193 protein-coding genes and 2 tRNA genes (1 of these 195 cut by a window edge) are annotated in these 230686 nt (G+C 73.8%); 111 read left to right on the top strand and 84 right to left on the bottom strand.

Annotated elements, in window-relative coordinates:
- From QRT04_RS16050 to QRT04_RS16015, 8 genes are all read left to right on the top strand, one after another.
- Positions 1 to 241, top strand: partial view of an SPFH domain-containing protein gene (locus QRT04_RS16050; protein WP_289456633.1) — the final stretch only. Its footprint begins 1010 nt before the window's first position; 241 of the gene's 1251 nt are visible here — the last part of the coding sequence; its start codon lies beyond the left edge, outside the window; it ends in the stop codon at positions 239 to 241.
- A 410-nt stretch (positions 242 to 651) separates the two neighbouring features.
- Positions 652 to 1413 (top strand): TetR/AcrR family transcriptional regulator, encoded by a 762-nt coding sequence (locus tag QRT04_RS16045; RefSeq protein WP_289456630.1) that lies wholly within the window; start codon positions 652 to 654, stop codon positions 1411 to 1413.
- 1 nt (position 1414) lies between these two features.
- Positions 1415 to 3157 (top strand): ABC transporter ATP-binding protein, encoded by a 1743-nt coding sequence (locus QRT04_RS16040; RefSeq protein WP_289456627.1) that lies wholly within the window; start codon positions 1415 to 1417, stop codon positions 3155 to 3157.
- The gene (locus QRT04_RS16035; RefSeq protein ID WP_407653653.1) at positions 3154 to 5160 is read left to right on the top strand and encodes an ABC transporter ATP-binding protein; all 2007 of its coding nucleotides are present in this window, start codon (positions 3154 to 3156) and stop codon (positions 5158 to 5160) included. The genes QRT04_RS16040 and QRT04_RS16035 overlap by 4 nt, the downstream gene beginning before the upstream one ends.
- A gap of 189 nt (positions 5161 to 5349) precedes the next feature.
- Entirely contained in the window at positions 5350 to 6447 is a 1098-nt protein-coding gene (locus QRT04_RS16030; RefSeq protein WP_289456625.1) for a lytic polysaccharide monooxygenase, read from the top strand.
- 146 nt (positions 6448 to 6593) lie between these two features.
- The gene (locus QRT04_RS16025) at positions 6594 to 9473 is read left to right on the top strand and encodes a hypothetical protein (RefSeq protein WP_289456623.1); all 2880 of its coding nucleotides are present in this window, start codon (positions 6594 to 6596) and stop codon (positions 9471 to 9473) included.
- 9 nt (positions 9474 to 9482) lie between these two features.
- Positions 9483 to 10796 (top strand): MFS transporter, encoded by a 1314-nt coding sequence (locus QRT04_RS16020; protein WP_289456621.1) that lies wholly within the window; start codon positions 9483 to 9485, stop codon positions 10794 to 10796.
- Positions 10797 to 10800: 4 nt separating this feature from the next.
- Entirely contained in the window at positions 10801 to 11634 is an 834-nt protein-coding gene (locus QRT04_RS16015) for a TrmH family RNA methyltransferase (RefSeq protein ID WP_289456619.1), read from the top strand.
- Positions 11635 to 11665: 31 nt separating this feature from the next.
- On the opposite strand, the gene QRT04_RS16010 is transcribed toward QRT04_RS16015, so the two are convergent.
- A complete protein-coding gene (locus QRT04_RS16010; protein WP_289456617.1) occupies positions 11666 to 12241 on the bottom strand; it encodes a YbaK/EbsC family protein in 576 nt (191 codons plus the stop codon).
- Positions 12242 to 12370: 129 nt separating this feature from the next.
- Between QRT04_RS16010 and QRT04_RS16005 the strand changes: the two genes are divergently transcribed.
- Positions 12371 to 13888, top strand: a complete 1518-nt coding sequence (locus QRT04_RS16005) for an MFS transporter (RefSeq protein ID WP_289456615.1) — start codon at positions 12371 to 12373, stop codon at positions 13886 to 13888.
- Between the two features lie 69 nt (positions 13889 to 13957).
- Here the strand turns inward: QRT04_RS16005 and QRT04_RS16000 are convergent, their stop codons facing one another.
- From QRT04_RS16000 to QRT04_RS15975, 6 genes are all read right to left on the bottom strand, one after another.
- Positions 13958 to 15304, bottom strand: a complete 1347-nt coding sequence (locus tag QRT04_RS16000; protein ID WP_289456613.1) for a dipeptidase — start codon at positions 15302 to 15304, stop codon at positions 13958 to 13960.
- Between the two features lie 3 nt (positions 15305 to 15307).
- Complete coding sequence (locus QRT04_RS15995; RefSeq protein ID WP_289456612.1) at positions 15308 to 15754, bottom strand: hypothetical protein; 447 nt, start codon at positions 15752 to 15754, stop codon at positions 15308 to 15310.
- Positions 15751 to 17241 carry an APC family permease gene (locus tag QRT04_RS15990; protein ID WP_289456610.1) on the bottom strand — a complete coding sequence of 497 codons (1491 nt, stop codon included), beginning with the start codon at positions 17239 to 17241 and terminating at the stop codon, positions 15751 to 15753. The genes QRT04_RS15995 and QRT04_RS15990 overlap by 4 nt, the downstream gene beginning before the upstream one ends.
- Before the next feature lie 138 nt (positions 17242 to 17379).
- Positions 17380 to 18510, bottom strand: a complete 1131-nt coding sequence (locus QRT04_RS15985; RefSeq protein ID WP_289456608.1) for an aminopeptidase P family protein — start codon at positions 18508 to 18510, stop codon at positions 17380 to 17382.
- Positions 18511 to 18556: 46 nt separating this feature from the next.
- Positions 18557 to 19096 carry a YbhB/YbcL family Raf kinase inhibitor-like protein gene (locus tag QRT04_RS15980; protein WP_289456606.1) on the bottom strand — a complete coding sequence of 180 codons (540 nt, stop codon included), beginning with the start codon at positions 19094 to 19096 and terminating at the stop codon, positions 18557 to 18559.
- Positions 19097 to 19106: 10 nt separating this feature from the next.
- Positions 19107 to 19814 (bottom strand): Pr6Pr family membrane protein, encoded by a 708-nt coding sequence (locus QRT04_RS15975; RefSeq protein WP_289456605.1) that lies wholly within the window; start codon positions 19812 to 19814, stop codon positions 19107 to 19109.
- 390 nt (positions 19815 to 20204) lie between these two features.
- Here QRT04_RS15975 and QRT04_RS15970 point away from each other — a divergent pair, with 390 nt between their 5' ends.
- From QRT04_RS15970 to QRT04_RS15960, 3 genes are read left to right on the top strand one after another with little or no spacing between them, the layout of a single operon-like run.
- Positions 20205 to 21263 carry a hypothetical protein gene (locus QRT04_RS15970; protein WP_289456604.1) on the top strand — a complete coding sequence of 353 codons (1059 nt, stop codon included), beginning with the start codon at positions 20205 to 20207 and terminating at the stop codon, positions 21261 to 21263.
- Positions 21260 to 23137: a DNA polymerase Y family protein gene (locus QRT04_RS15965; RefSeq protein WP_289456603.1), complete on the top strand. Its 1878-nt coding sequence runs from the start codon at positions 21260 to 21262 to the stop codon at positions 23135 to 23137. Before QRT04_RS15970 ends, QRT04_RS15965 begins: the two co-directional genes overlap by 4 nt.
- Positions 23130 to 26795: a PHP domain-containing protein gene (locus QRT04_RS15960; RefSeq protein ID WP_289456602.1), complete on the top strand. Its 3666-nt coding sequence runs from the start codon at positions 23130 to 23132 to the stop codon at positions 26793 to 26795. The genes QRT04_RS15965 and QRT04_RS15960 overlap by 8 nt, the downstream gene beginning before the upstream one ends.
- 55 nt (positions 26796 to 26850) lie before the next feature.
- Here QRT04_RS15960 and sthA read toward each other — a convergent pair whose 3' ends face one another.
- Positions 26851 to 28371 (bottom strand): Si-specific NAD(P)(+) transhydrogenase, encoded by a 1521-nt coding sequence (gene sthA / locus QRT04_RS15955; RefSeq protein WP_289456599.1) that lies wholly within the window; start codon positions 28369 to 28371, stop codon positions 26851 to 26853.
- Positions 28372 to 28464: 93 nt separating this feature from the next.
- Here sthA and QRT04_RS15950 point away from each other — a divergent pair, with 93 nt between their 5' ends.
- Together QRT04_RS15950 and QRT04_RS15945 are read left to right on the top strand one after the other, a co-directional pair.
- Positions 28465 to 29991 (top strand): ATP-dependent DNA ligase, encoded by a 1527-nt coding sequence (locus tag QRT04_RS15950; RefSeq protein WP_289456598.1) that lies wholly within the window; start codon positions 28465 to 28467, stop codon positions 29989 to 29991.
- A gap of 38 nt (positions 29992 to 30029) precedes the next feature.
- Complete coding sequence (locus tag QRT04_RS15945) at positions 30030 to 30311, top strand: hypothetical protein (protein WP_289456597.1); 282 nt, start codon at positions 30030 to 30032, stop codon at positions 30309 to 30311.
- Positions 30312 to 30382: 71 nt separating this feature from the next.
- Here QRT04_RS15945 and QRT04_RS15940 read toward each other — a convergent pair whose 3' ends face one another.
- Positions 30383 to 30652 (bottom strand): DUF7218 family protein, encoded by a 270-nt coding sequence (locus QRT04_RS15940; RefSeq protein WP_289456596.1) that lies wholly within the window; start codon positions 30650 to 30652, stop codon positions 30383 to 30385.
- A 194-nt stretch (positions 30653 to 30846) separates the two neighbouring features.
- Here QRT04_RS15940 and QRT04_RS15935 point away from each other — a divergent pair, with 194 nt between their 5' ends.
- On the top strand, positions 30847 to 34110 hold the full coding sequence (locus tag QRT04_RS15935) for a hypothetical protein (RefSeq protein WP_289456594.1): 3264 nt from the start codon (positions 30847 to 30849) through the stop codon (positions 34108 to 34110).
- A gap of 96 nt (positions 34111 to 34206) precedes the next feature.
- Here the strand turns inward: QRT04_RS15935 and QRT04_RS15930 are convergent, their stop codons facing one another.
- Positions 34207 to 34914 (bottom strand): M15 family metallopeptidase, encoded by a 708-nt coding sequence (locus QRT04_RS15930; RefSeq protein ID WP_289456593.1) that lies wholly within the window; start codon positions 34912 to 34914, stop codon positions 34207 to 34209.
- Between the two features lie 402 nt (positions 34915 to 35316).
- Between QRT04_RS15930 and QRT04_RS15925 the strand changes: the two genes are divergently transcribed.
- The 4 genes from QRT04_RS15925 (at position 35317) to QRT04_RS15910 (ending at position 38911) form a co-directional block, all read left to right on the top strand.
- Positions 35317 to 36153, top strand: a complete 837-nt coding sequence (locus QRT04_RS15925) for a class II glutamine amidotransferase (RefSeq protein WP_289456592.1) — start codon at positions 35317 to 35319, stop codon at positions 36151 to 36153.
- Between the two features lie 102 nt (positions 36154 to 36255).
- Positions 36256 to 36927: a dihydrofolate reductase family protein gene (locus tag QRT04_RS15920; RefSeq protein ID WP_289456591.1), complete on the top strand. Its 672-nt coding sequence runs from the start codon at positions 36256 to 36258 to the stop codon at positions 36925 to 36927.
- 33 nt (positions 36928 to 36960) lie between these two features.
- A complete protein-coding gene (locus tag QRT04_RS15915; RefSeq protein ID WP_289456590.1) occupies positions 36961 to 38274 on the top strand; it encodes an alpha-hydroxy-acid oxidizing protein in 1314 nt (437 codons plus the stop codon).
- Between the two features lie 10 nt (positions 38275 to 38284).
- A complete protein-coding gene (locus tag QRT04_RS15910; RefSeq protein ID WP_289456589.1) occupies positions 38285 to 38911 on the top strand; it encodes an alpha/beta hydrolase family protein in 627 nt (208 codons plus the stop codon).
- Here QRT04_RS15910 and QRT04_RS15905 read toward each other — a convergent pair.
- Positions 38884 to 39807 (bottom strand): S1C family serine protease, encoded by a 924-nt coding sequence (locus QRT04_RS15905; protein ID WP_289456588.1) that lies wholly within the window; start codon positions 39805 to 39807, stop codon positions 38884 to 38886. The two genes, QRT04_RS15910 and QRT04_RS15905, sit on opposite strands and share 28 nt — an antisense overlap.
- A 139-nt stretch (positions 39808 to 39946) precedes the next feature.
- Between QRT04_RS15905 and QRT04_RS15900 the strand changes: the two genes are divergently transcribed.
- Positions 39947 to 40423 (top strand): hypothetical protein, encoded by a 477-nt coding sequence (locus QRT04_RS15900; protein WP_289456587.1) that lies wholly within the window; start codon positions 39947 to 39949, stop codon positions 40421 to 40423.
- 78 nt (positions 40424 to 40501) lie between these two features.
- Here the strand turns inward: QRT04_RS15900 and QRT04_RS15895 are convergent, their stop codons facing one another.
- From QRT04_RS15895 to QRT04_RS15885, 3 genes are all read right to left on the bottom strand, one after another.
- The gene (locus QRT04_RS15895; protein WP_289456586.1) at positions 40502 to 41149 is read right to left on the bottom strand and encodes a fasciclin domain-containing protein; all 648 of its coding nucleotides are present in this window, start codon (positions 41147 to 41149) and stop codon (positions 40502 to 40504) included.
- 110 nt (positions 41150 to 41259) lie between these two features.
- Positions 41260 to 42030 (bottom strand): anti-sigma factor, encoded by a 771-nt coding sequence (locus QRT04_RS15890; RefSeq protein ID WP_289456585.1) that lies wholly within the window; start codon positions 42028 to 42030, stop codon positions 41260 to 41262.
- Positions 42017 to 42604 carry an RNA polymerase sigma factor gene (locus QRT04_RS15885; RefSeq protein WP_289456584.1) on the bottom strand — a complete coding sequence of 196 codons (588 nt, stop codon included), beginning with the start codon at positions 42602 to 42604 and terminating at the stop codon, positions 42017 to 42019. Before QRT04_RS15885 ends, QRT04_RS15890 begins: the two co-directional genes overlap by 14 nt.
- A gap of 173 nt (positions 42605 to 42777) precedes the next feature.
- Between QRT04_RS15885 and QRT04_RS15880 the strand changes: the two genes are divergently transcribed.
- On the top strand, positions 42778 to 43191 hold the full coding sequence (locus QRT04_RS15880) for a VOC family protein (protein WP_289456583.1): 414 nt from the start codon (positions 42778 to 42780) through the stop codon (positions 43189 to 43191).
- A 116-nt stretch (positions 43192 to 43307) separates the two neighbouring features.
- Entirely contained in the window at positions 43308 to 46766 is a 3459-nt protein-coding gene (locus QRT04_RS15875) for a lamin tail domain-containing protein (RefSeq protein WP_289456582.1), read from the top strand.
- Positions 46767 to 46898: 132 nt separating this feature from the next.
- On the opposite strand, the gene QRT04_RS15870 is transcribed toward QRT04_RS15875, so the two are convergent.
- From QRT04_RS15870 to QRT04_RS15850, 5 genes are all read right to left on the bottom strand, one after another.
- Positions 46899 to 48323 (bottom strand): NAD(P)/FAD-dependent oxidoreductase, encoded by a 1425-nt coding sequence (locus QRT04_RS15870; protein ID WP_289456581.1) that lies wholly within the window; start codon positions 48321 to 48323, stop codon positions 46899 to 46901.
- 118 nt (positions 48324 to 48441) lie between these two features.
- The gene (gene nicT / locus QRT04_RS15865) at positions 48442 to 49581 is read right to left on the bottom strand and encodes a Nickel transporter NicT (RefSeq protein WP_289456580.1); all 1140 of its coding nucleotides are present in this window, start codon (positions 49579 to 49581) and stop codon (positions 48442 to 48444) included.
- Positions 49578 to 50801, bottom strand: a complete 1224-nt coding sequence (locus QRT04_RS15860; RefSeq protein WP_289456579.1) for a cation:proton antiporter — start codon at positions 50799 to 50801, stop codon at positions 49578 to 49580. Before QRT04_RS15860 ends, nicT begins: the two co-directional genes overlap by 4 nt.
- A gap of 30 nt (positions 50802 to 50831) precedes the next feature.
- Positions 50832 to 51245, bottom strand: a complete 414-nt coding sequence (locus QRT04_RS15855) for a cupin domain-containing protein (RefSeq protein ID WP_289456578.1) — start codon at positions 51243 to 51245, stop codon at positions 50832 to 50834.
- Positions 51246 to 51256: 11 nt separating this feature from the next.
- Positions 51257 to 52267, bottom strand: coding sequence for a DUF4331 family protein (locus tag QRT04_RS15850; RefSeq protein ID WP_289456577.1), 1011 nt, complete (start codon positions 52265 to 52267; stop codon positions 51257 to 51259).
- A gap of 313 nt (positions 52268 to 52580) precedes the next feature.
- Here QRT04_RS15850 and QRT04_RS15845 point away from each other — a divergent pair, with 313 nt between their 5' ends.
- Entirely contained in the window at positions 52581 to 55340 is a 2760-nt protein-coding gene (locus tag QRT04_RS15845; protein ID WP_289456576.1) for a LuxR C-terminal-related transcriptional regulator, read from the top strand.
- Positions 55341 to 55433: 93 nt separating this feature from the next.
- Here the strand turns inward: QRT04_RS15845 and QRT04_RS15840 are convergent, their stop codons facing one another.
- The 5 genes from QRT04_RS15840 to QRT04_RS15820 all read right to left on the bottom strand — a co-directional run bounded on the left by QRT04_RS15840 (position 55434) and on the right by QRT04_RS15820 (position 62123).
- Positions 55434 to 57473 carry a right-handed parallel beta-helix repeat-containing protein gene (locus QRT04_RS15840; protein ID WP_289456575.1) on the bottom strand — a complete coding sequence of 680 codons (2040 nt, stop codon included), beginning with the start codon at positions 57471 to 57473 and terminating at the stop codon, positions 55434 to 55436.
- 146 nt (positions 57474 to 57619) lie between these two features.
- Positions 57620 to 58174 (bottom strand): YesL family protein, encoded by a 555-nt coding sequence (locus QRT04_RS15835; protein ID WP_289456574.1) that lies wholly within the window; start codon positions 58172 to 58174, stop codon positions 57620 to 57622.
- 142 nt (positions 58175 to 58316) lie between these two features.
- Positions 58317 to 59297: a carbohydrate ABC transporter permease gene (locus QRT04_RS15830; protein WP_289456573.1), complete on the bottom strand. Its 981-nt coding sequence runs from the start codon at positions 59295 to 59297 to the stop codon at positions 58317 to 58319.
- A gap of 9 nt (positions 59298 to 59306) precedes the next feature.
- Positions 59307 to 60188: an ABC transporter permease gene (locus QRT04_RS15825; RefSeq protein ID WP_289456572.1), complete on the bottom strand. Its 882-nt coding sequence runs from the start codon at positions 60186 to 60188 to the stop codon at positions 59307 to 59309.
- Positions 60189 to 60455: 267 nt separating this feature from the next.
- Positions 60456 to 62123, bottom strand: coding sequence for an extracellular solute-binding protein (locus QRT04_RS15820; protein ID WP_289456571.1), 1668 nt, complete (start codon positions 62121 to 62123; stop codon positions 60456 to 60458).
- Positions 62124 to 62369: 246 nt separating this feature from the next.
- On the opposite strand from QRT04_RS15820, the gene QRT04_RS15815 reads away from it, so the two are divergent.
- The 6 genes from QRT04_RS15815 to QRT04_RS15790 all read left to right on the top strand — a co-directional run bounded on the left by QRT04_RS15815 (position 62370) and on the right by QRT04_RS15790 (position 72548).
- Complete coding sequence (locus QRT04_RS15815; protein ID WP_289456570.1) at positions 62370 to 64652, top strand: glycosyl hydrolase family 95 catalytic domain-containing protein; 2283 nt, start codon at positions 62370 to 62372, stop codon at positions 64650 to 64652.
- A gap of 183 nt (positions 64653 to 64835) precedes the next feature.
- Entirely contained in the window at positions 64836 to 65840 is a 1005-nt protein-coding gene (locus QRT04_RS15810) for a LacI family DNA-binding transcriptional regulator (RefSeq protein ID WP_289456569.1), read from the top strand.
- 171 nt (positions 65841 to 66011) lie between these two features.
- Positions 66012 to 67538 carry an alpha-N-arabinofuranosidase gene (locus QRT04_RS15805; RefSeq protein ID WP_289456567.1) on the top strand — a complete coding sequence of 509 codons (1527 nt, stop codon included), beginning with the start codon at positions 66012 to 66014 and terminating at the stop codon, positions 67536 to 67538.
- 67 nt (positions 67539 to 67605) lie between these two features.
- Positions 67606 to 68628, top strand: coding sequence for an alpha/beta hydrolase (locus QRT04_RS15800; RefSeq protein WP_289456566.1), 1023 nt, complete (start codon positions 67606 to 67608; stop codon positions 68626 to 68628).
- Between the two features lie 88 nt (positions 68629 to 68716).
- Positions 68717 to 70384 carry a GH39 family glycosyl hydrolase gene (locus tag QRT04_RS15795; RefSeq protein ID WP_289456565.1) on the top strand — a complete coding sequence of 556 codons (1668 nt, stop codon included), beginning with the start codon at positions 68717 to 68719 and terminating at the stop codon, positions 70382 to 70384.
- A 10-nt stretch (positions 70385 to 70394) separates the two neighbouring features.
- The gene (locus QRT04_RS15790) at positions 70395 to 72548 is read left to right on the top strand and encodes an alpha-galactosidase (protein WP_289456564.1); all 2154 of its coding nucleotides are present in this window, start codon (positions 70395 to 70397) and stop codon (positions 72546 to 72548) included.
- A 151-nt stretch (positions 72549 to 72699) separates the two neighbouring features.
- Here QRT04_RS15790 and QRT04_RS15785 read toward each other — a convergent pair.
- Positions 72700 to 72782: transfer RNA gene (locus QRT04_RS15785), tRNA-Leu, on the bottom strand.
- 147 nt (positions 72783 to 72929) lie between these two features.
- Between QRT04_RS15785 and QRT04_RS15780 the strand changes: the two genes are divergently transcribed.
- Positions 72930 to 74144, top strand: a complete 1215-nt coding sequence (locus QRT04_RS15780; protein ID WP_289456562.1) for an AI-2E family transporter — start codon at positions 72930 to 72932, stop codon at positions 74142 to 74144.
- Here QRT04_RS15780 and QRT04_RS15775 read toward each other — a convergent pair.
- From QRT04_RS15775 to QRT04_RS15765, 3 genes are all read right to left on the bottom strand, one after another.
- The gene (locus QRT04_RS15775) at positions 74131 to 74766 is read right to left on the bottom strand and encodes an alpha/beta fold hydrolase (RefSeq protein WP_289456561.1); all 636 of its coding nucleotides are present in this window, start codon (positions 74764 to 74766) and stop codon (positions 74131 to 74133) included. The genes QRT04_RS15780 and QRT04_RS15775 overlap by 14 nt on opposite strands.
- 97 nt (positions 74767 to 74863) lie before the next feature.
- Complete coding sequence (locus QRT04_RS15770; protein ID WP_289456560.1) at positions 74864 to 75754, bottom strand: matrixin family metalloprotease; 891 nt, start codon at positions 75752 to 75754, stop codon at positions 74864 to 74866.
- A gap of 133 nt (positions 75755 to 75887) precedes the next feature.
- Positions 75888 to 76655 (bottom strand): fructosamine kinase family protein, encoded by a 768-nt coding sequence (locus tag QRT04_RS15765; protein ID WP_289456559.1) that lies wholly within the window; start codon positions 76653 to 76655, stop codon positions 75888 to 75890.
- 130 nt (positions 76656 to 76785) lie between these two features.
- Between QRT04_RS15765 and ald the strand changes: the two genes are divergently transcribed.
- The 3 genes from ald to QRT04_RS15750 all read left to right on the top strand — a co-directional run bounded on the left by ald (position 76786) and on the right by QRT04_RS15750 (position 81466).
- Complete coding sequence (gene ald, locus QRT04_RS15760) at positions 76786 to 77898, top strand: alanine dehydrogenase (RefSeq protein ID WP_289456558.1); 1113 nt, start codon at positions 76786 to 76788, stop codon at positions 77896 to 77898.
- A gap of 102 nt (positions 77899 to 78000) precedes the next feature.
- Entirely contained in the window at positions 78001 to 80064 is a 2064-nt protein-coding gene (locus tag QRT04_RS15755) for a M3 family metallopeptidase (RefSeq protein ID WP_289456557.1), read from the top strand.
- A 79-nt stretch (positions 80065 to 80143) separates the two neighbouring features.
- Complete coding sequence (locus QRT04_RS15750) at positions 80144 to 81466, top strand: M20/M25/M40 family metallo-hydrolase (protein ID WP_289456556.1); 1323 nt, start codon at positions 80144 to 80146, stop codon at positions 81464 to 81466.
- Positions 81467 to 81488: 22 nt separating this feature from the next.
- On the opposite strand, the gene QRT04_RS15745 is transcribed toward QRT04_RS15750, so the two are convergent.
- On the bottom strand, positions 81489 to 81737 hold the full coding sequence (locus tag QRT04_RS15745; protein ID WP_289456555.1) for a DUF5703 family protein: 249 nt from the start codon (positions 81735 to 81737) through the stop codon (positions 81489 to 81491).
- Between the two features lie 89 nt (positions 81738 to 81826).
- Here QRT04_RS15745 and QRT04_RS15740 point away from each other — a divergent pair, with 89 nt between their 5' ends.
- Positions 81827 to 82147, top strand: coding sequence for a primosomal protein (locus QRT04_RS15740; protein WP_289456554.1), 321 nt, complete (start codon positions 81827 to 81829; stop codon positions 82145 to 82147).
- 45 nt (positions 82148 to 82192) lie between these two features.
- On the opposite strand, the gene QRT04_RS15735 is transcribed toward QRT04_RS15740, so the two are convergent.
- Positions 82193 to 83143 carry an aldo/keto reductase gene (locus tag QRT04_RS15735; RefSeq protein WP_289456553.1) on the bottom strand — a complete coding sequence of 317 codons (951 nt, stop codon included), beginning with the start codon at positions 83141 to 83143 and terminating at the stop codon, positions 82193 to 82195.
- Positions 83144 to 83220: 77 nt separating this feature from the next.
- Here QRT04_RS15735 and QRT04_RS15730 point away from each other — a divergent pair, with 77 nt between their 5' ends.
- Complete coding sequence (locus QRT04_RS15730) at positions 83221 to 84111, top strand: undecaprenyl-diphosphate phosphatase (RefSeq protein WP_289456743.1); 891 nt, start codon at positions 83221 to 83223, stop codon at positions 84109 to 84111.
- A 29-nt stretch (positions 84112 to 84140) separates the two neighbouring features.
- On the opposite strand, the gene QRT04_RS15725 is transcribed toward QRT04_RS15730, so the two are convergent.
- Positions 84141 to 85166, bottom strand: a complete 1026-nt coding sequence (locus QRT04_RS15725) for a magnesium and cobalt transport protein CorA (protein WP_289456552.1) — start codon at positions 85164 to 85166, stop codon at positions 84141 to 84143.
- A 62-nt stretch (positions 85167 to 85228) separates the two neighbouring features.
- Here QRT04_RS15725 and mshC point away from each other — a divergent pair, with 62 nt between their 5' ends.
- Entirely contained in the window at positions 85229 to 86479 is a 1251-nt protein-coding gene (mshC, locus tag QRT04_RS15720; protein WP_289456551.1) for a cysteine--1-D-myo-inosityl 2-amino-2-deoxy-alpha-D-glucopyranoside ligase, read from the top strand.
- 57 nt (positions 86480 to 86536) lie between these two features.
- Here mshC and QRT04_RS15715 read toward each other — a convergent pair whose 3' ends face one another.
- The gene (locus tag QRT04_RS15715) at positions 86537 to 87394 is read right to left on the bottom strand and encodes a PAC2 family protein (protein WP_289456550.1); all 858 of its coding nucleotides are present in this window, start codon (positions 87392 to 87394) and stop codon (positions 86537 to 86539) included.
- A 98-nt stretch (positions 87395 to 87492) separates the two neighbouring features.
- Here QRT04_RS15715 and QRT04_RS15710 point away from each other — a divergent pair, with 98 nt between their 5' ends.
- The gene (locus tag QRT04_RS15710; RefSeq protein ID WP_289456549.1) at positions 87493 to 88185 is read left to right on the top strand and encodes an HAD family hydrolase; all 693 of its coding nucleotides are present in this window, start codon (positions 87493 to 87495) and stop codon (positions 88183 to 88185) included.
- A gap of 62 nt (positions 88186 to 88247) precedes the next feature.
- Here the strand turns inward: QRT04_RS15710 and QRT04_RS15705 are convergent, their stop codons facing one another.
- Positions 88248 to 89204 carry a RecB family exonuclease gene (locus QRT04_RS15705; protein ID WP_407653651.1) on the bottom strand — a complete coding sequence of 319 codons (957 nt, stop codon included), beginning with the start codon at positions 89202 to 89204 and terminating at the stop codon, positions 88248 to 88250.
- A 121-nt stretch (positions 89205 to 89325) separates the two neighbouring features.
- On the opposite strand from QRT04_RS15705, the gene QRT04_RS15700 reads away from it, so the two are divergent.
- The 4 genes from QRT04_RS15700 (at position 89326) to dop (ending at position 95006) form a co-directional block, all read left to right on the top strand.
- The gene (locus tag QRT04_RS15700) at positions 89326 to 90465 is read left to right on the top strand and encodes a site-2 protease family protein (protein ID WP_289456548.1); all 1140 of its coding nucleotides are present in this window, start codon (positions 89326 to 89328) and stop codon (positions 90463 to 90465) included.
- A gap of 26 nt (positions 90466 to 90491) precedes the next feature.
- On the top strand, positions 90492 to 91502 hold the full coding sequence (locus QRT04_RS15695) for a tRNA (adenine-N1)-methyltransferase (RefSeq protein ID WP_289456547.1): 1011 nt from the start codon (positions 90492 to 90494) through the stop codon (positions 91500 to 91502).
- A gap of 172 nt (positions 91503 to 91674) precedes the next feature.
- The gene (gene arc / locus QRT04_RS15690; RefSeq protein ID WP_289456546.1) at positions 91675 to 93318 is read left to right on the top strand and encodes a proteasome ATPase; all 1644 of its coding nucleotides are present in this window, start codon (positions 91675 to 91677) and stop codon (positions 93316 to 93318) included.
- A 68-nt stretch (positions 93319 to 93386) separates the two neighbouring features.
- Positions 93387 to 95006 (top strand): depupylase/deamidase Dop, encoded by a 1620-nt coding sequence (gene dop / locus QRT04_RS15685; RefSeq protein WP_289456545.1) that lies wholly within the window; start codon positions 93387 to 93389, stop codon positions 95004 to 95006.
- A 4-nt stretch (positions 95007 to 95010) separates the two neighbouring features.
- On the opposite strand, the gene QRT04_RS15680 is transcribed toward dop, so the two are convergent.
- On the bottom strand, positions 95011 to 97071 hold the full coding sequence (locus QRT04_RS15680; protein WP_289456543.1) for a DUF2157 domain-containing protein: 2061 nt from the start codon (positions 97069 to 97071) through the stop codon (positions 95011 to 95013).
- A 218-nt stretch (positions 97072 to 97289) separates the two neighbouring features.
- On the opposite strand from QRT04_RS15680, the gene QRT04_RS15675 reads away from it, so the two are divergent.
- The 6 genes from QRT04_RS15675 to hisF all read left to right on the top strand — a co-directional run bounded on the left by QRT04_RS15675 (position 97290) and on the right by hisF (position 102190).
- Positions 97290 to 97481: a ubiquitin-like protein Pup gene (locus QRT04_RS15675; RefSeq protein WP_289456542.1), complete on the top strand. Its 192-nt coding sequence runs from the start codon at positions 97290 to 97292 to the stop codon at positions 97479 to 97481.
- Between the two features lie 6 nt (positions 97482 to 97487).
- The gene (gene prcB / locus QRT04_RS15670) at positions 97488 to 98333 is read left to right on the top strand and encodes a proteasome subunit beta (RefSeq protein ID WP_289456541.1); all 846 of its coding nucleotides are present in this window, start codon (positions 97488 to 97490) and stop codon (positions 98331 to 98333) included.
- A complete protein-coding gene (gene prcA / locus QRT04_RS15665) occupies positions 98330 to 99082 on the top strand; it encodes a proteasome subunit alpha (RefSeq protein ID WP_289456540.1) in 753 nt (250 codons plus the stop codon). The genes prcB and prcA overlap by 4 nt, the downstream gene beginning before the upstream one ends.
- Positions 99083 to 99098: 16 nt before the next feature.
- Positions 99099 to 100460 (top strand): Pup--protein ligase, encoded by a 1362-nt coding sequence (gene pafA, locus QRT04_RS15660; RefSeq protein WP_289456539.1) that lies wholly within the window; start codon positions 99099 to 99101, stop codon positions 100458 to 100460.
- Positions 100461 to 100535: 75 nt separating this feature from the next.
- Positions 100536 to 101423 carry an FKBP-type peptidyl-prolyl cis-trans isomerase gene (locus QRT04_RS15655; protein ID WP_289456538.1) on the top strand — a complete coding sequence of 296 codons (888 nt, stop codon included), beginning with the start codon at positions 100536 to 100538 and terminating at the stop codon, positions 101421 to 101423.
- The gene (gene hisF, locus QRT04_RS15650) at positions 101420 to 102190 is read left to right on the top strand and encodes an imidazole glycerol phosphate synthase subunit HisF (RefSeq protein ID WP_289456537.1); all 771 of its coding nucleotides are present in this window, start codon (positions 101420 to 101422) and stop codon (positions 102188 to 102190) included. Before QRT04_RS15655 ends, hisF begins: the two co-directional genes overlap by 4 nt.
- A gap of 16 nt (positions 102191 to 102206) precedes the next feature.
- Here the strand turns inward: hisF and QRT04_RS15645 are convergent, their stop codons facing one another.
- Positions 102207 to 102836, bottom strand: coding sequence for a TIGR03085 family metal-binding protein (locus QRT04_RS15645; RefSeq protein WP_289456535.1), 630 nt, complete (start codon positions 102834 to 102836; stop codon positions 102207 to 102209).
- 83 nt (positions 102837 to 102919) lie between these two features.
- Here QRT04_RS15645 and hisI point away from each other — a divergent pair, with 83 nt between their 5' ends.
- The 13 genes from hisI to pyk all read left to right on the top strand — a co-directional run bounded on the left by hisI (position 102920) and on the right by pyk (position 118646).
- Positions 102920 to 103315 (top strand): phosphoribosyl-AMP cyclohydrolase, encoded by a 396-nt coding sequence (gene hisI, locus QRT04_RS15640; protein WP_289456533.1) that lies wholly within the window; start codon positions 102920 to 102922, stop codon positions 103313 to 103315.
- On the top strand, positions 103312 to 104859 hold the full coding sequence (locus QRT04_RS15635) for an anthranilate synthase component I (RefSeq protein WP_289456532.1): 1548 nt from the start codon (positions 103312 to 103314) through the stop codon (positions 104857 to 104859). Before hisI ends, QRT04_RS15635 begins: the two co-directional genes overlap by 4 nt.
- Positions 104860 to 104915: 56 nt before the next feature.
- On the top strand, positions 104916 to 105581 hold the full coding sequence (locus QRT04_RS15630; protein WP_289456531.1) for a Trp biosynthesis-associated membrane protein: 666 nt from the start codon (positions 104916 to 104918) through the stop codon (positions 105579 to 105581).
- Between the two features lie 90 nt (positions 105582 to 105671).
- Positions 105672 to 105977, top strand: a complete 306-nt coding sequence (locus tag QRT04_RS15625) for an HGxxPAAW family protein (protein ID WP_289456530.1) — start codon at positions 105672 to 105674, stop codon at positions 105975 to 105977.
- 106 nt (positions 105978 to 106083) lie between these two features.
- Positions 106084 to 106581: a DUF4190 domain-containing protein gene (locus QRT04_RS15620; RefSeq protein ID WP_289456529.1), complete on the top strand. Its 498-nt coding sequence runs from the start codon at positions 106084 to 106086 to the stop codon at positions 106579 to 106581.
- Positions 106582 to 106591: 10 nt separating this feature from the next.
- A complete protein-coding gene (locus QRT04_RS15615; protein WP_289456527.1) occupies positions 106592 to 107041 on the top strand; it encodes a DUF2752 domain-containing protein in 450 nt (149 codons plus the stop codon).
- Between the two features lie 113 nt (positions 107042 to 107154).
- The gene (trpC, locus tag QRT04_RS15610; protein WP_289456526.1) at positions 107155 to 107967 is read left to right on the top strand and encodes an indole-3-glycerol phosphate synthase TrpC; all 813 of its coding nucleotides are present in this window, start codon (positions 107155 to 107157) and stop codon (positions 107965 to 107967) included.
- A gap of 26 nt (positions 107968 to 107993) precedes the next feature.
- Positions 107994 to 109241, top strand: coding sequence for a tryptophan synthase subunit beta (gene trpB, locus QRT04_RS15605; RefSeq protein ID WP_407653657.1), 1248 nt, complete (start codon positions 107994 to 107996; stop codon positions 109239 to 109241).
- Positions 109238 to 110062, top strand: coding sequence for a tryptophan synthase subunit alpha (gene trpA, locus QRT04_RS15600; RefSeq protein ID WP_289456524.1), 825 nt, complete (start codon positions 109238 to 109240; stop codon positions 110060 to 110062). The genes trpB and trpA overlap by 4 nt, the downstream gene beginning before the upstream one ends.
- The gene (gene lgt / locus QRT04_RS15595; RefSeq protein ID WP_289456523.1) at positions 110059 to 110946 is read left to right on the top strand and encodes a prolipoprotein diacylglyceryl transferase; all 888 of its coding nucleotides are present in this window, start codon (positions 110059 to 110061) and stop codon (positions 110944 to 110946) included. The genes trpA and lgt overlap by 4 nt, the downstream gene beginning before the upstream one ends.
- 151 nt (positions 110947 to 111097) lie before the next feature.
- Complete coding sequence (gene gltB / locus QRT04_RS15590; protein WP_289456522.1) at positions 111098 to 115657, top strand: glutamate synthase large subunit; 4560 nt, start codon at positions 111098 to 111100, stop codon at positions 115655 to 115657.
- Positions 115650 to 117110 (top strand): glutamate synthase subunit beta, encoded by a 1461-nt coding sequence (locus tag QRT04_RS15585; protein WP_289456521.1) that lies wholly within the window; start codon positions 115650 to 115652, stop codon positions 117108 to 117110. The genes gltB and QRT04_RS15585 overlap by 8 nt, the downstream gene beginning before the upstream one ends.
- Before the next feature lie 99 nt (positions 117111 to 117209).
- Positions 117210 to 118646 (top strand): pyruvate kinase, encoded by a 1437-nt coding sequence (gene pyk, locus QRT04_RS15580; RefSeq protein ID WP_289456520.1) that lies wholly within the window; start codon positions 117210 to 117212, stop codon positions 118644 to 118646.
- Positions 118647 to 118650: 4 nt separating this feature from the next.
- On the opposite strand, the gene QRT04_RS15575 is transcribed toward pyk, so the two are convergent.
- The 3 genes from QRT04_RS15575 to QRT04_RS15565 all read right to left on the bottom strand — a co-directional run bounded on the left by QRT04_RS15575 (position 118651) and on the right by QRT04_RS15565 (position 121880).
- Complete coding sequence (locus QRT04_RS15575) at positions 118651 to 120390, bottom strand: SulP family inorganic anion transporter (RefSeq protein WP_289456518.1); 1740 nt, start codon at positions 120388 to 120390, stop codon at positions 118651 to 118653.
- A 98-nt stretch (positions 120391 to 120488) separates the two neighbouring features.
- A complete protein-coding gene (locus QRT04_RS15570; protein WP_289456517.1) occupies positions 120489 to 120818 on the bottom strand; it encodes a hypothetical protein in 330 nt (109 codons plus the stop codon).
- A gap of 48 nt (positions 120819 to 120866) precedes the next feature.
- Positions 120867 to 121880: a cyclic nucleotide-binding domain-containing protein gene (locus QRT04_RS15565; protein ID WP_289456516.1), complete on the bottom strand. Its 1014-nt coding sequence runs from the start codon at positions 121878 to 121880 to the stop codon at positions 120867 to 120869.
- A gap of 157 nt (positions 121881 to 122037) precedes the next feature.
- Between QRT04_RS15565 and QRT04_RS15560 the strand changes: the two genes are divergently transcribed.
- The gene (locus tag QRT04_RS15560; protein ID WP_289456515.1) at positions 122038 to 125607 is read left to right on the top strand and encodes an ATP-binding protein; all 3570 of its coding nucleotides are present in this window, start codon (positions 122038 to 122040) and stop codon (positions 125605 to 125607) included.
- Between the two features lie 27 nt (positions 125608 to 125634).
- On the opposite strand, the gene QRT04_RS15555 is transcribed toward QRT04_RS15560, so the two are convergent.
- The 4 genes from QRT04_RS15555 to QRT04_RS15540 form a co-directional block, all read right to left on the bottom strand.
- Positions 125635 to 126657: a hypothetical protein gene (locus tag QRT04_RS15555; protein ID WP_289456514.1), complete on the bottom strand. Its 1023-nt coding sequence runs from the start codon at positions 126655 to 126657 to the stop codon at positions 125635 to 125637.
- Between the two features lie 140 nt (positions 126658 to 126797).
- Positions 126798 to 128111, bottom strand: a complete 1314-nt coding sequence (locus tag QRT04_RS15550; RefSeq protein ID WP_289456512.1) for a phospholipase D-like domain-containing protein — start codon at positions 128109 to 128111, stop codon at positions 126798 to 126800.
- Positions 128112 to 128371: 260 nt separating this feature from the next.
- Positions 128372 to 129415: an SGNH hydrolase domain-containing protein gene (locus QRT04_RS15545; protein ID WP_289456511.1), complete on the bottom strand. Its 1044-nt coding sequence runs from the start codon at positions 129413 to 129415 to the stop codon at positions 128372 to 128374.
- A gap of 102 nt (positions 129416 to 129517) precedes the next feature.
- Positions 129518 to 129591 (bottom strand) — tRNA-Leu (locus QRT04_RS15540).
- Positions 129592 to 129680: 89 nt separating this feature from the next.
- On the opposite strand from QRT04_RS15540, the gene QRT04_RS15535 reads away from it, so the two are divergent.
- Together QRT04_RS15535 and QRT04_RS15530 are read left to right on the top strand one after the other, a co-directional pair.
- Positions 129681 to 130604, top strand: coding sequence for an NADP-dependent oxidoreductase (locus QRT04_RS15535; protein ID WP_289456510.1), 924 nt, complete (start codon positions 129681 to 129683; stop codon positions 130602 to 130604).
- A gap of 56 nt (positions 130605 to 130660) precedes the next feature.
- Positions 130661 to 131341: an ANTAR domain-containing response regulator gene (locus QRT04_RS15530; protein WP_407653656.1), complete on the top strand. Its 681-nt coding sequence runs from the start codon at positions 130661 to 130663 to the stop codon at positions 131339 to 131341.
- Positions 131342 to 131375: 34 nt separating this feature from the next.
- Here QRT04_RS15530 and QRT04_RS15525 read toward each other — a convergent pair whose 3' ends face one another.
- Positions 131376 to 132140: an endonuclease/exonuclease/phosphatase family protein gene (locus QRT04_RS15525; protein ID WP_289456509.1), complete on the bottom strand. Its 765-nt coding sequence runs from the start codon at positions 132138 to 132140 to the stop codon at positions 131376 to 131378.
- 58 nt (positions 132141 to 132198) lie between these two features.
- Between QRT04_RS15525 and QRT04_RS15520 the strand changes: the two genes are divergently transcribed.
- Together QRT04_RS15520 and QRT04_RS15515 are read left to right on the top strand one after the other, a co-directional pair.
- Entirely contained in the window at positions 132199 to 132903 is a 705-nt protein-coding gene (locus QRT04_RS15520; RefSeq protein ID WP_289456508.1) for a nucleotidyltransferase family protein, read from the top strand.
- Positions 132904 to 133061: 158 nt separating this feature from the next.
- Positions 133062 to 133757: a GNAT family N-acetyltransferase gene (locus tag QRT04_RS15515; RefSeq protein WP_289456507.1), complete on the top strand. Its 696-nt coding sequence runs from the start codon at positions 133062 to 133064 to the stop codon at positions 133755 to 133757.
- Here the strand turns inward: QRT04_RS15515 and QRT04_RS15510 are convergent.
- Positions 133676 to 134083 (bottom strand): PaaI family thioesterase, encoded by a 408-nt coding sequence (locus tag QRT04_RS15510; RefSeq protein ID WP_289456506.1) that lies wholly within the window; start codon positions 134081 to 134083, stop codon positions 133676 to 133678. The genes QRT04_RS15515 and QRT04_RS15510 overlap by 82 nt on opposite strands.
- A gap of 87 nt (positions 134084 to 134170) precedes the next feature.
- Between QRT04_RS15510 and polA the strand changes: the two genes are divergently transcribed.
- Positions 134171 to 136831, top strand: coding sequence for a DNA polymerase I (gene polA / locus QRT04_RS15505; RefSeq protein WP_407653655.1), 2661 nt, complete (start codon positions 134171 to 134173; stop codon positions 136829 to 136831).
- Positions 136832 to 136841: 10 nt separating this feature from the next.
- On the opposite strand, the gene QRT04_RS15500 is transcribed toward polA, so the two are convergent.
- On the bottom strand, positions 136842 to 137660 hold the full coding sequence (locus tag QRT04_RS15500; protein ID WP_289456504.1) for a class I SAM-dependent methyltransferase: 819 nt from the start codon (positions 137658 to 137660) through the stop codon (positions 136842 to 136844).
- Positions 137661 to 137790: 130 nt separating this feature from the next.
- Between QRT04_RS15500 and QRT04_RS15495 the strand changes: the two genes are divergently transcribed.
- The 7 genes from QRT04_RS15495 (at position 137791) to QRT04_RS15465 (ending at position 146499) form a co-directional block, all read left to right on the top strand.
- Positions 137791 to 138816: a 6-phosphofructokinase gene (locus tag QRT04_RS15495; RefSeq protein ID WP_289456503.1), complete on the top strand. Its 1026-nt coding sequence runs from the start codon at positions 137791 to 137793 to the stop codon at positions 138814 to 138816.
- Between the two features lie 296 nt (positions 138817 to 139112).
- Entirely contained in the window at positions 139113 to 140594 is a 1482-nt protein-coding gene (gene rpsA, locus QRT04_RS15490) for a 30S ribosomal protein S1 (protein ID WP_289456502.1), read from the top strand.
- A gap of 215 nt (positions 140595 to 140809) precedes the next feature.
- Positions 140810 to 141439, top strand: coding sequence for a dephospho-CoA kinase (gene coaE / locus QRT04_RS15485; RefSeq protein WP_289456501.1), 630 nt, complete (start codon positions 140810 to 140812; stop codon positions 141437 to 141439).
- Between the two features lie 131 nt (positions 141440 to 141570).
- A complete protein-coding gene (locus QRT04_RS15480; protein ID WP_289456500.1) occupies positions 141571 to 142038 on the top strand; it encodes a hypothetical protein in 468 nt (155 codons plus the stop codon).
- Between the two features lie 60 nt (positions 142039 to 142098).
- A complete protein-coding gene (gene uvrB / locus QRT04_RS15475; protein WP_289456499.1) occupies positions 142099 to 144204 on the top strand; it encodes an excinuclease ABC subunit UvrB in 2106 nt (701 codons plus the stop codon).
- Positions 144205 to 144406: 202 nt separating this feature from the next.
- Positions 144407 to 145462, top strand: coding sequence for a TerC family protein (locus tag QRT04_RS15470; RefSeq protein WP_289456497.1), 1056 nt, complete (start codon positions 144407 to 144409; stop codon positions 145460 to 145462).
- 5 nt (positions 145463 to 145467) lie between these two features.
- On the top strand, positions 145468 to 146499 hold the full coding sequence (locus QRT04_RS15465) for a TerC family protein (protein ID WP_289456496.1): 1032 nt from the start codon (positions 145468 to 145470) through the stop codon (positions 146497 to 146499).
- Between the two features lie 78 nt (positions 146500 to 146577).
- On the opposite strand, the gene QRT04_RS15460 is transcribed toward QRT04_RS15465, so the two are convergent.
- Positions 146578 to 146862 (bottom strand): YciI family protein, encoded by a 285-nt coding sequence (locus tag QRT04_RS15460; protein WP_289456494.1) that lies wholly within the window; start codon positions 146860 to 146862, stop codon positions 146578 to 146580.
- A gap of 38 nt (positions 146863 to 146900) precedes the next feature.
- On the opposite strand from QRT04_RS15460, the gene QRT04_RS15455 reads away from it, so the two are divergent.
- Together QRT04_RS15455 and QRT04_RS15450 are read left to right on the top strand one after the other, a co-directional pair.
- A complete protein-coding gene (locus tag QRT04_RS15455; RefSeq protein WP_289456493.1) occupies positions 146901 to 147725 on the top strand; it encodes an aldo/keto reductase in 825 nt (274 codons plus the stop codon).
- 14 nt (positions 147726 to 147739) lie between these two features.
- Positions 147740 to 148894, top strand: a complete 1155-nt coding sequence (locus QRT04_RS15450) for an acyl-CoA dehydrogenase family protein (protein ID WP_289456492.1) — start codon at positions 147740 to 147742, stop codon at positions 148892 to 148894.
- A 69-nt stretch (positions 148895 to 148963) separates the two neighbouring features.
- Here QRT04_RS15450 and QRT04_RS15445 read toward each other — a convergent pair whose 3' ends face one another.
- Entirely contained in the window at positions 148964 to 150781 is a 1818-nt protein-coding gene (locus QRT04_RS15445; protein WP_289456490.1) for a glycoside hydrolase family 15 protein, read from the bottom strand.
- A 130-nt stretch (positions 150782 to 150911) separates the two neighbouring features.
- Between QRT04_RS15445 and uvrA the strand changes: the two genes are divergently transcribed.
- Positions 150912 to 153773, top strand: coding sequence for an excinuclease ABC subunit UvrA (gene uvrA / locus QRT04_RS15440; RefSeq protein ID WP_407653649.1), 2862 nt, complete (start codon positions 150912 to 150914; stop codon positions 153771 to 153773).
- A gap of 28 nt (positions 153774 to 153801) precedes the next feature.
- Here uvrA and QRT04_RS15435 read toward each other — a convergent pair whose 3' ends face one another.
- On the bottom strand, positions 153802 to 154275 hold the full coding sequence (locus tag QRT04_RS15435) for a DUF1990 family protein (RefSeq protein WP_289456487.1): 474 nt from the start codon (positions 154273 to 154275) through the stop codon (positions 153802 to 153804).
- Positions 154272 to 154784: an OsmC family protein gene (locus QRT04_RS15430; protein WP_289456486.1), complete on the bottom strand. Its 513-nt coding sequence runs from the start codon at positions 154782 to 154784 to the stop codon at positions 154272 to 154274. The genes QRT04_RS15435 and QRT04_RS15430 overlap by 4 nt, the downstream gene beginning before the upstream one ends.
- Before the next feature lie 156 nt (positions 154785 to 154940).
- Between QRT04_RS15430 and uvrC the strand changes: the two genes are divergently transcribed.
- From uvrC to QRT04_RS15380, 10 genes are all read left to right on the top strand, one after another.
- Positions 154941 to 156992, top strand: coding sequence for an excinuclease ABC subunit UvrC (gene uvrC / locus QRT04_RS15425; RefSeq protein ID WP_289456485.1), 2052 nt, complete (start codon positions 154941 to 154943; stop codon positions 156990 to 156992).
- Positions 156989 to 157933: an RNase adapter RapZ gene (gene rapZ, locus QRT04_RS15420; RefSeq protein WP_289456483.1), complete on the top strand. Its 945-nt coding sequence runs from the start codon at positions 156989 to 156991 to the stop codon at positions 157931 to 157933. The genes uvrC and rapZ overlap by 4 nt, the downstream gene beginning before the upstream one ends.
- Positions 157930 to 158901 (top strand): gluconeogenesis factor YvcK family protein, encoded by a 972-nt coding sequence (locus tag QRT04_RS15415; RefSeq protein ID WP_289456482.1) that lies wholly within the window; start codon positions 157930 to 157932, stop codon positions 158899 to 158901. The genes rapZ and QRT04_RS15415 overlap by 4 nt, the downstream gene beginning before the upstream one ends.
- Positions 158902 to 158949: 48 nt before the next feature.
- A complete protein-coding gene (whiA, locus tag QRT04_RS15410) occupies positions 158950 to 159930 on the top strand; it encodes a DNA-binding protein WhiA (RefSeq protein ID WP_289456481.1) in 981 nt (326 codons plus the stop codon).
- A gap of 235 nt (positions 159931 to 160165) precedes the next feature.
- A complete protein-coding gene (gene gap / locus QRT04_RS15405; RefSeq protein WP_289456480.1) occupies positions 160166 to 161170 on the top strand; it encodes a type I glyceraldehyde-3-phosphate dehydrogenase in 1005 nt (334 codons plus the stop codon).
- Between the two features lie 130 nt (positions 161171 to 161300).
- Positions 161301 to 162503: a phosphoglycerate kinase gene (locus tag QRT04_RS15400; RefSeq protein WP_289456479.1), complete on the top strand. Its 1203-nt coding sequence runs from the start codon at positions 161301 to 161303 to the stop codon at positions 162501 to 162503.
- A 3-nt stretch (positions 162504 to 162506) separates the two neighbouring features.
- A complete protein-coding gene (gene tpiA / locus QRT04_RS15395; protein ID WP_289456478.1) occupies positions 162507 to 163292 on the top strand; it encodes a triose-phosphate isomerase in 786 nt (261 codons plus the stop codon).
- Between the two features lie 213 nt (positions 163293 to 163505).
- Positions 163506 to 163748: a preprotein translocase subunit SecG gene (gene secG, locus QRT04_RS15390; protein WP_289456477.1), complete on the top strand. Its 243-nt coding sequence runs from the start codon at positions 163506 to 163508 to the stop codon at positions 163746 to 163748.
- A 6-nt stretch (positions 163749 to 163754) separates the two neighbouring features.
- The gene (locus tag QRT04_RS15385) at positions 163755 to 164102 is read left to right on the top strand and encodes an RNA polymerase-binding protein RbpA (RefSeq protein ID WP_289456476.1); all 348 of its coding nucleotides are present in this window, start codon (positions 163755 to 163757) and stop codon (positions 164100 to 164102) included.
- Between the two features lie 99 nt (positions 164103 to 164201).
- Positions 164202 to 164924 (top strand): tetratricopeptide repeat protein, encoded by a 723-nt coding sequence (locus QRT04_RS15380; protein ID WP_289456475.1) that lies wholly within the window; start codon positions 164202 to 164204, stop codon positions 164922 to 164924.
- Positions 164925 to 164990: 66 nt separating this feature from the next.
- On the opposite strand, the gene QRT04_RS15375 is transcribed toward QRT04_RS15380, so the two are convergent.
- The 9 genes from QRT04_RS15375 to tkt form a co-directional block, all read right to left on the bottom strand.
- Positions 164991 to 165578, bottom strand: a complete 588-nt coding sequence (locus QRT04_RS15375) for an isochorismatase family protein (protein ID WP_289456473.1) — start codon at positions 165576 to 165578, stop codon at positions 164991 to 164993.
- A gap of 65 nt (positions 165579 to 165643) precedes the next feature.
- Positions 165644 to 167056 carry an MFS transporter gene (locus QRT04_RS15370; protein WP_289456471.1) on the bottom strand — a complete coding sequence of 471 codons (1413 nt, stop codon included), beginning with the start codon at positions 167054 to 167056 and terminating at the stop codon, positions 165644 to 165646.
- The gene (locus QRT04_RS15365) at positions 167053 to 167493 is read right to left on the bottom strand and encodes a MarR family winged helix-turn-helix transcriptional regulator (RefSeq protein ID WP_289456469.1); all 441 of its coding nucleotides are present in this window, start codon (positions 167491 to 167493) and stop codon (positions 167053 to 167055) included. The genes QRT04_RS15370 and QRT04_RS15365 overlap by 4 nt, the downstream gene beginning before the upstream one ends.
- Before the next feature lie 49 nt (positions 167494 to 167542).
- Positions 167543 to 168256, bottom strand: a complete 714-nt coding sequence (locus tag QRT04_RS15360; protein WP_289456468.1) for an O-methyltransferase — start codon at positions 168254 to 168256, stop codon at positions 167543 to 167545.
- 55 nt (positions 168257 to 168311) lie between these two features.
- Positions 168312 to 169058 (bottom strand): 6-phosphogluconolactonase, encoded by a 747-nt coding sequence (gene pgl / locus QRT04_RS15355; protein ID WP_289456467.1) that lies wholly within the window; start codon positions 169056 to 169058, stop codon positions 168312 to 168314.
- Positions 169055 to 169972, bottom strand: coding sequence for a glucose-6-phosphate dehydrogenase assembly protein OpcA (locus QRT04_RS15350; RefSeq protein ID WP_289456465.1), 918 nt, complete (start codon positions 169970 to 169972; stop codon positions 169055 to 169057). Before QRT04_RS15350 ends, pgl begins: the two co-directional genes overlap by 4 nt.
- Complete coding sequence (gene zwf / locus QRT04_RS15345) at positions 169969 to 171510, bottom strand: glucose-6-phosphate dehydrogenase (protein ID WP_289456463.1); 1542 nt, start codon at positions 171508 to 171510, stop codon at positions 169969 to 169971. The genes QRT04_RS15350 and zwf overlap by 4 nt, the downstream gene beginning before the upstream one ends.
- Positions 171507 to 172637 (bottom strand): transaldolase, encoded by a 1131-nt coding sequence (gene tal, locus QRT04_RS15340; RefSeq protein ID WP_289456462.1) that lies wholly within the window; start codon positions 172635 to 172637, stop codon positions 171507 to 171509. Before tal ends, zwf begins: the two co-directional genes overlap by 4 nt.
- A 73-nt stretch (positions 172638 to 172710) precedes the next feature.
- The gene (gene tkt / locus QRT04_RS15335; protein ID WP_289456461.1) at positions 172711 to 174891 is read right to left on the bottom strand and encodes a transketolase; all 2181 of its coding nucleotides are present in this window, start codon (positions 174889 to 174891) and stop codon (positions 172711 to 172713) included.
- A 350-nt stretch (positions 174892 to 175241) separates the two neighbouring features.
- Between tkt and QRT04_RS15330 the strand changes: the two genes are divergently transcribed.
- The 10 genes from QRT04_RS15330 (at position 175242) to der (ending at position 185287) form a co-directional block, all read left to right on the top strand.
- Complete coding sequence (locus QRT04_RS15330; RefSeq protein WP_289456738.1) at positions 175242 to 176219, top strand: heme o synthase; 978 nt, start codon at positions 175242 to 175244, stop codon at positions 176217 to 176219.
- Positions 176220 to 176226: 7 nt separating this feature from the next.
- A complete protein-coding gene (locus QRT04_RS15325) occupies positions 176227 to 177186 on the top strand; it encodes a site-specific tyrosine recombinase XerD (protein WP_289456460.1) in 960 nt (319 codons plus the stop codon).
- Between the two features lie 57 nt (positions 177187 to 177243).
- Positions 177244 to 178110, top strand: a complete 867-nt coding sequence (locus tag QRT04_RS15320; protein ID WP_289456459.1) for a ParA family protein — start codon at positions 177244 to 177246, stop codon at positions 178108 to 178110.
- Entirely contained in the window at positions 178094 to 179038 is a 945-nt protein-coding gene (locus QRT04_RS15315) for a segregation and condensation protein A (RefSeq protein WP_289456457.1), read from the top strand. Before QRT04_RS15320 ends, QRT04_RS15315 begins: the two co-directional genes overlap by 17 nt.
- A 116-nt stretch (positions 179039 to 179154) precedes the next feature.
- Positions 179155 to 179811 (top strand): SMC-Scp complex subunit ScpB, encoded by a 657-nt coding sequence (gene scpB / locus QRT04_RS15310; RefSeq protein ID WP_407653654.1) that lies wholly within the window; start codon positions 179155 to 179157, stop codon positions 179809 to 179811.
- A 566-nt stretch (positions 179812 to 180377) separates the two neighbouring features.
- The gene (locus QRT04_RS15305) at positions 180378 to 181163 is read left to right on the top strand and encodes a pseudouridine synthase (RefSeq protein WP_289456455.1); all 786 of its coding nucleotides are present in this window, start codon (positions 180378 to 180380) and stop codon (positions 181161 to 181163) included.
- Between the two features lies 1 nt (position 181164).
- Positions 181165 to 182310, top strand: a complete 1146-nt coding sequence (locus QRT04_RS15300) for a prephenate dehydrogenase (protein ID WP_289456453.1) — start codon at positions 181165 to 181167, stop codon at positions 182308 to 182310.
- Positions 182307 to 182999 (top strand): (d)CMP kinase, encoded by a 693-nt coding sequence (gene cmk, locus QRT04_RS15295; RefSeq protein WP_289456451.1) that lies wholly within the window; start codon positions 182307 to 182309, stop codon positions 182997 to 182999. The genes QRT04_RS15300 and cmk overlap by 4 nt, the downstream gene beginning before the upstream one ends.
- Positions 182996 to 183676, top strand: coding sequence for a lysophospholipid acyltransferase family protein (locus QRT04_RS15290; RefSeq protein ID WP_289456450.1), 681 nt, complete (start codon positions 182996 to 182998; stop codon positions 183674 to 183676). The genes cmk and QRT04_RS15290 overlap by 4 nt, the downstream gene beginning before the upstream one ends.
- 102 nt (positions 183677 to 183778) lie before the next feature.
- Entirely contained in the window at positions 183779 to 185287 is a 1509-nt protein-coding gene (gene der / locus QRT04_RS15285) for a ribosome biogenesis GTPase Der (RefSeq protein ID WP_407653646.1), read from the top strand.
- Between the two features lie 103 nt (positions 185288 to 185390).
- Here der and QRT04_RS15280 read toward each other — a convergent pair whose 3' ends face one another.
- From QRT04_RS15280 to QRT04_RS15270, 3 genes are all read right to left on the bottom strand, one after another.
- Positions 185391 to 186176 (bottom strand): C40 family peptidase, encoded by a 786-nt coding sequence (locus tag QRT04_RS15280; RefSeq protein ID WP_289456448.1) that lies wholly within the window; start codon positions 186174 to 186176, stop codon positions 185391 to 185393.
- A 384-nt stretch (positions 186177 to 186560) separates the two neighbouring features.
- Positions 186561 to 186896 carry an SHOCT domain-containing protein gene (locus QRT04_RS15275; protein WP_289456447.1) on the bottom strand — a complete coding sequence of 112 codons (336 nt, stop codon included), beginning with the start codon at positions 186894 to 186896 and terminating at the stop codon, positions 186561 to 186563.
- 10 nt (positions 186897 to 186906) lie between these two features.
- On the bottom strand, positions 186907 to 187812 hold the full coding sequence (locus tag QRT04_RS15270) for a DUF6325 family protein (protein ID WP_289456445.1): 906 nt from the start codon (positions 187810 to 187812) through the stop codon (positions 186907 to 186909).
- A gap of 101 nt (positions 187813 to 187913) precedes the next feature.
- On the opposite strand from QRT04_RS15270, the gene QRT04_RS15265 reads away from it, so the two are divergent.
- Positions 187914 to 190544 (top strand): LuxR C-terminal-related transcriptional regulator, encoded by a 2631-nt coding sequence (locus tag QRT04_RS15265; protein ID WP_289456444.1) that lies wholly within the window; start codon positions 187914 to 187916, stop codon positions 190542 to 190544.
- Between the two features lie 54 nt (positions 190545 to 190598).
- On the opposite strand, the gene QRT04_RS15260 is transcribed toward QRT04_RS15265, so the two are convergent.
- From QRT04_RS15260 to QRT04_RS15250, 3 genes are all read right to left on the bottom strand, one after another.
- A complete protein-coding gene (locus tag QRT04_RS15260) occupies positions 190599 to 192188 on the bottom strand; it encodes an MFS transporter (RefSeq protein ID WP_289456443.1) in 1590 nt (529 codons plus the stop codon).
- Positions 192189 to 192314: 126 nt separating this feature from the next.
- On the bottom strand, positions 192315 to 195017 hold the full coding sequence (locus QRT04_RS15255; RefSeq protein ID WP_289456440.1) for a cation-translocating P-type ATPase: 2703 nt from the start codon (positions 195015 to 195017) through the stop codon (positions 192315 to 192317).
- 80 nt (positions 195018 to 195097) lie between these two features.
- The gene (locus tag QRT04_RS15250; protein ID WP_289456438.1) at positions 195098 to 195634 is read right to left on the bottom strand and encodes a hypothetical protein; all 537 of its coding nucleotides are present in this window, start codon (positions 195632 to 195634) and stop codon (positions 195098 to 195100) included.
- A 134-nt stretch (positions 195635 to 195768) separates the two neighbouring features.
- Between QRT04_RS15250 and QRT04_RS15245 the strand changes: the two genes are divergently transcribed.
- The 5 genes from QRT04_RS15245 (at position 195769) to QRT04_RS15225 (ending at position 200419) form a co-directional block, all read left to right on the top strand.
- Positions 195769 to 196155 (top strand): SHOCT domain-containing protein, encoded by a 387-nt coding sequence (locus tag QRT04_RS15245; protein WP_289456436.1) that lies wholly within the window; start codon positions 195769 to 195771, stop codon positions 196153 to 196155.
- A 198-nt stretch (positions 196156 to 196353) separates the two neighbouring features.
- Positions 196354 to 198036 (top strand): serine/threonine-protein kinase, encoded by a 1683-nt coding sequence (locus QRT04_RS15240; RefSeq protein ID WP_289456434.1) that lies wholly within the window; start codon positions 196354 to 196356, stop codon positions 198034 to 198036.
- A 90-nt stretch (positions 198037 to 198126) separates the two neighbouring features.
- A complete protein-coding gene (locus tag QRT04_RS15235) occupies positions 198127 to 198537 on the top strand; it encodes a RidA family protein (RefSeq protein ID WP_289456432.1) in 411 nt (136 codons plus the stop codon).
- 102 nt (positions 198538 to 198639) lie between these two features.
- Positions 198640 to 199353 (top strand): alpha/beta fold hydrolase, encoded by a 714-nt coding sequence (locus tag QRT04_RS15230; RefSeq protein WP_289456430.1) that lies wholly within the window; start codon positions 198640 to 198642, stop codon positions 199351 to 199353.
- Positions 199354 to 199453: 100 nt separating this feature from the next.
- Positions 199454 to 200419 carry an aldo/keto reductase gene (locus QRT04_RS15225; protein WP_289456427.1) on the top strand — a complete coding sequence of 322 codons (966 nt, stop codon included), beginning with the start codon at positions 199454 to 199456 and terminating at the stop codon, positions 200417 to 200419.
- Between the two features lie 53 nt (positions 200420 to 200472).
- On the opposite strand, the gene QRT04_RS15220 is transcribed toward QRT04_RS15225, so the two are convergent.
- The 9 genes from QRT04_RS15220 to QRT04_RS15180 all read right to left on the bottom strand — a co-directional run bounded on the left by QRT04_RS15220 (position 200473) and on the right by QRT04_RS15180 (position 209331).
- A complete protein-coding gene (locus tag QRT04_RS15220; RefSeq protein WP_289456426.1) occupies positions 200473 to 201519 on the bottom strand; it encodes an alkaline phosphatase family protein in 1047 nt (348 codons plus the stop codon).
- Positions 201520 to 201523: 4 nt separating this feature from the next.
- The gene (locus tag QRT04_RS15215) at positions 201524 to 202096 is read right to left on the bottom strand and encodes an NADPH-dependent FMN reductase (protein ID WP_289456425.1); all 573 of its coding nucleotides are present in this window, start codon (positions 202094 to 202096) and stop codon (positions 201524 to 201526) included.
- 146 nt (positions 202097 to 202242) lie between these two features.
- Entirely contained in the window at positions 202243 to 203436 is a 1194-nt protein-coding gene (locus QRT04_RS15210) for an acetyl-CoA C-acetyltransferase (protein WP_289456423.1), read from the bottom strand.
- Complete coding sequence (locus tag QRT04_RS15205) at positions 203433 to 204095, bottom strand: CoA transferase subunit B (RefSeq protein ID WP_289456421.1); 663 nt, start codon at positions 204093 to 204095, stop codon at positions 203433 to 203435. Before QRT04_RS15205 ends, QRT04_RS15210 begins: the two co-directional genes overlap by 4 nt.
- Complete coding sequence (locus QRT04_RS15200; RefSeq protein ID WP_289456419.1) at positions 204092 to 204868, bottom strand: CoA transferase subunit A; 777 nt, start codon at positions 204866 to 204868, stop codon at positions 204092 to 204094. Before QRT04_RS15200 ends, QRT04_RS15205 begins: the two co-directional genes overlap by 4 nt.
- 18 nt (positions 204869 to 204886) lie before the next feature.
- The gene (locus QRT04_RS15195) at positions 204887 to 206314 is read right to left on the bottom strand and encodes a dihydrolipoamide acetyltransferase family protein (protein WP_289456417.1); all 1428 of its coding nucleotides are present in this window, start codon (positions 206312 to 206314) and stop codon (positions 204887 to 204889) included.
- On the bottom strand, positions 206311 to 207321 hold the full coding sequence (locus QRT04_RS15190; RefSeq protein ID WP_289456416.1) for an alpha-ketoacid dehydrogenase subunit beta: 1011 nt from the start codon (positions 207319 to 207321) through the stop codon (positions 206311 to 206313). The genes QRT04_RS15195 and QRT04_RS15190 overlap by 4 nt, the downstream gene beginning before the upstream one ends.
- Complete coding sequence (gene pdhA, locus QRT04_RS15185; RefSeq protein WP_407653645.1) at positions 207318 to 208526, bottom strand: pyruvate dehydrogenase (acetyl-transferring) E1 component subunit alpha; 1209 nt, start codon at positions 208524 to 208526, stop codon at positions 207318 to 207320. The genes QRT04_RS15190 and pdhA overlap by 4 nt, the downstream gene beginning before the upstream one ends.
- 139 nt (positions 208527 to 208665) lie before the next feature.
- Positions 208666 to 209331, bottom strand: a complete 666-nt coding sequence (locus tag QRT04_RS15180) for a TetR/AcrR family transcriptional regulator (protein ID WP_289456415.1) — start codon at positions 209329 to 209331, stop codon at positions 208666 to 208668.
- 114 nt (positions 209332 to 209445) lie between these two features.
- Here QRT04_RS15180 and QRT04_RS15175 point away from each other — a divergent pair, with 114 nt between their 5' ends.
- From QRT04_RS15175 to QRT04_RS15155, 5 genes are read left to right on the top strand one after another with little or no spacing between them, the layout of a single operon-like run.
- Positions 209446 to 211053 carry a carboxyl transferase domain-containing protein gene (locus tag QRT04_RS15175; protein ID WP_289456414.1) on the top strand — a complete coding sequence of 536 codons (1608 nt, stop codon included), beginning with the start codon at positions 209446 to 209448 and terminating at the stop codon, positions 211051 to 211053.
- A gap of 5 nt (positions 211054 to 211058) precedes the next feature.
- On the top strand, positions 211059 to 213164 hold the full coding sequence (locus QRT04_RS15170) for an ATP-binding protein (RefSeq protein ID WP_289456413.1): 2106 nt from the start codon (positions 211059 to 211061) through the stop codon (positions 213162 to 213164).
- A complete protein-coding gene (locus QRT04_RS15165; RefSeq protein WP_289456411.1) occupies positions 213161 to 214336 on the top strand; it encodes an acyl-CoA dehydrogenase family protein in 1176 nt (391 codons plus the stop codon). Before QRT04_RS15170 ends, QRT04_RS15165 begins: the two co-directional genes overlap by 4 nt.
- Positions 214333 to 214827, top strand: coding sequence for a MaoC family dehydratase (locus QRT04_RS15160; RefSeq protein ID WP_289456410.1), 495 nt, complete (start codon positions 214333 to 214335; stop codon positions 214825 to 214827). The genes QRT04_RS15165 and QRT04_RS15160 overlap by 4 nt, the downstream gene beginning before the upstream one ends.
- Positions 214824 to 215651: an HpcH/HpaI aldolase/citrate lyase family protein gene (locus tag QRT04_RS15155; protein WP_289456408.1), complete on the top strand. Its 828-nt coding sequence runs from the start codon at positions 214824 to 214826 to the stop codon at positions 215649 to 215651. The genes QRT04_RS15160 and QRT04_RS15155 overlap by 4 nt, the downstream gene beginning before the upstream one ends.
- A 9-nt stretch (positions 215652 to 215660) precedes the next feature.
- On the opposite strand, the gene QRT04_RS15150 is transcribed toward QRT04_RS15155, so the two are convergent.
- From QRT04_RS15150 to QRT04_RS15140, 3 genes are all read right to left on the bottom strand, one after another.
- Positions 215661 to 216689, bottom strand: coding sequence for an alpha/beta hydrolase (locus QRT04_RS15150; protein ID WP_289456406.1), 1029 nt, complete (start codon positions 216687 to 216689; stop codon positions 215661 to 215663).
- 120 nt (positions 216690 to 216809) lie between these two features.
- Complete coding sequence (locus QRT04_RS15145; RefSeq protein ID WP_289456403.1) at positions 216810 to 217574, bottom strand: methyltransferase domain-containing protein; 765 nt, start codon at positions 217572 to 217574, stop codon at positions 216810 to 216812.
- Entirely contained in the window at positions 217561 to 218307 is a 747-nt protein-coding gene (locus QRT04_RS15140) for a CDP-alcohol phosphatidyltransferase family protein (protein WP_289456402.1), read from the bottom strand. The genes QRT04_RS15145 and QRT04_RS15140 overlap by 14 nt, the downstream gene beginning before the upstream one ends.
- 109 nt (positions 218308 to 218416) lie before the next feature.
- Here QRT04_RS15140 and QRT04_RS15135 point away from each other — a divergent pair, with 109 nt between their 5' ends.
- Positions 218417 to 219232: a class I SAM-dependent methyltransferase gene (locus tag QRT04_RS15135; protein WP_289456401.1), complete on the top strand. Its 816-nt coding sequence runs from the start codon at positions 218417 to 218419 to the stop codon at positions 219230 to 219232.
- On the opposite strand, the gene QRT04_RS15130 is transcribed toward QRT04_RS15135, so the two are convergent.
- From QRT04_RS15130 to QRT04_RS15100, 7 genes are all read right to left on the bottom strand, one after another.
- Positions 219192 to 219953 carry a GTP cyclohydrolase II gene (locus QRT04_RS15130; RefSeq protein WP_326522478.1) on the bottom strand — a complete coding sequence of 254 codons (762 nt, stop codon included), beginning with the start codon at positions 219951 to 219953 and terminating at the stop codon, positions 219192 to 219194. The two genes, QRT04_RS15135 and QRT04_RS15130, sit on opposite strands and share 41 nt — an antisense overlap.
- Positions 219950 to 220657, bottom strand: a complete 708-nt coding sequence (locus tag QRT04_RS15125) for a RibD family protein (RefSeq protein WP_289456400.1) — start codon at positions 220655 to 220657, stop codon at positions 219950 to 219952. The genes QRT04_RS15130 and QRT04_RS15125 overlap by 4 nt, the downstream gene beginning before the upstream one ends.
- A gap of 63 nt (positions 220658 to 220720) precedes the next feature.
- Positions 220721 to 221473: a class I SAM-dependent methyltransferase gene (locus tag QRT04_RS15120; RefSeq protein ID WP_289456399.1), complete on the bottom strand. Its 753-nt coding sequence runs from the start codon at positions 221471 to 221473 to the stop codon at positions 220721 to 220723.
- Positions 221474 to 221935: an SRPBCC family protein gene (locus tag QRT04_RS15115; RefSeq protein ID WP_289456398.1), complete on the bottom strand. Its 462-nt coding sequence runs from the start codon at positions 221933 to 221935 to the stop codon at positions 221474 to 221476.
- Positions 221936 to 222085: 150 nt separating this feature from the next.
- The gene (locus QRT04_RS15110; RefSeq protein ID WP_289456397.1) at positions 222086 to 223141 is read right to left on the bottom strand and encodes a glycosyltransferase family 4 protein; all 1056 of its coding nucleotides are present in this window, start codon (positions 223139 to 223141) and stop codon (positions 222086 to 222088) included.
- The gene (locus QRT04_RS15105; protein WP_289456396.1) at positions 223138 to 223536 is read right to left on the bottom strand and encodes a 6-pyruvoyl trahydropterin synthase family protein; all 399 of its coding nucleotides are present in this window, start codon (positions 223534 to 223536) and stop codon (positions 223138 to 223140) included. The genes QRT04_RS15110 and QRT04_RS15105 overlap by 4 nt, the downstream gene beginning before the upstream one ends.
- Positions 223537 to 223539: 3 nt before the next feature.
- A complete protein-coding gene (locus QRT04_RS15100) occupies positions 223540 to 224517 on the bottom strand; it encodes a zinc-dependent alcohol dehydrogenase (RefSeq protein ID WP_289456394.1) in 978 nt (325 codons plus the stop codon).
- Positions 224518 to 224775: 258 nt separating this feature from the next.
- On the opposite strand from QRT04_RS15100, the gene QRT04_RS15095 reads away from it, so the two are divergent.
- Positions 224776 to 226389: an alkaline phosphatase family protein gene (locus tag QRT04_RS15095; protein ID WP_289456392.1), complete on the top strand. Its 1614-nt coding sequence runs from the start codon at positions 224776 to 224778 to the stop codon at positions 226387 to 226389.
- Positions 226390 to 226486: 97 nt separating this feature from the next.
- Here QRT04_RS15095 and QRT04_RS15090 read toward each other — a convergent pair whose 3' ends face one another.
- Positions 226487 to 227581 (bottom strand): fatty acid desaturase family protein, encoded by a 1095-nt coding sequence (locus tag QRT04_RS15090; RefSeq protein WP_289456389.1) that lies wholly within the window; start codon positions 227579 to 227581, stop codon positions 226487 to 226489.
- A 276-nt stretch (positions 227582 to 227857) separates the two neighbouring features.
- Here QRT04_RS15090 and QRT04_RS15085 point away from each other — a divergent pair, with 276 nt between their 5' ends.
- Together QRT04_RS15085 and QRT04_RS15080 are read left to right on the top strand one after the other, a co-directional pair.
- On the top strand, positions 227858 to 228841 hold the full coding sequence (locus QRT04_RS15085) for a DMT family transporter (protein WP_289456387.1): 984 nt from the start codon (positions 227858 to 227860) through the stop codon (positions 228839 to 228841).
- 40 nt (positions 228842 to 228881) lie between these two features.
- The gene (locus QRT04_RS15080) at positions 228882 to 229733 is read left to right on the top strand and encodes an MBL fold metallo-hydrolase (RefSeq protein WP_289456386.1); all 852 of its coding nucleotides are present in this window, start codon (positions 228882 to 228884) and stop codon (positions 229731 to 229733) included.
- Positions 229734 to 230686 lie beyond the last annotated feature (953 nt).

Raw genomic sequence — 230686 nt, 5'->3', positions numbered from 1 at the left:
CGAGTCCGCCGCCGCGACCGCCGACGCGACCGCGTCGGGCACCCGCACCGGCCTGCCGTTCGACCCCGCCGCGGAGATCGGCCAGCGTCCGGGCCGTGGGCCCGCCGCGGGCCTCGTGCCGCCGGCCCCGCTGATCCCGCCCGACCCGGACATCCCGCCGGTGCCGCCGATCCCGGACGTGCCGGAGGAGACGCTGGCCGAGCCCCGCGACGACGAGCCGGGTCAGCCGCAGCAGTACTGACGCCCGGACGGGCGAGATCGCGCACCCCGAGCGACGGACCGATCGCCCGCGGTGCGCGATCTCGCCCGCGCTGCGCCGCGTCGCCCACGGTGCGCGATCTCGCCCGCGGTGCGCCGCGTCGCCCGCGGTGCGCGATCTCGCCCGCGGTGTGGCCGCGGACGCCCCGCGACGACGCGCCGGGCCAGCCGCAGCAGTCCTGACGCCCGGACGGGCGAGATCGCGCACCCCGAGCGACGGACCGGTCGCCCGCGGTCCGCGATCTCGCCCGCGGTGCGCGGCGTCGGTCGCGGTGCGTGGTCTCGGTCGTCGTGCGTGATCCCGCCCGGTCGTGGCGTACGGGAGGGGGTGTTCGCTCTGAGCGAACACAATGACCTCGCGGAGTGAGTGCTCACTCAGTTAGCGTCGGGCCCATGAGCGAGACCACCGGCGACGAGCGGCCCGGCGCGGGCCGGTCCGGGCGCGCGGCGCCGCTGCCGCCTGACGAGCGTCGCGCCGCGATCCTGCGCCACGTCCGACCGCTGCTCCTCGAGCGCGGCGTCAGCGTCACGACGCGCGAGCTGGCGGAGGCCGCGGGCGTCGCCGAGGGCACGCTGTTCCGCGTCTTCGCGGACAAGCTGACGCTCATCGGCGAGGCCGCATTCGCGGCGGTGGACCCCGCCGGCGCGATCCCGCTCATCGACGCGATCGACCGCCGGCTGCCGCTGCGCGAGCGCCTCGTCGCGCTGCTCGAGATCGGCTTCACGCGCGTCGGCGACACGATGCGGTGGATGGCGGTCCTGCACGAGCTCGGCAAGGTCGACCCGCGCCCGGCCGCCGAGCGCGACACGGCGGCCAAGGAGGGCTGGGCGCGCTGGACGCGTCGCCAGACCGAGAGCGAGGGCGCGGTCCGTGCGGCCGCCGCGCGCGTGTTCGAGGGCGACGACGAGGCGCTGACGGTGCCCGCCGCGCAGGCGGCCGAGCTGCTCAACGTCGTCCTGGTCGGTGCGTCCGTGCGCCTCGTCGACGCCCGCCGCCGGGGCGTCGAGCCCGTCCCGATCGAGACCGGCACCCTCGTCGACCTGTTCCTGCACGGCGTGCTCGCCGACCGCGGCGAGGCGTCCCCGTCCGGAGCGCCGCCGCCCGTCGCGACCGCTCCCGCCCCGACGTCCCCCGAACCCGAGAGGGTGGCCTGACATGACGCTGCTCCGCCTGCTCCGCGAGCACCTGAGCCCGTACCGGACGGGGGTCGTCGCCGTCGTGGTGCTCCAGATGGCCCAGGTCCTCATGACGCTGTACCTGCCGAGCCTCAACGCGAAGATCATCGACAACGGCGTCATCAAGGGCGACACCGACTACATCCTGCGCACCGGAGCCCTGATGCTCGCCGTCAGCCTCGTGCAGGTGGTGTGCGCCGTCGCGGCGGTCTACTTCGGCGCGCGCACCGCGATGCAGCTCGGTCGCGACGTGCGCGGGCGGCTGTTCGGCCACGTGCAGACGTTCTCCCAGCAGGAGGTCGGCCGGTTCGGTGCGCCGACGCTCATCACGCGGACCACGAACGACGTGCAGCAGGTCCAGATGGTCACGCTGATGACGTTCACCATGATGATCATGGCGCCGCTGCTGCTGGTCGGCGGCGTCGTGATGGCCCTGCGCGAGGACGTCGCGCTGTCGAGCGTGCTGCTCGTGTCGGTGCCCGTCCTGGGCATCGTCGTCGGGCTGATCATCAGCCGGATGATCCCGTTCTTCCGGTCGATGCAGAAGCGGATCGACGCGATCAACCGCGTCATGCGCGAGCAGATCACCGGCATCCGGGTGGTGCGTGCGTTCGTGCGCGAGGACCGGGAGCGCGCACGGTTCGAGACCGCCAACCGCGACCTGTTCGACGCGTCGCTCGCTACCGGCCGGCTGATGGCGCTGATGTTCCCGCTCGTCATGTTCGTGCTCAACGCCACGACCGTGTCGGTGCTGTGGTTCGGCGGCCACCGGATCGATGCGGGCGACATGCAGATCGGGCAGCTCACGGCGTTCATCACCTACATCGCCTACATCCTCATGGCCGTGATGATGTCGACGATGATGTTCGTGATGTTCCCGCGGGCGGTGGTGTCCGGGGATCGGATCGGCGAGGTGCTCGGCACGGGCACGAGCGTGCTGCCGCCGATCGAGGCCGCGGGCTTCGCGGGCGGGGTCCCGCGCGGGCTCGTCGAGCTGCGCGACGTCGAGTTCCGGTACCCCGGGGCCGAGAGCGCGGTGCTGCACGGCGTCGACCTCGTGGCCGAGCCCGGCCGGACCACCGCGATCATCGGCTCGACCGGCTCGGGCAAGACGACGCTCGTCAACCTGGTGCCGCGGCTGTTCGACGTGACGGGCGGCGCGGTGCTCATCGGCGGTGTCGACGTGCGCGACCTCGACCCGGACGTGCTCTGGAACGAGATCGGGCTCGTGCCGCAGAAGCCGTACCTGTTCGCAGGCACGGTCCGGACCAACCTCGAGTACGGGCGCGAGGGGGCCACCGACGAGGAGCTGTGGCACGCGCTGGAGGTGGCGCAGGCGCGGGACTTCGTCGAGGCGCTGCCCGACGGGCTCGACGCGCCGATCTCGCAGGGCGGCACGAACGTCTCGGGCGGCCAGCGACAACGGCTCGCGATCGCCCGTGCGCTCGTCAGGCGTCCGGCGGTCTACCTGTTCGACGACTCGTTCTCGGCGCTCGACTACGCCACCGACGCGGCCCTGCGTGCGGCGCTCGTCCCGGAGACGAGGGACTCGACCGTGCTGGTCGTCGCGCAGCGCGTCGCGACCATCCGGCACGCCGACCGCATCGTCGTGCTCGAGGACGGCGCCGTGGTCGGCGTCGGCACCCACGAGGAGCTCCTGGCGAGCTCCGAGACGTACCGCGAGATCGTGTTCTCGCAGCTCAGTGCGGAGGAGGCGGCGTGAGCGCGCAGCAGAAGGCGCCGCAGGCGCCGGCGGCCGGGGCGCGGCTGCCGCAGGGGGCGCGCGGCCGCGGGCCGGGCGCGTGGATGGGCGCCGCGGGCATGCCGGGCGAGAAGTCGATGAACTTCACGCAGTCGGGCGCGCGGTTCCTGCGCATGCTCCGCCCCGAGCGGGTGCCGGTCGCGCTCGTCATGGTGTTCGCCGTCGCGTCGGTCACGCTCGCCGTGATCGGGCCCAAGCTGCTCGGCAACGCGACGAACCTCATCTTCGACGGCGTGGTCGGGCGCCAGCTCGGTCAGGTCGTACCGCCCGGCACGACGCAGGAGCAGGCGATCGAGTACCTGCGCGTCCACGGCCAGGGCACGCAGGCCGACATGCTCTCCGCGATGAACGTCGTGCCCGGCCAGGGCATCGACTTCCACGCGCTCGCCTCGCTGCTCATGGTCGTCCTGGCCGTGTACGTCGGCTCGTTCCTGTTCGGCTGGCTGCAGGGGCGCATCAACGCCGGCATCGTGCAGCGCACGGTCTTCCGCCTGCGCGAGCAGGTCGAGGACAAGCTGTCCCGGCTGCCGCTCAGCTACGTCGACGGCCAGCAGCGCGGCGAGCTGCTCTCGCGTGTCACGAACGACATCGACAACGTGGCGCAGACGCTCCAGCAGACGCTGTCGCAGATCGTCACGTCGGTGCTGACCGTGGTCGGCGTGCTCGGCGTGATGTTCTGGATCTCGCCGTGGCTCGCGCTGATCGCGCTCGTCACCGTGCCGCTGTCGATCTGGATCGCCGCCGTGATCGCGAAGCGGTCCCGGCCGCAGTTCATGCAGCAGTGGGCGCACACCGGCACGCTGAACGCCCACATCGAGGAGATGTACACGGGCCACTCGCTCGTCACGGTGTTCGGCCACCAGCGGGAGGCCGCGCGGACGTTCGACGAGCGGAACGCGGCGCTCTACGACGCGAGCTTCAAGGCGCAGTTCATCTCGGGCACGATCCAGCCGGTGCTCGGCTTCGTGGCGAACGTGAACTACCTGATCGTCGCCGTGGTCGGCGGCCTGTGGGTCGCGTCGGGGACGATGACGATCGGCGACGTGCAGGCGTTCATCCAGTACTCGCGCCAGTTCAGCCAGCCGATCTCGATGCTCGCCTCGATGGCGAACCTGCTGCAGTCGGGCGTCGCGTCGGTCGAGCGCGTCTTCGAGCTTCTCGACGCGCCTGAGCAAGAGAGGGACCCCGAGCCGCCGGCGCGGCTCGCGCAGCCCGTGCGCGGGCGGGTCGAGTTCGAGCACGTCGCGTTCAGCTACTCGCCCGACACCCCGCTGATCGAGGACCTTTCCCTCGTCGCGGAGCCCGGGCAGACGATCGCGATCGTCGGGCCGACGGGCGCGGGCAAGACGACGCTCGTCAACCTGATCATGCGGTTCTACGAGGTTGACCGCGGCCGGATCCTGCTCGACGGCGTCGACACGCGCGAGCTGACGCGCCACGACCTGCGGGACGAGATCGGCATGGTCCTGCAGGACACCTGGCTGTTCGGCGGGACGATCGGCGAGAACGTCGCGTACGGCGTGGACGGTGCGACGCACGACCAGATCGTCGCGGCGGCGGAGGCGACCCACGTCGACCGGTTCGTGCGCACGCTGCCCGACGGCTACGACACGGTCGTCGACGACGAGGGCGCGAACATCTCGGCGGGGGAGAAGCAGCTCCTGACGATCGCGCGCGCGTTCCTCGCCGACCCGGCGATCCTCATCCTCGACGAGGCCACGTCGTCGGTCGACACGCGCACCGAGGTGCTCGTGCAGCAGGCGATGAACGCGCTGCGCGCGGGCCGGACGTCGTTCGTCATCGCGCACCGGCTCTCGACCATCCGGGACGCCGACACGATCCTGGTGATGGAGCACGGCGCGATCGTCGAGCAGGGCTCGCACGAGGGACTGCTCGCGGCCGACGGGGCGTACGCGCGGCTCTACCGCAGCCAGTTCGCGGCCGCCGCCACCGAGGAGGTCTGAGAACCGAGCGGCGGGCGTCCCGACAGGTCGGGGCGTCCGCCGCTCGGTTTCGGGTCGTGGAGCGAAACGGTTATCCGGGTACCCCGGCAGGGCGGCCCCGACGACCGTGGTCGGACCGCGCCCGCCGACGTGCGTGGCCCCGCGCGCGGGCCCGCCCCGGTACGGCGCACCGACCCTCCAGGAGGAACGATGCGACGATCTTCACGCCTGCGACGGCTCGCGCTCACGCTGCCCGTCGCGCTGGCCGCGAGCCTCGGCGTCGCGGCCCTGACCGCGCCCGCCGCAAGCGCCCACGGCTCGGTCACCGACCCGCCGACGCGCAACTACGGCTGCTGGCAGCGGTGGGGCAGCGGTGACAACTGGGAGGACCCGGCCCTCCAGGGCAAGGACCCCATGTGCTACGGCGCCTTCCGCGCGAACCCCGACGACATCTGGAACTGGAACGGCCTGTACGTCAACGGCATGGCGGGCCAGTTCCAGGCGAACATCCCCGACGGCCAGCTCTGCTCGGGCGGCCCGATGGCCGACCCGCGCTACAAGTACCTCGACACGCCCGGCCCGTGGGTCGCGAAGGACGAGTCGACGACGTTCCACCTGACCCTCACCGACTCCGCGAAGCACGGCGCGGACTACCTGCTGATCTACGTCACCAAGCCGGGCTACGACCCGACGACGAAGGCGCTCGCGTGGTCCGACCTCGAGCTGGTCAAGAAGACGGGCTCGTACCCGACGACCGGCGACTACGAGACGGACGTGACGGTGCCCGAGGCGGGCCGCACCGGGCGCGCGATCGTCTACACGATCTGGCAGGCCAGCCACATGGACCAGTCCTACTTCCTGTGCAGCGACGTGAACTTCACGGGGAGCGGGACGGGCACGCCGCCGGTGACGACGCCGCCTGTGACGACGCCCCCGGTGACGACTCCGCCCGTCACGACGCCCCCGGTGACGACGCCGCCCGTGACGACGCCTCCGGTCACGACGCCGCCCGTGACCACGCCGCCCCCAGCGGGCACCGGCTGCAAGGCGACCGTGACGCTCGCGTCGACCTGGCCCGGCGGCTACCAGGCCGACGTCAAGGTGACCGCGGGCTCCGCGGCGATCAAGGGCTGGAAGGTCCAGGTCGGCGGCGCGACGATCTCGCAGGCGTGGAACGGCACGCTCTCGGGCAGCACGATCACGAACGCCGCGTGGAACGGCTCGGTCGCCGCCGGGGCGTCGACCTCGGCCGGTTTCCTCGGCACGGGGTCGCCCGGCACGCTGACGGGCACGTGCACCGCGTCGTGATCGGACGGCGGGGCTAGACCGGTTCCGAGACGGACGAGCACGGAAACCGGGGCGAACCGGGAGATAGCGGGCCGCGCGGCCGGGCGGTAGCGTCCGGACGTGCGGCCCGCGTGTGCCCGGCGCCGCCCGGCGAAGGGGGCGCCACGATGCCCGAGCGGGATGCGACCCGCGAGCCCGACGTGCTGGAGCTGCGCATCCACGGCGTGTCCAACACCCCTCCCGCCGCGATGCTCGGCCTGCGCGCCGAGCAGGTCGTGCAGGTCGACGGCGACGACCTCGGCAGCTTCTGGGTCGCGCGCCCCGGCGTCGACGACCCGCACGGGCCACCGCACGGCGTGCGTCGCGAGGCGTACTCGTGGGGCGCGATGGCGCGACTGTCGACCGTGCCAGGCCTCGGCAAGGTCTCCGGGACGATCGCCGGCGTGATCCGCGCGCTGTGGGTGCTGATCATCCCGTTCGGGTTCGCGAACGTGGCGTACTGGTCGCGCGACCTCGAGGAACCTACCGGCCGCCGGTCGTCCGCCAGCGGGGGCGTGGTGCGGCTGTTCGGGCTGCTCCTGACGCTGCTGGTCGTGACGACGACCGCGACCGTGACGCTCGGGGTGGTGGCGGCGCAGTGCTACACGCCGCGCGCGACGCTGCCCGGCACCTCCGTCGAGTACGTGATGCGGTGCACGGCACTGCCGTCAGCGCTCGACTCGTGGGCGCGGTGGGCGACCGGCGTGCGCACCGCGGCGTACGCGGCCGTGGCGGCGGGCGCGCTGATCGTGCTCGGCGTGATCGGCTCGACCGGGCTCGTGCGGTACGAGCCGCGCGAGTCGACGACCAAGGCGCGCGGCCTGGGCGCACGCGGCAGCGCGCGTCAGCAGCGGTGGCCGGTCCTGGCCCGCCCGCAGTTCTGGAACCGCGCGATGCGGTCCGGCGAGCTGTGGCTCCTGCACCTCGCCGCGTCGCTGGGCGCGCTGACCGCGATGCTCGCGTGGCACTTCCTGTACCGCGACCGCGACGGCTGCCAGGTCGCCACCGGCTTCGGGGCGAAGGGCTGCTTCGGCGGCACGTTCGACGCGGCGGGTCGCGGCTGGTCGCTGCTCGTGATCGGCGGCGTCGCGGTCGTCGTCGCGGTGGCGGTGCGGGTGACGGCGTTGCGCCTCGACCCGATGCGTCCCCCGCCGCCCGAGCGTGACGAGGCGGAGCGGCGCGCGCGCGTCGCGGAGGCGCGGTCCAGCGAGCGGAGGTCCGCACGCTGGCGGCTGCTCGCCGTGCTGCTGTCCGCCCTCGCGCTCGCGCTCTTCGTCGCATGCGACATCGCCGTCGCGAACACGCCCGACGGGGCGCTGGAGGGATCGGCCGGGCGCGCCGACGTGCCGTTCGTCGGGCTCGACCCGGTGCCCCGCGCCATCGTCACGCTGCTCCTGCTGCTGTGCGTCGTCGGCGCCGGGGCTCGCGCGCGGGTGCGCGCCTGGTTGTGGGCGCCGATCGTCGTGCTCGCGCCGGTCGCCGTCGGGGTCGCGGTGCTGTGGCCGGACGCCGGCGCGGCGCGGTGGCTGCGGTGGGCCGCGGCGGCGCTCGCGGCGGTCCTCGTCGTCGTGGTGCTCGTCGCGTCCGTGCGACGCAGGGGCGTCGCGCACCGCGAGGGCTGGGCCGGGCGCGGGCCCTTCGTGTTCCTCGCGATCGCCGCGGGCTTCGCGATGCTGCTCTCGGCCGCGACGGTGGTCGGCGTCGTCGCGTGGCTGCAGGGACCGGGCGCGCCGGAGAACGCCGCGGTGCCGCCGGGCGTCGCGAGCGCGCTGGCCACGGTCGACGCGAACGACCGGCTGCGCACGCCCGTGACGGTCGAGGTCCCGCACGCGGCCGTGCTCGTGACGCCGCACGGCTACTCGCAGTTCGCCGTCGCGAGCGTCGCAGGGCTCGCGGTGTTCGTGCTCGTGGTGCTGACGCTGGGCGCGCGGATGCTCGCCGGGTCGCGCACGCCGATCCCCGTCGTCCCGCCCGCACCGCGCCACGACGTCGCCGGTGCGGGGGCCCTGCTGCCGGGTCTCGTGGCGGGGCTGGTGGCGGAGCTCGGCCCGGACGAGACGCGCGCGGTGCAGCGCGGGCGGCACCGGGCGGCGTTCGCGCAGCGCGCCGAGGGGATCGTGGGCGTGCTCTCGTGGATCCTGCTCGCGGCGCTCGTGCTCGCGATCGTGCTGCCGGACCCGACCGCGACGTACGGCGGTTTCGCCGGCCACGCATGGGCGTTCGGCGTCCAGTGGTCGACCGCGGCGGTGACCGCGAGCGTGGGCCTACTGATCACGAGCGTGGTGCTCGCCGGGTCGAAGAAGTCGCTGGCCCGGCCGTGGGGCCTGCTTTGGGACCTGATGTGCTTCCTGCCGCGGGCGGCGCACCCGTTCGCGCCGCCCTGCTACACCGAGCGCGTGGTGCCCGAGTTGCGCTCGCGGATCGACCGGTGGCTCGGCGACGACGGCACGCCGTCGCGGCCCGGGCGCACCGTGGTGCTGTCGGCGCACAGCCTGGGCGGCGTGATCGCGGTGGCGGCGCTCCTCGCCCGCTGGGATGGCCCACGGGGCGACGCCGACCCGCGCGTCGCCCTGCTGACGTACGGCACGCAGCTGCGCGCGTATTTCGGGCGGTTCTTCCCCGAGCTGTTCGGCCCCGCGGTGCTCGGCACCCGGTCGGCGCCCGCGCCGCACGTGTGGCGGCTCGACCCATGGACGCGCGCGCCGGCCACGGCGAACCCGCCGGGGTACACGCTCGTCGACTCGCTGACGGGCCGCGGGCGCACCACGCGGTGGCGGAGCCTGTGGCGGCGCACGGACTTCATCGGCTTCCCGGTCGACGACTACGTGCCGACGCCGCGGCGGATCGACCACCTCGCGTCGGAGATCGCGCCGGACACGTACATGCTCGCCGTGGCCGCACACAGCGGGTACCCCGAGACCGCGCAGTACGCGGTGCAGCTGGGCGTGATGATCGACGAGCTGAGGCTCCTAGGACGGCGGTCGAATCGATCCATCCCGGGCCCGTAGGCTCGTCGTGTGACGACCCCCGCGGCCCGCCGCGACCCCAGCCCGCACCCCTCCGAGGGCGACGGCCGCACCGGGTTCGAGCGCGACCGCATGACGATCGCGTTCTACTCGTGCTTCGTCGTCTGGGGCTGGCTGCTCTACAGCTTCAACCCCAGCGTGCCGCTGCTCGCGGAGGACCTGGGCATCTCGGACGCGCAGGCGGGCCTGCACGGCACCGCGATGGCGGTCGGCGGCATCGTCGCGGCGTTCGTGACGCCGCGGCTCGTCGTGCGACGTGGTCGGCGCGCGACCCTGCTCCTCGCGTGCGGGCTCGTGGCAGTGGGGATCGTCGCGCTCGTCTCGGCGCCGACGCTCGCCTGGAGCCTGACCGCGATGCTCGCGCTCGCGCTCGGCGGCAACGCGATGATCAGCTGCGCCCAGGTCGGGCTCGCGCTGCGCCACGGTCGCACCGCGAGCGCGGCGATCACCGAGGCGAACGGCGTCGGCTCGTCGCTCGGCCTGGTCGGGCCGATCGCCGTCGGCGCGTGCGTCGCGATCGGTTGGGGGTGGCGTCCGGCCGTGCTCGTCACCGCCGCGCTCGCCGTCACCGCGGCGGTGCTGAACCGGCTCGTGCCCGTCGGCGGCCCGATGACGCCGCGCGCGCCGCGCCGCCCGGAGCACCTGGTCGCCGTGCCGCCCGTCGTCCCGGTGCCGATGGACGCCGACGCCATCGTGGCGCCGCACGAGGACACGCCGGGCCGCCACCGGTTCGGGCTGCCGTCCTGGTGCTTCCTCGGCGGCGTGGTCGCCGCGATCGCGATCGAGAACGCGACGACCTACTGGTCGACCAACCTGGTGCGCGAGCAGACCGGCGCCGGCGCGGGGATCGCGACCGCCACGACCGCGGGGCTCGTCGCCGGCATGTCGCTGATCCGGTTCGTCGTCGGGCCCCTGTCGCTGCGCGTGCCTCCTGCCGCGCTGCTGTCCGGCGCGTTCGGTGTCGCGATCGTCGGCTGGGCCATCGTGTGGACGGCGCACGAGACGTGGGTCGCGATCGCCGGGCTGTTCGTCGCGGGGCTCGGGTACGGCGCGCAGTACCCGCTGTCGATCGCGCTGCTGCTCGAGACGGCGCCCGGGGCGAGCGACGCCGCGCAGGCGCGCGCCACGCTCGCGGGCGGCCTCGCGATCGGCGTCGCGCCGTTCCTGCTCGGCGCGCTCGCCGATGCCGTCGGCACGCACACCGCGTTCGTGGTCGTGCCCTGCTTCGCCGTGCTCGGCGGCCTCGCGACCGCGTTCGGCGGCGTGCTCGTGCACCGGTCGCACGCCGCAAGGCTGCGAGGATGACGCCGTGCCGCGTCCCGACCTGCAGCCCGTCACCGACCCCGCCGACGAGCGGCTCGCCGACTACGTCTCGCTGACCGACGTCGCGCTGCGCTCGCGCCACGAGCCCGCCAAGGGCCTCTACATCGCGGAGAGCTCGACGGTGCTGAGCCGCGCGCTGGCCGCCGGGCACCGGCCGCGGTCGGTGCTGCTCGCGCCGCGGTGGGTGCCGGACCTCGAGCGGATGCTCGCCGCGCTCCCGTCCGACGACGGCTCGACCGTGCCGGTCTACGTCGCCGAGGAGCCCGTGCTCGAGGCGATCACCGGCTTCCACGTGCACCGCGGCGCGCTCGCGGCGATGCACCGCCCGCCGCTGCGACCCGTGGCCGAGGTGCTGGCGGGTGCGCGCCGCGTCGCGGTGCTCGAGGACGTCGTGGACCACACCAACGTCGGCGCCGCCTTCCGCTCTGCCGCGGCGCTCGGCGTCGACGCCGTGCTCGTGACACCCCGCTGCGCCGACCCGCTCTACCGCCGGTCGGTGCGCGTGTCGATGGGCACCGTGTTCCAGGTGCCGTGGACGCGGGTCGACCCGTGGCCGGGCGGGATCGAGGAGCTGCGGTCGCTGGGGTTCGTGACGGCGTCGCTCGCGCTCTCCGACGACGCGATCACGCTCGACGACCTCGTCGCCGACCTGCCCGACCGGCTCGCGCTCGTGCTCGGTGCCGAGGGCCACGGGCTCAAGGCAGAGACGGTCGCGGCGACCGACCTCGTGGTGCGGATCCCGATGGCCGGGGGTGTCGACTCCCTCAACGTCGCGGCGGCCGGCGCGGTCGCGTTCTGGGCGACGCGGCCCCGGGGCTGACGGGCGGCCGCCGGAACCTCGTGCGTCGCGGTCAGCCGATCGCGAGCCCCTCGACGACCTCGACCCACGGCGCCCGCGCCAGCAGCGCCCCGGGCAGCGCGAGCTTCGACCCGCGGATGCCGCTGCCGAGCACGACGACGTCGCCCGCCTCGTCGTCGGGCGCGACCACCCGCGCGTCGACCAGCACGCGGTAGCCGTCCGGCAGGCCGACCGGCGTGATGCCGCCGTACTCCATGCCGGACTCCTCGACCGCGCGGTCCATCGGCAGGAACGACGCCTTGCGCACGTCGAGCAGGCGCTTGACGGCGTTGTTGACGTCGGCCCGCGTCGTGGCACGGACCACGGCGGCGGCGATCCGCTCGTCGCCCTCCCGCTTGCCGGCGACGAGCACGCAGTTCGCGGACGCGGCCGGCGGCAGCGCGTAGGCCTCGGTAAGTGCGGCCGTGTCCGACATCGCGGGGTCGATCGGCGCGACGAGCACGGCGTCGGCGACCGCGGGCTCGTCGACGGCCCACGCGGCGATCGCGGCGGCCGTCGAGGGGGCGAGCAGGTCGGGGTGGTCGAGCGCGCGCGACCAGGTCAGCGAACCGAGCGTCAGGATCGTCACGCGGGCAGGCTAACGCGCGCGGACTCCTCGTCTGCCCGGCGGCCCGCGCGCTGCGGCGTGGGCCGCCGGCGGCACCTCGCCCGCACCGGGTGAGGCGCGCGCCGCAGGCACGTCCCTAGCCTCGCTCACATGAGCGACGCCACGGTCAAGGCGACGGCAGGGGGTGTGCTCGCGGCGACGTGCCTGTCGACCCTGGTGGTCAACGCGAACACGTCCGCCGTGAGCATCCTGCTCCCGGCGATCAGCGAGGACACGGGCACGAGCGTCACGACCCTGCAGTGGGCCGTCACCGGGTACTCGCTCGTGGGCGCCGCGGTGATCATCACGTCGGGCGCGCTGGGGGACGTGTTCGGCCGCAAGCGCGTGTTCCAGCTGGGCCTGCTGCTGTTCGTCGCGTCGTGCGTGCTCATCGCGCTGTCGTCGTCCGGCGGGATGGTCATCGCCGGCCGCTTCATCCAGGGCGCGGCGGGCGCGACGATCCTCGCGTGCGGGCTGAGCCTGCTGTCCGTCGCCAACAGCGGCGAGGCGCAGCTGCGGGCGGTGTCGCTGTGGGGTGCGGCCGCGGCGGTCGGCGCAGCGGCGGGACCGCTGCTGGGCGGGTTCCTCGTCGGCGTCACCGGCTGGCAGGGGCTGTTCTGGGTCGACGCCGTCGTCGGCGCGCTGTGCGTGGTCCTGACGTTCTTCCGGGTCGCGGAGTCGCGTGACCCGAACCGGTCGCGGTCCATCGACTACGCGGGCTCGCTGCTCGTCGCGCTCACGCTCGCGCCGTTCATCCTCGCGCTCAGCAAGGGCAGCGCGTGGGGCTGGGGTTCCCTCGCGACGATCGGGTGCTTCGTGCTCGCGGTCGTGGCGGGCTGGCTCTTCGTGGTCGTCGAGCGGCGCGTCGACGTGCCGCTGCTGGACCTCGCGCTGCTGCGCAACCGCGTGCTCGTCGGCTCGACGATCGCGATCCTCATCGGCGCCGGCACCATCAACGGCCTCATGTACCTGCTCAGCCTCTACTTCCAGGACCCCGCCATCCTCGGCTTCAGCCCGCTCGAGGCCGGCGTCGCGACGCTGCCCGCGACCGTGGGTCTCGTGGCCGTCGCGCCGCTCGTGCCGCGGCTCGCGGCGCGGTTCGGGCCCCGGCAGGTCGTCGCGCTGGGCTTCCTGCTGACGGCGATCGGCTTCGCGGTCGTCGGCGTCGTGCAGGCGGACTGGAAGTACAGCGCCTTCGTCCTGCCGCTCGTCGCGATCGCGGTCGGCATGGGGCTGACGAACGGGCCGGCGTCGTCCGCGTCGACGGCCTGCGTGTCGCCGAACCAGGTGGGCGCGGCGTCGGGCGTCTCGAACATGGCGCGGTACGTCGGCGCGGCCGTCGCCACGGCGCTCGCGGCGTCGATCTACGGCTCGGTGATCGCGAACCGGACGGCGAAGGGCGCCACGACCGCGGACGCGCTCGCCTCGGGCCTCGGGGCGGCGTCGTGGGTCATGGCGGCGTTCAGCGTCGTCGGGCTCGCGATGGCGGTGCTCATGGGCCGGTTCCGCAGCAAGCGCGAGGGCACGGCCTACGAGGCGGCGGCCGCCGCCGCGTCGTCGACGCACACGATCCCACCCGCGCCGGCGCCCGCAGCCCCGGCGGCACGCGAGCCGCAGCCCGCGGGCTGACGGCGGAGCAGCCCGACCGGACGCGTCGACCTCCGCGGCTGCCGCACCGTGGGCGCGTCGGCCGGTGCGTCAGCCGTGCGCCCCGGCGTACCGCTGCAGGAACAGCGCCTCGACGAGCGCCATGTGCGCGATCTCCGACGGGTCGACGCTCTCGTTCGGCGCGTGGATCAGCGCCTGCGGCTCCTCGACGCCCATCAGGAACAGCTCGGCGTCCGGGTAGGTCTCGGCGAGCACGGTGCACAGCGGGATCGACCCGCCCTGGCCGAGCGTCGCCATCGGCCGGCCGTACGCCTCCTGCATCGCGGCCGACATCGCGGCGTACGCCGGTCCGTCCGTGCGCGCCCGGAACGGCGAGCCCACCGCCTCGGTCTCGACGGTGACGCGGACCCCCCACGGCGCCGCGGCGGCCAGGTGCGCGCGCAGCGCACGCTCGGCGGCCCGGGGGTCGGTGCCGGGTGGGATGCGCAGGTTGAGCCGCGCGCGGGCGGTGGGGGAGATCGCCGCCGCGGAGCCCAGCACCGGCGGCGCGTCGATGCCGAGGATCGTCAGCGCGGGCCGCGCCCAGAGCATGTCGGAGACGGTCCCGCTGCCGAGCAGCTCGATGCCGTCGAGGAGGCCCGCGTCCGCGCGGAACTGGTCGGTCGGGTACGGCTCGCCGGTCCACGTCGCGCCGTGGTCGAGACCGGCGACGGTCGTGTCGCCGGCCTCGTCGCGCAGGGACGCCAGGATGGCGACCAGGGCCGCGAGCGCGTCCGGAGCCGGGCCGCCGAACATGCCGGAGTGGATCTCGGAGGCCAGCGCCTCGACCCCGACGACCACGTTGACCATCCCGCGCAGGCTCACGGTCGCGGCCGGCACCCCGACCGCGGCGTTGCCGGTGTCGGCCACGAGGATCGCGTCGGCGCGCAGCAGGTCGGCGTTCGGCGGGACGAAGGCCTCGAGGCCGCCCGTGCCCTGCTCCTCCGAGCCCTCGACGACGAGCTTCAGGTTGACCGGGACGTCGTGGCCGAGCGCCCGCAGCGCGGTCAGGTGCATGACGATGTTGCCCTTGCAGTCGGCCGCGCCGCGGCCGTACCAGCGGCCGTCCGACTCGGTCAGCGCGAAGGGCGGCGTCCGCCACGCGTCGTCGTTCAGCGGCGGCTGCACGTCGTAGTGCGCGTACAGCAGGACTGTCGGCGCGTCGGGGTCGCCGCAGGGGCGCGACCCGACGACCGCCTGGCTCCCGTCGGCCGTCTCGGCGAGATGCGCGTCCCTGAACCCCACGGCCGCGAACGCGTCCAGCACCCACTGCGCCGCGCGGGCACACTCTTCCGGCGGGTACTGCCGTGCGTCGGCGACCGACGGGATCGCGACGAGCTCGGCGAGGTCGGTGCGCGCCTGCCCCATGAGCCCGTCGACGCGCTCGCGCAGCCCCACCGGTCAGCTCCGCACGGTGTCGGCGAGCTTGAGGCCGTCGACGAAGTCCTGGAACCGGGCGAGCTCGTCCGGGCAGTAGATCGTGATGATCAGCAGCTGCCCACGGACCACGCGGTTGTCGGCGATGAGCGGGCGCATGCCGGGGCCGGCGGCGCCGTTCATCATCTGGCTGAACAGCGTGCCCTTCGCGAGCGCGCTCGTCGGGTCCTGGCAGGTCGCCCCGCCGTCGTCGCCGAGGACCCGCACGACCTGGTCCTTCTGCGGGGTCCTGGCGCCGGTGGCGGCCAGCGCGGCGATGAGCTGGTCGGCCTTGTCGCTCGCCGCCTGCGACTCCTTCGCCGCGCTGAACGTCGCGAGCCCGACGACCACGAGGCCCACGAGGACGACGATCGCGGTGACGTAGATCCAGGTCCGGCTCCGGACCGGCTGCTGCTCGTTCACGGTGCTCATGCCGCGCTCACCGCCGCGTCGTCGGCCGACAGCTCGGCGTCGGGGAGCTTCCACGACGGCTTGCGCGACCGGTAGAACAGCCACGGGACGAGCAGGCCGAGCCCGAGCGCGCCACCCGCGACGATCAGCAGGTAGACCCCGGCGTTGCCCGACGCGAACTGCGACGGCGGGATGAACCCGACGACGATGGCGGCGAGCGAGGCGACGAATCCGACGCCGCACAGCGTGCCGAGCAGCGGCGCCTTGAACCCGCGCGGGTGGTCGGGGTGGCGCCGGCGCAGCCGCACCGCGGCGACGAACATCAGCAGGTACATGATCAGGTACACCTGCGTGGTGATCACCGAGAAGATCCAGTACGCGCTCGACACGTTGGGGATCAGCGCGTAGCCGAGGGCGATCACCGTGGTGACGACGCCCTGCGTCACGAGGATGTTCTGCTGCACGCCGTTCTTGTTGAGCCGCTGCAGGTACGGCGGCAGGTAGCCCTCCTGGCGCGAGATCAGCAGCAGGCCCTTCGACGGGCCGGCGAGCCAGGTGAGCATGCCGCCGACCGAGGCCGTGACGAGCATGACGCCGATGATCGGCGTCAGCCACTGCGACCCGAAGTACGCGAACACCGCGTCGAACGCCTGCATGATCCCCGCGGTGAGCGAGAGCTGGTCGGCCGGGACGATCCAGCTGATGGCGAGCGCCGGGAGGATGAAGATCAGCAGGACGAGCCCCATCGCGAGGAACATCGACCTCGGGAACTCGCGCGCCGGGCTGCGCAGCGAGCCGACGTGCACCGCGTTCATCTCCATGCCGGAGTACGACAGGAAGTTGTTGACGATCAGCACCAGGCTCGACAGACCGGCCCACGCCGGCAGCAGGTGCTCGGCCGTCATCGGCGCGGCCGACGGGTTCCCCTGGCCGAGGAACACGATGCCGAGCGTCACCAGCAGCACGCCCGGGATGAGCGTGCCGATGATGAGGCCGCCGCTCGCGAGGCCGGCGACGCCCTTCGTCCCGCGGGACGACACCCACACGCCGGACCAGTACACGACGACGATGACGAGCGCGGTCCACACGCCGCTCGTCGCGAGGGCGGGGTTGATGACGTACGCGAGCGTGCTCGCCACGAACCCGAGCAGGCTCGGGTAGTAGAAGATCGTCATCGCGAACTGGCACCAGACGGCCAGGAAGCCCATCGGCTTCGACACGCCCTCCGACACCCACTTGTAGACGCCGCCCTGCCACCCGGACGCGAGCTCGGCCGAGACGAGGGACGTCGGCAGCAGGAACACGATCGCGGGCACGAGGTACAGGAAGACGCACGCGAGGCCGTAGACCGCCATGGTGGGCGCGGCCCGGAGGCTCGCCACCGAGCTCGTCGTCATCAGGGCCAGCGCGACCCACGAGATGTACGCCCGTGCGGGCACCTTGGCCCGGGCGGTGGTCGTCGCCGCGGCCGGCAGCGGCTCGCCGGCAGTCGCGTCGGCGGCGCTCATGCGTGCCGCCGACCTGTCATCGCTGCGAAGTCAGTGCGTGGCCGCATCTGGCCGCCCCCTCGTCACGTCCCGGGACCTCCGACGCGTCGATCGTCGGCCGCCGGCGCGGGGCGGGGCATCACCTGCGGCGGGTGACTCCTACTCGACGACGCGCAGCTCGCGGCTCGTCCGGTTGAGGCGTTCGACGCCGTCGGCCGTCACGGTGACGATGTCCTCGATCCGCACGCCGAACCGGCCCGCGAGGTAGACCCCGGGCTCGACCGAGAAGCACATGCCGGGCACGAGCGGTTGCTCCTCGCCCTCCACCATGTACGGCGGCTCGTGCGTCGTCACGCCGATGCCGTGGCCGGTCCGGTGGATGAACGCCTCGCCGTAACCCGCGTCGGTGATCACCGCGCGCGCGGCGCGGTCGACGTCCTGGCACGCGGCGCCCGGTCGGGCGGCGTCGACGCCCGCCTGCTGGGCGAGGCGGACCACCTCGTGCACGCGCCGGAGCTCGTCGCTCGGCTCGCCGACGCAGACGGTGCGCGTGGTGTCGGACCCGTACCCGTGCATGAGACCGCCGAAGTCGAGCACGACGGCGTCGCCGCGCGCGATCACGCGGTCGCCCGCCTCGTGGTGCGGGTTCGCCCCGTTGGGCCCCGAGCCGACGACGGTGAAGTCGACCTGCTCGTGGCCCGCCTCCCTCAGCAGTGCGGCGAGGTCCGCGGCGACCTCGGTCTCGCGCCGACCGGCGAACCGGTGGCCGACGATCTGGTCGTAGGTCGCGTCGGCCGCCGCGCCGGCCGCCGCGATGCGTGCGAGCTCGTCGGGGCCTTTGACGGCGCGCATCATCGGCAAGCAGTCGGTGAGCGCGCGGTAGCGGGAGCGGGGCAGCCGCTCCTGGAGGCCGAGCAGGTGGAGCGCCCACGCGGAGTCCGAGACGCCGTAGGTGCCGTCCGCGCGGAGCAGGGCAGCGGCCGCGGCATACGGGTCCGTCGCGTCGGCCCACGCCTGCAGGGCCAGCCCGCGCACACCCTCGGCGGCCTCGGCGTCCGGCCGCTCGAGGGCCGGGACGAGCAGCGTCGGCTCGTGGTCGCGCGCGAGCACGAGCACGGTGAGCCGCTCGGTGATCGCGGTCGGCCGGTAGCCGGTGAGCCACACGAGGTCCGGCCCGGGTGTGACGAGCACGCCGTCGAGGCCCTGCTCGGCGGCGTCCGCGAGGACGCGGGTCGCCCGGGCGCGGTAGTCGTCGGCGGTGAAGGGCGCGGGTGCGACGTGCGTCGTCATGACGTCTCCGTTCGGCGGCCGTGCGCCGCCCAGGGCGGGCGAGGGGTCAGCGCTGGTACGTCGCGACGAGCACCGCCCGCGCGAGCGTGTGGAACACGGCCATGGTGCTCACCGCACCGGGCATCGCGTCGGGGCCGACGCCGAGCGACGGCACGTCGAGCGCGTGCACCGCGAAGTAGTAGTGGTGCACCTGGTCGCCGGGGGGCGGCGCGGAGCCGCGGAACGCCTCGATGCCGTCGTCGCCGCGCAGCTGGAAAGCGCCCGACGGCAGGTCGGTCGCCTCGGGCGTGCCGGCGCCGCGCGGCAGCTCGGTGACGCTCGCGGGCAGGTCCACCACCGTCCAGTGCCACCAGCCGGCGGGGCCAGGCGCGTCGGGGTCGAAGCACGTGACGAGGAACGACCTCGTGGCGTCCGGGAAGCCGGACCACGCGAGGTGCGGCGAGACGTTCTGGCCGACCTCGGTGTTGGTGTGCACGTCGGGGATGCGCGCGCCGGGCGTGAGGTCGTCGCTGCGCAGGTCGAACGAGCCGGTGGCCGGGAGCAGCGAGTACGGGTCGGGGGCGGGTGGACGGTCGAGGGCGCTCATGGCGTCATCCTCACGCCGGGTCGACGGACGCGCGCGGGGACGGGTCCGCTGCTCCGGCCGGCGGCTCCGAGGTCGGAGGTGGCGCAGGCTCGTCGCGCGGTCCGATCAGCGTGCGGGCGGGCAGCAGGCGGTCGATGCCGACGAGCACGAGGCCGAGCACCCAGAACCCGACGCCGTAGATCAGGATGTTGAGCAGCAGGCCGCCGTAGCCGATGTCGTCGACGTCGATGAAGCCGTACGGGTACGCGCTGTCGGGGCTCACGACGCCGCGGACCACGATGAAGGCGATGTACGCGACGGGGTAGGCGAGCCAGGAGAGCGCGACCCGGATGCGCAGCCGGCGGTGCGGCACCATCAGCAGGAAGTGCACGAACGTCGCGATCGGCGCGAGCTGGTGCACCACCCCGACCTTCGTCAGGCCGAGCTCGATGATCTCGGCGCCCGGCGCCGGCGGGTCGAGGACGAACTGCGCGACGAGCGCCGTGATGAGCAGGTACAGCGTGACGGCGCCCCACAGCCACGGCTGCGGTCCGCGCCTGCGACCGAGCACGGCGACGGCGCCCCACACCATGACGACCGCCATCAGCAGGTTCGACTGGTCGGTGAAGTAGACGAAGTCCGTGAGGTGGAAGTACGGCCCGCTGCTCGGCGCCCAGAAGAGCGCGACGAGGGTGATCGCCGCGAGGGCGAGCCGGTAGAGGCCGACGACGACGGCCATGCGTCCTCCTTGACGAGCGGCCCGGGGCGCCCGGCGTCGGTGCGCGGGTGCGCCGGTGACGCTAGCCGACGCGGGTGGGGTGCGCCTGCGGCACGCCGGGTGCGCGGTGCGGGGGCGGTTCGGGCGCGGTGCGGGGGCGGTTCGGGGTGTGGCGGGGCGTGTGGGTCGGTGCTCGCCGGTCGGGGGTCGTGGCGCGTCCGGCGGGGGCGTACCGCCCGGTCCGTCGGGTGGTGGAGGCGGGCGGGGGAGCCCGATTGACGGCGGGGGGGATGTCAGCGTGTACTGGCATAATCGAACGCGTGTTCGACATCGCCGTCGGCGGTGCCAGCCGCTCGTGGCGGTCGGCGGAGGACACGCAGGTCACATGACGAGAGCAGCCGGGAGGGCGGGATGACGAGCGCGACGCTACCCGGCGCTCCGGCGGCGATGTCGCCGGACGAGCGCGCGGCCCTGGCGCGGGCGGTGCTCGCGCGCGCGGAGCACCGTACGGGGGCACGCAGCGTGCTCACCGCCGAACGGCCGGCGGGCGAGCCGTCGCGCGCAGCCGCGCCGGTGCGGGTTGCCGTGCCGGAGCCGACTGCGAAGCCGGTGCCGGCTGCCGTGCCGGGGCCAGCTCCCGCCACGATGCCACCGCCGCACGCCGCGCTCGCGCTCGTGCCCGCGGTCGACGAGGAGCGCACCACCGCGGTGCCGCGCACGTCGCTGCTGACGAGCGAGCGGCCGCCGCTGCCGGTTCCGCCGCCGCTCGCGGGGCTCCTGCCCGACGGGCTGCGCCGCGGCGCCACCACGGTCGTGGCGGGCTCGACCTCGCTGCTGCTCGAGCTGCTCGCGCAGGCGTGCGCCGGTGGGGCGTGGGCGGCGGCCGTCGGGATGCCCGCGCTCGGCCTGCTGGCCGCCGCGCAGGCGGGGCTCGCGCTCGACCGGCTCGCGCTCGTGCCGCGGCCCGGGCTCGAGGCCGCGACCGTGGTCGCGGCGCTGGTGGACGGGATCGACGTCGTGGTCGTCGGCCCGGACGCGGCGCTCGTCGACGCGGACCGGCGCCGGCTGTCCGCCCGGGCCAGGGACCGCGGGGCGGTGCTGGTCGCCACGACGCCGTGGCCCGGCGCGAGCGTGGTGCTCGACGTCGAGGGTGGCAGGTGGACGGGCCTCGACGAGGGGGACGGGTGGCTGCGCGCGCACGAGGTGCGGGTGGTCCGCTCGGGCCGGGGGAGCGCCGGGCAGGTCGACGCCGTCGACCTCGTACTGCCGCTCGGGGCCGTGGTGCCGCAGGTCGTGCGCGACGAGGACGCCGGGGTCGCGGCGCCCACGGTCGAGGGACCTGCGGCGTCCGCCGCCGTGGACGCCGACGAGGCGCGCACGCTCCTCGCGCCCGAGGAGGACCTTGCGCCGACGACCGCGGAGCCCGCGGCCGCCGGTGGCCCGGCGCCGGACCTGAGGCTGGTCGGATGAGCATGCGCACCACCGTGCTCTGGGTGCCCGACTGGCCCGTGGTCGCCGCCGCCGCGTCGGCCGAGGTGGCGCCGCACCTGCCCGTGGCCGTCCACGACGGCCGGCGCGTCACCGCGGTCTCCGCGCTCGCACGCGACGAGGGGGTGCGGCGCGGCATGCGGCGCCGCGAGGCGCAGGGCGTCTGCCCCGAGCTCGAGCTGCTGCCTGCCGACGACGCGCGCGACGTGCGGCTGTTCGAGCCGGTCGCGGCGGCGGCCGAGACGGTGGTGGCGGGCATCGAGGTGGTGCGCGCCGGGCTGCTGCTGCTGCCCGCCGACGGGGCGAGCCGGTACCACGGCTCGGAGCGCGCGCTCGCGGAGCGTCTGGTCGACGCGGTCGCGCTGGCCACGGGGTACGAGTGCGGCGTCGGGACGGCCGACGGCCTCCTCGCGGCGGTGCTCGCGGCCCGGGCCGGCGTCGACGTGCCTGCGGGCACCTCCCCGGAGTTCCTCGCGGCGCGCGGCGTCGCCGACCTCGTGCACGCGGCCGTCACGGACGAGGCGGCGCTCGCGGTCGGCGAGCTCGTCGACCTGCTCCACCGCCTCGGCCTGCGCACGCTCGGGCAGCTCGCCGCGCTGCCGCCCGCCGACGTGTTCGCGCGGTTCGGCCGGCTCGGCGCCTGGGCGTCGACGCTCGCGCGCGGTCAGGACGAGCGGCCGCCTGCTCGTCGTCGGCCCGAGCAGGACCTCGAGGCCGCCGCCGAGCTCGACCCGCCGGCGGACCGCGTCGACACCGCGACGTTCGCCGGGCGCCGGCTCGCGGAGCAGCTGCACGCGCAGCTCGTCGAGGGCGGCTGGACGTGCGGGCGGCTGCGGATCGCGGCACGCACCGACGACGGCGACGAGCTCGCGCGCACGTGGCGCACGGACCTCGGGGGCTGGGGCGGTCTGTCGCCCGCACGGATCACGGACCGCATCCGGTGGCAGCTCGAGTCGTGGCTGTCCGCGTCGGCGGTCGAGGCCGCACGGGACCGCGCGCGCGACGTGCGCGCCGCCGGGGGAGCGCGCAGCGTCGCGCGGCGTCACGGGGCGGGCGGGTCCGGGGGCGACGACGCGTGGCTGCACCCGGACGCGCCCGAGTTCCCCGACGACGACGCGCACCCCACCACGCTCGTGCGCCTGTCGGTCACGGCGCTCGACGTCGCGCCCGCGGGTGCCGAGCAGGGCCGGCTGTGGGGCGGCCCGTCGGGCGGCGACCTGCGTGCGCACCGTGCGCTCGACCGCGTCCAGGCCGTGGTGGGCGGGTCCGGCGTGCTCGTCGCGACCATCCAGGGCGGCCGCGGCCCACGCGACCAGGTGCACGTGCGCCCGTGGGGCGACCAGAGCGAGGCGCCGCACCCCGTCGACCGGCCGTGGCCGGGTCGGCTGCCCGAGCCCGCGCCCGCGACCGTGCCTGTCGAGGCCGTGGCGGTCGAGGTGCGTGACGCCGCCGGCGCGCCCGTGCTGCTCGGTCCCCGGCTCGCGCTCAGCGCCCCACCGGCGTGGGTGCGCTGGGTGGAGCCCGAGGACGAGGAGGGCGACGGGGTCGGTCCCCGCGGCGGCCGGCGGGGCTGGTCCGGGGACGGGGCCGGCGCGCGCGGCGACGCCGGGCGGCGCGGCACCGGGCCGGGCGTTCCTGGCGGCCCGCGCGGTGCGGATGGCGTCCGCCGGGCGGTCGTCACGCGGCGCGTGCGCGCCTGGGCGGGGCCGTGGCCGATGGGCGGGCGGTGGTGGGCGGAGCCCGAGGGGCCGCGCGCGACGCTGCGCGCCTACGTGCAGGTCGCGTTCGACGACGGGGTCGCCGCGCTGCTCGCGCTCGGTGCGGCCGGCTGGACCTGCGAGGCGACCTATGACTGAGGCGCGCTACGCCGAGCTGCACGCCCACTCGGCGTTCAGCTTCCTCGACGGCGCGAGCCAGCCCGAGGAGCTCGCGGCCGAGGCGGCGCGGCTCGGCCTGAGCGCGCTCGCGCTGACCGACCACGACGGGTTGTACGGCGTGGTGCGGTTCAGCCAGGCGGCGAAGGCCGTCGGGCTCGCCACCGTGTTCGGCTCCGAGCTGCACCTGCCGGCCCCCGACGGGCGCCGGTTCGACGACGACCGCACCGTGCCGGGTCGCCCGGTGCTCGACCTGCCCACCGGCGTGCCGGACCCGCGCGCGTCGCACCTGCTCGTCCTCGCGCGTGGGCCGGACGGGTACCGCGCGCTGTCGCGCTCGATCGCCGAGGCGCACCTGCGCACCGGCGAGAAGGGCGCCGCCGACTACCGGCTCGAGGAGCTTGCGGAGGTCGGCCGCGACCGCTGGCTCGTGCTCACCGGGTGCCGCAAGGGCACGGTCCGGCGCGCGCTCGCGGGCGGTTCCCCGTCCGGCGGCGTCACGTCCGCGGGGTTCGCGGCCGCCGCGGCGGAGCTCGACCGGCTGGTCGCGCTGTTCGGGCGGGACAACGTCGCCGTCGAGCTCACCGCGGCGAACGACCCGCGTGACGGCGAGCGGTCCGACGCGCTCGCGCGCCTCGCCGCCGACGCCCGCCTGCCGCTCGTCGCCACGGGGAACGTCCACTACGCGACGCCGCGCGACGCCGACCTCGCCGCCGCGCTCGCGGCCGTGCGTGCCCGGTCGTCCCTCGACGACCTCGACGGCTGGCTGCCCGCGGGGCCGACCGCCCACCTGCGGGGCGCGGCCGAGATGCGCGCGCTGCACCGCCGGCACCCCGGCGCGGTGGACGCCGCCGCCGCACTGGCCGCGGAGTGCGCGTTCGACCTGCGGCTCGTCGCACCCGACCTGCCGCCGTACCCGGTGCCTCCCGGACACACCGAGGCGACGTGGCTGCGCGCGCTCGTCATGGACGGTGCCGCCGGGCTGTACGGGCCGCGGGAGGCGGAGCGCGTCCCCGGGGCGTACGCGCAGCTCGAGCACGAGCTGCGCATCATCGAGGACCTGCACTTCCCGGGGTACTTCCTCGTGGTCTACGACCTCGTGAAGTTCTGCCGCGACCACGGCATCCTCGCGCAGGGCCGCGGCTCGGCCGCCAACTCGGCGGTCTGCTACGCGCTCCGCGTCACCGCCGTGGACCCGGTCAAGCAGGGGCTCCTGTTCGAGCGGTTCCTCGCCCCCGAGCGCGACGGCCCGCCCGACATCGACGTCGACATCGAGTCTGCGCGCCGCGAGGAGGTCATCCAGTACGTCTACGCCAAGCACGGGCGCTCGCACGCGGCGCAGGTCGCGAACGTCATCTCCTACCGGCCGCGGTCGGCGGTCCGTGACGCGGCCAGGGCGCTCGGGTACGACGCCGGGCAGCAGGACGCCTGGGCGAAGTCGATCGAGCGGTGGGGGAGCCTGCGACCGGCGGTCGAGCCGCCGGCGCCCGAGAAGCCGTCGTCGACCCGTCGCGCGGACCGCCCGCACGTGGGGCACGTCGGCACCTGGCCGCCGGTCGAGACGCACCCGCCAGCGGTAGCCACCGCACGGCACGACCGGCGCACCGCGCGCGACGCGATGTGGGGCACGACGTGGGAGCCGACCGCCGATCCGGTCCGCTCGCCGCGCGGCACCGAGGTCCCGGGCCTCGCGACGAGCGACGGCCACGACGTGGTGCCGGCGCACGTGCCGCCCGCCGCGAGCGAGCTCGACGAGATCCCCGACCAGGTGGTCGACCTCGCCGACCGGTTCCTGCGGCTGCCGCGCCACCTCGGCATCCACTCGGGCGGCATGGTGATGTGCGACCGGCCCGTCATCGAGGTGTGCCCCGTGGAGTGGGCCCGGATGCCCGGCCGCACGGTGCTGCAGTGGGACAAGGAGGACTGCGCGGACGCGGGGCTCGTGAAGTTCGACCTGCTCGGGCTCGGCATGCTCACCGCGCTGCGCCTCGCGTTCGACGAGGTCCGGATCCACGAGGGCGTCGACCTCGACCTGCACGCGCTGCCCGACGAGGACCCGCGCGTGTACGACCTGCTCTCGGCCGCCGACACCGTCGGGGTGTTCCAGGTCGAGTCCCGCGCGCAGATGGGCACGCTGCCCCGCCTGCAGCCGCGCCGGTTCTACGACATCGTCATCGAGGTCGCGCTGATCCGGCCCGGGCCGATCCAGGGCGGCTCGGTGCACCCCTACATCGAGCGGGCGCACGGCCGGCAGCCCGTCACGTTCCTGCACCCCAAGCTCGAGAAGTCCTTGGGCCGCACCCTCGGCGTGCCGCTGTTCCAGGAGCAGCTCATGCAGATGGCGATCGACGTCGCCGACTTCACGCCCGCCGAGGCGGACCAGCTGCGCCGCGCGATGGGCTCGAAGCGCTCGCTCGAGCGGATGGAGGCGCTCAAGGGCCGGCTCATGGACGGGATGGCGCGCAACGGCATCAGCGCCGAGGTCGGCGAGCAGGTGTACGACAAGCTCAAGGCGTTCGCCGACTTCGGCTTCCCCGAGTCGCACGCGTACTCGTTCGCCTACCTGGTCTACGCGAGCGCGTGGCTGAAGGTGTACCACCCGGCCGCGTTCTACGCCGGCCTGCTCGCGGCGCAGCCGATGGGCTTCTACTCGCCGCAGAGCCTCGCCGCCGACGCGCGTCGCCACGGCCTCGAGCTGCTGCGCCCGGACATCAACGCCTCCGACGTGCAGGCGCGCGTCGAACGGCTCGGCCCGACCCCGCCCGTCGGCGAGCCGCTGCTGACGCCGAGCCCGAGCGGGACAGGGCCGGCGGTGCCGGTGGGGGTGCGGACCGGCGCCCGCGGGGGCGGCCGCGAGGGCGGACCGACCGACCGCGTCGCCGCGAACGGGCCCGTCGAGCGGCGTGAGCGGAACGCGGACACGCAGGCGGCCCGGTCGCTCGCGGTGCGGCTCGGCCTCGTCGCGGTCCGCTCGGTGGGCGAGGACCTCGCCCAGCGCCTGGTCGACGAGCGGAAGGCGCGCGGCCCGTTCGTCGACCTGCGCGACCTCGTGCGCCGCGTCCCGCTGACGACCACCCAGCTCGAAGCCCTCGCGACCGCCGGTGCGCTCGAGTCGCTGGGCGCCACCCGCCGTGAGGCGCTCTGGGCCGCCGGTGCGCTCGCGCAGGAGGGACCGGACACGCTCCCGGGCGTCAGCGTCGGCGTCGCGGCCCCCACGCTGCCCGGCCTGTCGGACGTCGAGGTCGCCACCGCCGACGTGTGGGCGACGGGCGTCTCGGTCGACTCCTACCCGACGCAGTTCGTCCGCCCCGGGCTCGAGGCAGCCGGCGTGATCTGCGTCGAGCACGCGTACCGCCACGAGGAGGGCCGGCGCGTCGCGGTCGCAGGCGTCATCACGCACCGCCAGCGACCCGGCACCGCCGGTGGGGTCACGTTCCTCTCGCTCGAGGACGAGACCGGTCTGCTCAACGTCGTGTGCTCCGCCGGGCTCTGGCAGCGGTTCCGGAAGACGGCCCGCACGTCGCGCGCGCTCGTGGTCCGCGGGCGTCTCGAGCGCGCCGACGGCGCGACGAATCTCATCGCCGAGCACCTGGCGCCGATGTCGCTGCGCGTCCGGTCGACGTCACGCGACTTCCAGTAGGCCAAAGGGGGACGCGCGCTTCATCGCCGAGCGCGCCTGACCGCCCGCGGCCGCCTCAACCCACGAAGCGCGCCACCTGGCGGATCTTGTTCGTCGCGTCGAGCGCCGCCACCTTGTACGCCTCGGACAGCGTCGGGTAGTTCAGCACGGTGTCGACCAGGTACTCGACCGTCCCGCCGCACGCCATGATCGCCTGCCCGATGTGCACCAGGTCCGTCGCGCCGGTCCCGAAGATGTGCACGCCCAGGAGCTCGAACGTCTCGGTGTGCACGAGCAGCTTGAGCATCCCGTAGGAGTCGCCGACGATCTGCCCGCGTGCGAGCTCGCGGTACCGCGAGATCCCCACCTCGTACGGCACGGCGTCGGCGGTCAGCTCCTCCTCGGTGCGGCCGCAGTAGCTGATCTCGGGAATGGTGTAGATGCCGATCGGCTGCACGGCGGAGAGCTCGCGCGCGGGCTCCCCGAACGCGTGCAGCGCAGCGAGCCGGCCCTGGTCCATGCTCGTTGCGGCGAGCGCGGGGAAGCCGATCACGTCGCCGACCGCGAAGACGTGCGGCTGGGACGTGCGGTACTCGGCGTCGACGACGATGCGCCCGCGCCGGTCGGCCTCGAGCCCGGCGTTCTCGAGCCCGAGCGTCTCCGTGTTGCCCTGCCGGCCCGCGGAGTACATGACGGTGTCGGCGGCGATCCGCTTCCCGGAGACCAGGCGCGTCACCGTGCCGCGGCCGTTCGTGTCCACGCCCGCGACCTCCTCGCCGAGCCGGAACGACACCGACAGGTCGCGCAGGTGGAACTTGAGGGACTCGACCACCTCGGGGTCGCACATCTCGAGGATGTTCGGCCGCTTGTCGATGATCGTCACGCGCGTGCCGAGGGCTGCGAACATCGACGCGTACTCGATGCCGATGATCCCGGCGCCGACGACCACCATCGTGGTCGGGATCCGCTCGAGCGCGAGCACGCCGTCCGAGTCGACGATCGAGCGGTCGTCGAACTGCACGGTGTCGGGCCGGTGCGGGCGGCTGCCGGTGGCGATCACCACGAACCGCGCGCTCACCTGGCTGCGGTGGACGCCGTCCTCGTCCACGACGGCCACCGTGTGCGGGTCCACGAACGCGCCCGTGCCGGGGAGGATGTCGACGTGGTTGCGGAGCAGCTGCGCACGGACCACCTCGATCTCGCGGCCGATGACGTGCTGCGTGCGCGCGAACAGGTCCTCGATCGTGATGTCGCTCTTCACGCGGTAGCTCGCGCCGTACATGTCGCGCTGCGCCATCCCGGTGAGGTACAGCACGGCCTCGCGCAGCGTCTTCGACGGGATGGTGCCCGTGTTCACCGAGACGCCGCCCATCATGTGGCGGCGCTCGACGACCGCGACGCGGTGGCCGAGCTTCGCGGCACCGATCGCCGCCTTCTGCCCGCCCGGGCCGGAGCCGATGACGACGAGGTCGTAGTCGTAGCGGGCGTCGTCGGCGGGCCCGGCCGTGGGGCGCTCGGCGGCAGACGTGCCGGGCGCGGAAGCGTCGGCGGGCTCGGCGGGCTCGACGGCGGCCTCGGGTGCGGGCTCGGTGGCCATGGTCGCAGTGTGACGTTCCGCGCCCCGGCGCGACACCCGAGGAGGACCCGGACCGCCGGGCGCGTGTCAGTGGCGCAGGGGAGGATGCCGGTCATGCTCCTGGCTGACGTCGCCGCCGCGTCCCGCGCCGTCGCAGCGACGCGCTCGCGCCTGGCCAAGCGCGCGCTGCTCGTCGAGGTCCTGCGCGCGGCGGAGCCCGCCGACGTCCCGGTCGTCGCGCGCTACCTCGGCGGAGAGCTGCGGCAGCGCCGCACCGGGCTGGGCTGGCGGTCCGTGTCGGCGCTGCCCGACCCCGCCGACGAGCCGACGCTGACCGTGCTCGGCGTCGACGCCGAGTTCGAGCGGATCGCGGCGCTGTCCGGACCGGGTTCGGCGACGGCCCGCGCCGCAGCGGCGTCTGCGCTGTTCGCGGCGGCGACGCCCGACGAGCAGCGGTTGCTGCGCGGACTCGTCACGGGCGAGCTCCGCCAGGGTGCGCTCGACGCGCTGCTGCTCGAGGCCGTGGCCGAGGCGGTCGGGGTGCCGGCCGACGCCGTGCGCCGCGCGGCGATGCTCGCGGGGGAGACCGAGGCCGTGGCGGTCGCGGCGTTGACGGCCGACGACCCGGCGGCGGCGCTCGCGGAGTTCCGGCTCACGGTCGGCCGACCCGTCCGGCCGATGCTCGCGCAGTCCGCGCCCGACGTCGACGCCGCGATGGCGACGCTCGGCGAAGGCCCCGTGGTGGTCGACGCGAAGCTCGACGGCATCCGCATCCAGGTGCACCGACGCGGCGACGCGATCAGCGTCTACACCCGCAGTCTCGACGACATCACGCCGCGTGTGCCCGAGATCGTCGAGCACGTGCGCGCGATGCCCGGCGGAGACCTCGTGCTCGACGGCGAGGCGCTGGTCGTCGGCGCCGACGGGCGCCCTGTGCCGTTTCAGGACACGGCCTCGCGCACCGCGTCGCACGACGCCGACGTCGCGGCCGCCGCGACGCTGACGCCGTTCTTCTTCGACTGCCTGCACTCCGACGGCGTCGACCTGCTCGACGAGCCGCTCACCACGCGCCTGGCCGCGCTCGACGCCGTCGCGGCGGGCTCGGTGGTCGACCGGGTCTCGACCGCGCACACCGCCGAGGCGCGCACCTACTTCGCGTCCGCCGTCGCCGCGGGGCAGGAGGGCGTCGTCATCAAGGCGGCGCGCGCTCCGTACGAGGCGGGTCGTCGTGGCGCGGGCTGGATCAAGGTCAAACCACGGCACACGCTCGACCTCGTGGTGCTCGCGGTCGAGTGGGGCTCGGGCCGCCGCCGCGGGCTGCTGTCGAACATCCACCTGGGCGCCCGCGACCCCGCGGGCGCGTTCGTCATGCTGGGCAAGACGTTCAAGGGCATGACGGACGCGATGCTCGCGTGGCAGACCGAGCGGTTCACCGAGCTGAGCACGGGCGACGACGGCTGGGTCGTCACGGTCCGGCCCGAGCAGGTGGTGGAGATCGCGTTCGACGGCGTGCAGCGGTCCCGCACGTACCCCGGTGGGGTCGCGCTGCGGTTCGCGCGCGTACTGCGCTACCGCGACGACAAGACCGCGGGCGAGGCCGACACGATCGACACGGTCCGCGCACTGGCTTCGCCGGCCTAGTTGGTCCACTCGCACGGCGGTCGCGAGACGATGTGCCCGTGGGGCGACGGGAACCGAAGCACGCTGCCGCGCAGATCCGGGACCTGCTGATGGAGTGGGATGCCATCGGTGTCTCGGACGAGCCGAACGCGGCGGACGAGTACGACTGCATGATCGGCCCTCTGACGGCCCATCTTCGGGCTGGCGCCGACAGCGCGTTCTTGCGGGACTGGATCGCGAGAGAGCGCGGCGACCACTTCGGGCTCCCTGCGGACCTCGGCGCCGACTCGGCCCTCGCGGAGGCGCTGGTCGCGTGGCGCGCGCGGACCGAACGCTCGTAGGCCTCGATCCTCGCGTGCAGCGGTCGTGGAGCCGCTCCCCGCTGACCCGCCGCGTGCCCCGGCGCGTCGCGTCAGTGGTTCCGCAGTGCGTCGACCAGCTGGGCCTTCGACATCGACGACCGCCCGCTGATCCCGAGCTCCGCCGCGCGGCGCCGCAGGTCGGTGACCTTCCAGTCGCTGTACGACCCCGACTTGCCGCCCTTGGCGCCGACGGCGCTCCGGCCGCGCTGAGCGGCGGCGTTGGCGATGCGCGCCGACTTCTCCTTGCTGTTGCCCTCGTCGCGGAGCTCCTCGTAGAGCTTCTTGTCCTTGACGCTGGGTCCGGGTGAACGTCCGGGCATGGGGTCCTCCTGGAGGGGTAGGGGACGCGGCCGTCGGGGCCGTCCCTCCATCGTGAGCAGGCCGCGTCGGGGACGCATCTCGGCGCGGGCGGTTGCGCAGGCGAACCGATCCGTCTGGAATGTCGGGATCCGGCGTCGCGTCGCGGGCCCGGGTACGGCCGGGGGTGGGAATGGGGTCTCGACGCCGCGGTGCGGTGGCCACCCTGGTGGTGGGAGTGCTGGTCGCGGTGCTCTCCGGTGTCGAGGCGGCGCCCGCCGCGGCGCAGGTCGACCCGAACGTCACCGGCCAGCTGTCGCTGTTCAAGCGGATCGAGAACCTCGACACCGGCTCGAGCGAGGGCCGTCGTGAGCTGTGGCAGATGCACGCCGTCAACACGGAGGACGCGACGTACACGTTCTCGGGCGACGGGCTGAACGGCTTCCAGACGCGCACGATCCCGGCGGGCTCGTACACGATCAGCGAGTCCGGCGGCGTCGCCGGCTACCAGTTCGTGAGCTGGGACTGCGGGGCGGCCGGGACGTTCACCTCGCCGACGCCCACCATCACGGTGCCCGCGAACGGCCAGCTCACGTGCACCGTGCGGAACGACGCGGTCAAGCCCCGGCTCACGCTCCGCAAGGTCGTCGAGGGCGGCCCGGCGAACCCGTCGTCGTGGAACCTGCAGGCACAGGGGCCGACGACGCTGCACGGCCCGACCGGCGTCTCCGGCACGGTGCCGATCGGCCAGTACACGCTGTCGGAGGCGAACGGGCCGTCGGGCTACGACGCCGGGCCGTGGGTCTGCGTGGGCGGCACGCAGACGTCGAGCACGACGGTCGCCCTGACGCTGGGCCAGGACGTCACGTGCACCATCACGAACACCCGTGCGGTCGCGTCGCCGCACCTGCTGACCCTGCGCAAGGTGGTCGACGGCGGCCCTGCGACGACCGCCGACTTCACGCTGTCCGCGAGCGGCGGCGGCTCGAGCGTGTCGGGCGTCTCGGGCAGCGACGCCGTCACGGGGGTCCCCGTGCCGTCGGGCACCTACACCCTCGCCGAGACCCCGGGCCCGGGCGTCGTCGGGTACACGGCGAGCGCGTGGACCTGCAGCGCCGGCACGGTCAGCGGCAGCACGCTCACGCTGTCCGACGCGGACGGCGACCCGACGTGCACGATCACGAACACGTTCGTGGGCGGCACCCTGACGCTGGTCAAGGAGGTCGCCGGCGGCTCGCTGCTGCCGATCGCGTGGACGCTCACGGCCTCGGGCCCGGCCACGTTCTCCGGACGGACCGGTCAACCGGCCGTGACGGGCGTCCCGGTGCCCGTGGGCTCGTACACGCTCAGCGAGCAGGGCCCGCAGAACTACACCGCGTCGCCGTGGAGCTGCACGTCGGGGGCGACCGGTCCGAGCACGGTGCAGGTGACCGCGGGCGCCGACATCACGTGCACGATCACCAACACGATCCAGGGCGGCAGCCTGACGCTGCTCAAGGTCGTCGACAACGCCGGCGGTGGCACGGCCCTGCCGACGGACTTCTCGCTGCGCGCGGTCGATGCAGTCAACGGGATCATCATCGCGGGGACGGCCGGGTCGGACGCCGTGACGGCGCAGGCGGTCGACGCCGGCACCACGTGGGCGCTGGGGGAGGTCCCGGTGCCGGGCTACACCGCCGGGGACTGGACGTGCACCGGCGCGACGGCGACGAACGACCAGGTGACGATCCCGCCGACCACCGACGTCGTCTGCACCGTGACGAACACGTGGCACGGCGGCTTCCTCACGCTGACCAAGCGGGTCGCGGGCTCGGCGACGCCACCGCAGAGCTGGACGCTCACCGCAACGGGTGACGTGACCGTGACGGGTCGGTCCGGGACGGCCGACGTCACGCGCGTGCCCGTGCCGGTCGGCGACTACGTCCTCTCCGAGTCGACGGTGGCCGGCTACGCGCCGAGCGCGTTCGACTGCGGGGGAGCGCCGCTCACCGGCGCGACGGTGACGGTCGGAGACGGCGCCGACGTGGTGTGCACCGTCGTCAACACCGCGACCCAGCCGCACCTGTCGCTGCTGAAGGTCGTCGACAACTCGGGTGGCGGGACGCTGCCGGTCTCCGCGTGGACGCTCGCCGCCGACGGTCCCGTCGACGTCGAGGGCGCGTCCGGGAGCGCCGCCGTGACGCTGGCTCCCGTCGACCCGGGCTCGTACGCGCTGAGCGAGACACCGGGCACGACCGCCGGGTACTCCGCGGGCCCGTGGGTGTGCCTGTCCGGCGGCGCCGAGCTCCCCGTCTCGGGCACCGGCGACCTGACGATCCCGGCGACGGCGCCGGACGGCACGGACTTCACCGCCGACGTCGTGTGCACGATCACGAACACCGCGGTCGCCCCGCGCCTCACGCTCGTGAAGGAGGTCGACAACCACGGCGGCGGCGTCGCGCAGCCCACGGCGTTCACCCTGCTGGCGATCGGCGACACCGACCTGGCCGCCGGCACCACCGGCACCCCGCAGGTCACGGACGTGCCGCTGCGCGCCGGCGAGTACGACCTGCTGGAGATCGGCCTGCCGCACTACACGCGCGTGGGCTGGACGTGCGTCGACGGGCTCGGCGCGACGCTTCCGCTGGCCGCCGACACGGTCGACCTCGAGCTCGGTGAAGACGTGACGTGCACCGTGCTCAACCGGTTCGCCGACGCACAGCTGACGCTCGTCAAGACCGTCGACGGTGGCCCTGCCTCGGCCGGTGACTGGACTCTCGTCGCGAGCTCGGGCGCCGAGAGCTTCGGCGGCGTCAGCGGCTCCGCGCAGGCGACGCGCGTGGTGACGCCGGCGACGTTCGCGCTCTCCGAGGTGCCCGGCAACGACGTCGCGCGGCTCGGCTACGAGCTCGTCGGGTGGGACTGCGGCTCCCACGCCGTGACGGGAGCCAGTGTCGTGCTCGCCGCCGGCGACGAAGTGACGTGCACCGCGACCAACCGGTGGATCGGCTCGAGCCTCACGCTGACCAAGGAGGTCGAGGGCGGCACCGCGGCGGCCACGGACTGGACGCTCACTGCGGACGGCCCGCAGCGCCTGTCGGGCGCGACGGGCGCGCCAGCGGTCACCGACGCCGTCGTCGTCCCGGGCGACTACACGTTGGCCGAGACGGGCCCCGCCGGGTACTCGTCCCTGGGGTGGACCTGCACCGGCGCGACGGTGAGCGGCGACGTCGTGACGATCGGTGAGAACGCCGACGTCGCGTGCACCGTGACGAACCGCGCCGACCCGGTTCCACCGCCCACGCCCACCCCGACGACGCCGCCGACGCCGACGCCCACCGACACCGGTGGCGGCGCGCCGCCACCGCAGGACGGTGTGCTCGGCGCCACCGGGACGGACGCGGCCTCCGCGGTGGGGGTCGCCGCGCTGGCGCTGGCTCTGGGCGTGGCCGCGGTGGCCTGGGCAGCGCGCGTGCGGCGGACGCGTCGCGACACCGACTGACGAGGAGCGCGCGGGTGGCTCCGACCGGCGTGGCGCCGCGCCGCGGGCGCACGGGCACCTGAGCGAGGACGACCCGTCGACGTCCGTCGAGGGCGGTCAGCCCGCGTCGACTCCGTCCCACCCGCCCGACGAGTCCGGGTGCATGGCCGGGCACGTCTCTCCGACGGCACCGACGAGCTCGAAGTGCCACCACTCGTTCGCGTACGTGCGGCATAGTCCGAACGCCGTCTCGTGGTCGGCCAGCCACGCCGCGGCCTTCTGGCCGCCGACGTCGATCGCCGTGCCGGCGACGTGCGCCGAGCGCTCGGGTGGGAGCACGTACTTGTGTGCCTCGGTGACGCTGCCGTGCTGCTCGACGGCGTCCTTGATGAGCGCCTCCTGCTGCGCGACCGTGCGGCGGCCCGACGTGATCGTGAGGCTCAGGCCGTGCTTCGCGGCCGCGGAGCGCGCGACGTCGAACCGGCGTCGCAGCTCCGGGTCGAGACCCTTCGTGCGCGATGCGTCGTGCGGCGTCGTGTGCGTCGTCGTGGGCGAGGTCGGCGGTGAGTGCGGCGTCGTCCGGGGCGCCTTCGCCGAGCCGCTCGCGTGGACGGGGAGCGCTGCGGGCGACGGACCGAGCGCGTCGGGCGCCACGTCGGCCGTGCACCCCGCGAGGAGCGCGCCGGTGACGGCGAGCGCGACGAGGGCGGTCGCGGTGCGGGTCCCGCGGGCGTGCGGGCGGCGTCGCGGGCGGGGGCGGAGGTGCAGCGGTCGCGGTGCGCGCGCTCGCTTCGGGCGGGGGGTCGGGGCGGCAGTGGTCTCCACGTTCGTCATGCTCGGCGGCGTGGAGCGACTCGCGCATCGGGCCCGGGTCGCTCCCGGGTCCGCCGACGGTCGGATCTCCGGCGGCGCGGGTCAGCGCCAGGGATGACGACCCCGGCCTCGCGCGGCTCGACGGCCGGAGCACGAGACGCGCCTCAGCCCGCCGCGACCCCGGGATCGGTGCGCCGGATCGCCAGCAGAGCGACGTCGTCCCCACGTTCGGGCGAGTCGAACTGCTGGAGCAGCGCCGCTCGAGCAGACCGTCGGTGACGAGCACGACCGCGAAGTCGTCCCCGCCGGCGGGTCGCAGCACGGCGCGCGGCTCGGGTGGCCCGGCGCGTCCACGGCGAGCAAGGTAGGGCCCGACGGCCCGTCGACGGCGGGCCACGGCGCGGAGGCCGGGACATGTGCCGCTGGATCGCCTACACCGGGTCGCCGGTGACGCTCGACGAGCTCCTCTACAAGCCCGCGAACTCGCTCGTGATGCAGAGCCGGCACAGCCGGCTCGGCGCCGAGCCCACCAACGGCGACGGCTTCGGCGTCGGCTGGTACGACGAGCACTCGCCGACGCCGGGCCTGTTCCGCAGCATCGAGCCGGCGTGGAGCGACGCCAACCTGCGCGAGATCGCGCAGCACGTCAGGTCGGGCACCGTCTTCGCGCACGTCCGGGCCACGAGCGGCACCGCCGTCCAGCAGACCAACTGCCACCCGTTCCGCCACGACCGGTGGCTGTTCATGCACAACGGGGGCATCGGAGGCTTCGCCGCACTGAAGCGGGACCTGCAGGTCGCCGTCGCGCCCGAGCTCTTCCCGACCATCGAGGGCAGCACCGACTCCGAGACGCTCTTCCACCTCGCCCTCACGTTCGGGCTGACCGACGACCCGCCGCGCGCGGTGGCCGAGGCCATCGGCGTGGTCGAGGACGTGGCGCGGCGCCGTGGAGTGCCGTTCCCGATGCAGGGCACGGTCGCGGTGACCGACGGCGACCGGGTGTGGGCCATCCGGTACTCGTCGGAGGGGCGCTCGCGTTCGCTGTTCCACAACCAGGACGTGGCGGTGCTGCGCGAGCAGTACCCGGACAACCCGGTGCTGCACGGCCTCACGGACGACACGCGGGTCGTGGTCTCGGAGCCGCTCGGCGACCTCAAGGGCGCGTGGCTCGAGGTGCCGGAGAGCTCCTGCCTGGTGATCGGCGGGGGCGTGCAGGAGATCGTGCCGTTCGCGCCGGTCGCGCCGGCCTGATGCCGCTGCCGCACCGCCGCGACACTGAAGCAGGCGCTTGACAGTCCTGTGTCGAGGCTCAACACTGAAGCGATCGCTTCACTATGAGTCCCGGAGGCTGCCATGACCGTCCCGACCCCGACACCCGCCCGCACCGGCAAGGTCTTCGTCGCCATGACCATCTCGCTCGACGGCTTCGTGGCGCCCGACGGCATGGAGCTCGAGCACGCGAGCGACCCGGGCTACCGCGACTGGGCCCGCAGGTGGCTGGAGCTGCAGGCCTGGGTGTTCCCGCTGCGCTTCTTCCGCGAGAACCTCAAGCTCGGCGAGGGCGGCGAGACCGGGCCGGACGACGACCTGGCGCGCCGCACCTTCGAGCGCACGGGCACGACGATCCTGGGCCGCCGGATGTTCGACGGCGGCGAGGCGGCCTGGCCGGAGGAGGCGCCGTTCCACACGCCGGTGTTCGTCGTGACGCACCGGCCGCGCGTGCCGTGGGTGCGCCCGGGCGGGACGACGTTCCACTTCGTCGACGACGGCATCGAGAGCGCGCTCGCGCAGGCGCGGGAGGTCGCCGGCGACCGGGACGTGCGCATCGGCGGCGGCGGCGACCTGGTGCGTCAGTTCCTCGACGCGGGCCTCGTCGACGAGGTGGTCCTGTCGGTGAGCCCCGTCGTGCTCGGCGCCGGGGTGCGGCTGCTCGACGGCATCGGGGACCGCGTGGCGGGCCTCCGGCTCGTCGACACGGTCCCGTCGCCGCGGGCCACGCACCTCACGTACGCCCGTGCCGCCTGACGCGAGGCCCACCCGCCCTGCGAGACTGCGCGGGTGAGCGACGACGCGGACGCCCCGACGCGGGCACCCGCTCGGGCGGCGGCGGTCACCGGCCGGGCGGTCCAGGCGGCGATCTATCGTGCGGGCGTCTTCGGCCACCGGCCGCGCGTGCCGGTCGAGCCGGCGGCGCTCGAGGCGGCCGCCCGTCGCCGCATGAGCGCACGGGCGTGGTCGTACGTCGCGGGCGGCGCCGGCCAGCAGCGCACCGCGCACGCCAACGCCGAGGCGTTCGCGCGACGGCGGCTCGTGCCGCGCGTGCTCGTCGACGTCGAGGACCGCGACCTGTCGGTGGAGATGTTCGGGCGGCGCCTGCCCGCTCCGCTCGTGCTGGCGCCGATCGGCGTGCTCGAGACCGTGCACCGCGACGCGGACGTCGCCGTCGCGCGCGCCGCTCGACGCCTCGGGCTGCCGATGGTGCTGTCGTCGCAGGCGTCCGTGCCGATGGAGCAGGTCGCGCGCGCGCTCGGCGACTCGCCGCGGTGGTTCCAGCTCTACTGGAGCAAGGACGACGACGTCGTCGACTCGTTCGTCGAGCGGGCCGAGCGTGCCGGCTGCGAGGCGATCGTCGTCACGCTCGACACGCACGTGCTCGGCTGGCGCACGCGCGACCTGGATCTCGGTTACCTGCCTTTCGCGCGCGGCGAGGGCATCGCGCAGTACACGAGCGACCCGGCGTTCCGCCGGCTCGTCGAGGCGCGGGTGGCAGCCGCTTACCGGCCCTCCGAGCCGACGCCGCGTCCCACGCCCGCGGCCGCCTCGGCGCTGCTCGCGATGTCCCGCCGCTACCCGGGCCGGACGCGCGACAACCTGCGCTCGCCGCTGCCGCGAGCGGCGGTCGAGACGTTCCTCGACGTGTTCTCACGCTCGACCCTGACGTGGTCCGACCTGGCCCGGCTCCGCGCGCGCACCACGCTGCCGATCCTGCTCAAGGGCGTGCAGCACCGGCGCGACGCCGCGCTCGCGCTCGACCACGGTGCCGACGGGCTCGTCGTGTCCAACCACGGCGGTCGCCAGGTCGACGGCGCCATCGCCTCGCTCGACGCGCTGCCGGGCGTCGTCGAGGAGGTCCGCGAGCGCGTACCGGTGCTGTTCGACAGCGGGGTGCGCAGCGGCGCCGACGTCGCGATCGCGCTGGCGCTCGGCGCCGACGCGGTGCTCGTGGGGCGGCCCTGGGTCTACGGCCTGGCGCTCGCGAGCGACGACGGCGTGCGCGCGGTGATGGAGCACGTCTGGGCGGAGCTCGACCTGACGATGGCGTTGTGCGGCGTGCGGTCCGTCGACGAGCTCGGGCCGGAGCACCTCGCGTGACGAGCCGGTGGTGACGTCCGCCGCACCGAGCACGGGCACGTCCTCGTCCCGGCCGGCCGGCGTCCTGCTGACCCCGGGTGCGAGCGCGGGGCGCGACGACCGCACGCTCGTCGCCGTCGAGGCGGCTCTGGCGCCGCTGCCGGTCCGCCGCGTGGAGTTCCCGAACCGCACCCGCGGCAGCCGCGCGCCCGACCGCCCCGCGGCCGCAATCGCGCACGTGGCGGCCGAGTCGGCCGCGTTCGCCCACGAGCTCGGCGCGCGGCCCGAGGCGATCGTGCTCGGCGGCCGGTCGTTCGGCGGCCGGATGTGCTCGATGGCCGTCGCCCAGGGTCTGCCGGCGGCCGGCCTCGTGCTGCTCTCGTACCCGCTGCACCCGCCCGGCAGGCCTGATCGCCTGCGCATCGAGCACCTGCCGCTCCTCGACGTCCCGGTGCTGCTCGTGTCGGGGGAGCGGGACCCGTTCGGCACGCCGGAGGAGCTCGCCGAGCGCTTCGGCGTCGTGCCCGCGCCCGTGAGCCTCGTGGTCCTGCCGGGCGACCACTCGCCGCGGGACGAGGCGCGCGTGGCTCAGGCCGTGCGCGCCTGGCTCGACGGCGATCGGCCCGACGGTCAGGGCGTGACGAGCTCGCGGGGGTAGGCCAGCACGTCGACGAGCGCGCCGTTGCGCCACACGGTGATCTCGATGCGCCGGTCGATCGCGCCCTCGACCATGAGCCGCTGCACGGTCGTCGCGGTGACGACGCGGTTGCCGTCGAGCGAGACGACGACGTCGCCGCGCCGCAGGCCCGCCTCGGCGGCCGGGCTCCCGGGCGAGACCTCGGCGACCTGCAGGCCGGTCCGCGACTGCAGCCGGGCGGCGAGCTCGGGGATCAGTGCGACCTGCGTGCCGGCGATGCCGAGCCACGCGCGCCGCACCCGACCGCGCGTCATCAGGGCGTCGACGATGCCGCGGGTCGTCGCGTTGACCGGCACCGCGAGCCCGACGCCGATGCCGGCGAGCGCCGTGTTCACGCCGACCATCCGCCCGCGGCCGTCGGCGAGCACCCCGCCGCTGTTCCCCGGGTTGAGCGCGGCGTCGGTCTGCACGACCTCGTCCACCACGCGTCCCGACGCGGTCGGCAGCGACCGGCCGAGCGCCGACACGATGCCGGCCGTCACGCTGCCCGCGAGCCCGAGCGGGTTGCCGAGCGCGATCACGAGCTGGCCGACGCGCAGACCCGCGGCGTCTCCGAGCTCGACGGGCTGCGGCACGTCGTCGCTCGCCCGCAGCACGGCCAGGTCGGAGAGCGGGTCGGCGCCGACCACCACGGCGTCGACGGTCGTGCCGTCGAGGAACGCGGCCTCGACGTGGCGTGCTCCCGCGACGACGTGCGCGCTCGTCAGCAGGTGCCGGTCCGCCGTGATGACGCTCGCCGACCCGGCGCCGCGCCCGCGGTCGGTCGCCACCGTCAGGCTCGCGACGCTGGGCAGCACGCGCTCGGCGACGCCCGCGACGGTGCGCGAGTAGGCGTCCAGGGCGTCCTCGTCGTCCATGTAGGGATGCAGCGCGCGGGCCGCCCCGTCCGATGCCCGCGTTCGCCGAGGGCGAGCGCCCGCGTGCGGCCCCCGACGCCAGGACACGTCCCGCCGCCGGTGGCATCGTGGGCCCCGCCGACGACCGGGAGGGGCTGCGATGACCACGAAGTCCGAGTTCACCGACGAGGAGTGGGTGCGGATCACGCGCGCCCCGTTCATCGCGGGCATGGCGATCACGCTCGCCGACCCGGGCGGCCCCATCGAGGCCGCGAAGGAGTCGATGGCCTCCATCCGGTCGGCGACGAACCCGCCGACGCGCGAGCAGCTCCTGACCGAGGTCGCGCTCGACATCCAGTCGCAGGTGCAGCAGCACCACAACCCTGCCAAGGGGTACCGGCCCACGGGGACCGCGCCGGCGGGGGAGCAGCTGCTCGACGAGCTCCGCGAGGTCCACGCCCTGGTGGCGTCCCGCGCGACGCCGGAGGAGGCGGCGGCCTTCGGCGAGTGGCTGGTCGCCACCGCGCAGGACGCCGCGAACGCCGCCAAGGAGGGCGGCTTCATGGGCTTCCACGCCGAGCTCGTCAGCCAGCGCGAGACGGACATGATCGACCGCGTGCGCGCCGCGGTGTCCTGACCGCGCCTACCCAGTCGCGATCCACCCACGCGAACGGCTCCGAGGCGGCACTCGGAGCCGTTCGCGGCCTGCGGGAGGTCAGACGTCGCTCGGCAGCAGCACGCGCGTGATGGCGTGCGCGATCTGGACGTTCCCCTTGTTGATGTCCAGCTTGCCGCGGACGAGGTACGGGTCCCGCACGTGCGGCGCGTTGTCGACGAGCCGGACCACGTGCGCCCAGCGGCAGACGACGTCGACGCGGAACGTGCCGCCCTGGGCGGTCGTCAGCACGGCGCCGTCGGACCGGAGCGCGGTGCGCGAGTCGATCGTCACACCCGGGACCACGTGGTACAGCAGCACCTGCTCGATGCCGTCGATGCCGACCGTCGTGGCCAGCGTGGTGAACACCTTCTGCTCCGACCAGTACCAGTGGTGGGTGAGGTCGAACGCGAGCTTGCGGAACGCGTTGTCAGTGGGCAGGAAGGCCGTGAGCGGCACCTTCCCGTCCGCGAGCACGGCGACCGGGCTGGACGGCTTCGCCTGGAGGACGGCGGTGACGGCCGCGGTCAGGATGTCGAAGTCCCCGGACCGGTGGTCGAACCCCGACGTGTCCTTCGCGAGCACGGTCGCCAGGCTCCGCGTCCCCGTCGGGGCCGCGGCCTGCGCGGCGGGAGCGAGGCCCAGACCGAGTCCGACCGTCAGGGCGACGGCCGCGGACGCGACTGCGATGGTGCGACGTAGCTTCATCGTCGAGCTCCTCGATTGTTCGGACTGCTGCACTGGTGCCGCGCCGGTCGGCGCGTGTACCAGGAGTTCGGTCGAGGAGGCGCATTCGGATGCACCCGCGACGCAGTTGCTCAGCGCGCGAGCTTGCCCCGGACGATGGAGTCCGCCGAGTGGGCCGGGTCGCCGTCGAACGGCTCCTCCGAGACGTCGACCACGGGGTACCCCGCCACGTCGAGCCCCGCGGGGACCGGCAGCGTCGTCGAGCCGCCGTCGAGGACGCCGAGGCTCACCATGCCGCGCAGGTCCGGCGTCGCGAGCCAGACCTCGCGGAAGCCGCCGACCGATGCGCGCGCGTCGACCTGGACGGACAGCTGCAGGCTGCCGTCCCGGGTGCGCTGCAGCTCCGCCGTGCCCGACGCGCCCGACCACCCGGGCAGCGCGACGAGCGTCGCCCGGGCTTGGGTCGATGCCCGCCCGCGGTCCGCCCACGCGACGCCGGCGACGACACCCACGACCAGCGCCGCGGCCGCGGCAACCGCCGCCCAGGCCAGTCCCCGGCGGCGCGCCGGACGAAGCTGGGTGACCGTCGCCGGCGCGGCGGGCGGCGCCTCGACCCCCGGCGCCTCGACCCCCGGCGTGCCGACCGGCTCGGCCGGCGGGCCCGGCTCCGCCGCGACGTCGCCGATGCCGAGCTCGTCCCGGATCGCGGCCCAGACGTTCGGGCCCGGCGCGCGCGGCTCATCACCGGGCACACGCGAGCGCCCGGCCGTGACCACGCGCCGGAGGGCGTCGAGCTCCGTGGCGCACGCGTCGCAGGTCGCGAGGTGGGCCCGCTGCTCGGGGGTCGGCTCGGTCTCGCCGAGCGAGAGCGCCACGAGCTCGGCGGGGTCAGGATGCGACACCGTCCACCTCCAGTCGCGCTCGCAGCCGGGCCAGCCCTCGTCGGACGTGGCTCTTGACGGTACCGAGCGGCATCGCGAGCTCGGTGGCGATCTGGGTGTGCGTCAGGTCGCGATCGAACGCGAGCCGCAGGATCGTGCGTGCCGGCTCGTCCAGCCGGGAGAGCTCGTCGGCCACCAGCACCCGGTCGACGACGCGGTCGGCGACGCCCTCGTCGGCCGTGACGGTGAGCAGCTGCGCCGACGCGTCCTCGAGCCGACGCCGCCCTGACCGCGACCTGTGCGCGTCGACCACCGCGTGCCGCGTGATCCCGAGCAGCCACGACGACAGCCGGGCGCGGCCCGGGTCGAACCGCTCGCGGCCGCGCCACGCGGCGACGAACACCTGCTGCGTGACGTCGTCGGCGTCCGCCTCGGAGCCGAGCGACTGCCGCGCGACCGTGTGCACGAGCGGGGACCACCGCCGGTACACCTCGGCGAGCGCGTCCTCGTCGCCGACCCGGAACCGCAGCGCGAGGTCGTCGTCGTCCGTCGCTGCGCGGACGTCGACCGGGCTCTCGTCGGCGGTCTCCGCCATCGGCTCTCCTCGGCACGGGCGGCGGCGCACCGTGCTGGGGGCCAGCCTGCGGCCTTCCGCCGACGCGCGCGACCCGGGAGAGTCCGCGCCCCGGGGCGCGCGTGGCACGACGCGTCTGCTGCGAGCACCCGCGCACCGCGTGCACGACCACCATCCTCGCTACCCTCCGGGACATGACGCCTCCCAGCCCGTACCTCCACCTGCCCGGCACGGCGCGCGAGGCGCTCGCGTTCTACGCGCGCGTGTTCGGCGGCCGTGCCCAGGTGCACACGCTCGCCGAGCTCGGGCGCACCGACGGCCCGGCCGACGCGGTCGCGCACGGCTACCTCGTCGAGAGCCCGGTCGAGCTGTTCGCGGCGGACGCCGTGGGGGAGCCGCCGTTCCGCAGCGAGGGTCTGATGTTCGCGCTGCTGGGCACCAGCGACCCGGCCACGCTGCGCGGCTGGTTCGACGGGCTCGCCGACGGCGGACGCGTCGTCGACGACCTGCAGCGCCGGCCGTGGGGCGCGTCGGACGGGCAGGTCGTCGACCGGTTCGGCGTGCACTGGCTCGTCGGGTTCGAGGACGACGCGCCCGCCGGCGAGTAGGGCACGGGGGCGCCTCCGTCCGAATTGACGCGTCCCCGCACGGCCGACGGTGGTTGTTCGCCGTCCCGCCGATGGCGGTTCACCTGCGGTTCGGGCGAGTTCAGCATCGTGCCGCCGTGCCTACCGCTGCGCTTCGCCGCCTTGTCGTCGCCACGTCTCTCGGGGCCCTCGCGGCCGGGGGGCTCGTCGCCCTCCCGGCCGTCGCGTCGGACGGCCCGGCCGACGCTGTCCGGATCACCGAGTTCGCCTACGGCGGCCTGATCACCGGGGCGAGCGCCGGCGGTGACGGCGAGTACGTCGAGGTCACGAACGTCGGCCGCACGCCTGTGGACCTGACCGGCTGGTCGTACGGCACGGCCGCGGCGCCGGGCACGGTGTCGCTGTCGGGCTTCGGCACGCTGGCACCGGGGGAGTCGGGGATCGTCACGGACGTGACGCCGGCCGAGTTCCGGGCGGAGTGGGGGCTGACGGATGCGGTGCCGGTCGTCAACGACGGCACGACGACGATCAACAAGGGCCCGAAGACGATCAGCGTGTTCGACGCGAGCGGCGCGACGGCCGACTCGGTCTCGTACGCGTCCGGCTTCCTGTCCGCCAAGGGTCTGTCGGCCTGGGTCGACGCGGCGCACCTCGGCGCGCAGGCCGGCACCACGGGCTGGACCGTGTCCACGGCGGGCGACCAGGAGGCGAGCTGGACGAGCGCCACCGGAGCCGTCGGCTCGCCCGGTGTCTCGTCGCTGGCGAGCCTGTCGACGGCGGCGCCGCGCGTGGCCGTCACGGAGTTCGCGTACGGCGGGCTCGTCGCCGGGTCGAGCGTCGGCGGTGACGGCGAGTACGTCGAGGTGACGAACGTCGGCCGCACGCCGGTCGACCTGACGGGCTGGTCGTACGGGACGGCCGCGGCGCCCGGCACCGTGTCGCTGTCGGGTTTCGGGACACTCGCGCCGGGGGAGTCGGGGATCGTCACGGACGTGACGCCGGCCGAGTTCCGGGCGGAGTGGGGTCTGACGGACGCGGTGCCGGTGGTCAACGACGGCACGACGACGATCAACAAGGGCCCGAAGACGGTCAGCGTGTTCGACGCGAGCGGCGCGACGGCCGACTCGGTGTCGTATGCGTCGGGCTTCCTGTCCGCCAAGGGCCTGTCGGCGTGGGTCGACGCCGCGCACCTCGGCGCGCAGGGCGGCACCACGGGCTGGACCGTGTCCACGGCGGGCGACGAGGAGGCGAGCTGGACGAGCGCCACCGGAGCCGTCGGCTCGCCCGGGACCTCGTCGTACGGCATCCGCGCCGCGGGCTCGGTGCGCACGACGATCCCGGGCGGCGGCGGCTCGACGCCCCCCGAGGCCGCGTGCCAGACCGAGGACTCCGGCACCGCACCGGGGACCGTGCCGGCGGGCGCGCTCGCATGGCCGGGCAGCGCCACCCCCGCGACGATCGACGACGCGTGCGCGTGGGTGACCACCGAGTCGGGCCAGGACCTCAGCGGCCTCGCGTTCGACCCGAACGACGCGAACGTCCTCTACGCCGTGAAGAACAAGAGCCACGTCTACCGTCTCGTCCGGTCGGGCGGCGACGCCTGGGTCAAGGACACGGCGAACGACTGGGCCGCCGGCAAGGACATCCGCTTCCCGGGTGGGACCGGCCTGCCGGACTCCGAGGGCGTCACGGTGGGCCCGGACGGCTCGCTGTACATCACGACCGAGCGTGACAACGCCGCCTCGAGCGTGCCGCTCGACTCGATCCTGCGCTTCGACCCGGCCGCACCGGGCACCACGCTCACCGCGGCCGACCAGTGGGTCCTGACGGCCGACGTCGGCTACGCGCCCAGCGACTCCGCCGACGCCAACCTCGGCTTCGAGGGCGTCGCCTACGTGCCCGACAGCTTCCTCGTCGGCCACGGCTTCCGCACCGACGACGGCGCGCTCTACGACCCGGCCGACTACCCGGGCAAGACGGCGGACGGGCTGTTCTTCGCCGCGGTCGAGAAGACGGGCCACCTGCTCGCCTATGCGCTCGACGCGGACCACTCCTTCGTGCGCGTCGCGGACGTCGCGACCGGCCTGGTCGGCGTCATGGACGCCTCGTTCGACGCCGACCTCGGGCGCATCTGGGCGCACTGCGACAACACGTGCGGCAACGCGACGACGCTGCTGGGAGTCGGCGCCGACGGTCACTTCGCGGTCGACGCCACCTACCTGCGCCCGGCGAACCTGCCGAACTACAACCTCGAGGGCTTCGCGGTCGCGCCGCGGTCGACCGCCGTCGACGGGCAGCGCCAGGTGCTGTGGACCGACGACGGCAACCGCTTCGGCCACTCGCTGTGGGCCGGCACGCTGCCGGTCGTCCTCACCGCCCCGGTCGTCACCGGGTGGTCCGAGACGCCCGCGCCGACGACCGTCGCGACCTCGGCGACGTTCGCGTGGACGGTGGACGACGCGGCCGCGACGTCGTACGTCAGCCTGGACGGCGGTCTGCCGACCGCCGCGACCGGCACGAGCGCGACCTTCGCGGGCCTCGGCCTCGGCGCGCACACCGTGAGCGTGCACGCGACGGACGGCGGCCTGACGGGCGAGCCGCTGACCTACACCTGGACCGTGGTCGCCGCTCCGACGCTCAGCGTGACGAAGACCGCGCTGAACGCCGACTCCACCCAGGTCCGGTTCTCGTGGACGACCACGGGCTCGAGCCTCACGGCGACGCTCGACGGCAAGGCCGTCGCGGTCTCCGGCACCACCTACACCGCGAAGGTCGCCTACGGCGCGCACGCGTTCACGATCCTGGCGACCGACACGCACGGGAACAGCACCCCGGTGCAGACGTTCCGCTGGACCGCCTCCGACAAGACGGCGCCGGTGCTGAAGCGCGTGGCCGCGGACTACAGCTCGCTCGACCGCGCGGCGTACGTCGCGTACTCGGTGAGCGAGAAGTCGACCGTCACCGTGACGTTCGACGGCCGGACGAAGGTCGTCAGCTCGACCGTGACCGTCATCGGGGTGGACGGCCTCAAGCTCGGTCGGCACACGTTCACGCTGACCGCCAAGGACGCGGCGGGGAACGTCTCGACGCCCCTGACGTACTCCTTCACGATCACCAAGGTCGTGACGGCGGGCTCCATCCCGTCGACGCACCTGGCCAAGGGCGTCAGGGCGGGCTCGTCGAAGGCGGACATCCAGAAGGTCCAGCTCGCGCTCGGCCTGCCGGACGACGTGCGGTACGGCGTCTACGACGCCAAGACGGCCGCACACGTGAGGAAGTGGCAGAAGGCGCACCACCTCTACGTCACGGGCGTCGTCAACGCGCTGACGTGGAAGTCACTGGTGGACCACGTCGCGGACGGCAGCGGCAACCGCGTGATCACGAGGTCGTCGATCTCGCCGCACACGCTCCAGGTGGGCGTCCGGGCCGGCGCCAAGGGGCAGGCGGTCGTCGACATCCAGCGGCTGCTCAAGATCTCGGAGACCGGCACGTTCGACGCGAGGACGGTCAAGGCCGTCAAGGCGTTCCAGAAGAAGCACCACCTCACGGCGAACGGCGTGGTCCACGCCGGGACGTGGGCGAGGCTGGTCCACTGACGCGACGCGACGCGGGGAACGTGCACCCCGGGCGACGGCCCGGTGCGCGTGCCCCGCGTCGGTCGTCAAGGCCGAGCCCGCGTCAGGCGACGTGCGACCCGATGCGGCCCGTTCCGCCGAGGACGACGACCGTCACGCTGACCTCTTGCGCCTGGTGGGTGCGGGGCTGACCTGCTCCTGCCGTCCGCCCGACAACCCGCGGAGGGCGGGGCGCCTCCGCGCCGTGCGCCGAGGGACGAGCACGTCGGGGTCGCCGCCGGCGAGGAACGCCTCGCGCGGGTGCTCGACGCCAGTGAGCGACACGATGTCGCGTCCGAACAGCCCGGTCGACGCCCACACGAGCGCGACGCGCACCTTGCGTTCCCACGTCGGGACCGCGAGCACGTGGTAGCCGCGATGCATGACCCAGGCGGGCCAGCCGGTGATCACGAGCCGGTGGTACTGGAACACGCCGTGGTGGCGCCCGAGCGTCGCGACCGTGCCGAGGCTGTGGTGCACGTACGGCCGGACGCGCCGTCCGCGGAGATCGGCGACGAGGTTGTCGGCGAGGAGCTTCCCCTCGCGGACCGCGTTCTGCGCGTTCGGCACGACGTGGGCGCCGGGAGTGTGCGAGGCGAGGTCCGGCACCGCGGCGTTGTCCCCTGCGGCCCAGGCGTCGGGCACCGGTGCGTCCTCGGTGCCCACGCGCAGGTCGCTGCGGACGACCACGAGACCGCGCTCGTCGACCGGCAGGTCGGTGTGCTTCGCCACGACCGGGTGCGCGCCGTTGCCGGCGGTCCAGATCAGCAGGCCGGTGTCCCACTCCTCGCCCGTCGACAGCACGATGTGACCGCCGGTGGCCGAGACGATCTGCGCGCCGAGATGGACGTGCCCGCCGCGGGCCTCGAGGTGCCGGACGACCCATCTCCCCGGTCGGTCCGTGACCTCGGGCAGGATCCGGTCGCGCGCCTCGACGAGGTGGAACCGCAGGTCCTGGGCGCTGAGCTCGGGGTACGGGTCGAGCAGGTCGGTCGCGAGCGCCAACAGCTCGCCGAACGTCTCGACCCCCGTGAACCCGCCACCGGCGACCGTCACGGTGAGGTGCTTGTCACGCTCGGGCCCCGGCGGCTCGTTGGCCGCCGCGTCGATCGACGTGAGCAGACGGTCGCGCACGGCCACGGCCTCCTCGACGTGCTTGAGGCCGATGCCCTCGTCGCGCAGGCCCGGGACGGGAAACGTGCGCGTCACGGCGCCGGCGGTGACGACGACGACGTCGTAGGCGATGTCGATGGCGTCGCCGTCGGTCGTCCGGACGGCGGCCGTCCGGTGGGCGTGGTCGAGCGCCGTCAGGTGCCCCGTGACGACGTGCGTCCTGCGGAGGTGAGCACGCAGCGAGACCGCCACGTGGCGGGCCTCGACCGACCCGGCCGCGACCTCCGGCAGGAACGGCTGGTAGGTCATGTAGCCGCGCGGGTCGACGAGCGTGACCTCCGCCTCGCCCCGGCGCAGCTTCTTCTCCAGGCGCCACGCCGTGTAGAAGCCGGCGTAACCGCCACCGACGATGAGAATCCGTCGCACAGCACACTCCGATCAGTCCGGGTGGGTCGACCGCGCAGCGTATTCGTTCGTGACGTGACGTGCGTCATACCGGTGGCGGTCCGCACCGGGGCTTCGTCAGCGCGCTACTCACGGCAGATCAGGTGGAGGTGTCCGCGAGCAGGTCGGCCGTCCAGCGCTCCTCGATGCGGAAGGCCTTCCAGATGGCGAGGGCGAGCACCCAGGCGACCGCGAACAGCAGCACGGTCCCGTAGCCCACGAGGTCCATCGGGATCCCGGCGACTGCCGCCAGAGGGCCCGTGGTGATGTCGAGCCGGTCCGCGAACACCCCGACGAGCTCGATCCCGCCGATCACCAGCGCGACGGCGACCGAGATCGACGTCACGACCAGGTTGTAGAAGACCTTGCGGACCGGCCGGTCGAAGGCCCAGCCGTAGGCCACGTTCATGAAGACGCCGTCGAGCGTGTCCATGAGGCACATCCCGGCGGCGAACAGGACCGGCAGCACGAGGACCGCGTAGAACGGCAGGCTCACCACGGCCGCGCCGCCGGCGAGCACGAGGAGAGCGACCTCGGACGCGGTGTCGAAGCCGAGCCCGAACAGCACGCCCACCGGGTAGATGTGCCACGGCTCGCGCACGATCCGCAGGGCGCGCCCCAGGACCCGGTTGAGCAGGCCGCGCGAGCCGAGCCAGCGTTCGAGCTCCTCCTCGCTGCGGCCGCCGTCGCGCAGGTGCCGGCGCACGCGGAGCAGCCCGACGAGGCCGACGAGGTTCACGAGGCCCAGCAGCGACAGGAAGAGGCCGGAGATCGACGGCCCCAGGAGTCCGGTGACCGTGTGCAGCGTCGAGCCGCCGTCTGCGACGGACCGGGCGACGGTCTTCACACCGAGCATCAGGAGGAACGTCAGGGCGAAGACGATGGTCGAGTGCCCGAGCGAGAACCAGAAGCCGACCGACAGCGGCCGGCGTGGCGCTCGGCCTGGGTTGCCACCGGCGCGGTGCTCGGCGAGCAGCTTGCGCGTCGTGTTGTCGACCGCAGCGATGTGATCGGCGTCGAAGGCGTGGCGCAGCCCGAACGTGTACGCGAGAAGGCCGACGCCCACGGTCAGCGCGGCATGGTCTCCGCCGAGTCGCAGGTGCTGCGGCGCGACCACACCGAGGAGCAGGCCGAAGCCGACCAGGTGCAGCAGGACGACGGTGCCGCCCATCCACCACAGGGATCGCGTGTCGGCGGGCGACAGGACGGTGGTGCCCGGTCGCGCGGCGGTCGTGGTCACGGTGTCTCCTCCTGGAGGGCGACGGCGCCGGGGCGCTCGGGAGCGTGGCGGTCATGCGGGCGAGGGCGTGCGAGCAGCAGGCCGAGCGGGGGGAACACGACGACCGAGACGAGGCCCGCCGTCACCAGTGCGACGTAGTTCTCCGGCCGGATCAGACCGAGCCTCATGCCGATCAGCCCGCCGACGACAGGGATGCTCAGGGTGGTGGCCTGGAACAGGCCGGCGGCGACGGAGTCACGGGTCGATCCCAGCTGCCGCCGGTACACGAGCGCCGGGACCGCGCGTGCGACCAGGATCGCCGCGAGGAAGACGGGCACCCGGGCGAGGGTCGACGGGTTGTCGACCAGGCTCTGGACGTCGAGGCTCATGCCGGTGGCGACGAAGAAGTACGGGATGAGGGCGCCGAAGCCGACGGCTTGGAGCTTGGGCCGGAACTGCTCGTGGTCGGCATGGTCGTCGTGGTCGAGGAACGCGACCGTGGCACCGGCCAGGAAGGCGCCGAGGATCGCCTCCAGCCCGAAGGCGGCGGCTACCGCCGCGAACGTCATGAGCAGCGCGACGGCCGCACGCACCCGGATCTCCGCGGTCGTGCCCTGCAGTGCGACGAGCGTCCGCCGCACCCACGTCCACCGGTCGAGGCCGACGAACACGATCGCGGCGACCCCCACGAGGGCGACGAACGCGCCGAAGAGCGTCAGCTGGGAGACGATGCCGCCGGCGTGCTCGGAGAAGAGGAGCGAGAGCAGGACCACCGGCACGACCTCGGCGATCGAGGCTCCGGCCACGACGATCTGACCGAGCGGGGCCTCGAGGCGTCCGGCGTCCTTGAGGATCGGCAGGACGATGCCCAGGGCGGTCGCGGACACGATCACCGCCACCAGGACGGGCGAGCGCACCAGGCCCACGACGCCCAGCACCTGCCCGAGCGCGAGCGCGAGCCCGAACGAGAGGACGAACCCGACCGCCGCGAGGCGAACCGGTCGACCGCGCAGCGTCTTCGGCTCGAGCTCGAGGCCGGCCAGGAAGAGCAGGAACGACAGGCCGACGAGCGACAGGACCCGCACGGGCCCGTCGACGGAGGCCCAGCCGAGCACCTGCGGCCCGATGAGCACCCCGAGCAGGATCTGCAGCACGACGTCGGGCACGGGCAGCCGCAGCATCCTGACGGCGAGCGGCGAGACGAACGCGACGACGGCGACGAGAGCCGCCGAGGTCAGCACGGCGGCACCTCGGCGGCTCCCGTCACGACGTCACGCTCCCAGGTCGTCGGGGTAGCTGGACTCCCAGTCGCGGCGCTCGACCTCGCGGTCGAAGTCGCCGGGCTGCTCGAAGGTGACGTGGGTGGCGCCCTCGCCCGGGACGGCGCCGTGCCAGTGCCATGCGCCGGGCGGGCTGCTCACGACGTCACCGGGTCGGACGACGTGGACGCCGGCGTCATCGCCGACGACTCCCACGCCGTCGACGTAGACCAGGTGCTGGCCGCCGTGGTGGACGTGCGGCACGGTGCGGGCGCCGGCGCCGAAGTGGACGGCCATCGACCGCAACCCCGGGAGCTGGCAGGGCAGGACCTGGACCCGGACGTCGTCCGGGCGGTTGAACAGGGTGCGCAGCTGGTCGGGGACCGGCGCGGTCTCGCCGGTGCGGGTGGATCCGAACTCGTCCATGGCAGGTCCTCTCAGGCGGACGGCACGACGTAGGGGAAGGTGTCCTGGCGCGTCTCCGCGGCGTCGTCCGCCGTGAGACCCGTCGGGACGGCCGAGTTGGTCACCAGGCCGTAGATGACCTCGGGGGCGTTGTCGGCCAAGGCGCGGCCGTTGAACCCGGCGAACCCGAAGGCCGCCGGCGTGCCGACCGTGTACGGCAGGACGTTGGGGAGCAGCCGCCGCGCCACGCGCCGCGCGTACGCCTCCGGGTCGCCGACACCGGTCCGGCGGACCGCCGCGGCGACCATCCGGGAGACGCGCTCGCCGGCGTTGTCGAGGTCCTGCGACGGGTGAGCCTCGGTGTCGCGGTGGTACTCCTGGCTGTCGTCGTCACCGCCGAGGGCCAGGAACAGCGGCCAGATCATCGGGATCCCGTTGCGGTTGATCTGGCGCCAGCCGCCCGCGTCGGTGGCCAGGTGCGTCGTCGACCACACGCCGATCCGGCGGTCTGGCCGCAGCTCTGCGTCGCCGGCACCGATCTCGAGGACGATGACGTCGACCCGGCTCCCGGTGAAGCTCGAAGCCGCAGCCGCGGGCGTCCAGTCGCCGTTGTCGATGGGCTGCTCGTGCTGGAACCCCGCCAGGACGTGGTCGAGGTGCCCGAGGTCGAGGTAGAACGGGTCGGCGGCCTCGCCGGCCCAGACGCGCGCGCCGTCGCCCTCGATGAGCTGGCCGGTGCGACCCTCGGCGATGACGACGTCGGAGCCGTCGGCGACCCGGTTCACGATGAGCTGCTGGGTGCCCGCGGACTCCTCGCCGAACGTGAACGTGTAGGTGATGGACTCGGTCGGCGAGTCGTCGAGGTGCACGCGGAACTCGTAGCGCGCCTCCGGGTGGAAGCCCGGGGTCCGGGCGTCGCCGGCGAGCGAGGAGTTGGTGACCATGACGAACGCCGTTCCCTCCGTGCCGTCGAACACGAACGTGTCCGTGACGTTCAGGCGGGAGTCCTTGCGCGACAACGGTGAGTCGAGGTGGTGCGACATCGGGACCTCCTGGGTGGCATGGGGTGCTCGGTCACCGTCCCGCCGCACTGCTCCCGGACGCCTCGGTCACGTGACTGCACCGCGCGGCGCCCCACGGCCGCGGCGCACCCGCGCGAGACCCGGCGCACGCGTCCCTGCGTCCGTCATCTGACTGCACGGACAAATCCGGTCAGAACCTGCAAAACACCAGGCCAGGGCGGCTAGGATCCAGGCGTCAGCAGGGCTCCGGCTCTCCCGAGGTGGTTCACATGCGCCACAGTCAGTGCAGCCGGACGACGTCACCGGTGCCCGCCGGCGAGGATGGCCTGGCGCCGTGACGTCGTTGCAGACGCGCGCGGCGCTCGTCGACCGCGTGCACGAGACAGCGGTGCTCGACGCGGCGATCGAGCAGCTGCTGGCGGGGCACGGGCCGTTGGTGAGGATCGACGGCGACCCCGGGGTCGGCAAGACCGTCCTGCTGGACACGATGGCCGCCCGCGCGCGGGCGAAGGACGTGACGGTGCTCCGCACGCGCGGCACCGAGTCGGAGCAGCACCTCTCGTTCGCCGCTCTGCACCGGCTGCTGCGCCCGCTGCTCCCGCGGATCGACGAGCTGCCCGCGGGTCAGCGTGCCGCCCTGCGCGGCGTGTTCGGGATCGTGGACGGCGCGCGGATCCCGGACCGGTTCGTCGTCGGACTGGCGGTGCTCGAGCTGATGGCCGACGCCGCGTGGCGCTCGCCGCTCCTGCTGATCGTGGACGACCGGCAGTGGCTCGACCCGAGCAGCCTGGACATCATCGAGTTCGTGGGCCACCGGTTGGACGACCTGGCGGTGGGCGTCGTGTTCGCGCAACGGGAGGCGGACGACCTGCTCCGCGACGACTCGACGCGGCTGCACGTCGAAGGTCTGGACGACGCGAGCGCTGCCGGCATCGTCCGCCGGCGCTTCCCGGAGCTCGAGGACAGCAAGGTGAGCAGCCTGGTCCGGCTCTCCGAGGGCAACCCGCTCGCCCTCCAGGAGCTGACCCCCGCGGACGTGGAGGCATACACGCTCGCGCAGAGCCAGCTGGGGTCGACCCCGAAGCTGACGCGACGGCTCCAGGACGCGTTCGGCGAACGCGCGCGCGGCCTCCCGGACGCCGCCCGGTTGGCGTGCCTGGTCGCGGCGCTGCAGGACGGCGAGCACGTGGCGGTGACGGTCGCTGCGTCCGCCGCGGCGGGAGCCGTTCGGACCGAGGAGGTGTCGGCGCACCTCGACCTCGCCCAGGCGGCGGGAGTGCTCGCGGTCGACGACGCGAGCGTGCGGTTCCGCCACCCCCTCGTGCGGGCTGCCGTCATCGCGCAGGCGACCATGACCGAGCGTCGCCGCGCCCACGAGGCCCTGGCCGCGGTGATGCCCGACGAGCCGGCCCGACAGGCGTGCCACCGCGCGGCGGCCGTCGTCCAGCCCGACGAGGCCATCGCGTCCCACTGCGACGCCGTCGCCGAGCTCTGCTCCGCCGAGGGCTCGGTCGTGCTCGCGCACACCCTCTTCGAGCACGCTGCGCGGCTGTCCGAGGAGGCGCAGATCCGGCACCACCGCCTGCTGCGCGTCGCTGAGGTCGCGTTCGAGATGGGCCGGTACGTCGAGGTGCGCGAGCGCGTGGAGCAGCTGCGCACCGGCGACCTGCACCCTGCGGACCGCGCCCGCCTGGTCCTGCTGGAGATGGCGTTCGACGACGGGGTCCCCGAGGGGGCGGACGCCGTGCACCGGTTCGTCGCGTCCGCCGAGGCGGCGATCGCGGTCGGTCAGGGCGCCCTCGCCGCCGGTCTGCTCGTCGTCGCGGGGCGGAACACCTACTGGGGCGCCACGGCCGACCTGCTGGGGCCGGCGATCAGCGCGGCGGCCGCCCGCCTCGGGGACGACCCGCAGGAGCAGCTCCTGCAACTGGTCGTCAGCTCGTTCCTCACCCCGTTCGCGTCCGGGCACGCCGTCATGTCGACCATCCGCGCGGTCGACGAGACCGCACTCGACGACGAGGTCGTCGCGCTGCTCAGCCAGGCCGGCTTCGTCATCGGGGACTTCACGCGGTCCCTCGAGCTCGCCGGCGCGGCCTCGACCGGCCTGCGACGGGACGGTCGCCTGGGGTTCCTCGCGGCCGCGCTCGTCCTGCAGGCCTTCTCGGCGCTCTACATGGGGCGGTGGGACGTGATGCTCACGGCGTCCGAGGAGGCGGCGAGGCTCTCGGCGGAGACGCACCAGCCGGTCTGGCTCGCCTGCGCGCGCCTGGCGCGAGCGAACCTCGGCGGCCTGCGCGGCACGCCGACCGAACCCGAGGCGATCGCGGCGGAGGTCGAGGCGGTGGCTGTGGCGACGAGCAACGCCTCGCTGATGAACGGCGTGCAGCTGAGTCGCGGGCTGGCCGCCCTCGGGGCCGACGACCCGTCGCGCGCCTGCACCGAGCTCGCCCGCATGTTCGACCGGCAGGACAGCGCCTTCCAGATGCCGCAGTCGGTCTGGGCCGTCGACTACTACCTCGAGGCGGCGGCGATGTCAGGCCGGCTCGACGAGGCCCTCCCGGCGCTGCGGGAGGTCGAGGAGCTCGTGCGGCCGACCCCGGCGCCCGGGGTGCTCCGCGCGGTCTCCCTCGCGCGGCTCTTCGCGGCCGACGACGACGTCGACGCGCGCTACGCCGAGTGCTGCGCGGTGCCGTCGACGCCGTGGCACCAGGCGCGCCGCGACCTCTTCTACGGCGCGTGGCTGCGCCGGCACCGTCAGAGCGTGCGAGCTCGGCAGCTGCTGCGGTCGGCGGCGTCCACGTTCGAGGCTCTCGGCGCCCGGGCCTGGGTCGAGCGAGCCCACCGCGAGCTGACCGCGGCCGGCGCCCGGCAGATCGCGGAGAAGAAGCCCGACGCGTGGTCCCTCCTGAGTGCTCAGGAGCTGCAGGTCGCCCGGCTCGCGGCCCAGGGGCTGACGAACCGCGAGATCGCGGCCCGGCTGTTCCTGTCGCACCGCACCGTGTCCTCGCACCTCTACCGGCTGTACCCCAAGCTCGGCATCGCCTCGCGAGGCCAGCTGCACCTCGTCCTGGGGCTCGACGCAGCCGGCGGGTGAGCCCCCGTCCCACGTCGCCGCAGGTCAGGGGCCCCGAGCGTGAGCGAGGCGCCGGCCCGTCCCACTCGACGACGGGCGGTCACGCCACCCGGTCTACCGCGGACGAGCCGGGCCCGGTGCGGCGAGAATCCGGGTCATGGGTGCCGATGCGGCGAACGGCCCGGGCACGACCTGGTCCCGTGGGATCCCGAAGACATCGGCGCTCAGGTCCAGATCGGACCCGTCGGGATGGGTGTACGGCATCTCGGCCTGGTAGCTCGTCCCGAGGCGCGCGGTCGTCACCGGGGCGACGACGTCGAGGTCGCCCGCGTGGTCCACGGCGACCCGGACGGTCCCGGCCTCGGCGTCGACCACGTCGACGCGCACCGGTGACGTACCGATCACGAGGGCCGTCGGTTCCTCGCGGAACGGCTCGGCGCCGTCCGCGTAGAGGTTGCCCTCGATCCAGACCGGGAGGCGTGGCCCGGCCAAGGCGCTGCCGTGCTCGTTCGGGTACTCCTGCGATGTCGGGTAGGCGTCGTACTGCGAGGTTCCCACGGGGGTCGGCACGAAGGTCGCCTGGCCGGGCACGCCGTCCATGTCGACCGCGCCGGACCAGAAGCTGGCGAGCGCCGGTTCGGCCTGGGCGCCGGGCTCGGTGCGCTCGCCGGCGGCGCCGTCACCGACGAAGACGTTGTTGTAGAACCGGTTGTCGCCGCCGAGGATGTTCGAGACGCCGTAGACCGCCGTCGAGTGCGGCATGTGGTACGGCGTGTACCGCTGGTGCTCCGTGCAGTTCGCGATGCGCCCGGCGAAGTAGTTGTGCACGTACGCGCCGCCGGTCGACATGTCCTTGACCGACCACGGGGACAGGAAGAGGTTCGAGTCCACGAGGTACGGACCGTGGCAGACCTCGACCATGAAGTCCTCGGCGGTCGAGGCGTAGAAGACGTTGCGCCGCACCAGGGTGCCCTGCGCCTGCCAGTCCAGCCACAGGGCTCGGTGTGTGTGGTGGATGGTGTTTCCGCTGATCACGGTGTCGATGGCGGCGTGCAGCTTGATTCCGGCCACCTCGGCACCGTGCCACTGCCGCTTCACGTGGATGCGCGAGATGTGGTTGTCGGCGATGGTCGAGAACGCCGCCCCCAGATGCCCGACGACGCCGGCCTGCTCGCAGTCCCGGATCGTGTTGCGACGCACGGTGTGGGAGCCGACGTGGTCCCGGTGCCAGGGGTGCGGCTCGCCCGCGCCAGGCCCGCCCAGCACGAGCGCCCGCTGGATCACCTCGCGCTCGCGCTGCGTGCCGCCCTTGGCGCCGTGCGGCCCCGCGGCCGCCTCGTTCTGACCGGTGCTGGCCTCCTTGCCGAGCGAGACGCCGACGTTCTTCGAGTCGGTGATCGTGTTGTCCTCGATCACCCAGCCCTTCGACCAGTGCGGGCCGATCAGGCCCTCCTGCAGCGCGGTGGGCGGGGCCCACTGCGTGGCGGCCTTCGTCAGGGTGAACCCGCGCACCGTGACGAAGTCGATTCCCGTCGCCTCGGGCCAGAAGACGAAGGTGCGCGCATTGATCTCGACCTCGTGCGCGGCCGGGTCTGCACCCCCGAAGTTCGCCCAGATCGTCGTGACGTCGTCGCCCACCTCGCAGTACCAGGTCAGCAGCGAGCCCTCCGGGTCGAACGAGCCCGGGGTGACCTCCGGGTGCTCGACGCCGCCGAGAGTCAGCGACTCGTACATCGACTTGCCGTCGAGATACACCTCGCCGGTGTGCCAGGTGTTGACCTGGTCGAAGAACCAGTCCCCGCCGATGCGCTCCGCGTACGGGTTGCGCGCCCCGAACACGGCGTTCGGGACCTCCGTGATCCACACGCGGCCCTCGGCGCCGGGTTGGGGGCGCCAGTCGGTGACCACCTCGGCACCGGAGATCGTGACGGGCTCGAAGCGGCCGTCCGGGCCCACCGCGGCCTGGTAGGTGATCGGAGCGTCGACCGTGCCGCCGCGCGGTGGGTTCACCCACTCGCGGTACACGCCTTCGTGCACGGCGACGGTGTCGCCCGGCAGGGCAGCCTGAGCGGCCCGGTTGATGGTGCGGAACGGGGCGTCGGCCGACCCGTCAGCACGGTCGGAGCCGGTGGTGGTGACATGCAGGACGGTCACGACAGCGCCTTTCGTAGATCACCGGAGTCGTGTGGTGGTGCGCGCGCCTCTCGTAGGCGCCCGCCAGAGCGTCGCGCGTCTCGGCGGCAGGACGGTATCCGACGAGGCGAGGGCCGGTACCGGACACCGGCTCGCGTCGCCTCGCGTCAGACCTCCGCCTCCTCCGGCTCGGGTTGCACGTACCCCCGAGCGACGAAGAACCGCTCCAGCAGGTAGCACCACCACACGAGGATCAGGCCGGGTGCGACGAATGCCGCGGGCATGAAGTTCCAGATGGCGACGCCCGCGAGGACCACGGCGATCGCGAGCAGGAACGTCAGGCTGGGCGTCGTCAGCCCCAAGGTCAGCCCGTTGCGCACCTGGCGCCAGGTGGGATTGGTGAAGCGGGCTTCGAGGGGGAGGCACCAGAAGAGCAGGAGCAGGAGGAAGAGCCCGACGACGAGGAGCGGCACCAGGACCTGGGCCAGACCGAGGGTGGGCAGGGAGGAGAGCGTGAGGATGCCGGCGGCCGCGACCGGGACGGCCAGCAGGCCGATGACGGTCGCCTGCCTCCAGCTCTGCCGCCAGGCCTTCGTGGCGATTGCCCAGAGGCCCGCGTCCTTGCCCAGGACGTAACGGCGGCACACCTCGTAGGCGACCACCGTTCCTGCTCCTGCCGTCACGACGAGACCGAGGCTCAGGAGCCAGAACAGGCTGATCACGATGACGGAGCCGAGCGAGTCCAGGACGCGCCACAGTCGCGACGCGGGGTTGAAACGGAAGATGGTCGGGCCTCTCAGTGTGCGGACGTGCGGGTCGTGCGGTCGGGGCCGGCCTCCCGCGGCGGGCGGGAGGCCGACGCCATCAGCCCTTCACGGAGCCGATCATGAGACCGGACACGAAGTGCTTCTGCAGGAACGGGTAGACGAACAGGATGGGGACGGCCGCCACCATGGTGATCGCCGACCGCAGCGCGATCGGCGACGTGACCTGCCCGCCGGCCGCTGCGGCAGCCGCGCCGCCCGCCTGGCCGGCGCCGTTCATACCGGAGGCCATCGAGCTCGACAGCAGCTTCTGCAGCTCGTACTGCAGGGTGGACAACCACTGCTCGTTCGAGTTGTACAGCAGCGTGTCCAGCCAGGAGTTCCAGCTGCCCACGGCCACGAACAGACCGATCACGGCCAGCGTGGGCTTGCACAGCGGCATGATGATCTGCCACCACGTGCGGAACTCGCCCGCGCCGTCGAGCCGCGCCGACTCGATGACCTCCTCGGGAATCGACTTCATGTAGGTGCGCAGGAGGATGAGGTTGAACGCGCTGATGATCGTCGGCACCCAGTAGGCCTGGAAGCTGTTGAGCATTCCCAGGTCCTTGATGAGCAGGTAGTTGGGGATCAGCCCGGCGTCGAAGTACATCGTCGCCACGAAGATCAGGGTGATGGAGCGGCGGAAGATGAACTCGTTGCGGCTGAGCGCGTAGGCGAGCATCGAGGTGAAGAACAGGTTGGTCGCCACCACCACGACCGTCTTCAGCACGCTCATGAAGAACGCCTGGTAGAGCGTGCTCATGTGGAAGACGACACCGTAGTTCTGCAGCGAGAACACTCGGGGCCAGATGCCGATCCCCCCGCGGATGGCGTCTTGTCCGTTGTTGAACGAGATGGCGAGGGTGTTGAGCAGCGGGTAGATCATGAGCGCCGCGAGGAGGACCAGGAAGGTCGTGTTGAGCGTCGTGAAGACGATCCGTTCGGTCGTCCACTTCTTCCGGGGCGACCGGGCGTGTGAGGGGTCGTGCGACAGAGGCTCCGAGGCGATGGTCGCCGGCTCCGAGGCGATGGTTGCCATGAGGTCCTCCTAGACCAGCGTCTCTTGGTTGAGGCGCTTGGCCGCTAGGTTCGCCGAGCCCACCAGGATGATGGCGACGATGGTCTTGAAGATGCCCGCGACGACGGCGAGGCTGTAGTTGCCCAGCTGGTAGCCGTAATGCAGCACGAAGACGTCGATGGTCTGGGCCCGCTGGGCCACGAGCCCGTTGCCGAGGAAGTACGGCAGCTCGAAGTTCGTGGACAGGATCCAGCCGCTGTTGATGATGAGCAGCACGACGATCGTGGGGCGGATGCCCGGGAGCGTGATGTTGAACATCTTGCGGTAGCGGCCCGCGCCGTCGACCTCGGCGGCCTCGTACAGAGTCGGGTCGATGGCGGTGATCGCGGCGAGGTACAGGATCGTGTTCCAGCCCAGCTCCTTCCACAGGTTCGTCCCGGCGACGATTCCCCAGAAGTAGTGCGGCTGGGTCAGGAACAGGATCGGGTGGTCGATGAGGTGCAGGTTCATGAGCCCCTGGTTGATGAACCCGCCGGAGGTCGGAAGCGACAGGGCCACCGCGGCCAGGCTCGCGACGATCACCCAGCTGAGGAAGTGCGGCATGTAGGTGATGTTCTGCAGGACGCGCTTGAACGGAAAGTTCTTGACCTCGTTGAGCAGCAGCGCCAGGACGATGGCCCCGATGGTGCCGACGATCAGGGAGAGCAGGGACTGCCCGAGCGTGTTGAGGACGACATTGCGGAACTGCTTGCCATTGACGCCGGTGAACAGGTTGCGGAAGTTCTCGAGGCCGACCCACTGCTGGTTCCAGACGTTGCCGCGTCCCGGCCGGTAGTGCTGGAAGGCGATCACCCACCCGTAGGCCGGGACGTACTTGAACAGGATTTGGTAGAGGAGCAGCGGGACCGCCATCACGAGCAAGGCTCGCTGCGCCCAGACCCGGTCCCAGGTGATCTTGCGCTTGGGGCCCTTCGCGGCGATCTTCCGGGCCTTGCGCTTCGATGCACGCGAACTGGTCGCGAGCGGAAGGGCCGTCTCCGGCCCACCAGCGTTCGCATACGTGCTGACCGTGGCGTCAGTCATCTGTCCAACCTCGTCGTCGGGAGCTGCGGGTGGTGATCACGAACGTGTCGTGGTGGGGGGCTCGCGCCCCCCACCACGAGTGCTCGCGACGAACCGTTACCAGTTCTTCAGGCGGTCCTGGATGCCCTGGTTGATGGCGTCCTCGTAGCTCTTGACGTCGATCTGGCCGATGGTGTCGGTGTAGGCCTTCCAGTTCTTGTCGAAGTCGGACGTCTTGCCGGCGATGATCTTCGGCAGGTTCTGCACGGCGGCGTCGGTCAGCTGCTGGTTGGCCTGGGTGGCCGCGTCATCGAGCTTGATGTTCCACGCCGGGTAGTACTTCGGGTTCTCCGGAGCCTTGTTGACGAACTCCATCCAGGTCTTCTTGTTGTACTTCTCCATGAAGCTCTTGTCGTACGCGGACAGCGTCGCGTAGAACTCGGTCGGCTGGTCGTCGGGGCTGAAGGCGTTGCCGTCGGAGAACGTGCCGTTGTGCTTGGGGATCATGTCCAGGAGCGCCATGAGCTTGTTCGAGGCCATCCAGGTGAGGTCCTTGGACTGGGCGCGCTGCTCGTCCGTGCGGGTGAACTTGCCGTCGGCGCCGACCTGGTAGTCCTCGCCCTCGACGCCCCAGGAGAGCACCTTCTGCCACGGCTCGGAGAGCATCATGTCGAGGAACTTGAGCGCCTTCTCCTTCTGCTTGCTGGTGGAGGAGACGCCGAAGCCCTGGTTGATGTTCATCACGGCACGGTCGGCGTAGTACGGCGTGGCACCGTCGTTGACGGGCATGAGCGGCACGTAGGTGTACTGGTCCTTGTGGGCGCTCCGCAGCGAGTCGGTCGCGTTACCGAACTGCCAACCCTGGTCCTGCATGCCGAGGACGGCGCCGCTCGCCAGCTTCGCCTGGAACTGGTCGTTCGTCAGGGTGAAGGTCTCGGGGTCGACGAGGCCCTGGTTGTACTGGCTGTTGAGGCTCTGGTACCAGTTCTTCGCGGTGTCCTTGTCGGCGTAGATCGACGCGTGGTTGTCCTTGTCGACGATGACGCCACCGTTGTTCGGCGAGCCGGCCAGCATCGCCGGCGGGTTGGTCAGGATCCACTCCGACCCGGTCGGCGCGGGTGCCTCGAAGCCGACCGTCGGGGCGCCGTCGGTCGTCGGGTTCTTCGCCTTGTAGTCGGAGATGAGCTGGAAGTACTTGTCGACCGTCATGTTGCTGAGGTCCGGGTAGCCGGCGTCCTCGAGCACGCGCTTCTGGATCCAGAACGCGGGGCCGTAGTACGTACCGCCGGTGACGTCACCGAAGAAGCGGTTGTAGTTCGGCAGGATGTACAGGCCCTTGTCCGTCGCGGCGCCCGAGTAGCTCATCTGCTTGATGTACGGCTTGGCGTAGTCCTCGACGTTCGGGTACTTGCCCGTCTTGAGCATGTCGTCGAGAGGCGTGAGCGCGCCGCCCTCGATGAACCGCAGCTTGAGGTCACCGGTGCCGATGAGGTCGGGGTAGTCGCCGCCGGCGAGCATGACGCCGATCTTCTGGTCGGAGTTCTCCGGGGTGACGAGCTCGTACTTCAGGGTGACGCCGAGCTTGTCCTGCAGCAGCTTCGTCAGCTTGTTGTCGGCAGCCGGGATCTGGTGCGTCGACTCGATGTACACCGAGAGCGTGGTGGGGTTGCTGGGGGTCAGCGTCCCCGACTTGTCCGCGAGATCGCCCGCGGGGATGACGGCAGGCTTCGAGGGGCTCGCGTCGGTGGCGGCGTGACCGGTACATCCGACAAGTCCCACTGACACGGCTGCAGCCAGGACAACAGTTGACAACTTCGTTCTCGCGGTACGCACCGAGGTCTCTCTCCCTTGAGGACAGTTCCGGTCGTCCTTGACCGGAACGTGCACATCGGACGCGAGCCGGGACTTGCGTCCCTTGCGTCCTCATCCCGAGCGGGATTTTAGCGTTAAAGTAGAGAGGCCCTTGCGAGCCGTCAAGGCATCGCACGTCTCGAAATGATCACGGCCACATCGCGCAACGTGAGAGGCCGCATGCGCCACGTCCTGGAGAACGACGCTCCCGCCGCCCGGTTCGCCGACTGCTACCTGCTCGGGAACGGCAGTCTGGGGGTCGCCGTCCGTGGCGGCGTGGGCGCCGAGCGCCTGAGCCTGAACCTCGACACCTTGTGGTCCGGCGGGCCTGTGACCAGGGGAGACGCTCGACCGCCCGGGGACGTGCAGCAGCTGCGCGCCGCCGTGGCCGCCGGCGACCACGCCCGAGCGGACAGGCTCGCCCGGGCGCTGCAGGCGAGCGCCTGGGTGCAGTCGTTCCAGCCCCTCGGTTGGATCGACTGGCAGTACGACCCTGGTCGCTCGGACGTCCCGACGGGGTACCGCCGGAACCTCCATCTGCTCTCCGGCATCGCCTCGACCGCCGACGCGACAGGCGTTCTGCTCGAAACTTTCGTGTCCAGCCCCGATCGTGTGCTCGTCTGCCGCGCCACCGGACCGTCGACGACGGCCGTACCGCGCGTGGGCAGCCCCCACCCCGTGGTGACGTCGTCGTCGTCGGGGGCGGGTGTCACCTGGATGACGATGTCCGGCCGCGCGCCGGCCGACGTCCTGCCGCACTACGTGGACGGCGAGCCCCCCGTCACCTACGCGGCCGACGACCCCGACGCCGACGGACTCGTCGACGCGGGCATGGGGTTCGCCCTCGTCGTCGCCTGGGTTCCCGACGAGTCGGGCGGGTCCCTCGTCGCCGCCGCCGAGAGCGGCTTCCGGGGGTGGCAGAGCAGGCCGAGCGCCGACGTCGAGGCGCTTGCCGCGGTCGCGCGTGCCCGCGTCGAGGCGGCGCTGGCGGTCGACGTCGGCGAGCTCCGCCGACGGCACGTGCTCGACCAGCAGGAGGTGCTGGGAGGGTGCGAGCTCGACCTGTCGCCGTCGGCGGCGAGCAACCCGGAGGCGGCGCGGGCCGAGCTCTACTTCGACCTCGGGCGCCACCTCCTGGCGGCTGGCTCTCGCCCTGGGACTCAGCCCCTCACCCTCCAAGGCATCTGGAACGACGACGTCCGCCCGGCCTGGAGCAGCAACCTCACCACGAACATCAACACCCCGATGAGCTACTGGGGCGCGGAGGTGAGCGGGCTCGGCACCCTGCACGAGCCGCTGCTCGATCTCGTCGAGGACCTGCTGGAAGCCGGACGGCGGACGGCACGCGAGACGTACGGCGCCCGCGGCGCGTGCGTGCATCACAACACCGACCTCTGGCGGTTCACCGATCCCGTGCCGGGGTTGCCGCAGTGGGTGAACTGGGCGTCCGCGCTGTGGTGGCTGACGGACCACGCCGTGCAGCACCATGCCTACCTCGGGCCCGGACCGGAGGCTGACGCGTTCCTGGCGAACCGCGTCCTCCCCGCGCTGCGCGCGTCCGCCGCGTTCGCGCTCGACATGCTCGTGCCGCACTCCGACGGTGCCCTCGTCGTCAGCCCGTCGAGCTCCCCGGAGCACGCGTTCCTCGCCGACGGCCGGCCCTACGCCGTCACCTGGGGCAGCGCGATGGACCAGGAGCTCGTCCACGACATCCTGACCTCCACCGTCGAGCTCGTCGGCAGCCGCGGCCGGGATGCCGACGACGCCGAGCTGGTCCGCGAGGCGTCCGCCGCGCTCGCGAGGCTGCGGCTGCCCGTGGCGTTCGACGGCATCCGTGCGGAGTGGGCGGACGACCTCGAGCCGGAGGAGGTCGGGCACCGCCACCTGTCCCACCTCTACGGCGTCTTCCCCGGCCACCGATCGGGCGCGGTCGAGCCGCAGGAGGAGCTCCAGGCGTCGCGGGCGGCGCTCGCGCTCCGTCTTGCCGAGGGCTCCGGGTACACCGGATGGAGCCAGGCGTGGGTGCTCTGCCTCGCCGCGCGCCTGCGTGACGGCGCGCTCGCCGAGCGCGCGATCGAGACGCTCCTCGGCCCGCTGTCGTCGCGCTCGCTGCTCGACCTGCATCCCCTCGACGGATGGCCCGGCGGAGCGGTCTTCCAGATCGACGGGAACCTCGGTGCCGTCGCGGGGATCGCCGAGCTCGTGGTGCAGTCCCACGACGGGGTCGTCGCGCTCCTGCCGGCGTTGCCCGCCGGCTGGCCGTCGGGACGCGCGCGCGGGCTGCGCGTCCGGGGTGGCGACGTGGTCGACCTCGAGTGGGAGGACGGAGCTCTGGCAAGCGCGGTGATCCACGCCGTGGCCACGCGCGACGTGGTCGTCGAGCTGCCTGGCGACGGCCAGGGGCGGGCCAGGCGAACCGTGTCCCTGCGGGCCGGCGAGACTGCCGTCGTGGTGGCGCCGTAGCCTCGACGGTCAGGCGACCCACGCGGCGGACAGCCCGGGGCATGCCCGGCACGGCTCGCTCGAGCCTGTTTGCCAACGAGCATTTTATCGATAATGTGACGCCACCCGGCGGCGTTGCCGGGCGGCGCGGGGCCTCGTTCCAGATCGCTGGGCTGGCACGATGCGGTGGGGAGGAGGATGCGCATGGTTCGGATGGCGGACGTCGCGCGTGAGGCGGGCGTCTCGGTGATGACCGTGTCGAACGTCCTCAGCGAGCGCCTTCCGGTCGCTGACCAGACGCGTGCTCGCGTCATGGCCGCTGTCGAGGCTCTCGGGTACGAGGTGAACCTGACCGCTCGCCACCTGCGTGCGGGGCGGACCGACACCGTCGCCTTCGTCGTGCCCAGCTTCCACGACTACTTCGGCGAGCTGGCCGACAAGATCGCCCCGCTGATCGAGGCCGGGGGCCGCCATCTCGTCCTCGAGCGGACGAGCGCGAGCCCGGAGCACGAGATGGCGGCGCTGAGCGTCGCACGTCTCCAGTTCTACGACGGCGTCCTGCTGTCCGTGGCCGGCCTCGACAGCGACGACCTCGAACGGGTCAGCAGCTCCAAGCCGATCGTGCTGCTCGGCGAGCGTGACGTGCCCGACCGCTTCAACCACGTGCGCCTGGCGAACGAGGAGGGCGCCCGCCTCGCCACGGCGCACATGATCGAGCACGGCTCGCGGCGCATCCTCGCGCTGGGCTGCACGTTGGACACGACACACATGATGCCGTCGGACCGCCGCATCGGGTGGGAGCGCGCGCTTCGTGACGCCGGCATCGACGTCGACCCGCGCTACGTGGTGCCCGTCGCCAACTTCACCTCGGCGGACGGACGCGATGCCATGCTCGACGTCATCGCGTCCGGTCTGCCGTTCGACGGCGTCTTCGCCGCCACCGACATCGTCGCGCTCGGCGCCGTCGCAGCCCTGGCGGAGCGCGGGCTGCGCGTGCCGGTCGACGTCCAGCTCGCCGGGTTCGACAACCTCGATGTCGCGCGATTCGTCCCGCCGGGCCTCACCTCCGTGGACGCGAACCACCAGGGCGTCGCCGAGACCGCGGTGGGCCTCCTTCAGCGGCAGATGGAGGGCCGGCCGGCCCCGGCCGAGCACGTCGTCGCACCGGTCCGGCTCGTGGTGCGTGGCTCCACCCGCGGCGGTGCGTAGGCGCTGCACCGCTGCGCGGACGGCCGCGCGCCCCTCGAGCAGTCCGGTCGAAGGAGACCCGCTGTGAGCCCGCCTGCGCGCAGGCGGCGCAGCCGCGCCGTCCCCGCACTCCTTCGTCGAGCTCCTCGCTGAAGCCCTGCAACGACGGAACACGACACCGATGGGAAAGCAGTGACGACGAACACGACGGCGATCATCGACCTCGACCTGCCCGGCGCCACGATCAGCCGGCACGTGTACGGGCACTTCGCCGAGCACCTGGGTCGATGCATCTACGGCGGGTTCTGGGTGGGGGAGGACTCGCCGGTCCCGAACGTGCGCGGCATCCGCTCCGACGTGGTCGACGCGCTGCGGGCGATCGCGATCCCGAACCTGCGCTGGCCGGGCGGCTGCTTCGCCGACGACTACCACTGGCGTGACGGGATCGGCCCGCGCCACCAGCGGCCCCGGATGGTCAACTCGCACTGGGGCGACGTGGTCGAGGACAACGCGTTCGGCACCCACGAGTTCATGGACCTGTGCGACCTGCTCGGCGCCGACCCGTACGTGTCGGGCAATGTCGGGTCAGGCAGCGTGGCGGAGATGTCGGACTGGGTCGAGTACCTGACCCGGGCGGACGACTCGCCGATGGCGGCGCTGCGCCGGGCGAACGGGCGCGACGAGCCGTGGCGGGTGCCGTTCTGGGGGTTGGGGAACGAGGCGTGGGGGTGCGGCGGGAACCTGCGCGCGGAGCAGTTCGCGTCGTTGGCCCGGCAGTACGCCACGTACTCGCGCGAGCACGGCGGCAACGCTCTCTACCGGATCGCGGCCGGCGCGAACGAGGCGGACCTGCACTGGACCGAGACGCTGATGCGTTCGTTCGACGACCTGGCCGCCGACCCGGCCGAGCCGGCCCGGCCGTTCCAAGCCGTGTCGCTGCACTACTACACGATGTCGGGCTCGTGGGGCGACAAGGGCGATGCCACCGGCTTCGGCACGGACGAGTGGTACACGACGATGGCCAGGGCTCACCGCATGGAGGAGCTGCTCACCCGCCACTCGACGGTGATGGACAGGTACGACCCGCACCGCAAGGTCGGCCTCGTCGTGGACGAGTGGGGCACCTGGTGGAACGTGGAGAAGGGCACGAACCCGGGGTTCCTGTACCAGCAGAACACGCTGCGCGACGCGCTGGTCGCGTCCGTGCACTTCGATGCGTTCCACCGGCATGCCGAGCGGGTCGTGATGGCGAACATCGCGCAGACGGTCAACGTGCTGCAGGCGATGATCCTGACGGACCCCGACACGGGCGCGCTGGTGCTCACCCCGACGTACCACGTGTTCGCGATGAACGCCGGGCACCACGACGCCGCCGCGCTCGACGTGCACCTGCGTGGCGTGGACACCCGGACCGTTGACGGGTCCGAGCTGCCGCTCGTCTCGGCGTCCGCGTCGGTCAAGGGCGACGCCGCGCTGGTCTCGTTGTCGAACCTCGACACCGACACCGACCGCACGGTCGTGCTCGACCTGCGCGGCCGCGACGTCGTCGGGCACGAGGCGCGGGTGCTGACCGCGCCGGCCCTCGACGCGCACAACACCCCGGAGCGGCGCGACGCCGTCGCGCCGAGGGCGCACGACGGCATGCGGCCCCACTCGCGCGGCCTCGAGGTCGACCTCCCCGCCCACTCCTACGTGACCGTCGGTCTCGACCTGCGTTGATGGGACGCGGCGACCAGGCCTCACCCGCCGACCGGTTCCGTGGCGGCGACATCGAAAGGACGAGGAGATGAGACGACTGGCGCCGGAGCTCGAGGCGCGCCGGCACCTCGTCGAGGACTACGCGGAGTTCGGGCAGATCCCCGAGGCGGCCGTCGCGCAGTGGAAGGCACCGTTCGGGCCGCCCGAGGACTGGGACCTGAACGTGGTCGACCAGACGGTCCCCGGCCCGCACGGCCCGGTGCCCGTGCGCGTCTACACGCCGGTGGGCGCGCCGCCCGACGGCGGCCGACCGTGCCTGGTCTGGATGCACGGCGGAGCGTTCTCGTGGGGCGATCTCGACATGGCGGAGGCGCACGAGGCCGCCCGCGGCATCGCCGGCCGCGCGGACGCCGTCGTCGTGTCGGTCGACTACCGCCTGTGCCCGGTGATGCCCGAGCTCGGCGGCACCGTCGGCGACCGCGTCGACGAGCGCGGCGAGCCGGTCCGGTTCCCCGTCCCGCAGGACGACTGCACCGCCGTGCTCGACGCCGTGCGCGCGGACCCGGCACGCTTCGGGGTCGACGCGGCTCGGGTCGCGATCGGTGGCGCGAGCGCGGGCGCCTTCCTCGCGGCGGCCGTGACCCTGCGAGCCGTCGAGGACGGCCGGGCGCCCTGGCAGACCTTGCTGGTGTACCCGATGCTGCACCCCTGGGTGCCGGCGCTCGGGCCCGAGCTCGCCGAGGCGGTGGAGGCCGCTCCGCGCGCGCTCCAGTTCCCGGCGTGGATGATCGAGGCCACGAACCGCACCGTGCTCGGCCGCGAGCCGGAGCAGTCCGACGACCAGGCGTTCCCCGGCCTCGCGGCCCGTCTCGAGGGCTTCCCCCCGACCTACGTCGAGAACGGTGAGTTCGACGCGTTCCGGGCGAGCGGCGAGCTCTTCAGCACGCGGCTCCGCGCGGCACGCGTCGACGTCGTCGAGGTGACGCGGGCGGGTGTGCCGCACGGGCACCTCGACTCGGTGGGGTTCGGACCCGCGCGGGACACCCTGGACGATCTCGCCCGGCGGCTGGGCGCACCCGCCCCTGCGGATCGGCCGCCGTCGAACCCCTGAACCTCCCCGACCGACGACACACGGACAACCTGAGGTGCCCGGCCGGGACGGACCGGAGGCGGCACCGCGTGGACCGAAGGAGATCTCCATGCCGCAGGAAGCGCACGCGCTCGACGAGCTTCGCGTGGACGGCGCGCCGCCGTCGGACGCGCCGCTGAACCACGTGTGGAACCAGTGCGTCGGTGCCGGCCGGGCCAACGAGGCGCTGCGCGCCGACTGGCAGGCGCACTTCCGCGAGGCGGTGGACGTGCTGGGCGTCCGCTACGTGCGGTTCCACGGCCTGTTCCACGACGACATGTTCGTGTACCGCGCCACCTACGGCGGGGGGTTCGCGCCGCCGGGAGAGCTGCCCGAGCCGCTGATCACCTTCAGCTACGTGGACATGGTGTTCGACATGATCCTCGACGCCGGCGCGCGCCCGTTCGTCGAGCTGGGGTTCATGCCCCGCGAGCTGGCCACGCAGACCGAGACCCTGTTCTGGTGGAAGGCGCACTGCAGCCCGCCCTCGGACATGGGGGAGTGGGTCCGCCTCGTGACGGCCACCGTCGAGCACTGGATCGAGCGCTACGGGCTCGAGGAGGTGCGGCAGTGGCCGTTCGAGGTGTGGAACGAGCCGAACCTGGTGCCGCACTTCTGGACCGGCACGCGCACCGAGTACTTCGAGCTGTACGAGGCCACCGCGCGGGCGCTGAAGGCGATCGACCCGCAGCTGAAGGTGGGCGGCCCGTCGACCTCCGTGTTCGTGCCCGACGCCCGCTACGCCGGCGAGGACTACGACCGCGCGGCCGAGTTCGCCACCGGCCAGGCACCCGACCCTGACGCGCTCGACTGGCAGCCGGTCTGGGTCCGCGAGCTCATCGCCTACTGCGCCGAGCGGAACCTCCCGGTCGACTTCCTCTCGACCCACCTCTACCCCACGGACTACGCGGCCGATGGCACCGGCAACGGGTTCACGGCCATCCACCGCCACGTGGACGCCACCGAGCAGGACCTGCGCCTCATGCAGGAGCTCATCGCGGCGAGCCCGTACCCCGATGCCGAGCTGCACATCACCGAGTGGTCGAGCTCGCCGTCGAGCCGGGACCGCACGCACGACACCCTCTTCGCCGCCACGTACATCACGCGCGCGTTCCTGAAGGGCGCCGCGCTGGCGGACTCGATCTCCTACTGGACGTTCACGGACATCTTCGAGGAGGGCGGCGCCGGGCTCGGCCCGTTCCACGGCGGCTTCGGGTTCGTCAACGAGCAGGGCATCCACAAGCCCACGTTCCACGCCGTCGCGATGCTGAACCGCCTGGGCGACCGCGTCGTGCACCAGGACGCGCAGGGCATCATCACCCGCTCGTCCGACGACGGCCGCGTGTCCGCGCTCTTCCTCAACTACCCCGCCGAGATGGGCACCCGCGGCGTCGAGCAGCACGACTCCTACGCCGCAGCGCGCGCGTACCAGGAGGTCGGGACGGCCCGACGGGTACGCCACACCGTCGCGGGCATCGAGCCGGGGACCGTCTTCGGCGTGGAGCTGCTCGACTGGGAGCACGGCAACGCCGCGGAGGCGTGGCACCAGATGGGGGAGCCGCTCAACCTCACTCGCACCCAGACCGCCGAGCTCAGGGCCGTCGCGGACGACCTGCGCCGGTGGACGGTCACGGTCCCGGAGTCGGGCGTCCTCGAGATCGACATCGACCTGCCGGCCTGGGCCGTCGCCTCCGTCTCCCCGGTCGCCCCGACGGCGGTCGCGGTGCCGACGCGGTGACGGTGCACGCGTGACGCCGCCCGGCGTTCGGCACCTCGTCCTGTCCCGGGACGGCTGCTCCGTCGTCCTCTCGGTTCCCGTCACGGGACTGCCCGCGGTGCTGCACTGGGGTGCCGACCTGGGTGCGCTCGGGGCCGAGGCGCTCGACGCGCTGGAGTGCGCCACGTCCCGGCAGACCGCGCCGGGCACCCTCGACACCGCGTGGCGGTTGTCGCTGCTGCCGCAGGAGGGTGACGGGTGGTCCGGGCGACCTGGCCTCCTGCTCGCCCGCGACGGTCGTCCGGTGTTCCCGCGATGGCGGGTGTCCGACGTCGACCACTCACAGGACGATGCCTGCGTCCGGATCACCGCGACGTCGGACGGACTCGTGCTGCGGTCGCGGCTCGCCGTGGGAGCGGGCGGTCTCGTCGAGGTGGCTCACGAGGTGACGAACACCGGCGGCGGGCTGGTCGAGGTCGTGCACGTCGAGGCGACGCTCCCGGTGCCGAAGACCGCCGACCGCCTGACGTCCTTCGGCGGACGATGGAGCCAGGAGAAGGCGCCCACGACCATGGCGATGCCCTCGGGAGCATGGTCGCGCGAGACGCGCCGGGGCCGGGCCGGGCACGACCAGCCGTGGGTCACGTTCGCGACCGAGGGCGAGCCGCTCAGCACGACGGGCCAGGTGTGGGCGGTCCACCTGGGCTGGAGCGCCGACATGCGCCACCGGTGCGACCGGGTCTCCGAGCACGTGACGCTCCTCGGCGCCGGTGAGCTGCTGCGCCCGCACGAGCTCCACCTCGCCGCCGGCGAGACGTACCGGACGCCCACCGCGTACTTCGCGTGGTCGGACGCCGGCCTCGACGGTGTCTCCGCGCGCTTCCACGCCTGGGTCCGCGCGCGTGAGCAGCACCCGCGCTCGACGCGGCCGCTCGTGCTCAACGTGTGGGAGGCGGTGTATTTCGACCACGACCCGACGCGGCTCGAGGCGCTGGCACGTCGAGCGGCGCAGGTGGGCGTGGAGCGGTTCGTCGTCGACGACGGCTGGTTCCTCGGCCGCCGCGACGACACGTCCTCGCTGGGGGACTGGGTCGTCGACCCGGTGCAGTACCCCGACGGGATGGAGCCGCTCGCCGACCTCGTCCACGGCCTGGGCATGCAGCTCGGGCTGTGGTTCGAGCCCGAGATGGTGTGCCTCGGCTCGGAGGTGGCCGAAGCCCATCCCGACTGGTTGCTGCACAACCCTGCGTCGGTGCCGGACCCGGAGGGGCTGTCGCATCGTCACGAGTACGTGCTGGACCTGGCGAACCCCGATGCGTTCGAGCACGTGCGCTCGCAGATGTCGGAGGTCATCGGCCGCCTCGGGGTCGACTACGTCAAGTGGGACCACAACCGAGACCTGCTCGAGCCGGTGCACGACGGCCGTCCGGGTACCCACCAGCAGACGATCGCCGCCTACCGGCTCATGGACGTCCTCAAGGCCGCACATCCGGGCCTGGAGATCGAGTCGTGCTCCTCGGGTGGTGCACGCACCGACCTGGGGATCCTCGCGCACGCCGACCGGGTGTGGGGCAGCGACAACAACGACCCGGTGGAGCGGCAGGAGTCGCACCGCTGGACCGAGCTCGTCCTACCTCCCGAGCTGATCGGCTCGCACGTCGGGCCGTCTCCCGCGCACGTCTCGGGCCGCACCACCGAGCTGTCGTACCGTGCCGCGGTCGCCCTCCAGGGGCACGCCGGCCTGGAGTGGGACCTCATGGGCTGCACGGAGGACGAGCTCGAGCGGGTGACCGCCTACGCGGCGCTGTACAAGGAGCTGCGCCCCTTGCTGCACACGGGCACCGTGATCCACCCCGACCACGTCGACCCGGCCCTTCGCGTCCGCGGCGTCGTCGCTCCCGACGGGTCCCGGGCGCTCTTGACGGTGACCAGCGTGCGCGGAGCGGACGAGGCGCTCGCGCCGCGCCTGCGCCTCACCGGGCTCGACCCCGACCGGACCTACACCGTCCGGGTCCGTGACGAGATCGGAGGGGCGCGGATGGGGAGCTGGTGCACGCCTGCGTGGATGAGCAAGGAGCCGTTCGAGGTGGGCGGACGGGTCCTTGCCGAGGTCGGCCTCCAGCTGCCCACGCTCCAGCCCGTCCAGGCACTCATCCTGCAGCTGGACGCGGTCGATCCGCGCTGACGCCGAGGGGCGCGGCTGACGGGCCGACGGCCGCTCGGTCGCTCGCCACGTCGGGATCTCCGCAGAGACGCTGGGCTCGTGCGTGGGCACGAGAAAGGCCCCGACCCGCATCTCTGCTGGTCAGGGCCTTCGTCGTCGCTGTCTCAACGAGTGTCCGGAGGGGGACTTGAACCCCCACGCCCTTTCGGGCACTAGCACCTCAAGCTAGCGCGTCTGCCATTCCGCCACCCGGACAGGGTGAACCCTCGGAGACCCGTGGGCCCCTCAGGTGCGACGGAAAAGATAGCACGGTGCGCCCGTCGAGCCCGCATCGCCCCCACGGTGCAGACTGGCCCGCAACGGTGCGCCGGCCAGGACGCAGCGGGGTGACCAGGGAGAACGATGAGCGAGGTTCCGGGCGGACCGACGAGGCACACGACGACCGCTCCGTCGGTGCGGACCGTGGCCGGCGCGCGCCGCAACCCGAACGTCTACGGCAACGACTACGACGCCCCGCGCTGGCTCCGTGCGACGGCGGGCGTCTCGTGGCGGCTGCTCGTCGTGGCGCTCGCCGTCGTCGTCATCTTCACGGCGGTGTGGCACGTCCAGCTCCTGCTCATCGCGGTGTTCATCGCGCTCGTCGTCAGCGCCGTGCTGCGCCCGGCGGTCGACTGGCTGGCCAAGGGGATGCCGCGGTTCGCGGCCACGGCCGTCGCGCTCATCGGCGGCATCCTCTTCTTCCTGGGCCTCCTGACCTGGGTGGGCTACTCGGTGGCCAGCCAGTGGGACAAGCTGAGCGCGCAGTTCAGCGACGGCATCGGGCAGATCACCGACTTCCTCGAGAGCGGGAACCTGCCGTTCAAGGTGACGAGCGACCAGGTCGCGCAGTGGATCGACACGGGGCGCGACTGGGTGCAGACGCACTCGGGCGAGATCGCCAGCGCCGCGGCGTCGCGGACCGGCAGCGTCGTCGAGGTGTTCACGACCCTCGCGCTCGCGCTGTTCTGCGCCGTGTTCTTCCTCGCGCGGGGCACCGACATGTGGACGTGGTTCCTCAACCAGCTGCCCGCGAGGCACCGGGAGACGTGGAAGACCGCCGGTGGCGCCGGCTGGTACACGTTCTCGGGCTACGCGCGCGGCACGGTGATCATCGCCGTCACCGAGGGCGGCCTCGCGTTCATCATCCTGACGATCCTGCGGGTGCCGCTGTCGGCACCGTTGTCGGTGCTCGTCTTCATCGGCGCGTTCATCCCGCTCATCGGCGGACCGGCCGCCATGGTCGTCGCGATGCTGGTGGCGCTGGCGGCCAACGGCGTCTGGTCGGCGATCTTCGTGGGCGTCGGCATCGCGCTGATCGGCCAGTTCGAGGGGCACTTCCTCCAGCCGCTGATCATGGGCCGGCAGGTGAAGATCCACCCGGTGGTGATCGCCTTGGCGGTCACGGGCGGCACGCTGCTCGGCGGCCTGCTCGGAGCGGTGATCGCGGTGCCGCTGATCTCCGTCTGCTGGTCGATCTTCTCGCGGCTGCGCACGCTCGACCCGCCCATGGACGAGGAAGAAGAGGACGAGGTCGAGGAGGACGTCGAGCCTGTCGACGAGGCCGTCAGCGAGCGGTGAGCACCGGCGCGGGCAGCTCGTGCAGCGCGTCGAGCAGCACCCGGTTGAACGCGACCGGGGCGTGCAGGTTGACGTCGTGGCCCGCGCGCGGCACGACCGTCAGCCGGGCGGCGGGCGCCGCCCGCAGGTAGCGCCGCTCGTCGAGCCGCAGCGGGTCGCGTGCGCCGTTGACCAGCCAGAGCGGCAGCCGCAGCCGGCGCAGGTCCTCGATCGACGAGTACCCCGCGAGCGAGGAGAGCATGTCGGTCACGACGTCCCACGTGCCGCCGCCGAACTCGAGCGCGCCGTCGAGAGCTGCCGAGAGGCGCCCGTAGAGCCGCAGCGGCTTGCCGCGCGTCTCGGTCGAGCATCCGGCCAGCACGATGCCCGCGATGCGGTCGGCGTTCCGGCCGGCGTACGCGAGGCTCGCGTACCCGCCGAGCGAGAGCCCGACCAGCAGCGGCGCGACGGTGAACGAGCGCACGGCGTCGTCGATCGCGGCCACCGCGCCCTCGAGGGTGAACCGCTCGCCCGATCGCGTGCCGTGGCCGGGCAGGTCGAGCGCGAGGGTCGGGTGGCCGTGCTGCCGCAGCGCACCGACCTGCGCCGCCCAGATGGCGGAGGACGAGCGGGTGCCGTGCACGAGGACGATCGGACGGTGCGAGATGAGGGGCTCCTTGGTGCGCGCCGCGGCTCCGCGGCCCCGACAGGCTACGCCCGCGCGGACCGGCCGGCGCGCCTCACAGGTGGGGTGTGCAACGTCCCTCACCGAGCACCGCAAGACCTTCACGATCGCCCGCCGCGAAGCTCGTCACCGAGAGGTTCGTCGAGGGGTACATGAGCTCCGCGGGGTCGTCGACGTGGTCGAGACCGACGAGGTGCCCGAGCTCGTGCGACACGACCCCGAGGGCGATCGCCTGCCCGTTGGGCGTCGCGAGCAGCCGCGCAACTTCGTCGGTGTCGAGCGTGACCGAGCCGGTCACGTACACGTCGACGCCGTCGCGGTGCACCGACGCCGAGCCGCCCAGGCCCGCGACGTCGCCCTCGAGCGCGGGCGTCTCCAGCGCGTCGGACCAGGCCACGAGCACCGGCGCCCAGCGCTTGCCGTACCGGTCGGGCTGGTACGCGTGGCGCTTCGGTGACGGCGCCTCGGTCGTGGTGCCGTCGTCGACGAACTGCAGACCGGTCGCCGCCGAGACGCGGTCGATGGCGGTCGTGAGCAGCTGGTCGGCGCCGTCGGGCGCGCCCGCGGTCCGGACGACGTAGTGGATGGGCCGGCACGGGTCGTACGCGACGGGCGTCGTCCCGTCCGCCTGGAGCGCAGTGAACGCGTGGGGCCCGTGGTCGAGGGACGACTCGACGGGCGGGGCGCCGAGCGGGACCCGGGCCTCCTCGTGCCCGGCCGCGGGACCGAAGGCGTTCGCGGCGGCGTACCACCGCGCCCCGAGCGCGAACGCGCCACCGAGCAGCAGCACGACGAGCGCCATCACCAGCGCTCGCGGCACGCGCCGGACCGTGCGGGGCGGCGTCACGAACCGCACGAGCGGCGGCTCGACGGGGCGGCGCGGCTGCGGCAGCTCAGGCGCCGCACCGGCGGTCGGCGGCCACGGCGACGGACCGCGAGCGTCCACGCTGCCCTCCCGGTCCGTCCACGGGGCGGCGCCCCTTCGTCGTCCGACGAGGATGGCACGCGCCCCGATCCCCGCGCGCGGCGACGGCAGCGGACCACCCGAACGCCCACCCCGGGCGCACGCCGGACGCGGTTCAGCGGCCCCAGCGCTCCAGCAGGCGTCGCAGCTGCGCGACGTAACCGCCGCCGAACAGCAGCGCGTGCACGCCGACGGGGTACACCTGGTGCAACCCGAGGCGCTCGCGCCACCCCGGTCGCAGGGCGTGCACCTCGCCGTAGCCCGCGACGACGTCGTCGAGGAACGGCAGCCCGAACAGGTGCAGCATCGCGAGGTCCGTCTCGCGATGGCCGCCGTGCGCGGCGGGGTCGACGAGAGTCGCGCCCTGCGCGGTCCACATCACGTTGCCCGACCAGAGGTCGCCGTGCAGCCGGGCCGGGCGGTCGTCGTCGTCGAGGTCGCCCCCGAGCAGGCGCGTCACGAGGGCGTCGAACGCCCTGGCCGGTACGACCCCCGCACGGTCGAGCGCCGCTGCGAGCGGCTGGAGGCGGCGCCGCGCGAGGAAGTCGCCCCACCGCTCGTGCTCGCCGGCCGGCATGACGAGCGGCGCGTCCAGCGGCCCGAAGAAGCCGTCGCGACCCCAGGCCGGCGGCGGGCTCCCGAAGGCTGGCGCGCCGGCGTCGTGCGTGCCGGCGAGTGCGCGTCCGAACGCGACCGCGGCGTCGCGCGTCGGCCGCACGCTCGTCAGCCGGGCCAGGTCCAGGTGGTCGTCGGCCACGTCGAGCACCGCCACGACGGGCGCGCCGTCGGCAGCCTCCCCGAGCCAGCGCAGGCCCGCGGCCTCGCACGCGAAGAAGCCCGCCGGCGCGTCGTGCCGGGACTTGCGGAACGTCGGCGTCGTCACGGGTCGATGGTGCCCGGAGGAGCGCGGGCATGCCCCGCGAGGGCGAAACCACCCCGCCGCCCGCGCCGCGCGGGCCGCGCGAGACGACACTGGTCGCGAGTGGCAGACCCCACGACGGACGGAGCACACGATGCAGGTCGGGATCCCGCGGGAGGTCAAGAACCGCGAGTACCGCGTGGCCCTCACACCGGCCGGGGCGCACCAGCTCGTCGGCGCCGGGCACGAGGTGCTCGTCGAGTCCGGCGCGGGCGAGGGCTCGGCGATCGACGACGCGCACTACCGGGAGGCGGGCGCGCGCATCGTCGGCACGGCCGAGGAGGCGTGGTCCGCCGAGCTCGTGTGCAAGGTGAAGGAGCCGGTGGAGCAGGAGTACGGCTTCCTGCGCGCCGACCTCACGCTGTTCACCTACCTGCACCTGGCCGCCGACCGCGCGTGCACCGACGCGCTGCTCGCGGGCGGCACCACGTCGGTCGCGTACGAGACGGTGCAGCTGCCCGACGGGTCGCTCCCGCTGCTCGCGCCCATGAGCGAGGTCGCGGGGAGACTCGCGTCGCAGGTCGGCGCCTACCACCTGATGCGCAACGAGGGCGGCGCGGGCGTGCTGCTCGGGGGCGTGCCGGGCGTCGACGCCGCCAAGGTCGTCGTGCTGGGCGGGGGAGTCGTCGGGCGGCACGCGGCGGAGATCGCGGTGGGCATGCGCGCCGACGTGGCGGTGCTCGACCTGTCGATGCCACGGCTGCGCGAGATCGACGCCGCGTTCACGGGGCGCATCCGCACGCTCGCGTCGAGCGCGTACGCCATCGAGCGCGAGCTGCTCGACGCGGACCTCGTCATCGGCGCCGTGCTCGTGCCCGGGGCGCGCGCGCCCCACCTGGTGCCGAACACGCTCGTCAAGCGGATGAAGCCCGGCTCGGTGCTCGTCGACGTCGCCGTCGACCAGGGCGGCTGCTTCGAGGACACCCACCCGACCACGCACGACGACCCGACCTACCGCGTGCACGGCTCCGTCTTCTACTGCGTCGCGAACATGCCGGGCGCGGTGCCCGTGACGTCGACGCGCGCGCTGACGAACGTGACGCTGCCGTACCTGTCGGCCCTCGCGGAGCGCGGGGTCCGCGGGGCTCTCGAGGCCGACGCGACGCTCGCGGCGGGGCTGACGACGCGCGGGGGTCGGCTGTTCAGCGAGCCCGTCGCGCGGGCGCACGGCTACGAGTCGGCGCCGCCGGCAGCCGCGTTCGCCTGACCTGCGGCGCCTGCTCGCCTTGCACAGGGGCCGCGGGTGCGGACGGACGCGCGTCGACGTGGTCGCCCGGCCGCACCCTCGGCCATGAGGTTGGATGAACGCATGGCGCTCGACCTCAGCAACCCGTTCGCGACCGAATCGACCCTCCCGTACCGCCTGCCGGACTTCACGCGCATCCGTACCGAGCACTACCTGCCCGCGATGCTCGCCGGGATGGCCGAGCAGCGCGCCGAGTGGGAGGCGATCGCGACGGATCCCGAGCCCCCGACGGTCGAGAACACGCTCGAGGCGCTCGAGCGGTCGGGACGGCTCCTGACCCGGTCCGCGACCGTCTTCTTCAACGTCTCGAGCTCGGACTCGAGCCCGGCGCTCGACGCGATCGAGGAGGAGGTCGCACCGCTGCTCGCGGCGCACGAGGACGCACTGCACCTCGACGGCCGCATCTTCGCGCGGCTCGAGGCGATCGCCGCCGACGCGACGGCCGGCCGTGTCGAGCTCGAGCCCGACACGGCGTGGCTGCTGGAGCGCACGACGACGGCGTTCCTGCGCGCCGGCGTGCGCCTCGACGAGACCGCGCAGGAGCGCCTGCGGTGGTTGAACGCCGAGATCACGCGGCTGTCGACGGTGTTCGGGCGCGAGCTGCTCGCCGCGGGCAACGACGGCGCGCTGCTGCTCACCGACGAGGACGAGCTCGACGGCCTGCCCGACGACGCACGCCGTGCCGCCGCCCGCGCCGCTGCCGAGCGCGGGCACGAGGACGCGTGGCTCATCGACCTGATCCTGCCGACGGACCAGCCCGCGCTCGCGTCGCTGACGAACCGCTCGGTGCGCGAGCGGCTCTACCGCGCGTCGATCTCGCGCGGGCTCGGCGGCGCCCACGACACGCGGCCGACCCTCGTCGAGCTCGCGCGCCTGCGCGCGGAGCGGGCCCGGCTGCTCGGCTACCCGCACCACGCGGCCTATGTCGCCGAGGACGCCACGGCGAAGTCGGCCGACGCGGTCGACGCGATGCTGACTCGCCTGGTCCCGGCCGCCGTCGCCAACGCCCGCGCCGAGGCCGCCGAGCTCGAGGCGGTCCTGCGGGAGGACGAGCCGGCCGCCACGCTCGAGCCGTGGGACTGGGCGTTCTACGCCGAGCGCGTCCGCCACGCGCGCCGGTCGATCGACGACGCGGCGCTGCGGCCGTACCTCGAGCTCGACCGCGTGCTCACCGAGGGCGTCTTCCGCGCCGCGACCGACCTGTACGGCCTCACGTTCGCCGAGCGCCATGACCTCGTCGCCTACCACCCCGACGCGCGCGTCTTCGAGGTGTTCGACGCGGACGGCAGCGGCCTCGGCCTCTTCGTGTTCGACGGCTGGACGCGCGACAGCAAGCGCGGCGGGGCGTGGATGAACAACCTCGTCGACCAGTCGTGGCTGCTCGACGAGCCGCCCGTCGTCGTCAACAACCTCAACATCCCGCGCCCGCCCGACGGCGAGCCGACCCTGCTCACGTGGGACGAGGTCAGCACCGCGTTCCACGAGTTCGGCCACGCGCTGCACGGTCTGTTCAGCGCGGTGCGCTGGCCGTCGCAGTCGGGCACGTCGGTCCCGCGTGACTTCGTCGAGTACCCGTCGCAGGTGAACGAGATGTGGGCGTGGGACGAGACGGTCGTCCGCTCGTTCGCGCGGCACCACGTGACGGGCGAGCCGATGCCGTCGGAGTGGGTCGAGACGCTGCTCGACAGCCGCCGGGACGGCCAGGGCTTCGGCACGACGGAGTACCTGGGCGCGGCGCTGCTCGACCAGGCGTGGCACCGGCTGACGCCCGAGGAGGCGCCGACCGACCCGGAGCAGGTCGAGGCCTTCGAGGCCGCGGCGCTCGACGCCGCCGGCATCTCGTACGCCAAGGTGCTGCCGCGCTACCGCACGTCGTACTTCAACCACATCTTCGGCGGCGGCTACGCGGCGGGGTACTACTCCTACATCTGGTCGGAGGTGCTCGACGCCGACACGGTCGAGTGGTTCCGCGAGAACGGCGGACTGCGGCGGGAGAACGGCGACCGGTTCCGCGGCGCGCTGCTCTCGCGCGGCGGCTCGCTCGACCCGATGGACGCGTTCCGCGAGCTGCGCGGCCGTGACCCGCAGATCGACCCGCTCCTGGTGCGCCGCGGGCTGACGGCCTGACCGGCCGGGCCGCTCCCGGGGGTGCAGGTCGACCCCGGCGGCGGCCCGGCGCCCGGTGGCGTCCCGGTAGGTTGGCCGCATGCCGACGACCGCCCCGCCCACGGCCGAGGACGAGGTCGTCGGCATCTGCCGCGACCTGATCCGCATCGACACGTCCAACTTCGGCGACGACTCCGGTCCGGGGGAGCGCGCGGCGGCCGAGCACGTCGCCGGGCTGCTCGACGAGGTCGGGCTCGAGGTCGAGGTGTTCGAGAGCCGTCCGGGCCGCACGAGCCTGGTCACGCGACTCGAGGGTGCCGACCGATCGCGACCCGCGCTCGTGCTGCACGGTCACCTCGACGTCGTCCCGGCGCAGGCCGCGGACTGGTCGGTCGACCCGTTCGCCGGCGAGGAGCGCGACGGCCTGCTCTGGGGCCGCGGCGCCGTCGACATGAAGGACATGGACGCGATGATCCTGTCCGTCGTGCGGCAGCTGGTCCGCGAGGGCCGCCAGCCTGCGCGTGACGTGGTCGTCGCGATGTTCGCCGACGAAGAGGCCGGCGGAGGCGCGGGCGCCCGGTGGGCGGTCGACCACCGGCCGGAGCTGTTCGAGGGCGCGACCGAGGCGATCAGCGAGGTCGGCGGGTTCTCGGTCGACGTCGGTGGACGGCGCGCCTACCTGCTGCAGACCGCCGAGAAGGGCCTGTCGTGGATGCGGCTCGTCGCCGACGGGCGGGCCGGTCACGGCAGCGGCGTCAGCCCGGACAACGCGGTGACGCACCTGGCCGAGGCGGTGGCGCGGATCGGCCGGTACGCGTGGCCGCTCGAGCTGACGCCCACGGTCCGCGAGCTGCTCCGCGGCGTGGCGGACCTCACGGGCCTCCCGCTCGACGAGGAGGACCCGGACACGATCCACCGGCTGGTGGACGCGCTCGGCCCGGCCAAGCGGTTCGTCGGCGCGACGCTGCAGCACACCACCAACCCGAGCCAGCTCGCCGCGGGCTACAAGGCGAACGTCATCCCCTCGACCGCGCAGGGCACGGTCGACGGCCGGTTCCTTCCGGGCCGCGAGGTGGAGTTCGACGCGAAGGTGGCGGAGCTCGCCGGCGAGCACGTGCGGATCGAGCGGATCCACCACGACATCGGCCTCGAGGCGCCGTTCTCGGGTGGGCTCGTCGACGCGATGGTCGACGCGCTGCACGCCGAGGACCCCGGCGCGACGGTCCTGCCGTACACGCTCTCGGCGGGCACCGACAACAAGTCGCTCGCGCGCCTCGGCATCGCGGGCTACGGCTTCGCGCCGCTGCGCCTGCCGGCGGACCTCGACTTCACGGGCATGTTCCACGGCGTCGACGAGCGCGTTCCGGTCGACGCGCTGCGCTTCGGCTGCCGCGTGCTCGACCGCCTGCTCGCGACCTGCTGAGCCGGGGCGCCGACTCGGCCGCTCAGTCGAGCGTCTCGGCGAGCGTCGAGCGCACCCGGATGATCTTCCGACGCAGCCAGACCCTGCGCTCGCCACCGACGTAGACCACCGACCGGGCGAGCTCCCAGCGTCCGTACTCGGCCTGCTCGGTCAGCATCTGACGTGCGTCGTTGCGACTCGTCGTGCGCGGGAGGGTGAGAACGCGGTACTCGTACTGCCCGCCCTGCGACACCCAGTCGCTCCGCTTCGTCCCGCTCTGACCGATTGCCATCCGCCAACCCCGTCCCGGCGCGTCGGGTGCGCCGTGCCACCGGACCTTCTGCGCTGCCATTGTGCCTCGGGCGGCGCTACGGTCGTGGCATGACCGTCGACCCGCGTGCCGCCCTGGACCGCCTGATCGCAGCCCTCGAGGCGCACTACAACGCGATCGTCTCGCGCCGTGGTGAGGACGACCCGGCGGTCGACGACGCGTACGACGTGCTGGCGGACGCCTTCGAGGTCTACGACGACGCTCTCGGCACCGTCCACGGCGAGGCCACGCCGTTCTACCTCGCCGAGGAGGAGGACGACGAGGACGAGGACGACGAGGAGTCCGACTGGTCCGGTGACGCCGAGTACGACGACGACGTGGACGACGTGGAGGAGCTCGCGGACGAGACGACGGGCTCGCCGAGCCGCTGACGGAAGCGTCGGCCGCGCATCAGGCCCGGGCGGCGCCGCAGCCGGTCAGAACCGCTCCGGGTACCCGACCGGCGGGGCGCTCACCTCGTCGAGCGCGGCGCGCAGCGCGTCGGGCAGCGTCAGGTCCTCCGCCGTGAGCGACGCGCGCAGCTGTCCGGCGGTCCGGGCTCCCACGAGCGCGGAGGCGACGCCGGGCGCGTCGCGCACCCAGGCCAGCGCGACCTCGAGCGGCGTGCGGTCGAGGCCCTTCGCCGCGGTTGCGACGGCGTCGACCACGGCGGCCGACGACGCGTCGAGGTAGGGCTGGACGAACCCCGCGAGGTGCGCCGACGCCGCGCGCGAGTCGGCCGGGACCGTGCGCCGGTACTTGCCCGTCAGCACGCCTCGCCCGAGCGGCGACCACGCGAGCAGCCCGGCGCCGAGCGCGCCTGCCGCGGGGAGCACCTCGCGCTCGACGCCGCGCTGGAGCAGCGAGTACTCGGCCTCGACGGCCGCGAGTCCGACCTCGCCCTCGAGAAGCGTCGCGGCACGCGCGACCTGCCAGCCCGCGTGGTTCGACAGCCCGACGTACCGCGCCCGGCCGCTCGTCACGGCAAGCCGCAGCGCTGACACGGTCTCGTCGAGCGGCGTGCGCGGGTCGGGGGTCTGCACGAGCCAGACGTCGACGTGGTCCGTGCGCAGCCGCCGCAGCGAGGCGTCGAGCGTGCCGAGCAGGGCACCGCGGGACGCGTCGACGACACCACGGGCCGCGCCGGCCTTCGTCACGAGCACGACCTCGTCGCGCGGCACCACGTCGCCGAGCAGCTCGCCGAGGAGCTCCTCCGCGCCGCCGTCGGCGTACGACGCCGACGTGTCGATCACCGTGCCGCCGGCGTCGGCGAAGTCACGCAGCTGCTCGCGCGCGTCGTGCTCGTCGGTGTCGCGGCTCCAGGTCATGGTGCCGAGGCCGAGGGCGGAGACGCGCAGGCCCGTGCGGCCGAGCGGACGGAGGTCCATGGCGCGCAACCCTAACCGCGTGGCCAGGGCGGTCGGCGACGGCGCTCCGGCTATCGTTGCGGCTCGTGGCTGCAGGCATGGGTGGTGGTGAGGCGATCCTTCTCGGGCTCGTCCAGGGTCTGACGGAGTTCCTCCCGGTCTCCTCGAGCGCGCACATCCGGATCATCTCGGAGCTGGTGAACGGTCAGGACGCGGGCGCCGCGTTCACCGCCGTCATCCAGCTCGGGACCGAGTCCGCGGTGCTGCTCTACTTCCGGCGCGACCTGCGGCGGATCATCCTCGCCTGGTGGCACGCCCTGCGAGGCGCGTACGGCACCGACTGGCGGTCGCGCGCGGGCATGCCGGCGAACGGCCCGAAGGACCACGACGCGCTGATGGCGTGGTTCATCGTGATCGGCACGATCCCGATCGTCGTGCTCGGCCTGCTGTTCCAGGACGCGATCGAGAGCGCGTTCCGCAACCTATGGCTCACGGCGTTCGTGCTCGCCGCGTTCGGCCTCTTCCTGGGCTGGGCCGACAAGGTGGGGTTGAAGAGGCGCACGCTCGAGGAGCTCAACCCGCGGCACGCGACGCAGTTCGGCCTCTGGCAGGCGCTCGCGCTCATCCCGGGCGTCTCGCGCTCCGGCGGCACGATCACGGGCGGTCTGCTGATGGGCTACACCCGCGAGGCGGCCGCGCGGTACTCCTTCCTGCTCGCGATCCCGGCGGTGTTCGGCTCGGGCCTGTTCGAGCTGTTCAAGGAGCGCGACGCGTTCGGGACGCCGGGCGTCCCGAGCTTCGGCGTCACGCTGCTCGCGACGATCGTCGCGTTCGTCGTCGGCTACCTCGTGATCATCGTGTTCCTGAAGATCGTCTCGACCTTCAGCTACAAGCCGTTCGTCTGGTACCGGCTCGGGCTAGCAGCGCTCGTGGTGCTGCTGCTGCTCACGGGCGCGCTCGAGCCGAACGCGCCGCTGCCGGCGGGCTGACCGCCGCCGGGGCGGTGGCAGGTTGCCCGCTACAGCCAGCCGGACCGCCGGAACAGTGCGTAGAGGGCGCCGCACACCGCGACCATCAGGCCGAGTGCGAACGGGTACCCGAAGTGCCAGTCGAGCTCGGGCATGTTGCGGAAGTTCATGCCGTAGATCCCCGCGATCAGCGTCGGCGCGAGCCCCATCGCGGCCCACGCGGAGATCTTGCGCATGTCCTCGTTCTGCCGCACCGACACCTGCGACAGGTGGACCGAGATCATCGCGTCGAGCAGCGCGTCGTGCGAGTCGAGGTGCGAGTCGAGGCGGTCGACCCAGTTCTCCGCGCGGCGCAGCCACTGCTCGGCGACTGCGTCCTCACCCGACGCCTGCACGTTGGCCAGCAGCTCCGGCAGCACCGACGTGACGGGCTGGAGCGCACGTCGCGCCTCCGCGATCTCGCGCTTGAGGTCGTAGATGCGCTCGATCGGGTCCTGGCCCGCGGCCGACGAGAACACCATCCGCTCGGTCTTGGCGACGGCGTCGCCGAGCGACACCTCGACGTCGGACGCCGTCGACAGGAACGTCAGCAGGATCGCCGCGAGCACCTGGTGCGTGCCTGAGTCCGGCACGGGCACGTTGCTGGTGAGCTTCTCCGCCGCCTCGTCGAGCACGCCGGCGTCGCCCACCTCGGTCGTCACGACGACCTCACGGCACAGCACGCCGCTCACGGCGCCGGTGTGCACGTCGCGCGTCTCCTCGACGTAGGAGAGCGTCGGCGTCGTCAGCACGATCTCGTCGTCCTGCACGCGCTCGACATGGGCGCGCAGGCGGTGGGTGCGCACGGCGTGCTCGCCGAGGCCACGGTGGTTGAGCACCGACAGGGCCGGCTCACCGACGCCGTGCGCGCGGGCCACGTCGGTGAGGCGCCGCGCGTCGGCGACGACCACCCAGCGTGGACCCGACCGCGGGACGTCGTCGCCCGCGCCGAGCTCCCGCCAGCCGTCGCCGTCGGGAACGAAGATGCGGTCGTTCCCTGCCGCGGCGTCGAGGTCCGCGCTGATGTCGAGCTCCACGTGCGCATTGTCGCCCCGCGACGGCGTCCGGCCCGTGCGCCGCCCCGATTAGGCTGACGGCCGTGCTCACCTGGCCCACGCCCCACGTCCCTGCGCTGCCCGGACGAGGAGGGCAGGTCCTGGTGCGCGACTCGTCGTCGGGCGAGCTGGTCGAGGCGGCGGCGGGGGAGTCCGCGACGCTCTACGTCTGCGGCATCACGCCGTACGACGCCACGCACCTGGGCCATGCTGCGACCTACGTCGCCTTCGACCTGCTCGGTCGGGCGTGGCGCGACGCCGGCAAGAGCGTGCGCTACGCGTCGAACGTCACGGACGTCGACGACCCGCTGCTCGAGCGCGCGGCGGCGACGGGTGTCGACTGGCGCGAGCTCGCCGACGAGCAGATCGCGCTCTACGCGGAGGACATGACGGCGCTCGGCGTCATCCCGCCCGACGTGTACCGCGGCGTCGTCGAGGAGATCCCCGCCGTCATCGAGGCGGTCGAGAAGCTGCTCGCCGCGGGGGCCGCGTACGTGATCGAGACGCCGGGCGTCGACGGGCCGGGCGACGTGTACGCGGACCTGGCTGCCGACCCGGACCTCGGTGTCGTGGCGCGCCTCGACGAGGCGCGGATGGTCGAGCTGGCGCGCGAGCGCGGCGGCGACCCCGACCGGCCCGGCAAGCGCTCGCCGCTCGACCCGCTGCTGTGGCGCCGCGAGCGGCCCGGTGAGCCCGCGTGGGACGGCGGCTCCCTCGGCCGTGGCCGCCCCGGGTGGCACATCGAGTGCGCGGTCATCGCGCGCGACGGCCTCGGCCTGCCGTTCGACGTCGAGGGCGGCGGCTCGGACCTGCAGTTCCCGCACCACGAGATGAGCTCGTCGCACGCCCGGCTGCTCGACGCGGGCGCCGCGGCGCGCGTGCACGTCCACACCGGCATGGTCGGGCTCCACGGCGAGAAGATGAGCAAGTCGCGCGGCAACCTCGTGCTGGTCTCGCGCCTGCGCGAGCAGGGCGTCGACGCGATGGCCGTCCGGCTCGCGATCCTCGCGCACCGCTACCGCGACGACTGGGACTGGACCGACGAGGGTCTCCACGAGGCGCAGGCGCGACTCGACCTGTGGCGGCGCGCGATCTCCGGGAACGGCGGCCCGGCGGCCGACGAGCTGCTCGCGGGCGTGCGAGCCGCCGTGGCCGACGACCTGGACACCCCGCGGGCGCTCGGCATGGTCGACGAGTGGGCTCGCCGGTCGCTCGCGGGGGAGGGCGACGTCGTCGAGGGCGCGCCGGGAGTCGTGGCGCGGACGGTGGACGCGCTGCTCGGGGTCAGGGTCTGAGCCCCGGCGCTCGCGTCCGGCTCTGAGCCGAGCGGGCGACCACCGGCCGGCCGATCGTCAGGAACCCGGGCCCTTGTCCCGCCTGCGCAGGTAGCGCTCGAACTCGCGCGCGATCGCCTCGCCCGTCGCCTCGGGCAGGTCAGCCGTGTCCTTGGCCTCCTCGAGCTGGCGCACGTACTCGCCGATCTCGCTGTCCTCGCCCGCCAGCTCGTCGACGCCGTGCTGCCACGCGATCGCGTCCTCGGGCAGCTCGCCGAGCGGCACCGGCTCGCCGAGCAGCTGCTCGATGCGGTGCAGGATCGCGAGCGTCGCCTTCGGCGAGGGCGGGTGCGCGACGTAGTGCGGCACGGCTGCCCACAGCGACAGCGCGCCGAGCCCGCGTGCGGACGCCTCGTGCTGGAGCACGCCCACGATGCCGGTCGGGCCCTCGTAGGTGTTCGGCTCGAGCCCGACCGCGTCGCGCAGCGCCGGGTCGTCGGTCGTCGCGTTGACCGGGATCGGTCGCGTGTGCGGCACGTCGGCGAGCAGTGCGCCGATCGTCACGACCGTGCGGACGCCGAGGCTCGCGGCGATGTCGAGCAGCTCGGCGCAGTAGCGCCGCCAGCGCATCGACGGCTCGATGCCGTGCACGATGACCACCCGCCGTCCGCTCCCCGGTGCGGTGGCGACGGCGACGGCCGTGGTCGGCCACGTGATCTCGCGCCGGCCGTCCGGGCCGAAGCCGACCATCGGACGGTTCACCTGGAAGTCGTGGTACTCCTCGGGGTCGAGCTCGTCGACCTGCTCCGCGTTCCAGACCTCGTGGAGGTGCTCGAGCGCCTGCGTCGCCGCGGAGCCCGCGTCGTTCCACCCTTCGAACGCCGCGAGGAGCACGGTGCCGTCGACGGGCAGGTCGCTCGGGGGGAGCTCGCTCATCTGCTCAGACTAGATCGGGCGCCGCCGCGCACGCGGGACGAGGACCGCGCGGCCCGGGGTCCCGGGGGCTGCCGCGGGGCCGCCCGTACGATGGAGGCATGCCCACGACGACGCCTCGCTCCGCGCTGCCCGCCGCCGTGCTGTGGGACATGGACGGCACGCTCATCGACACCGAGCCGTTCTGGATGTCGGCCGAGATCGAGCTCGCGCGCGCCTGGGACGCGCCGTGGACGCACGAGGACGCGGCCGCCATGATCGGCAGCTCGATGGACGTGTGCGCCGCGGCGCTCCAGGCCCGCGGCGTTCGCCTCCCGGACGAGGAGATCCGCGACTTCCTCAACGCGCGCGTCGCCGCGGGGGTCCAGGAGCGCGTGCCGTGGCAGCCGGGCGCGGCCGCGCTGCTCGAGGTGCTGCACGAGGCGGGCGTCCCGCAGGCGCTCGTGACGTCGTCGTACCGCGTGCTGGGAGAGCCGTTCGCGCGGCGCGTCGGGCTGTTCGACGCCGTGGTGTGCGGCGACGACGTGACGAACACCAAGCCGGACCCGGAGCCGTACCAGCGGGCGGCCGGCCTGCTCGGCGTCGACGTCGCGGCGTGCGTCGCGTTCGAGGACTCGCGCTCGGGTGTCGCGTCGGCGTACGCGTCGGGGGCCCGCACGATCGGGGTCGAGGTCGTGCAGTCGCTGGCGCCGCGGCCGGGCCTGAGCCGGGTCGAGACGCTCGAGGACGTGACGCTCGAGACGATCGCGCGCGTCGCCGCCGGCGAGGTCGTGGACCTGCTGCCCGCCGCCTGACCCGAGCCGGCCGCGCCCCGGCGGCCGGGGCACGGGAGCCGGTGCGCCGCTGCGCCGCGGCCTCACGCTGCTGGCCGCACCCCCGTCGCTCGCTCGACGTCGTCCGGCGAGGCCAGGGGCGGCGTGCCGCCGAACGCGGGGCAGAGCTCGCGGAACGAGCACCAGTCGCAGAGCTTCGACGTCCGGGGGCGCCAGTCACCGGCGCGGGCCGCCTCCTGGATGCCGGCCCAGATCGAGCGGATCCGCGCCTCGAACGTCGCCATCTCGGGCTCGCTCGGCTCGTGCTGCACGACGACGCCGTCGCCGAGGTACTCGAGCTGCAGGCGCTTGGGCAGCACGCCGCGCGTGCGCCAGATGACGAACGCGTAGAACCGCATCTGGAAGAGCGCGGAGCTCTCGAAGCCGGGGCGCGGCGAGCGGCCCGTCTTGTAGTCGACGACGCGCACCCACCCGTTGGGTGCGACGTCCACGCGGTCGACGATGCCGCGCAGCTGCGGCCCGTCGTCCAGCTCGGTGCGGACGACGAGCTCGCGCTCGCGCGGTTCGAGCCGGGTGGGGTCCTCGAGCGAGAAGTACGTCTCGAGCAGCGCCTCGGCGCTGGCCAGCCACTCGGTCAGCGCCGCCGGCCCGTCGAACAGCTCACCGACGCCGGGGTCGCGCTCGAGGAGCCGCTCCCACTGCTCGGGCACCAGGCCGTGCGCTGCGGCGAGAGTCCGCTCGACCGCGGGCAGCTCGAAGAGGTGCTCGAGCACCGCGTGCACGAGCGTGCCGCGCGCCGCCGCCGTGCTCGGCGGCTCGGGCAGCCGGTCGACCACCCGGAACCGGAACATGAGCGGGCACTGGAGGAAGTCGTTCGCGCGCGACGGGGACAGGCCAGGCTTGGCTGGCTCGCGAGCCGGCGCGTCGGCGACGGCAGCCGCCTCGACGGCGGCGTCGACGCTCTCCTCGACGCTCGCGTCGATCGTCGGCTCGACAGTCTCCTCGACAGTCGACTCGCGCGCCTCGTCCAGATCGGTCACGTCTGCAGCGTAGGCGCGGCCACCGACATGCCCGTGCCCCCGCGCCGACGCGCACGCCGCCCGGGCTCCCCGCCCGACCGATCCGTCCGGTCGCGCGGGTCGCGCCACCTACGCTGGTCGCATGAGCACGCCGCGCCCGCCCGCCCCTCGGTCGCCCGGCTGGGTGATCGGCCGCGTCGCGGGTGCGCCCGTCGTCGTCGCGCCGAGCTGGCTCGTGGCCGTCGCGGTGCTGACGTTCCTCTCGGCCGGGACCGTGCGGATCCTCACGGGTCTCGAGGGCAGCGCGGTCTACGTCGTGTCGCTCGCGTTCGTCGTGCTGCTGTTCGTGTCGGTGTTCCTGCACGAGCTCGCGCACGGGCTGGTCGCGAAGGCGCGCGGGCAGCAGCCGCAGGAGTTCGTCCTCACGCTCTGGGGCGGTCACACCGCGTTCGGCGGCGAGGCGCCCACGGCGGCCACCACCGCGCTCGTCGCGGTCGTCGGACCGATCGTCAACCTCGTGCTCGCGGGCGTCTTCTGGGCCGTGCTGCGCAGCGGCGCGGTCGACCGCGGGACCGTGCTGTTCGCGCTGATGTGGTCCGGCGCGGTGACCAACGGGTTCGTCGGCGTCTTCAACCTGATCCCCGGGCTGCCGCTCGACGGTGGTCGTGTGCTCGCGGCACTCGTGTGGGGCGTCACCAAGGACCAGGTGAAGGGGACGCTCGTGGCCGGCTGGGTCGGGCGCGTCGTCGCGGTCGGCGTGTTCGTCGTCGCGGTCGGCTACCCGATGGCCCTGGGCGGACGCATCGACCTCGTCTCGCTGCTCTGGGCCGCCATGATCGCCGCGTTTCTGTGGAGCGGTGCAGGCGCGGCGGTGCAGGGGTCGCGGCTGCGGCGCGCCCTCGACCAGGTGACGCTCGCCTCGATGGGGCGCCCCGCGGTCGGCGTCGCGCACGACACCTCGGTCGCGCAGGCGGGCGCCTACGCCGCGTCGGTCGGCGCCCAGGAGGTCGTGCTGCTCTCGCCGGACGGCCGGCCCGCGGCGTACGTCGACCGCCACGCGGCAGCCGCCGTCCCGGCCGACGTGGCGGGCACGACCCCGCTCACCGCGGTCTCGGTGCCGCTCCCGGGTGGCGCGGTCGTCGACGGCTCGCTCGCGGGGGCCGAGCTGGTGCGGGCCGTGAGCCAGGCGACGCAGCACACGCCGGTCGTCGTCGCGATGGTGGGCGGCCGGGTCGTCGGGCTCGTCCGTGCCGCCGACGTCGTCGCCGCGATCCGGGGCTGACGGCCCGCCGCCTAGACTGCTCGCCCGTGACGAACGACGACGCACCCGCCGGTGCCGCCCAGCGCCGAGGCCCGTTCCGTGCCGGGGAGCGCGTCCAGCTGACCGACCCGCGCGGCCGGCTCAACACCATCACGCTCGCTGCCGGCGCGGCCTTCCACACGCACCGCGGCTACCTGCGCCACGAGGAGCTCATCGGCATGCCCGAGGGCTCGGTGGTCCGCAACACGTCGGGCATCGAGTACCTGGCGCTGCGCCCGTTGCTCGCCGACACCGTGCTGTCGATGCCGCGGGGCGCCGCGGTGGTGTACCCGAAGGACGCCGGTCAGATCGTCACGATGGGCGACGTCTACCCCGGCGCACGCGTGGTCGAGGCGGGCGTCGGGTCGGGCGCGCTGACGATGTCGCTGCTGCGCGCGGTGGGCGACCGCGGCTCGCTGCACTCGATCGAGCGGCGCGAGGACTTCGCCGACATCGCACGCGGCAACGTCGAGAACTTCTTCGGCGGCCCCCACCCGGCGTGGCGGCTGTCGGTCGGCGACCTCGCCGACGTGCTGCCTGTCGCGCACGAGAGGGGCACCGTCGACCGTGTGGTGCTCGACATGCTCGCGCCCTGGGAGAACCTCGCCGTGGTGGCCGACGCGCTCGCGCCCGGCGGCGTGCTCACGTGCTACGTCGCGACGACCACGCAGATGTCGCGGCTCGTCGAGGACCTGCGCACCGACGGCCGCTACACCGAGCCCGAGGCGTGGGAGTCGATGGTGCGCGGCTGGCACCTCGAGGGCCTGGCCGTCCGGCCGCAGCACCGGATGATCGGCCACACCGGCTTCCTCGTCACGACGCGCCGCCTCGCGGACGGCGTCGTGGCCCCGCAGCGCAAGCGTCGCCCGGCCAAGGGCGCGTACCCGGTCGACGAGACCGGCGCGCCCGCCGAGGACGCCGGGCTCTGGTCGCCCGAGGCGCTCGGCGAGCAGGCGATCTCGGAGAAGAAGATCCGCCGCGTGCGCCGCGACGTGGGCCGCGCCGAGCCCGACGCCTGACGCGACCACCGGCTCGGACTCGCTCCCGGAGGCGTCGCTCGCGCTCGGATGTCCGATCCGCGGGACACCGCGCGCATCTCCGCCGCGTCGGACGTTCGATGTTGACAGCGATGGTTAGTGTCGTCGGACCAGCGCGACCAGCCTGGCGACCCGCGGGAACGGAGGCCGACACATGACCGACCCGGTGAGCCCTGGAAACCCGAGCCGCGACCTGCAGCGCGAGCTCGCGGTGCTGGCGGCCAAGAACGAGCGGCTCTCGGACGCGCTCGTCGCGGCGCGCGAGCAGATCGTCGAGCTCAAGCGCCAGGTGGACGAGCTCGCCAAGCCGCCCGGCACGTACGCGACGTTCCTCGGAGCGCGCGAGGACGGCACGGTCGACGTGGTGTCGTCCGGCCGCAAGATGCACGTGGGCGCGAGCCCCGCGCTCGACGTGCACCGCCTGCGCCCGGGCCAGGAGGTCATGCTCAACGAGGCCCTCACGGTCGTCGAGGCCGGCGGGTACGAGCGCGTCGGCGAGATCGTCACGGTCAAGGAGCTGCTGGGCGACGGGCGCGCGCTGGTCGTGGGCCGTGGTGACGAGGAGCGCGTGGTCCGGTTCGCGGGCCAGGTGCTCGACGCGGGCGTGCGCATCGGGGACGCGCTGACGATCGACTCGCGCAGCGGGTTCGTGTTCGAGGTCGTGCCGCGGGCCGAGGTCGAGGACCTCGTGCTCGAGGAGGTGCCCGACATCGACTACACCGACATCGGCGGCCTGGGTCCCCAGATCGAGGCGATCCGCGACGCGGTCGAGCTGCCGTTCCTGCACCCCGAGCTGTTCCGCGAGCACGGCCTCAAGCCGCCGAAGGGCGTGCTGCTCTACGGGCCGCCCGGGTGCGGCAAGACGCTGATCGCGAAGGCGGTCGCGAACTCGCTCGCCGCCACCGCCGCGGCCGCGCGCGGCGACGACCTCGCCGAGGCGAAGAGCTACTTCCTCAACGTCAAGGGTCCCGAGCTGCTCAACAAGTACGTCGGCGAGACGGAGCGGCACATCCGCCTGATCTTCGCCCGCGCGCGCGAGAAGGCGTCGCAGGGCCACCCGGTCGTCGTGTTCTTCGACGAGATGGAGTCGCTGTTCCGCACGCGCGGCACCGGTGTCTCGTCGGACGTCGAGACGACGATCGTGCCGCAGCTGCTGAGCGAGATCGACGGCGTCGAGCGGCTCGAGAACGTGATCGTCATCGGTGCCTCGAACCGCGAGGACATGATCGACCCGGCGATCCTCCGGCCCGGTCGCCTCGACGTGAAGATCAAGATCGAGCGGCCCGACGCCGAGGGTGCGCGCGAGATCTTCGGCAAGTACCTGACGGCCGACCTCCCGATCCACGAGGACGACCTGCGCGAGCACGGCGGCTCGGCGGCCGAGGCGGTCGAGGCGATGATCACGCGCGTCGTCGAGCGCATGTACACCGAGAGCGACGAGAACCGGTTCCTCGAGGTCACCTACGCGAGCGGCGACAAGGAGGTCCTGTACTTCAAGGACTTCAACTCGGGCGCGATGATCCAGAACGTCGTCGACCGCGCGAAGAAGACGGCGATCAAGGACTTCCTGGCGGTCGGCCAGCGCGGCATCCGCGTCGACCACCTGCTGTCCGCGTGCGTCGACGAGTTCCGCGAGAACGAGGACCTGCCGAACACGACGAACCCCGACGACTGGGCGCGCATCTCCGGCAAGAAGGGCGAGCGCATCGTCTTCATCCGCACGATCGTGCAGGGCAAGAAGGGCACGGACGGCTCGCGGACCATCGAGAACGTGACCAGCACCGGCCAGTACCTCTGACGACCGGCCCGCGCGCCCGCCCGTGGACGACCGGGGGCAGGCGCGCGGCCGTCAGTAGGGTGGAACGCGTGACCGTGCGCCGCGTGATGGGGATCGAGACCGAGTACGGGATCCTCCAGCCCGGGCGGCCCCTCGCCAACCCGATGCTGCTGTCGAGCCACGTCGTGGCGGTGCACGCCGCGACGCGCGAGAGCGGCCGGGCCAAGGCGCGCTGGGACTACGACGACGAGGACCCGCTGCACGATGCCCGCGGGTTCCACCTGCAGCGCGCGTCGGCGCACCCGTCGCTGCTGACCGACGACCCGGCCAAGCCCGCCCCGAGCGGGGACGGCCCGCAGGAGCTGGCGCGCGCGAGCGTCGAGGAGTACGAGGACCCCGGCGCGGCGAACGTCATCCTGACGAACGGCGCGCGGCTCTACGTCGACCACGCGCACCCCGAGTACTCGTCGCCCGAGGTGACGAACCCGCGCGACGCCGTCCTGTGGGATCGCGCGGGGGAGCGCGTCATGCTCGCGTCGGTCCGTGCGCTGGCGTCGACGAGCGCCCTGCCGGACGTCGCGCTCTACAAGAACAACGTCGACGGCAAGGGTGCGACGTACGGCATGCACGAGAACTACCTCGTCGAGCGCGCCGTGCCGTGGGCCGACCTCGCCGCGCGCCTGATCCCGTTCCTCGTGACGCGGCAGGTCTACACCGGCGCGGGTCGCGTCGGACTCGGGCAGCGCGGCGAGCAGGCCGGCTTCCAGCTCTCGCAGCGGGCGGACTACATGGAGGCCGAGATCGGCCTCGAGACCACGCTGCGCCGGCCCATCGTCAACACGCGCGACGAGCCGCACGCCGACCCCGAGCGGTGGCGGCGGCTGCACGTCATCATCGGCGACGCGACGATGCTCGAGGTCGCGACGTACCTGCGGCTCGGCACGACGTCGCTCGTGCTCTGGCTCATCGAGCGCGCGGTCGCCGAGGGCGGCGCCGGGGGCGCGGGCGGCGCGCTCGCGGCGGTGGACCGCCTCGCGCTGCGAGACCCGGTGCAGGCGGTGCACCTGATCAGCCACGACGTCACGCTGACCACGCGGGTCGAGCTCGTCGACGGGCGGCAGCTCACCGCGCTCGAGGTCCAGCGCGCCTACCTCGACGCGGTGCGGGTCGCGCTCGAGCACGCGGGCGCCGAGCTCGACGACCAGACGCGCGACGTGCTCGACCGGTGGGACTCGGTGCTGACGCGCCTCGCCAACGACCCCGCGAGCTGTGCGCGCGAGGTCGAGTGGCTCGCCAAGCTGCGGCTGCTCGAGGGCATGCGCCGCCGGGACCGGCTGCCGTGGGACCACCCCCGGCTCGCGGCCGTCGACCTGCAGTGGTCGGACCTGCGCCCCGAGCGGGGCCTCTACCACCGGCTCGCGGCTGCAGGGGCGGTCGAGCGGCTCGTCGCCGAGGAGGACGTCGCGCGCGCCGAGCTGCACCCGCCGCGGGACACGCGCGCCTACTTCCGGGGCGAGGCGGTCGCGCGGTACGGGCCCGAGATCTCGGCGGCGAGCTGGGACTCGGTCGTGTTCGACGTCGTGGGCAGCCCGACGCTGCAGCGCGTGCCGATGCGCGACCCGCTGCGCGGGACGGCGGCGCACGTCGAGGCGCTGCTCGACCGCAGCCCCGACGCGAGCTCGCTGCTCGCGCACCTCGGCGCGGGCTGAGCGCTCAGCGCATCGCGGCGAGGAAGCTCGCGGCCGCGCGTGCGTCGCGCAGCCGGCGCTCGTACGTGACGCCGGCCGTGAGGAGCACGGCACCGCCGAGCGCGACGACGGGCCACCAGCCGACCGCGACGGCGAACGGCGCGAGCTGGCGCACCGCGACCAGCCCCAGGGCCGTCGAGCCGAGCACGAACGGCGCCTGCAGCCGCAGCCGCGCGCCGACGAGGACGGCGACCGCACCGACCGCGAGCGCCAGCAGCAGGCGCCACGCACCGGGCTCGACGAAGCCCGCGAGCACGACCGGTCCGAGCACGAGCGCGGTGCCCGGCCCCAGCGCGGTCCAGCTCGCCGCACCCGGGTGGGCGCGCAGCCGGACGGCGCCGGCCGCGGTCAGCACGGCGCCGAGACCCGCGAGGACGGCGTCCGCGGGTACGTCCCACGGCTGCGCAAGCAGGTCGACGGTCGCGGCCGACACGAGCGCGACGCCGTGCGCGAGCCGTTCGTGCCCGGCGTGCGGGTCGTCGAGGAGCTCGTCGGCCTCGTCCTGGTGCCCGTGCGCGCGTGTCGCCGCGGCACCGAGGAGCGCGAGCGCGGCACCGGCCGAGGCGACGACGCCGATGCGCGCGGCCACGAGCCAGTCGCTGCCACCCGCGGCGCCGCACAGCGCGACCAGGGCTCCCCAGCCGAGCAACGACCCCACGACGCGGGTGACCGGGCGCAGCGGGGGCGCGAACCAGCCGGCCGCCGTGAACGCGAGCGAGGCGAGCGCCGCGAGCGCGCACGCGGTCCAGGCAGCCGACCCGCGCGCGGCGACGAGGGCCGCGAGCAGCGCGGCGAACGCGCCGGTGCGGGCCACCGGGTGCAACCCGCGCGGCAGCATCGGGTCGAGCACGACCGCGGCCGCGGCCACCAGCACGAGCGGCAGGACGGTCGCGGTCGGCTGGTCGGCACCCGTCGCGTCGCCGAGCGCCGGGACCACGACGAGCAGCGCGACCAGCTCGACGGCCCGCGAGGCGCGGCGCGCCACCAGGCTGACCGCGGGAGTGCCGTGGACGCGCGCCAGGAGCCCGAGGCCGACCAGCGCGGCAGCACCGAGCAGCAGCCCCTCGGGACGCGCGGTCGTGAGGCCGTCGACCTCGGCGCCGAAGTGCGTGGCGCCGGGGTCCTCGACGGCGCGAGCCGCCGCGCCGGCGAGCCAGACCGCCGTGGGGACGCCCACCACGGCCGCGGCGGCGAGCGCGGGCGGCGCGAGCGTCGCGAGGCGCGGTCGGCCGGTCCGCCCGGCGAGGACGGCGGAGGCGGCGACCGCGCACGCGGCGACGACCGCCCACGTCGGGGACGGACCGGTGGCGACGGCACCGGCTCCGACGGCCAGCAGAGGCGCGGCCACGGCCGGTGCGCGCAGGCCCGTGACCGCGGCCCACCCGCCGAGCACCGCGGCGGCGACGGCGCCGGCCGCCGCGGCGTACCGCGCGCCGTCGAGCGCGGGGATCGCACCCGCGACGCGCCAGGCCCACAGGTCGAGCACCACGAGCGTCACGCCGAGGGCAGCGACGGCCTCGGCGCCGCGCGGGACCCGCCGCCGGCGCAGCGCGGGCGCGCCGAGCAGCGCCGCGAGCGTCGCCACCGCGACGGCCGCCGCGCGGGCCGCGGCGTCCAGGTGGTGCCAGCGGTAGGCGACCAGCACGAGGCAGGCCACGGCGAGCAGCGCGACGCCGAGCACCTGCAGGACCGTCGACGCCTCCCACGCCGGCGCGCGCCCGGGGACGGGCGAGCGGGGCGGAGCGGCGGAGAGTGGGGCGGCCTGCGTCGAGAGCGTGCCGACGAGGGCGGCCGGCGCCGACACGGCCTCGGGGGAGAGCCGGGCGACGAGCTCCGCGCGCTGGTCGAGCGCCTCGGCCACCGCGACGGACGCCGCCCACACGGCGGCACCGGCTCCGCCGGTCAGGTCGAGCCCGCACGCGTCGCACCGCGTGCCGAGCAGCGGCCACAGGCACGCCGGGCACGCAGCCGTGTCGAGGACGACACGGCGCGCGGCGGCGAGGGCCGGAGGCGGCGGAAGCGGCATGGCGCGCATCGTCGCAGGCCGGGGAGCCCCGCCGGGCGCCGTCGGTTCCGCGAGGACCCCGTTCCGCCCTCAGGTTCCCCCGACCGGCGCACCGGGCGTCACCCGCGTCCACCACCCGGGCGTCGGGCCCGGTCGTGTCGCAGGATGGGCCTAGGGTGGGTGACAGAGGCCGGGAGCCGGCCGGGATCCACCACGGAGCAGCACACCGGGAGGTCACGATGGCTGGTCAGGACCAGATCAGGCCGCACCGCGACGACGCGGAGCCGGACGACGCGCCGGACGCGCCCGCCGCCCCGTCGACGCAGGCCCGTGACGCCGAGGTGGACGCGCTCCTCGACGAGATCGACGACGTGCTGGAGTCCAACGCCGAGCAGTTCGTCCGAGGGTTCGTCCAGAAGGGCGGTCAGTGAGCGTCCATGGCCGACACGTTCGCCTCCGGGCGGCTGCCGCACGCGTTCACCACTCCGGGTTCCTCGTCGTTCGTCGAGTTCCTCGCGGGCTACGCACCCCACCTCCTGCCCGGTAACCGGCCGTCGGTCGTGGCCGAGGTCCAGGCGCCGCACGGCACGACGATCGTCGCGCTCGCGTTCGACGGCGGCATCGTCATGGCCGGCGACCGCCGCGCCACGATGGGGTCGATGATCGCGAGCCGCGACATCGAGAAGGTCTTCCCGGCCGACGAGTACTCGGCGGTGGGGATCGCCGGGAGCGCCGGGCTCGCTGTCGAGCTCGTCCGGCTCTTCCAGCTCGAGCTCGAGCACTACGAGAAGATCGAGGGCTCGCTGCTGTCGCTCGACGGCAAGGCCAACCGGCTCGCGACGATGATCCGCGGCAACCTCGGCCTCGCCCTGCAGGGCCTCGCGGTCGTCCCGCTGTTCGGCGGCTTCGACCTCGACCGTCGCACGGGGCGGATCTTCTCCTACGACGTGACCGGCGGCCGCTACGAGGAGCACGACCACCACGCGGTCGGCTCGGGCTCGGTGTTCGCGCGCGGGTCGCTCAAGAAGAGGTGGCGTCCCGGGCTGGACGCCGACGCCGCGGTGCACGTCGCGGTCGAGGCGCTCATCGACGCGGCGGACGACGACTCGGCGACCGGTGGGCCGGACTCGATCCGCGGCATCTGGCCGGTGGTCGCGACCGTGACCGAGTCGGGCTACCTCCGGGTCGCCGACGACCAGCTCGCCGGGTCCGTGGCGGCGGTCGAGGACGAGCGCCGCGCCGCCCACCGCGCGCAGCGCCCCACGGGAGGTGACGCGCGATGAGCATGCCGTTCTACGTCTCTCCCGAGCAGCTGATGAAGGACCGCGCGGACTACGCCCGCAAGGGCATCGCGCGCGGCCGCTCGGTCGTGGTGGTGCAGTACGACGACGGGATCGCGTTCGCGACGGAGAACCCGTCGCGGGCGCTGCACAAGATCTCGGAGATCTACGACCGGATCGCGTTCGCCGCGGTCGGCAAGTACAACGAGTTCGAGAACCTGCGGGTCGCGGGCGTGCGCTACGCCGACCTGCGCGGCTACTCCTACGACCGCGAGGACGTGGCGGCGCGGGCGCTCGCCAACGCGTACGCGCAGACGCTCGGCACGGTCTTCACCACCGAGTCGAAGCCGCTCGAGGTCGAGCTGGTGGTCGCCGAGGTGGGCCGGGAGCCTGCGGGCGACCAGATCTACCGCCTGCAGTACGACGGCTCCGTGGCGGACGAGCACGGCTATGTCGTGATGGGCGGCCAGGCCGAGCGTCTGGGCGGTCTGCTCGGCGAGCGGTGGCGTCCCGGGATGACGCTCACCGAGGCGCTCGACGTCGCGGTCGACGTGCTGGGTGCGCCGACCGACGAGGGCGGCGAGCAGCGCCGGATCGACGCGGCGCAGCTCGAGGTCGCGGTACTCGACCGGACCCGCCCGCGGCGGGCCTTCCGGCGGCTGACGGGTGCGCTGCTCGCGGACCTGCTCGGCGGCGCGCCCGGTGGTGCGCCGAAGGGCGGCCCGAGCGGCGCGACGGACCGGACGACCTGACACGAGGGGGACGGGCATGGACCGGCGGATCTTCGGGCTCGAGACCGAGTACGGCGTCACGTGCGCCGCGGTGGACGGGCGCGGCCTGTCGGCGGACGAGGTCGCCCGCTACCTGTTCCGCAAGGTCGTGGCCTGGGGCCGGTCGTCGAACGTCTTCCTCCGCAACGGGTCGCGCCTGTACCTCGACGTCGGCTCCCACCCGGAGTACGCGACGGCCGAGTGCGACGACGTGCGCCAGCTCGTCACGCACGACCGGGCCGGCGAGCGCATCCTCGAGGGACTCGTCGCGGACGCGCAGCAGCGCCTCGAGCACGAGGGGCTGCCGGGCGAGATCCACCTGTTCAAGAACAACACCGACTCGGCGGGCAACTCGTACGGCTGCCACGAGAACTACCTCGTGCGGCGGCAGGGCGACTTCAGCCGGCTGTCCGACGTGCTCGTGCCGTTCCTCATCACGCGCCAGGTGCTGACCGGTGCCGGCAAGGTGCTGACGACGCCGCGCGGCGCGATCTACTGCCTCTCGCAGCGCGCCGACCACATCTGGGAGGCCGTCTCGAGCGCGACGACGCGCTCCCGTCCGATCATCAACACGCGCGACGAGCCGCACGCGGACGCCGAGCACTACCGCCGGCTGCACGTGATCGTCGGCGACTCGTCGATGTCCGAGACCACGACGATGCTCAAGGTCGGCACGACCGACCTGGTGCTCCGCATGATCGAGGCGGGCATCCCGATGCGGGAGCTGTCGCTCGAGAACCCGATCCGTGCGATCCGCGAGATCAGCCACGACCTGACGGGCATGCACCCGGTGACGCTCTCGAACGGGCGCACGACGACGGCGGTCGACCTGCAGGAGGAGTACCTCGCGCGCGTCACCGACTTCGTCGCGAGCGAGGGCGGCCCGACGCCAGAGACCAAGCAGGTGCTCGACCTGTGGGAGCGCGGGCTGCGTGCGCTCCGCACGGGCGACCTGTCGCTCGTCGACCGCGAGCTCGACTGGGTCATCAAGTACCGCCTGATCGAGCGCTACCGCGCCAAGCACGACCTGCCGCTCTCGGACGTCCGGGTCCAGCGCCTCGACCTCGCGTACCACGACATCTCGCGCAAGGACGGCCTCTACAACCTCCTCGCGGCCCGGGGCCTGGTCGAGCGGGTCACGACGGACCTCGAGATCTTCGAGGCCACCGCCGTGCCGCCGCAGACGACGCGCGCCAAGCTCCGCGGGGACTTCGTGCGCGCCGCGCAGGAGGCGCGTCGCGACTACACGGTCGACTGGGTGCACCTCAAGCTCAACGACCAGGCGCAGCGCACCGTGCTGTGCAAGGACCCGTTCCGCAGCGTCGACGACCGCGTGGATCGCCTGATCGAGTCCATGTGAGCGTCCGGACCTCTCCGCCGGGCGCCCTACAGTAAGGCGGTGCCCGGACCAGGGCGGGTCGACGGAGGGACGGACGTGCGACGACTGCGGGCGACGGCCGCGGCGATGATCCTGCTGGCGGCGACCGTCGGTCTGGCGGCGTGCTCGCCCGACGACACGGACGCACCGCCGGCGGTCACCGTGTCGGGACCGGCGGGCGCGGCTCCCACGATCACGTACGTCCCGCCGTTGCAGGTCGACAAGACGTACCGCCAGCAGATCTGGGCGGGGACCGGTCCCGAGCTCGCCGAGGGCAAGCCCGTGCTGATCGACTTCTGGCTCGAGAACGGCACGGACGCGTCCCTCGTCAAGGAGAGCTACTCCTCGACACCGACGCCGCACTACCTGACCCAGGAGGACCTGGGGAAGGACCTGTACGGCACGCTGCACGGGCAGCGGGTCGGCGCGCGCATGCTGCAGGTCAGCCCCGCCGGGACCTCGGGAGCGAACGGCTATCCGACGGTGACGGTGCTCGACGTGCTGCCCACGCGCGCGTCCGGCGAGGCCGTCCCGCACGCGGCGGGGATGCCGAAGGTGACGCTCGACGACGACGGCTCGCCGTCGATCACGCCGACCGGCAAGCCGGCACCGACGGACCTCGAGGCGCACCCGCTCATCCACGGCACTGGTCCGCAGGTCGCGGAAGGTGACGTCATCACCGTCCAGTACACGGGGTTCGACTGGAAGAACGGCACGAAGTTCGACTCGTCGTGGGACGCGTTGCCGGTGTCGTTCGCGCTGCAGGACGTGCCGGCGTGGAACGACGCGCTCGTCGACCAGCCGGTCGGCAGCCAGGTGCTGATCGTGGTGCCGCCGACGTACGCGCTGGGCGCGACGGCCACCAAGGAGCTGAAGGGGGAGACCGTCGTGTTCGTGGTGGACATCCTCGCGACCGGCAGCCCGAGCTCGGGGAGCGGGTCGTGAGCCTCGCGCTGCGGGTGATCCCGTGCCTCGACGTGGACGCGGGGCGGGTCGTCAAGGGCGTGAACTTCGAGAACCTGCGAGACGCCGGCGACCCTGTCGAGCTCGCGCGCCGGTACGACGAGCAGGGCGCCGACGAGATCACGTTCCTCGACGTCTCGGCGTCGAGCGGCGGCCGCGAGACGACGTACGACGTCGTGCGCCGCACCGCGGGCGAGGTCTTCGTGCCGCTGACCGTCGGGGGCGGTGTGCGCAGCGTCGAGGACGTCGACCGGCTGCTGCGCGCGGGCGCCGACAAGGTGGGCGTGAACACCGCCGCGATCGCGCGACCCGAGCTCATCGCGGAGATCGCCGACCGGTTCGGCCGCCAGGTGCTCGTGCTGTCGGTCGACGCGCGCCGGACCACGGGCGACGTGCGGACCGACTCCGGCTACGAGGTGACCACGCACGGCGGGAAGCGCGGCACCGGGATCGACGCGGTGGCCTGGGTCGAACGTGCCGCCGAGCTCGGGGCCGGGGAGATCCTGCTGAACTCGATGGACGCCGACGGCACCGAGGGCGGGTTCGACCTCGAGATGATCCGCGACGTGAGGGCGGTCGCGTCGGTGCCGCTCATCGCGAGCGGCGGCGCCGGGACGGTCCAGCACTTCGTCGAGGCCGCGCGCGCGGGTGCCGACGCCGTGCTGGCCGCGAGCGTCTTCCACTTCGGCCAGCTGACGGTCCGGCAGGTCAAGGACGCGCTGGCCGCGGAGGGCGTCACGGTCCGCTGACCCGCCCCGGCCGCGGCTAGCCCAGCTCGGCGACGTCCTCGGGCGCGCCCTCGAACTGCACGTCGGCCGCGCCGGTCCGTCCGGTGAGCCACAGCAGCAGCTCGCCGACGTCGCCGCGCACCACGACCGCGCGGCGCGTGCCCCGGGGCGCGTGCACCCGGCGCCGCACGCCGTCGGGCCGGACGAGGACGACGCCCACCGGCACGCGCCGCAGCCGCAGCCGCGCGGCGGTCTGCACCTGACCCCAGAGCGCCTCCACCAGCCCCGGCTCGAGGTCGCGGGGCGGCACCGGGCCCGCGCCGCGGCGGACGTCCTCGGCGTGCACGTAGAACTCCGTGAGGTTGGTGAGCTCGCCGGCCCACCGACCCGGGTGCCACGCGGGGGCGCCCTGCGCGATCTCGTCGACGAGCTCGGCGTACGCCGCGTCGTCCGTGACGAGCGCGGCCCGGCGCTCGACGGCCGCGTCCGACCACGCGTTCAGCGGGCGCACCGCGAGCTCCAGGCCGACGCGCGGCGAGTGCTCGCGCAGCACCACGTGCGCGGCGAGGTGCCGCGCCTGCCAGCCCTCGCACAGCGTCGGCGCGTCGGAGGGGACCGCACGCAGGGCGTCCACGAGCGCCGCGCGCTCCTTCTCGTGCCACGTCACGCCAGCATCGTCGCAGGCCCGGAGCCGGGCCGCAGAAATGGGCGGCACGAAATCCGCGCGGCCCGACATGGGAGGATCGGCGGGTGCCCGAGACCCAGCCCTCGCTCGATCCCTCCGTCGCCGCGCGCCTCAAGCGCGACGAGCACGGCCTCGTGGCGGCGATCGTGCAGCAGCACGACACGCGCGAGGTGCTGATGCTCGGCTGGATGGACGACGAGGCGCTGCACCGCACGCTGACGACGGGCCGCGTCACGTTCTGGAGCCGGTCCCGGCAGAGCTACTGGCGCAAGGGGGACACGTCGGGCCACGGCCAGTACGTCAAGGGCGTGAGCATCGACTGCGACGGCGACGCGCTGCTCGTCGAGGTCGACCAGGTCGGCGCGGCGTGCCACACCGGCGCGCGCACGTGCTTCGAGGCCGGCGGCGCGCTGCCGGCCGTCGCGGGCGAGCGCCCCACGGCGCCGGAGTCCGTCCGATGAGCGCCGACGCGCCGACGATCCCCTGGGGCGGCACGTGGCCGTCGCTCGACGGCTTCCGCGACCTCGCCCGCGATCGCCGCGTCGTCCCGGTGGTGCGGCGCCTGCTGGCCGACGACGTCACGCCGGTCGGCCTGTACCGGACGCTCGCTGCGGGCCGTCCCGGCACCTTCATCCTCGAGTCGGCGGAGGCCGACGGCACCTGGGCCCGGTGGTCGTTCGTCGGGGTGGGCTCGCGGGCGACGCTCACGGTCCGCGACGGCCAGGCCGTGTGGACCGGCGACGTCCCGGTCGGCGTGCCCACCGAGGGCGACGTGCTCGACGTGCTCGACGGCACGCTCGACGTGCTGCGCACCCCGGCGATCCCCGGGCTCCCGCCCCTGACCGGCGGCCTGGTCGGTGCGCTCGGCTGGGACATCGTGCGGCACTGGGAGCCGACGCTGCCGCACAAGGCGCCCGAGGAGCTCGACGTCCCCGAGCTGACGCTCCTCCTCGCGACCGACCTCGCGGTCGTCGACCACCGCGACGGCTCCGTGTGGCTGGTGGCCAACGCGATCAACTTCGACGCGACCGACGAGCGGGTGGACGACGCGCACGCGGACGCGGTCGCGCGGCTCGACGCGATGCAGGCCGCGCTGCTGGTCCCCGCCGAGGCGGGCGCCGCGGTGCTCTCCGACGAGCCCGAGCCCGAGATCGAGTTCCGGACCACGCGCGACGAGTTCGAGCAGCAGGTCCGGTTCGGCAAGGACGCGATCCGCGACGGCGAGGTGTTCCAGGTCGTGCTGAGCCAGCGGCTCGACATCGACTGCCCCGCGGAGCCGCTCGACGTGTACCGGGTGCTGCGCACGATCAACCCGAGCTCGTACATGTACTACGTGCAGCTGCGCGACGCGGACGGCCACGACTTCGCGGTCGTCGGCTCGAGCCCCGAGACGCTCGTCAAGGTGAGCGGCCGGCACGTGACGACGTTCCCGATCGCCGGCTCGCGCCCGCGTGGAGCGACGCCCGAGGAGGACCGCGCGCTCGCCGACGAGGTGCTCGCCGACCCCAAGGAGCGCGCCGAGCACATCATGCTCGTCGACCTCTCGCGCAACGACCTCGCCAAGGTCTGCGACCCGACGACGGTCGACGTCGTCGACTTCATGGAGGTCAAGAAGTACTCGCACATCATGCACATCACGTCGACCGTGGTCGGGCGCCTGCGTGACGGCCGCACCGCGCTCGACGTGCTGACGTCGACGTTCCCCGCGGGCACGCTCTCGGGAGCCCCGAAGCCGCGGGCGATGGCGCTGATCGACGAGGTCGAGCCCGCGCGTCGCGGCATCTACGGCGGCACCGTCGGGTACTTCGACTTCGCGGGCGACATGGACATGGCGATCGCGATCCGCACGGCCCTGATCCGCGACGGCCGGGCGAGCGTGCAGGCGGGCGGCGGCATCGTCGCCGACTCGGTGCCGGCGCTCGAGTACGCCGAGTCGCGCAACAAGGCCGCGGCGGCGGTGCGCGCTGTCCAGCTCGCGGCGCGCCTGCGCCGGGCGGGTTCGTGACGGGCGAGCCGGTCCAGCCCGACGACGCCCGCCCGCAGCCGCCGGAGGGTGCGCGCGTGACGCCGCAGCCGCCGGAGGGCGCGCGCGCGACGCCGGTGGACGCCGAGGCACCCGGTGCGGGGGGCAGCTCCCCGGCCGTGCCCGGGCCGACGCGCCGCGCCGGCGGGCGCCGCGGCCGCGCCGTCCTGCTGCTCCTGCTCCTCGCCGGTGCGACGGCCGTGAGCGCGCTGCCCACGTGGTTCGTCGCGCACGGGACCGAGGCGCTGCACGGCACCGTGGACGTGCGCGTCAGCGGCACGGACGCGGCGCCGGCGGTGCTCGCCGCGGCGCTCGTGCTCGCCGCGTCCGCGCTGGCCGCTGCGCTCGTCGGCCGCGCCGGCCGGTGGGTGGTCGCTCTCGTCGTGGCCGTCGCGGGCGTGCTCGTGGTCGCCGCGACGATCGGTGTGGTGCGCGACCCCGTCGCGTCGGTGCACGAGGCCGTCGCCGGCGCCACGGGAGTGGGGCAGGTAGTCGGCGGCGTCACGACGACCGCGTGGCCGTGGGTCGCCGTCACGCTCGGCGCGGTCGCGGTCGTCGTCGGCGCGTGGCTGCCGCGGGCGGCGCGCGCGTGGGCCCGGCCCTCGCGTCGTCACGAGCAGGCGGCCGCTCCGGCGCGCGGCGCCGAGCGCCCTGACGAGCGCAGCGCGTGGGACGCGCTGAGCAGGGGAGAGGACCCGACCTGAGGGCCGCGCCCCGGCCGCGCTCGGCGCGGGATCGCACCGCTGGTCGGATAGGGTTGCGCACGAACCGAGCACGAAGGGCAGCACCACGTCATGGCTGATCACTCGCTCGCGCACCGCGCGCAGAACCCGACCCGCACCGAGTCGGTCCACCTGCCGCCGAGCGCAGCTCCGACCAACCACGGGCGCACGCTCGCGGCCTGGACGACCACCTGGGTCGTCGTCGCCGGCGGCCTCGTGGCGGCGCTCGCGGTGGTCTTCGCCGTCGTGTGGCTGTTCTGGGTGGGGCTCGGCATCTGCCTGCTCGGCATCGTGCTGGGTCTCGTGCTCCGCGGCGCGGGCCACGGCCAGGGCGGCGCCAAGACGCTCGAGCGCCAGGCGCGCACCGGGGGCCACTGACCGGTCGGCCCCGGCCGGCAGGTGGTCAGCACGTAGCAGGACCGCAAAGGACGACGCAGTCCCGATCAGGCCCTCGACCAGGGGCCCAGGCGTTCCAGGAGGACCGATGACGACCCCCGACGAGCCGCAGAACCCCTACGGCAACAACGAGCCGCAGCAGCCGGAGGGCACGCCGCAGCAGCCTCAGACGCCCTACGGCGCTCCGGAGGCACCCCAGTACGGCGCGCCCCAGGCACCCCAGTACGGCGCGCCCCAGGCGCCCGCCTACGGCGCGTCGCCGTACCCCGCCGCGCCGCAGTACCCGGCAGGGCCGGACTACCCGCAGCCGTACGGGCCCGGCTACGGCGCGTCGCCGACCGCGAAGAACTCGCTCGGCACCTGGTCGCTCGTGCTCGGGATCCTCGCGGTGATCCAGGTCTGCTCGCTCGTCACCGGGATCGTCGCGATCGTGCTGGGCAACAAGTCCAAGCAGGCGGTCGCACGGGGCGAGGCCTCGAATGCCTCGGCGGGCCGGGCGGGCGTCATCCTCGGCATCGTCGGTCTGGTGATCTGGGTGATCCTGGTCGCCGTGCTCGTCGCGGCGCGGGCGGGCTCCAGCTCCTGACGGGCCCGTCGTGGTGACGCTGGACGGCCCGGGCTCCGCGCCGGCGGTGCCGCGCCCGGGCGGATCGGCCGGCGAGCGGCTCCGCTCGCCGCTCGCCGCGGGAGCGGTCACTGCGGCCGGCACGTTGCTCGTCGCGCTGCGCTCGCCGTACGCGCCGGGCAGCTACGGGTTCTGCTTCTTCCATGAGCTGACCGGGCTCTGGTGCCCGTTGTGCGGCGGCATGCGGGCGACGCACGACCTCGCTCGCGGCGACGTCGCGTCGGCGTGGGGTATGAACCCGCTGTGGGTGGTGCTCGCGCCGCTCGTCGTCGTCGGTTGGGCGCTCTGGGTGGTGCGTAGGGCCCAGGGACGGCCCGCGCCGACGTTCCCTCGCGCGGCGCGGTGGGCTCTCGCGGCGCTCGTCGTCGCGTTCGGCGTGCTGCGCAACGTGCCCGCGCTGGCCCCCTGGCTCGCGCCCTGACCGGGCCCGTCCCACCCAGCGGAGTGTGGTCGGGGTCACCCGCAAGCCCCTCTACGATGGCCGGGTCGGTCGGCGGGACGTCGGCCGACGCAAGCAGGGGAAGGATGGCTTCGATGACCGTGCTGGACGAGATCGTCGCAGGCGTCAGGCAAGACCTCGCCGAGCGTGAGGCAGCGACGCCGCTGGACGCCGTCAAGGAGCTCGCGGCCAGGCGGCCGTCGGCGATCGACGCGGTGGGCCGGCTCAAGGTCGAGGACGCCGTCACCGTGATCGCCGAGGTCAAGCGCTCGAGCCCGAGCAAGGGCGCGCTGGCCGCGATCACCGACCCCGCCGCGCTCGCGGTGGAGTACGAGAAGGGCGGCGCGTCCGTCATCTCGGTGCTCACCGAGCAGCGGCGGTTCAACGGCTCGCTCGCCGACCTCGACGCGGTGCGCGCGAAGGTCGACATTCCCGTGCTCCGCAAGGACTTCGTGGTCACGCCCTACCAGGTGTGGGAGGCGCGCGCGCACGGCGCCGACGTCGTGCTGCTGATCGTCGCCGCGCTCGAGCAGACCGTGCTGGAGTCCCTCGTCGAGCGCGTGCACTCGCTCGGCATGACGGCCCTGGTCGAGGTGCACGACGCCGAGGAGGCCGTGCGCGCGGTCGACGCCGGCGCACGCGTGATCGGCGTCAACGCCCGCAACCTCAAGACCCTCGACGTCGACCGCGGCACCTTCGCGCGCGTCGCGCCGGCCATCCCGTCCGACGTGGTGAAGATCGCCGAGTCGGGCGTGCGCGGCCCGCACGACGTCGTCGACTACGCGCGTGCCGGTGCCGACGCGGTGCTGGTCGGCGAGGCGCTCGTCACCGACGACGCCCCGCGCGAGTCGGTCGCGGACCTCGTCGCCGCGGGCGCCCACCCGTCTCTGCGGGCGGTGCGCCAGTGACGGGTCGTCCGGAGGTGTCGTCGGCGCTGCGCGCGGCCCTGGACGCGGGTCCGCTCGCGACGCACCAGGGTCCGTACTTCGGCGAGTTCGGCGGCCGGTTCGTGCCCGAGGCGCTGATCGCGGCGCTCGACGAGCTCGACACCGAGTACCACAAGGCGCTCACGGACCCCGCGTTCGGCCGCGAGCTGGCGCGGCTGCACCGCACGTACACGGGACGCCCGAGCCCGCTCACGGAGGTGCCGCGGTTCGCCGCTCACGTCGGCGAGGGCGTCCGCGTCTTCCTCAAGCGCGAGGACCTCAACCACACGGGCTCGCACAAGATCAACAACGTGCTCGGCCAGGCGCTGCTCGTGAAGCGCATGGGCAAGAAGCGCGTCATCGCCGAGACCGGTGCGGGCCAGCACGGCGTCGCGACGGCCACGGCCGCCGCGCTCATGGACCTCGAGTGCACGGTCTACATGGGCGAGGAGGACACGCGCCGCCAGGCTCTCAACGTCGCCCGCATGCGCCTGCTCGGGGCCGAGGTGGTCCCCGTCAACATCGGCACCCGGACGCTCAAGGACGCGATCAACGAGGCGCTGCGCGACTGGGTCGCGAACGTCGAGACGACGCACTACCTGCTCGGCACGGTGACGGGACCGCACCCGTTCCCCGAGATGGTGCGCGACTTCCACAAGGTCATCGGCGAGGAGGCGCGCGCTCAGCTCCTCGAGGAGATCGGCCGCCTGCCCGACGCGGTGGCGGCGTGCGTCGGCGGCGGGTCGAACGCGATGGGCATCTTCAACGCGTTCCTCGACGACCCGGGGGTGCGGCTGTTCGGCTTCGAGGCGGGCGGCCGCGGGCTCTCGAACGGCGACCACGCGGCCCGGTTCAGCGGCGGGTTCCCGGGCGTGCTGCACGGCGCGCGCTCGTACCTGCTGCAGGACGAGGACGGCCAGACCGTGCCGAGCCACTCGGTCTCGGCGGGCCTCGACTACCCGAGCGTCGGGCCGGAGCACGCGTGGCTGCACGACCTCGGCCGGGCCGAGTACCGCCCCGTCTCGGACGACGAGGCCATGGACGCCTTCCGCGTGCTGTGCCGGACCGAGGGCATCATCCCGGCGATCGAGTCGGCGCACGCCCTGGCCGGTGCCGTGCAGCTCGGACGCGAGGCGCGGGAGTGGTCGGACGAGCCCGTGCTGCTCGTCAACCTCTCGGGGCGCGGCGACAAGGACGTGGCGACGGCGGCCACGTGGTTCGGCCTGCTCGACGACAAGGCGGTGGAGGTCCAGTGACGAGCGTCGACGTGGCGTCGCCGACCGGAGCTCGGCTCGACCGGCTGCGTGCCGAGGAGGGCCGCGCGGCGCTCGTCGGCTACCTGCCGGTGGGCTACCCGACGGTGCCCGGCTCGATCGAGGCGGTGCGCACCATGATCGACGCGGGCGTCGACGTCGTCGAGCTCGGCATGCCGTACACCGACCCGGTGATGGACGGCCCGGTCATCCAGCACGCGGTGGACGACGCACTGCGCGGCGGGGTGCGGGTGCGCGACACGCTCACCGCGGTCGAGCAGCTGTCGGGCCTCGGCGCGCCGATCCTCGTCATGACGTACTGGAACCTCGTGCTCAAGTACGGCGTCGACGCGTACGCGCGCGACCTCGCGGCGGCGGGCGGCGCGGGTCTCATCACGCCCGACCTCATCCCCGACGAGGCGGGCGACTGGCTCGAGGCGTCGGACGCGCACGGGCTCGACCGCGTGTTCCTCGTGGCCCCCAGCTCGACGCCCGAGCGGCTCGCGACCACCGTCGCCGCGTCGCGCGGGTTCGTGTACGCCGCGTCGACGATGGGCGTCACGGGGGAGCGCGCCACGGTGGGCTCGCGCGCCGAGCAGCTCGTCGCCGACACGCGCGCCGCGGGCGCGCCGCACGTCTGCGTCGGCCTCGGCGTCTCGCGCCCCGAGCAGGCACGCCAGGTCGCCGGCTACGCCGACGGCGTGATCGTCGGGTCCGCCTTCGTCCGCGCGCTCGTCGACGCCGAGACGCCCGCCGCGGGTCTCGACGCGCTGGCCGCCGTGACTGCCGGCCTGGCCGACGGCGTGCGCGGAGCGGCCCGGTGACGCGCGCCGGCGTCGTCCTCGCCTCGATCCCGAGCCCCTCGCAGAACGTCTGGCACCTCGGGCCGTTCCCGCTGCGCGCGTACGCGCTCGCGATCCTCGCGGGCATCGTCGCGGCCGTGCTCATCGCCCAGCACCGCTGGAAGGACCGCGGGGGCAACCCCGACACGGTGCTCGAGATCTCGTTCTGGGCCGTGCCGTTCGGGATCGTCGGCGGCCGGCTGTACCACCTGATCACGTCGCCGGACGCGTACTTCGGCAAGGGCGGCCACCCGTGGCGTGCGTTCGCCATCTGGGAGGGCGGTCTCGGCATCTGGGGCGCGATCGCGCTCGGTGGCCTGGGCGCGTGGATCGGCTGCCGCCGCGCCGGCGTGCGGCTCGCGCCGTTCGCGGACTCAGTCGCGCCCGGGTTGTTCGTCGCGCAGGCGCTCGGCCGGCTCGGCAACTGGTTCAACCAGGAGCTGTTCGGCGGACCGACCACGCTCCCGTGGGGCCTGCGCATCGACGACGCGCACCTGCCGGCCGGGTACGCGCCCGGCACGCTGTTCCACCCGACGTTCCTCTACGAGATCGTCTGGAACCTCGCGGGGGCCGCGCTGCTGATCTGGCTCGACCGCCGGTTCCGGCTCGGGTACGGCCGCGTGTTCTGGGCCTACGTGATGATCTACACGGCCGGCCGGTTCTGGATCGAGCACCTGCGCATCGACGAGGCGCACCACGTGCTCGGCATGCGCCTGAACGACTGGACGGCGATCGTGGTCTTCGTCGGCGCGCTGGTAGCCTTCGTCATGGTCGGACGCCGGCACCCTGGACGTGACACGACCCTCCTGCGGGAACCCCCCGCCCTGCAGGACGACGAGGAGAGCGCAGTCGATCCCGCCCGCTGAACCGGCGGCCGGCACGCTTCCTTCCCGCGATGCGAACGGCCCTCGGGCCGCGCTGTATCGTTCGCCACACGTCAGGGCCAACGACGTCCCGCGCGTTCCCCATGTAAGTGCTACATCCCCCGAACCTCGGGGGACCGTGAGGACGGTGCTGATGTCGACGTCGCCCGTGAGCGCCCAGGTGCCCGGACGCCAGGGTCTCTACGACCCTGCCGCCGAGCACGACGCGTGCGGTTTCGCGTTCGTAGCGACGTTGCGCGGCACGCCGGGGCGCGACATCGTCGACGCCGGCCTGACCGCGCTGCTCAACCTCGACCACCGCGGTGCGGTGGGAGCCGAGGCGGACTCCGGTGACGGCGCCGGCATCCTGACGCAGATCCCCGACGCCTTCCTGCGCGACGTCGTCGACGCCGACCTGCCCCCGGCGGGTTTCTACGCGATCGGCATGGCCTTCCTGCCGACCGACGCCGACGAGCAGCGCGCGGCCGTCGCGGGCGTCGAGGCGATCGCCGCCGAGGAGAAGCTGGACGTGCTCGCGTGGCGCGAGGTCGTCGTCACCGCCGACCTCGTCGGCCCGACGGCGCGCGCGTCGATGCCGGTGTTCCGCCAGCTCGTCGTGGCCGACCCGTCGCGCGAGCTCTCGGGCACGGACCTCGATCGGCGCGCGTTCCGGCTCCGCAAGCGTGCCGAGCGCGAGCTCGGGCTGTACTTCGCGTCGCTGTCGGCGCGCACGCTCGCGTACAAGGGGATGCTCACCACCGGGCAGCTCGAGCCGTTCTTCGCCGACCTGTCCGACCCGCGCTACGCGACCGAGATCGCGCTGGTCCACTCGCGGTTCTCGACGAACACGTTCCCGAGCTGGCCGCTGGCGCAGCCGTTCCGCCTGATCGCGCACAACGGCGAGATCAACACGGTCCGGGGCAACCGCAACTGGGTCGCCGCGCGCGAGGGCGCGCTGTCGAGCGAGGTCCTCGGCGACCTGTCGCCGCTGCTGCCCGTCTGCACCCCCGGCGGGTCGGACTCGGGCAGCTTCGACGAGGTGCTCGAGGTGCTCCACCTCGCGGGTCGCTCGCTGCCGCACGCGGTGATGATGATGATCCCGGAGGCGTGGGAGAACCACGCCCAGATGGACCCGGCCCGCCGCGCGTTCTACGAGTACCACTCGACGCTCATGGAGCCGTGGGACGGCCCGGCGGCGATCACGTTCACCGACGGCACGCTCATCGGCTCGGTGCAGGACCGCAACGGCCTGCGCCCCGGTCGGTACTGGGTCACGGAGGACGGGCTCGTCGTGTGCGCGTCCGAGGCCGGCGTGCTCGACATCGACCCCGCGACGGTCGTCGCCAAGGGCCGGCTCGAGCCCGGCAAGATGTTCCTCGTCGACGTCGGCCAGGGCCGCGTCATCGAGGACAGCGAGATCAAGGCTCAGCTCGCCGCGCAGCGGCCGTACGCGCAGTGGGTGCGCGAGAACTCGACGTTCCTCGCCCAGCTGCCCGAGCGCGAGCACATCGCGCACTCGTCGGCCTCGGTCCGCCGACGGCAGCGCACGTTCGGGTACACCGAGGAGGAGCTCAAGATCCTCCTGACGCCGATGTCGGCGACGGGCGCCGAGCCGCTCGGCGCGATGGGCTCGGACACGCCGGTCGCGGTGCTGTCGAGCCGTCCGCGGATGCTCTTCGACTACTTCACGCAGATGTTCGCGCAGGTGACGAACCCGCCGCTGGACGCGATCCGCGAGGAGCTCGTCACCTCCATCGGCGGCGCGATCGGCCCCGAGCCGAACCTGCTCGAGGACGGTCCGGAGCACGCGCGCAAGCTGATCCTGCCGTTCCCGGTGATCGACAACGACGAGCTCGCCAAGATCGTGCACGTCGCCAAGGAGCCGTCGCTCGGCTTCCGCGCGACCACGATCCGCGGCCTGTACAAGGTCGACGGCGGGGGAGCGGCGCTCGAGGCGCGCCTCGAGGAGATCTTCGCCGAGGTCGACCGCGCGATCGCCGAGGGCGTGAGCTTCCTCGTGCTGTCGGACCGCAACTCCGACGCCGACCTCGCGCCGATCCCGTCGCTGCTGCTGCTCTCGGCCGTGCACCACCACACGCTGCGCCGGCACAACCGCACGCGGATCTCGCTCGTCGTCGAGGCGGGCGACGTGCGCGAGGTCCACCACGTCGCGCTGCTCATCGGCTACGGCGCAGCCGCGGTCAACCCGTACCTCGCGATGGAGACCGTCGAGGAGCTCGCGAACGACGGGTACCTGCCGGCGGGCGTCACGGCCGAGAAGGCCGTCAAGAACCTGATCAAGGCGCTCGGCAAGGGCGTCCTCAAGGTCATGTCGAAGATGGGCATCTCGACGATCGCGTCGTACCGCGGCGCGCAGGTGTTCGAGGCCATCGGCCTGTCGCAGCCCCTGGTCGACCGGTACTTCACGGGCACCACGAGCCGGCTGGGCGGCATCGGCCTCGACGTGCTCGCGGCCGAGGTCGCGGCGCGCCACGCCGACGCGTACCCGGCGAGCGGCAACCGCAAGCCGCACAGCCGCCTCGCGGTCGGCGGCGAGTACCAGTGGCGCCGCGACGGCGAGGACCACCTGTTCGACCCCGAGACGGTGTTCCGCCTGCAGCACTCGACGCGCTCGCGGCAGATGGACGTCTTCCGCGAGTACACGAATCGCGTGAACGACCAGTCGTCGCGCCTCATGACGCTGCGCGGCCTGCTCACGTTCAAGGACGGCGTGCGCCCGCCCGTGCCGATCGACGAGGTCGAGCCCGTCAGCGAGATCGTCAAGCGGTTCAACACCGGTGCGATGTCCTACGGCTCGATCTCGGCCGAGGCGCACGAGACGCTCGCGATCGCCATGAACGAGCTCGGCGCGAAGTCGAACACGGGCGAGGGCGGCGAGGACCCCGAGCGCCTGCACGACCCGCGGCGGCGCAGCGCGATCAAGCAGATCGCGTCCGGCCGGTTCGGCGTCACGAGCGAGTACCTGACCAACGCGGACGACATCCAGATCAAGCTCGCCCAGGGTGCGAAGCCCGGCGAGGGCGGTCAGCTGCCGGGCCACAAGGTCTACCCGTGGGTGGCGAAGACGCGGCACTCGACGCCCGGCGTGGGCCTCATCTCGCCGCCGCCGCACCACGACATCTACTCGATCGAGGACCTCAAGCAGCTCATCCACGACGCGAAGAACGCGAACCCGCGCGCGCGGATCCACACCAAGCTCGTCTCCGAGTTCGGTGTCGGCACCATCGCGGCGGGCGTCGCGAAGGCGCACTCGGACGTCGTGCTCATCTCGGGCCACGACGGCGGCACGGGCGCGAGCCCGCTGACGAGCCTCAAGCACGCGGGCACGCCGTGGGAGATCGGCCTCGCGGAGACGCAGCAGACGCTGGTCCTCAACGACCTGCGCGACCGCGTCGTCGTCCAGGTCGACGGCCAGCTCAAGACCGGCCGCGACGTGATCGTCGGCGCGCTGCTGGGCGCCGAGGAGTTCGGGTTCGCGACGGCGCCGCTCGTCGTGTCGGGCTGCATCATGATGCGCGTCTGCCACCTCGACACCTGCCCGGTGGGCGTCGCGACGCAGAACCCCGAGCTGCGCGCCCGGTTCACCGGCAAGCCGGAGTTCGTCGTGACGTTCTTCGAGTTCATCGCCCAGGAGGTCCGCGAGCTGCTCGCGGAGCTCGGCTTCCGCTCGATCGAGGAGGCCGTCGGCCACGTCGAGCTGCTCGACACGCGCGCGGCGATCGACCACTGGAAGGCCGAGGGCCTCGACCTCGGGCCGGTGCTCGCCGTACCGGAGCCTGCGCCGGGCAGCGCGCTGCACCACACGAAGGACCAGGACCACGGCCTCGGGCGCGCGCTCGACAACCGGCTCATCGCGCTGGCGGCCGACGCGCTCGAGCGGCGCGAGCCGGTGCGCATCGCGCTCCCGATCCGCAACGTCAACCGGACGGTCGGCACGATGCTCGGCCACGAGGTGACCAAGCGCTTCGGCGGCGAAGGCCTGCCGGACGGCACGATCGACGTGGCGCTCACGGGCTCGGCCGGGCAGTCGTTCGGGGCGTTCCTGCCCCGCGGCATCACGCTGCGCCTGTTCGGCGACGCCAACGACTACGTCGGCAAGGGCCTGTCGGGCGGCCGTCTGGTGCTCCGGCCGGACCGTGCCGCGGTCCTGCAGAGCGAGGTCAACGTCGTCGCCGGCAACGTGATCGGCTACGGCGCGACGAGTGGCCAGGCGTTCCTGCGCGGCCTGGTCGGCGAGCGGTTCGCGGTCCGCAACTCGGGCGCGACGCTGGTCGTCGAGGGCGTGGGCGACCACGGCTGCGAGTACATGACGGGCGGCACCGTGCTCGTGCTCGGCCGCACCGGCCGCAACTTCGGCGCCGGCATGTCGGGCGGCACGGCCTACGTGCTCGACCTCGATCCCGCGCTCGTCAACAAGGAGTCCGTCGCGGGGGGCGAGCTCGCGCTCGAGCCGCTCGACGACGAGGACTTCGCGCTCGTCACGCTCCTCCTGCGCGCGCACCTCGAGGAGACGGGCTCGCCCGTCGCCGCGCAGCTGCTCGAGGACGCCGACGCGACCCGGGCGCGGTTCACGCGCCTGCTTCCGACCGAGTACGCCCGCGTCCGGCGCGCGCTCGCCCAGGCCGAGGCCGACGGCCTCGACCCGGCAGCGCCCGGCGTGTGGGACAAGATCCTGGAGGTGGCACGTGGCTGACCCCCGCGGCTTCCTGAAGGTGCGGGACCGTGAGCTCCCGCCCAACCGCCCCGTCGAGGTTCGCCTGCGCGACTGGCAGGACGTGCACGCGCACCTCGAGGAGGGCCAGCCGTTCCTCAAGGAGCAGGCGGGCCGCTGCATGGACTGCGGCATCCCGTTCTGCCACAACGGCTGCCCCCTCGGGAACCTCATCCCGGAGTGGAACGACCTCGTGTGGCGCGGGCAGTGGTCCGACGCGATCGACCGCCTGCACGCGACGAACAACTTCCCGGAGTTCACGGGGCGGATCTGCCCCGCGCCGTGCGAGTCGTCGTGCGTGCTGGGCATCAACCAGCCCGCGGTGACGATCAAGAACATCGAGGTCTCGATCATCGACGAGGCGTTCGCGCGCGGCCTCGTCACGCCGCAGGTGCCGCAGCGCCTCACGGGCCACACGGTCGCGGTGGTCGGCTCGGGTCCGGCGGGCCTCGCGGCGGCTCAGCAGCTGACGCGCGCGGGTCACACCGTCGCGGTCTACGAGCGGGACGACGCGATCGGCGGCCTGCTCAGGTACGGCGTGCCCGACTTCAAGCTCGAGAAGGTGCACATCGACCGCCGCCTGGCGCAGATGGAGGCCGAGGGGACCCGGTTCCGGCCGGGCGTCGAGGTCGGCCGCGACATCACGTGGGCGCAGCTCGAGGCGCGGTACGACGCGGTCGTCATCGCCACCGGCGCGACCGTGCCGCGTGAGCTCCAGGTGCCGGGCAAGGCCCTCGCCGGCGTGCACGTCGCGATGGAGTTCCTGCACCAGGCGAACGCGGTCGCCGCGGGCAAGCCCGTCGAGGACCAGATCACCGCCGAGGGCAAGCACGTCGTGATCATCGGCGGCGGCGACACCGGCTCGGACTGCCTCGGCACCGCGCTGCGCCAGGGCGCCGCGTCGGTGACGACGCTCGCGATCGGCAAGCGGCCGCCGCAGGAGCGCCCGGCGCACCAGCCCTGGCCCACCGACCCGATCCTGTTCGAGGTCTCGTCCTCGCACGAGGAGGGCGGCGAGCGCACGTACCTCGCGTCGACCGTCGAGTTCGTCGGCGACGACCGGGTCGAGCGGCTGCGCGTCGCCGAGACCGAGTACCTCTCGGACGGCCGGCGCGTGCCGAAGGCCGGGACCGAGCACGAGATCCCCGCGGACCTCGTGCTGATCGCCATGGGCTTCACCGGTCCGGAGACGCCCGAGCTCACCGAGCAGCTCGGCATCGAGCTCACGTCGCGGGGGCTCGTGCAGCGCACGGACGACTTCGCGACGACCGTCCCGGGCGTGTTCGTCGCCGGTGACGCGGGCCGCGGCCAGTCGCTCGTCGTCTGGGCGATCGCCGAGGGCCGTGCGGCCGCGGCGGCGGTCGACCGGTTCCTCGCGGGCGACACCGAGCTGCCCGCTCCCGTGGCCGCGAGCACCGTGGCGCTGCGGCCCTGAATCTCCCCCCATCGCGACCTGCGTCGATACCCGCCCGGGCTCCGGGCGGGGAAGGACGTTGGTCCGAACACGCCCATCAGGAAGGCTTAGGCTCGACCCATGCGTAGAGCGAAGATCGTGTGCACCCTTGGCCCGGCGACGGAGTCGGCCGAACAGATCCAGGCCCTCGTCGACGCCGGCATGGACGTCGCGCGGATCAACCGCAGCCACGGTGACACGGAGGCGCACAAGCGCGTCTACGACAACGTGCGAGCGGCATCGAAGGCCTCAGGCCGGTCGGTCGCGGTCCTCGTCGACCTCCAGGGCCCCAAGATCCGGCTCGGCCGGTTCGTCGAGGGCAAGCACGACCTCGCGGTCGGCGACGTCTTCACCATCACGACGGACGACGTCGAGGGCACCAAGGAGCGCGTCTCGACGACGTTCAAGGGCCTGCCGGGCGACGTGTCGCCGGGCGACCCGATCCTCATCGACGACGGCAAGGTGCTCGTTCGCGTCACGGCCGTCGAGGGCAACGACGTCGTCACGCGCGTCGAGGTGCCGGGCCCGGTCTCGAACAACAAGGGCCTGAACCTGCCGGGCGTCGCGGTGTCGATCCCGGCCCTGTCCGAGAAGGACCAGGACGACCTGCGCTGGGCCCTGCAGATCGGCGCGGACATCATCGCCCTCTCGTTCGTGCGCAACGCCGCGGACTACGACGACGTGCGCCGGATCATGGAGGAGGAGAACCGGGTCGTCCCGGTCATCGCCAAGATCGAGAAGCCGCAGGCGGTCGACAACCTCGCGGAGATCGTGCAGACGTTCGACGGCATCATGGTCGCCCGCGGCGACCTGGGCGTCGAGCTGCCGCTCGAGCAGGTGCCGCTCGTCCAGAAGCGCGCGGTCGAGCTGGCCCGCCGGAACGCGAAGCCGGTCATCGTCGCGACGCAGGTGCTCGAGTCGATGACGACGAACCCGCGCCCCACGCGCGCCGAGACGTCGGACTGCGCCAACGCGGTGCTCGACGGCGCGGACGCCGTCATGCTCTCGGGCGAGACGAGCGTCGGCGTGTACCCGATCGAGACGGTGCGCACCATGGCGCGCATCATCGAGGCGACCGAGGAGCTGGGCCGCGAGCGCATCGCTCCGCTCGGCTCGACGCCGCACACGCGCGGTGGCGCGATCACCCGCGCCGCCGCCGAGATCGGCGAGGCGCTCGACGTGAAGTACCTCGTCACGTTCACGCAGTCCGGTGACTCGGCCCGCCGCATGAGCCGCCTGCGCTCGTCGATCCCGCTGCTCGCGTTCACGCCGGTCGAGTCGGTGCGCAACGTGCTGTCGCTCAGCTGGGGCGTCAACACCTACCAGGTGCCGAAGGTCGACAACACGGACCAGATGGTGTCCCAGGTGGACGCGACGCTGCAGGCCAACGGGCTCGCCGAGGTCGGCGACTACATCGTGGTCGTCGCGGGCACGCCGGTCGGCGTGGTCGGCTCGACGAACTCGGTCGTCGTGCACAAGGTCGGCGACGAGGACGCGAAGCACCCGCGCATCGCCTGATCGCTCACATCGGCGACGAGGGGCTCCCGGTACCGCCGGGAGCCCCTCGCGGCGTCTGAGGCTCGTCCGCGCGGGTGGCGCGGAAGGCGTCGATCGCGTCGCTGAGGTTGGCGAACGAGTGGGCCACGCGCGTCGCCACGCCGTAGCGCTCGAGCGTCGCGACCAGCGCGGGGTCGCTGCGAGCCAGGACGAACGTGATGCCGTGCACGTCGAACGCGTCGAGCAGGCCGGTCAGGGCGCCGCTCGCGGTGTAGTCGACGTCGTCGAGCGTGCTCGCGTCGAGCACGAACCACCGGACCGGGTGCGGCGCGGCCGCGACGAGCTGCTCGACGAGATCCACGAAGTGGTGCGCGTTCGCGTAGAACAGCTCGGCGTCGTAGCGGAAGACGAGGAGCCCGGGCTCGCTCTCGATGCCGGGCGTCGCCACGTGGTACGTCGGGTCGCCGTCGGGCGGCTCGACCACCACGAACCCGCGCGGCCGGTACAGCCGCCGCACGACCTCGATCAGCGACACGAAGACCGCGACGATGATGCCCTGCAGCACGCCGACGACGACCACGACCGCGGCGGTGACGACGGCGATCACGAGCTCGCTGCGCCGCCTCGCCGCCAGGTCCCGCAGGCCGTGCACGTCGACGAGCTCGAGCCCGATGACGAGCACGATCGCGCCGAGCACGGCGTGCGGCATGTCGTGCAGCAGGCCCGTCAGGAACACGAGCACGACGAGCACCGCGACGACCATCGTGAGGTTCGCGAGCTGGGAGCGGGCGCGCTGCCCTTCGAGGACCTGGGTCTTGGTGGGCGAGCCGTTGACGACGAACGCGCCGGACAACCCCGCGGCGACGTTCGCCGCCGAGAGCCCGACGAGGTCGCGGTCGACGTCGGCGCGCTGCCCGCGCCGCAGGGCGAACGAGCGCGCCGTCGCGGAGCTCTGGGCGACGACCATGACGAAGCACGCGAACGCGATCGCGAAGACCTTCGGGATGTCGGACCACTCGAGACCGGCCGGGAGCCCGAGCGTCGGGAGCCCCGCCGGGACGTCGCCGATGACGGCCACGCCGTGCTCCTCCGCGTGGGTCGCGGCGGAGACGACGATCAGCAGCACGACGGCGACCACCGCTCCCGGCACGGCGGGCGCCCACCGCCGTGTCGCGAGGATGATCGCGACGGTCGCGAGCCCGTATGCGAGCGCGGGCAGCGACACGTCGCCGAGGTGGCTCAGCCACGCCCACTGCTGCTGGAACCAGCTGCCGTGCCCGGCGGGTACGCCGAGGATGGCGGGGATCTGCCCGGTGGCCACCTGGACGCCGACGCCCGCGAGGAAGCCGATCAGGGCCGCGCTCGACAGGAAGTCACCGAGGAAGCCCAGCCGGGCGGCGCGCGCGATCGCCAGCAGCACGCCCGTCACGAGCGCGACGAGCCCGCACAGCGCGACCCAGTGCGGCGAGCCCGGCACGAGGCCGTCCAGCCCGAGCCCGAGCAGCCCGGCCGCGAGGATGGATGCGGTCGCCGAGTCGGCGCCGACCACCATCAGCGACGAGGCGCCCAGCAGGACGAACGCGAGCGTGGGCAGCAGGAGCGTGTACAGGCCGTTCTGCACGGGCGTGCGCGCGATCGACGCGTAGCCCATCGACTCCGGGATCGCGACGGCCGCGAGGGTCGGGCCGGCGATGACGTCGCGGCCCAGCCAGGCGCGGTGGTACCCGCGCAGGGAGACGGGCACGAGCGCCCGCGACGGGGTCACGCAGGAAGTCAACCGTTGCGGCGGGCGCCGCGGCAATCGACGTGGCCGGTGAGCGCGGACGGACGTCTGTCGGGCACGGGAGACGGCCGCACCCGGCGTCAGGGCAGCAGGTCGACGTCCACCAGCACGCTCGCGCCCGCGCGGTGCATCGCCAGCGCGCGGACCTCCGTCCCGATCCGGGCATGCAGCGCGTCGAGCACGATGCCGCACGCGGGTGCCGTGCCGTCGAGCGTGGCGTCGAGGTGTCGCGCCTGCTGCTCGCGCGCGTGCGTGATGGCCTCGCACACGAGCGCCGCGCCGTCGTACGCGCCCTGGCCGGTGGGCGCCGTGCGCACGTGCATGTGCACGTGGTCGAGGTCCGCGAGGTCGAGCTCGACGGCGCTCGCGTCGCTGCGCAGCGTCGTCCGCGCCGGTGCGGTGGTGGGCATGCGCCCAGCCAACCGCGGCGCGCCCGCCCGTCCCAGGGACGAACGTCCTCAGGCGATCTCCTCGCGGTGGTGGCCCTCGGCCAGCTCGCGGAGCCGGTCGAGGTCGATCGCGTCCGCAGCCGCCTCGGCGACCCGTACCGGCGTGGTCGCGACGAGCGTCGACGACCGGGTGCCTCCCTCGAGCAGCGCGCGCTCGCCGAGCACCGCGCCCGGCCCGACCTCGGCGACGGCGCGCCCGTCGACGTCGACGCGCAGCACGCCGTCGAGCACCAGGAACAGCGCGTCGCCGGGCTCGCCCTGCCGGGTGAGCGTGTCGCCCTCGGCCAGGCGCCGCACGGTCGGCGCCGTGCCGCCGCGCATGATCGTCACCGACAGCTCGTGCTCGAGGGCGCTCTCGACCGGGTGGACGTGGGCCGCGCGGTCCTCGTCGTGCCACGGCGTGCGCGGGCCGAACGCATGGTTCATCCACGTCGCCTGGTCGGTGACGACGCTCTTCGCGACGAGGTCGCCGGACGGCGCGTAGAGCCAGTGGCGCGGGAACGGGCTCGCACCGAGCAGCTCGACGCCCGTCGACCCGTCGGGGTGGACGTCGACCGCCACGGTGGTCCACACGGTCGGCGCCTGCCACCGCACGAACGGCGCGTGCGGCACCGGCCGGGGGAGCGGCACGCCCGTGCGACCGCCCACCGTCTGCACGTACCGGACTCCGCCGTCGGCCAGGGCCTCGGGCTCGCGCCGCAGCACGGGCAGCGAGGCGGCCTGGAACGTGGCACCGACCCCCGCGACCCGGACGGTCGTCGCGCCCATCGCGAGCCCGGTGTCGGGCGTCACGCCGTGCGCGCGGACCTGGCCGTCCTCGACGTCCGCCCAGACGGCGAGGACGTTCGCGAAGCGGAACGCGTCGGCGTCGCGCAGCTCGCGGACCTGGCCGACCCCGTCGAGGTGGTCCGGCGGTGGCGAGTCGTAGTGCGACAGGCGCAGGTCGAAGCCCGCCTTGAGCGGACCGCCGACGGACTCGGACGGGATCCAGGAGATCGTGACGGCCGTCGCCTCGATGCGCATCGTTCCTCCGTGCACGTCGACCGGACGCGCGCCGGGGCGACGCGCGGCCCCCTGCCACCAGGAAAGGGGATCGAGCGCGGCGCCCGATACCCGGATCCCGGCATATCACCCACCCGGGTGGGGGCGCCTCCGGCGGCGTGCGCCTACCGTGTGCCGCATGTCCGAGCCCGCGGCCACGACGGACGACGCGGCGGCGCTCGACGCGGCGATCGGCGCGCTCGAGGCGCAGCGCGCCGTGCTGGGCGACGACGTGGTCGCGACCGCGCTCGGCCCGCTGCTCGAGCGGCGTGCCGCGCTGCAGGCCGCAGGTGGTGGCGCCCGGCGGCTCGTCACGGTCGTGTTCGCCGACCTCGTCGACTTCACCGCGCTGTCCGACGGTCTCGACCCGGAAGACGTGCGCGCCGTGATGGACGACTACTTCGCGCGGTGGCGCGGCGCGATCGAGCGGCACGGCGGCGTGGTCGAGAAGTTCATCGGCGACGCGGTCATGGCCGTGTTCGGGCTCCACGTGTCGCACGAGGACGACGCGGTGCGCGCGGTGCGGGCCGCGGTCGACATGGCGAACCCGGGCGGGTTCGTGGCGGTGGACGGCCGGGTGCTGCACATGCGTGTCGGCATCGACTCGGGCGAGGTCGTCGTGGGGGGCCTCGGTGCGCGCCCGGGCCAGGACTGGGTCGCGGTGGGCCCGACGGTCAACCGTGCGAGCCGCCTCCAGGCCGCCGCGCCGGCCGACGCGGTGCTGATCTCGGCGCACACCCACCGGCTCGTGCGCGGGCTGTTCTCGTTCGAGGCCGTCCCGGGGCTGCTGCTCAAGGGGTTCGCCGAGCCGGTCGACGCGTGGCGCGTGGTGGGCGAGCGTCCCCGGGCCTTCCACCTGGACGCCGACGGGACTCTCGGCGGAGCGGCCGTGCCGACGATCGGCCGCGAGCGGGAGCTCGCGCGGCTGCGCGAGACGCTCGACGACGTCACGGCCGAGGAGCGGATGCGGTTCGTCACGGTCGTGGGTGACGCGGGCGTCGGAAAGTCGCGGCTCGTCTTCGAGCTCGATCGCTGGCTCACCGAGCGGCCCGAGAACACGTGGTGGCTGCGCGGCCGCGCCTCGCCCGGCGACGTCGACCGGCCCCTCGCCCTGCTGAGGGACGTGCTCGCGGGACGGTGCGGCATCGCCGCGTCCGACGCCCCTGCCGTGGTGCGCCGCAAGCTCCGCGCGGGCTTCGCGGCACCGCACCGCCCGCCGGACTCCCTGGCGCCCGAGGACCTGCTGGCGTTCGACGACGCCGTCGTCGACCTCGACGAGCCGCGGGTCCGCGAGGCCGACGTCGTCGGCGCGTGGCTCGGCTTCGCCGGTGCCGTCGGCGCCGGCACCGACCGCGAACCCGAGGCGCTCCGCACGGAGGCGAGCGTGGCCCTCGGGCGCTTCCTGCTGCGCCTGGCGCGGGAGGCGCCGGTCGTCGCTCTGCTCGAGGACCTGCACTGGGCTGACGACGCGTCCCTGCACTGGCTCGACGCCGCGGACGAGGCGCTCCACGACCGGCCGGTCCTCGTGGTCGCGACCGCCCGTCCGAGCCTGCTCGAGCGGCGGCCGCTGTGGGGCGAGGGCCTCGCGCACCACGAGCGGCTCGCGCTCGAGCCGCTGTCGCGGCGACGGTCCCGCGAGCTCGTCGCGCGCGTGCTCGGCGTCGCGGAGCCGCCCGCAGGCCTGGACGCCCTGGTGATCGACCCCGCGGAGGGGAACCCGTTCTTCCTCGGCGAGCTCGTCGCGTGGCTGCGCGAGTCGGGTGCGCTCGTGCGCGACGTGGACGGCCGCTACCTTCTCGACGCGCACCAGGCGGCGCACGTCGCGGTGCCGTCGACCCTGCGCGGGGTGCTGCAGGCGCGCCTCGACGCGCTCGACCCGGCCGCGCGGCGGGTGCTCGAGCACGCCGCAGTCGTGGGCCGCGTGTTCTGGGACGAGGCCGTCGCGGCGCTCGGCGGCGGCGACGTGGACGAGGTGCAGCCGGTGCTCGACGCGCTGCGCGACCGCGAGCTCGTGCGGCGGCGCGCGCGGTCGACGTTCGAGGGGACGGGGGAGTACCTGTTCGCGCACGCGCTGCTCCGCGACGTGGCGTACGACGGGCTGCTGCGCACGCAGCGCGCGCCGGCGCACGCGCGTGCCGCGGCCTGGCTCGTTGCGACCGGTGAGCGCAGCGCGCGCGCGGACGAGCTCGCGGGCGTCGTCGCGGAGCACCTGGAGCTCGCGGGCGACCCCGCCGCCGCGCACTGGTACCTGCGGGCCGGCCGGCTCGCCGCCGCAGTGCACGCCACGGACGAGGCGACGCGGCTGCTGGCCGCGGCCCTCGAGCACGCGCCCGGGGACGACGCCGCCTTCCGGTTCGACGTCACGCTCGAGCGCTGGGCGGTCCACGACCGCAGCGGGGAGCGGGACGCCCAGGTCGCCGACCAGGAGGAGCTCGACGCGCTCGCGGACGCGCTGGGCGCGGACCCCGAACGGCTCGTGCGCCTCGACCTCGCTCGCGCGCGTCGCCGCTTCGAGACCAGCGAGTACGCCGAGTCGGCCCGGCAGGCGGCGTCCGCCGTCGCCGGTGCGACGGGCCTGGCCGACCCCACGCTGCTCGCCGACGCGCTGCTCGCCGAGGGCGCTGCGCTCACCTGGGCCAACGACCGGCAGCGCGCGACGGACCGCCTCACGACGGCGCTCGAGGTCGCCCGGGCGGCGAGCCTGCCCCACGCCGAGGCCGAGACGCTGCGCTACCTGTCGATGGTCGCGATGAACGGCGGCGACTACCCGCGGGCGCTCGAGCTGCTTCGCGACGCGCACGACGTCGCCCGCCGCGCCGGAGACGTCGACCAGCAGACACGGGCCGCGCTGCAGACCGCGCAGCTGACGTACTACCTCGGCCGGTACGCGGAGGCCGTGGACGCGTCGGTGCGCGCGCTGCCGCGCGTCCGCGCGTCCGGCTACCGGTACGCGCTCGCCGTCGCGCTCGGCAACGCGGCGGCGTTCGCGCTCCCCACGGGCCGCTACGCCGAGGCACGCGCCTGGGCCGCCGAGGCGCTCGACCTCGCGACGCGGCTGCACGACGAGGACACGCAGGCCGTCGCCCGGTTCGGCCTCGCGGCGGTCGCGCTGCGCGTCGGTGAGCCGGACGAGGCCCGCTCCGACGCGGCGCTCGCGCTCGAGGCCGGCGCCCGGCTCGACCGCCGGGACCTCGTGGTCGCGGCGCACGGCCTGCTCGCCCTCGCTGCCCTCGATGCCGGCGACACCGATGCCGCGCGGCGCCACGCCTTCGCCGGTGTCGCAGTGACCGGCGACCCTGCCGGCCCGCGCGACCGTGCGGAGAGCCTGCTGCAGTGCGGCTGGGCGTTCGCGGGAGTGGGCGAGCTCGACGGTGTCGCGGACGTGCTGATCGAGGTCGCGCCGCTCGTGGCGGCCGCCGCGGGCCACGTCGGACTCGCGGTCGACGCCGCCGCCCTGGGCGCGCGCTGCGCGCTCGACCGCGGGGACGTGGACGCCGCGGCGAGCGCCGTCGCGGCGGTGGTGGACGCGCTGGACGCGCGCGCCTTCCTCGCGGCGACCCGTCCCGAAGCAGTCGCGGCGGCCTGCGTCGAGGCGCTCGAGCGCGCCGGCGACGACCGCGCGGCACGGGTCCGCTCGACCGCTGCCGAGCTCGCGGACCGCCTGCGCGACGCGCGCCACGAGGCGGCGGCGCGAGCCATCGGCGGCTGACGGTCCGGTCAGCGGCTGACGGTCCGCTCAGCGGGTGGTGAGGATCGGCCGGTGCGGCGCCGGCAGCACGGGGCTCGGCGTGGGCACCGCCTTCACGAGCTCGCCGACGAGCGCGCGCCAGCACCGGTCGGCGTCGCGCAGGTGCCGCTCGACGTCGTCCGGCGTCACGTGCCCGGTCCCGCCGACCCCGCCGGCGGCGTCCAGCGCGTCGAGCCCCCGACCGAGCAGGCGGACGCCGACGCGGTAGTTCGCGGAGTCGCGGCGGTGGTCGGGAGTCAGCACCTCGAGCGTCGCGGCGGCGTCGTGGAACAGCGCGCGCACGAGCGCGACGGCGGGCGCGACCTCGGTGGGGGAGAGCCGCCGCGCCTCGTCCGCGACCGCGGTGACGACCGTCGTCTCGGTCAGCCGACGCACCGTGCTCGGGAGTGCCTCGACGTCGAGCCGCATCGCGAGCAGCAGCACCACGGTGCGGCCGAGCACGGTTTCGCGCCGGTCGCGCTCGATCTGGCGGCGCGTGCTGGCGCGCTGCACCTCCTCCTCCGCGCGGAGCGCGGCGGCGTGGCGTTCCCGGTCGGCACGCTCGGCGTCCAGTCGCGCCTGGGTCGCGCTGCGCGAGATGAGCTCGGTGGCCGTCCGGACCCGCTGCTCGGCGTCCAGCTCGGCGCGCTGCACGACGTCCCGGGCGGCCCGGTTGAGGGGCGCGACGTAGCCGGAGTCGGTGTAGCCGAACAGCGCGACGTGGTGCTCGTCGGCCCAGAGCACGGCCGTCTTGGTGTAGCCCGAGCGCGAGTAGACCGCCGCCGTGCGGCCCGCCGCCGCGGCGTGCAGGCGCTCGACGGTCGGGCGGTCCACGGGCCCGCGGCGGCGCTCGACCGAGCCGACGAAGCTCGACCCCTCGACGTCGACGCCCGACGGCGCGTCCGGGTCGGACGCGCGGACGTCGGTGCGGTTCAGGACGGCACGCGCGTGACGCTCGGCGAGCCGCTCCGCGACGCGCCACTGCGGGTCCTTGCCCACCGCGCTCACGGCCACCCCCTCTGCCGGACGCATGCCTCGCTGCAGACGCTACGAGCGATGCGCAGCGGGCCGCGCGGACCGAACAGGTGATCGGCCCGTGCGTCGTCGCCCGTTCGCGCGACGTGGTGCGGGTGAACTCCGGCGGCCGGACCCGCTGACGAGGGGCCGCCGCGTCAGGGCGTGGCCGACGAGCGCGCGCTGATCCGGTTCCACGCGGCCTCGTACTCCGACGCGATGCGCGCGATCCGCGGCGCGTGGGCGGCACTCGCGGTCGCGGTCGTCAGCACCGAGAACGAGTCGTCGTTCTGGTTCAGGCCGCCGAAGGTCCAGTTGTGCGAGCCGTCCAGCACGACGGTCTGCCCCCGCTTGCCGAGATACGTGACGCCCCGCGCGACGGTGAACTTCGTGTGCAGCATCGAGACGTACCGGAGCGGGACGCCGGCGGCCGTCATGGCCCTCACCGCGCTGCGCGGGCTCTCGTAGGAGAGGTTGCGCCCGACGACCACCCGCACCGAGCAGCCCTCAGCACGCAGCCGGCCGAGCTGCGGTGCGAGCGCACGTGCCCGGGAGGGCGTGATCGCGAACTGCGCGACCTCGATGCGGCACCCGGGCGCGCCGCGCAGCTGGGCGAGCCGCGCGGCCACGGGGTCGGGGCCGTCGGGCCGCTGGAGGAACTCGACCGTCAGCCCGCGCCCCGAGTCGGTCGAGACGGTGGTGAGGTCGGGCTTGGGACCGCAGGTCTTCGTCGCCGCGCAGCCCCGCAGGTAGGCGAACCGGCTGGTGTACGCCGCCGCGAGCCGCTGGTCGCGGTGGTGGATGCGGTTGGCCTGCCAGTCCCACTGGAGCTGCCCGGTCGACCAGTTCGCGGAGCCGAGCACGACGACAGGGTCCTTCCCCTTCGCCCACAGGGTGTCGGAGACGACGACCGCCTTCTCGTGCATCACGCCCGCGCGGTCCTGGCAGCCGCCGGCGCATCCAGTCACCGTGAAACCGTGTCGTCGGAGCGCCGCGATCCGCGCCGCGCCGTTGCGATTGCCGTCGACGAGGAACGACACGCTCACCTTGCGGGTCCGGTGCACGTAGTCGAGCGCACGCAGGATCCGCTTGACCTGCGGGTCGCCGGGCGTCACCAGGTAGAGCTCGATCGTGATGGTGGATCGCGGTGCCGCGGCGCAGAACGCGTTGACGAGCCGGTTCGACAGCTCGGTTCCGGGGCCGTACGACGTCGTGACGACGAGCTCGACGCCGTCCACCGGTGGCCGTCCGGCAGGGCACGGGTCGGGCTGGGGTGCCCGCTTGGCCGGGACGGCCCGCCGCGCGGTCTTCTTCTTCGCCGCCGTGGACGCGGCGGCCGGGTGCTTCGGCTTGGCCACCGCGGCGGAGGCGCCGCTCGGCTGCGCGAGCGCGAGGGTGGCGCAGAGACCGGCGGCGACGGCGACGGCCGAGGCGCGACGGAGGGAACGCGCCCAGCGGCGTTCGGCGAGCATGACTGACTCCTACGAGCGGTGAGGTCGCTCGGGAGCTGCGACACGCGTATCCATTGAACGGCATGCGGGCGTGCGCACCTGACCGGCGGGCGCTGTGACCTTGCCGACGTCCGGGCGATCTCCAGCGTGACGCCTTCGCGGCGCTCGGTCGTGGGGCGAACGTCCCGCGGCGTGCGCGCCGGCCGAGCACCCGCCGGCCGAGCACCCTCCGGCCGAGCACCCGCCGGCCGAGCACCCTCCGGCCGAGCACCCTCCGGCGGTCAGCGGCCGAGAGCCGGGGCGAGGCCCGCCCAGAGCTGGGGCGCGAGCGTCTGCGCGTACGTCGCGGTCAGGTGGTGGTTGTCGCGCGAGACCGGGATGCCGCCGATGGCCGCCGGGCACCACGTCGTGGTGCACACGTACCGCGTGAAGCTGAGGAGCCGGATGTGGCCCTGCGAGTGCTTCACCGCCGCGATCTGGGGGTCGGTGTACCGGAACGCCTTCGCGCGCGGCGTGCCGCACGAGGTCCACGACGCGGTGCTCCCGTGGTGGCGGGCCAGGCAGGTGTTCCGCTCGGTGACCGGGTGCGGCGCGTCGCGGATGACGATCACCGGGATCCCCGTGCGCAGGACCGGCTTCCAGGCGGAGACGAGCCCGTTCGTCATGTACGTCAGTCGGGACTCGCCGCGTGGGGTCTTCATCACCTCGGCGGCGAACGCCGAGGTGACCACGGCGTCGTACCTGCCGGCGTGCTTCCTCACGTACGCCGTCACGCGGTGGGCCCACGTCGCGCAGGACGCCTCTGCCGCCCGGGTGTGCTCCTTCGGCAGCGCGTAGGACCACTGGCACCCGCCCTTGAGGTAGGCGTCGTACGTCAGCTTGCCCTCGGCGGCGAGGCGGTCGAACGCGCGCAGGTACATGCGCGCGTGGCTGTCGCCGAGGAGCAGCACGCGCGGGACGCCCGCGCGCGGCTCCTGCACCGAGCGGCAGGCCACCAGCCGGCTGTCACCGCGCTTGAGGAAGCACGGCGCCGTCGTCCAGTCGCGGGCTGCCGCCGCGGGGCTGAGCACGAGGGTGCGGATCAGCCTCGCGCACGTAGCCTGGCGCGCGCGGACCATCGAGCCGGCACCGAGGCACTGAGCTCGTGTCACGGAGGGCGCGGTGGCGGTCGCGGCCGTCGTCGTCGGGGAGGCGGTCGTGGCGACCGCCACGGGGGTGACCGCCGCTCGCGACGGAGCGCCGGGCTTCGACGGCGACAGGGCGCAGCCGGTGACGGTCAGCGTCAGCGCCGCGGCACCGGCCACCAGGACGTGAGCGAGACGCATGTCGAGCTTCCCCTCGGTGGCGCAGGTCCCACGGTACGCACGCACTCGTGCGTCCCGCGCGTCTGCCCGGGAGCCGCCCGTGGCTGGAGCGGTCCGGAGGGGTGCCCCGAGTGGGATTCGAACCCACACTGGATCGGGTTTGAGCCGAACGCCTCTGCCGGTTGGGCTATCGGGGCCAGGGCCCCAGGATAGTGGGCGCTCCCGACGGGGCTGCTGACGTCTCGCCGCCGCGCGCGACGCCGCCAGCGGTGCGAACCTGCTGGCCATGCGAGCCATCACGTACTCCCGCTACGGCGACGTCGACGTCCTCGAGCTGACCGAGCAGCCCGACCCCAAGGTCGGACCCGACACGGTGCTCGTGCGGGTGCGGGCCGCCTCCGTCAACCCGGTCGACTGGAAGGCCCGGCAGGGCCATCTCGACCGGATCATGGACGTCGAGTTCCCGGTCGTCCCGGGCTGGGACGTGGCGGGCGTCGTCGAGCGGCCCGGCCTCGACACCCCCGAGCTCGCACCCGGCGACGAGGTGTTCGGTTACGTCCGCAAGGACTGGCTGCACGGCGGGACGTTCGCCGAGCTCGTGGCCGCGCCGGTGCGCACGCTGGCTCGCAAGCCCGCGTCGCTCTCGTTCGAGGAGGCCGCGGCCGTGCCGCTCGCCGGGCTGACCGCGCTCCAGACGGTGCGCCGCGCGGCGGTGCGCGAGGGCCAGACGGTGCTGGTGCACGCCGCGTCCGGCGGTGTCGGCGGGTTCGCCGTGCAGATCGCGCGGGCGGCTGGCGCGCGCGTCATCGGCACGGCGTCGGCCACGAACCACGAGTACTTGCGGAGTCGCGGCGTGGAGCCCGTCGAGTACGGCGAGGGCGAGGTCGAGCGGGTGCGCGCGCTCGCGCCCGACGGCGTCGACGTGATCCTCCACTACGGCGGCGCGAACGCCGTCGCGGACGCGCCCCGGCTGCTCGCGCCCGGCGGCACGATCGCGTCGATCCTGGACGCGAAGGCGCGTGACGAGCTGGGCGGCCAGTACGTGTGGGTGCGGCCCGACTCGGACGACCTGACCGAGCTCGCGCGCATGATCGACGCCGGCCAGGTGGCGGTCGACGTCGCCGCCGTGCTCGACCTCGCCGACGCCCGTGAGGCGCACCGGCTGAGCGAGACGGGCCATCCGCGGGGCAAGGTCGTCGTCCGCGTCTGACGTGCTGCGCCCGACCTGCGTTCCAGGCCGTCAGCAGGGGCTCCGGGGCCGTTACGCTGTGCAGCGTGACGACGGACGACGCAAGCGCCCCCGACGAGTCGACCCCGCTCGAGCTGCCCACCGAGGCGCCCGCGGCCGAGGAGCCGAGGCCCGCGCGGCCCGCTCGTCGTGCGGTCGTCGTCGAGGACGAGGCCCTCATCCGCATGGACGTCGTCGAGACGCTGCGGGACGCCGGGTTCGACGTCGTCGGCGAGGCCGCCGACGGCGAGCAGGCGGTCGCGCTCGCCACCGAGCTCAAGCCCGACGTCGTCGTGATGGACGTCAAGATGCCGGTGCTCGACGGCATCTCGGCGGCGGAGCGGATCGGCAAGGCGCACCTCGCGCCGGTCGTCCTCCTCACGGCGTTCAGCCAGACGGAGCTCGTCGAGCGCGCGCGCGACGCGGGCGCGATGGCCTACGTGGTCAAGCCGTTCAGCCCCGCCGACCTGCTTCCTGCCGTCGAGATCGCGATCTCGCGGTACGCGCAGATCTCGGCGCTCGAGTCCGAGGTCGCGGACCTCGCCGAGCGGTTCGAGACGCGCAAGCGCGTGGACCGCGCCAAGGGCCTGCTCATGACGAAGATGGGTCTGACCGAGCCCGAGTCGTTCCGGTGGATCCAGAAGACGTCGATGGACCGTCGCCTCACGATGCGTGAGGTCGCCGACGCGGTCATCGAGCAGGTCGGCGGCGGCTCCTGACGCACCGCCCCGCCTGACGGCCGCGCAGCCGCCGTCACGTGTGCTCGACGTCGACGACGAGCGCGCGGTGGTCCGAGATCCCCGTGTCGACCGCGCGGCCGGGCCCGATCGCATGCAGGTTCCCCTCGACCAGCACGTGGTCGATCTGGCGCCGCGGGTGCTCGACGGGAAACGTCGGGGTCGTGACGAGCGGCCGCATGCCCGTCAACCGCGCCGGCTCGGCGCCGACCAGGTTCAGGTCGCCCATCAGCACGAGCGGTCGCGGGCGCGACGACACCCGTCCGTGCAGGTCGACGAGCTGCCGCTGGACCCAGCCGGGGATCACCGTGAGGTGCGTGCCGACGACGGTCGTCGGACCGCCCGGCGCGTCGATCTCGGCGACCAGCGCCGCGCGCGGCTCGTCGCGGGCGAGCGACCACCAGCGCTTGCCGGTCCAGCGCACGGGCGTCAGCCGGTTGCGCATCGAGAGCGTCAGGACGCTCCATTCGCGCACGGGGTAGCGCGACAGCAGAGCGATGCCGTAGGTGGCCGACGCGGGCTGCGAGTGGTCGCTCACCGCGGTCCACAGGCCGGGGTGCCCGCGGAGCGTCGCGGCGAACCGGTGGTCGGTGGCGCCCATCGCCTCGGCGGCGATCTCGGTCAGGTCGGCGCCGTGCGACCGTTGCTGGTCGCGGTCGACCTCCTGGAGCGCGAGCACGTCGGCGTCGAGCCCGCGGACGGCCTCGGCGTACCGGTCGAGGTCGACCCGGCCGTCTCGCAGCGAGCGGCCGTGGAGGATGTTGAACGTCGCGATCCGCACCCTTGCGATCCTGCCGTCCGCCCTGCGGGTCCGCGCGCCGGGGTGCACGATCGTCGGCATGACCAGCGACGCAGCACCGTCGACGCCCGCGGCCGCCGACCCGGAGCCTGTGGCGTCCTCGCTGGGCGCCGCGCCCCGTGGGGCTGCCGAGCGGTCGGCGCGTCACGACGAGCGGGCGGCGCTGCACGACGCGCTGCGCCTGGTCGCCGTCGCGCTCACCGACGCCGGGCTCCCGTTCGCGCTGGTGGGCGGCTACGCGGCATGGGCGCGCGGCGCCTCGGAGCCGAGCCACGACGTCGACTTCGCGATCCTCGAGGAGGACGTGGCGCGTGCGCAGGAGGCGATCACCGCGGCCGGCCTCGAGCTGCACGACCCGCCCGAGAACTGGCTCTTCAAGGCGTACCACCAGGGCGCGCTCGTCGACGTCCTGTTCCGCATGGTCGGCGAGCCCGTGACGCGTGAGCTGCTCGCGTCGACCGACGAGATCGAGGTGCTCGCCGTCCGGATGCCGGTGCTCGACGCGACGGCGATCGTCTCGGCCAAGCTGCGCGTGCTGGGCGAGCACGCGTGCGACTTCAGCCGGCTGCTCGGCATCGTCCGGGCCGTCCGCGAGCAGCTGGACTGGCCGCGCGTGCGCGACGAGGTCGGCGCGAACCCGTACGCGAGGGCGTTCCTCTACCTGGCCGACGAGCTCGGCATCGCGGACCGGGACGGTTCGGGCGAACGGGTCGCGGCCGGCGGGGACGTCGGCGCCCAGGCCTGAGGCGGTCGCGCACCGTCCCTCAGCGCGAGGGGCCGTGACACCAGACAGGGGGTGTGTTGACTCCCAGCGGCTGGGCCATGATCGGGGTCGGCGTCGTCGTGGGCAGCGATCGGCGTCACCCCGACCGGATCCCCTCGTCCCGTCCGGAGGTTCTCGCCGTGCGCCCTGGTGTGCTCGTTCGTCCTGCCCGACCCGATGATCTCGACGACCTCGTCGACCTGTGCCTGGAGGCGCGCGGCGAGGCCGCGGTCGGCTCCCAGCTCTGCACGGACGCGACGGACCGCCTGCGCGACCAGATCGGCGTCCTGGTCGGCCTTCCGACGGGCCGCGTCCTGATCGGCCAGCTGGACGACGAGCCGGCGGGCTTCCTGCTCGCCCGCGTGGTCGAGCCGGGGCTGTTCCTCGACGTGACCAGCCTCGGCATCGAGGCCGTCTACGTGCGGGCCGGCGCGCGACGCCGGGGCCTCGGCCACGCGCTGCTCGGCGGCGCGGTCGCGGCGGCCGAGGAGGCCGGCGCCACCGAGCTGTACGCGGCGCCGATCCCCGGCGCACGCGGCATGCACCGGTTCCTCGCCCGGCTCGGCTTCGCACCCGCGGCGTCGCACCGCGTCGTGACGACCGCGGCGCTCCAGCGCCGGCTCGCGCACGAGCACGCGGCGGCGGCGGCCCAGGGACGGCGCAGCGCGCCCCGCGGCCTCGAGGACCTCATCGCGCGCCGCCGGCAGGCTCGCGAGGGCCGCGTCCGGCACGACGAGGTGCCGGCGGGTGCCGATCAGCGCGCGTCGATCAGCATGCAGGTCAACCGCGCGGTGCAGAGCCGGCGGCCGTCGGCGTCCTCGACGACCACCTGGTAGCTCGCGAGGCTCGAGCCGAGGTGCACCGCCTCGGCGGTGCCCGTCACCACGCCCGAGCGCGTCGACCGGTGGTGGGTCGCGTTGAGCTCGATGCCGACAGCCGCGCGCCCCGGTCCGGCGTGCACGGTCGCGGCGTACGAGCCGAGCGTCTCGGCCAGCACCGCGGACGCGCCGCCGTGCAGGAGCCCGTACGGCTGCGTGTTGCCCTCGACGGGCATGGTGGCGACCGCGCGCCGCGCGGACACCTCGACGAGCTCGATGCCCATGCGCTCGAGCAGGGTGCCCTCGATCGAGGGCGCGGACGCGGCGGGGGTCGTGTCGGACATGGCAGCTAGGTTGTCACCGTGAGCGTCGCAGCCCCCACAGACTTGCCGTCCGACACGCCCCGACTCCTCCTGATCGACGGCCACTCGATGGCGTACCGCGCGTTCTTCGCGCTCCCGGTCGACAAGTTCGCGACGTCCACGGGCCAGCCCACCAACGCGGTCTTCGGCTTCACGTCGATGCTCGCCAACCTGCTGCGCGACGAGGCGCCGACGCACGTCGCGGTCGCGTTCGACGTCGGTCGCACGACGTTCCGCACCGAGCAGTACGAGGCGTACAAGGGCACGCGCGACGTGACGCCCGAGCCTTTCCGCGGCCAGGTCCCGATCATCAAGCAGCTGCTCGAGACGCTCCACATCCCGGCGATCGAGAAGCCGCACTTCGAGGCGGACGACATCCTCGCCACGCTCGCCGCGCAGGCGCGCGCGCAGGGCATGCAGGTGCTGATCTGCACCGGCGACCGCGACGCGTTCCAGCTCGTCAACGACGACGTCACGGTGCTCTACCCGGTCAAGGGCGTCTCGGAGCTCGCACGCATGACGCCGGACGCCGTCGAGGCGAAGTACGGCGTGCGGCCCGAGCGCTACCCCGACCTGGCGGCGCTCGTCGGCGAGACGAGCGACAACCTCCCGGGCATCCCGGGCGTCGGCCCGAAGACGGCGGCGAAGTGGATCGGTCAGTACGACGGGCTCGACGGCGTCGTCGCGCACGCCGGCGACGTTCCCGGCAAGGCGGGGGAGGCGCTGCGCGAGAACCTCGAGCAGGTCCAGCTCAACCGCCGGCTGAACGCGCTCGTCGCCGATCTGGACCTCCCCCTGGGCCCCGAGGACCTGGCGGCGCGGCCGTGGGACCGGCAGGAGCTGCACACGCTGCTCGACGAGCTCGAGTTCCGGACGCTGCGCGACCGTCTGTTCGCGATGCTGCCCGACGAGGGCGAGGAGTCGTCCGCCGCGGTCGCCGCCTCGGCGCTCGAGCTCGCGGTGCTCGCGGAGGGCGAGCTGGGCGCGTGGCTGGCCGGGCGGTCCACCGGCCTGCTCGGGCTCGACGTGCGTGGCGCGGGCCGACCGGCCGCCGGCGACGCGTGGGGTGTCGCGATCGCCGACGCCGCGGGTCAGGCCGCCGTGTTCGACCTCGCCGAGATCGCGCCGGCCGACGAGCGGGCGCTGGCCGACTGGCTCGCGGACGCCGCGGCGCCGAAGGTGGTGCACGCGTCGAAGGAGGCCTGGCACGCGCTGCACGGCCGCGGTCTGCCGCTCGACGGCGTCACGTTCGACACCGAGCTCGCCGCGTACCTGTGCCAGCCCGACCGGCGCGCGTACGACCTGAGCGACCTGGCGATCGGCTACCTCCGTCGCGAGCTCGGCGCGGGCGATGCGCAGGGCGAGGGGCAGGGCGCCTTCGACCTCGAGCTCGACAGGACGGACGAGGGCCGCCGGGCTGCGGTGCGTGCCTCGGCCGTCCGGGACCTGGCGGACGTTCTCACGGCTGAGCTCGGCGACCGCGGCGCGACCGCGCTGCTGTCCGACCTCGAGCTGCCGCTCGTCGACGTGCTGGCGCGGCTCGAGCAGGCCGGCATCGCGATCGACGTCGACTACCTCACGGGCCTCGAGAAGTCGTTCGACGCACAGGTGCAGGACGCGGCGGCCGAGGCCTACGCGGTCATCGGCCGCGAGGTGAACCTCGGCTCGCCCAAGCAGCTCCAGGAGGTGCTGTTCGACCAGCTCGGCATGCCGAAGACCAAGCGCATCAAGACGGGCTACACGACGGACGCGGCGGCGCTCACCGACCTCTTCGCGCGCACGCAGCACCCGTTCCTCGAGCACCTGCTCGCGCACCGCGACGCCATCCGGCTGCGCCAGACCGTCGAGGGACTCCTCCGGTCGGTGGGCGCCGACGGCCGCATCCACACCACGTTCCAGCAGACCATCGCCGCGACCGGCCGGCTGTCGTCCGCCGACCCCAACCTGCAGAACATCCCGATGCGCACCGACGCAGGCCGGCAGATCCGACGCGCGTTCGTGGTCGGCGCCGACTACGAGACGCTGCTGACGGCGGACTACTCGCAGATCGAGATGCGGATCATGGCGCACCTGTCGGGTGACGAGGGGCTCATCGAGGCGTTCCGGTCCGGCGAGGACCTGCACAGCTACGTGGGCTCGCGCGTGTTCGGCGTCCCGACAGACGAGGTCACGGCCGCGCAGCGGTCGAAGATCAAGGCGATGAGCTACGGCCTCGCCTACGGGCTCTCGGCCTACGGCCTGTCCCAGCAGCTCTCGATCGAGGTCGGCGAGGCGTCGGCACTGATGCAGGACTACTTCTCGCGGTTCGGCGGCGTGCGCGAGTACCTGACGGGCGTCGTCGACCAGGCCCGCGCCACGGGCTACACCGCGACGATCCTGGGCCGGCGCCGCTACCTGCCGGACCTGGTCAGCGACAACCGGATCCGTCGCGAGGCGGCCGAGCGCATGGCGCTCAACGCCCCGATCCAGGGCAGCGCGGCCGACCTCATCAAGCTCGCGATGCTCGGCGTCGACCGTGAGCTGCGCCGCCGAGGGCTCGCGTCACGGATGCTGCTCCAGGTGCACGACGAGCTCGTGCTCGAGGTCGCCGCGGGGGAGCGCACCGAGGTCGAGGAGCTCGTGCGCGAGCAGATGGGCCACGCGGGCGACGGCCTGCCGGACGGCCCGCTGTCGGTCCCGCTCGACGTGTCGGTGGGCGTCGGGGGCAGCTGGCACGACGCGGGGCACTGACCGGGATGACTCAGCCCGGGAGGTGGCTGACGAAGATCGCCGTCCCCGGCAGGCGCGCCCCGCGCACCGGTCCCCAGCCGCCCCAGATGCGGTCGTGCCCCGCGGGCCACTCGGGCTCGACGAGCCGGTCGAGCACGAACCCGGCGGAGGCGAGCTCGCCGACGACGTCGCCCAGCGTCCGGTGGTACTCGGCGTAGAGCACCGCGCCGGACGCCGCCAGCTCGACGTACGGCCGACGGTCGAAGTACGACCGCGTCACGACGAGGCCGCCCTCGCCCGGGTCGTCCGGGAAGGCCCATCGCACGGGGTGCGTCACCGCGAACACCCATCGGCCGCCGGGCCGCAGCACGCGCGCGACCTCCCGGTGGACACGCGCGGTGTCCGGCACGAACGGCAGCGCGCCGTACGCGGTGAATGCCACGTCGAACGAGCCGGACGCGAACGGGAGGGCCCGCGCGTCCGCCTGCACCGCGGGCGTCCGCAGCCCCGTCGCGGCGTCGTAGCGGCGCGCGGCCCGCAGCATGCCGGCCGACACGTCGGTCGCCACCGCCGCGACGCCCTCGCCGACGAGCCACCGCGAGCACTGCGCCGCGCCTGCGCCGATCTCGAGCACGCGCGCGCCGGAGACGTCGCCCAGCAGGCGCGCGTCCTGCTCACGCAGCCCCTCGGGGCACCAGCAGAAGTCGGCCGGGCCGAGGAACTCGCCGTGCTCAGCGAGGTACTCCTCGGCGTTGGCGTCCCACCAGCGCCGGCCCGCGGCGCCACCCGCGGCGTGCGGCACGTCGCGATAGCCGGCCTCGGCGAGCGGCTCGTCGGTGGGGTTCGTCATACCCGCATTGTCGTCGGTGACCTGGGACGGAAGGCTCAGCGCGAGCCGCTCGCGTCGCTAGGGTGGACGTACGGCTGCCCGAAGGTGCGCGCCGAGCCCGTGCCGCGCCCATCGTTGAAGGAGCCATCCCGTGCGAGTCGGTCTGCTCACCGGCGGGGGAGACGTCCCCGGCCTGAATGCCGCGATCCGTGCCGTCGTCAAGCGCGGCGAGGGCGAGTTCGGGCACTCGATCGTCGGGTTCCGCAACGGCTGGCGCGGCGTCGTCGACGGGCTGTCGGTGCCGCTCAGCCGGCAGCACATCCGCAACGTCCTGCCGCTGGGCGGCACGCTCCTGGGCACCGCGCGATTCCACCCGCACTCCAAGGACGGCGGCCTGGACGCGGTGCTGTCGACGCTCGAGGCCGAGCGGATCGAGGCCCTGATCTGCATCGGCGGCGACGGCACGCTGCACGCGGCCCAGAAGGTCGCCGAGGCGGGCGTCCGCATCGTCGCGATCCCCAAGACCATCGACAACGACGTGTGGGGCACCGACGCGTCGATCGGCTTCGACACCGCGGTGACGATAGCGACGGAGGCCATCGACCGCATCCACACGACGGCCGAGAGCCATGACCGCGTGATGATCGTCGAGGTCATGGGCCGCGACGCGGGCTGGATCGCGACGACCTCCGGCATCGCGGGCGGCGCGGAGATCGTGCTGGCGCCCGAGGCGCCCTTCGACATCGACCGGATCGTCAAGTTCCTCAAGCACCGCCACCGTGCGCACGCGAGCTTCTCGATCGTGGTCGTCGCGGAGGGTGCCGTGCCGGCGCCGGGCACCGCGATGCACTACGAGACGCAGCGCGGTCAGTTCGGCGAGGTCGTCGCGGGCGCGATCGGCGAGCGCCTCAAGGCCGAGATCGAGTCGCGCACGGGCTTCGACACGCGCGTCACGGTGCTCGGTCACGTGCAGCGCGGCGGCACGCCCACGGCGCAGGACCGCATCCTCGGCTCGCGGTTCGGCGTCGCGGCGATCGACGCGATCACGTCCGGTCAGTCGAACGTCATGACGGCCCTGCGGGGCGAGCGCGTCGAGCTGGTGCCGCTCGAGGAGGTCGCCGGCAAGGTCAAGCGCGTGCCGGACGACCTGCTCGCCGTCGCGCGCGCCCTCGCCTGACGGGCCGGCGCGCGGCTCGCGGCGGGTGCCCGTCACCCCGGGGCGCGCTTTGACCCTCCCGCTGCCCGACCGTTAGGCTGGCCGACGGTGTCGCGTGCCTTCGGCCGTGCCCGTGGTCATCCCGGGAGTGATCCCGAGGTGGTCGTCCGCCGGTGGAGTTCCCGCCGGCGGCCGCTCTCACGGGGCCTCGGGGCCGGCACCGAGAATCGCACACCACCCCGTGCAGCGTCGGCACCTGCCGTCCGGCACGTCACTTGTCCGTCCTACTTCCTGTCCGCAACGGAGCCCATCCCTACATGAGCATCTCCACCCCCGCGAAGCCCGCCACCCCGCAGGTCGCGGTCAACGACATCGGTTCGGCCGAGGACTTCCTCGCCGCGATCGACGCCACCATCAAGTACTTCAACGATGGCGACATCGTCGAGGGCACCATCGTCAAGGTCGACCGCGACGAGGTCCTGCTCGACATCGGCTACAAGACCGAGGGCGTCATCCCCTCCCGCGAGCTGTCCATCAAGCACGACGTGGACCCCGGTGAGGTCGTCAAGGTCGGCGACGCGGTCGAGGCCCTTGTCCTCCAGAAGGAGGACAAGGAGGGTCGGCTGATCCTGTCGAAGAAGCGTGCGCAGTACGAGCGCGCGTGGGGCACGATCGAGAAGATCAAGGAGGAGGACGGCGTCGTCACCGGCACCGTCATCGAGGTCGTCAAGGGCGGCCTCATCCTCGACATCGGTCTGCGCGGCTTCCTGCCCGCCTCGCTCGTCGAGATGCGTCGTGTGCGCGACCTCCAGCCGTACGTCGGCAAGGAGATCGAGGCCAAGATCATCGAGCTCGACAAGAACCGCAACAACGTCGTGCTGTCGCGTCGTGCGTGGCTCGAGCAGACGCAGTCGGAGGTCCGCTCGACCTTCCTGCAGACGCTCCAGAAGGGCCAGGTCCGGCCCGGTGTCGTGTCGTCGATCGTCAACTTCGGTGCGTTCGTCGACCTGGGCGGCGTGGACGGCCTCGTGCACGTCTCCGAGCTGTCCTGGAAGCACATCGACCACCCGTCCGAGGTCGTCGAGGTCGGCCAGGAGGTCACGGTCGAGGTCCTCGACGTCGACTTCGACCGCGAGCGGGTCTCGCTGTCGCTGAAGGCGACGCAGGAGGACCCGTGGCAGGCGTTCGCCCGGACGCACGCCATCGGCCAGGTCGTCCCCGGCAAGGTCACCAAGCTCGTCCCGTTCGGTGCGTTCGTGCGCGTCGAGGACGGCATCGAGGGCCTGGTCCACATCTCGGAGCTGGCCGTGCGCCACGTCGAGATCCCGGAGCAGGTCGTGCAGGTCGGCGACGACGTGTTCGTCAAGGTCATCGACATCGACCTCGAGCGTCGCCGCATCTCGCTGTCGCTCAAGCAGGCCAACGAGGGCTTCGACCCGGCCTCGGAGGACTTCGACCCCGCGCTGTACGGCATGGCGGCCGAGTACGACGACCAGGGCAACTACAAGTACCCCGAGGGCTTCGACCCGACGACGAACGAGTGGCTCGAGGGCTACGAGTCGCAGCGCGAGACGTGGGAGGCCCAGTACGCGGCCGCGCACGAGCGCTGGGAGGCGCACCGCAAGCAGGTCTCGGAGGCCGCGAAGGCGGACGCCGAGGCGGCCACGAGCGGCGAGAGCAGTGGCGTGGGCGGCGGCGCCGTGCCGTCGACCTACTCGTCGTCGACCGAGGAGGCCACCGGCACCCTCGCGTCGGACGAGGCGCTCGCGGCGCTCCGCGAGAAGCTCACCGGCAACTGAGCCTCGGCTCACCGCTGGTCCACGACGGGCCGGTCACCTTCGGGTGACCGGCCCGTCGGCGTCCCCGCGGGCCCCACGCACGCGAGGCCCTGGCGTCCGACGCGTCCGCCGCCCGTGACGTCGGACGCGCGCCCGTACCCGGCCTCCGGGGCGCGGAGCGACGCGGGAACGCACGACGTCGCGCCGGGGCGGCGGCCCTCCGGCAGGATGGTCGGGTGCAACGCATCGGACTGACAGGTGGCATCGCGAGCGGCAAGTCGGTCGCCGCGCGCCGGCTCGCGGAGCTCGGCGCGGTCGTGATCGACGCGGACCAGCTCGCGCGCGAGGCGGTCCAGCCGGGCTCGGTCGGGCTCGACGCGGTCGTCGAGGAGTTCGGCGAGGACGTGCTGACGGCCGACGGCGAGCTCGATCGCGCGCACCTCGCGTCGCTGGTGTTCCACGACGACGCGCGCCGCGCACGGCTGGACGCGATCGTGCACCCGGTGGTGCGGCGGCTCGCCGCCGAGCGCGAGGCGAAGGCCGGGGCGTCCGACCCGGGTGCCGTCGTGGTGCACGACATCCCGCTGCTCGTCGAGACGGGGCAGCACGACGACTTCCACGTGCTCGTCGTGGTGCATGCGCCGGCGGTGCTGCGCGTCGAGCGCCTCGTGCGGCTGCGCGGGCTCACGCGCCACGACGCCGAGGCGCGCGTCGCGGCGCAGGCGGACGACGAGACGCGGCTCGCCGCGGCGGACGTGGTGCTGGACGGGACGGGCAGCGAGGCCGAGCTCCGCGAGCAGGTCGACGCGCTCTGGGACCGGCTCGCGGTCGAACGGGCCGACGAGATCGAGGCCGAAGCCCCTTGACGCGAGGGTGGTCGGGCTGCTCCCCTCGGGTGAAAGTTCGACCGCTCACGAAACTGTCGGTGGTTCCTTGCCGATCCAGTGCCCCGAGGGCGGATACGCGTTCGGGGTACGACCGGCGAAGGAGCTGGAGCATGACGCGCGGTGGGCAGACGGGCCTTGCGCCCGCGGTGGGTTCAGGCTGGGCGGTGCGTCCGTCGCAGTCGAAGGCGTCCGTGTCGATCGCGACGGAGCTGCCGTTGACTCGCATGCTCGAGATCGCTCAGCTGGCGGCGCGTCGCGTCGACGACACGAAGGCGCGCATCCAGGTCGGTGAGCGGGGTGCGGTGCGCATGGAGCTCCTCGTGCGCGACCTCGTGAAGGGCGAGGACGAGGAGCTGATGCGGTTCGAGGTGGCGGTCGAGCGTGCCGCGGGCCGGACCACGGCGCGCAGCACGATCCTCACCTACACGGTGAAGGACGGCGGCATCGGCGGCCTCGTGCCGGTGGTGCACCGCAAGCTCGCGGGGTTCTCGGCCTACGAGAACTTCATGAAGGTGTACGGCCAGCTGGCCGAGGCGGAGGACCGCGGCGCCTGGGTGTCGCACAACTCCGGCAAGTGACGTCCCCCCGGGGCGACCGCCCCGGGTCCGCGTGTCAGTGGTGCCACGTACGGTGGTGGCATGCGCCCTGTCACCGAGCTCCAGCGGACCGTCGCGCCGTTCGAGGTCATCTCCGAGTACACGCCGTCGGGGGACCAGCCGCAGGCGATCGCCGAGCTGGCGGCGCGCGTGAACGCAGGCGAGAAGGACGTCGTGCTGCTCGGCGCGACCGGCACCGGCAAGTCGGCCACGACGGCGTGGCTCATCGAGCAGGTGCAGCGCCCGACGCTCGTCATGGCGCCGAACAAGACGCTTGCCGCGCAGCTCGCGACCGAGTTCCGTGAGCTCCTGCCGAACAACGCGGTCGAGTACTTCGTCTCGTACTACGACTACTACCAGCCCGAGGCGTACATCGCGCAGACGGACACCTACATCGAGAAGGACTCGTCGATCAACGACGAGGTCGAGCGGCTGCGGCACTCGGCCACGAGCTCGCTGCTGACCCGGCGGGACGTCGTCGTGGTCGCGTCGGTGTCGTGCATCTACGGCCTGGGGACGCCCCAGGAGTACGTCGACCGGATGGTGACGCTGTCGGTCGGCGACCACGTGGACCGCGACCAGCTGCTGCGCCGGTTCGTGCAGATGCAGTACGCCCGCAACGACCTCGCGTTCACGCGCGGCACCTTCCGGGTGCGCGGCGACACGATCGAGATCATCCCGGTCTACGAGGAGCTCGCGATCCGCATCGAGATGTTTGGTGACGAGATCGAGGCGATCGCCACGCTCCATCCCCTCACGGGTGACGTCGTGCGGTCCGAGCAGCAGATGCACATCTTCCCTGCGACGCACTACGTGGCCGGGCCGGAGCGGATGGAGCGCGCGATCGGCGGCATCGAGGCCGAGCTCGAGGAGCGGCTCGCCGAGCTCGAGCGCCAGAACAAGCTCCTCGAGGCCCAGCGCCTGCGCATGCGCACCACGTACGACATCGAGATGATGCGCCAGATCGGCTCCTGCTCCGGGATCGAGAACTACTCGCGGCACATCGACGGCCGCGTGGCCGGCTCCGCGCCGAACACGCTGCTCGACTTCTTCCCCGAGGACTTCCTGCTCGTCATCGACGAGTCACACGTGACGGTGCCGCAGATCGGCGCGATGTACGAGGGCGACATGTCCCGCAAGCGCGCGCTCGTCGACCACGGCTTCCGGCTGCCGAGCGCGGTGGACAACCGGCCGCTGCGCTGGGAGGAGTTCGTCGAGCGCATCGGCCAGACGGTCTACCTCTCGGCCACGCCGGGCGACTACGAGCTGTCGATGGCGGACGGGGTGGTCGAGCAGATCATCCGGCCGACCGGCCTGGTCGACCCCGAGATCGTGGTCAAGCCGACGCAGGGCCAGATCGACGACCTGCTCGGGGAGATCCACGACCGCGTCGAGCGCGACGAGCGCGTGCTCGTGACGACGCTGACCAAGAAGATGGCCGAGGACCTCACCGACTACCTGCTCGAGAAGGGCGTCCGGGTCCGGTACCTGCACTCGGAGGTCGACACGCTGCGCCGCGTCGAGCTGCTGCGCGAGCTCCGGCTCGGTGAGTACGACGTACTCGTCGGCATCAACCTGCTGCGCGAGGGCCTTGACCTGCCCGAGGTGTCGCTCGTGTCGATCCTCGACGCCGACAAGGAGGGCTTCCTCCGCTCGGGCAAGTCGCTGATCCAGACCATCGGCCGCGCCGCGCGCAACGTGTCCGGCCAGGTGCACATGTACGCCGACACGGTCACGGCCGCGATGCAGCTCGCGATCGACGAGACCAACCGGCGCCGCGAGAAGCAGGTCGCCTACAACCTCGAGCACGGCATCGACCCGACGCCGCTGCGCAAGAAGATCGCGGACGTCACCGACCTGCTCGCGCGCGAGGACGCCGACACCGACGCGCTGCTCGGTGGCGCGGGCCGGCAGTCGAGCCGCGGCAAGGCGCCGGTCCCGGGCTTCGGCTCCAGGAGCGGCCCGCGCGACGAGCGCACGCGGCTCGTCGGCGCGGCGGCGAGCGACCTGGCGGGGCTCATCCAGGAGCTGACCGACCAGATGCACGCCGCGGCCGCCGAGCTGCAGTTCGAGCTGGCCGCACGGCTGCGCGACGAGATCTCCGGCCTCAAGAAGGAGCTCCGGCAGATGCAGGCGGCGACCGCCTGACCCCCGGCGAGACGTCCGTGGGCGACCGCCTGACGCCTCGCGGCCCGGCGGTCGCCTATGCTGGCTCCTTCGGTGAAGGGGAGTACCCCGCAAGCGATCGCGTCGTCATCACGGGCAGCTCGCCCCGGCGCGTTCGGCCCGGCTCGACGAGAGCCCGGGTGGGGGAGACCTTCGGTACACACGCACGTACCGGGGGTACTCGATGAACGTCCCGCTCTGGGTCTGGCTGCTGACGGCGGTGGTCGTCGCCGGCCTCATCGTCTTCGACTTCTTCGCCCACGTGCGCACGCCGCACGAGCCGACCTTCCGCGAGTCCGCGTGGTGGTCCGGCGCCTACATCGCGTTCGCACTCGCGTTCGGCGTGGCGCTCGGCCTCGTCTGGGACTGGGGTCACGCGGGGGAGTACTTCGCGGGGTACGTCACCGAGAAGAGCCTCTCGGTCGACAACCTGTTCGTCTTCCTCATCATCATGACGAGGTTCGCGGTCCCGCGGATGTATCAGCAGAAGGTGCTGCTGGTGGGCGTCGTCATCGCGCTCGTGCTGCGGACGGCTTTCATCCTGCTCGGTGCCGCCGCGATCGAGCAGTTCTCGTGGGTCTTCTACGTCTTCGGCGCGTTCCTGCTCTACACGGCCGTCAAGCTCGTGCGGGAGCACGACGACGAGCCGCTCGAGGAGCAGGCGGCGCACCGGGGCGACGGGCTCATGGTCCGCTGGCTGAAGCGCGTCGTCCCGACGACGGACACGTACCACGACGACCGGCTGACGGTCCGGGTCGACGGCCGGCGCGTGTTCACGCCGATGCTCGTGGTCATGGTCGCGATCGGCACGACCGACGTCCTGTTCGCCCTCGACTCGATCCCCGCGATCTATGGGCTCACGGAGGAGCCGTACATCGTGTTCACCGCGAACGCGTTCGCACTCCTCGGCCTGCGCCAGCTGTACTTCCTGATCGGCGGCCTGCTCGAACGGCTCGTGTACCTGGCGCAGGGCTTGGCCGTGATCCTCGGCTTCATCGGCGTCAAGCTCGTGCTCCACGCGCTGCACACCAACGAGCTGCCGTTCATCAACGGCGGTGAGCCCGTCGAGTGGGCGCCCGAGATCCCGACGTGGGCGTCGCTCGCGTTCATCCTCGCGACCCTCGCGGTCGCGACCGTCGCGTCCCTCGTCGCCACGCGCCGAGGACGCGAGGTGACGGACGGCTCGGCCGCGTCGCCCGACAACGCCACCGCGACCACGCGGCGCATCGACGAGAACTGAGGACCATGCACGTCGCACCCCTGACCTGGGCCGTCACGCTCTCCGTGGCGGCGGCCGTGCTCGTCGTCGACGTCGCCGTCGTCGGCCGCCGCCCGCACGTCCCCACGGTGGCGGAGTGCGTGCGCTACCTCGCGCTGTACGTGGGGCTCGCGATCCTGTTCGGGCTCGGCGTCTGGGTCTGGGCCGGCGGCGAGTACGCGGGCCAGTTCTACGCGGGCTGGCTCACCGAGTACTCGCTCTCGGTCGACAACCTCTTCGTCTTCCTGCTGATCATGAGCCGGTTCGCGGTCCCACGGATCTACCAGCAGACCGCGCTGCTCGTGGGGATCGTGCTGGCGCTCGTGCTGCGCGGCGTCTTCATCCTCGCCGGCACGGCCGTCATCAACGCGTTCAGCTGGATGTTCTACGTGTTCGGCGCGTTCCTGATCTGGACCGCGTGGAAGGTCGGCTCCGAGGGCGACACGGGCGACGACGAGTACACGCCCCCGCGCGTCGTCAGCTGGGTGCAGCGCGTGGTGCCGTCGACGCCCGAGTACCACGGCGTGCGGCTCACGATCCGCGAGAACGGCCGACGGCTCGTGACGCCGATGCTCATCGTGCTCGTCGCGCTCGGCGTGACCGACCTGCTGTTCGCGTTCGACTCGATCCCCGCGATCTTCGGCCTCACGACCGAGCCGTACCTCGTGCTGATGGCGAACGTGTTCGCCCTGATGGGGCTGCGCCAGCTGTACTTCCTGCTCGGCGACCTGCTGCGCCGCATGGTGTACCTGAACATCGGGCTGGCGGTGCTGCTCGGCTTCATCGGCGTCAAGCTCGTGCTCGAGGCGCTGCGCGAGAACGAGGTGCCCTTCATCAACGGCGGCGAGCCGATCGCGTGGGCGCCCGACGTGCCCGTGTGGGTCTCGCTGCTCGCGATCGTCGCGATCCTCGGCGTCACCGCCGTGGCGAGTGCGCTCAAGGTGCGGCGCGACGCGCGGGCCGGCGTGCCGGCGCAGGACCCGCGCGTGGTCGCCGCGGGCGACGACGCGGACGCCTGACGCGGGCCGCCCGCCGCGCGCCACGACGCGGACGGCGGCGGACCGCGCCGCGCGGGCGCGGTCAGTGCGTCGACGCGCTCAGCCGAGCGAGCCGATCGCGACCGTCCACGCGCGGACGTCGATCCGCGCGACCAGGCCCTCGCGGGCGAACGGGTCGGCGGCGAGCAGCTCGGCGAGCTCCTCGGCGCCCGCCGCCTCGAAGATCAGCAGCGCGCCGGGCTCGCCCTCGTCGGAGAACGGTCCGCTCATGTGGAGCGCGCCGCGCTCGAGCAGGCCGCCGAGGTAGGCGCGGTGCTCGGGACGCACGGCGTCCCGGACGTCGGAACGCGCGTCGTAGGTGTAGCGCACGGCATACGTCGTCATGCGCGCATCCTGCCCCACGCGGGTGGCACAGTGGCGGGGTGGTCGACATCCCGGACGTGCTGCTCTCCGACGGTTCACGGATGCCGATGCTGGGCTTCGGCGTCTACAAGGTGGACGAGGCCGCGGCGGTCCCGGCGGTGACGACCGCTCTGGAGGCCGGGTACCGGCTGGTCGACACGGCGACGCTGTACCGGAACGAGCGCGCGGTGGGCGTGGCGGTCCGCGCCAGTGGGCTGCCGCGCGACGCGGTGTTCGTGACGACCAAGCTGTGGAACGACGCGCACGGGCGCGCGGCGGCTCGCGCGGCGTTCGACGCCTCGGTCGACCGGCTGGGCCTCGGCGCGCCGGACCTCTACCTGATCCACTGGCCGTCGCCCGCTCGCGCGCTCTACGTCGAGACCTGGCGCGCGCTGCGCGAGCTCCGCGACGAGGGCCGGGTCCGGTCGGTCGGCGTCTCGAACTTCCAGCCGGACCACCTGGGGCGGATCATCGACGACTCGGGCGAGGCCCCGGTCGTCAACCAGGTCGAGCTGCACCCGTACCTGCAGCAGCGCGAGCTGCGCGCGTTCCACGCCGAGCACGGGATCGTCACGCAGGCGTGGTCGCCGCTCGGCCGCGGCGCGGTGCTGCGCGACCCCGTCCTCGGCGAGATCGCTGCGGAGCACGGCGTCAGCCCGGCGCAGGTCGTGCTGCGCTGGCACCTGGACCTCGATGTCGCGGCGGTGCCGAAGTCGGTGACGCCCGAGCGGATCCGCGCGAACCTCGACGTGTTCGGCTTCGCGCTGACGGACGAGGACCACGCGCGGATCGCCGCGCTCGACCGGGACGAGCGCACCGGATCCCACCCCGACCGCGTCAGCTGAACCGGAGGACCGCCATGCCGCGCGAGCTGCGCACGCTGCTCACCGACGACCTGCTGGCGCGCGTGCACGAGCGCGCGCCCGGCCACGACCGCGAGAACACGTTCCCGCACGAGGACCTCGCCGAGCTCGTCGACGCCGGGTACCTGCGCGCGTTCGTGCCCGAGCGGCTCGGCGGCGCCGGCCTGACGCTGGAGGAGGTGTCGCGCGAGCAGGTGCGGCTCGCCGCCGCGGCGCCCGCGACCGCGCTGGCCGTCAACATGCACCTCGTCGTGACGGGCCTCGCGGCTCTGCTGGTCGCGCGCGGCGACGACTCCGTCGAGTTCGTGCTCCGGGAGGCGGCGGCCGGGGAGGTGTTCGCGTTCGGCAACTCGGAGGCCGGCAACGACCTCGTCATGTTCGGCTCCCGCACCCGCGCCGAGCGGCAGGCCGACGGCGGCTACAGGTTCTTCGGCACGAAGATCTTCACGTCGCTCTCGCCGGTCTGGACGCGGCTCGCGACGTTCGGGCTCGACGAGCACCACCCGGACGGCCCGCGGCTCGTGCACGGCGTCGTCGGGCGCGACGGCGTCACGACGAAGGGCGACTGGGACACGCTCGGCATGCGCGCGACGCAGTCCGAGACCACGGTGCTCGACGGCGCCTACGCCGCACCCGCGCACGTCTACCGCGCTCTCCCACCGGGGCCGAGCGCCGACTCGTTCGTGTTCGCGCTGTTCGCGGTCTTCGAGGTCCTGCTCGCGGCCGTCTACACCGGGATCGGCCGACGCGCGATCGAGCTGGGCGTCGAGGCCACGCGGCGCCGCCGGTCGATGAAGTACGACGGCCGCGCGTACTCGCAGGATCCCGACATCCGCTGGAAGGTCGCCGACGCGGCGCTCGCGCAGGACGGCGCCGAGCTCCAGGTGTTCGCGCTCGCGCGGGACGTCGACGAGCAGGCGGACCACGGCGCACGGTGGTTCGCGCAGGTCGTGGGCCTCAAGGTCCGGGCAGTCGAGTCGGCGCGCCGCGTGGTCGACCTCGCGCTGCAGGTGTCGGGCGGCGCGTCCTACTACACAGGCGGCGAGCTCGGCCGGCTCTACCGCGACGTGCTCGCGGGCATATTCCACCCGTCGGACGACGAGTCGGCGCACTCGACCGTCGCGCAGTCGGTGCTGGGGCCGCTCGAGTAGCCGGTCACGGCGCTCCGGCGCCTCCCGCGACACCTCCCGGGCCAGGTGCCTGACTCCGCAGCCGTCTCGTCAGTCCCGTCGGCCGGCGCGCTCGAGCGCCAGGTCGTGGCTGTGCACGGCGCGGACCAGCGCCAGGTGGGAGAGCGCCTGCGGCACGTTGCCCGCCATGCGCCGCCCGCGGGGGTCGAACTGCTCCGCGAGGAGCCCGACGTCGTTCGCGAGCCCGATCACGGTGTCGAGCACGTCCGTTGCCGCGTCGATGTCGTCGAGCCGCGCGAGCGCGTCCGCGAGCCAGAACGAGCACGCGAGGAACGGGTGCTCGTCACCGGCCACGCCGTCGTCGGACTTCTCGGTCTCGTACCGGCGCAGCAGCCCGGGGGCGACCTCGAGGTCCCGGCGGATCGCGGCGACGGTCGACCGGAGCCGCTCGTCATCGGGCGGCAGGAACCCGACGATGACGAGCTGGAGCAGCGCCGCGTCGACGTGCTCCGCGCCGTACGACTGCACGAACGTGCCCCGCTCGTCCGACCAGCCGTGCTCGAGCACGTCGGCGTGGATCGCGTCGCGCTCGCGTCGCCACCGCTCGAGCGGCGCGTCGAGGTCGTGCTTCTCGGCGGCGCGGACGGCGCGGTCCACGGCCGCCCACGCCATGACCTTCGAGTGCGTGAAGTGGCGCGGGTCGCCGCGCACCTCCCAGATGCCCCGGTCCGGGTCGCGCCAGTGCTGCAGGAGCTCGTCGACCAGGTGCCGCTGGAGCGACCACGAGTCGGTCGTCTCGTCGATGCCGTCCTCGCGGGCGGTCTCGAGCGCGCACATGACCTCGCCGAGCACGTCGTTCTGCACCTGGCCGACCGCGAGGTTCCCGACGCGGACGGGCGTCGAGCCGGCGTAGCCGGCGAGGTGGCTCAGCTCGCGCTCGGGGATGTCCCGGCCGCCGTCGACGCGGTACATGATCTGGAGGTCGGCGGGGTCGCCCGCCACGGCGCGGAGCAGCCAGCCGCGCCACTGGGTCGCCTCGTCGCGGTAGCCGTGCTCGACGAGCGCCTCGATCGTCAGTGCCGCGTCGCGCAGCCAGCAGTAGCGGTAGTCCCAGTTCCGCTCGCCGCCGAAGTCCTCGGGGAGCGACGTGGTGGCCGCCGCGACGATGCCGCCCGTCTCCGCGTCGGTGAGCAGCCGGAGCACGAGCAGCGAGCGGATGACCGCCTCGCGGTAGGAGCCCTCGTACGCGCACGACCGCGCCCACAGTCCCCACTGGACACGCGTGTGGTCGAGGCGGTCGTCGATCGTCAGCCGCTCGGGCACGGGCTGCCACGACGGCACCCAGGTGAGCGCGAGCTCGACGACCTCGCCCCGCGCGAGCGTGAAGTGGTCCTCGTGGTGGCGGTCAGCGGCGATCGGCAGGCGGTCGCCGCGCAGGATGAGCGAGTCGGGGCCGGCGATCGCGCGGATCGCGTCCTCGCCCCGCTCGTCGGTGAGGCGGCTGACCCACGGCTCGATGCCGCCGTACCCGAACCGCACGACCCACCGGTGCTCGACCTCGACGTGGCCCGACGTGCACTCGATGCGCCGCACCACGTCCGAGCGGCCGTCGCCGAGCGGCATCGCCTCGAGCACGACCGCGGTGCCGGTGGGCGCCTCGTAGGTCGTCTCGAGCACGAACGACTCGGCGACGTAGCGCCGTGTGACGCGGGTCGCGGTCGGCACGGTGAGCAGCCAGTGGCCGTTCTCCCGCGTGCCGAGCAGGCGCGCGAAGCACGCCGCCGAGTCGAAGCCGGGCAGGCAGAGCCAGTCGATCGACCCCCGGCGGGAGACCAGCGCCGCGGTGCTGCCGTCCCCGAGCACCGCGTACTCGGAGATCGGGACGAGGTCGGGGTCGTTGTCGCTCATGGCGTCTCAGCATGACCCTGCGGCGCGGGCGCGGCACGGCGAGGCGTGCCGGCACGGTGCGCGGGTCCGGCCTGTTCGCCCAGGTCGAACATGCGTGCGAATGTCAGTTCCGGAACGTAGACTGCCCGCCGTGAACGACCGTCTGGTGGTGCAGGGCGCCCGCGAGCACAATCTCCGCAACGTCGACCTCGACCTCCCGCGCGATCAGCTGATCGTATTCACGGGGCTCTCGGGCTCGGGCAAGTCGTCCCTCGCGTTCGACACCATCTTCGCGGAGGGGCAGCGGCGCTACGTCGAGAGCCTGTCCGCGTACGCCCGGCAGTTCCTCGGCCAGATGGACAAGCCCGACGTCGACTTCATCGAGGGCCTGTCGCCCGCGGTGTCGATCGACCAGAAGTCGACCAACCGGAACCCGCGCTCGACGGTCGGGACGATCACCGAGGTGTACGACTACCTGCGTCTGCTGTTCGCGCGCGCCGGCACGCAGTTCTGCCCGGTCTGCGGCGAGCGCGTCACGGCGCAGACGCCGCAGCAGATCGTCGACCGGCTGCTCGAGCTGCCCGAGGGCACGCGTTACCAGGTGCTGGCGCCGGTCGTGCGCGGCCGCAAGGGCGAGTACGCCGACCTGTTCAAGGAGCTGCAGGGCAAGGGCTTCGCGCGGGCGCGCGTCGACGGCGAGGTCGTGCAGCTCACGGACCCGCCGACGCTCGAGAAGAAGCTCAAGCACGACATCGAGGTCGTCGTCGACCGGCTCGTCTCGCGCGAGGGCGTGCAGCGGCGGCTGACGGACTCGGTCGAGACCGCGCTGAACCTGGCCGGCGGCCTCGTGGTCGTCGAGCTGGTCGACGCGGACCCGGACGACCCGGAGCGCGAGCGCCGGTTCTCGGAGAACCGCGCGTGCCCCAACGACCACGTGCTCACGCTCGACGAGATCGAGCCCCGCACGTTCTCGTTCAACGCGCCGTACGGCGCCTGCCCCGAGTGCACGGGCATCGGCTCGCGGCTCGAGGTCGACCCCGAGCTCGTCGTGCCGAACGAGGACCTCTCGCTCGACGACGGCGCGATCGCGCCCTGGTCGCAGATCTCGAGCGAGTACTTCGGGCGCGTGCTCTCTGCCCTCGCGGAGGAGATGGGGTTCTCGACGAGCGCCCCGTGGCGTGCGCTCCCGGAGCGGGCACGCGACGCGGTGCTGTACGGCCGCAACCACGAGGTGCACGTCCGGTACAAGAACCGGTGGGGCCGTGAGCGGCAGTACTCGACGGGCTTCGAAGGAGTGGTGACGTTCCTCGAGCGTCGCCACACGGAGACCGAGTCGGACTGGAGCAAGGAGAAGTACGAGGCCTTCATGCGCGAGGTCCCGTGCCCGGTGTGCCAAGGTGCGCGGCTCAAGCCCGAGGTGCTCGCGGTCAAGGTCGGCGGCCGCTCGATCGCCGAGGTGTGCGCCCTGCCGATCCGCGAGTGCCAGGCGTTCCTCGACACGCTCGAGCTCGGCGAGCGCGAGCGCGCGATCGCCACGCAGGTGCTCAAGGAGATCCAGGCCCGGCTCGGCTTCCTGCTCGACGTCGGGCTCGACTACCTGTCGCTCACGCGGCCGGCCGCGACGCTCTCGGGCGGCGAGGCGCAGCGCATCCGGCTCGCGACGCAGATCGGCTCCGGGCTGGTCGGCGTCCTCTACGTGCTGGACGAGCCGTCGATCGGCCTGCACCAGCGCGACAACCGCCGCCTCATCGACACGCTCACGCGCCTGCGCGACCTCGGGAACACGCTGATCGTCGTCGAGCACGACGAGGACACGATCCGGACGGCGGACTGGATCGTCGATATCGGCCCCGGCGCGGGGGAGCACGGCGGCCGCGTCGTGCACTCGGGCGACCTGGACGGGCTGCTGTCGTCGAAGGAGTCCGTGACGGGCGCGTACCTCTCGGGCCGGCGGTCGATCCCGATGCCGTCCGAGCGCCGGCCGGTGGACCGGAGCCGGGTGGTGACCGTGGAGAACGCGCGCGAGCACAACCTGCGCGGCATCGACGTGAAGTTCCCGCTCGGCACGTTCACCGCGGTCACGGGCGTCTCCGGCTCCGGCAAGTCGACGCTCGTGAACTCGATCCTCTACACGGTGCTCGCCAACGAGCTCAACGGCGCCCGCCAGGTCGCGGGCCGGCACAAGCGCGTGACGGGGCTCGAGCACCTCGACAAGGTCGTGCACGTCGACCAGGGGCCCATCGGCCGCACGCCGCGCTCGAACCCCGCCACGTACACCGGCGTGTGGGACCACGTCCGCCGGCTGTTCGCCGAGACGACCGAGGCGAAGGTGCGCGGCTACACGCCGGGCCGGTTCTCGTTCAACGTCAAGGGCGGCCGCTGCGAGGCGTGCTCGGGCGACGGCACGCTCAAGATCGAGATGAACTTCCTGCCGGACGTCTACGTCCCGTGCGAGGTCTGCCACGGCGCGCGCTACAACCGCGAGACGCTCGAGGTGCACTTCAAGGGCAAGACGGTCGCCGACGTGCTCGCGATGCCGATCGAGGAGGCCGCCGAGTTCTTCGCCGCGGTCCCCGCCATCAGCCGCCACCTGCGGACGCTCGTCGACGTCGGGCTCGGCTACGTCCGGCTCGGGCAGCCGGCGCCGACGCTGTCGGGCGGCGAGGCGCAGCGAGTGAAGCTCGCGGCCGAGCTCCAGCGGCGGTCGACCGGCCGGACGATCTACGTGCTCGACGAGCCGACCACGGGTCTGCACTTCGAGGACATCCGCAAGCTTCTGGGCGTGCTCCAGTCGCTGGTCGACAAGGGCAACACCGTGATCGTCATCGAGCACAACCTCGACGTGATCAAGAACGCCGACTGGGTCGTCGACATGGGCCCGGAGGGCGGCAGCGGCGGTGGGCTCGTGATCGCCGAGGGCACGCCCGAGCAGGTCGCACGGGTCCCGGAGAGCCACACCGGGCGGTTCCTTGCCGAGGTGCTCGAGCCGGTCGCGGAGCGCGTCTCGGCCTGAGCACGTCTCGGCATGAGCGCGGCGCGGTTCAGGACGCCGCGAGCCGGCGCAGGGCCCGCAGGTACCGGCGGGCGACGACGCGCTGGCCCGCGGCGCCGAGGCCCGGCAGTGCACGCAGCAGACGGTGGGCGGGCGTCGAGGTCGACGTGATGCGTCCGCGCACCTCGCCGTCCGGCATGAGCACGACGTCGAACGTCTGGACCCCGTCCTCGACGTGCCCTGCCTCGGTCCGATAGGTCAGCGACACGCGCTCACCGTCGCTGTCCACGCGCTCGACGACGCACACGCCACCGAGCGCCAGCCGACGCGGCCCGATGCCGACGGCCACCCTGAGGCCGGGCTCCGCACGGCCGATCGCGCCGGTCCTGCCCGCGGGCTCGGTGCGCACGCCTGCCCGACGGTGCATCTGCCACGTCATGAGGCCGTCGACGGCCGAACGGAACGCGTCGCGGCCGTGGCCCACGACCGCCTGCTGGGTCAGGGTCCGCGCGGTGCGCGTCATGCGGCGCCGGGCTGCGCGACGCGCACGGGCACCGGCTCGATCCGTACCGGGAAGTTCACCGACCGCGAGATGAAGCAGTGCTCGTGCGCCTTGTGGTGCACGTCCGCGAGGGCGCCGTCCGTGACCGCCGAGCCGTCGGCCAGGTGCGCGGACCCGCTGATCGTCACGCGCGGGTGCAGCACGACCTCGGTGAACTGGCCGTGCCCCGCGGCCTCGACGCGCATGGTCCCGGTCGCCCGGTCCTCGTACCCCACGACGACGATGCCGGCAGCGGCCGCGAGGTGGAGGAACCAGAGCAGGTGGCACTGCGAGAGCGACGCGACCAGCAGCTCCTCGGGGCTGAACCGGTCGCGGTCGCCGCGGAACGCGGGGTCCGACGAGCCGAGGAGCGGAGGCTTGGTGCCGATCCGCACCTCGTGGTCGCGGCTGTACGCCGTGTAGCTGGTCGTGCCCGTGGCGCCTGCGCCGGTCCAGGTGAGGTCGGTCGAGTACGTGTGCAGCGGGCCCATGACGGCACGGTACCGAGCGCCGGCGCCCGACGTCGCCGCACCGGCCGCACGCCCGCGCGCAGTCCGGCGCGTCGGACCCGCGTGTCGGACCCGGACGGGGCGCGGCGCTGGGTGCTGCGACCGGACTTGTCGGTGCGCCGAACTAGGCTCGAACACATGGCCGACCCCGCCACCTACCGACCCGCGCCCGGAGAGATCCCGGACGCGCCCGGCGTCTACCGGTTCCGCGACGAGCACGGCCGGGTCATCTACGTCGGCAAGGCGAAGTCGTTGCGCTCGCGTCTGTCGAGCTACTTCCAGGACCTCGCGGGCCTGCACCCGCGCACGCAGCAGATGGTCACGACGGCGTCGTCCGTGCAGTGGACCGTGGTGGGCACCGAGGTCGAGGCGCTCGCGCTCGAGTACTCGTGGATCAAGGAGTTCGACCCGCGGTTCAACATCAAGTACCGCGACGACAAGTCGTACCCCTACCTCGCGGTGACGATGGCGGACGAGTTCCCGCGGGTGCAGGTCATGCGCGGCGCGAAGCGCAAGGGCACGCGGTACTTCGGCCCGTACGCGCACGCGTGGGCGATCCGCGAGACGGTCGACCTGCTGCTGCGCGTGTTCCCGGTGCGCACCTGCTCGGCGGGCGTCTTCAAGCGGGCCCACCAGCAGGGCCGGCCGTGCCTGCTCGGCTACATCGACAAGTGCTCCGCGCCGTGCGTGGGCCGCATCTCGCCCGACGACCACCACCGGCTCGCGCAGGACTTCTGCGACTTCATGGCGGGCGACACCGCCAAGTTCGAGCGCCGGCTCACGGCGCGCATGAAGGAGGCGGCGGCCGAGCTCGACTACGAGCGCGCGGCGCGCCTCCGCGACGACATCGCGACGCTCCAGCGCGCCACGGAGCGGAACGCTGTGGTGCTGGCCGACGGCACCGACGCCGACCTGTTCGCGCTCGTCGGCGACGAGCTCGAGGCCGCCGTCCAGGTGTTCCATGTGCGCGACGGGCGCATCCGGGGCCAGCGCGGCTGGGTGGTCGAGAAGGTCGAGGACGTCGACGACGCCGACCTCGTCGAGCACCTGCTCCAGCAGGTCTACGGGACGCCGGACGCGGCGGTGCCGCGTGAGGTCCTCGTGCCGGTGCTGCCGCCCGACGTCGACCAGGTCCAGGCGTGGCTGACGGGCCTGCGTGGCAGCCGGGTCCAGGTCCGGGTGCCGCAGCGCGGCGACAAGCGCGAGCTCGCGGAGACGGTGCGCCGCAACGCGGAGCACGCGCTGGTGCTGCACCGCACCCGCCGCGCCGGCGACCTCACGACGCGGAGCCAGGCGCTCCGCGAGATCCAGGAGGCGCTCGGCCTCGAGAGCGCGCCGCTGCGCATCGAGTGCTACGACGTCTCGCACAACCAGGGCACGTACCAGTCCGCGTCCATGGTCGTGTTCGAGGACGGGATGCCCCGCAAGTCGGAGTACCGGCTGTTCAGCGTCCGCGGCCCGGAGGGCCAGGGCGCGCGTGACGACACCGCGGCGATGCACGAGGTGATCAGCAGGCGGTTCCGGCGCTACCTCGCCGAGCGGGTCGACGCGCACGACGTCGAGCTCGGTCTGGGCGAGGACGAGGACTGGGCGGCCGACGAGCCCGCCCACCGCTCCGGCCCGGTCGACGAGGCGACCGGCCGCCCCGCCCGCTTCGCGTACCCGCCGAACCTCGTGGTGGTCGACGGCGGCCCGCCGCAGGTGGCGGCCGCGGCGGCGGCGATGGCGGAGCTCGGCATCGACGACGTCGCGCTGTGCGGCCTCGCCAAACGGCTCGAGGAGGTGTGGCTGCCGGGCGACGACTACCCGGTGATCCTCGAGCGCAGCTCCGAGGGCCTGTACCTGCTGCAGCGGTTGCGGGACGAGGCGCACCGGTTCGCGATCACCGCGCACCGCAAGCGGCGGAGCAAGGGCATGACGACCTCGGCGCTCGACGCGGTACCCGGGCTCGGCCCCGCGCGGCAGGCAGCGCTCCTCAAGCGGTTCGGGTCGGTGAAGCGGCTGCGGGCGGCGAGCGTCGAGGAGGTCGCGGCGGTCCCCGGCATGGGTGCGCGCACGGCCGCGGCGGTCGTCGCGGCCCTGGCGGGCTCGGCGGGGGACGGAGCGTCCGCCGACGCGAGCGACTCGGGCGGCACCACCGGTGGCGCCGTCCCGACGGCCGACGACCCGGCTGGCATGCTGGCCCCATGAGCGACGAGCCCTCGCCCATGACGGTCCCGTCAGGCATCCCCGCGATCGACGCGGCCGCCGAGTCGCCGCGCCTGCTGCAGCCGCAGGTCCTGATCATCACCGGCATGTCGGGTGCGGGTCGCACGCGCGCCGCCGCGGTGCTGGAGGACCTCGACTGGTACGTGGTCGACAACCTGCCGGCGCAGATGCTCACCCACCTCGTCGGCATGCTGACGAGCGGCCAGGCGGGAGCGGGTGCGCAGCGCCTGGCCGCGGTGATCGACGTGCGCGGGCGCGAGTTCTTCAACGACCTGACGCGGGTGCTCGACTCGCTCTCGGACGTCGGCGTCGACCACCGGATCCTGTTCCTCGAGGCGTCCGACGAGGAGCTCGTGCGGCGGTACGAGCAGGTGCGCCGTCCGCACCCGCTCCAGGGCGAGGGTCGCGTGCTCGACGGCATCGCGGCCGAGCGCGCGCTGCTCTCCGACCTGCGCGAGCGGGCCGACACCGTCATCGACACCTCGAACCTCAACGTGCACGACCTCGCGCGCCAGGTCCGTGCGGTCGTCGCCGGCGACACCGAGGACGTGCTCCGCGTCTCGGTCGTCTCGTTCGGCTTCAAGTACGGCCTGCCGCTCGACGCCGACCACGTCGTCGACGTGCGGTTCCTGTCGAACCCGTACTGGGTCACCGAGCTGCGGCACCTGACGGGCCGCGACGCCCCCGTCCGCGACTACGTGCTCGGGCTGCCCGGCGCGAGCCAGTTCGTCGACCGCTACGTCGACGCGCTCGAGCCCGTGCTCGCGGGCTACCTCAACGAGGAGAAGCGGTACGTGACGATCGCCGTCGGCTGTACCGGTGGCAAGCACCGCTCGGTGGCGATCAGCGAGGCGATCGCCGCCAAGCTGCGCGAGCGCGGGCACCACGTGACGGTCGCGGCGCGCGACCTCGGGAAGGAATGAGGGCGGCTCCCGCCCCCCGCTCGACGCACGGCCCCGCCGTGGTCGCGTTCGGCGGTGGGCACGGACTGTCCGCGTCGCTGTCCGCCCTGCGGCTCGTGACCGACCGGATCACGGCGGTCGTCACGGTCGCGGACGACGGCGGGTCCTCGGGGCGACTGCGCGACGAGCTCGGCGTCCTGCCGCCCGGCGACCTGCGCATGGCCCTCGCGGCGCTGTGCGACGACTCGGAGTGGGGTCGCACGTGGCGTGACGTGCTGCAGCACCGGTTCGCGTCGGACGGCGGGCTCGACCAGCACGCGGTCGGGAACCTGCTGATCGTCGCGCTGTGGGAGCTGCTGGGGGACACGGTCGAGGGGCTCGACTGGGTGGGCCGCCTGCTGGGCGCGCGCGGCCGGGTGCTTCCCATGGCGGCCGTGCCGCTCCGGATCGAGGCGGACGTCCGCGGCGAGACGGGACCGCGCGTGGTGGTCGGCCAGAGCCGCATCGCCGTCACGGTCGAGCCGATCGAGGCCGTCCGGCTCGTGCCCGCGGACCCGCCGGCGTGCGCCGAGGCGGTCGAGGCCGTGCGGTCGGCGGACTGGATCGTGCTGGGCCCCGGCTCCTGGTACACGTCCGTGCTGCCGCACCTGCTCGTCCCCGAGCTGCGCGACGCGCTGCGCGAGACGTCCGCGCCGATCGTGCTCACGCTCAACCTCGCGGCGGGCACGGGGGAGACCGCCGGGATGCGAGCCGAGCACTACCTCGACGTCATCCACGAGTACGCGCCCGAGCTGCGCTTCGCCGCCGTCGTCGCGGACCCGGCTGCCGTGGAGGACCCGGTCCTGCTCGCGGACCACTGCGAGCTGACCGGCGCCCACCTGATCCTGCGCCAGGTCAGCCGCGGCGACGGCACCGCGCGGCACGACCCGCTGCGGCTCGCGGCGGCCTACCGGGACGCGATGGACCGCGTCCTGGGCGACGTCGGGTGAGATCGGAGAGCGGGCCCGAAGGCCGGGCGGCGATGGCAGGATGACGCCATGGCGCTGACGGCACAGGTCAAGGACGAGCTCGCCCGGCTCAAGGTGGACAAGACGTCCTTGCGGAAGGCCGAGGTCGCGGCCACCCTCCGGTTCGCCGGCGGGCTGCACATCATCTCGGGCCGGATCGTCATCGAGGCCGAGCTCGACTCGGGCATCGCGGCACGCCGGCTGCGCGAGGCGATCAAGGACGTGTACGGCCACGAGAGCGACTTCATCGTCGTCTCCGCGGGTGGCCTGCGGCGCGGGAGCCGCTACGTGGTGCGCGTCGTCAAGGACGGCGAGTCGCTCGCGCGCCAGACGGGTCTGCTCGACAACCGCGGCCGGCCGGTGCGCGGCCTGCCGCCGCAGGTCGTCTCGGCGGGCGTCGGCGAGGCCGAGGCGGCGTGGCGGGGCGCGTTCCTGGCGCACGGCTCGCTCACCGAGCCGGGTCGTTCGTCGGCGCTCGAGGTCACGTGCCCCGGTCCGGAGGCGGCGCTCGCCCTGGTGGGTGCGGCACGGCGGCTCGGCATCAGCGCCAAGGCGCGGGAGGTGCGCGGCGTCGACCGCGTGGTGATCCGCGACGGCGACGCGATCGCGGCGATGCTCGCGCGGCTCGGCGCGCACGAGGCGATGCTCGTGTGGGAGGAGCGCCGCGTGCGGCGCGAGGTGCGCGGCACGGCGAACCGCCTGGCCAACTTCGACGACGCGAACCTGCGCCGGTCGGCGCGCGCCGCGGTGGCCGCGGGCGCCCGCGTGGAGCGCGCCTTCGAGATCCTGGGCGAGGAGCTGCCCGAGCACCTGCGCGAGGCGGGGGAGCTGCGCCTGTCGCACAAGGAGGCGTCGCTCGAGGAGCTCGGCAAGCTCGCCACGCCCCCGCTGACGAAGGACGCGGTCGCGGGCCGCATCCGGCGCCTCCTGGCGACCGCTGACAAGCGCGCCTCGGAGCTCGGCATCCCGGACACCGAGGCCGGCCTGAGCCCGGATCTGCTCGACCTCTGAGCCCGTCGTGGGCCGCTGACCTGGGCCTTCGACCTACCGGGGTGCCCGCTGTCCGTACCGGGACCTTCGGGACCGGGTGACAGCGGTCACTGGTATAGGCTCGTCCCAACCGACCGTCACACGATCGTCACGTGCTGGACACGAACGGGTGTGTGGCAGGTCGGACGCACAGCGGCGTGCGAGTCCCAACACCAATTGTGTGCGCCGACCCCGTCGGCGCTGCCGAGGAGGGCAAGTGACCATCAAGGTCGGCATCAACGGCTTCGGCCGCATCGGTCGTAACTTCTACCGCGCCATCGTGGCGTCGGGCGCCGACATCGAGATCGTCGGCGTCAACGACCTGACGGACAACAAGACCCTGGCGCACCTGCTGAAGTACGACACGGTGCTCGGTCGGTTCCCGCTGAGCGTGGACTTCGACGACGAGAACATCATCGTCGACGGCAAGAAGATCCGTGCGCTCGAGGAGCGCGACCCGGCGAACCTCCCGTGGGCCGAGCTCGGCGCGGACATCGTCATCGAGTCGACGGGCTTCTTCACCGACGCGCTCAAGGCGAAGGCGCACATCGACGCCGGTGCCAAGAAGGTCATCATCTCGGCGCCCGCCAAGAACGAGGACGGCACGTTCGTCGTCGGCGTGAACCACACCGACTACGACGCGGCGACGCAGCACATCATCTCGAACGCGTCCTGCACGACGAACTGCCTCGCGCCCGTCGCCAAGGCCCTCAACGACGCCATCGGCATCGAGCGCGGCCTCATGACGACGATCCACGCCTACACGGGCGACCAGAACCTGCAGGACGGCCCGCACCGCGACCTGCGTCGCGCCCGCGCCGCCGCGCAGAACATCGTCCCGACGTCGACCGGCGCCGCCAAGGCCGTCGCCCTCGTCCTGCCCGAGCTCAAGGGCAAGCTCGACGGCTTCGCGCTCCGCGTCCCGACGATCACCGGCTCGGCCACGGACCTGACCTTCACCGCCTCGCGCGAGGTCACGGTCGACGAGGTCAACGCCGCGGTCAAGGCCGCCGCCGAGGGCCCGCTCAAGGGCGTCCTGGAGTACGTCGAGGACGAGATCGTCTCGAGCGACATCGTGACGAACCCGCACCAGAGCATCTTCGACAGCAAGCTGACGAAGGTCATCGGCGACCAGGTCAAGATCATCGCCTGGTACGACAACGAGTGGGGCTACTCGAACAGCCTCGTCGCGCTGACGTCGTACGTGGGCGACCGTCTCTGACGACCCGCTAGCACCAGCACACGATGCGTCCGCGTGCGCCCCGGCCACCGGCCCCGGCGTACGCGGACGCAGTCGTGTCCGGGCCTGTCGGCCCCATCCCCGCTGTCACGAGAACCGATCTGAGGACGTCATGAAGACCATCGAGGACCTGGGCGACCTGCGCGGCAAGCGCGTGCTCGTCCGCTCCGACTTCAACGTGCCGCTCGACGGCACGACCATCACCGACGACGGCCGCATCCGCGCCGCGCTGCCGACGCTGACGGCGCTGCTGGACGCCGGCGCGCGCGTCGTCGTGACCGCCCACCTCGGCCGCCCGAAGGGCGAGGGCTTCGAGGAGAAGTACTCGCTCGCGCCGGTCGCCGCGCGCCTCTCGGAGCTGCTCGGCAAGCCCGTCGCCCTCGCGAAGGACCTGGTCGGCGAGTCGGCGCAGGAGACGGTGGCCGCGCTCGGCGACGGCGAGATCGCGCTGCTCGAGAACGTGCGCTTCGACGCGCGGGAGACGAGCAAGGACGAGGCGCAGCGCGGCGCGCTGGCCGACGAGCTCGCGGCGCTCGCCGACGCGTACGTGTCCGACGGCTTCGGCGTCGTGCACCGCAAGCAGGCGTCGGTGTACGACGTCGCACTGAAGCTGCCCCACGCGGTCGGCAAGCTCGTCCTCAAGGAGGTCGAGTCGCTCCGCAAGGCCACCGAGAACCCCGAGCGTCCGTACGTCGTGGTGCTCGGCGGCTCGAAGGTCTCGGACAAGCTGGGCGTCATCTCCAACCTGCTGACCAAGGCCGACCGCCTCGTCATCGGCGGCGGCATGCTGTTCACGTTCCTCGCGGCGCAGGGCCACTCGGTCGGCAACTCGCTCCTCGAGGCCGACCAGATCGACACGGTCAAGGGCTACCTCGCGCAGGCCGAGCGGGACGGTGTCGAGATCGTCCTGCCGGTCGACATCCGCGTCGCGGACGAGTTCAAGGCGGACGCACCGGCGACCGTCGTGCCGGCCGACGCGATCCCGGACGGCAAGATCGGCCTCGACATCGGCCCCGAGTCGGAGCAGCTCTTCGCGTCGAAGATCGTCGACGCCAAGACCATCGTCTGGAACGGCCCCGCGGGCGTGTTCGAGTTCGAGGCGTACGCGGGCGGCACGCGTGCCGTCGCGCAGGCGCTCGTCGACGCGGGCACGAACGGCGGGTTCACGATCGTCGGCGGTGGTGACTCCGCGGCTGCGGTGCGCATCCTCGGGTTCGACGAGGCCGGCTTCGGTCACATCTCGACCGGCGGTGGCGCGAGCCTCGAGTTCCTCGAGGGCAAGACGCTCCCCGGCATCGCTGTCCTGGAGGACTGAGACATGGCGAACCGCACCCCGCTCATGGCGGGCAACTGGAAGATGAACCTGGACCACCAGCAGGCGATCCAGACCGTGCAGAAGCTCGCGTGGGCGCTGCGTGACGGCAAGCACGACTTCGGCGCGGTCGAGGTCGCGGTGCTGCCGCCGTTCACCGACATCCGCAGCGTGCAGACGCTGGTGGACGCCGACAAGCTCGAGCTCAAGTACGGCGGCCAGGACTGCTCCGCGCACGTCTCGGGCGCGTACACGGGCGAGACCTCGCCGGTGTTCCTCGCCAAGCTCGGCGCGACGTACGTCGCCGTGGGCCACTCGGAGCGCCGGCAGTACCACGCGGAGTCCGACGACCTCGTCAACGCGAAGGTCAAGGCGGCGCTGGGCGCCGGGCTCGCGCCGATCCTCTGCATCGGCGAGGACCTCGAGACGCGCCGCGCGGCCGCGCACGTGCAGCACACGCTGCTGCAGCTCGAGGGCGGCCTGCTCGACGTCTCGGCCGAGCAGGTCCGCAAGGTCGTCGTCGCGTACGAGCCCGTCTGGGCGATCGGCACGGGCGAGACGGCGACGCCCGAGGACGCGCAGGAGATGGCCGAGGCCATCCGCGCGCGTCTCGTCGAGCTGTACGACGAGGAGACGGCGCAGGCGGTCCGCGTGCTGTACGGCGGCTCGGTGAAGTCGTCCAACGTCGCGTCGATCATGGCCAAGCCTGACGTCGACGGCGCGCTGGTCGGCGGTGCGAGCCTCGACCCCGAGGAGTTCGCGGCGATCGCGCGGTACAAGTCGCACATCTGACCGCGGCGGAGGGTCGGTGCGGGGTGCCGCGCCGACCCTCCCGCGTCAGCCCGCGGCGACAAGCGGACGCTGATCTCAGATCGGCGGCCGCACGCGCCGGGTGATGGTGGCCCATCTGGCCAAACGTCACCTACCCTGTACGCGGTCAACCGCACCGTCGCAGCCCCTCCCGGGCGCCCGACGGCCGTCCGTCCAGTGAGGAACGACACGCCAGTGAACGTCGTCAAGATCGTCCTGCAGGTGCTGCTGGTGCTGCTCAGCCTCCTGCTCATCCCGCTCGTCCTCCTGCACAAGGGCAAGGGCGGCGGCCTGTCGGACATGTTCGGCGGCGGCATCTCGAGCAGCGCGGGGTCGTCGGGCGTCGCGGAGCGGAACCTCAACCGGATCACGGTGGGCGTCGCGCTCGTCTGGACCGCGGTGATCGTGCTCCTCGGCCTCGTCGAGAAGACGAGCTGACCGGCGATGGCGAGCGGTAGCGCGATTCGCGGGTCCCGCGTCGGCGCGGGCCCGATGGGCGAGGCGGAGCGCGGCGAGAGCGCGCCCCGCATCTGGATCTCCTACTGGTGCGCGAACGGGCACGAGACGCGCCCGAGCTTCGCGGAGGAGGCCGCCGAGGAGGCGCCCACCACGTGGGACTGCCCGCGGTGCGGCTTCCCCGCCGGCCAGGACCAGGAGAACCCGCCGGCGCCGGTGCGCAACGAGCCCTACAAGACGCACCTGGCGTACGTGAAGGAGCGCCGCTCCGACGAGGACGGCGCAGCCATCCTCGACGAGGCGCTCGCCGCCCTGCGCGCTCGGCGCGGCGGCTGAACCGCACGGACTGAACGACGAAGGCCCCGGGACGAGTTCCGGGGCCTTCGTGTTCCCGCCGGCGGCGCCGCGGCGGGCCCTGGTCGGTAGCATCCGAGCGTGATCGACCCGCGGCCGTTGTGGGACTTCTCCGATCCCGTCGCCTCCGAGGCGCGGTTCAGGGCGGCGGTCGACGCCGCGACCTCCGCCGGGGACGCGGCGGTGCTGCGCACCCAGGTCGCGCGGGCGCTCGGGCTGCAGTCGCGATACGACGAGGCGCTGGCCGAGCTCGACGCCGTCGCGGCCGACGAGCCGGAGGTACGCGTGCGCGTGCTGCTCGAACGCGGGCGCGTGCTGCGCTCGAGCGGCGACGAGGACGCCGCGCGCCCGGTGTTCCGCGCGGCGGCGGAGGCCGCGGACGCGGCCGGGCTCGACGCGCTGGCGGTCGACGCGATGCACATGGTGGCGCTGACGCTGCGCGGGGCCGACCAGGTGGTGTGCACGCGCGAGGCGCTGGCCCGCGCTCGTGGCTCGCACGAGCCGGCGGCGCGGGCGTGGACCGCCTCGCTGCTCAACAACCTCGGCATGGCGCACGCCGACCTGGGCGAGTGGCAGCGGGCGCTCGACGCGTTCGACGAGGCGCTGACCGAACGGAGGGCGGCGTCCGACGAGCAGGCGACGAACGCCGCACGGTGGGCCGTCGGCTGGGCGTTGCGGCACGTCGGTCGGCGCGACGACGCGCTCGAGGTGCAGCGCGCCCTGCGTGCGGACCTCGTCGCCGCCGGGCTCTCCGACGAGTACGTGCATGAGGAGCTCGCACTGCTCGAGGACCCGCGGGCGTGACGCGCCGGCGTGCTGCGAAGGGGCCGCGGCGCGCACGTGGCGTGTCCGCGCTGCGGCCCGCGCCCGTCAGCCGCGCGTCGCGGCCAGCAGCGCCAGGACCTCGTCGGTCGTGCCCGTCTCGCCGAGGCGCGGGAAGATCCGCGCGACCGAGCTCGCGTGCCCATCCGGCGTGAGGTCGGACATCGCGTCGGTCGCGAGCGTGACGTTGTAGTTGAGCTCGTGGGCCTGCCGAGCGGTGGACTCGACGCCGATGCTCGTGGCGATCCCGGTCAGGACGACCTGCGTGACGCCGCGCCGGCGCAGGATCACGTCGAGCTCGGTGCCGAAGAACGCTCCCCAGCTCCGCTTCGTCACCACGAGGTCGCCCGCGTGGCCCGCGAGCTCCGGCACGATGTCGGAGTAGCCCTCCGGCAGGGCGCCCTGCGGCGGGCGTCGGACCTCGGTCCGGCCGTGCGCGGCGTCCGCGCCGTCGGGCGCCGTCGCGACGCGGACGAGCACGACGGGCAGCCCGTGGGCGCGGAAGGCGGCCGCGAGCCGGGCGGTGCGGGCGACGACGTCCTGCGCGGCGTGCGGCTGCGTCGGGCGGCCGGCGATGCCGTTCTGCAGGTCGATGACGACGAGCGCGGTGCGGTCGTCGAGCGTGGTGAGAGCCACGGTGTTCCCTTCGGGTGGATGGTCCGGCGTGCGGCCGGGTCAGGGGATGGGGCTGCGTCCGCGCGTCAGGGCGCGGCGGACCGGGCGCCGACCCGGCTCAGCGACCGGTCGGCGAGGACGAGGACGAGCAGGCCGACCGCGCAGGCGACGAGGAACCAGGCGAGGCCGTGCAGGCCGGCGGAGGTCGTGCCGCGGGGGAACGCCGCCGCGACGGCGGCCGAGGCGACGATCGCGCCGAGGTAGAGGAACGTGCGCAGCAGGCCCGCGGCCGAGCCCATCCGACCCGGGTCGGCCTGGTGGTACGTGGCGTTCTGGTTCGCGAGGCTCAGCAGGCCCTGCGGGACGCCGGCCAGCACGGCGACACCGACCAGAAGCCACACGGCGGAGCTGTCGCCGAGCGTGAGCACGAGGGTGCACGCCGCGACGAGGCCGACCGCGCCGACGACGAGCTTGCGCCGGATCTGCGGCCGACGCCCGGACACCGTCGCGACGACCACCGACGTCACGGACATCGGCAGGAGCAGCAGCCCGGCACCGGACGCCGCGAAGCCGCGCGTGCCCTCGAGCCACTGCGTGTACCCGTACAGGAACGCGTACGCGACGATCGACCCGAGCCACTGGCGCGCGTACGTCGCGAGCAGAGGGCGGCTCGTGGCGAGCACGCGCAGGTCGAGGAAGGGCGTCGTGGCGCGCAGCTCGTGGCGGGCGAAGGCGGCGCCGACGAGCACGGTGACGATGGCGAGCCACCACCAGCGCGGCGTCATGAGCGTGGTCATGAACGCGCCGAGCGTGGCGGCGAACAGCACCATGCCCACCGCGTCGATGTCGCTCAGGACTCCGCGCGCGCTGCGCCCGGGAGCCTCGAGCGGCGTCGACCGGGGCAGGCGGAGCGAGCCGAGCACGAGGCACGCGATCGAGAGCGGGATGTTGACCGTGAAGATCGTCCGCCACCCGCCGAGGCCGACCAGGAGCCCGCCGAGCGTCGGCCCGACGATCGCGATGGTCTGGTTCGTCACGGACAGCGCCGTCAGGACGCCCGCGGGCGAGTCCTTGCCCGTGCGGCGCGCCTCGCTGCGGATCAGGTACATCGCCGCGGGGAACGCCGCGCAGGTGCCGAGGCCGAGCAGCACGCGCGACGCGACGAGCACCGCCAGCGACGGCGCGAGCGCTCCCAGGACGCCCGCGAGGCCGACGAGGGCCGTGCCCGCCAGGTACAGGCGACGCGGGCCGTAGAGGTCGACCAGCCGCCCGACGACGGGCTGGCCCACCGCGGTCGCGAGGTACAGCGCCGAGACGAGCCAGACGGTCTGCGCGGGCGGTGCGCCGAACGCGATGCCGATGGGCACGAGCGTCACGGCGATCATCGACGAGTTGATCGGGTTGAGGATCGACCCGAGCATCAGCGGCAGCACGAGGCGCCGGTCGAACCCGGCGGCCGCCGCGCCCGGCGGGGGAGTGCGGTGGAGCAGCGACGTCACCGGTCGACCAGCCGTCCCAGGATGGTCAGCGCGTCGGCGACGGTCGCGCGCTCGGCGTCGGTGAGGTGCTCGGACAGCGCGCGCGTGAGCCACTCCTGGCCGGCGCGCTGCTTGTCGTCGAGGAACGCGCGGCCGGCGTCGGTCAGCGTGACGAGCTGGCGACGGCCGTCGCGCGGGTCCTGGTGCCGCACCACGAAGCCGCGCTCCTCGATGACGGCGATGGTCGCCGCGGCGGACTGTGGTCGCACGCGCTCGGCCGCCGCGAGGTCGCTCGCCGTGGCCGGTCCGTCGCGGTCGATCCGGTGCAGGATCGACGTCTGCGACGGCGTGAGCTCGTGCGTGTCGATCTCCTCGCGCAGCCGGCGGCGCAGCCGGCCGACGACGACCCTCAGCTGGTCGGCCGTGCGTTCGACGCTCGCGAGGTCGGTGGTGGACATGATTCCACCGTAGATCCATCAGGCTGATCTGTACAGTTCAGACTGTCTATTAGCGCACGAGGACCAGCGCGAACCCGTCGTGGCCCTTGACGCCGACCGTCTGGACCACGGTCGCGTCGAGCCGCGGGTGCAGCACGAGCGCGTCGACCATGCGTCGGACGCCCTGCACGCGGTCGTCGGGGTGGTCCGGGTCGATCACCTGGCCGTCGCGCACCACGTTGTCGACGACCATGAGGGTGCCCGGCCGGGAGAGCGCGAGCGCCTGCTCGACGTACCGCGCGAGCTGCTGCTTGTCCGCGTCGACGAACACGAGGTCGAACGGCTCCGCGCCCTCGGCCGCGAGGCGGTCGAGCGTCTCGGTCGCCGGGCCGACGAGCACGTCGACCCGGTCGCCGAGCCCCGCGCGGCGCAGCGACTCCTGCGCGACCGACGCGTGGTGCGGCTCGAGCTCGAGCGTCGTGACGCGCCCCTCCGGGCCGACCGCGCGCGCGAGCCAGAGCGTGCTGTAGCCGCCGAGCGTGCCGATCTCGAGCACGCGCCGCGCCGACGTGGCGACCGCGAGCAGCTCGAGGAGCTTGCCCTGGTTCGGCGCCACCGCGATGTCGGGCAGACCGGCCGCGGCCGCCGCCTCGCGGGTCGCGACCAACGCCGGGTTCTCAGGGACGAGCTGCGCGAAGTAGGCGTCGACCGCCTCGAACCGGCCCTGCAGCGCGCTGTCGCGCGCCGACGCGTGCTCGCCGACGGGCGGCTCGTCCTCGGTCATCGCCCGTGCGCCATCAGCCGTGCGCCATCAGCCGTGCGCCATCAGCCGTGCGCCGTCAGACGTGCGCCGCCGCGGCGGCGTCGAGCAGCCACCTCGTCCGGTCCCGTCCGGTGGCCCCGGCGGCCGGCGTCTGCGCGACGGTCGCACCGCGCAGCGCGGACGCCACGGCATCGGCCTTCTCGGCACCCGCCGCGACGACCCACACCTCGCGTGCCGCGTGGATCGCCTCGTACGTGAGCGAGACGCGCAGCGGCGGCGGCTTCGGCGAGCCGTGCACCGCCACGGTCGCGACACCCGTGACGTGGAGCGCCTCGTGGTCGGGGAACAGCGACGCGATGTGCCCGTCGGGGCCCATGCCGAGCAGCAGCACGTCGAACGCCGGCACCTGCGTGCCGGGTGCGGCGTGCTCCGCGAGCGTGCGGGCGTACGCGGAGGCGGAGGCCTCGGGTGTCGGGACCTCGTCCGACTGCGCGGCCATCGGGTGCACGTTCTGCGCGGGCAGCGCGTCGCCGAGCGCCGAGATCAAGGCGTCGCGCGCCTGCGTCTCGTTGCGGTCGCCGTCGCCGTCGGGCAGGAACCGCTCGTCGCCCCACCACAGGTGCACGCCCGACCAGTCGACCGCGTCGCGCACCGGCGACGCCGCGACGGCCGCGAGCACCTTGATGCCGACGGTGCCGCCCGTCAGCACGACGTGCACGGGGGAGCGGTGCGACTGCACGTCGAGCAGCGCCGTGAGCAGCCGAGCGGCGGTCGCCTCGGCGAGGACTGCCGGATCGGGGTGGACCACGACGTCGCGCGTCATGCGGTCACCTTCGCCAGGCCCTTCGTGAGGACCTCGCCGTAGACCTCGTCCGGGTCGAGCCGGCGCAGCTCCTCCGCGAGGCACTCGCGCAGGTGCCGGATCGGCAGCGCGATGCGGTGCTCCGGCTGGTCGGGCTGGCGCAGCGCGGCCGTCTTGCCGTCCGGGCGGTCGAGCACGATGTCGCCGCCCGACCGCTCGAGCCGGACCTGCACGATGGCGGGCGCGTCGGGGATGCGCTCCACCTCGACCTGCACCCTGAGCGCGTGGCTGAGCCAGGCGGCCATCATGTCGACCGACGTGTGCGTGCTCTCGCCCGCGATGTACGCCTTCTTGACCGGCTCGAACGGCGGCTGGTCGAGGGTCGACGCGATCAGGCCCCGCCACAGCGTCGCGCGCGTCCACGACAGGTCGGTGTCGCCCTCGGCGTAGACCTCCGCGAGGCGCCGCAGCGCCTTCCCGGGCGTCTCGGCGCGCGACGTGTCGGTGATCCGGCGCTGCGCCATGCGGCCGATCGGGTCCTTCGACGGCACGTCCGGCGGCTCGTACGGCCACCACGCGACGATCGGCGCGTCGGGGAGCAGCAGCGGCATCACGAGCGTGTCGAGGTGCTGGTCGACCGTGCGGCCGGGCCGCAGGATGATCACCTCGCTCGCGCCCGCGTCGCCCCCGAGACGGATCTGCGCGTCCATCGTGTCGGCCTTGGCCGCGGTGTCCTTGGCGATCACGATCACGCGGCACGGGTGCTCGCGGCTCGCGTCGTTCGCGGCCTCGATCGCGTGCTCCGGGTCGTGGTCGCCGGTGTCGACGATGAGCGTCAGCACGCGACCGAGGGCGATCGCGCCGCCCTCGTCACGCTCGCGCAGCAGGCGCTTCGAGATCTCGCGCGCCGTCGTGTCGGGCATGTCGATGATCACGGCAGCCTCCAGGTTCGCCCGTCGCGCGCCATCATGTCGTCGGCCGACTGCGGGCCCCATGTCCCGGCCCGGTACTCGTCCGGCTTACCGTGCGTCGCCCAGTAGTCGATGATCGGGTCGAGGATCTTCCACGAGAGCTCGACCTCCTCGTTCTGCGGGAACAGCGGCGGGTCGCCGAGCAGCACGTCGAGGATCAGCCGCTCGTACGCCTCCGGCGACGCCTCCGTGAACGCGTGGCCGTAGCCGAAGTCCATCGTGACGTCGCGGACCTCCATCGCGGTGCCCGGCACCTTCGCGCCGAACCGGAGCGTCACGCCCTCGTCGGGCTGGACCCGGATGACGAGCGCGTTCTTGCCGAGCTCGGCGGTCGCGGTCGACTCGAAGGGCAGGTGCGGCGCCTTCTTGAACACGATGGCGATCTCGGTGACGCGCTTGGCGAGGCGCTTGCCGGTGCGCAGGTAGAACGGCACCCCGGCCCAGCGGCGCGTGTCGATGTCCACCCGGACCGCGGCGAACGTCTCGGTCGTCGAGTGGGGGTTGAACCCCTCCTCCTGCGAGTAGCCGATGACCTTCTCGCCCCCCTGCCAGCCCTCGGCGTACTGCGCGTGCGCCGTGTGCCGGCCGAGGTCGCGGGGGAGCCGCACGGCCGAGAGCACCTTGACCTTCTCGGCGCGCAGGTCGTGCGCCGAGAACGACACGGGCTCCTCCATCGCGGTCAGCGCGAGGAGCTGCAGCAGGTGGTTCTGGATGACGTCGCGCGCCGCGCCGATCCCGTCGTAGTACCCGGCACGGCCGCCGATGCCGATGTCCTCGGCCATCGTGATCTGCACGTGGTCGACGTAGTTGGCGTTCCAGATCGGCTCGAACAGCTGGTTCGCGAACCGCAGCGCGAGCAGGTTCTGGACCGTCTCCTTGCCGAGGTAGTGGTCGATCCGGAAGATGTCGTCGGGCCGGAACACGCTCGAGACGATGTCCTGCAGCTCGCGCGCGCTCGCCAGGTCGTGGCCGAACGGCTTCTCGATCACGACGCGCCGCCACTTGCCGTCGTGGGGCTGCGAGAGGCCCGAGCGGGCCAGCTGCTTGCAGACGACCGGGAACGCGCTCGGCGGCACCGAGAGGTAGAACGCGTGGTTGCCGCCCGTGCCGCGGTGCACGTCGAGGTCCTCGACCGTGTCGCGCAGCCGGTCGAACGCGTCGTCGTCGTCGAACGTGCCCTGCACGAAGCGGATGCCCTCGGAGAGCTGACGCCAGGTGGCCTCACGGAACGGCGTCCGGGCGTTCTCCTTGACCGAGTCGTGCACGATCTGCGCGAAGTCCTGGGTCGCCCAGTCGCGCCGCGCGAAGCCGGTCAGCGCGAAGCCGGGCGGCAGCAGCCCGCGGTTCGTCAGGTCGTAGACCGCGGGCATCAGCTTCTTGCGTGCGAGGTCGCCCGTGACCCCGAAGATGACGAGGCCGCACGGCCCCGCGATCCTGGGCAGGCGACGGTCGCGAGCGTCGCGCAGCGGGTTGTGGCCCGCAGCCACCTTCACCGGGCTCACTCGCCCTCCGCCTGCGCGCCGGCCGCCTTGAGCCCGTCCGTGACGGTGCCGATCAGCTGCGACCAGCTGGCGTCGAACTTGTCGATGCCCTCGGTCTCGAGCTGCTCGGTGACCTCGTCGATGTCGATGCCGAGCTCGGCGAGGCGCTCGATGACGCGCCGGGCCGCGTCCTGCGTGCCCGTCACGGTGTCGGCGGCGTCGCCGCCGTGGTCCTGCACCGCGCGGAACGTCGCCTCGGGCATGGTGTTGACCGTGCCCGCGACGACCAGCTCGTCGACGTAGAGCGTGTCGGGGTAGCGCTTGTCCTTGACGCCCGTGGAGGCCCACAGCGGCCGCTGGACGTGCGCGCCGGCCTCGGCCAGCGCCGCCCAGCGGTCGCTCGCCACGACCTCCTGGAACAGGCCGTACGCGAGGCGCGCGTTCGCGATCGCGGCCGTGCCGCGCAACGCGTCCGCCTCGGGCGTGCCGATCGCGTCGAGTCGGGCGTCGACCGCCGTGTCCACCCGGCTGACGAAGAACGAGGCGACCGACGCGATCGGCGCGAGGTCGTGGCCGTTCGCCTTGGCCTGCTCGAGGCCGGACAGGAACGCGTCGAGCACGGCGCGGTACCGGTCGAGCGAGAAGATCAGCGTGACGTTGACGCTGATGCCCTCGGCGAGCGCGGCGGTGATCGCGGGCAGGCCCTCGACCGTCGCCGGGATCTTCACGAAGACGTTGGGGCGGTCGACGGTCGACCACAGGGACTTCGCGGCCGCGATCGTGCGCTCGGTGTCGCGCGCCAGGCGGGGGTCGACCTCGATCGACACGCGGCCGTCCTGGCCGTCGGTGCGGTCGTAGACAGGGCGCAGCACGTCCGCGGCGGTCCGTACGTCGTCGGTCGTGATGCGGAAGACCGCGTCGTCGACGTCGGCGCCGGCGCTCGCGAGCTCTTGGAGCTGCTCGTCGTAGGCGTCGCCCTCGGACAGCGCCTTCTCGAAGATCGTCGGGTTCGTCGTCACGCCGACGACGCCCTGCTCGACCAGGTCGGCCAGGTTGCCGGTGCGCAGCCGCTCGCGCGACAGGTCGTCGAGCCAGACGGCGACGCCCGCCGCTGCCAGTCGCTCGATCGGGGTGGTGCTCGGTGCCATGGTGGATCCCCTTCTTCGCGCGTGCCTGGCCGGGTGGGGCCCCGCCTGGAGTGCGGGGCCCCACCCGGTCGTCTCAGTGCTGCTGGTCGCCCGTCCCGGTGCTCGTGGGAGCGGCGGACGCGGTCGACGGGCCGGCGTTCGCGGCGGCCGCGGCGATCGAGTCGTGCGCGGCGGCGACGACGGCCTCGGCCGTGATGCCGAACTCGCGGTAGAGCGTCTCGTAGTCCGCCGAGGCACCGAAGTGCTCGAGCGACACGGACCGGCCGGCGTCGCCGACGACCTTGTGCCACGAGAGCGCGATGCCGGCCTCGACCGAGACGCGGGCCCGCACCGACGACGGGAAGACCGACTCGCGGTACTCGTCGCTCTGCTGCGCGAACCACTCGAACGACGGCATCGACACGACGCGCGTCGCGACGCCCGCTGCCTCGAGCGTCTCGCGCGCCTCGACGGCGAGCTGCACCTCGGAGCCCGTGCCGACGAGGATCACGTCCGGCGTGCCGGAGCTCGCCTCGAGCAGCACGTACGCGCCCTTGGCGACACCCTCGGCGCCCGCGAAGCCGTCCTCGCCGCGCGGGAACGTGGCCACGTTCTGGCGCGTGAGGATCAGGCCGACGGGGCCGCTCGTGTGCTCGAGGATCGCCTTCCACGCCTGCGCGGTCTCGTTGGCGTCCGCCGGGCGCACGATCGTCAGGCCCGGGATCGCGCGCAGCGCGGTCAGGTGCTCGACGGGCTGGTGCGTCGGGCCGTCCTCGCCGAGGCCGATCGAGTCGTGCGTCCACACGTAGGTCGCGGGCGCGCCCATCAGCGACGCGAGGCGGACCGCGCCGCGCATGTAGTCGGAGAACTGCAGGAACGTGCCGCCGTAGGGGCGGGTCAGGCCGTGCAGCGTGATGCCCGAGAGGATCGCGCCCATGGCGTGCTCGCGGATGCCGAAGTGCAGCGTGCGCCCGAACTCGTCGCCCGCGAACTCGTGCGTCGAGCGCTTCGCCGGGATGAACGACGTCGCGCCCTTCATGGTCGTGTTGTTCGAGCCGGCGAGGTCGGCCGAGCCGCCCCACAGCTCGGGGAGCTCCGGCCCGATCGCCGAGAGCACGTCGCCTGACGCGGCGCGCGTCGCGACGGCCTTGCCGGCGGGGAAGACGGGCAGCGCCGACTCCCAGCCCTCGGGCAGCCCGCGCACGGCGAGCCGGTCGAGCAGGGCGGCGTTCGCCGGGTTGGCGGCGCGCCAGGCCTCGTAGCCCTCGGTCCACTCGGTGCGGGCCTTCGCGGCGCGCTCGGCGAGCGACCGCGTGTGGGCGAGGACGTCGTCGTCGACCTGGAACGTGCGCTCGGGGTCGAAGCCCACGGCCTCCTTGAGACCCGCGACGGCCTCGGCGCCGAGCTTGCTGCCGTGCGAGCTGTGGTCGTTCGTCTTCTTGGGCGTCGGCCACGCGATGAGCGTCCGCAGCCCGATGAACGACGGCTTGTCGGTGACGGCCTTGGCCGCCTCGATCGCGGCGGCGAGCGCGTCGACGTCCTCGCGGTAGTCGTCCTCCGACGAGCCGCCGTGCGTCCAGTCGACGTACTGCACGTGCCAGCCGTACGCCTCGTAGCGCGCGAGCACGTCCTCGGTGAACGCGATCTCGGTGTCGCCCTCGATCGAGATGTGGTTGTCGTCCCAGAGGACGATGAGGTTGCCGAGCTCCTGCGTGCCGGCGATGGACGACGCCTCGCTCGTGACGCCCTCCTGGAGGTCGCCGTCCGAGCAGATGACGTACGTGTAGTGGTCGAACGGGCTCGTGCCCGGCGCGGCCTCGGGGTCGAGCAGGTTGCGCTCGCGCCGCTGCGCCATCGCGAAGCCGACCGCCGACGAGAGGCCCTGACCGAGCGGCCCGGTCGTGGTCTCGACGCCCTTCGTGTGCTTGTACTCGGGGTGGCCGGGCGTCTTGGAGCCCCAGGTGCGCAGAGCCTGCAGGTCCTCGAGCTCGAGGCCGAAGCCGCCGAGGTACAGCTGGATGTACTGAGTGAGGCACGAGTGCCCGGCCGACAGGATGAACCGGTCGCGGCCCAGCCAGTGCGGGTCCGTCGGGTCGTGCCGCATGACGTTCTGGTAGAGCAGGTACGCCGCGGGCGCGAGGCTGATGGCGGTCCCGGGGTGGCCGTTGCCGACCTTCTCGACGGAGTCAGCCGCCAGTACGCGCACCGTGTCCACCGCCCGCACGTCCAGGTCGGACCAGCCGACCGTCTGGGCCAGGGGAGCCTTCGCGTTCACCGAACCTCATTCCCACCCGCACGTGACGCGGGCGTCTGTCGGACGTGGTCGGACACCGTTCTTCTCGGGGTCCGGCGGCGGCCGGCCACGCGGTGCCCGCGGGTCGTCGGCCGTGCCTGTCGAGCGTATATCGCACCCCTGCTCCGGTGCCGGGCGTGACCACGGACGGAGGCGGGACGCATCTCACACGTCGCCGCCCCGCGCGTGGCCTGACCGGCCACATCGGCAGGCCGTAGCATGGCGGCGCGACAATTCCTCCCGCCGGACCACGAACGGACCCGTTGCGCGTGCGCCTCTCGAACCCGCTGTCCCTGGACGCCCCCGGAGCGTCGGCGCCGCCGACCCCGGACGTGCGCCGGACGGCGGCGGCGCCCGTGCCCGCGGCCCCTGCCGGGCCGTCCGCGGGGTCGGCGCGCTCGGGCCCGCTCGGCTCCGCGTGGCGGGCCGGCCGGCGGGTCGTCGGCCCGTACGTCGCGCTGACCAAGCCGCGCATCATCGAGCTCCTGCTCGTCACGACGCTGCCGACGATGATCCTGGCGCAGGGCGGGTGGCCGAGCTTCGGGCTCGTCGTCGCGACGCTCGTCGGTGGCGCGGCCGCCGCAGGCTCGGCGAACGTCCTCAACTGCTACCTCGACCGCGACATCGACCAGGTGATGAACCGCACGAAGCGGCGCCCCATCGTCACGGGCGAGGTCACGCCGCGCGCGGCGCTCGTGTTCGGGCTCGTGCTGGGCGTGCTCGCGCTCGCGTGGCTGTGGCTCGTGGTCAACCCGGCGTCGTCGATGCTGACGGCCGCGGCGATCCTCATCTACGTCGTCGGCTACACGATGATCCTCAAGCGGCGCACGCCGCAGAACATCGTGTGGGGCGGCGCGGCCGGGTGCATGCCGGTGCTGATCGGCTGGTCCGCCGTCACGGGTGGCGTCTCGTGGGCCGCGGTCCTGCTGTTCGGCGTCATCTTCTTCTGGACGCCGCCGCACTACTGGCCGCTGTCGATGAAGTTCAAGGGCGACTACGCGCGCGCCGGCGTCCCGATGCTCCCGGTCGTCGCCAAGGACGCCAAGGTCGCCCGCGAGATGATCGGCTACACGCTCGCGATGATCGCGTGCTCGCTGCTGCTGATCCCGGTCGCGCACATGACCTGGGTGTACGCGGTCGTCGCCACCGCGCTCGGCGCGTGGTTCCTCGCGCAGTGCCTGACGCTGCTGCGCCGCGCCGAGGACCCGACGCGCGGCAAGCTGCGCGCGATGACCGTGTTCCACGGGTCGATCACGTACCTGACGCTGCTGTCCGTCGCGATCGCGGTGGACGTCTTCCTGCCCTTCTGAGCCGCGGGTGGCCGGCGCCGCGGGCGACGACGAGCGCACTGCTCTGCACGACGCGCTCGACGGGTACCTCGCGCACCTGACCGTCGAGCGCGGCCTCGCGGCCAACACGCTCGGGGCGTACCGGCGCGACCTCACGCGCTACGTCGACTTCCTGGTCGCTCAGGGGCGCACCCGCCCGGAGGACGTGACCGAGCGCGACGTCGAGGACTTCGTGCTCGCGGTCCGCACGGGTGCCGACGACCGGGCGCGCCTCGTGGCCTCGTCGTCGGCGCGAGCGGTCGTCGCGATCCGTGGCTGGCACCGGTTCCTGGTGCTCGAGGGCGTCACGGAGCGCGACGCGGCGCAGGACGTCCGCCCGCCCGCCCAGCCGAAGCGGTTGCCCAAGGCGATCTCGGTCGACGACGTGACGCGGCTCCTCGAGGCCGCGGGCCTCGGCGACGGACCCGTCCCGCTGCGCGACCGCGCGCTGCTCGAGCTGCTGTACTCGACGGGCGCGCGCATCTCGGAGGCCGTGGGGCTCGACGTCGACGACCTCGACCGCACGCCCGGCCAGGGCGCGGTGCGCCTGTTCGGCAAGGGGTCGAAGGAGCGCGTCGTCCCGGTCGGCTCGTACGCGCTCGACGCGCTCGACGCGTACCTCGTGCGCGGTCGTCCGGCGCTGGCCGGCGCGGGCCGCGGCACGCCGGCGGTGTTCCTCAACACCCGCGGGGCGCGGCTGTCGCGGCAGTCGGCGTGGGCGGTGCTGCGCACCGCGGCCGAGCGCTCCGGCATCGCGACGGCGGACCACGTCTCGCCCCACACGCTGCGCCACTCGTTCGCGACGCACCTGCTGGCCGGCGGTGCGGACATCCGCGTCGTGCAGGAGCTGCTCGGCCATGCGAGCGTCACGACGACGCAGATCTACACCGCGGTCACGGCCGACTCGCTGCGCGAGGTGTACCTCACCTCCCACCCGCGCGCGAAGTGACGCCGCGCGCGGCTCGTCGCGGGTCCCGAAGGGGTGCGCTCCGGTAGGTTGTGCGCCGTGGTGAGCACCTCGACGACCGACACCCCCCTCGACGCCGTCGGGCGTCCGCTTCCCGACTTCCCGGTGCCCGCGCCCCTGGCGTCGCACGGGCCCGCCCGCGTCATCGCGATGTGCAACCAGAAGGGCGGCGTCGGCAAGACGACCACCACGATCAACCTCGCGGCCGCGCTCGCCGAGCTGGGCCGCCGCGTGCTCGTCGTGGACTTCGACCCCCAGGGTGCGGCGTCGGTCGGCCTCGGGGTCAGCCCGCACGAGCTCGACCGCACGATCTACAACCTGCTCATGGAGCGGGACGCCGACGTCCGCGAGGTGGTGCGGACCACCGCGACCGAGGGCCTCGACCTCCTGCCGGCGAACATCGACCTGTCGGCGGCCGAGGTGCAGCTCGTGGGCGAGGTCGCGCGCGAGTCCGTGCTGTCGCGCGCGCTCCGGCCGCTGCTCGACGAGTACGACGTCGTCCTCGTCGACTGCCAGCCATCGCTCGGCCTGCTCACGGTGAACGCGCTCACGGCGGCGCACGGCGTGCTGATCCCCCTCGAGTGCGAGTTCTTCGCGCTGCGCGGTGTCGCGCTGCTCATCGAGACGATCGAGAAGGTGCGCGACCGGCTGAACCCGCGCCTGCAGGTCGACGGCATCCTCGCGACGATGTACGACCCCCGCACGCTGCACGCGCGCGAGGTCGTGGCCCGCGTCCACGAGGCGTTCGGCGACACGCTGCTGCAGACGGTGATCGGCCGGACCGTGAAGTTCCCCGACGCCACCGTCGCGGCCGAGCCGATCACCACGTACGCGCCGACGCACGCCGGGGCGCACGCCTACCGGCAGCTCGCGCGCGAGCTCGTCGCCCGTGGCGACGCCGCCTGACGCGCCGGCGGTCCCCCTTCCCGGTGCTGCGCCCGCGGGGACCGCGGGCTTCGAGGTGCACCTCGAGAACTTCGAGGGCCCGTTCGACCTGCTGCTCGGCCTGATCGCCAAGCACAAGCTCGACATCACCGAGGTCGCGCTCGCGAAGGTGACCGACGAGTTCATCGCGCACATCCGCGCCGCGGAGCAGCAGTGGGACCTCTCGCAGGCGAGCGAGTTCCTGGTGGTCGCCGCGACCCTGCTCGACCTCAAGGCCGCGCGGCTCCTGCCGTCCGCAGAGGTCGAGGACGACGAGGACCTCGAGCTCCTCGAGGCCCGCGACCTGCTGTTCGCCCGCCTGCTGCAGTACCGCGCGTACAAGGTCGTGGCCGGCGACTTCGGCGAGCGGCTCGCCACCGAGGGGCGGCGGTTCCCGCGCCTCGTGACGCTCGAGCCGCAGTACGCCGCGCTGCTGCCGGAGCTCGTCTGGCAGGTCGGTCCGGACCAGCTCGCCGCCCTGGCCGCGCGCACGCTCGCGCCGAAGCCGCCGCCACCCGGCGTGGACATCAGCCACCTGCACGCCCCGCCGGTGTCGGTGCGCGAGCAGGCGGCCGTGCTCGTCGACCGGCTGCGGCACGGCGGCGCGTCGTCGTTCCGCACGCTCGTCGCCGACGCGGGCGCGACGATCGTCGTCGTCGCCCGGTTCCTGGCGCTGCTCGAGCTGTTCCGCGAGGGTGCCGTGGCGTTCGACCAGGTGACGCCGCTCGGCGAGCTGACCGTGCGCTGGACGGGCGCGGCCGAGGGCGACGTGACGGTGTCCGGCGACTTCGACGAGCTCGACGTCACGGCCGGGCCGGGGGACGAGCCCGACCCCGCGGCCGACGCGGAGGAGCCGCTCGCAGCGGGCGACCCGCAGCAGGTGCAGGACGAGGAAGGGACGGACCGGTGACCGACGCCGACTTCACGGCACCCGGCGACGGGGCGCTCGACGACGAGCCGGACGCGGCGATCGCCGCGGACGACCCCGCGCGCGCGGCCGGTGGACGCGACGACGTCACCGACGTCATCGACGCCACCGACGAGGCGAGCGGCGCCGCGGGCGAGCCCGAGGTCGCGCAGGCCGACGAGCTCGCGTTCGACGTGGACGACCTGCCCGGCGGTGCGCTCGCGGCGCTCGAGGCCGTGCTGATGGTCGCGGACGAGCCGATCCCCGCGGTCCGGCTCGCGGCCGTCCTCGCGCTGCCCACCGCGCGCGTCGAGGCGCTGCTCGACGAGCTGGCGGCGGAGTACCGCGGTGCGTTCGGCGGCCGTCCGCGCGGCTTCGAGCTCCGGCGCGCCGGCGAGGGCTGGCGCATCTACTCGAGCGCCGCCTACGCCGACGTGGTCGGCCGGTTCGTGCTCGAGGGGCAGACCGCGCGGCTCACGCAGGCGGCCCTCGAGACGTTGGCCGTCGTCGCGTACCGACAGCCCGTGACGCGCGGCCAGGTGTCGGCGGTCCGCGGCGTCAACGTCGACGGCGTGATGCGCACCCTGACCGCGCGCGGCCTGGTCGGTGAGGTGGGCACCGAACCGAGCAGTGGCGCGGTCCTGTACGCGACCACGGGATACTTCTTGGAGCGGATGGGCCTGTCGAGCCTCGACGAGCTGCCCCCGCTGGCGCCCTACCTGCCGGACATCGACGCGCTCGAGGGTGTCGACGCGGCGACGGAGGAGACGAGATGAGCCCGCAGGAGCGACGCGGTGGCGGCACCGGCCGAGACGGTGCACGCGGAGGCGGCGCCGGCCGACCGTCCGGCGGCGCGGGCCGCGGTGGCGGCACCGGGCGAGGCGACGCACGTGGCGGCAAGCCGGCGGGCAGCGGCGGCGGCACGGGCGGCACCGGGCGTCCCGGAGCGCGCGGCGCGACCGGTGGAGCGGGCTCGGCGCGCGGTGGCGCGCCCGGACGCGGAGGAGCGGGCGCGGGTCAGGCGCGGGGCGGTGCGGCCGCGGGCCGGGGGTCTGCCACGGGCCGGGGCTCGTCCACGGGTCGTGACGCGGGCCGTGGGACGTCGCCGTCGATCGGTGGTGCGTCGCGTGGCTCGTCCTCGACGGGCGGTCCGGCCCGGGGGACGTCGTCCACGGGTGGTGCGCGTGGTGGCGGGTCGGCCCGCGGTGGCTCGACCTCGGCCGGTGCACCCCGCGGCGGTTCCGCGACGACCCGCGGCACGGGCTCGCCCCGCAACGCGTCGACGTCGCGCGGACCGGCCGTCCGCCCGAGCCGCCCGGGTGCGCCCTGGCCGAAGCAGCCGGTGCGCGGCGCTCGCCGCCGTCCGCCCGCCCAGCCGACGCCCGACCTCGACGTGCACGACCCCGAGGGCGTGCGTCTGCAGAAGGTGCTCGCCAACGCGGGCCTCGGCTCGCGCCGCGCGTGCGAGGAGCTGATCGCGTCCGGCCGGGTCGAGGTCGACGGCCAGGTCGTCACCGAGCTCGGCGTGCGCGTCGACCCGAAGCGGGCCGCGATCCACGTCGACGGGCTGCGCATCCAGCTCGACGCGTCGGTCGTCACGATCGCGCTGAACAAGCCGAAGGGCGTCGTCTCGACGATGCACGACCCGGAGGGCCGCCCCTCGATCGGCGAGCTCGTCGCGAACCGCGAGGAGCGCCTGTTCCACGTCGGCCGGCTCGACGCGGACTCCGAGGGCCTGATCCTGCTGACCAACGACGGCGAGCTCGCGAACCGCCTGTCGCACCCGGCGCACGGCGTCGCCAAGACGTACCTCGTCGACGTCGAGGGGCGCGTGCCGCCGTCGCTCGGCGCGCGGCTGAAGAAGGGCATCGAGCTCGAGGACGGCCCCGCGGCGGTCGACGAGCTGCGCATCGTGCAGGCGCTGCCGCACGCGAGCCTCGTCGAGGTGGTGCTGCACGAGGGCCGCAACCGCATCGTCCGCCGCATCTTCGAGGAGGCCGGGTACCCGGTGACGCGCCTGGTGCGCACCCGCATCGGCCCGATCCGCCTCGGCGACCTCAAGCCGGGCCGCACCCGCGTGCTGGGCAAGACCGAGGTGGGCTCGCTGATGACGTCGGTCGGGCTCTGACGTGGGTGGTCCGGAGGGCGCTCGTCCCGGCGACACCGACCAGCTCGCGACGCGCGGACCGGTGCGGGTCGTCGGCACAGGCCTGCTGGGCGCGTCGGTCGGCCTGGGGCTGTCCACGCGCGGGGTCGACGTCGTCCTCGACGACCCGTCCCCGACCGCGCTCGCGCTCGCGCGCGACGTCGGCGCGGGCCGGCTCGCCGCCGAGGGCGACGCGCCGCCTGCACTCGTCGTCGTCGCCGCGCCGCCGGACGTGACGGCCCGCGTGGTCGCGCAGGAGCTCGGCGCGTGGCCCGAGGCAGTCGTCACGGACGTCGCAAGCATCAAGGCGTCGGTCCTCGCGGAGCTGCGCGCGTCGGGCGCGGACCTCACGCGGTACGTCGGCTCGCACCCGATGGCGGGGCGCGAGCGGTCGGGCCCGTCGGCTGCGCTCCCGGACCTGTTCCTCGGCCGGCCGTGGGTCATCGCGGACTCGGGCACGTCGTCGGCGGACGCCGTGCTCGCAGTGCGCGCGCTGGTGGTGGACCTGGGCGGCCTGCCCGTCACGATGGACGCGGCGGCGCACGACGCCGCGGTCGCGGTGGTGTCCCACGTGCCGCAGCTCGCGGCGAGCCTGGTGGCGGCTCGGCTCGTCGACGTCGACGACGCCGCGCTCGGCCTCGCGGGCCAGGGCCTGCGGGACGTGACCCGCCTCGCGGCGTCGAGCCCTGCGTTGTGGACGTCGATCCTCGCGGCCAACGCGGGCGAGGTGCGCCGGGTTCTCGAGGCGGTGCGCGCGGACCTCGACCAGGTGATCGCCGCGCTCGGCGCGGCGCACGACGCGAGCGGCGGTGCCGCCGTGCGGCCCGGTGCGCTCGCGTCGATCGCGCGCGCCATCGACGACGGGAACACCGGCGTCGCGCGCATCCCGGGCAAGCACGGCGGCGTGCGGCGCGACTACGGCGTCGTCACCGTGCTGGTGCCCGACGAGCCGGGCGAGCTCGCCCGGCTGCTCACGGACGTCGGCCACGCGGGCGTGAACCTCGAGGACCTGCAGCTCGAGCACGCCGCGCGTCGACCGGTCGGCATGGCGGCGATCTCGGTGCTCCCGGGCGCCGTCGAACGTCTCGAGACGGCGCTCACGGAGCGCGGGTGGAGGTTGGTGCGGTGACGCTCGTCGTCGCGATCGACGGGCCTTCGGGCTCGGGCAAGTCCAGCGTGTCGCGTGCCGTGGCGCGCGAGCTCGGCCTGGCGTACCTGGACACGGGTGCGATGTACCGCGCCGCGACCTGGTGGTGCCTGCACACCGGCGTCGCGCTCGACGACGCGGTCGCGGTGGCCGCCGAGGTGCGCCGCCTGCCGCTCGCCATGGGTGTCGACCCGTCGGCACCGGCCGTGACCGTCGGGGGCACCGACGTGAGCGCGGAGATCCGCGAGACACGCATCTCGGAGGCGGTCAGCAAGGTCGCCACCAACCTCGACGTGCGCGAGGAGCTGCGCCTCCGCCAGCGCGCCGCCATCGACGCCGAGCGCGGCGCCGACGGCTTCGCCGGGGGTCGGGGCGTGGTCGCCGAGGGCCGCGACATCACGACGGTCGTCGCCCCCGACGCCGACGTGCGCGTGCTCCTCACCGCGAGCGAGGAGGCGCGCCTCGCGCGCCGCGCGCTCGACGTGCACGGGACGGCCGACGCGACCGCGGTCGAGGCGACGCGCGACCAGGTGCTGCGGCGCGACGCCGACGACTCGACCGTCGTGCAGTTCCACGTCGCGGCCGACGGCGTCGTGACGGTCGACTCGTCGCACCTCGACTTCGAGCAGACCGTCCGGGCGGTGCTCGACGTGGTGGCGGCCCGCGCGTGACCGAGCCCGCGTCGCCGTCGCCCCGGGGACCCGTCTGGGCGCGCCAGGTCGGTCGGTTCCTGGCCCGCGTCTGGTGGGCGACGCGCGTCGAGGGCGCGGAGCACGTGCCGGTGGACGGTCCCGTGCTGTTCGCCGCCAACCACACGGGCGTCATCGACGGGCCGCTGCTGATCGGCACCGCGCCGCGACCCGCGCACATCCTCGTCAAGGACGAGATGTTCCACGGCCCCGTCGGCGCCGTGCTGCGGGGCGCCGGGCAGATCCCCGTCGACCGCGCCGGCGGCCGGGCTGCTCTCGCGGCCGCGCTCGGCGTGCTGCGACGCGGGGGAGCGGTGGGCGTCTTCCCGGAGGGCAACCGCGGCCGCGGCGACGCGACGAGTGCGCGTGCGGGCGTCGCGTGGCTCGCCGTGCACGGGCACGCACCGGTGGTGCCCGTGGCGATCCTCGGCACGCGCCGCACCGGTGAGGCGGTCGGCCACGTGCCCGCGCCGCGACGGCCGCTCCGGGTCGAGTTCGGTCAGCCGGTGCCGGTCACGTGGGACCACCTGACCGGCCGCGCGGGCGTCGCGGCGGCGGGAGAGGCGATCCGCGAGGCGCTCGCCGTGCTCGTCGGACGTGCCGCAGCGCGCACCGGGCTGGCCCTGCCGACCGACGACCCGAACCGCGCCGGCGTCTGAGGCGATCCGCGCCCCCCTGAGCGCACCCGCGCTCGGCGTCGCCGCGACCGCCGATACCGACCCCGCGCGGTGCGGGCCCGTCGGCAGGGGAGAATGGTCGCCATGAGCGACCTCGACCCCGCGCAGCCCGAGCTCGACGCCGCCCTCGACGAGGCGGTCGCGATGCCCGACGAGGCCGGTGACGCCGACCGCGAGCGCGCGCTGCGCGCGGGCCTCGACGAGTACGAGCTCGAGGACGACGACCTCGCGCTGCTGCACGGCGTCGACCTGGGCCTCGAGGAGGGCGGCGGTGCGGAGGCGCTGCCGGTGCTCGCAGTGGTCGGTCGACCGAACGTCGGCAAGTCGACCCTGGTGAACCGCATCCTGGGCCGCCGCGAGGCCGTGGTCGAGGACAAGCCGGGCGTCACGCGCGACCGGGTGAGCTACCCGGCCGAGTGGTCGGGCCGCCGGTTCACCCTGGTCGACACGGGCGGCTGGGAGGTCGACGTCGCGGGCATCGACGCCCGGGTCGCCGAGCAGGCCGAGGTCGCGGTCGCGCTCGCCGACGCCGTCGTGTTCGTCGTCGACGCGACGGTGGGCACCACCGACACCGACGAGCAGGTCGTGCGCCTGCTGCGCCGTTCGGGCAAGCCCGTCGTGCTGTGCGCCAACAAGGTCGACGGCCCGGCCGGCGAGGCCGACGCCGCCGTGCTGTGGTCGCTCGGGCTCGGCGAGCCGTTCCCCGTCTCGGCCCTGCACGGCCGCGGCACGGGCGACCTGCTCGACGCGATCCTCGACGTGCTGCCCGAGAAGTCGGCGCACGGGGTCGCGCTGCCCGACGGGCCGCGCCGCGTGGCGCTCGTCGGCCGACCGAACGTCGGCAAGTCCTCGATGCTGAACAAGCTCGTGGGCGCCGAGCGGGTGGTCGTCGACGACACCGCGGGCACGACGCGCGACCCGGTGGACGAGCTCGTCGCGCTGGGTGGCAAGCCGTGGGTCTTCGTCGACACCGCGGGCATCCGGCGCCGGGTCCACCAGACGTCGGGTGCCGACTTCTACGCGAGCCTGCGCACGCAGGCGGCCATCGAGAAGGCGGAGGTGGCGATCGTCCTCGTCGACGCGTCGTCCCCGATGACGGAGCAGGACGTGCGCGTCGTGCAGGAGGTCATCGACGCCGGGCGCGCCCTCGTCGTGGCGTACAACAAGTGGGACCTCATGGACGAGGACCGCCGGCCGTACCTCGAGCGCGAGATCGAGCAGGAGCTCGTGCAGGTGCAGTGGGCGCCGCGCGTCAACGTCTCGGCACGCACGGGGTGGCACGCGGACCGGTTGGTGCCGGCGCTCGAGCGGTCGCTCGAGTCGTGGGACACCCGCATCTCGACCGGCCGCCTGAACGCGTTCCTCGGCGAGCTCGTCGCGGCGCACCCGCACCCGCTGCGTGGCGGCAAGCAGCCGCGCATCCTCTTCGCGACGCAGGCATCGACGCGCCCGCCGCGGTTCGTCATCTTCACGACCGGGTTCCTCGACCCGGGCTACCGCCGGTTCATCGAGCGCCGCCTGCGCGAGACGTTCGGCTTCGAGGGCACGCCCATCTCGATCGGCGTCCGCGTGCGGGAGAAGCGCCGCCGCTGACGGGCGACGAGGCGCGGCGACGCCGACCGCACGGACGACGACGAGGCCGCCCCGGCCGCGACGAGCGCGGTGGGGCGGCCTCTTGCGTGAGGTCCCGGGGACCTCAGATGGTGATGGCGGCGTTCGAGACGCGGATGAAGGTCCAGTGCGCGGCGTACATCGTCCGCACGTGGATCTTCTTGCCGGGGCGCGGCGCGTCGATCATCTTGCCGTCGCCGACGTAGATGCCCACGTGACCCGTGGTGTGCACGAGGTCGCCCGGACGCGCGTGCGCGCGCGACACGCGCTTGCCGACGTGTGCCTGCGCCGAGGCCGTGCGCGGCAGCTTCTTGACGTGCGTGTCGCGGAAGACGCGCTGCGTGAAGCCGGAGCAGTCCATGCCGTGCCGCGACGTGCCGCCGTGCTTGTAACGGACGCCCGAGTACGTGACGGCGTCCTCGACGATGCGCGAGCCGTACTTGTGCGCGGTGACGGTGGTGCGCGCCTCGCTCTTCTTCACGGAGGTCGTCGCCGGCGTGGAGACCGCGACCACCGAGTGGCGCCCGACGCCGAGCTGGCGAGGCAGGCGGACCTTCGTGGTGCCGGTCGTCTTCACCGTGGCGACGCGCTTGCCGGACACGTAGAGCGTCGTGGTGCTCGGCGTCGCCTTGCCGTCCGCGGTGGTGCGGACGGTGGCGACCGGCGGCGCGCTGCGCTGGAAGGAGCGGTCCACGGCGATCGTCGTGTGCGACGCCACGGTCGGTGTGGTGGTGCTCTGGGTCGTCCCGCCGGTGGTGCCGGCGGCCGGGTCGGTGGCGAACGCCGGTGCGCTCAGCCCCGCCGTCGCGACAACCGCCGTGACGAGCACGCCGAGCGTGCGGCGTACCCCGCGGTGGTGTCGTTCGTTCATGGTCGTGTCCTCCGGGCGACGCGTACGGCACAGCACGGCCTCGTCGAGGTCGTTCGTGTGCTGTTGGCCCGCGCGTCGCGGTCGTCGGTCGAACCTTGTCGGCCGTACGGGGACGGGAGGGTCTCGTTGCGTGCGCCTCGGCACCGCAGCCCCCGCGGAAGGTCCGCGCCAGCCCGTCCGAAGCACCGTAGGCGAGGGAGATGGGTGCAACCCGGCAAATCTGGACAGATGTCCATCACGGCTACGGGGACCACGCAGGATGTTCACGAACCGCCCAGCGCCGCTCCACGAGCGGGCATGCGAACGGCCCGTCCGCGCGGCGGCGGACGGGCCGTTCGTCTCTCCGAGGGCGTGTGCGGCGCTGCGAGCCGCGGCCGACGCGCGTCAGCCGAGCAGCACTGCCTTCTGCGCCTCGAACTCGGCGGGCGACAGGACGCCCGCGTCGCGCAGCTCGGCCAGCTGCTTGAGGTGCGCGATCTTCGTGTCCATGTCGAGCGGTTCCGGCTCGGGGGCGGCGACGGGAGTCACGTAGACCGGCTGGGCGTAGGCCTGCGCCTGCGGCTGCGCGTACTGCGGCTGCGCGTAGCTCTGCTGCGCCGCGGCCTGCGCGTCCTGCTCGGCCCAGCGGCCCTGCTGGCGGCGCTGGACGCGACCGGACACGGCGGACGCGGTCCCCGCGATCACGGCGGTGCGGGCGACCCCGCGGATGAGTCCCGGCATGATGACCTCCTCAGGCTGCGTCGGTGGCGTCGAGTGCGGCGAGGATCGCCTGGACGGGGATGCGCCCGCTCGCGACGAGCTGACCCCCGCCCTCGCGGAGCGCGGTCGCGAACGGTGCGGCCCACGCGTTCTCGTACACGAGGATCCCGGCCGCGCTGCCCGGCGTCAGCGCGTTCCCGGCCTCGGCAAGGTCGTCGTCGCCCAGCAGGTCGGACGACGCGCCCTCGAAGATCGTCAGGTCGAAGTCGCCGTCGACGTCGAGATCCTGGATCGAGACGCCCTGCACGCGGTCGTCGCTGTCCTTGGTGATGAAGCGCAGGTCAAGCACGCGGATGATCCCGCGTTCGACGAGGTCGACGAGCAGCGGGAACGCCGTGCCGTTGAGCCGGTTCTCGGGGAACTCGACCACGAGGTAGTCGATCGGTCCCATCTCCTCGAGCTGCGGTGCCATCTGGGCCTCCCCATCGTGCGCGTCACGCGGCGGCCCGAGGTGGGCCGTCGCTCGTTCGTCAGCCTCATCCGGGACCACGCCGGCGGCGTCACCCGGCTCGGGTAGTTCGGCCAGCCGTTCGAGCCGGCTCAGCACGTCGGCGAGCTCGAGCTGCTCGACCTCGAAGCCGGCCGAAGCGACGGGGTGGGTGTGCGCCACGTCCGCGAGCATGCGCTCCAGCAACGGGCCGACAGGACCACGCACCACGATCTCGACGTCCGCGCGGTCCTCGGGGGAGACGCGGAGCGCGAGGAGCTCGATGCCGAGCGACGCGAGCCGCTGCAGCACACCGTAGAGGGCGGCCGAGTCGCGGACGTGCGCCTCGAGAACCGTCGCGTTCGACCGCAGCCCCACCTCGGACAGCTCGCGCATCGCGGCCGGACGGGGCTTGCCGACGACCGTCAGCTCGAGCCTGAGCGAACTCATCGGCGTGCTCCCCTCGTCCCGCGGTCGTCATCGACTTTCGCCCGGTATGGGTTGGTTCCTCATCACCCCTCCGGGGTAAAGGATGGGCTAGCGTGCGAGCCATGTCGGTGGAGATGGACGCCGAGAACGTCCGCGCGACGGCCGATCGAGCCGCCGGCCGAGGGATGCTGCGCGCGCGGGCGAGCATCCCTCGAGTGCCCCGGACCATCCTGCGCAGCGAGCTCACCGCGAGGTTCGAGGAGGCGGTCGCGCACCGCCTCACGCTCGTGTCCGCGGGGCCCGGCTGGGGCAAGACGACGGCCGCCGCCCGGTGGGCACAACGGCGCAAGGACGTCGCCTGGCTCACGCTCGAGGCGCGGGACGACGGGGCGAGCGCCTTCTGGCAGCACGTGCTGACCGCGATGCGGGTGTCCGGCGCGGTGCCGGCGGCTCACCCGCTCGGCGACCTCCGGGTGCCCACGCGCGTCACCCCGGCCTTCCTGCGGCGGCTGTACAGCGCGATCGAGGCGCTCCCCGACCCGACCGTGCTCGTGCTCGACGACGCGCACCTGCTGACGGACGACGACGTGCTGAGCGGCCTCGCGGACCTGCTCCGGTTCCCCGGGCCGCTGCGCCTCGTGCTCGCGACACGGGCCGACCCGGTCCTGCCGCTGCACCGGCTGCGCGCCGAGGGCGAGCTCGCCGAGATCGTTGCCGAGGACCTCGCGTTCCGTCCCGTCGACGTGATGGCGGTCGCGGCCGCCGAGGGACAGACGATGACCACCGCAGACGCCGGGGCGCTCGTCGAGGAGACCGGCGGCTGGCCGGTGGGCGTCCGGTTGCGCCTCACCGCGGCGCACGAGCCCGCGGTCGACCCCCAGGCATCGGCGTCGGAGTACCTGCTCGCCGAGGTGCTCGAGCGGCAGGAGCACGAGCGGCGCGAGCTGCTGCTGCGTACGAGCGTCACGAGTGCGGTCTGCGCCGACCTCGCCGACGCGCTGGTGCCGGGCGGTGTCTCGGTGGCGGCGTTCGCCGGGCTCGTGTCCAACGACTTCGTGACGGCGACCGGCGGCGCCGGCTGGTTCCGCTACCACCCGCTGCTCCGTGACATGCTGCGCGCGCAGCTGCGCCTCGAGGATCCCGAGGCGTTCCGCGAGGCGCACCGGAGCGCGGCGCGCTGGATGGTGCACAACGGCGAGCCGCGGCAGGCGCTCGAGCACGCGGCGACCGCGGGCGACTGGGACCTGTTCGGCGAGGTGTTCGTCGACTCCGCCGCCGGTGGGCTGCTGGGGCCGGACCGCGAGAGCCTCGCGGAGGCGCTCCGTGCGATCCCCTACGCGGACCTGCCCCATACCGGGACGCTCGAGCTGTGCGCGGCGGCGGACGCCGTCGTCTCGGGCCGCTTCGAGGCGGCGCGTGTCCACCTGGCCGCGGCGCGCCGGCTGCTGGGCACGACGCCGCGTGCGTCCGCGTCGGCGCTGCTCGCCGTGCTGGTCGCGATGGCCGCCCGTGGCACGGGGGACGTGGGTGCCGTCGAGGCGGCTGGTCGGGAGGCCGTCGACGCGCTCGAGCGGGCGCCCTGGCGGTTCCCCGCCTTCGAGTCCTACCTCGTGATCGCGCTGAACAACCGGGACGTCGGGCGACTGCTCGTCGGTGACGTCGCGGTCGCGCGCGAGGCACTGCGCGACCTCGTGCGCGCCTCGTGCGACGGGCCTCCGTCGCTCGCACTGTTCAACGCACGCGCGTACCTCGCGTTCGGCGACCTCGTGGCCGGCGACATCGACGTCGCGGACGCGAGCGCGCGCGACACCCTGGCGGACGCCGAGCGCTGGGGCTGGTCCGCGTCGCTCCAGGTGCGGATGGCGTACGCCGCGGCAGGCATGGCGGGGCTGCTCCGCGGCGAGGACGACGAGGCGGACCGCCTGGTGGCACAGGGGCTGGCCGCCGACGCCGGTGGCGCGGAGCCGTCCTCCGTGCTCGCCCTGCGGTTGCTGCAGACGTTCGTCGCGGTCTCCCGGGGGCGGGCGCACGCCGCCGAGCTCGCGCTCACCGCGGCCGAGGAGGTCGCCACCGCGCTCGGGGGCACCCCGATGCTGCTGCGGGACCTCGTGGTGCGGGCCCTCGCCGAGGTGCAGCTGCTGACCCGCACGGCGCGCACGTGGCACGGCGGCCGGCCGGCGTCGGACGACCTGGCCGTCGCGCAGGTCGCACGCGCCCGGCTGCTCGTCGCGGCGGGGCGCGCGGAGGCGGCGCTGCCGATCACGCGAGACGTGCTGCGGCACGGCGCCGGGCACGCCGATCTCGTCCGGGTCGAGGCGCTCCTCGCCCACGCGTCCGCCCTCGCGCGCCTCTCGCGCCCCGGCGTCGACGACACGCTGTCGCAGGCGCTGGACGTCGCCGGGCCGGACCGGCTGGTCCGTCCGTTCGTGGCGGCGCGCGACGAGGCGCTCGACGCGCGGCTCACCCGCCTGGTCGGGACACGTCACGACCCGGTGGCGCGGGCCGTGCGGGCCCGGCTGCAGTCGGGACCCACCGGACCCGAGCCCGACCCGCTGGTCGAGCCGCTCACCGAGCGCGAGCTCGCGATGCTGAGCGCGCTGCCCACCATGGAGAGCAACGCCGAGATCGCGGCCGACTTCTACGTCTCCGTCAACACCGTCAAGGCCCACCTGAAGGCGCTGTACCGCAAGCTGGGCGTCGCGAGCCGGCGCGAGGCAGTGCGGCGCGGCCGCGAGCTGGGGCTGCTGGACTGACCGCGCGCGGGCCAGCGGATCGACTGCTGGCCCGCACGCGCGCGTCCGGGCGCGTCAGCCGAGCGCGAGCCCTTCCTTGGCCGAGTCCGGGTCCGGGTCGGGCAGGCGCCGCATCCGGAAGCCGTTGACCAGCCCCGCGGCCCCCGCGAGCAGCGGCACGAGCAGCGCGATCTGGAGCGCGCGGGCGCGGACGTCGTCGTTGATGCGCAGCAGCTCGGCCTGCACCGGCTCGGGCTCGTCGGCGAGCATCGTCTGGAGCTGCGCGTCGCTCATCACCTCGGCATCGGTGCGGAGGACCTCGGTGACGTGCTGCTTCTGCCCGGTGTCGAGCACGGTGCTGTCGTCGACCTGGTTGCCGAACCCGACGGAGAGGCTCGCGAGCATCACGGCACCCGCGAACGCGAGGCCGAACGAGAGGCCGAACGAGCCCGCGGCGGAGTTGACTCCCGCTGCCTCGCTGACGCGGTCCTCCGAGACCGGCGAGAGCGTGTAGTTGTTCAGCTGCGAGACGAGGATGCCGAGCCCGCAGCCGGCGACGACGAGCGGCACCGCGAGTGCCCACCCGGACCCGGCGCGCGGCACGATCGGCAGCAGCGCGGCGACCCCGACGACGAGCAGCGCGAACCCGGCGGTCACGAGCACGGCCGGGCGGCGGCGGCCGGCTCGACGTCCGGCCAGCAGTGCCGCGCCGAACATGCTGAGCGAGAGCGGCGCGAGCGAGAGGCCCGCGAGCATCGCGTCGTAGCCGAGCGCCATCTGCAGGAAGATCGGCAGCGCGATCATCGCGCCGCCGAGCGCGATCTGCTGCATGAGCTGCTGCGAGACGCCGATGCGGAACATCGGCGACCGGAACAGGTCGGGGTCGAGCAGGGTCGCGGCGCCCCGACGCTGCCGCCGGACGAGCCACCACGCGAGCCCGAGGAGCGCCGCGGCGCCGACGAGGACGAGCAGCCCGACGGACTCGGCGCCCTCCTGCCACGCGAGCACGCCCAGCACGATGCCGCCCATGCCGAGCACCGACAGCACGGCACCCACCGGGTCCACGGAACGGTCGCCCTGGTAGGGCACGTCGCGCACGAGCCGCGCGCCCGAGACGACGACCGCGATCACGACGGCCTCGAGGCCGAACGCGACACGCCACGACAGGTAGGTGGTGATGAACCCGCCGAGCAGCGGGCCGACGGCGGCGGCGACCGACGCCGCTGCGCCGACGAGCGCGTACACCTTGCGCTGCGCGGGGCCCGAGAAGTTGCCGTGGATCAGCGACTGCATCGCGGGGAGCAGCAGCGACGCGCCGAGCCCGCCGATCACGGCCCAGAACACGATGATCGGCGTGAGGCTCTGCGCGAGGGTCATCGACACGGCGCCCACCCCGTACGCGGAGAGGCCCAGCAGGTAGGCGCGCTTGCGGCCGAAGAGGTCGCCGATCTTGCTGCCGATCAGGATGAACGCGGCCGATACGAGCGCCTCGAGCGCGATGGCGGACTGCACGCCCGACACCGTGGTGCCGAGGTCGCGCACGACCGCCGAGATCGACACGTTCATCAGGGACGTGTCCACCACCAGCACGAACATCGCCATGGCGAGCAGCAGCGCGAGCCGGCGGTCGCCTTGCCAGCCCGTTGGTCCGTTCGGCGTCGACATCCCGTCACCGTGGCATGCAGCCCGCGGACCGACCTCACCCGGGGCGGGTACGGGACCGGGACAGCAGAACGCTGCCCGGGCGGCGGAGGGCGTCCCACCGCCCGGGCAGCGTGACCGCGGCTCGGGTCAGGCTGCCGCGGCCTCCGGCGTGAGGCGGCGCAGCACGAGCTTCACGAGCTCGACCAGCACCAGGTATCCCACGGTCACCAGCAGGCAGAGCCGCCACTGCGAGCCGTCGAGCTCGACGGTGCCGAAGATCCGCTGCAGGCCGCCGAGCGTCGTCACGAGGAACGTCAGACCGATCACGGCGATCATCAGCGCGATGAACCGCCCGTTGGCGAGCGTCGAGTGCTGGAAGATCGTCGCCCGGTCGTCGCGCCACTCCATCGCCGCGACCACGTGCATGAGGGACATCGCGGTGAGCCCCATGGTGGTCGCGGTCGCGAGGTCGTAGTTCTGCTCCCCGTACCAGACGACCAGCAGCGAGGCGACGGCGATCAGGAGGCCCTCGAGCTCGAGTCGTACGCCGAGCGTCCGCCCGATGACGGGCTGGTCCGGCGGCCGCGGCTTGCGGCGCATGAGTCCGGGCGTCGCCGCGTCGAACCCGAGGCCGACCGCGAGCATGACGTCGATCGCGAAGTTGATCCAGAGGATCTGCAGCGGCGACAGGGGAGTGCCGTTCGCGATCGTGAAGATGCCGGCGCCGACGAACGTGAGGATGAACCCGGTGAGCACGACCATCTGGAAGCGCACGTACTTCATCAGGTTGTCGTAGAGCCCGCGGCCGCCCTCGACGGCGGCGACGATCGTCGCGAAGTTGTCGTCGGTGAGGATCATCTCGGCGGCGTCCTTGGTGACCTCGGTGCCGGTGATGCCCATGGCGACGCCGATGTCGGCGCGGGTCAGCGCGGGCGCGTCGTTCACGCCGTCGCCCGTCATCGCGACGACGTTGCCCTGGCGCTTGAGCACGTCGACGAGCCGCACCTTGTCCTCGGGCGCGACGCGGGCCACGACGCCGATGCCGGCGACCTCGCGCTCGAGCACGTCGTCGGGCATCGCGGCGAACTCGGCGCCGGTGATCGCGCGGCCCTCGATGCCGAGCTGCTTCGCGATGGCCGCCGCGGTCGTGGCGTGGTCGCCCGTGATCATGCGGACGCGGATGCCGGCGTCGCGGCACTCCGCGATCGCCGCCTTGGCCTCCTGGCGCGGCGGGTCGACGATGCCGACGAGCGCGAGCAGCTCGAGGTCCGCGATCAGCTCGAGCAGGTCGCCGCTGCCGAGCGCCTCGCGTGGCACGTCGCGCCGGGCGACCGCGAGGACGCGCATGCCCTCGGCGGCGAGCCGGTCGTTCTCCGCCTCGACGAGCTCGCGGCCGGCGTCGATCGGCTGGCCGGTGCCGTCCGCCCCGAGCACGGTCGTGGAGCGCGCGAGCAGCACGTCGGGCGCGCCCTTGACGTAGCAGCGGATGACGCCGTCCATCTCGTGGAAGGTCGCCATGAACTTGTAGGCCGCGTCGAACGGCACCTCGGCCACGCGCGGGTAGGTCCGCCGGGTCTCGAGCACGTCGATGCCCGCCTTCTCGGCCAGCACGACGAGCGCGCCCTCGGTCGGGTCGCCGATGCACGCACCGTCCTCGATCACCGCGTCGCTCGCGAGGGCCATGGGCAGCACGAACGGCTCGAGCCGCACCTCCTGAGTGCCGCCGACGGCGAGGACACGGCCCTGGGTCGAGTACCCCTGACCGTCGACGGAGAACCGGTGGCCGGCGAGCGCGAGGTGGCGCGCGGTCATCTGGTTGAGCGTCAGCGTGCCGGTCTTGTCCGAGCAGATCGCCGACGTCGAGCCCAGCGTCTCGACCGACTTCAGCCGCTTGACGATCGCGCCCTTCGCCGCGAGGTCACGCGTGCCCATCGAGAGCAGCATCGTGACGACCGCGGGCAGGCCGGTCGGGATCGCCGCGATCGCGAGGCTGATGCCGACCACGAAGAGGCTGTCGAAGTCCTGACCGCGCGCCAGTCCCAGCACCACGATGAGCACGAGCGCGAACGCGGCCATCACCGTGATGATCACCGTGATCCGGTCGAGCTGGCGGGCGAGCGGCGTCTTGTCCTGCTCGACCCCCGAGAGCATCCCCGAGATCCGGCCGACCTCGGTGGTCATGCCCGTGTCGGTGACGATCATCTCGCCGCGCCCGCGCGTGACCTGCGAGTTCATGTACGCCATGTCGATGCGGTCGCCGAGGGGCACGTCGTCGCCCGCCACCGGGTCGGTCGCCTTCGGCACCGGTGCGCTCTCGCCGGTGAGCCCGGACTCCTCGATCTCGAGCGACGCGGCGAGCACGATCCTGCCGTCGGCCGGCACCTTGTCGCCCGCCTCGAAGGTGACGACGTCGCCGGGCACGAGCTCCTCGGCGTCGATCTCCTGCTGCCGGCCGTCGCGCCGGACCCGGGCCCGGAGCACGAGCATCTGCCGCAGCGCCGCGACGCTCTCGGCCGCCTTGCCCTCCTGGTGCAGGCCCATGAGCGCGTTGAACACGGTCAGGAGGATGACGATCACGCCCGTCGTCACGTCGCCCAGAGCGATGATGCTCACGAGCGCCGCGCCGAGCAGGACCAGCTGCATCAGGTCGCGGTACTGGCGCAGGAAGGCCAGCCAGACCGGCACCTTCTTCTCCGCCGCGAGTGCGTTCGGCCCGTACCGCGCGCGCCGCTCGGCCACCTGCGCGGCGGACAGCCCGACGGCCGGGTCCACCTCCAGCCTCGAACGCACGGACTCGACCGCGGCGGCGTGCCACGGGGAGTCGGTCGGAGAGAGCTGCGTCGTCGTCATGACGGTTCCTTCCGCCGGCGGGGACGCGACCACGCTCACACCAAGCGGAGGCCCCGACGTCACCCGCCGGGGGTAGACCGTCAGTGCAGCGCGAGCTTGAGCCCGATCATCGCGACGCCCAGCAGCCCGGTGATCAGGGTCGCGCCCACGTGCCGCCAGCCGTGCAGGCCGCCCGCACGGCTCATCCGCCAGCCGACGATCAGCAGGAGCGCGAGGTTGACGGTCAGTGCGACCGTCACGCCGCGCGAGACCTCGACGCCCAGCAGCTGCTCGACGAGCAGGACCCCGACCGGCGCGCCGGACGCCGCGACGAGCGGCCAGCCGTCCGCGACCACGACACGCTCCTCGTGACGCGTCAGCGGCCGGCCGTGCACCGTGCGCGCCGCGATCCAGTGCGCGTACGTCTCGGCGCTCCAGTAGACGACGAGCGTCGCGAGCACGGCCAGGGCGATGTGCGCCAGCCCGAGGTCGGTGGGCGCGGACGCGAGCACCGAGCCGCTGATGATGAGCCCGTACAGGTGGGACGCGCGGCGGCGGTGCAGCCGGCCGCCGTCGAGCTCGGGCTCGGCCGGTGCGTCGTCGGCCGCGGTCGGGGTGCCGTCGTCCTTCGAGGTCACGCCGCCAGTGTGGCATCGCGGGGTCCGGGGCGAGGGGTCCCACGACTACCCGTGGCGGGTGACGACGCAGGTGGGAGCGCCCGACGACGGTGGGGGCGAGCCGACCGACTGATCGACCTCGAGGAGACGCAACGATGAACAGCTTCTGGGACTGGTTCTGGCTGCTGGTGTGGTGGTTCTGCTTCTTCGCCTACCTGATCGTGCTGTTCCAGATCCTTCGTGACCTCTTCCGCGACCGCAGCGTCGGCGGATTCGCGAAGGCCGTCTGGGTGATCGGCCTGATCGTGCTGCCGTTCCTCGTCGCGCTGATCTACATCATCGCCCGGGGCGACGGGATGGCCCGCCGGGAGATGAGGGAGATGGCGGACAACAAGGCAGCCGCCGACGAGTACATCCGCCAGACCGCGGGCGGCGGCCGCTCGGCAGCGGGCGAGATCGCCGACGCGAAGGCCCTGCTCGACTCGGGCGCCATCACCGCGGCCGAGTTCGAGACGCTCAAGGCTCGCGCGCTGGCCGGCTAGCGGTCGATACGGCGCGCGACGGCCGGTCGGTCCCTCCGGAGGGGGTGGGGCCGACCGGCCGAGCCGTGCCCGGGGCCGGTGCCCGCTCCGCCGGGTCGCGGCGCGGCCTCGGGCCGTGACGGACGGCACGTCGTCCGCCCGGGTGAACGGCACTGCCCGACGTGCGGGGGTTCGAACCGGGCCCTAGCGTCGACAGACATGGCAGACCACCCTCCGACGCGCGACGTGGCGTCGCTCATGACGCCGCCCGAGCGCGCCACGGGGGACGTCCCGCTCTTCCTCGGCGGCCGCTACCGCGTGCTCGAGATGCTGGGCCGCGGCGGCGCCTCCACCGTGTACCGCGCGCACGACCTGATGCTCGGCCGAGACGTGGCCGTCAAGGTGCTCGCGCCCGTCCCGCCCGAGACGGACGAGCTCCGCCGCCACGAGGCCGAGATGCGCGTGCTCTCGTCGCTGCGGGACCCAGGGCTCGTGACGCTCTTCGACGCCGGCACGGACCCGGTCGACGGCGGCGCGCACGTCCGGGCCTACCTCGTGATGGAGCTCGTCGCGGGGGAGACGCTCGCGCGGCGGCTCGACGGCGGTGCGCTCAGTGCGCCATGGGCAGCGCGGGTCGGCTGGGCGCTCGCGGGTGCGCTCGCCGTCGTGCACGCACGCGACGTGGTGCATCGCGACGTCAAGCCCGGGAACGTGCTGCTCACCTCGGACGACGCGTTCGACGGCGACGCGGGCCGGGTCGCGGAGCGCTCGCCCGTCAAGCTCGCGGACTTCGGCATCGCGCGCATCGCGGCGGCGACGCGGCTCACGATGACCGGCGCGATCGTCGGCACCGCGACGTACCTCAGCCCGGAGCAGGCCATGGGCGGCGCGATCGGCCCGGCCACCGACGTGTACGCGCTCGGGCTGGTGCTGCTCGAGTGCCTGACGGGCGTGGCCGCGTTCACCGGGACCGTCGCGGAGGTGGCCGCGGCCCGGCTGTCACGCGACCCCGAGGTCCCCGCGTCGGCCGACCCGGCGCTCGCGGCCCTCCTGCGGCGCATGACGGCGCGCGACCCCGCGGCCCGCCCCACCGCCGGCGAGGTGCGCGACGAGCTCGCGGAGCTGCTCGAGCGCGACGCGGCCGCGTGGGTGGCGGCGGAGCCGGGGGGCGTCGCGGGCGCCGAACCGATCCCCGCAGACATCGCAGCGGCCCGTGCGGCTGCCGGTGCGGCTGCCGGTGCGGCCGCGCCGCCGTGGCCGTTCACGGACGACGAGCCGACGGTGCTCCAGCCGGCGGTCGCGCACGTGACCCCGCCGAGGCGCCACGCACCTCGTCGGCGCGCCACGACCGTCGCGCTCGTCGGCGCGCTCGTGCTCGGCGGTGCCACCGCGGCGACCGCGACGGCGCTGCGCTCGAGCTCGCACGAGGCGGGGGCGACGGCCACCGCGGACGCCTGGACGGACGGGCTCGAGGGGGACGTCGCCGCACTGAAGGCGGCGCTGGCCGCCGGTCGCCTCGAGGGGGCGCAGGCGCTGCTCGACCACGCACGCGAGGAGCTGGCCGCGGCTCGCAGGTCCGGCGCCCTGCCGGAGGCGCAGCTCGTGGCGTTCGCGCGCACGCTCGACGGCATCGGTCAGCAGCTGACGGGCGCCGTCGCCGTCGCCGCGGCGGCCGCCGCCCAGGCCCAGGCGCGGCTGGCGGCGAGCACCTCGGCCGCACCGGCGCCGACCACGACGAGCTCGACGCGTACCGTCGCACGCACGGCGCCACGCGCGTCGGCGCCCCCGCACGCGGCAACGCCCGCGCCCGGCGGGAAGGCCGACCACGGCCCGGGCTCAGGGAAGACCAAGCCGAAGGGCGGCCCGGGCCAAGGCCACAAGAAGGGTCCCGGTCCCGGCTGACACGGCGCCGAGGTGGGCACCTGTCGGAGGGTGAGCCCCGCCGCAGCCCGCCGGGGGCGGGTGTCAGGGGTCGCTGAGACGATCGGGCGCATGACGATCTCCTTGCTCCAGCCCAGCGGCCTCGTCGTCAGCCCGGCCTTCAGCCACGTCGCCGTCGTGCCGCCAGGCGCCACGACCATCTACGTGGGCGGTCAGAACGGCGTCGACGAGACGGGCCGGCTCGTGTCCGAGGACGTGGCGGCGCAGGCCGCGCGGGCGCTCGACAACGCGAGCGTGGCGCTCGGCGCCGCCGGGGCGACGCTCGCCGACGTGGTCCAGTGGTCCGTGCTGCTCGCCGAGGGAGCCGACCTCCAGGCCGCCTACGGCGCCATCGCACCGCGGCTGGCGCGGGCCGGCGCCCCGCCGCTCGTGACGGCCGCGCGCGTGGCGGGGCTGGGCGTGCCGGGTGCGCTGATCGAGGTCAGCGCGGTCGCCGCGGTGGAGCGGGCGGCCGGCGCGTAGGGACGCGGCACGGGCTCGTTCACCGGATGTTGGCTGGCGGGCGGCGGGAATGTCCGATATGCCTGGCACACCCCGACGTCCCGCGACCCCGAAGGACCCACCATGAGCGACAAGCCCACGATCGTCCTCGTCCACGGCGCGTTCGCCGACGCGTCCGGCTGGGGAGGCGTCATCACCCGCCTCCAGGCCGACGGCTACACGACCTACGCGCCCGCGAACCACCTGCGCGGTGTCGCGCACGACGCGGGGTACATCCAGGACTTCGTCGCGACGATCGACGGACCCGTCGTGCTCGTCGGGCACTCGTACGGCGGCGCCGTGATCACGAACGTGCACGCCGAGAACGTGGTGGCGCTCGTCTACATCTGTGCGTTCGCGCTCGACGAGGGCGAGGCCGTCGGGCAGGCGCTCGCGCTCGGCGGCGAGCCGGTCGACCTCTCGCCCGTGCTCGTCGTCCGGCCGTACCCGGGCGCGCCCGAGGGCACCGGAGACGCGTACATCAACCCGGCCGTCTTCCACGACGCGTTCTGCCAGGACGTCCCGGCCGAGCTCGCCGCGATCATGGCCGCGGCGCAGCGCCCGGGGTCGCTGGTGAGCCTCGCCGAGCCGTCGGGAACGCCGGCGTGGCGGACGACACCGAGCTGGTACATGGTCGGCCAGCAGGACCGGGTGATCCCGCCGGACGCCGAGCGCGCGATGGCGAAGCGTGCGGGTGCGACGACGGTCGAGGTCGACAGCTCGCACGTCGCGATGATCAGCCGCCCGGACGACGTGGCGGCCCTGGTGCGCAGCGCCGTCGCGGGCGTCGCGTCGTAGGTCGCGCAGGGCACCGGCTCGGGGGAGGCTGGACCGGGCCGTCGACGGACGGCACCGGTCGCGCGCGTGCGCGGCGCAAGGCCTGAACGAGGAGTGCGTGATGGAGTATCGCCAGCTGGGCCGCACCGGTCTGTCCGTCTCGGAGATCGGGTACGGGGCCTGGGGCATCGGCGGATCGATGTGGATCGGGGCCGACGAGGACGAGTCGGTGACCGCGCTGCGGCGCGCGATCGAGCTGGGCGTCAACTTCGTCGACACCGCGCGCGGCTACGGCGAGAGCGAGCGCATCGTGGGCAGCGTGCTGCGTGAGCACCCCGACGTGCTGGTCGCGACGAAGGTGCCGCCCCGCAACGGCGTCTGGCCCGCGCAGAGCGGCGTCGACGTGTCGGAGACGTTCCCGGGCGACCACATCCGCGCGAGCCTCGAGACGAGCCTCGCCGCGTCGGGGCTCGAGGCGTTCGACGTGCTGCAGTTCCACGTGTGGAGCGACGAGTGGGTCGGCCACGGTGACTGGCTCGAGACGATCGCGGCCCTGAAGGACGAGGGCAAGATCCGGTTCTTCGGCGTCTCGATCAACGACTACCAGCCGGAGAACGCCCTGGCGCTCGTGCGGAGCGGCGCGGTCGACACCGTGCAGGTCATCTACAACGCGTGGCACCAGCAGCCCGAGGAGAAGCTCCTGCCCGCGTGCGCCGAGCACGGGGTCGGCGTCATCGTGCGGGTCGCGCTCGACGAGGGCGGCCTCACCGGACGGATCACCTCGAGCACGAGGTTCCCGGACGGCGACTTCCGCAACACCTTCTTCGGCGGCGACCGCAAGGCGCAGGTGGAGCAGCACGTGGCCGCGCTGGTGAACGACCTAGGCATCAGCAACGACGAGCTCGCCGACGTCGCGCTGCGGTACGTGCTCGACGACCCGGCCGTCTCGACGGTGATCGCCGGCATGCGGACCGTACGGAACGTCGAGCGGAACGCCGCGACGAGCGACCGGGGCCGCCTGCCGGCCGCGCAGCACGAGGCCGTGACGCGGCACCGCTGGGAGCGGAACTTCTACGAGGCGCCCTAGGTCGGGCGGCAATGCCGCGGCCGATCTTCGGCGCAGCCAGAGCGTCGCTGGTGCTACGCCGGCGTGAGGCCGAAGGCGCGGAGCAGCGACCTCGCGGTGGCGGCGTGCCGCAGCGGCGGGACGCCCGCCACCTCCGCCAGGGAGCGGCTCAGCGCGTAGTGGTTCAGCCTCGTCCGCACCACGACGCCGTGGAGGCTCGGCTGTGCGACCACGGTGAGGACCCGGTTGCCGTGGTGGCGGTCGTCCTCGTCGGCCGTGATCACGACCGCGAGGCGGCCCGAGTGCCAGTCGGGGCCCGCGAGGACGGCGCCGACGTAGCGGCGCATGAACGCGTCCGCACGCGCGAGCGAGCAGTCGTGCGCGTCGTCGCACAGGTTCGGCACCACCATCCCGACGGCGGGCAGCCGACCGGCGGCGACGTCGGCCCGCAGCGCCGTCAGCGGGACGTCGTACCGCCGGCACGGCGCCGTCTCCTGGACGTAGTACGCCCACGGGTTGTGCTTCACCGCGTAAGGGCCCTGGGGCGTGCGCTGGCAGGGCACCGTCATGCTCTCGGCGTACACCTTGGCGGTGCTGCCGGCGCGGACGGCGGCACCGAGCACGCTGGGTCCCTGCAGCGGGTGCGCCGAGGGCGGCCGGTCGTCGTGCACGCCGAAGGTGCTGCCGCCCGCGATCGCGAGGTAGTTGGGCAGCGACGGGTGCGTGACGGCGCGGTAGTCGGCGGCGTAGCCGTACCGCGTGGCGAGGCCGTACGTGTACGGCATCTGGGCGCGCATCTGGCTCAGCGAGTGGTTCTCGACGACGACCACGAGCACCTTGTCGACGGTCCTGCGCGCCGTCACGGCGGGGCTCGCGGGCGGCGGCTGCGTCGGGAGCACCGGCCGGGTCGGGACGCTGGTCGGGGACGCGCCCGCGGCGGGGGTCGACGGCGGGGTCGAACCGAGCGCGGCGGCGGGGCTCGTCGTGGGCAGGTTCGCCATGGGCGAGCTCGTGCCGGTCGGCGTCGACCCCGGCGACGACGTGCACGCGCCGAGGACGAGCGCGGCGGCGAACGCGCCCGTGAGGACAGGACCGGCGCGGAGCGCGCGGCGTCGGCGCACGTCGCTAGCCCCGTGGCAGGACCGTGAGCACCCGCACCAGGTGGTCGTGGAACTCGGTCATGTAGGCGCGTAGGAAGGCGGCGGTCGAGTCGTCCGTGACCTCGCCGTCGCTCGTGAACACCTCGGGGGAGTAGTGGATGTACGCCTCGGGGGACGTCATCTGGCGCGCGTTGCAGAAGCTGAGCACCGCGCGCAGGCTCTGCTGCCCGACCGCCGTCCCGATCGCGCCGATCGACGCGCCGATCACCGCGGCGGGCACGTGGTCGAACGAGTTCTGGCCCCACGGGCGCGAGGCCCAGTCGATCGCGTTCTTGAGGGCACCCGGGATCGAGCGGTTGTACTCCGGGCTGACGAAGAGCACCGCGTCGACGCCGGCGATCGCCTCCTTGAGCGCGCGCGCCTCGGGCGGGTAGTCCACGTCGTAGTCGGGGCTGTACAGCGGCAGGTTCCCGATCGGGATCTCGACGAAGTCGAGGTCGTTCGGCGCGAGCTTGATCAACGCCCTCGACAGCACGCGGTTGATCGACGTCGACGACAGGCTGCCGACGAAGTAGCCGACGGTGTAGGTGCGCGCCATGGTGGTCCTCCGTTCCCGCGGTCCGGTGGCCGTGTGCGTCCCGGTCGGCACGCGCCGCACGGCAGGGTGCTCGTTCGTGCGTGCTCGTTCACGGTAGGTCGGGTGGTCGAGACGCGCACCCGGCCGTCATGCCGCGCGCCGTCGCGTCAGGAGGCGTCGCGCCACAGCAGCAGGGCCTCGCCCTGCCCGCCGCCGCCGCAGAGCGCGACACCGGCCCGGCCCGAGCCGCGGCGTGCGAGCTCGGTCGCCGCGTGACCCGCGAGCCGGGCGCCCGACGCGCCGATGGGATGGCCCAGGGCGATCGCGCCGCCGTGGACGTTCGTCCGGTCGAGCGGGTAGCCCAGGTCGGCGAGCGACTGGACGACCACCGAGCCGAACGCCTCGTTGATCTCGACGAGGTCGAGGCTCGTCAGGTCCCAGCCGGCGCGCTTGAGCGCGACCGTGAGCGCCGCCGCCGGCTGCGAGTGCAGCGACGTGTCGGGGCCGGCGACCTGTCCCGAGGCGCCGACCGAGCACAGCCACGACCAGCCGCGCGCCTCCGCGACCTCGCGGGACGCGACGACGACCGCCGCCGCGCCGTCCGTGAGGGGCGAGGCGTTGCCGGCCGTGATCGTGCCGTCGGCGGCGAACGCCGGGCGCAGGGCGGCGAGCGACTCGGCCGACGCGTCGGGTCGGATGCCCTCGTCGACCGTGACGCGGACCGGGTCCCCGCGGCGCTGGGGCACGTCGACCGGCACGATCTCGTCGGCGAAGACGCCCGATGCGGCGGCGGCGGCCGCGCGCCGGTGGCTCGCCGCCGCGACCTCGTCCTGCGCGGTCCGGCTGATCCCGCGCGCCGCGTTGCCGCGCTCGGTCGCGGCGCCCATCGACTCGTGCTCGAACGCGTCGGTGAGGCCGTCCCAGGCGAGCGAGTCGACCGCGCGCAGGTCGCCGTACGCCCAGCCGCGGCGCGAACCGGGGAGCAGGTGCGGCGCCTGGCTCATCGACTCCTGGCCACCCGCGACGACGACGTCCGCCTCCGCGAGCCGGATCATCCGCGCGGCGTCGACGATCGCGACCAGGCCGCTGAGGCAGACCTTGTTGACCATCGTCGCCGGCACCGTCCACGGCAGGCCGGCGAGGTGCGCGGCCTGGCGCGCGGGGTTCTGGCCGGCGCCCGCCATCACGACCTGGCCCATGATCACGCCGTCGACGGCGCCGTCGGGCACACCCGCGCGGTCGAGCGCGCCGCGGATCGCCGCGGCACCGAGCTGGGCGGCCGTGAGCGTCGAGAGTCCGGCGTTGAGCCGGGCCATGGGTGTGCGGGCGAACGAGAGCAGCACGACCTCGCGGTTCGTCATGACGGCACCATCTGGCTGACCTCGTCCGGCACGCGCAGCGGCACCTCGCTCGTCGCGGCGAGCACGTCGGCGACCGAGACGCCCGGCGCGCACTCGCGGAGCACCAGCCCGTCGGGGGTCACGTCGATCACCGCGAGGTCGGTGATGATGCGGTCGACCACGCCGGCCCCGGTGAGCGGCAGCGTGCACGCCGGCAGGATCTTGGCGGAGCCGTCCCGCGCCACGTGCTCCATGAGGACGACGATCCGGCGCGCACCGTGGACCAGGTCCATCGCACCGCCCATGCCCTTGACCATCTTCCCGGGGATCATCCAGTTCGCGATGTCGCCCGCGACCGACACCTGCATGGCGCCGAGCACCGCGACGTCGACCTTGCCGCCCCGGATCATGCCGAAGCTCGTCGCCGAGTCGAAGAACGTCGCACCGGGGTTGAGCGTGATCGTCTCCTTCCCCGCGTTGATGAGGTCGGGGTCGACCTCGTCCTCGCTGGGGTAGGGCCCGACGCCGAGGATGCCGTTCTCGGACTGGAGCACGAGCTCGACGCCCGGCGGGACGTAGTTCGGCACGAGGGTGGGCAGTCCGATGCCGAGGTTGACGTAGCTGCCGTCGGGCAGCTCGCGTGCGGCGCGGGCCGCCATCTGCTGGCGCGTCAGGCTCACGGTGCGACCTCCCGCAGGGTGCGGCGCTCGATGCGCTTGTCGGCGGTCTGCTCGGGCGTCAGCTCGACGACGCGGTCGACGAAGATCCCGGGCAGGTGCACGGCGTCGGGGTCGAGCTCGCCCACCGGCACCAGCCGCTCGACCTCGGCGACCGTGACGCGCCCGGCGGTCGCGCACAGCGGGTTGAAGTTGCGCGCGGCGGAGTGGAACACGAGGTTGCCCGCACGGTCACCGACGGCGGCGCGGACGAGCGCGAAGTCGGCGGCGATCGCCTGTTCGCGCACGTACTCGTGCTCGACGCCGCGCACCGTGAACCGCTCGACCGGCTTCGGTGGCGAGGCGACGGCGACGTTGCCCTCCGCGTCGTACCGCCACGGCAGGCCGCCCTCCGCGACGAGCGTGCCGACGCCCGTGCGCGTGTAGAAGGCGGCGATCCCGCTGCCGCCCGCGCGCAGCCGCTCGGCGAGCGTGCCCTGCGGCGTCAGCTCCACCTCGAGCTCGCCCGCGAGGTACTGGCGCGCGAACTCCTTGTTCTCGCCGACGTACGACGCGACGACGCGCCGGACTCGGTGCTCCTGGAGGAGCAGGCCGAGCCCCCAGTCGTCGACGCCGCAGTTGTTGCTGACGACCTCGAGCTCGTGCGTGCCGACGTCGAGCAGGGCTCGGATCAGCACGCTCGGGATGCCGCAGAGCCCGAAGCCGCCGACCGCGATCGTCGCGCCGTCGGGGATGTCGGCGACCGCGTCGGTCGCCGAGCGGACGACCTTGTCCATGCGTCTCCTCCTCGGACGTCACACCATGGCCAGGACGGCGCCCGGCCGGGCCAGCACCGCGCCGACGTCGGCGAGGAACCGGGCGGCCTCCGCGCCGTCGACGACGCGGTGGTCGAACGACAGGGTCGTCGTCATGACGCTGCGCAGCGCCACCTGGTCCTCGTGCTCCCAGGGCCGCCGCCGGACGGCACCCGTCGCGAGGATCGCGGCCTGGCCCGGCACGAGGATCGGCGTGCCGCCGTCGACCCCGAGCACGCCGACGTTGGTGATCGTGATCGTGCCACCGGCCAGGTCGGCCGGAGCCGTGGCGCCGGCCCGCGCGGTCTCGGTGAGGTCGCGCAGCGCGCGCGCCAGGTCGGGCAGGCGCAGGCGCTCGGCGTCGTGGACGACCGGGACGACGAGCCCGCGCGGCGAGTCGACGGCGATGCCGAGCCCGACGTGGCCGTAGCGCAGGATCTCGCCGCTCGCCTCGTCCCAGTGCGCGTTGAGCTCCGGGCTGCGGCCCACGGCGACCGTCAGCGCCTTCGCGACGAGCGCGAGGAGCGTCACGTGGCTCTCGGCGTACGCCGGGTCGGCGCGCAGCTCGGCGAGCAGGCCCAGGGTGGGCGTCACGTCGACCGTGAGGTGGACGGACGCATGGGGTGCGGTGAAGGCGCTGGCCACCATCGCGGCGGCCGTCTGCTTGCGGACGCCGGTGACGGCGACGCGGACGTCGGCCGCGGCGTCGGGCTGCGACGCGCGCGGGTCGTCGGCGGCCTTCGGCGCCGTGGGGACGGGCTGCGGCGGCGGCGGGCCCGCGGGCCCGGATCCGTGGACCGGGACCGACTCGGGGGGCGACGCCGTCGCGGACCCGACGGTCGTGGTCCGGTCCGCGACGGCGACCAGCCCGGCCCGACCGGGCGAGACCGCGCGCAGCACGTCGTCGCGCGTGATCGTGCCGTCGGTGCCCGACGCCGCGACCCGTTCGAGATGCACGCCCAGGTCGTGCGCGAGCTTGCGGACGAGCGGGTTGATCACGGGCCGGGTCGTCGACGGAGAGTCGTGGGGCGTGGGTGGCGCGTCGGCGACGACGTGCGTCGCGAGCCACGCGCTGGACCTCTCGCGCCGGCGCGGCCGGCGCGCTCCCTCGACCGGTGGGCCGTAGCCGACGAGGACGGCCGTCCGCGCCGGCGAGGCCGCCGGGGGAGCCGCCGCCGGGCTCGGCTCGTCGGCCGTGATCGTCAGGAGCGGGCCCCCGACCGGCACGGTGGTCCCGGGCTCCGCGAGCAGCGCGGCGACGACCCCGGCGCACGGCGACGGAAGCTGGACGAGCGCCTTCGCGGTCTCGACCTCGGCGACCACCTGGTTGAGCTCGACGCGGTCCCCGGGCGCGACGAGCCACTCGACGAGGTCGGACTCGGTGAGGCCCTCGCCGAGGTCGGGCAGCGTGACGGTCCGCTCGGTCATGACGCTGCGCTCCATCCGGCCAGCGCGTGCGGCCGGCCCACCACGCGGTCGACGGCGTCGAGCACACGGTCGAGGTCCGGAAGGAAGTGCTCCTCGACCTTGGCGGGCGGGTAGGGCGCGTCGAAGCCGGTGACGCGCGCGACCGGCGCCTGCAGGACGTCGAAGCAGCGTTCGGTGACGCCGGCGGCGATCTCGGCGCCGAGGCCGCCGGAGCGCTGCGCCTCGTGGGCGACGACGAGCCGGTGCGTGCGGCGCACCGACCGCTCGAGCGTGTCGAGGTCGAGCGGGGCGAGCGAGCGCAGGTCCACGACCTCGATCGAGACGCCCTCGTCGCGCGCCGCGATCGCGGCGTCCCGGGCCGTCACGACGAGCGGCCCGTACGCGGCGAGCGTCACGTCCGAGCCCTCGACCACGACGCGCGCGCGGTCCAGCGGCAGCGCGCCGTCGAGCTCCTCGTCGACCTCGTCCTTGAGCCAGTACCGACGCTTGGGCTCGAGGAACACGACCGGGTCGTCGCACGCGATCGCCTGCCGCAGCATCGTGTGCGCGTCCTGGGGCCCGCCGCACGTGACGACCCGCAGCCCCGGCGTGTGCGCGAAGTACGCCTCGGGGGACTCGGAGTGGTGCTCGACCGCGCCGATGCCGCCGCCGTACGGGATGCGCACCGTGATCGGCATGCGGATCGCCCCGCCCGTCCGGTAGTGCAGGCGCGACACCTGGGTGACGAGCTCGTCGACGGCGGGGTACGAGAACCCGTCGAACTGGATCTCGCAGACGGGCCGGAACCCGCGGTAGGCGAGGCCGACGGCGACGCCGAGGATGCCGCTCTCGGCGAGCGGCGTGTCCATGACGCGGTCCGCGCCGAAGTCGCGCTGCAGCCCGTCGGTCACCCGGAACACGCCGCCGAGGCGGCCGATGTCCTCGCCGAGCAGCACCACGCGCGGGTCGTCCTCGAGCGCGCGGCGCAGGCCCGAGCCCAGGGCCGCGGCCATCGTCGTCGCGGTCATCGGGGCTCTCCGTCGTCGAACATCGCGAGGTACGCCGCGTACTCGCTGCGCTGGCGCGCGAGCGCCGCCGACGGCTCGACGAGCACGTGGTCGAACACGCTGGTCGGCGCGGGCACCGGCAGCGCGAGGCAGCCCTCGCGCATCTCGTGGGCGAAGCGCTCGGCGTTCGCCTTGATCGCGCCCGCGCGGTCCTCGGTGAGCGCTCCACTCGCGCCGAGCAGCCGTTCGACACGCGTGAGGGGGTCGCGCTGCTCCCAGGACGCCTGCACCTCGGGGTCGACGTACCGCGTCGGGTCGTCGGACGTCGTGTGCGGCCCGCGCCGGTAGGTGACGGCCTCGACGAACGTCGGTCCGTCGCCGCGACGCGCCCGGTCGAGCGCGATCCGCGTCGCGGCCGTCACCGCGAGCACGTCGTTGCCGTCGACGCGCAGGCTCGGGATCCCGTAGCCGAACGCCCGGTCGGCGATCGGTCGTCGGGTCTGCAGACCGACCGGCTCGGAGATCGCCCACTGGTTGTTCTGGCAGAAGAACACGACGGGTGCGCGGAAGCTCGCGGCGAACACCATCGCCTCGTGCACGTCGCCCTTGCTGGTGGCGCCGTCGCCGAAGTACGCGACCGCCGCGGAGTCGACGCCGTCGATGCGGCAGCCGAGCGCGTAGCCGGTGGCGTGCAGCGTCTGCGCGCCGATCATCACCTGCGGCGTCGCCATGCCGATCGACCGCGGGTCCCAGCCGGACAGCGCCGTGCCGCGCCACACGCGCACGAGGTCGGTGGGCGACGCGCCCCGGCAGTACGCGACGCCGTTCTCGCGGTAGCTCGTGAACGCGAAGTCGTCGGGCCGCAGGGCGCGGGCGGACCCGATCTGCGCGGCCTCCTGGCCGAGGAGCGGCGGCCAGAGACCGAGCTCGCCCTGGCGCTGGAGCGCGACGGCCTCGATGTCGAACCGGCGTGCGACGACCATGTCCTCGTAGAGGTCCAGCAGTCGCTCGTCGTCGACGTCGGCGACCCACGGGTCCAGCGTGGGCTCGGCGCGCCGGACGCCGTCGGGCGTCAGCAGCTGGAGGAGCTCGTCCGTCGTGGGCGCGGGCGGCGGGGCGGCACCGTGGGGGCTCGTACCACGGGGGCTCGTCGCGGCCCGAGCGGGCGGCGACGCAGCACGCCCTTCGCGTCCCTCGGGACGTGCCAGGGCACGGTCGGATGACACATCTGAACGCAACATGTTTCGCTCCGTCGTTGGCGGAGCCGGCGCTCTTGTGAAGCAGTGGCTCCGTTGCCTGATGCACGTCCAGGCTATGTCCGCGAGGGACCTTGTGCCCAGACGGAGCGCGTGTCGCCGGGAGGTTTCAGCCGCGGCCGGGGTCGAGCGCGGCGAGCGCCATCTGCTCGAGGACGGCGCGCGTGCGGGCCGCGCTGAGCCCGCGCGCGCTGAACGGCGTCGAGTTGAGCAGGCCGAACGTCGCCTGCGCGCGCACCCGCAGCTCGGCCACGTCGACCGCGGGCCCTAGTCGTGCCAGGACGCCGACCCACGCGTCGACGTAGGTGCGCTGCAGCTCGCGCACGGTGGCACGGTCCGCCACGGAGAGGGCGTCGAGGTCGCGGTCCTGCACACGGATGACGTCGGGGTCGGTGATCGCGAACTCGGCGTGGAACGCGACGAGCCCGCGCAGGGCCGCGCCGTCGCCGGCGGACGCCTCGACCACCGCGCGGCCGCCGGCGAGCAGCCGCTCGCTCGTCTCGACCAGGAGCGCCGCGAGCACCGCCTGCTTGCTCGGGAAGTGCCGGTAGACGGCGGGCCCGCTGACGCCGACCGCCGAACCGAGGTCCTCGAGCGAGACTCCCTCGTAGCCGCGCTGCGCGAACAGGCGCGCCGCGGCCGTGAGCAGCGCGGTCCGACGCTCGGCCTTCGCGCGGCCGCGGGCAGTGGTCGGCGCGGGATCGGCGGGGGCGTCCGTCGGCGGGCCGCTCGGGCCCGGCGCGCGGGTGCCGACGGCCGCACTGCGCTCTGGCATCCGACCTCCCCGGGGCGTCTGTCGTGGACAACGAGGTGTTCGAACAGTAGCGTGATTTGAGTTAGCGGACGTTAACTCAGTTGCCCCAGCTCAGTTGCCCCTCGAGAGGTGTCGATGACGACCCTCGTCTCCGCCGCCGACCCGACGGCGCCGGCGTTCACGGCGAACGACGCCGCGCAGCGCGCCCTCGTCGACGACCTGCGCGACCGGCTCCGTGCCGTGGCCCGGGGCGGCCCGGACAGCGCGCGCCAGCGGCACGTCGCGCGCGGCAAGCTCCTGCCGCGCGAGCGCATCGACACGCTGCTCGACGACGGCAGCCCCTTCCTCGAGGTCGCGCCGCTCGCGGGCGTGGACGTCTACGCGGACCGGACCCCGGCTGCGGGCGTCGTGGCGGGCATCGGGCTCGTCGGGGGTCGGCACGTCATGGTGGTGGCCAACGACCCCACCGTGAAGGGCGGCACCTACTACCCGCTCACCGTGAAGAAGCACCTGCGCGCGCAGGAGATCGCGCTCGAGAACCGGCTGCCGTGCGTCTACCTCGTCGACTCGGGCGGCGCGTTCCTGCCGATGCAGGACGAGGTGTTCCCCGACCGGGACGACTTCGGCCGCATCTTCTACCTGCAGGCGCGCATGTCGGCCCGGGGCATCCCGCAGGTCGCGTGCGTCATGGGCTCGTGCACCGCCGGGGGGGCGTACGTGCCCGCGATGAGCGACGAGACGGTGATCGTGCGCGGCCAGGGCACGATCTTCCTCGGCGGCCCGCCGCTGGTGAAGGCCGCGACGGGCGAGGTGGTCACCGCCGAGGAGCTCGGCGGCGGCGAGCTGCACGCGCGTACGTCGGGCGTGGCCGACCACCTCGCCGAGAGCGACGCCGACGCGCTGCGGATCGTGCGCGACATCGTCGCGACCCTGGCGCCGCCGGCGCCGCCCGCGTGGCAGGTCGTCGAGGCACGGCCGCCGGCCGTCGACGAGGGCTCGCTCTACGGCGTCCTCCCACCCGACCTGCAGACGCCGTACGACGTGCGCGAGGTGATCGCGCGGCTCGTCGACGACAGCGCGCTGCACGAGTTCAAGCGCGAGTACGGACCGACGCTCGTCACCGGCTTCGCGCGGCTGCACGGGCACCCGGTCGGGATCGTCGCGAACAACGGCGTGCTGTTCGCCGAGTCGGCGCTCAAGGGTGCCCACTTCGTCGAGCTGTGCGACCAGCGCGGGGTGCCGCTCGTGTTCCTGCAGAACGTCTCCGGCTTCATGGTCGGGCGGGACTACGAGGCCGGCGGCATCGCGAAGCACGGCGCCAAGATGGTCACCGCCGTCGCGACGACCCGGGTGCCGAAGCTGACGGTCGTGGTCGGCGGCTCGTTCGGCGCCGGGAACTACGCCATGTGCGGCCGCGCGTACTCGCCGCGGTTCCTCTGGATGTGGCCCGGCGCGCGGATCTCGGTGATGGGCGGCGCGCAGGCGTCGTCGGTGCTCGCGACGATCCGGCGCGACCAGGTCGAGGCCCGCGGCGACTCGTGGTCCGCGGCCGAGGAGGAGTCGTTCCGCGCGGGGCTGCGCGAGCAGTACGAGACGCAGGGCAGCCCGTACTGGTCGACCGCCCGGCTGTGGGACGACGGCGTCATCGACCCCGCCGACACGCGACGCGTGCTCGGCATGGCGCTCGACGTGTGCGCACGCGTGCCGCTGCCCGAGCCCGGCTTCGGCCTGTTCCGGATGTGACGGCGATGATCGGCCCGCACGCGTCCCTCGTCGCGACGACCGCCCTCGCGGCCTCGCCCGGGCCGTCGGGCGGCCCGTTGTTCGGCACGGTGCTCGTCGCGAACCGGGGCGAGATCGCGGTGCGCGTGATCCGGACGCTGCGGCGGCTCGGCATCCGCTCGGTCGCGGTCTACAGCGACGCGGACCGCGACGCGCTGCACGTCGCGCTCGCGGACGCCGCCGTGCGGCTCGGACCCGCGGAACCCCGCGCCAGCTACCTCGACGTGGCGGCCGTCGTCCGCGCCGCGCAGGCGACGGGTGCCGACGCGATCCACCCGGGGTACGGGTTCCTCTCCGAGAACGCCGACCTGGCGCGCGCGTGCGAGGCCGCCGGCATCGTGCTCGTCGGGCCGGGCGTGCGGGCGCTCGAGGTGATGGGGGACAAGATCCGCGCGAAGGCGCACGTCGCGGCCGCGGGCGTGCCGGTGACGCCCGGCGTCGCGCTCGACGACGCCGGCGACGACGTCGAGGCGGCTGCGGCGCGCGTCGGCTACCCGCTGATGGTGAAGCCCTCCGCCGGCGGCGGCGGCAAGGGCATGACGCGCGTCGACCGCCCCGACGACCTGCTCGACGCGCTCGAGACGTCCCGGCGGGTCGCGGCGGCGGCGTTCGGGGACGGCACGCTCCTGCTCGAGCGGTTCGTCACCGGCCCCCGGCACATCGAGGTGCAGGTGCTCGCCGACGCCCACGGGGGCGTGGCGCACCTCGGCGAGCGCGAGTGCTCGCTGCAGCGGCGGCACCAGAAGGTCGTCGAGGAGGCTCCGTCGCCGCTGCTCGACGACGCGACGCGTGACCGCATCGGTGCGGCGGCGTGCGACGTCGCGCGCAGCGTCGGCTACCTCGGCGCGGGCACGGTCGAGTTCATCGTGTCCGACGAGGAGCCGGGCACGTTCTTCTTCATGGAGATGAACACGCGGCTGCAGGTCGAGCACCCCGTGACCGAGCTCGTGACGGGCGTCGACCTGGTCGAGTGCCAGCTGCGCGTCGCGGCCGGCCGGCCGCTCGGCTTCACGCAGCAGGACGTGCGGCTGGTCGGGCACGCCGTCGAGGCGCGCGTGTACGCCGAGGACCCGGAGCGAGGGTTCCTGCCGACCGCGGGCCGGGTGCTCGTGCTCGACGAGCCGACGGGCGACGGCGTCCGCGTCGACAGCGCGCTGCGGGCCGGCCTCGAGGTCGGGTCGACGTACGACCCGATGCTCGCGAAGGTCGTCGCGTCGGGTGCCGACCGCGCCACCGCCCTCGCGCGGCTCGACGCCGCGCTGTCGCAGACGACCGTGCTGGGCGTCCGCACCAACGTCGCCTTCCTGCGCCGGCTGCTCGCGGACGTGGACGTGCGGGCCGGCCGGCTCGACACCGGGCTGATCGAGCGGTCGCTGCCCGAGCTGACGGCGCGCGAGCCCGACCGGGTGCCGTGGATCGCGGCGGCGCTGTGGCGGCAGCTCGCCCTCGAGGACGGTCCGGCCGCCGCCGGTCCCTGGCGGCTCGACGGCTGGCGGCTCGGCGACACCCGGGCGGTCGGCTACGCGCTCGGGACGGGCGACGACGCCGTCGAGGTCGAGGTGCTCGGGCGCGCCGGCGACGCGACGGTCACGATCGTCGGCGAGGAGCCCGTGCGTGCGCGGCTGACGCGCACGGCGACCGATGCCGCGGACCTCGAGCTCGACGGCGTCGTCCACCACCTCCGGCTCGCGACGGACGGCCCGGTGACGTGGGTGGGCGCGGGGGGAGCGGCCGACGACGTGCGCGCGCGGGGCCGGCTCGAGCGCGCCGCCGCGGACCTCGCGGACCGGACGGGCGGCCCGCGCGCGGCGGACCCGACGGTCCGGTCGCCGATGCCCGGCGTCGTGGTCACCGTCGACGTCGCCACGGGTGACCTCGTCGCCGCCGGCCAGCCGCTGGTCACGATCGAGGCGATGAAGATGGAGCACCGCCTCGTGGCCCCGCAGGACGGCGTCGTCACGCTCCGCGTCCGTCCGACCGACCGGGTGACGCTCGACCAGGTCGTCGCCGTCATCGCTCCGAGCCCTCACGAGGGGCAGGAGCGCGACCCCCACGAAGGGAACCAGCAATGAGCTACGACCTCACCCCCGAGCAGGAGAAGCTGCGCGCGCAGGTGCGCGACTTCGCCGACACCGTGGTCGCACCCGCGGCGTACGAGTACGACACCCGTCGCGAGCTGCCGTACGAGATCCTCGCCCAGATGGGCGAGATGGGTCTGTTCGGCCTGCCGTTCCCCGTCGAGCTCGGCGGCCAGGGGCGGACCTACTTCGACCTCTGCCTCGCCGTCGAGGAGCTGGGCCGCGTCGACCAGTCGATCGGCGTCACGCTCGAGGCGGGCGTCGGTCTCGGGGCGATGCCGATCTACCGCTTCGGCACGCCGGCCCAGAAAGAGGAGTGGCTGCCCACGCTCGCGTCCGGCCGCGGGCTCGCGGCGTTCGGGTTGACCGAGGCGGGTGCGGGCTCGGACGCCGCCGGCACGAGCACCACGGCGCGGCTCGAGGACGGCGAGTGGGTGATCGACGGCAGCAAGCAGTTCATCACCAACTCCGGCACCGCGATCACGCGGCTCCTGACGATCACGGCGGTCACGGGGGAGGCGGTGCGGCCCGACGGCTCGGTCCGCAAGGAGCTCAGCGCGATCCTCGTGCCCAGCGGGACGCCCGGCCTGACCGTCCTGGCGGCGTACGACAAGGTCGGCTGGCACACCTCCGACACGCACCCGCTGCGCTTCGACGACCTGCGCGTGCCGGAGGCGAACCTGCTCGGGCAGCGCGGCCGCGGCTTCGCGCAGTTCATCACGGTGCTCGACGAGGGGCGGGTCGCGATCGCGGCGCTCTGCACGGGCGCGGCGCAGGGCTGCCTCGAGGAGGCCATGCGGTACGCGAAGAGCCGGAACGTGTTCGGCCACCCCATCGGCGAGAACCAGCACATCGCGTTCAAGATCTCGCGCATGGAGGCCCGCGTGCACGCCGCGCGGCTCGCCTGGTACGACGCCGCGCGCCGGCTGATGGCGGGCGAGCCGTTCAAGCTCGAGGCGAGCCTCGCCAAGCTCATCGGCAGCGAGGCGGCGATGGACAACGCGCGCGACGCGACGCAGATCTTCGGCGGCTACGGCGTGCTCAACGAGAACCCGGTCGCACGGCACTACCGCGACTCGAAGGTGCTGGAGATCGGCGAGGGCACGACGGAGGTGCAGCTCATGGTGATCGCACGCGAGCTCGGCTTCGCCGGGGCGGTCGGATGAGCGCGCCGGACGGGCCGACGCACGACGTCGTCCAGCGCGGGCTCTACTACGAGGAGCTCGACCTCGACGCGCGGTACCTGCACCGGCCCGGACGCACCCTGACCGAGGCGGACAACGTGCTGTTCAGCACGTTGACCATGAACCAGCAGGCGCTCCACCTCGACGCCGCCTGGGCGGCGGGCCAGCCGTTCGGCGAGCGGCTCGTGAACTCGATGATGACGCTGGCGGTGCTGGTGGGCGCGTCGGTCGCGCAGCTGACGCAGGGAACGATCGTCGCCAACCTCGGGTTCACGGAGGTGCGGTTCCCGCACCCGCTGTTCCACGGCGACACGCTCTACGCGGAGACGGTCGTCGCCGCGAAGCGCCTGTCGGGCTCGCGCCCGGGGCAGGGCATCGCGACGTTCGCGCACACGGGGCGCAACCAGGACGGCGTCGTGGTCGCGACGGCGACCCGGTCGGTCCTCGTCTGGTGCCGGGACGCCGCCCCGTGACGTCGCTCCCGACGGGACCCGCGCTCCTGTTCTGCCCTGCCGACCGGACGGACCGGTACGCGAAGGCGGCGCAGCGGGCCGACGCCGTGATCCTCGACCTCGAGGACGCGGTGGCTCCGGACGCGAAGGACGCGGCCCGGCGAGCGCTCGTCACCGGTCCGGCGCTCGACCCGGCGCGCACGATCGTGCGCGTCAACGCCGTCGGTACGGCCGACCTCGCGGCCGACCTGGAGGCGCTCGCGTCGACCCCCTATCGCGTGGTGATGCTCGCCAAGGCGTCGTCCGCCTCCGACGTCGCCGCACTCCAGGGCCACGACGTCGTGGCCCTGGTCGAGACGCCCGTCGGCGTGCTGCGCGTCGCCGAGATCGCCGCCGCGCCGAACGTCGTGGGCCTGATGTGGGGTGCCGAGGACCTCCTCGCGGCGCTGGGCGGCACGTCCAGCCGGTCGCCCGGCGGCGGCTACCGCGACGTCGCGGTGCACGCGCGGTCCGCGGTCCTGCTCGCGGCTCGCGCGCACGGGAAGGCGGCGATCGACGCGGTGCACCTCGACCTCGACGACCTGGACGGCCTCGCGGCCGAGGCGGCGGACGCGGCCGCGAGCGGGTTCACCGCCACCGCGTGCCTGCACCCGGCGCAGGTGCCGGTGGTCCGCGAGGCGTACCGGCCGTCCGCCGACGAGGTGGCCTGGGCGCGCGGTGTCATCGAGGCCGCGAGGCACGAGCGCGGGGTGTTCCGCTGGGACGGGCGGATGGTCGACGAGCCGGTGCTCCGGCACGCCGCGGAGCTCGTCCGCCGGGCGGAGCGCCTGGGGGCACGCGCCTGAGCCCGTCGGTCAGGGCCGGGCGCGTAGGTCACCGAGACCGTCGCCGAGGAACTCGAGCAACCGCGCGAGGAACGCCTGCGCCTCGTCGGTGTCGAGCGCGAACTGGTACTCGTGGCCGAGCGCCGGCCGGTGGTCCGGCGGCCAGAGCAGCGTGCGGACGTCCACGCCCTCCCGGTCGAGCGCCGCGAGCAGGGCGGTCGTGTGCGCCGCCAGCGGGTCGGCGTTGCCGACGGTCAGCAGGGTCGCGGGGAACCGCGGGGTGACGTGATCGGGCACGGAGAACGTCCGCGCGGCCGGGTGCTCGAGGAAGTCGCGCCGGCCCGTGTACGCCCACAGCGTCGCCTTGATGAGCAGCGCACCCGCCGGGCTGCTCGCCGTGCCGGCAAGCCGCGCGTCGTACGGCCCGCAGGCGAGCACGACGCCGCGGAGCGCGTCCGCCGTCAGGGGAGCGGCGACCGCCAGCTGGTCGCCGTAGCCCGGCGTCGTCACGACGGCGGCGAGCTGGGCCGCGATGTGGGCGCCCGCCGAGTCGCCAGCGAGCACGACGCGCGCCGGGTCGATGCCGAGCTCGTCCGCGTGCGCGCACAGGTGCCGCACCGCGGCAGCGACCTGCCGCACGGGCGTCGGGTACCGGTGCCCGGGCGCGAGCGAGTACCGCGGCGCCGCGACGACGTACCCGTGCGACGCGAGGAGGCGGAACCAGCCGGCGAGCTCGTCCTTCGTCCCGCCGACGAACGCCCCGCCGTGCACCCAGACGAGCAGGGGGAGCGGTCCCTCCGCGTCCGCGGGCCGGTGCACGTCCAGCAGTGCGTCGGGGCCCTCGCCGTAGCGCCGGTCGCGCTCGGTCCGCGTGCCCGACGGGGCGTGCCGGTCGAGCACGCGGGCGGTCTGCGCGCCGGTGCGCGCGAACACGGTCCGGATGGCGAGGGCCGCGGGACGCGGGCTGACGAGGAGGCTGGCGCGCAGCAGCGCGAACGCGGTGCGTCCGCGCCAGCCGGGCCGCGGCGTCGCGTCGCCGGTGGTCGAGTCGTTGCTCACGCACGGACGCTAGCGTCACCGTGCTCGCCGTCAGGACGACGCCGGCGGCAGCGCGCGGTGGCGCGACGCCCCGGCCCGCTCATGGCGTCTCCCCTCGCGGCGCGGGGGCAGGGGACTGGGCTACGTCTTCTCCGCGACCACCGCGAGCTTGCGGACGCGGCCGGTCCCGAGCCACTCGGCCCAGAGCCGGTGCGAGGCCACCAGGTCGTCCAGCGCCGCCCGGCCGAGGCGCGTCGCGATGTGGCGCGCGTCCGCGACGAACGCCTGGGCGAGCGCTCCGGCCGACGCCCGGTGCGCCGCGCTGTGGTCCTCCTGCCAGCGGACGCGCAGACCCACCCGGTCGAGCCCTGCGACCAGCTCGTCCAGCGGGACGGGCCAGACGGTGTCCGCGCGGGGCATGCGGTCCCGTTCCGTGTCGGTCAGCGGCGCGCCCTCCTCGACGGTGAACGCGAAGCGGCCGCCCGGCGGCAGCGCGTCGGCCACGGCGTCGAGCAACGCGCCCTTGTCGGGGAACGCGAGCATCGTCTCCAGCAGCAGCACGACGTCGAACCAGCCGTCCGGCAGCGGTGGCACGGTGGCGACCTCGAACCGGCACCGGACGTCACCCCGCGCGCGCTCGCGCGCGATCGTCACCGCCGCGGGGCTCGCGTCGACGCCGAGGTACGTGCACCCGAGCGCGCGGGTGATCAGGCGGCCCGGCCCCGCGACGCCGCAGCACAGGTCGAGCACCGCGGTGCCACGGCCGATGCCGGCGCGGACGGCGAGCGCGAGGATCTCGTCGGCGCGCATGAAGCTCTCCTGGCCGACGAACTCGCCCGGCGGGTAGCCGATCGGCCGCGCCCGGCGCAGGGTCCGCTCGACGAGCGCACGGTCATCGAGCTGCACGACCGGGCTCCGTCCGAGCAAGGGCGACCGAGGGTGTGCCCGCGACGACGCCGCGACGCCGCCAGAGCCACAGCGCGTCGCGCCCGAAGGACTCGGCGAGGAGCGCGAGCGCGAGGACCAGGGCGAACGTGGTGACCGCACCCGGGAGGACCCCGACGGCCGCCGTCGCGAGCGCGATGCCGACGGCCGCCGTGACGACCTTGCGCCAGTAGCGCGGCGGGAGCGGCGCGCGCAACCAGGGGAACACCCGGCCGGCGAGGAGGAACGCGTAGCGGGCGGCGCCCATCGCGAGCACCCAGGGGCGGGCGGTCCGGGCGACGTCGACGCTGAGCACGAGGATGAGGAACGCGTCGACCTCGCCGTCGAACCACGCGCCGAACCGTGACGCGGTGCGCGTGCGACGCGCGACCCACCCGTCCACGGCGTCGAGCGCGAGCGCGGGGACGGTCAGCCCGACGAGCGCCCCGACGGCGGGCGCGGCGACGAACGCGTCGGCGGCGAGCGCGGCGACACCGCAGGTGAGCACGGCCCGCAGCAGGGTGACGAGGTCCGCGGGCCCGCGCGCACGGGCGTACCGGGCGAGACCGCGCGCCTCGACGACGGCCACGGCTGCGGCGCACGCGAGGCCGACGACCCAGCCGAGCAGGCTCAGACCTGCCGTGAGGGCGAGCGACGCGAGCACGACGGCGACGGCCACCGGGGCGACCGCCGGCCCGCCGCGACCTGTGCGCACCGCGCCTCCCGCGTCCGTCTCGTCTCCCGTGCAGCCGTTGCTCCTCTGCGGTGCCCCGCACCGGCCGCGTTGCTAGCGTCCGGTGCGTCGAAGGTGAGGTGAGGCCCGCATGGGCGAGACGGCGCCGGCGTTCGCCGACTGGCTGGCCCTGCGCGAGCCCGCCGACGCCGCGGCCCGCTCGGAGGAGCTCGTCGCGGAGCTCGTCGCCACGCTGCCTGGGGGTCGCCTCGTCGTCCACGACCTCGGCTGCGGCACCGGCTCGATGGCCCGGTGGCTCGCGCCGCGGCTGCCCGGACCGCAGCGATGGGTGCTGCACGACCGGGACGGCGCGCTGCTCCGGCTGGCGGCCGCGAGCCGCGTGGTCGACGGCCGAGAGGCGCGGGTCGCGATCGAGACCCGCCGTGGCGACATCACCCGGCTGGAGCCCGACGTGCTCGCCGACGCGAACCTCGTCACCGCGTCCGCCCTCCTCGACACGTTCACGGCCGACGAGGTCGCGCGCTTCGTCGCGACGTGCGCGGCCGCCGGTTGTCCCGTGCTCGTCGCGCTGAGCGTCACGGGCCGGGTCGAGCTGACGCCGAGCGACCCGTTCGACACGCGCGTCGCCGACGCGTTCAACGCGCACCAACGTCGCACGACCCCCGCGGGCGCGCTGCTCGGGCCGGCCGCGGTCGACGCCGCCGTGGCGGCCTTCGCGGCGGCGGGCGCAGCGGTGACGACCCGGCCGAGCGCGTGGCAGCTCGGAGCCGCAGACGCCGCGCTCGTGACGGCGTGGTTCGGCGGCTGGGTGGGCGCCGCCGTGGAGCAGCGGCCGGACCTCGCCGCGGCCGCCGAGGCGTACGCGGCGCGGCGGCAGGCCGACGTCGCTGCGGGCCGGCTCGCGGTCACCGTGCACCACCTTGACCTGCTGGCGCTGCCCCGGTGACTGCTCGTCGGGTGTCGAGCGCCGCGGGCGCCTCGGCTCCGGCGCCGGCCTCGTCGAGCCCGACCGCAGGCGGGAGCAGGTGCGCCGGCAGGTCGAACGTGTGGCCCCCGCGCGCGGCCTTCGCTCGGAGGTAGCGCGCGTTCGCGCTCGAGAGGTAGACCCCCGTCGGCACCTGCTGCGCGACCGTGAAGCCGTGCCGGCGCAGCTGGTTCGCCTTGTCGGGGTTGTTGCTGAGCAGCGCGACGCGGGTCACGCCGAGGGCGTGCAGCATCTGCGCGGCCGCGGTGTAGTCGCGTTCGTCGTGGCCGAACCCGAGCGAGAGGTTGGCGTCGTACGTGTCGAGCCCGGCGTCCTGCAGCGCGTAGGCGTCGAGCTTCGCGTAGAGCCCGATCCCGCGGCCCTCCTGGCGCAGGTAGAGCAGGTACCCGCCCGCGGCCGCGAGGCGCTCGACGCCCTCGCGGAGCTGCGGCCCGCAGTCGCAGCGCAGGCTGCCGAGCACGTCCCCGGTCAGGCACTCGCTGTGCAGCCGCACGAGCGTCGGCGCGTCGGGCACGGGCGGCGCGTCGAGCGCGCGGTCACCGAGCCCCAGGGCCAGGTGCTCGCGCCCGTCGACCAGCCCGTCGAACGTGACGACGCGTGCGGTGGCGACGGACCCGTCGGCGAGCCGCAGCGGGACGACCACCTGGGTGCGGATGGTCGCGGTGGGCGGGTGGGGACTCACGACGCCACCAGCTCGGCACCGGCGAACCGCGCGGAGAGCGCGTAGCGCAGCAGCGCGACGTCCCCGACGGTGCGCACCTCCGCGAGCTTCGCCCGCCGCCGCGGGTGCCACGGGAACGTCCCGTCGCCGACGAACCGCCGCGCGCGCGAGTCACCCACGAAGATCGGCGCGACGACGAGCTGGAGCTCGTCGGCGAGGTCGTCGACGAGGAACTGCGTCAGCACGGTCCCGCCCCCCTCGACGAGCAGCCGCGCGACCCCGCGGTCGTCGAGGTCCTGGCCGACCCGGCCCATGTCGACCTCGGTGCCCGCGTCGACGACCGTCGCGGCGGAGCCGAGGCGCCGCCGGGTCGCGACGAACGCCGCGCTCGCGCAGTACACGAGCTTGTCGCAGTCGCCCGTGGCGAAGAACCGCGCCTCCGGGTCGAGGTCGCCGCACGCCGTCACGGTCACCTTGAGCGGCGTCGGCGACTGGCCGGAGCCGGTGCGGAGCGCGACGCGGGCGGGGTCGCGGACCAGGAGCCGGGGGTTGTCGCGCCGGACCGTCCCCGACCCGACGAGGATCGCGTCGCAGCTCGCGCGCAGCGCGTCCACGCGGTCCAGGTCGGCGTCGTTCGAGAGCACGAGCCGCTCCTCGGACGCGTCGTCGAGGTAGCCGTCCATCGACGTGGCACAGCTCAGCACGGTGTACGGGCGCCCAGGCATGTGGCCTCCTCGCTACGTAGACGGATGCGTCGCCGCCTCGGTTCAACGACCGTCGACCGGGCGTCACCCGGGCGCTGGTCCAGCCTCGCCCGGGCGTCGGCCCGGGCGCGAGCCGGCGGCGAGGAAGGCCGTCCCGTGGGCCAGCTCGGTCCAGGAGAGGTCCACGAGGTCGGCCCGCATCGCGGCGCGGATCGTCTCCCACGGCCGGTGCCCGACCCAGTCGTCGATCGCGGCGAACGGCCGCACGGTCGCGGTCCCGAGATGGGTGAGCCACCGCGGCGCGGCGTCGGGAACCTTGAGGTCGAGCACCACCCACCGGCCGCCGTCCGCCAGCGCCGCCGCACCGTGCGCCACGACCTGCGCGCACTCCCGGACCTGCGACAGGGCGTACGTCGAGAGGATCGCGGCGACGCCCGGCGGGAACTCGAAGGCCGCGGCGTCGGCCTCGACGAGCCCGACGTTGGTCCAGCCGTGCTCCGCGACCCGCTGCCGCGCGCGGGTGAGCATCGCGTCGGTCAGGTCGACGCCGACCACCCGGCCGCCGGGCCCGACGGCGTCCTCGAGCAGCGCGAAGTTCAGCCCGGTGCCGCACGCGACGTCGACCACCGTGTCGCCGGCGTGCAGCCCGAGCGCCCGGACCGCGCGCAGGCGCTGGGCGGCCTGCGGGTACAGGGGAGCGGGGTACAGGCGTGACGTGAGGTCGTAGTGCCTCGCCCGCCTGCGATAGAGCTCGACCAGCCGCTCGTGCCCCGGGTCGGCCTCGCGCGCCGGCGCTCCTCGATCGCGGTGGCGTCCCGACCGCGGTGCGGCGGCCACCTAGGACCCCGCCCCCTCCCGCGCGGCGGACTCGACGGCGGCCTTGATCGCCGCCATCTCCCGGTTGCTCACGCGCTGGAGGCTGCTGCGGAGCGGGCCCGGCACGACCCGCATGACGCCCGCGAGGTCGACCTCGATCCACATCGTCGCGTCGGTCAGCGCGTCACCGAGCGGCGCGAGCTCCATCGCCCACCGCGCGCTGGACGACCCCATCGGGCCGGCGAGCTCGAGGTGCCGCGGCGGCTCGACGGCGGTCACGCGCTCGCTGCGCCGGTGCGTGCGCCCGAGGTCCTTCGCGCGCTGCTCGACGTGCGCGCCGGGCTCGAGCGGCCCGCCGTCGCGGACCCAGCACTCGCGCACCGTGGGCGCCCACTCGGGCCAGCGCCCGACGTCGCACAGGTAGGCCCACACGTCGTCGACGCTGCCGGCGATGGTGGTGCGACTCTCGGTCCTGATGGTCATGGCCGGCCTCCGGGTGCTGCGGGAACCGAGGCGATCGGCGTCCGACCAGTATGGGCGCGGGCGACGCGCGTCGCGAGGGCGGTGTGGCTCGGCGTCGATGCCCGCCCGCCCGGTCGGGACACGGTGCGACGTCGCGCTCGGTTCACCCGGTCATGGCTCGGCGCCCGTCGCAGCGAGCGCTGCGGCGACACGCTCGGCGGTGGCTGACCAGGGCGCCAGCGCGGTGCGACGCGTCGCGGCACGACGGCGGAGCTCGCGGCGCCACCCGCCGTCGGAGAGCCACTCGCGGAGCGCACCGGCGAGAGCCACCGGATCCGCGCGCGTGACGAGCACGCCAGGCACCCCGGCGTCGGTCGACCCGAGCGACTCGCGTACCCCGCCGACGTCGCTCGCGACCACGGGCACCCCGCGCGCGAGCGCCTCCGTGACGACCATGCCGTAGGTCTCGGCCCGCGACGGCAGGACGAGCAGGTCGGCACGGGCGTACGCCGCGTCGAGCCGTGCGCCGGACAGCGGCCCGACGGCGCGGAGGCGGTCCCCGATGCCGCGCCGCCTGGCGGCCGCGAGCACGTCGGCCGCGAAGTCGGGGTCGATCGCGGTCGAGCCGGCCCAGGTGCAGTCCCAGTCGAGGTCGCGGACGGCCGCCAACGCCTCGCCGAGCACGTCGTGCCCCTTCACCGGCGTCACGGCACCGACGCACAGCAGTCGCCTGCCGGACGCGGTGCCGGCGGCGGGCTCGGCGGCGTCGACACCCGGTTCGGCCACGGTGACCGCGCCGGGCGGCAGCGCGTAGTGCGCGTCCAGCCACCGCGCGGCCCACCGGCTCGTGACGACGACGGCGCACCCGCTCAGCGCGGCGCGCTCGCGCGCGCGGGTGTCCGGACGGGCGTCGGCGACGCCCAGCGGCAGGTGCACGAGCAGCACGAGCCGCGCTCGGCCGGTGTGCGGCAGCACGGCGTCAGGCACGGCCGACCCCACGAGCCCGTCGACGATCGCGGCGTCGCCCGCCGGCACCGCGCCCAGCACGGCCGCGAGCGCGCGTCGGCCCCGCGGTCCCGCGTCGGGCCACGGCCCGGTCACGGGGTGCACGCGCACGGTCCAGCCGAGGTCCGTGAGCGCCTCAGCGAGCCGCCGGTCGTACACGTTGCCGCCGCTGGGTCGCAGCGGGTCGTCGTACGCGTCCGGCACGATGACGTGGACCGTCACAGGTCGCGCTCGTAGCTCGCCCACGCGATGTGCGACTCGTGCAGCGTCGCGACGAGCCGCGTCAGGCCGCGCGCGCCCTCGCCGAGGTCGCCGTCGTGGATCCGCGCCGTCAGGCGGTCGGCGACGACCTGCGCCATCCGCTCCGTCGTCGTGTTCGTACCCGCGAGCGAGGGATCGTCGTCGAGGTTGCGGTAGCTGAGCTCCTGCAGCACGGCGCGCAGCGCCGCACCGGCGAGGCCGATGTCGACCACGAGGTCGTCCTCGTCGAGCGCCGGGCGGACGAACGTCGCGTCGACGACGTAGGTCGCGCCGTGCAGCCCCTGCGCGGGCCCGAAGACCTCGCCGCGCAGCGTGTGCGCGATCATCATGTGGTCGCGAACCGTGACGCTGAACATGCCTCACCCCTCGTAGACGATCGTGTGGCAGAGCCCGGGCAGGCGTCCCGCGGCGATCCCGGCCAGGACGTCGGGAAGGTCGGCGAACGCCGACTCGGCCGTGAGGAGCGCGTCGAACGCCGGGTCGCGCAGCAGCTCGAGGGCGAGGGTCAGCCGGTCCGTCGTCGAGCGCGTGTCGCGTCGCGGCTGCGCGACGGCCCCGACCTGGCTCGCGCGGATGGTGAGCCGCCGCGAGTGGAACGCGCCCCCGAGCGGGAGCGTGACGTCCGCGTCGCCGTACCAGCTGAGGTCGACCACCGTGCCGTCGGGCCGGAGCAGCTCGAGCGAGCGTCGCAGCCCGGCCGCCGTCGCGCTCGTGTGCAGCACGAGGTCGCGCTCGGTACGCGCGTCCTCGGGCGTCGCGAACCGCACGCCGAGCGCGCCCGCGACCTCCGCCCTGCGCGCGTCGACGTCCACGAGCTCGACGTCCGCGCCCGGGATCCCGGTGAGCAGCCGCGCGACGCAGCACCCGACCATCCCGGCGCCGACCACCGTCACCCGGTCACCCACCAGGGGAGCGGCGTCCCAGAGCGCGTTGACGGCCGTCTCGACCGTCCCGGCGAGGACCGCGCGAAACGCGGGTACGCCGTCGGGCACGAGCACGACGGCGGAGGCCGGCACGACGTACCGCGTCTGGTGCGGGAACAGGCAGAACACCGTGCGCCCGCGCAGGCTCGCCGGGCCGTCCTCGACCACGCCGACGTTCAGGTATCCGTACTTGACCGGTCCGGGGAAGTCGCCCTCCTGAAACGGGGCTCGCATGGCGGTGTACTGGTCCGGTGGGACGCCGCCGCGGAAGACGAGGGACTCGGTACCCCGGCTCACGCCGGAGCGGAGCGCGCGCACCAGGACGTCGTCGGGGCCTCGCGGCGGGAGCGACGTCGGCCGGACCTCGCCGTGACCGGGGCTGCTCAGCCAGAACGCCAGCGCGTCGTCCGCCACGGGCCTCACCCTGCCACTCCGGCTGACGGGCACCACTCCAGCCCGCGCTCCAGACGTCCGGCCGCGCCGACGCGTGGCCGTCCGGCTGAACCGCACCGACCGCTGGGCCGTATGACGCTCGTACTCTGCGAAGACGGAGGCACGGTGGGAGACGTTCACCCCGCCCGGACCGACGACGGGGGACCTCCGGCGCCGGCGCCGGATGCACCAGGGCGCGCGGACGACCTCGCCGCGCCGCCGAGCACGCGGCGCCGGGCCGTGCTGTCCGTCCTCCTCACGGTCGTCGCCGCCCTCGCGGTGTGGGCCGCGCTCGTCGCGCCCGGCGTCGGCCGGCACGTCTCGGGGGCCGACTTCGTCCGGCTCCCCGTCGAGGCCGTCGTGTTCGCCGCGCTCGTCGTGGCGCTGCCGCCGCGGTGGCGGCGGTGGGTCGCGGTCGCGTTCGGCCTGGTGCTCGCGCTGCTGCTCGTCGCGGCCGCGCTGGACCTCGGCTTCGAGACGTTCCTCAACCGGCCGTTCGACCCCGTGGGCGACTGGCAGTACCTCGTCCCGGCGGTGGGCGTCCTCGGCGACTCCACGGGGCAGGCGGCCGCCGTCGCGGTCGCGGTCGGGGCGTGCGTCGCCGTCGTCGCCGCGCTCGTCCTGCTCCCGCTGGCCGCCGTCCGCCTGACGGGCGTCGCGTCACGGCACCGCACGGCGACGCTCCGAGCCGTGGGAGTGGCGGCGGCCGTGTGGGCGTTGCTGGCCGTCACCGGGGCGCGGCTCGCACCTGCCGCACCGGCCGCGTCCGTCAGCGCGTCGACGACGGCGTACGACGAGGTCAGCCGCGTCAGCGCGGATGTCGCCGACACCCGACGGTTCGCGCACCAGATCCGCACCGACCGCTTCGCCGACGTGCCGGGCGACCAGCTGCTCACGGGACTGCGCGGCAAGGACGTCCTCGTGGTGTTCGTCGAGAGCTACGGACGCACGGCGGTGGAAGGCTCGTCGATCTCACCCGGCGTCGACGCCGTGCTCGCGTCCGGCACGCAGCGTCTCGACGCCGCCGGCTTCGCGTCCGAGAGCGCCTGGCTGACGTCGTCGACGTTCGGCGGGGTGAGCTGGCTGGCCCACTCGACGCTCCAGTCCGGCGTGTGGGTCGACAGCGCCCGCCGGTACCAGCAGCTCCTGGCCAGCGACCGCCTCACGCTGACCCGCGCGTTCGGCGAGGCGGGCTGGCGGACGGTCACGGACATCCCGTCGGACAACCGCGACTGGCCGCAGGGGCGGCGGCTCTACGGCTTCGACCAGCTCTACGACTCGCGCGACGTCGGTTACCAGGGCCCGCGGTTCAGCTACGCGACGATGCCCGACCAGTACGTGCTCGACGCCTTCCGCCGGCTCGAGCTCGCGCGCACCGACCGCACGCCGGTGATGGCGGAGATCGACCTCGTGTCGAGCCACACGCCGTGGACGCCCCTGCCACGGATGGTGCCGTGGGACCAGCTCGGCGACGGCTCGGTGTTCGACGCCATGCCGGCGGCCGGCGTCAGCCCGTCCCTCGTGACGAGCGACGACGAGCGGCGCGACCTCTACGGCCGGTCGATCGAGTACTCCCTGACGGCCCTGACCTCGTTCGTCGAGACGTACCCCGACCCGGACCTCGTGCTCGTCGTCCTCGGCGACCACCAGCCGCACCACCCGGTGTCGGTCGGCCCGAACCACGACGTGCCCATCAGCGTGATCGCGCACGACCCGGCGGTGATGGACCGCATCGCCGGCTGGGGCTGGGTTCCTGGGCTGCGTCCGACGGCTGCCGCGCCGGTCTGGCGGATGGACGCGTTCCGCGACCGGTTCCTGACCGCGTTCGGGCAGCGCGGGGCGCCGACGGGGTAGCGCCGGCGTTCGGCCGCCTCGATGGGGCGGGTCCCGCGCAGTCGGGGTAGTCGGGCGCTCGCTGCCGTCGTGGTCACTGGCACCGCGGCGCGCGGGTCTACGCCGGCCGGTAGGTCCGGACGACGGGGCAGTCGAAGGGGTCGCGCGCGGCGAGGCCCACACGGTTCAGGTAGCGGACCACGATCCGGTACGACCCGAGCAGCGATGCCTCGGTGTAGGGCACGCCGTGTGCGGCGCAGTGCTCCCGCACGAGCGTCCGCGCACGGGCGAGGTGGGGCCGCGGCATGCTCGGGAACAGGTGGTGCTCGACCTGGTAGTTCAGGCCGCCCATGAGGACGGTCGCCCAGCCGCCCCCGGTGACGTTGCGCGACGTCAGCACCTGCTTGGACAGGAAGTCCAGTCGCGACCCCTCGGGGATCACGGCCATGCCCTTGTGGTTGGGCGCGAACGACGCGCCCATGTAGAGGCCGAACACCGCGAGCTGCACGCCGAGGAACGCGGCCGCCAGGCCGACGGGCAGGAACGTCATGAGCAGCGCGACGTAGGCAGTCAGACGGACGCCGATGATCGACAGCTCGAGCACGCGCTCGCGGTCTGGCCTCCGGTCGAGGAGCGAGCGCAGCGACGTCACGTGGAGGTTGAGCCCCTCGAGCAGCAGCAGCGGGAAGAACAGGTACCCCTGTCGGCGCGTCAGGGCGCGCAGGAACCCGCGCCGCTGGGCCGCGTCCTCCTCGAGGAAGGAGACGGTGTCCTGCTCGATGTCGGGGTCCTTGCCGATGTGGTTCGGGTTCGCGTGGTGCCGGTTGTGCTTCGTCACCCACCACGAGTGGCTGATGCCGACGACGCCGTTCGCCAGGATCCGGCCGAGCCGCAGGTTCGCCGGGCCGTCGCGCAGCACCTGACGGTGCGACGCCTCGTGGGACACGAACGCGACCTGCGTGAGGATGATCCCGAGCGCCCCAGCCATCAGCAGCTGGAACCACGAGTCGCCGAGCAGGACGAAGCCGGTCACGACGCCGGCGAAGGCGAGCCCGAGGCCGATCAGCAGCGCGGTGTAGAAGCCGGGGCGCCGGCGCAGCAGGCCGGCCTCGCGGACGCGCGCGGCCAGCTCGGTGAAGCTGCCGGTCGCGGCCGCCTGGGCGGGCCGTTCCCGACGCTGCGCGGGCAGTAGGGCAGTCGAGGGAGCACTCATCGCACGCCTCCGGGTCGGGATCGACTTCCCAGCCGGGGTGGTGAGCAGACGCTCCGCCGTGCAGATAGTGGCGACCCTACGCGGCGCGGCCGGCTCCGGGGTGCTGCCGCGGCCGTCGAGATGTGTGGACTGTGCGGGGCTTTGCGGTGCGCTGCACCACGCGCGGGGTGCGCGGGGGCCGGCCGAGCGCCCCGTCGTCGTCTCCCGAGCGCGACGGGCGCGACGGCAGTCGCATGACCGATGCCGTGCGCGGCGACGCCCACCTACGGTCGCGTCATGGATCGGGTGGCCGAGGCTCCTGCAGCCGTGGCGACGACCGCGCGCGCGGAGGTGGCGGCGCTGGCCGCAGCGTTCGTGACGGGCGGCCTGCTCGCGACGCAGTCTCGCGTGAACGGCGCCCTCGGTGCGCGACTGGACGACGGCGTGCTGGCGGCGCTCGTGTCGTTCGCCTCGGGCCTCCTCGTCGCGACCGGCGCCCTGGCTGCGTCGCGACGCGCCCCCGCAGGCCTCCGTGCGGGCGTCAGGGCGCTGCGGGACGGCGCGGCGCCGTGGTGGCTCTTGCTGGGTGGCGCGGCCGGCGCGGTCAACGTCGTCTCGCAGGCGCTCGTCGTCGCACTCATCGGAGTCGCCCTGTTCACCGTCGGCGTCGTCTGCGGGCAGACGGTCACGTCGCTCCTCGTCGACCGCCACGGGCTGGGCAACCTTCCCGGCCGACCGGTCACGCCGCGGCGCGCCGTGGCCGCCGCCGTGGCGATCGGCGCCGTGCTGCTCGCTGCCCTGGGGGACGCGGCGGGCACGGGGTCGCCCTGGCTCCTGCTCGTTCCGTGCGTCGCGGGCGCCGCGCTGGGCTGGCAGGCGGCAGTCACGGGCCAGGTGCGCATCGTCACGGCCTCGGCCGCGTCCGCGACATGGGTCAACTTCGCGGTGGGGACGCTCGCGCTCACGATCGCGACCGCCGTCCGGCTCTGGTCGGGTGGTCCGCCGGCGCAGTGGCCGACCGCCCCGTGGCTCTATCTCGGCGGCCTGATCGGCGTGGCGGTCGTCGCCGCGCAGGCGGTGATCGTGCGTGTCACGGGTGTGTTCCTCATGGGCCTGGTGGTGCTGTGCGGTCAGGTCCTGTTCGCCGTCGCGGAGGACCGGTGGTGGCCGGTCCACGGCGGTCAGGCGTGGGCAGTCACGGCGTCGAGCGCGGCACTCGTCGTGGGCGCGGTGCTCATCGCCGCGGGTCGGCGGCCGGAAGTCCGGACGCGCGGCTCGTGACGGCCGTCCTCGCACCGGCGGCGATGAGACGATCGGCCCGATGAGCTGGAACGAGATCGTGCCCGGCGTGTACTCCCGACGGTACGAACGCGACGACCTCACGATGACCGTCGTCCGCGGCGAGCGCGGGTTGCTGCTCGTCGACAGCGGGAGCTCGCCCGCCATGGCGGCCCGCATCGCGGCCGACCTCCAGCCGCTCGGCGAGGTCCGGTGGCTGATCAACACGCATGCGCACCACGACCACACGTTCGGGAACCAGTACTTCGCCTCCGGCTCGCAGCGCGGAGTGCGGATCGCGGGACATCACCGACTGTCCGCTCACCTCGACGCCTACGAACGTCCGCGGTTGGCCGCATGGCGAGAGGGCACGGGCTCCGAACCGGCACGAGACTGGGCCGACGTGGTGATCACGGCACCCGACGATCCCATCGCCCGACGATCCTGGGTCGACCTCGGCGACCGCGCGGTCGAGCTCATCCCGCTCGAGCCCGGTCACACCGACGGCGACCTCGTCATCCGGGTGCCGGCCGGTGCCGGGAGCTCGGGAGACGCGTGGATCGTCGGGGACGTGATGGAGGAGCCCGGGCCGCCGATGTACGGCTCGGGATGCTTCCCGATGCGCTGGCCGCAGACTCTCGCGTCGCTCCTTGACGAGATCGGCGAGCGGGACGTCATCGTGCCCGGGCACGGCCGACCCGTCGGGCGAGCCTTCGGGGTCGCCCAGCTCGGACTGCTCGAGTCGACCGCCGCACTGATCCGTCGTCACCACGCCGCCGGTCACGACATCGCCCGGGCTCTTGCGTCCCCTGACGAGTGGCCCCAGCCCACGGACGCGCTCCGGCTCGCGGTGGAACGCGGGTACGGCGAGATCGAGGCGGGAATCCAGCACTGAGTCCTCGCGCCCGGGACGGCACGAGGGCGGCCCCGGGAGCCCCGGAACCGCCCTCTACCTGCACCAACACCTGTCGGGCTGACAGGATTTGAACCTGCGACCCCTTGACCCCCAGATGGGTCGGCAGCGAAACAGGGGAGTGCCGGCCGGACCCAGGAGTGCGCTCTGACCAGCAGATATAGCCACCGCGCGGGGTGGCGCGGGATGACGCGATATCGCGCGAACACTCGGTCCGTGACTCCCCGCGTAACTCCCCGGATCCGTCCGCGGGCGTGTCCTGAGGCGGGCCCGCCGCCATGCGTGCAGGGCGCGGACGGCCACCTTGTGGATGATCCGCACATGCCGATCCCCCGGCGAGGATGTGCAAGCCGGGGGATCAGGTCGTAGTTGAGGTCGTCGTGGACTTACTCGTCCTGGTGCCTCTGGAAGCGCTTGACGACGAGCAGCACCCTGGGTCCCCTCGGAGTCTTCACGAGGCGATGGGTCACTTCGTCTCCGTGGTATCGATCCATGCGGACATCCCTTCTGTTGGAGTGCCCGACACACGGTCCCGTTCGAGTAGCGCCCCGCGGCGCTGTGTAGCCTGTACATACACGCAGCGGCCAAGTTGTGTGATCCACAGGCCCCCGCTCGGTTGGCATGTCCACCGGGACGGGGGCTTGTTCGTTCCCGGCTACTTGTGAGCCTAAGCGCCGCCCACGACAGTGACGTGGGCCGCCACGCCGTGCGCTGGACAAGTTCCATGACTCGCCGGGCGCGGTTGTTGCACATCGCACGGAAACTGGTACAGCGGGAAGCGGACACGTAGCCCCGGTTCGGTGACCGCTGACTGAACCGCCCCGGGTTCCGTGGAGGCTCTCAATCCCCGGAGGATGAGAGTCATGGCTGCACCGAGGAAGTACCCGGACGAGCTTCGGGAGCGCGCGATCCGGATGGCGGTCGATCTGCGTCGT

Source organism: Cellulomonas alba, assembly GCF_030362835.1.
Classification (GTDB): domain Bacteria; phylum Actinomycetota; class Actinomycetes; order Actinomycetales; family Cellulomonadaceae; genus Cellulomonas; species Cellulomonas alba.
The sequence above is the reverse complement of the archived record's forward strand: the minus strand, read 5'-3'. Positions and strand labels throughout refer to the sequence as shown.

Excerpts from the sequence above, each read along its gene's own strand:
- QRT04_RS16045 (WP_289456630.1), top strand. The coding sequence starts at position 652 with ATGAGCGAGACCACCGGCGACGAGCGGCCCGGCGCGGGCCGGTCCGGG.
- QRT04_RS16040 (WP_289456627.1), top strand. The coding sequence starts at position 1,415 with ATGACGCTGCTCCGCCTGCTCCGCGAGCACCTGAGCCCGTACCGGACG.
- QRT04_RS16030 (WP_289456625.1), top strand. The coding sequence starts at position 5,350 with ATGCGACGATCTTCACGCCTGCGACGGCTCGCGCTCACGCTGCCCGTC.
- QRT04_RS16025 (WP_289456623.1), top strand. The coding sequence starts at position 6,594 with ATGCCCGAGCGGGATGCGACCCGCGAGCCCGACGTGCTGGAGCTGCGC.
- QRT04_RS16005 (WP_289456615.1), top strand. The coding sequence starts at position 12,371 with ATGAGCGACGCCACGGTCAAGGCGACGGCAGGGGGTGTGCTCGCGGCG.
- QRT04_RS15995 (WP_289456612.1), bottom strand. The coding sequence starts at position 15,754 with ATGAGCACCGTGAACGAGCAGCAGCCGGTCCGGAGCCGGACCTGGATC.
- QRT04_RS15990 (WP_289456610.1), bottom strand. The coding sequence starts at position 17,241 with ATGAGCGCCGCCGACGCGACTGCCGGCGAGCCGCTGCCGGCCGCGGCG.
- QRT04_RS15985 (WP_289456608.1), bottom strand. The coding sequence starts at position 18,510 with ATGACGACGCACGTCGCACCCGCGCCCTTCACCGCCGACGACTACCGC.
- QRT04_RS15980 (WP_289456606.1), bottom strand. The coding sequence starts at position 19,096 with ATGAGCGCCCTCGACCGTCCACCCGCCCCCGACCCGTACTCGCTGCTC.
- QRT04_RS15975 (WP_289456605.1), bottom strand. The coding sequence starts at position 19,814 with ATGGCCGTCGTCGTCGGCCTCTACCGGCTCGCCCTCGCGGCGATCACC.
- QRT04_RS15970 (WP_289456604.1), top strand. The coding sequence starts at position 20,205 with ATGACGAGCGCGACGCTACCCGGCGCTCCGGCGGCGATGTCGCCGGAC.
- QRT04_RS15965 (WP_289456603.1), top strand. The coding sequence starts at position 21,260 with ATGAGCATGCGCACCACCGTGCTCTGGGTGCCCGACTGGCCCGTGGTC.
- QRT04_RS15960 (WP_289456602.1), top strand. The coding sequence starts at position 23,130 with ATGACTGAGGCGCGCTACGCCGAGCTGCACGCCCACTCGGCGTTCAGC.
- sthA (WP_289456599.1), bottom strand. The coding sequence starts at position 28,371 with ATGGCCACCGAGCCCGCACCCGAGGCCGCCGTCGAGCCCGCCGAGCCC.
- QRT04_RS15950 (WP_289456598.1), top strand. The coding sequence starts at position 28,465 with ATGCTCCTGGCTGACGTCGCCGCCGCGTCCCGCGCCGTCGCAGCGACG.
- QRT04_RS15940 (WP_289456596.1), bottom strand. The coding sequence starts at position 30,652 with ATGCCCGGACGTTCACCCGGACCCAGCGTCAAGGACAAGAAGCTCTAC.
- QRT04_RS15925 (WP_289456592.1), top strand. The coding sequence starts at position 35,317 with ATGTGCCGCTGGATCGCCTACACCGGGTCGCCGGTGACGCTCGACGAG.
- QRT04_RS15920 (WP_289456591.1), top strand. The coding sequence starts at position 36,256 with ATGACCGTCCCGACCCCGACACCCGCCCGCACCGGCAAGGTCTTCGTC.
- QRT04_RS15905 (WP_289456588.1), bottom strand. The coding sequence starts at position 39,807 with ATGGACGACGAGGACGCCCTGGACGCCTACTCGCGCACCGTCGCGGGC.
- QRT04_RS15900 (WP_289456587.1), top strand. The coding sequence starts at position 39,947 with ATGACCACGAAGTCCGAGTTCACCGACGAGGAGTGGGTGCGGATCACG.
- QRT04_RS15895 (WP_289456586.1), bottom strand. The coding sequence starts at position 41,149 with ATGAAGCTACGTCGCACCATCGCAGTCGCGTCCGCGGCCGTCGCCCTG.
- QRT04_RS15885 (WP_289456584.1), bottom strand. The coding sequence starts at position 42,604 with ATGGCGGAGACCGCCGACGAGAGCCCGGTCGACGTCCGCGCAGCGACG.
- QRT04_RS15880 (WP_289456583.1), top strand. The coding sequence starts at position 42,778 with ATGACGCCTCCCAGCCCGTACCTCCACCTGCCCGGCACGGCGCGCGAG.
- QRT04_RS15855 (WP_289456578.1), bottom strand. The coding sequence starts at position 51,245 with ATGGACGAGTTCGGATCCACCCGCACCGGCGAGACCGCGCCGGTCCCC.
- QRT04_RS15850 (WP_289456577.1), bottom strand. The coding sequence starts at position 52,267 with ATGTCGCACCACCTCGACTCACCGTTGTCGCGCAAGGACTCCCGCCTG.
- QRT04_RS15830 (WP_289456573.1), bottom strand. The coding sequence starts at position 59,297 with ATGGCAACCATCGCCTCGGAGCCGGCGACCATCGCCTCGGAGCCTCTG.
- QRT04_RS15825 (WP_289456572.1), bottom strand. The coding sequence starts at position 60,188 with ATGGCGGTCCCGCTGCTCCTCTACCAAATCCTGTTCAAGTACGTCCCG.
- QRT04_RS15815 (WP_289456570.1), top strand. The coding sequence starts at position 62,370 with ATGCGCCACGTCCTGGAGAACGACGCTCCCGCCGCCCGGTTCGCCGAC.
- QRT04_RS15810 (WP_289456569.1), top strand. The coding sequence starts at position 64,836 with ATGGTTCGGATGGCGGACGTCGCGCGTGAGGCGGGCGTCTCGGTGATG.
- QRT04_RS15800 (WP_289456566.1), top strand. The coding sequence starts at position 67,606 with ATGAGACGACTGGCGCCGGAGCTCGAGGCGCGCCGGCACCTCGTCGAG.
- QRT04_RS15795 (WP_289456565.1), top strand. The coding sequence starts at position 68,717 with ATGCCGCAGGAAGCGCACGCGCTCGACGAGCTTCGCGTGGACGGCGCG.
- QRT04_RS15780 (WP_289456562.1), top strand. The coding sequence starts at position 72,930 with ATGAGCGAGGTTCCGGGCGGACCGACGAGGCACACGACGACCGCTCCG.
- ald (WP_289456558.1), top strand. The coding sequence starts at position 76,786 with ATGCAGGTCGGGATCCCGCGGGAGGTCAAGAACCGCGAGTACCGCGTG.
- QRT04_RS15755 (WP_289456557.1), top strand. The coding sequence starts at position 78,001 with ATGGCGCTCGACCTCAGCAACCCGTTCGCGACCGAATCGACCCTCCCG.
- QRT04_RS15750 (WP_289456556.1), top strand. The coding sequence starts at position 80,144 with ATGCCGACGACCGCCCCGCCCACGGCCGAGGACGAGGTCGTCGGCATC.
- QRT04_RS15745 (WP_289456555.1), bottom strand. The coding sequence starts at position 81,737 with ATGGCAATCGGTCAGAGCGGGACGAAGCGGAGCGACTGGGTGTCGCAG.
- QRT04_RS15740 (WP_289456554.1), top strand. The coding sequence starts at position 81,827 with ATGACCGTCGACCCGCGTGCCGCCCTGGACCGCCTGATCGCAGCCCTC.
- QRT04_RS15735 (WP_289456553.1), bottom strand. The coding sequence starts at position 83,143 with ATGGACCTCCGTCCGCTCGGCCGCACGGGCCTGCGCGTCTCCGCCCTC.
- QRT04_RS15730 (WP_289456743.1), top strand. The coding sequence starts at position 83,221 with ATGGGTGGTGGTGAGGCGATCCTTCTCGGGCTCGTCCAGGGTCTGACG.
- QRT04_RS15715 (WP_289456550.1), bottom strand. The coding sequence starts at position 87,394 with ATGAGCGAGCTCCCCCCGAGCGACCTGCCCGTCGACGGCACCGTGCTC.
- QRT04_RS15710 (WP_289456549.1), top strand. The coding sequence starts at position 87,493 with ATGCCCACGACGACGCCTCGCTCCGCGCTGCCCGCCGCCGTGCTGTGG.
- QRT04_RS15700 (WP_289456548.1), top strand. The coding sequence starts at position 89,326 with ATGAGCACGCCGCGCCCGCCCGCCCCTCGGTCGCCCGGCTGGGTGATC.
- arc (WP_289456546.1), top strand. The coding sequence starts at position 91,675 with ATGACCGACCCGGTGAGCCCTGGAAACCCGAGCCGCGACCTGCAGCGC.
- QRT04_RS15680 (WP_289456543.1), bottom strand. The coding sequence starts at position 97,071 with ATGCCGCTTCCGCCGCCTCCGGCCCTCGCCGCCGCGCGCCGTGTCGTC.
- QRT04_RS15675 (WP_289456542.1), top strand. The coding sequence starts at position 97,290 with ATGGCTGGTCAGGACCAGATCAGGCCGCACCGCGACGACGCGGAGCCG.
- prcB (WP_289456541.1), top strand. The coding sequence starts at position 97,488 with ATGGCCGACACGTTCGCCTCCGGGCGGCTGCCGCACGCGTTCACCACT.
- prcA (WP_289456540.1), top strand. The coding sequence starts at position 98,330 with ATGAGCATGCCGTTCTACGTCTCTCCCGAGCAGCTGATGAAGGACCGC.
- pafA (WP_289456539.1), top strand. The coding sequence starts at position 99,099 with ATGGACCGGCGGATCTTCGGGCTCGAGACCGAGTACGGCGTCACGTGC.
- QRT04_RS15635 (WP_289456532.1), top strand. The coding sequence starts at position 103,312 with ATGAGCGCCGACGCGCCGACGATCCCCTGGGGCGGCACGTGGCCGTCG.
- QRT04_RS15625 (WP_289456530.1), top strand. The coding sequence starts at position 105,672 with ATGGCTGATCACTCGCTCGCGCACCGCGCGCAGAACCCGACCCGCACC.
- QRT04_RS15620 (WP_289456529.1), top strand. The coding sequence starts at position 106,084 with ATGACGACCCCCGACGAGCCGCAGAACCCCTACGGCAACAACGAGCCG.
- trpC (WP_289456526.1), top strand. The coding sequence starts at position 107,155 with ATGACCGTGCTGGACGAGATCGTCGCAGGCGTCAGGCAAGACCTCGCC.
- gltB (WP_289456522.1), top strand. The coding sequence starts at position 111,098 with ATGTCGACGTCGCCCGTGAGCGCCCAGGTGCCCGGACGCCAGGGTCTC.
- pyk (WP_289456520.1), top strand. The coding sequence starts at position 117,210 with ATGCGTAGAGCGAAGATCGTGTGCACCCTTGGCCCGGCGACGGAGTCG.
- QRT04_RS15570 (WP_289456517.1), bottom strand. The coding sequence starts at position 120,818 with ATGCCCACCACCGCACCGGCGCGGACGACGCTGCGCAGCGACGCGAGC.
- QRT04_RS15565 (WP_289456516.1), bottom strand. The coding sequence starts at position 121,880 with ATGCGCATCGAGGCGACGGCCGTCACGATCTCCTGGATCCCGTCCGAG.
- QRT04_RS15560 (WP_289456515.1), top strand. The coding sequence starts at position 122,038 with ATGTCCGAGCCCGCGGCCACGACGGACGACGCGGCGGCGCTCGACGCG.
- QRT04_RS15555 (WP_289456514.1), bottom strand. The coding sequence starts at position 126,657 with ATGCGTCCGGCAGAGGGGGTGGCCGTGAGCGCGGTGGGCAAGGACCCG.
- QRT04_RS15550 (WP_289456512.1), bottom strand. The coding sequence starts at position 128,111 with ATGCTCGCCGAACGCCGCTGGGCGCGTTCCCTCCGTCGCGCCTCGGCC.
- QRT04_RS15545 (WP_289456511.1), bottom strand. The coding sequence starts at position 129,415 with ATGCGTCTCGCTCACGTCCTGGTGGCCGGTGCCGCGGCGCTGACGCTG.
- QRT04_RS15535 (WP_289456510.1), top strand. The coding sequence starts at position 129,681 with ATGCGAGCCATCACGTACTCCCGCTACGGCGACGTCGACGTCCTCGAG.
- QRT04_RS15520 (WP_289456508.1), top strand. The coding sequence starts at position 132,199 with ATGACCAGCGACGCAGCACCGTCGACGCCCGCGGCCGCCGACCCGGAG.
- QRT04_RS15510 (WP_289456506.1), bottom strand. The coding sequence starts at position 134,083 with ATGTCCGACACGACCCCCGCCGCGTCCGCGCCCTCGATCGAGGGCACC.
- polA (WP_407653655.1), top strand. The coding sequence starts at position 134,171 with ATGGCGTACCGCGCGTTCTTCGCGCTCCCGGTCGACAAGTTCGCGACG.
- QRT04_RS15500 (WP_289456504.1), bottom strand. The coding sequence starts at position 137,660 with ATGACGAACCCCACCGACGAGCCGCTCGCCGAGGCCGGCTATCGCGAC.
- rpsA (WP_289456502.1), top strand. The coding sequence starts at position 139,113 with ATGAGCATCTCCACCCCCGCGAAGCCCGCCACCCCGCAGGTCGCGGTC.
- QRT04_RS15480 (WP_289456500.1), top strand. The coding sequence starts at position 141,571 with ATGACGCGCGGTGGGCAGACGGGCCTTGCGCCCGCGGTGGGTTCAGGC.
- uvrB (WP_289456499.1), top strand. The coding sequence starts at position 142,099 with ATGCGCCCTGTCACCGAGCTCCAGCGGACCGTCGCGCCGTTCGAGGTC.
- QRT04_RS15470 (WP_289456497.1), top strand. The coding sequence starts at position 144,407 with ATGAACGTCCCGCTCTGGGTCTGGCTGCTGACGGCGGTGGTCGTCGCC.
- QRT04_RS15465 (WP_289456496.1), top strand. The coding sequence starts at position 145,468 with ATGCACGTCGCACCCCTGACCTGGGCCGTCACGCTCTCCGTGGCGGCG.
- QRT04_RS15460 (WP_289456494.1), bottom strand. The coding sequence starts at position 146,862 with ATGACGACGTATGCCGTGCGCTACACCTACGACGCGCGTTCCGACGTC.
- QRT04_RS15450 (WP_289456492.1), top strand. The coding sequence starts at position 147,740 with ATGCCGCGCGAGCTGCGCACGCTGCTCACCGACGACCTGCTGGCGCGC.
- QRT04_RS15445 (WP_289456490.1), bottom strand. The coding sequence starts at position 150,781 with ATGAGCGACAACGACCCCGACCTCGTCCCGATCTCCGAGTACGCGGTG.
- QRT04_RS15435 (WP_289456487.1), bottom strand. The coding sequence starts at position 154,275 with ATGACGCGCACCGCGCGGACCCTGACCCAGCAGGCGGTCGTGGGCCAC.
- QRT04_RS15430 (WP_289456486.1), bottom strand. The coding sequence starts at position 154,784 with ATGGGCCCGCTGCACACGTACTCGACCGACCTCACCTGGACCGGCGCA.
- uvrC (WP_289456485.1), top strand. The coding sequence starts at position 154,941 with ATGGCCGACCCCGCCACCTACCGACCCGCGCCCGGAGAGATCCCGGAC.
- rapZ (WP_289456483.1), top strand. The coding sequence starts at position 156,989 with ATGAGCGACGAGCCCTCGCCCATGACGGTCCCGTCAGGCATCCCCGCG.
- QRT04_RS15415 (WP_289456482.1), top strand. The coding sequence starts at position 157,930 with ATGAGGGCGGCTCCCGCCCCCCGCTCGACGCACGGCCCCGCCGTGGTC.
- whiA (WP_289456481.1), top strand. The coding sequence starts at position 158,950 with ATGGCGCTGACGGCACAGGTCAAGGACGAGCTCGCCCGGCTCAAGGTG.
- QRT04_RS15400 (WP_289456479.1), top strand. The coding sequence starts at position 161,301 with ATGAAGACCATCGAGGACCTGGGCGACCTGCGCGGCAAGCGCGTGCTC.
- tpiA (WP_289456478.1), top strand. The coding sequence starts at position 162,507 with ATGGCGAACCGCACCCCGCTCATGGCGGGCAACTGGAAGATGAACCTG.
- QRT04_RS15385 (WP_289456476.1), top strand. The coding sequence starts at position 163,755 with ATGGCGAGCGGTAGCGCGATTCGCGGGTCCCGCGTCGGCGCGGGCCCG.
- QRT04_RS15365 (WP_289456469.1), bottom strand. The coding sequence starts at position 167,493 with ATGTCCACCACCGACCTCGCGAGCGTCGAACGCACGGCCGACCAGCTG.
- QRT04_RS15360 (WP_289456468.1), bottom strand. The coding sequence starts at position 168,256 with ATGACCGAGGACGAGCCGCCCGTCGGCGAGCACGCGTCGGCGCGCGAC.
- pgl (WP_289456467.1), bottom strand. The coding sequence starts at position 169,058 with ATGACGCGCGACGTCGTGGTCCACCCCGATCCGGCAGTCCTCGCCGAG.
- tal (WP_289456462.1), bottom strand. The coding sequence starts at position 172,637 with ATGGCACCGAGCACCACCCCGATCGAGCGACTGGCAGCGGCGGGCGTC.
- der (WP_407653646.1), top strand. The coding sequence starts at position 183,779 with ATGAGCGACCTCGACCCCGCGCAGCCCGAGCTCGACGCCGCCCTCGAC.
- QRT04_RS15280 (WP_289456448.1), bottom strand. The coding sequence starts at position 186,176 with ATGAACGAACGACACCACCGCGGGGTACGCCGCACGCTCGGCGTGCTC.
- QRT04_RS15275 (WP_289456447.1), bottom strand. The coding sequence starts at position 186,896 with ATGCCGGGACTCATCCGCGGGGTCGCCCGCACCGCCGTGATCGCGGGG.
- QRT04_RS15270 (WP_289456445.1), bottom strand. The coding sequence starts at position 187,812 with ATGAGTTCGCTCAGGCTCGAGCTGACGGTCGTCGGCAAGCCCCGTCCG.
- QRT04_RS15265 (WP_289456444.1), top strand. The coding sequence starts at position 187,914 with ATGTCGGTGGAGATGGACGCCGAGAACGTCCGCGCGACGGCCGATCGA.
- QRT04_RS15260 (WP_289456443.1), bottom strand. The coding sequence starts at position 192,188 with ATGTCGACGCCGAACGGACCAACGGGCTGGCAAGGCGACCGCCGGCTC.
- QRT04_RS15255 (WP_289456440.1), bottom strand. The coding sequence starts at position 195,017 with ATGACGACGACGCAGCTCTCTCCGACCGACTCCCCGTGGCACGCCGCC.
- QRT04_RS15245 (WP_289456436.1), top strand. The coding sequence starts at position 195,769 with ATGAACAGCTTCTGGGACTGGTTCTGGCTGCTGGTGTGGTGGTTCTGC.
- QRT04_RS15240 (WP_289456434.1), top strand. The coding sequence starts at position 196,354 with ATGGCAGACCACCCTCCGACGCGCGACGTGGCGTCGCTCATGACGCCG.
- QRT04_RS15235 (WP_289456432.1), top strand. The coding sequence starts at position 198,127 with ATGACGATCTCCTTGCTCCAGCCCAGCGGCCTCGTCGTCAGCCCGGCC.
- QRT04_RS15230 (WP_289456430.1), top strand. The coding sequence starts at position 198,640 with ATGAGCGACAAGCCCACGATCGTCCTCGTCCACGGCGCGTTCGCCGAC.
- QRT04_RS15225 (WP_289456427.1), top strand. The coding sequence starts at position 199,454 with ATGGAGTATCGCCAGCTGGGCCGCACCGGTCTGTCCGTCTCGGAGATC.
- QRT04_RS15215 (WP_289456425.1), bottom strand. The coding sequence starts at position 202,096 with ATGGCGCGCACCTACACCGTCGGCTACTTCGTCGGCAGCCTGTCGTCG.
- QRT04_RS15210 (WP_289456423.1), bottom strand. The coding sequence starts at position 203,436 with ATGACGAACCGCGAGGTCGTGCTGCTCTCGTTCGCCCGCACACCCATG.
- QRT04_RS15200 (WP_289456419.1), bottom strand. The coding sequence starts at position 204,868 with ATGGACAAGGTCGTCCGCTCGGCGACCGACGCGGTCGCCGACATCCCC.
- QRT04_RS15195 (WP_289456417.1), bottom strand. The coding sequence starts at position 206,314 with ATGACCGAGCGGACCGTCACGCTGCCCGACCTCGGCGAGGGCCTCACC.
- QRT04_RS15190 (WP_289456416.1), bottom strand. The coding sequence starts at position 207,321 with ATGACCGCGACGACGATGGCCGCGGCCCTGGGCTCGGGCCTGCGCCGC.
- QRT04_RS15180 (WP_289456415.1), bottom strand. The coding sequence starts at position 209,331 with ATGCCAGAGCGCAGTGCGGCCGTCGGCACCCGCGCGCCGGGCCCGAGC.
- QRT04_RS15175 (WP_289456414.1), top strand. The coding sequence starts at position 209,446 with ATGACGACCCTCGTCTCCGCCGCCGACCCGACGGCGCCGGCGTTCACG.
- QRT04_RS15170 (WP_289456413.1), top strand. The coding sequence starts at position 211,059 with ATGATCGGCCCGCACGCGTCCCTCGTCGCGACGACCGCCCTCGCGGCC.
- QRT04_RS15165 (WP_289456411.1), top strand. The coding sequence starts at position 213,161 with ATGAGCTACGACCTCACCCCCGAGCAGGAGAAGCTGCGCGCGCAGGTG.
- QRT04_RS15160 (WP_289456410.1), top strand. The coding sequence starts at position 214,333 with ATGAGCGCGCCGGACGGGCCGACGCACGACGTCGTCCAGCGCGGGCTC.
- QRT04_RS15135 (WP_289456401.1), top strand. The coding sequence starts at position 218,417 with ATGGGCGAGACGGCGCCGGCGTTCGCCGACTGGCTGGCCCTGCGCGAG.
- QRT04_RS15125 (WP_289456400.1), bottom strand. The coding sequence starts at position 220,657 with ATGCCTGGGCGCCCGTACACCGTGCTGAGCTGTGCCACGTCGATGGAC.
- QRT04_RS15115 (WP_289456398.1), bottom strand. The coding sequence starts at position 221,935 with ATGACCATCAGGACCGAGAGTCGCACCACCATCGCCGGCAGCGTCGAC.
- QRT04_RS15105 (WP_289456396.1), bottom strand. The coding sequence starts at position 223,536 with ATGTTCAGCGTCACGGTTCGCGACCACATGATGATCGCGCACACGCTG.
- QRT04_RS15090 (WP_289456389.1), bottom strand. The coding sequence starts at position 227,581 with ATGAGTGCTCCCTCGACTGCCCTACTGCCCGCGCAGCGTCGGGAACGG.
- QRT04_RS15085 (WP_289456387.1), top strand. The coding sequence starts at position 227,858 with ATGGATCGGGTGGCCGAGGCTCCTGCAGCCGTGGCGACGACCGCGCGC.
- QRT04_RS15080 (WP_289456386.1), top strand. The coding sequence starts at position 228,882 with ATGAGCTGGAACGAGATCGTGCCCGGCGTGTACTCCCGACGGTACGAA.